We start from the raw sequence: 230,686 nt of genomic DNA, 5'->3' as shown, positions 1-230,686 counted from the left end.
GGCCAACTTTACAGCCTATTCCATCATCGAGGTGGCGACGAATTTCCACTATCCCTGGGCCGTCGAGCAACTGCCCGATGGCGATCTATTGATCACTGAAAAAAGTGGTCAGCTATATCGGGTAAGCACCCGCGGTGCCAAGACCCAGATACACAATATTCCACCGGTATTTTTTAAAAGCCAGGGGGGACTAATGGATGTTCGTCTGCACCCCGATTATGCCAACAATGGCTGGCTATACCTAAGTTATGCCCATGGCAACGATGACGCCAATCATCTTCGACTGATTCGAGCACAACTGGACGACGACAAGCTGGCTGACATCCAGATTCTTTTTACCTCACAGCCCGCCAAAGACACACCGGTGCATTACGGCGGCCGCATGGCGTTTCTACCCGACAACAGCCTGGTGTTCTCCATGGGCGATGGCTTCGACTTTCGGGAACAAGCCCAGAAGACCAACAACCATTTCGGCAAGCTTATCCGTCTGAATGACGATGGCAGCGTACCGAGCGACAACCCCTCGTGGCCTGCAGAAAACAGTTTAAAAGAGATTTACAGTATCGGTCATCGCAACCCTCAGGGCATGGCCTGGGATCCAAAACGTAAGACGCTATTTTCCAACGAACATGGGCCAAAGGGCGGCGATGAGATTAACATCATTGAAGCGGGTAACAATTATGGCTGGCCGGTGATTACTTATGGGGTTGATTATTCCGGTGCCCAGATCACCCCACACACCGAGTACCCGGGTATGGAACAGCCCTTTGTGGACTGGACACCATCCATTGCGCCCTCCTCTTTGGTGATTTATTACGGCGAGATGTTTCCCGAACTCACCGGTGACCTGCTCTCCACCGCACTAAAATACAAAGAGGTTCGCCGAGTGCGACTGGACGGGCTGGAGATGACGTCTCAGGAGAGTTTATTTTCCGAAATCGGCGAGCGGCTCCGGGATATTGATATTGGTCATCAGGGGGAACTCTACTTACTCACCGACGATAAGCAAGGCCGCCTGCTGAGAGTGAGTCGAGCGGAGAACTAAGCCGGACTTAACCAATGGATACCTGCTTACGCTGGTATGACGATATCTAACGCAATCCGACCACCGAGATCACCTGCTAGTAAGGCTGAGTGTTTCACGCAAAAATAAGCCGGTCTCTGGGACCGGCCTTTTCATAGATAGTAAGTACTGACTAGAAATTGTACTTATACGACAAGCTAATTTCCGTGCCCTTGGTTTCAGAGCGCAGCAGCGTGTCTTCAAACTCGATTTCCTTTTCCTCACCCAAAATGTTCTTGAGCTTCAGGGTAATCGTGGTGTTGAAGTCCGGATAGTACTTGTACACCGTATCCAGCGAGTGGAATGGCTTTTCATAATTATCGTCAAAACCATCGATACCCGGGATTAGGATACGCTCGCCAAACACGTTGTATACCAAGGAGGCGGAGTGTTCACCGTTGTCGGAGTCATAACCAAGCTGTAGGTTCACCACATACTCGGAGTGACCGGTCAAACGGCGAGTGGTATTAGTGATCGCTGTCGATACACCGGTTTGCTCAACGATATTCTGGCGATCCAGTACAATCTCAGAGTCACTGATGGTGATGTTGCCCGAGGTAAACAGGTTATCCCAGATACCGTCTCCGAAGATCTCCAAGCCCTGTAGGAATTCCACTTCCACACCCAGCACTTCACCGGATTCGGCATTAGCGATCCGAATCAGCGGCGGACCATCCTGCGCCGGCGACTGCACCGACTCAATGGGTGAGGTCATATCTTTGTAGAATAACGCCACCGACAGGTTATTGCCCGCTTCACGGTACCATTCCCAACGCAGATCATAGTTAACGATGTCCGTGGTTTTCAGACCGGGTGTCCCGGCGATGGGAAATTCGGTCAGGGGATCGATATAGGTGGCCGAGGACACTTCCCGAAGATCGGGCCGCACAACGGTTTCACCAACACTGGCACGCAGCTGCATATCGTCATTGAGGAAGTAGGTTAGCGCTAAGGCCGGGTAGAAGGCATCTTCCTCGAAGGCCAGCTGTGAGCGATCCGCTTCATCGTCGATATCGATCTGGTTGCTGCGCGGGTCAAAGGGGGCGACGACCTGACGGAAGTCCTCCCAACGCACACCGCCGGTAAAGCGCCACTTATTATCGAAGAAGAAATCCGCTTCGAAGTAGTAAGCGTCCAGCTTTTGCCCGGCCACATAATCATCCCCGGCAATGGTGGTATCGCGAATAATGGGGCGGTTGTCGTTAAACTCGCCGTTGGCCAGTACATCGTCACTCAGGATGTCGCCGAAATTATCCCCCAGTAAATCTTCACGATTGGCAAAGGCCAGAGTATTGACGTCGAAACGACGGTTTTCGGCGGTACGCGTCTTGGTGACAAAATCAGCCCCAAACTTAAACTCGGTTTCCCAGCGCCCCAGGGTCATCGGGTAGTTGAAGTTATAACCATAGTTCTCGACCCGATCATGCAGGTTCTGGAACGAGTAACGTCCGGCGGTCTGGGCATCGATCAGAGAGATAGGGTCTGAGCCCCCAAACAGGCCATCCTGATCCTGGTCCTCAATAATAAACCGCGCTTCCATGCTACCCGGCGCATAACGCACAGAGCGGCCCAGCGAGTAATACCAGTCCAGCCCGGCAAAGTTCAGCTCAGGGAACGTATGCATCCCCTTAAACTGATTGGTGTACAGCGTCCGTTCCTCGTACTGTACTTCCATATCCCGAATACGCACACCTTCAGACACGCTGAGATTCTCGGTGTGGCCGAACTTTTCACTGATCTCGTCCTTGGTGTCGTTCAGTACGATCAAGCTGTAATCGATACGGTGCTTGCGGTCATAGTCGATACCCAGGTTCAGCAATGTGGACCACTGCACGGTGCGCTCGGTGGTGTTAATCTCATCGAAGAAGCGAGAAATGATGATGTCGTCCTGCACTCTGTCTGCTTGCTGCAGCTCGTATTCTTGCGACACCTCCGTTTCAGAGTCATAGGCCGAGGTTAACAGGTAACCGACACGCCATTTGTCGGTCAAGTCCACGCTGTCACCGGCGGTAAGACTAAAGCCGGCATCCGGGCCAATGCTGTCTTCTTTAGGGCCATAGCTGCGCTTCACCTGCGAGAACAAATCCAACGCAGTGGCCTGGTCGAGATTGTCCAAAAAGTCTTTCGACTCCCAGCGCTCTAAAATGGCCTCGGGAGCGGCACGGGTACCGTCATCTTTGCCCAGCCAGTCATCGTCACCGCCATTGTAAGTCAGGCCATTATCGGAGTTTTCGGAGTTGTAACCGGTGCTAAGCGAGAAGTTCAGCACTGATTCGGTCGGAATCGACTTCAGGCGGACATCCACATTACCGCCACCAAAAGAAGCGGGCATGGACGGAGAGAACGATTTTTGCACCGACAGACTCTCGATAATATCAGCCGGGAACAAGTCGAGTGGGATAACATTTCGGGTCGGATCGGGGCTTGGCACACTGGCACCATTGAGCTGGGTACTCGAGTAGCGCTCACCCAGGCCACGGACATAAATAAACTTACCATCCACCAGCGTCAGGCCGGTCACACGACGCAGCGCCGAGGCGGCATCACCGTCACCGGTGCGAGAAATTTGTTCGGCGCCCATAATGTCGGCCACAAAGGCCTGGTTTTTACGCTCTTGCATCACCGCTGACGCAGTGCCTTTCAGACGAGTGCCGGTAGCGACAACCTCTTCGATGACTTTATCTTCCTCAGACTGGGCTAAGGCGGTCGCTGCTGGAACGCACAGTCCTGCGATCACAGCCAGATTCAGTGGTTTCAGAAGGAACCTGTTAGCAGGCCTTTTCATATCTCAACCTCATTCGATAGCGTTTCTTAATCGGCGCGTGATACGCCAGGTGCATAAATGAAAGCAAGTACGCCACAGATGCAACGTACTTGCCTTATGCTGGTTACTCAGTCGGCGTTAGTCCTGCAGACCAACTGTCCAGTCTGCTGTCCAGTCATTGTCAGCGTCTTTCACTGCACCGATGAAGTCGACGGTGTCGAAGAAGCTATCAACAGCGTTGACGTCAGCAGGAGTGGTGCTATCAGTAGTGTAAATACCATTTACAACGGCATCCGACTCTGTCAGCAGGCTGTTGCCTTCCTGACCGGTGAACCAGGCCTGTTGGTCGAAGTCGCCAGAGTTCTTAATGGTCTCAGAACAGGCCAGTACCGAGTTTTGGAACACCATTTGCGGGCTGCGAGTGCCGTCCATGTTTTGCTCCAGCGTGGTATCGCCGTCGCTCAGGTCAGCTTCAAAACACTCACCCATGCCTGCAGGGCCAGTAACAACGAAGTTGTACAGTTGAGCGTTGGTCTGGTCACGCAACAGTACACCCTCTGAGTCTTTGTCTGCCGAGTCGTAAGCGTTACCAATGATGGTCATATTCGCCACGATGGGGTTAGAGAAGTCGGTGCCATCACCGCCATCGCCGTCACCCTCAATACCGCGGTTGGCTTCGCCGTCATTGGCATCGTGCTTAACCAGCACGTACTGCATCTTGCCTTTAAAGCCGTTATCCCAGTCTACCGAGTCGTCACGGATACCGGTCAGAACCAGATATTTGGCCTGTACGTTACCGCCAAAGAACTCAACACCATCGTCGGCGTTTTTGTGTACCTGCAGATACTCAACCGTAGTACCTGAACCCACACCGCCGAAAGTAATACCATTTAACTCATTATCAGGCGCGATTTCGAAACCACCGTGCATCACGCGAACATAGCGCAGCGTACCGGAGTTATCTTCGGTGTCAGTACCACCAAATACGGCACCTTCCTGAGCACCTTCAACCTGCAGTGAACAGGCAGAGCCATCCTGAGGGCACTTCGTAGAAGGCGCATTACCCAGCAGGATCATACCGCCCCACTGACCTGCCTCACCGGCAGCCAGACCACTGACAACATGCTGACGAGACGTAAAGGTGATGGGCTTATCGGCCATACCATTGGCTTCCAGTTTGGAGCCACGACTCACCACCAGGTAGTCATTACCCGACTCACCAAATACGGTCACACCCGGTTCAACGGTCAGGGTAGCACTGTCGGTATTGTCACCTCCCACGAATACTGCACCCGAAATGGCATACAGGTTGCCTTCGGTCAGCGTTAAGTCAGCGGTAATCTTTCCAGAAACCTGACAGGTGGTGGTGCTGCCATCAACAGACGTGATGGTGGTGGTTCCTTCCGGGCAGCCTGATGCAGACTCAACCACACCCACTTCGCCACCGCCGAAACCAAAGGCCCAGCCTTGACGCCAGTCGTTGCCGCTGGTGCTAACCGCACCCACGAAGGTGTTCGACTCGAAGAAGTTATCCATCATCTGCGCCGGGTCACCACCGGCTTCCAGCAGGCTGCTCTCGGACGTCAGAGTTCCGTCCTGATTCAGACCCAGGTTGGCACGGTTTTCGTAAGCGATAAGCTGGTTGTTATCTTGCTGATTCACAAACCAGTCATTCAGATCCACATTACCGTCTTCAAATTTGAAAGGTTCATTACAGGAAATCACTGAGTTGCTGATGGTCAGGCCACCGTCGGTCAGGTTCGCCTGTACCGTTTCGTCCGTATCCATCTCCAGACACTCACCCATACCGGCAGAACCTGTGATCAGCATGTTCATAATCTGAGCACCAGTCTGGTCGCGCAGCAGAACACCCTCTGAGTCTTTGTCTGCGGTGTCGTAGTCGTTACCAATGATGGTCAGGTTGGACACCATAGGATTAGAGAAGTTGGTACCATCACCGCCGTCACCATCGCCTTCGATGCCGCGGTTACCTTCGCCGTTATTCTTGGCGTGCTCGACGTAAACGTACTGCAGCTTACCTTGATAGCCGTTGTCCCAGTCTACCGAATCATCACGGTTCGCCGTTAGCACCAGGTGCTTGGCATTGACGTTACCACCGAAGAATTCGACACCATCATCGGCGTTAGAGTGCACCTGAACATAATCAACGGTGGTACCCGCACCCACACCGCCGAAGGTAATGCCGTTGAGTTCGTTATCTGGTGCGATTTCAAAGCCAGCATACTTAACCACAACGTATTTCAGAGTACCTGACGTATCCTCGGTGTCAGTGCCGCCAAATACGGCACCTTCTTCGGCGCCTTCAACTTGCAGAGCACAATCTGAACCGTCCTGAGGGCACTTAGTTGAGGGCGCATTACCCAGAATCACCAGACCGCCCCACTGACCGGCGCCGACTTCATCGCCCAGAACATCGTTGTAGGAGGTCATGATGATTGGGTTTTCCGCCGTACCTTCTGCGGTGATGGCGGAATCACGGCTGACTACCATGTAATCAGCACCGGTACGACCAAAAATAATCGTGCCGGGCTCAATCACCAGGTTGACGCTGTCGGCTTTATCGTTACCAACAAACACCGGACCTTCCAACGCCCATACCGTATCGTTGGTCAAGGTAATCGTGTTATCCGGAACCGCAGTCACCCCAGCGGATTTGGATGAAGTACCAGAGTCGGCGGTCAAGCGGCCCGACAATACACGAACTTCAACGTCTTGACCTAAAGCATCAGACACCTGACCCGACAAGAAGTCACTGCTGGTACCGGGTGCAGAATCAGTGCCGCTGCCAGAATCACCACCGGTGTCACCGCCACTACCAGAGTCACCACCAGTGTTGTTATTAGTCACACTGTTATCAATATCGCCTTCGCTAATATTGATATCACCACCACAGCCAGCCAGGGCCAGAGCGGCGGCGACTGCTGATGCTTTAAATAAAGAAGTAAGTTCCATCGAGCTCTCCAAATTGAATTTTGGTCGTAATTTAAAAATTCGGGAGAGAGCCTAACGGAGCATGGTGACAGTTTTGTTACACCACGGCGTTGTCACAAAACTTTCATGGGTCCATGCAAAAAGCTTTAGGGGGTGGTATCTGTGAGCTTGTTGTTAAGTTCTTGAGAATCTTCAGCGTCTAGCTGAGTTGACGTTTGATAGAGCAGATCATACAAGCCGGAAGACTTGATACTTTCAAGACCTTTTTCAAAAACCTGTTTATCCTCAGGGTGCCTAAACTCAGCGCCATACCAGGTCTTACCAGGGAACAAGTCGTGATAGACCACTTCATCCCCCGTATCCATCGAAATAGACAACTGTTCGCGGTACCAACGGAAAATCGTTTTATCCACCAGGATGACCTGGGCTCGTCCGAGCCAAAACATGGCGTTTTGACTCTTCTGGCTCGCCAGCTCCCGGTAATAGTTATTGAAATGCTTATTCTTTTGGGGGTGGAAATGTTGACGGAATAGATTGCCAAGCACTAAGTAGGCCTCTTGCCAGGCCACCACGGAATAGTTTCTAAGATCCGGTATCTGGTTTAAAACAACACCATCTTGCTTTTTTGAAATCGCATAGTTGTGAAAGTAAATGAACTTCTCGACAAAGTTCTTAGACTCCACCGTTTTTGACACCGACGCAACCGCGTCAATATTCGGCATATTCTGCACAGCCCTGTGCAACCTGTTGTTGGGCATGTGTACAATGACCATCCTATAGTCACTTGCACTCAATGCGGCACGAAATATTTCTACCTCAAGGCCTGTGCGAGTTTTCCCTATTACAAAGGGGGGCTTATCCTGTCCAAAGGCCACGACCAACTGCTTTGCGTGAGCAACCGACGCAGCCAGTATTAAAACAAATAATACCCAACGCACAGTATCCGTCCTATAAGCTTCTCTGTAAGTATATACAAATAGCTTACTTACCTCAGATACTTAGTTTTTCTTTCGTTAAGCACCTAACAATCCGTTATATAAGAAGACAGCGTTGCACTTTCTCATCGCAGTTACCTCTAACGAAGCAACAGCAAGGGAATTTTAGCCTTCATCAGCATTTTTAAGGTAAAGCTCCCAAGCAGCAGCTCCCGCAAACGGCTGTGGCCAAACGACCCCATCACGATCAGATGAATATCCTGCTGCTGTTGATAGTTAAGCAACTCTTCTTCCGGCAGACCATTGAGCCTGGCGGTCGTCACTTCCAGACCAGCCTGTTTCAGACGCTCAGAGGCCTTATTCAATAGTGCATCCGCTTGCTTATCGTCTTTGCAAACATGGGCCACATGGCAATGAATGCCTTTATACAGCGGGCTGGTCGCGAGCATTTCCAGAGCCTTGTCGGCCGCCTCGCTTCCGTCATAAGCCAGTAACAGTCGCTGAGGGGCAACAAAGTCGCAATTGGCTACCAGCACCGGACGGTGAAGGGCTCGGATCACCGTTTCCAGTTGATGCCCCAGTTTGCCGGACTGTTCGTCGTGCTCTTCTCCGCGGATGCCTAACACCAGCACCCGGATCTGCTCTTCAAGTTCTACAAGGGTCTCGGCAAGGCCACCGTGGCGCTGGCACTGCTCAATCTCAGTCACACCCTGAGACTGCGCCCTTTCGGTGGCAGCAGTGAGCATGGCCTTACCCTGCTCCATCATGATCTTGCTGCGGCGCGACTCCATCTCGGTCAGTTCTTCGAGCAGCATTTCCCGGCTGCCCAGCCCGATGCTCCCGGATAAGTCCGCCACCGCAGGCGTGTCCCTGTGTTCGATGTTATGCAGTAATTTCAGAGGCACTCCGACCCGCTGGCTTATCCAGGCGGCGTAATCGGTCACTGAGGCACTAATGCTGGAGCCATCGATGCCTGCCAATACTTTAGGTTGGTCTGTTGCCGCCATTAGTGGCCTCCCACAACTTTTTCAATTTCTTCCGGCTTATCGTGCACACCGAAGCGATCCACAATTGTCTCACTGGCTTCGTTCAGGCCAATCAGTTCCACATCAGCCCCTTCACGGCGGAATTTGATCACCACCTTATCCAGCGCTTCCACCGCCGACACATCCCAGAAGTGGGCCCGGTGCAGGTCGATAATCACTTTATCAACCACCTGTTTAAAATCAAAGCTGTCGGCAAACTTGTCCGCCGAGTTAAAGAAGACCTGACCGATCACCGAGTAGGTGCGCGTACCACCATCTTTACTGGTTGTAGAAGTGACATACAAAAAGTGGCTGACCTTGTTGGCAAAAAACACCGAGGCCAACAGAACACCCACAAACACCCCGTAAGCCAGGTTATGGGTGTAGACCGTCACCGCCACTGTCGCCAACATACTGACATTAAAAGACAACGGATGGGATTTGAGGTTCTTGATCGAGTCCCAGCTAAAGGTTCCGATGGATACCATGATCATCACCGCTACCAACGCCGCCATTGGGATCTGCTTGAGCCAGTCACTGACAAACACCACCATAATCAGCAGAAAGATACCGGCACAGAAGGTCGACAAGCGGCCGCGGCCGCCGGATTTCACATTAATAATAGACTGACCGATCATGGCACAGCCTGCCATGCCACCAAGCAATCCCGCGCCAATATTCGCCACGCCCTGGCCTTTACATTCGCGGTTACGATCACTTTCTGTGTCGGTCAGATCATCCACAATGGTGGCCGTCATCAGTGATTCGAGAATCCCCACTACCGCCAGGGCGGCCGAGTAAGGAAATATAATCGCCAGTGTCTCGAAGTTCAGAGGGACATCGGGCAGTAAGAATACCGGCAGGGTATCGGGCAGCTCTCCCATATCGCCCACCGTGCGAATATCCAGTCCCAAGCTCAGGGTTACTGCCGTGATCACCAGGATACAGACCAGTGGCGAAGGCAGTACCTTGCCCAGCTTAGGTACATAGGGGAACAAATAGATAATACCTAAACCCGCCGCAGTTAAGGCATAGACATGCCAGGTAACATTGGTCAGCTCCGGTAGCTGAGCCATAAAAATAAGAATCGCCAATGCGTTCACAAAGCCCGTTACCACCGAGCGAGACACAAAGGACATCAGCTCACCCAGCTTCAGATAGCCCGCCAGAATCTGCAAAATACCGGTCAAGATAGTGGCAGCCAGAAGGTACTGCAATCCATGCTCTTTCACCAGCGTCACCATCACCAACGCCATAGCGCCGGTCGCCGCCGAAATCATGCCCGGCCGACCACCCACGATAGCGATGATCACCGCAATACAAAAAGAAGCATACAAGCCAATTTTAGGGTCAACCCCGGCAATAATGGAAAAGGCGATAGCCTCTGGAATCAATGCCAGAGCAACAACCAATCCAGAGAGCACGTCGCCCCGGATGTTGCCCAGCCAGTCTTGTTTGGTGGAACTGAATAACATGCGATACCCGTTCTATGTTAATGAGTCAGCCAGTCGGTGCTTAATAAAGCCAGACTGAAAATTAAAAGGGAGCGTAGCGGCAGGACGCCGACAGCAGTCGGTAGGCTATTGTTGTTTTAATCGGACTGACGCTCACAAGCGAGAGGGATCATACGGATAGACGCACCATCTCACAAGTCGATTGCTTTTAACCCAATCATTTCTGGTTTAGGCTAGAAGACTCAACCACTATTCGAGCAATGTCATGGACTTCGCAGACTACCAACGCTTTGTCGACAGCTTGCCTATCCCAGCACTTCTGGTGAAAGTAGATAAAGACGATACCCATCTTGTTCATCACCTGAATCCACTGTTCACACAGGAGTTCGGTTACACACAGGAAGATATCCCGGATAAACAACGTTGGTGGGAAAAAGCCTACCCCGATCCGGACTACCGGGAAGCCGTCGAGCGACAGTGGGAGCTGGAGTATCAGCTTGCGGCTGATAGCGAACAGGATAAGGTCAGCGTTGATGCTCGAATCACCGACATAAAAGGCGATGAAAGACGCTACCGTGTAGCGACCAACATCAGCACTCCGATTATCGACGGTATTTACCCTGTCTTTTTTATCAACCTGGAGCCCAGAATAGGGAACTATCTGTGACCATCAACTTTCGCAATAAGTTTAGCCTTCAGCGCCCGCACCCACCTTCTCGACCACCTAAGGATGCGGACAGTTTAAAAGCACTCGAACGGGCACTGGAAAGTGATCGCGGACGAATTATCAACTCCGCCGCCATCCGCCGTCTGCAGCAAAAGACGCAAGTTTTTCCGTTAGAACGCAATGCCGCGGTGCGCAGCCGACTGACCCACTCGCTGGAAGTACAACAAACCGGCCGTTTTATTGTCCGTACCATCTTCGACAAACTGGGACCCGAGACAGAGCGCTACGGTCTGGACGGATTGGAGCGATTGTTAGAATCTCAGGTGGAAATGGCCTGCCTGATGCACGACATCGGCAACCCGCCTTTCGGGCACTTCGGCGAAGCCGCCTTTATTCGCTGGTTTGAGCAGCACATTGACCAACTCGGTGCCTTCAGGAGCACCAGCGACAGTCAGCTGAAAAGCGACTTGATACGTGATCTCTGCCAATTCGAAGGCAATGCCCAGGCCATACGCTTAGTGCATCACCTGCTCAACCTGAACCTGACTTACCTGCAGACGGCGGGCATTTTAAAATATACCCGCCCGGCTACCACTGCAAAACCACAAGCCTCCGAACCTCTGTCTTATCTGCAGAAAAAGCCGGGCTACTATCTTTCCGAGCAAGATTTCATCCGAGAGCTTGGGCAAACCCTCAACATGAGCGAGGGACACCGTCACCCCAGCAGCTACCTGATGGAAGCTGCCGACGATATATCCTATTGTCTGGCCGATCTTGAGGATGGTGTCGAAAAAGGCCTGCTCAGCTATACCCGGCTGGCCGAGTTATTGATTCAAACCTTTGACGACGATAGCAATCTGGCAGAACAAACCTTCTTGGGGAGTCATGGCGAGCGCAGCTTCCGACAAGTTGTAGAATACGCGCTTAAGCGGGCCAACGAAGAAGCTGTGAACAAGGAACATGAGTTTTTTGTCTGGCTGCGCGTCAATCTGATTCACCCTCTGGTCAATCACGCCGCCGACAGCTTTATCGACAACATCGAGGCCGTCTACCACGGCAAGCTGAATCGCGCCTTGTTGGAAGACGAGTCGCTCAACCACCGCATCATCGACACCTTCAAGAGAGTCGCCATCAAGCATATTTTCAGTGTCTCAGAGGTGGAAACCCTGGAGCTTCAGGGCTACCAGATCATCACCGGTCTGCTGAACTATTACCGGCCATTGCTTGAGTTGGATGCCGACACCTTCCAGGCGGTTCTGGCTCAGGGAGCCCGCGGATACCTGGTCGAATCCCGGTTGGCCAAACGGCTGCCACGCAAGCATGTGCGCGCTTATCACAACGCCTTACAAAGGCTAACGACAGAGGCTGTGGATTTTGCACTGTGGGAAAGTTATTACCGCTGCCGATTGTTACTGGATATGGTCAGCGGCATGACCGACCAGTTTGCCCTCGAGGAATATCAGACATTGTCGGTTAAATAATTGTTTTACTTGCTAAACGATTAAGATCCCATATGGTTAATGGACGTAATTAAAGCCTAACCTTATTTAAAAATACAGGAGTCTGTATGAAGTCACTCGCTACCATTGGATTGACGCTGGGATTGTTGGTCAACCCATTGGCGAACGCCCATGAGTCACCCCTACATAACGCCATTAATGGCGAACACCGCACCCCGGCATACACACAGCGTGACGAATACCGTCACCCCGAACAGACCTTAGAGTTCTTCGGGGTTAAGCCAGATATGACGGTAGTGGAAATCTGGCCCGGTGGTGGCGGCTGGTACACCGAAATTCTGGCCCCTTACCTGAAAGACAACGGCAAGCTTTATGCGGCCCAGTTCGATCCCAATTCAGATGTGGATTACTTCGTACGCAATTACAAAAAATTTATGCAAAAGCTCGATGCCAACCCAGAGGTCTATGGCGACGTAGAGGTGACCACCTTTGCTCCGCCGGAAAAATTGGCGATTGCGCCTGAAGGCAGTGCCGATCGGGTGCTGACCTTCCGTAATGTGCACAACTGGTACATGAACGGTCGCGGCGAAGAGACGCTACTGGCGGCGTTTAGCGCCTTTTACGACGCGCTGAAACCAGGCGGTGTGCTGGGAGTGGTCGACCACCGGCTGCCCGATGGGCGGACTCTAGATGCTCAGGATAAGTCCGGCTATATGAAACAGGATTATGTGATCGACATTGCTCAGAAGGCCGGCTTTAAACTGGCGGCTACGTCAGAAATCAACGCCAACCCCAAAGACAGCGCCGACCATCCTCGCGGCGTCTGGACACTGCCACCCTCGCTGCGCCTGGGAGAGCAGGATAAGAATAAGTATCTTGCCATCGGTGAGAGTGACCGCATGACCTTAAAATTTGTTAAACCTGCGGCACAATAAATGGCCAGGCTATTTCACATTGGGCGGCCAAGTCCGGGCCGCCCATTTTCTTACTCCAGTATACAGTAATCTTTTTACAGCCTAACGCCGTAGCCATCCGAAACCATCAACGGAGGTAGCATGAGTCAGAGCCTTGAAGATTTTCAACAATGGTTTGAGCAGCGCAACCCCAACGCGCCTGAGTTTCAGCAGGCCGTTATGGAGGTGGCCCGCTGTATCTGGCCCGAGTTGGAAGCGCATCCCAGATATCATAGTTTTAGGGTTTTGGAGCGACTCACCGAGCCTGACCGCACCATCAGCTTCCGGGTGTGCTGGGAAGACGACAATGGTGAGGTCCGGGTCAATCGCGGCTATCGGGTTCAGTTGTCCAACGCTCTTGGTCCTTACAAAGGCGGGCTGCGTTTTCACCCCTCGGTCAATGAGTCCGTGTTAAAGTTTCTGGCCTTCGAGCAAACCTTCAAAAATGCACTCACCGGCTTACCCATGGGCAGCGGCAAAGGCGGCGCCGACTTTGACCCCCACGGCAAATCAGACCGCGAGATCATGCGCTTCTGCCAGGCTTATATGCTGGAGCTGCACCGCCATTTGGGCGCGGATGTGGATATTCCCGCTGGCGATATCAATGTCGGCCCCAAAGAAATTGGCTACCTGAAAGGCGCCTTCCAACGGATTAAAAACAACACCGGTTCGGTATTAACCGGCAAGCCCCCCAGTAGCGGCGGTAGTGAGCTGCGACTGGAGGCCACCGGCTACGGACTGGTGCTCTTTGTGGTCAATATGCTGGAGCGCATTGATGATCATCTTCAGGATAAAAAAGTGGTCATTTCCGGCGCCGGTAACGTTGCGCTGCACGCGGCTGATAAGGTGCGCACACTGGGCGGTAAAGTCGTCGCTCTGTCCGACAGTCATGGCACCTTAACCTGTGAAGCCGGTTTTACCGCCGATGATCTGGATGCCATCCATGAGCTTAAAAGTGGTCGCCACTCGCTTGAGAGCTTTATGAACAACGACCAGGCCAAATGGCATAAGAATGAGCAGCCCTGGTCTGTGCCCTGCGATATCGCCCTGCCCTGCGCGACACAGAACGAACTGGACGAGAGCAGTGCCAATAAATTACTGGACAATGGCTGTTGGCTGGTCGCAGAGGGCGCTAACATGCCCTGTACAGATAAGGCTCAGCGACTGTTTCAGGATAAGGGAATTCTTTATGCCCCCGGCAAGGCCAGTAATGCAGGCGGTGTGGCGATTTCGGGGTTAGAGATCACTCAGAATCGGATGGGCATGAGCTACCAACGAGACCACCTTGAACAGCGCCTTGAAGAGATTATGCGGCGCATTCACCAGCAATGTGTCGAGTTCGGTCAGGAGCACGAACACATAGACTATGTAAAAGGCGCCAATATTGCCGGCTTTAAACGCGTTGCTGAAACCTTGGTGAGCTTCGGTATCACCTGATTAACCAATGCTGCTCCGACACTCATTCCTCTAACAGCCGCAGGTGGTATCGGTGGTAACGATCCCCTGCGGCCTGGCTGTTCCTCACTCCTGCTATCCCAAAGCATAACACTATAGTACAGAGTATTTTTTACCCGTTTTAGGCTAGAGTCAGATTCGAAATGATATTTACCTCCTGTTAACACCATAACAACAATGCAAAGGACACACGCTATGCAACAGCACAGCCTAAAACTCAGTACTCTCGCATTGGCCATGGCCACCGCTATTAGCGGTCAGGCTCTGGCTCAAGACAACAGTAATGATCAACAGAACGACGACAAAAAAGGCAAGGGCCTCGAGCGCATCGAAGTCACGGCCCGTAAAACCGTAGAGAGCCTTCAGGAGGTGCCCGTTGCTGTAACCTCCGTCGGCGAGATGGAGTTAAAAGAAAACGGTATTTCAGTACTTACGGAAGTGCAGCAGTTTTCACCCAACACCACCCTACAAACGAGTCGGGCTACTAACTCAACACTGACTGCTTTTATCCGCGGGGTGGGCCAGCAAGATCCGCTTTGGGGCTATGAGCCGGGTGTGGGGATTTATATTGACGATGTTTATATGGCTCGCCCGCAGGGAGCGGTACTGGACTTGCTTGACGTTCAGCGCATTGAGGTTTTGCGTGGTCCACAGGGGACCCTGTATGGTAAGAATACCATTGGCGGCGCGGTTAAATACGTCACCAAAGAAATGACCGGCGACATGCAGCTTAATGTTGAAGGAACGGTAGGCTCTTATAATCAACGTGATTTAAAAGTCACCGGTCAGATTCCGTTAGTGGATGACACTTTATATCTGGGTTATGGCTACGGCAATCTTAACCGCGATGGTTTTGGCGAGTTCCTTGTTTCTGCATTACCCAATCAGGACAAAGAAAACTACAACAAGGACTTAGAAGCCTACCGCCTCACACTGGAGTACCGCCCCTCCGATGATATTTTTATGCGTTTTGCCTGGGATCGTACCGACGATAAATCGAACTCCAAGGGAGGTTACCGACTGTTACCCAGCCTGTTAACCGATGCGCCCGTTCCGGATAGCAAGTACGACTCTTACACCAGCTTACCCACCAGCACCCGTGTAGAGTTGGAAGGCTACAGCTTAACCGTTAACTGGGATGTCACCGACTATTTCTCTGTGAAATACATTGGTGCCTCTCGTGAGGGGGATTCCCCCATCAACATCGACTTTGACAACACGCCGCTGGATATCTTCGATGTGCCCGCCTTTTACGATGATGAAAACACCTCCCACGAGCTACAGGCAAGCTATTTTGGTCGCAACTATAAGGTCGTCGGTGGCCTGTATGCCTATGAGGGTGAGTCTTGCGGACGCTTCGATGCGATTCTGGGTGTTTTAGGCCGGGCTCTCACTGCAGGTGCAGCGCCGGGTTTAACTCGCGAAGTGAACGGATGTAACAACAGTGATAGTGTAGCGGCCTATGCTCAAACCACTATCGACTTTACCGACAAATTCTCCCTGACTCTGGGTGCGCGCTATACCGAGGAAGAGAAAGAAGCCTGGGTGAGTAACGGTCTGGTATTTGATAATGTTTATCCCTCCAGTGGCTGGATCCCCGGCTATGAACGCCCGGGGACTGGTCAAGACGGTGTTATAGGTTCTGACGACTTGGTTCCAATGGTGTTGGGTACCGACACCGATGGCGATGGGACTATCGATGCACCTAAGTCCGAGACCTGGTCACGCTTTACTCCTCGTTTAGGAGTTGAATATCAGCTAGACAAAGACACGCTTTTCTTTGCCAGTTACTCACAAGGGTTCAAGTCCGGTACCTTTAATCCAAGGGCTACACTCAATGAGCCTGCTGCAGACCCTGAAGTAGTTGATTCTTTCGAAGTGGGCATGAAGAAGGACTGGGGCAATGTGTGGCGTACCAACATCACTCTGTTCTCACTGGATCACAAAGATCGTCAGTATGTGGGTATTGTCGGCGATCCAAACGACGCATCGGCATTGAACCAGTTCCTGTCGAATGTGGCAGAATCATCTGCAAAAGGGGTTGAAGCCGAGATCACCTATGCGGCAACCGACAACCTGACGCTCGACCTTGCTCTGGGTTATCTGGATGGTGAAATTGAGGAAAACAACGCTGTTCCACCTCTGTTAGGCCTGTCGAATACACCCGATCTCACTGCCAACATCTCGGCAAGCTACTATATGGATACCGATTTTGGCCCGCTTATCTGGAATGCCAACTACTATCACCGTGGCGATTACCGGTTGTTTGAAACCAGTGACCTGCTACTTCAAGATGCCTATGGAACGGTTAACCTCAGCGTTACCTGGGAAAGCATGGACGGTAAATGGTATGCAGGCCTGCACGGCAAAAACCTGACAGATGAGGAATACCTGGTCGGCGGTTACGACTTTGTCGGTGTAGCCGAAGATGGCAGCTACCTGCCAGGCTTAGGTGGTGATACCACCTTGATAGGTTACTACGGCGATCCGCGCACCGTTCACCTGACCGTAGGATATCGGTTCTAAGTATTCGTAAAGCCATTCACTTCAAAACGCCGCTCAACTGAGCGGCGTTTTTTTTATTCCATTCTCTCTTCCATCTCCGAACCATTAAAGTAAAGCGCTATGCAGACTCTGCGCTTCTTGAGACCCATGCGCCCTGCGCTGTCATTCATCGATAAATCCCTACCACAGAAAGAATCATATATTCTTTATTATAAAATTTATTTGAAATTATTTATTCATTGTTTTAGTTTTGTTGACCTCGTTAACAACCTGTTTCCAACTCGAGGGAAAGCGTATGAAGTCACACGCATTGAAAAAAACCGCCAGCGCCATCAGGGTCGCTCTATTGCTAAGTGCCGGAGTTCACGGTGCAACTTACGCACAACAGTCAGATAACGAAGACAACAAAGATGCCAAGAAAGATGTCGAGATTGTTGAAGTCAAAGGCTATCGAGCGTCAGTGCAACGGAGTCTGAACATCAAGCGCTTTTCCGATACCATCGTCGACGCCATCTCGGCGGAAGACATCGGTAAATTCCCCGACCAAACGGTCGCCGACGCACTGCAGCGAGTGGCTGGGGTACAGGTGCAGCGGTCTGAAGGCGAGAGTGACCGGGTCAGTATTCGGGGTACCGCGCCTCACCTGAACCTGACTTTGCTTAATGGCCAAAGTGTGGCTTCTGCAACGGCATCGGCCTCAATCGTTAAAGCCTCTCGTGGCTTTAACTACTCACTATTGCCCACTGAGCTTATCGATACACTGGAAGTCCACAAATCGGCACAAGCCAAAGTTCAGGAAGGCTCCCTGGGGGGCACTGTGATTGTGAAGACTCGTCGTCCTTTAGATGCCGAGGCCAACTCGGTGGCGTTTTCCATCAAGGACACCTATCAGGAAACCACCGGCGAACACAGTCCGACCCTGTCCGGTTTTTATACCTGGAAAAGTGAGGATGAGCGCCTTGGCTTTAACCTTGGCGGTGTGCTCAAAGAAACCACCACTCAGCGCGATGGGCTGGGCGGTACAGGCTTCAATTACTTACATGAAATCGATGGCCAGACTGTTTATACCCCGCGTGACGTGAACGCGTCTCGCTATAACGCGAATAAAGAGCTCACCACCTTTTCCTCGGCAATCCAGTATGCGTTCGACGATGACAAGTTGCTGACCTTTAATAATCTTTATTCCAGTGCCGATAAAACCAATCAGTTTTTTGCCAATGGCGTATGGATCGGCGAGAGTAGCTTTGCCGACCTGAGCGGACAGCTTGACGGTGATATTATGACTTCAGGCAACCTGTCGCCCAACAATAACGACCTCAATGCCGATCCCAGATGGCATCATTATGGTAACTTTCTGGAATCACGTTATCGCTCAACCCGTGAGAAAGGCGCTTACGACACCCGGGTACACGACCTGAAGTTTGAGTGGAACGCCACTGATTTTACCCTCACAGCTCAGGCCGGTGTAACCAAGGCCGATGGCGCTATCTCCATTCGTGCGCTGGATTTTGAGGCCCAAAGCCAGGCCAGCTTCGATATGAGCGGTGATCAGATCGACTTCACTCTGAGCCCGGATACCACTGCCGAAGACTATGTGGGCGTTTACATTGCCGATAAGAATTACGTCAACGACGAAGAAGAGGTCTACTTCCAGACTGACTTTAACTACCTGCTAAATCACAGCTGGTTTACGTCCATCGATGCGGGCTTAAGATACAGCGACCATGACAAGACCTCCCGGGTACAGCTAAACGAGCATTATCCGTGGTTCTCTTATAACGAGGAGTACAGTGGTTCGGCCTATCTGGAAAGCCTGTACCCCGGCTTTGGGGTACAGTCCATCGATCTCAATGGTTACGCCAATGGTACAGTGAATGACTTTATGGGCAGTGGTCAACAGCCCTATTTATATGCCTTTGACTTTAACGCAATGGACGGTGCGTTTGAGGAAGTCGGCCTGCTAAGAAGCTACTGGCATCCCGCTTACGCCTTAAACATCAACGAAAAAGTCACCAGTGCCTACGTTCAGGCCAACTTCGACCATGACAAGTGGCAGGGTAACTTCGGGGTTCGAGTGGCGAAAACCGACCAGCAAAGCATCGGCTTTGACATTCTTAAGCCGGACGGTTGGTTCCCCGGCGACAGACTGGCCGAAGCGCAATCTCCAGTTACGGTCGATCGCGATTACACCGATGTGTTGCCAAGTCTGAATATTTCTTACGACTGGAGCGATGAGGTGATTATCCGCTTTGCCGCCGCCAGCGTCATGTCCCGTCCGGATTACGACTTACTGGCACAGCGTAAAATTTACTCGCGCACTGGCGGCATTCAGGGTAACCCTCACCTGAACCCTACCGAGGCCGACCAGTACGATCTCTCGGCGGAATATTATTTCTCCGATGCCTCCATTCTGTCGGTGGCCTACTTCCACAAGAACATTAAATCTTATGTGACCGAGGAAATGGTCGAGACTAATGTGCTGCTCCCAGATGATGAGAACGTCAATGTGTTGGACGAAGAAGGCGTGGGTTACAGCATCTCTCAGATGGAGCTAAGAACCCCGGTTAACGGTTCCGGCGGCACCAATAAAGGGGTGGAAATCAATTTCCAGCATGATTTTGGTAACGGCTTTGGCGCCTTGGCTAATTACACCTATCAGAAAGCCGATATGGACGAGGAAGGCGCGGTATTACCGAATAACTCAGAGGATACCTATAACCTCAGCGGTTACTATGAGGCCGGTGGTATTCTGGCCCGGTTATCTTACACGTTCCGCAGTGAATACTACGCTGGCCTCGCCCGTCATATCGACCGTTACACCGACGACTACGGTCAGTGGGATGCCAACTTCGGCTACGACATCAACGACAATGTCTCGGTGACATTGCAGGTACTGAACCTGACCGATGAGAATCAGAAAACCTTTGTTGAATCGGAGCAAGGCACTCGTGCACTGCTGTCCGAATACAACTATGGGCGCCGCGCTTACGCTGGCGTGTCAGTGAAGTTCTAGTTAACGGGTTGGACTCCCTGGTCCTGGTCCTGTGTCCATCTGAGTGCCCTCTCGATGGATCTTTCGCGCCGCTCATTTGAGCGGCGCTTTTTTATTTTTTCCACCCAAGTCTCGCTCTTCTTTAGTTGTTATGCCAGCGAAAGCAGATATCCATAGGAAGCCAAGATAATGTTACTTAAGCGCTACCCGACACACCCAAGTCATCTTAAGCCGTGGATTCCTGCTCGGGGGCAGGAATGACTTATTAAAAGCTGAATTAACTGCACGGGCTACACCAACACCGTCATGCCTGCGAAGCAGGTATCCATAGGGAACCAGATAATGTTACTTAAGCGCTACCCGACACACCTAAGTCATCTTAAGCAGTGGATTCCTGCTCAGGGGCAGGAATGACGAACTAACAGCGGCGGTGAGTATCAATAAGAAGCTAGCCTTGATTTACCTTTGCACGGTGTGGGATCTTAGCTTTGGAGTCACTGCGCTTGAGCTGGACACCGGCTCGGAGACCGGCGTGACCAGCATATGGAACTATCAGCGATGATTTACTGAGCGGTCCAGGCGCCGTCGATAGGCAGGCTGGCTCCAGTAATTGAGCGGGCCGCGTCAGAGCATAAAAACAGGATCAGCTCGCCAATTTGCGAGGGCTCCATCATCTCTGGCAGTGGCTGCTTGGTGGTGACCAGCGCCCGCTTAGCGGTCTCCTTATCAATACCTTTACTGGCCGCCATATCATCCACCTGCGCCTGTAGGATTGGCGTATTCACCCATCCGGGGCAGATGGCATTAACGGTAATACCCTGATCAGCATTTTCCAGCGCCGTAACCTTGGTCAGCCCCACGATGCCATGTTTTGCCGCACAATAGGCCGACTTTTTCACCGAGCCTACCAGGCCATGCACCGAGGCGATATTCACAATCCGCCCCCAGCCTTTTTTCTTCATCACCGGCAAGGCCTTTTGTGTCGTGAAGAAAGCAGCACTTAAATTAATGGCGATGATGTCATGCCATTTTTGTTCCGGGAAATTGTCCACCGTCTCGGTATGCTGGATACCGGCGTTATTCACCAGAATATCCACCGAACCCAACTTGGCCACCGTACGTTCCAACAGGGCCTTGGTGGCCGCCGGGTCGCGCATATCCGCATCGTCAAAACAAACCTTAACGCCAAACTCACTGGCCAGTTCGCTCGCCAGCGCCTCGCCATCCTGCTGACTCATCAAGCCATGCAACATAATATCGGCCCCGTTTTGTGCCAGCACCCTGGCCGTGGCTAAACCAATGCCACTGGTGGAGCCGGTGATCACAGCCACTTTGCCTTTTAACGTCATGTTGTTCTCCTATTCGATTCGCTCTAGCAGCGACACATAGTTGGCCACCGCCGTGCCGCCCATATTAAATACTCCAGCCCGGTTGGCACTGGAAAGTTGCATATCGTCTGCCTCGCCGGCTAATTGGCGAGCGGCCATCACATGCATCGACACACCGGTCGCCCCAATGGGATGACCTTTGGCCTTAAGACCGCCAGACACATTCACCGGTAACTTACCGTCCGGATAGACCCAACCTTCTTGCAGGGCTCTCAAGCCCTGGCCGGTTGGCGTCAGTCCCATGGCTTCGTATTGCATCAACTCGGCTATGGTGAAGCAGTCATGGGTTTCCACCAGATCCAGGTCATCTAATGACCATTCGGCATCGCCTAGCCCCTGTTGCCAAACCCGGCGACATCCAGCCAACTCACTCATATCCCGGCGACTCATAGGCAGATAGTCGCTCGCCTGGGCCAGTGCCTTGATCGCCACGGTGCAATCGGAAGCATCAGACAACACCATTGCCACCGCACCGTCAGATATCGGCGAACAGTCTGACCGAAGCAAGGGTTCACTAACTCGAGGATTTTTCTCCGAAACCTGCCGACAAAAGCCCACATCGAGCGCTTTTTGCAGATGGGCCAGAGGATTTTTCAGCCCATTGGCATGATTCTTAGCCGCAATCAGTGCCCGAGCCTCGCTGGCATCGCCAAATTTTTCTTCGTATTGCCGGGCAATATACGCAAAGACATCGGCAAAGCTTCCATATGCCGACTCCTCCGCCACATAGCTCGCCCTAGCCAGAATGCGCCCCACCTCAGCGCCGGGTCGATGGGTCATTTTCTCTGCGCCCACCACCAGCACCCGTGTGGACTCGCCACTTTCGATGGCTTTAGCGGCTGCGTGAACCGCCGCACTGCCGGTAGCACAGGCATTCTCCAACCGGGTAACGGGCATAAAGCGTGCTAAAGACGGATGCTGTAATACCAAGGAGGCGGTAAAATCCTGCTCACAAAAACCAGCGTTAAAATGGCCCAGAAACACCTGATCAATATCCTGCCCGTCCACTTGAGCATGCTTTAAAGCCTCATCAATAGCGTCCACCATCAAGGCTTCCAGACTCTTTTCGTGCTTGCCAAAAGGCGTATGGCCCCAGCCCTTGATGCCGGTTCGGGTGAGTCTCATTGGACATTCTCCTGTTCAGAAGCGGCAAACTGACGGCGCAACTCGGTTTTCAGGATCTTACCGGTGCTGTTCTTCGGTAGTTGGTCGGTAAAAATATAGTGCTTGGGCCGTTTAAAACGGGCCATGGTGTCCAGGCAATATTCATCCAGCTGCTGTTCGCTCAGCAACTGCCCTGGCTGAGTGACCACAACAGCCACCACAATTTCCCCCCAGTCTGGATCCTCCTTGCCAATCACTGAACTCTCCAGTACCTGGGGGTGCTGATTCAGTACTTCTTCAATCTCACGCGGGTAGATATTGGTCCCCCCACTGATGATCACGTCCTTGGCTCGGTCCACCAGAGTGATAAAACCGTCACCACATCGCTTGGCCATATCGCCGGTCCTAAGCCAACCATCGACGATGGTGTCTTCCGTTGCCTCTGGGTTATTGAAATAGCCCAGCATCACTGCGCTGCCACGCACCTGTATCTCCCCTGGTTCACCCGGATCCACTTCATTACCCTGCTCGTCGGCCAAGCGCAGTTCAATGCCCAGCATCGGCTTGCCTACTGAGGCCATACGTTCTCGATAATTAGGCTGCTGAGAGTCAGCGTGCAGGTATTTCGGCAATGCGGTAATGCTCATGGGACATTCACCCTGACCGTAAATCTGCGCCAGCCGGTAGCCCAGAAGATCGTGCGCGGCCGTTAAGTCTCGCTGATACATAGGGCCGCCACCATAAATAATGGTTTTTAGGTTTTTAAAGGCCGAAGCGTTGCCCTTGGCTGATTCCACCAATCGTTTCACCATCGTGGGCGCAGCGAAAAAGGATATTTGCTGATAGTGAGGCATCAGCGCCATCAATTCTTCAGGATCAAAGCCGCCACTTTTTGGCACCACATTGACACCGCCGTGAGCGATGTGTGGCAGAATATAATAGCCACCACCGTGGGACATGGGCGCCGGGTGAAACACGGCATCCCCCGGTTGGATGCTATCAACATCGGAAAAGTAGCACTGGGTCATGGTCAGCAGGTTACGGTGACTTTGCATCGCCCCTTTAGGTCTGCCAGTGGTGCCACTGGTGTAAAACAACCAGGCCGGCTCATCACCGGCGCGTGAGACTAATTCCAACGGCTGGCCCTGGTTTAGGGCCTGATAATCTTCGCTGCCAATGACAAAGCGATACTCCGGCCCCTCGACAACACAAACAACATCGGCCAGTTTGTTGCTGACAAACACAGCCCGGGCCCCACTGTGTTTTAGAATGTAGCTGAAATCACTGGCATGGAGCTTGGCATTAACCGGCACCACCACCAACCCGGCATGCCATATGGCAAAATAGAGCTGCACGTACTCGGGGCAGTTGGCGCTAATGATCGCCACCCTATCGCCAGGTTGCAGACCAAGAGCTCGCAACTGACCGGCCATAACGGCACTGTGTCTGGCAAGTTGAGCATAGGTTTGTTGGGTATGAGTGCCAAGGGTCACCGCCGGACGATGGGCATAGGTGTCCCCAGACTCACAGAGTAACCGGGCAATATTCATAGGCAAAACTCAGGCTAACCGAATGAGTCTAGCCTACCTCAAACAGGCTGCTACGCCCTTAGTACCATAGTGCTATAAGTTTGAAGAGGGAAGGCCGTGCTATGACGGCCTGATGGGACTAATTTAAGAAGGTCGACAGATCCTGAACGTGAGTCTTAGTTTCGTTAATCAGTTCACCGATCTTGTCCGCAGCCTCATTAGAGTTATGAGCCAGGGTGCGTACTTCATCGGCGACCACGGCAAAGCCCCGGCCAGCTTCACCGGCACGGGCCGCCTCGATAGCCGCATTCAGCGCCAGCAAATTGGTCTGCTCTGAGACCCCGTTTATAGAGGTCACAATACCCTGTATGCGATCCAGTACTTGCGACATGGCACTGTGGGTATTCTCTATCAGCTGGTTACGCTCGGACACGTTGTTGCCATAGACCACAAACTTCTCCACATTGCCGTCGAAGTCTTTCAGTGGTGAAACGATACAATCCAGCACCACCTGGGAGTCGCCGTCGGGAATCTTCAACACCACCTGTTCGGAGCGCCCCTGACGGATCCGCTCGGCCACCTCGGACTCGGTGAATTCAAACAGATTCTTAACAGCCTTGGAAAACCGCTGGCTGTCACCGTGACTGGTCTGTTCCAGACAGTGTTGATTGCAGCGAATAACTTGCCCCTGAGGATCAAATTCGATGACCGCTGAATGTCCGTCGATGGCTTCCATCTGATTGAGTTGCTTCAGACTCTGCTGCTTGATTTCACGGATGTCCGAACTTACCCCTACAAAGCCGGTATGGTTACCGCTTTCGTCATAGGTGGGATTCACCGCCAGAATGATCCAATAAGGCACACCGTTGCGATCGTAGTTCAGGATTTCTTCATAGAAGGGCTCGCGATTCTTAATTTTGGCAGCAATGCGTTTCACGGTTTCTGGATCCGTTCCATCGCCTTGTAAAAAGCTGCCCGGTTTCTTACCGCGCACTTCGTCCAACGAATAGCCGGTTAGCGACTCGAAGCCCGGATTCACATACTGAATGCCGCCATGAGGGTCAGTGATCAACACCGATGTACTGGTATTACTGACTACCGTAGAAAGCAAAGATAGCTCCTGAGTCTTCCTTGCCTCTCGGGTCACGTCGCGGATCACCACGGCAGTATAGTTACCGTTATCCAGATTCACAGTCCGGGGGTTAAAGCTTAATACCCGCTCTTCACCGTTCACATTGATCGACAACGGCGCATCGGGCTGCATGTCTTTAATATATCCGGGCAGTCGAGCTTTGAGCTCCTGAGGATCGTGACTCTGGAAAAGTTCAAGCGCCCGCTGGTTTGCGACTATCACGTGCTCCGATTCATCCATAACCACAACCGCTTCCTGTAATTCATCCAGCACGCTGCGATAAAGCTGCTCGTCGACACGCGATACACCGGATGGCTCCAGGAAGTACAACCCCAGACTTTGATTCCCCTCAAGCACCTGGGATTGAGTAACCCGACAATATTGCTGCTGTTCTCCGAGACAAACTTCTTCGCGGCCTTTTAACAAGGCACTCAGTGACTGGCCGTCTACTGTGTGATGCAGGCCTTTGGGACCATTGGCCTCTTGCGGCAACTGCAGCAGCTGCATGGCAGCGGTGTTTGCTGCAAGAATATGGCTATCCCCCTGAATCAGGATAGCGGCCTGCTGAGCATTCTGAATCAGTGTTTTTAATAGCGTGAGCTGGCGGCGGTGGGTAAAGATCATAATATTCCCCGGTCAAACGTAACGAGGAACAGCGCCTCGCCACAACCAAACATAATGTACAGGTGTTCTACGCTCTCAGTGGGACAAAGATCATCATCTGGGTCACGCAAAGGAGGTGGGTATCAACATCAGAAATACGAACAACAGCCCCACCGTTACCCAGCGCCAGCCTCCCATCCCTTGCCAGGTCGCAGACCAGCTTTGGCTAATCGGTTTGTCACTGCGTCGTGAGATCCGTGCCGCTCGCATGCCATAAATATAGGTTCCACTTAGCGCCAGAGTGCTCAATACAGCACCAAACACAAAGTACAGAATCTTGGTGGGTAGGCCACCAAAAGTACCAAAGTGTAAGGGATCGGCGGCTTCGGAAATGCGCACATGCAATCCAAGCTCTCCGCCGTAACGACTGGATAATGCGGCACCACTGACCGGGTCGAACACCATATTGTTGGCCCTGTCGCGCACCAGTAACTGTCCGGCCTGCCCTTCAATACGCACACCTCTGTCCATAGCGAAGGGCATCAACACCCTCCCAATACGCATATCCGGGCGCTGCTGACCAAGCTCCCTCAACATCAATGCGAACACCTCGGGCCGAGGCAATACCCTCTGCTCTTTGGCAAGTTCAGTAACAGGTCGGCCATCGTCCGGATAGTCAGCCCTCAATCCCCACTGCTCTAGCAAATACCAAATGCCGGTGACGCAGAGAAGCAATAACAACCAACTACCCCAGAGACCCAGTAAGCGATGCAGGTCGCCCCAGAACACTTTGGCATTGTTGCGTCGCGGCAACCGCCACAATCCTTTCCACCACTTCTTATGCAATCCGAGGCCGGTAACCAGCGAAGTCAGCATTAAAAGCGCCGTCAGCGATACCAGGGTGACCCCTATGGGGATAGGCATCATCAGGTGCCGGTGAGTCATGCGAAAAAAGCGCTGCCAGTTATACCAACGGCCCTGCCCCTGAAATTGAGCGGTCTCGGGATGAAAAAACCAACGACCCCGGTTGCCATCGGGCAAGCGGTAAACCACCTCGGCGGCGAACCAGGGATCGACAGGGCCATTGATGGCTTCAATTTGCGCCTGCGGATCTTGTGCTCTTGCCGCTGAGTAAATCGCGCTCCAGTTAACGCTATTGTTCTCAATTTGGCTGACTCGCATAGCCGGATTGGTCAACCAGTCCAATTCGTGAGAAACCGTAGCGAAAGTGCCCGTGACCAGCACAAAGCAGATCAGGATGGCCAGTTTCAGCCCTACCCAGCTATGCCATTGATACCACTTTGCCCTGTTCAACGGTTCACCTTAACGTCAGAGGAAATTAAAAAGTTCTACTGAGCTGCACCAATACCGTCCTCGGCTCACCTGGGAAATGGCCGTTGTGGGCACTAAATCCACTGGAGGCATATTCCTTGTCGAACAGGTTACGTACATTGATCTGTAGGTCAAAACCCTGAATCTCACTGCGCCAGCTGGCATCCCAAACCGTGTAAGACTGCACCACCTGATCGCTCAGGCTAATACGCTCACCCACGTATTCCATACCGAAGGAAAACGCCGAGGCAATGGCAGGAAAATCAAACCGGGTCCACAAACCCACCGTATGTTCAGGTGCATTGGCAAACTTGCTGCCCACAGAGTTACGGATGCTGCCATCACCGCCGCCGGTGATCACCGTATCGTTGTAAGCGTAGTTAAAGGTCCCTGTCCAGTTCTTGGTAATATCCCCCACTACATCCAGTTCTATGCCTTCACTGGTGACCTCGCCAATCTGAGTCACCGAGGGAATACCATCGCCAAAGCCGGTATCGGCAGGATTAGCCAGGGTGACATTGGATTTAGTGATTTCATAGGCGGTTAGCGTCGATAATATGCGGTTATCCAACCATTGGTTTTTAACGCCCACTTCATACTGACGGGACTCTTCCGGCTCAAGCAAAGCTCCAAAATCGGAATCCAGTTCGGCGCTGGCCTGACTGCCGGTGGACTGAGGATTAAAGCCCTGGGTAATATTGGCAAACAGCGAGGTATCGCTCGTTGGCTGGTAAATCACCCCAACCCGAGGTGTCCACTGACTGTCGCTGACGCTATAAGCCGAACCGCCCAGCACCTCGTCTTTAAAATTGTCATAGCGAGCGCCTACTAACCCCAGCCACTCTTTATTAAAGTGAATCTGATCCTGGATATAAAAACCAAAGCGCTCAAACTCGTTGTCCCGATTCGGACGGCTAGTCAGCAAATAGTTTGAAGGATCGGCGCCGTATTGCGGGTTTAGAATATCCAGGTCAGGGACATTGGAAGACTCACCGCGCCCTACTTTGTATTCGAAATGATAGTCCACTAGGAAGGCGTCGCCGCCCACCAGAAGGGTGTGTTGAAGGCCGCCCAGCTCGGTCTCATAGACAAAGTCGGTGGTCAGGCTGACTTCCTGATTTTCACGCAGCTGGTCACGGTATTCGCGGATCATGCTGCGGCCATCGTCCAGTAAGCCACGGTTGTCGTGATATTGCTGAGTCCGTTCATTGTCCAGCACCCGCACCATGGTGCGGTTAGTCATGCCATTGTCGAACATATGATTGGAGATGAGCTGCAGCACGTCGGCCTTAAGCTTTTGCGAATCGCCCGGCTCGTTGGCGTTATAGCTGATGTCGGTCAGGAAGTTGCCCTGATCGTCTACCGGCACACCACGCAAACGATGTCCGCCCAAGTCCTGGTTGATATGATCCCACTGCAGGGTCAGATCCGTCCTGTTGCCCACCAACCAGGTGGCGCTGGCAGATAATTGCAGGTTCTGTTCATCGGTGTTTTTGCGGAAGGTTTCTCTGTCCTGATAAAAGGTGCCGAGACGAAACGCCGAGCTGTCGCTCATGGAGCCGGTGGCATCCACCGACGCCCCTTTCTGGCTGTAGTTACCCAGAAATAGCGCGGTTTCAACTTTGTCGTCAAATTCTGGCTTTTTGGTGACATAATTAATCAACGCGCCCGGCTCACCGCCGCCGTACAACATGCTGGAGGGACCTTTTAAAACTTCCACTCGCTCGATGTTAAACAGCTGGGGAATGGAAAAACCGGAGTAGGGGTCACCCTGGACACCGTCGTAACGCACCTGGTCCTGACGAAAGCCGCGAGCCGTTACGCCTGAGTAACTGAACTGAGATACCCCGGAAATTGACCGGTAGAGATCCGTCGTCTGTCGTGCAGCTTGATCCTCAATCAGCTCCTCACTAAGAACCTGTATCGACTGCGGGATATCCATAAAATTCGTCGGAGTCTTGGTGGCCATAGCCGACTCATCCATACGATAAAACTGGGTAGCACGCCCCAATACCGATACTCTCTCAATGCCATCTTTGGATTGGGCATTGGATTCGGTTTGTTGTGCTAAAACAGGAGCAGACAACGTGCTTAGTGCCGTCATAACAGCGACGCAAAGACGAGAATAAGAATACGACATAGTGTGTGTCCAGGTTGAGAAATTCGACGCACATGCTAATAATAATTATTCTTATTTGCAAATAAAAACTCTATGCTAACCCTCCGTCATCTGTCGATAGGTATTACTGAATACTGGCTTTCCAGCCAGGCGATCTAGTATTTCCAGCACATTTTTCAGGCCGTGTGCGGCGTTGTAATGTTCCCGAGTATATTTCGCCACAAGTGACATTAAGTCCTTATGGGGCAAACGTTGCTGTACCCGTATGAAGTACTGCGCACCAGCCCAATAGGCAGGTGGATATTGCCCCTGCTGAATCAGACTTTGAGCCTGAACCCCCAAGGGCTCGTTGGAATGAAAATAGTGCTGATATTGCCGCCAGCGCCGCTGTAACTGCCCCTCAGCGCTGCCCCTTAGCACCCCTACCTGCTCCATTAAATGATATTGCATATAGCTGGCAAAGCCCTCGGCCCACCAGCGATGCTGTTCCCCCAGGTAGGGTAAAGCCAAGTGACTCCACTCATGGTACAAAGTCCAGTCATGAGTAAAATCGTTAGCGCCGAAGTCCGTATCGACATACAGGTGCAGGCTTTTCCTGGCACCTTTCCAGGTGTGTGCCCAGGGCACCGGTTCAGCACCCCGGCGCGGATAAAGATGAATATGGGTGACAAAGGGTAAAGGGCCAAGCAACCGATGCATGGCTGCCTCACCACTATCCAGCCAAGCCCGTAGCATTGCCTGCTCAGAGGCAGAAAACTGAGACAAGCCCTTAACCAAATAGCCCTGCGCGACAACGGGCCCAGAGAGGACTGCAGCTAGCAGCATCCATATATATCGCATTGTTTTATCGCCTCTTTTACTCGACACACGGGCTCACCAGCTTCTAAGATAAGGATCATGCTGGACGTATCACAAACAACACGGACCGCCCCATGCGCCTGTTCATAACACTGCTGCTATTGACCGTGCTCCCTTGCCTCGCCTCTCCGCGGGTCGAACTCAAGGGGCTGGCGCAGTGGCATTGGGTGGAAGCCGATGCTTCTGAGCCCTGGCTGAAAAGCTGGATGCGCCGCGGCACAGGGCAAAGCCGCTATGACGACACTCACGGTCTGGAACTGGGTCAGGCGATTGTCGCCACCAAACTGGACCTTGGCTCTGGGCTCAGCCTGAAAGGCGTGCTCAATGGCGTCGCCGATCAGAATCACAGCATTAACTTTAGTCAGCTATATGGCCAGTACACCCCCTTAATCTCGCCCAACTATCAGCTTAGAGTCCGCGCCGGACTGTTTTATCCCGAAATGGCCTTTGAAAATGTCGATACGGGCTGGTTATCGCCTTACGGCACCAGCTTTTCAGCCGTGAACAGTTGGATGGCAGAAGAGCAGCGCACCGTAGGTGTTGAGGCCCGGGTCAGCTTTGGCGGCAGGCGCGCCCGCAGCCCTCATAGCTTCAGTCTGACCGGAGCCCTGTTTAAGGCCAATGACACCCTAGGCACATTGCTGGCCTGGCGCGGCTTTGCGGTACATGACCGTCAGAGTGTGCTAAACGAAACACTCGGTTTTGCCCGTTACCCATCCTTAGGACCGGGCATGCCACTGGAAAAACAGGCCGCCTGGGTAGAACCTTACCGGGAAATTGATCATCGAATCGGTAGCTACTGGGGCGCCGAATGGGATTATCGCGGCCAGAGCAAACTGCGGTATTTCTATTACGATAACAACGGCGACCCCTTGGTCCTGGGCCGGGGCGGACAGTATGCCTGGGACACCCGCTATCACAGCCTGGCCTGGCAGTACCGTTTTAACGGGCAGTGGCGATGGGTGGCTCAAGGCATCAGCGGCAATACCCTGATGGGCGCTGATATCGTGGATGTGGATTTTAGCGCCATTTACACCACCCTGGCCTATAAACAGGATGACCACCTTACCAGCCTGAGACTGGAACGTTTTATCACTAAGGATCTGGACGCCACGCCCTATGACGACAATAACGGCGATGGCCGCGCTTTCACCGCCTATTACCGCTACCAACTGTCCCCACAATGGCAGCTGGGGCTCGAATATCTGTGGATGGATACCTATCAGGCCAACCGTCAGCAGTGGTATAACTGGTCACCCAATGTCACTCAAAGACAGTGGACGGCCAGTGTCACCTGGAGATTCTAACTCCGTTCCGGCAGAGAATAAGACAGATGCTGGTAGAAACGCATCATGACCGCATCGCGCTGATTTTGGTAACCCAGCTCACGGCAGACCATTTTCAGACAATCGCTGACCTGATTCACAAATCGGCCATACCCCTTGCGATTAATATCGGTGTCCGCGGCGTAGAACACCAGTTGTACCGAATCGGCTAATCGCTGATTGTGCCACTGGCTGACATAGTCACCACCGGTATTGGCAGTATCAAAGCCCAGGTGCAGTAATTCGCCTTCCGGCCTGATATAACTGCCATCCGATGCTGCTCTCACCACGGGAATCTTGCCATTGGCAATGATCGCCAGGTGCTTGAGGTTAAACTGCCTGGCGGCGGCGAAAAACACCTCCGAGATACGTGTATAGACGAGGTTATATCGTTCTTCTGCCTGAGGAACGGAATCAAACTGAGCCAGGATACGGTTATCAACCGGCAATCTGGCAATAGCGAAAGTCTGACTGTTGGCCGTCGCCGGTAATAACATCGACTGCTGACGGTAACGCTCCGACAAGTGACGAAAGCCATGGGTCCTCGTGGCCTTATCGCCTTTTGCGGCTGAGAAGATGTCATAGGTAAGATGCTGATGGTCCTTGAGTTTAAACTGGCTCACAGTCACATTCAGCCTTTCCGCCAGCTTCGGCAGCAGTTCCACCACCTGCCGGTGAAAGCTGGAAGCCTGGTTGCGCAGCGCATCACCGGTGGCCAGAAACAGGAACTCCAGCTTGTCGCATAGCTGGTTAGGATCGTAAATGGACCGCACACCGCTGTGCCGGGCCGGGTTGTAGAAGAACAGCAGCTGTTGCTGAGTCTCTATCATTTGCGGCTCTTCAGCATAACGCACTCGTACCAGCTTATCCCTGGCGATAAAACTCACATTGTTTAGTTGCTGCTGGCGACACAGCGAGAGAAAACCGTTGCCAATAAATCGGTAAAAACCGTCATAGTCACCGTCGGCCTTATTCATCTGTCGGGCCATATTCGACATAGCTTCATCAAGCTTAAGCACCACCAGTAAGTATTGGTTTTGGCGGGCGCTGGCCGGAACGTAGACCTTATGGACGGCACTGTGCTTGCGCGTCAGCGAGGAGCGGGATGAATATTGTGTGAGCATGATGTCCCTCTGCGGTTATACAATAAATTGTGTGCAAGAGACATGCTAGGGAGCGGCCATGACAAGCCGATGAACAAACCACGACGGTTTGGTGACACGTTAAGGGGTCAGGAAACGATGATGTCAGGCGCCCCCTGAATGAAAATCAGGAGGCACCAGTGAGCGCTTTACCTACGAAAGAACATAAACAAGCCCACAACCAGGCACACGGCACCACCGATATACATTTGCATGACTTCATCGGTCTTGGCACCGGTCAGCGCTTCACTGACCTGGGACTCGACCGAGCCAGCTTGCTGGTAGCCCCAATAAATCAGGCCTGCTCCGATTACCAACAGCACCAGACTAATCACTTTTATCACGGTTTTATTCATGGTTATTTTCCTTTTTCTGATCGTTTTTATGATACCGATTTATCCTTGTTAAACAACGACGCTAATTCCTCGCGGTTACGCTGCGCCTCCTGAATGAGTTCATCCTCACTCACTTCTAAGGAGCTTTCTAACGCGGCCTGGTCATGCACCCGGAAGGTATGCACTAGGTTCTTGGCTTCGGCTTCACTCATACCAAATCCTTGCAATACCTGATCGGCCGCATCCAGGCTGCTGCCGAATAACTCCCGCATTGAGGTATGAACCCCCAGATTGTAGAGCCGGCGCACGGTAAAGCGGTTATGAGCCCGCGCCACGATGCGCACATGAGGGAAAGAATGACGCACTTGTTCGGCTACTGTAATAGTGTCTTCCTCGTCGTCTATGGCAATTAATAGCACTCGGGCATGCTCAATGCCGGCATGTTTTAACAGATCCATGCGGGTTGCATCGCCATAGAAAGTCTTATTGCCGAAGTGCTTCACAAGCTCAATATGTTCGGCGCTTTTGTCCAGCGCGGTAAAAGGAATGCCATTGGCGGTCAGAATACGACCGGTGATCTGCCCGAAGCGCCCGAAACCGGCAATGATCACCGCCGGTTCGTCAGCGTCCCGCTGAGTGTCGTAGACCTTGGGACAGTTTTTAGTGCTAAACCATTGGCTGTGGGCGATGACCAGCGGAGAGGTTAACGCCATAGACAGGCCCACCACCAGCGTTACCTGATTCGCCAGCACCGCAGGGATAAGGTCAGTGCCTGCGGCCTGAGTCATCACCACGAAGGCAAACTCACCGCCCTGAGACAACATCAAAGCGATCCGAACGCTGTCCGTATTGCTTTGACCATTAGCTCTCAGTAAGCCAAAAATGATCGCTCCCTTAACCGCCACCAGCGCAACGGCAAGTCCGGTTATCATCAGTGGCTGAGCCGCCAACAAGCCGATATCCAGATTCATGCCGATAGCAATAAAGAACATCCCCAACAACAAGCCTTTGAAAGGCTCGATCTCCGCCTCAAGCTGGTGTTTGAAGCTGGAATTAGCCAGCAGCATACCGGCCAGGAAGGCGCCCATCCCCATAGACAACCCTGCCTCAGCCATCGACATGGCGATGGCCAACACAATCAGTAATGCGGCAGCGGTCATAACCTCTTCACTGCCGTATTTGGACACCAGACGTAAGAAAGGATTGAGCAGATAACGTCCCACGGCCAGAACGCCGATGATCGCCAGTAAACTCACCCACCAGGCTGGGGCCACGCTCACCTGCTCAGGAGCCAGTTCAGCCACTAATAGCAGAATGGGTATCACAGCCAGATCCTGCATCAGCAACATACTAAAGCCCTGCTGACCCGGAGGGTTTTTCAGGATGCGGTGCTCACTCATTAGTTGGATGGCAAAGGCGGTTGAAGACAGCGCTAATGCCAGACCTATCACCAGACTAACAGTCAACGACAGCGACAGTACGAAATAGAGTACGGCGGTAATGACAAACGCCGTGATAACCAGCTGCCCGCCACCGCTCAACAGAATTTGGTTACGCATCCGCCACAGTTTTTGAGGCTCGAGCTCCAGGCCGATAATAAATAGCAACAAGACCACACCAAGCTCAGCAGTGTGCAACAAGGTTTTGGGATCACTGACCAGGTTCAGCACCGCAGGGCCAATTAACAAGCCCGCCACCAAGTAGCCCAGAATGGCCCCCAGTTTGAGCTTTTTGAAAATTGGCACCGCCACCACGGCCGCTCCTAATAATGCGATTCCCGTGCCTATTGCGCTCATACCGTTTCCTTTTGCTAAGTGTCGTAACTGACCAATCTAAATATCGTATTCAATTGCCCAGTCCTTTAATTGCTCAAGCACTCCCAGAGCCGTTCGGCCAAAACCCGTGATCTCATAGGTCACCGCAATGGGCCTCTCGCTGATGACCTCTCGCTTTACCAGGCCTTGCTGCTCCATCTCTGTTAACCGTTGTACCAGCATCTTTTTGCTGGCACCACCCAATTGTCGCGACAGTTCGTTGAAGCGCACGGGCCCATCCTGCAAATGCCAAAGAATAGAACCTTTCCACTTGCCCCCGATCACCCGCATTCCGCGCTCGATAGGACAAGGCTCTGTGCAAACGGGGATTTTTTTATCACTCATCATAAACCCAAAATATTCAGTTAGTTACTGATTAGACCGCAAGGTTACAAAAAGTAAACTGGTTGATTATTGTAACTTTAATCGCGATCATTCTCCACCTGTTGTTTATTGTTAACCAGAGGTCATCATGCAAAACGTACTGATCATTAATGCTCACCAGGTCTATCCCGGCTTTTCGGAAGGCACGTTAAACCAGAGCTTTGCCGATAGGGCCATGAGCTATTTCGCTGCGCAGCAAAAAGAAACGCGTTACGTCCACCTTCAGGACTATATGGAGCAACCCTTTGATATAGAGCAGCAACTGGCACTGCACGAGTGGGCCGACCTGATCTTAATTCAGATGCCGGTAAACTGGATGGGGGTGCCCTGGCTCTTTAAAAAATATATGGATGAAGTCTACACCGCAGGAATGGGCGGTGAACTGTGCAATGGTGATGGACGCAGCCGCCAGGCGCCTCAAGCCCAATATGGCTCAGGAGGCACTCAAACATCGACTCGATACATGTTGTCCCTGACGTTTAACGCCCCGAAAGAAGCGTTTGATGATAAAGACCAGTACCTGTTTGAGGGTAAGAGCGTAGACGATCTATTTTTTCCGATGCATATGAATTTACGCTTTTTCGGTATGACAGCTCTGCCCACCTTTGCCAGTTTTGATGTGCTTAAAAACCCTAATATTCAGAGTGACCTGGAACGCTTCGATGCTCACTTAAAGGCATTCGCCTGATGGGAGCGGCGCACTACAAGCGGTGCGCCTTAGAGCACAACGGGGGTTAACGGGCGTCATCCCCCAGGTAGCGTTGCAAGGTGACTTGCCAGTCGTCCCTTGCAATGATTTCCAGTAGCTTGTAATTCAGGGGTTCACGAAGCAGGCTCTTTTCCGGCAACGCGATGGCGTAGTCCTGACGCTCAATGACCTCCGGCAGAATCTGAACCTGTCCGGGATAGTGTTCTTTCGTCACATACTGGAGGATCGGTTTATCGTAAACCAGAGCATCGAACTGCCCCTGAGTCATGGGGGTTAACGCTTCGTCCAGGCTACTACGCCGAACATGCCCCACCCCCTTTCGCTCCAGATAGTGAGCACTGGCCGAATTCGCCAGGGTTACCACTTTGACATTGGGTAAGTCTTTCACCCCTTGTACCGAGGTTTCCAGTTTACTGACCGTCAGACTGGTCGCTATCGCGGCGGTAAAACTACTGATCAGAATGATAGCAGCAAACATCCATATAAAACCAACGATTCGCCCCCCTAAAGTGGTCGGCGCTTTATCACCGTAGCCGACTGTCGTCATGGTGACAGCCGCCCACCAGAAGCTGGCGCCGATCCCCTCGGCAGCCGAGCCACCAAACATCTCCGTATTCTTTTTGCGCTCAAACAACCACAGAATGAAGCCCACCAATAACAAGAGTCCGCAGAGCCCGCCCAGGGCAGCGAAGAACTCCCAGGAGAACAGTCCCTTCACCGCTGCCAGTGCCGCACTGTCGCCCTTAGGCACCGCAATTGCCAGACCTGTGGTATAGAACGGATGGGTAAAATCCACCTCGGCCTCACGCTTAGCATTCACCGTCAGCGCAGCAACCGAGGCATCGAAACGACCTTGTTTCAGACCATCAAGCAAGCCTTCCAGATCCGTTTCTTCGAAGCGATATTTTAGTCCCAGCTCGGTCGCCGCCTGCTGCCACAACTCAATACTGATACCACTGAGATCGCCATTATCATCCTTAATAACAAACGGGGGAGCCACCTTAGTGCCGATCACTAATTCTTCAGTCTGCGCCTGAGAAGACAGGCTCAGACTGAGGCACACTAGTGCCAGTACCCATTGAATCGCTTGCTTCATAATGCTCATCCTGTTTGGTTAATTACCCTTCATCGGCACAATATCCAGGCGGACATTGGTAAAACTGTACACGTCGGCAGTCAAATCCTGACTCCAATAGCCCTGGCTTTGCGCATCCTGAGTAAAGATCAGGTTGATTTTGGCCTGAGCGTTTTGCCTGACCCAGGAGTGAACGGTATCGGTGGCCTGATTATCCAGCAGGTTATAACCGATAAACTGGTCCAGATCCCGGTTGGCATTCAGAATGCCGGCAATGTGCTGGGCCGGAACATCAAAATATTCATTGCCCACCACCTCGGCGGCGCCGTCTCTGGGATAGTATTGATGCGCAGCCATGTCATAGCTGTCACCGGACTGAACAAAGCTCAGACGGATGCCTTTCACACTCAGGGGGTAGCGTCCCTGTTTAAAGTCGGACACGTCTCGGGTGTCTACCACAGTCACGCCGCTTTCACCGATAACCTGAAAGCCATTGCCCGAAACCACCATGGCAGAGCCTTCATCGACGCCGTAGCCAATGTTCGCATCATCGTTTAGCAGGGTGACAATCAAACGGCCCAGGCGAGCCTTGCGATCGAAGTGCTGGTCGATGACGCCATTAGTGAAAAAGCCCAAACCTCTGGAGGTCACTACAGGGCCATACTCCTGTTCATTCATGCTACTGAAGTCTTGTTTAAAGCCCTCAAATAAGGCGCCCTGGCTATTACCACCGGCGATCATCAGCTGAGACATAATCGCCGCTCCAGCACTGGTTCCCCCTAAAGTGCCGCCATTGGCGTAGAGTGTGCGCATGGCTTTAAGCACCGGCGTATCCGAACCATCCTCATTAAGCAGTGACTGGGTAATCAGAGTCTGGTCACCACCGATAAACCAGATGGCGCTCAGTTCAGCAATAGCATCAGCCAGTTGCCGGTCTTTTGCGTTGTGCTTCCAACTGGACTCATCCACCTCGGTGTCTTTGTCGTCTTTCACCGCCAGTGGCAGCAATACCACTTGCTCAACAGGAACCCCGTGAGCGCTGAAAATCTGCTCTAACAGCTTAAACTGCTTGTCCACTGAGCTGGTCGCTGCGGGTACCACTCCGATGCGTGCGTCTGTGCCGCCCGCCAGATCGGCAAAGGTGGTGAGGATATCAACGCTGTTGCTACTGATAGCGCCCCCGGCAATCACCAGACTGCCTTTATCAGAAGCTCCACTGGCGGCACTTGCCACCAGCATCAAGAAACCTGTTAACCATTTTTTCATTGTATTGTCCTGCTGTGTTGTGTGTTCCTTAACATTTATCACAGTCGAGGATCGATACCAACTAACTGATTTTCAGTGGTTATAACCTATCGGGCCGCTAAGTTTTGATGATCATACTCATCCAGTTCGTTATAACGGATCATGGAACGTAACTCGTCGATGTATTCCTGGCCCCGCTCAGAGTAACTTTGTAACCCTTCGGCCAGCACCAGCCCAGTTATGGGTTTGTCCTTGGCTCTCAATTGCGCGCGTATTTGGCGTAACTCCTGATAGGCGTGATGACGATTGAGATTGAGCATGTAACGCTGCACCGACTGTTGCGGCGAGTCGAACGCTGCCACTTCGTGATTGGCGCCTGCATCACGACTTTGCGGCACCAGGCCGCAGCCATCACTAAAACACCATTGGCCGTAGTAATTATTGGCCTTGCGAGCGAAGCGGGAAGTCCCCCAGGCACTCTCATTAGCCGCCTGCGCCAACGCCAAAGACGGGGGCACGATATCGACCTTGCGCAGCAAGCGCTGCCAGTCATCGGGCTGTTCAGGGTCAAAATCCTCTACCCGGTACATCTCAAGCCATTCATTCAAGGTGCGCTCATCCCACCAGCTAAGCTCCTGGCTGTCGGCCCATTGTTGAATCTGACTACGGCGCTCACGAATGGTGGCATTGTGCTCGCGCACCAACGGCAGAAAATAGTTGAAGAAAACCTGCTTGCGCTCCTCTCCGGCTTCGTACTGCGTGAAGTCCGGCGCTGAAGGAACGCTTTGACTCAGCCAGACCGCTGACGCCACGACCACCGCCAACACCAACAAGATCGTTAACCCTTTCTTCATAAACACTCCAATTCGTTCGGCGGCAGGTAAAAAACGTTCAATGCCGTGCCTCCGTTTCATTCACTTAGTATAGTGTATGGTCAAATCATTCAATGCGATCATAATCTTAACGATTCCGGCCTGGATGCTGGCTCACTTACACTGATCGCCTGTGCCTTTATCAACGTATTCGAAGCCACCAATAAATATGAATTCAGGACTATCAATGCCCATCCTTCGCGGGCTAGCTTGCGCTTTACTCACAACCCTTTCATTTACCGGATTGGCCCAGGACCGCGGTCAGCGTCCGCCGACTCAGGTCGTGGTATCGGAGATTCATTTTGAGCGACAGCAGAAACGTGTGGATGTGGTTGGCACTGCCGAAGCACTGCAGTCGGTGACACTCTACCCTGCCGTGGCCGAGCGAGTGGTCACGGTTAACTTCGAGCCTGGTCAGACTGTAGCAAAAGAAGATATTCTGCTGGCCCTGGACGCCCGGGTCGAACAGGCAGCACTCAAACGTGCGCGCATCGTACTAAGCGATGCCGAACGCCGGGTCAAACGCCTGTCTGACAGTCGCGAGCGGGGTGCCATTCCTCAGAGTGAACTGGACGATGCCATTACCCAGCGGGACCTGGCTCAAGTCGCGGTTGAAGCGGCTCGGGTAGCCTTAGAGGACCGTCGTGTACGGGCCCCTTTTGATGGCGTTGTAGGCCTGACTGAGGTGGAGGTAGGCGACCGCATTGGTCCAGATACCGCGATTACGTCCATCGATCAGCGCAATAACCTGTACGTTAATTTTGAAGCGCCCGAATCGGCATTTGGTCTGCTCAATCAGAAACCCCGCCTAACAATGACCCCCTGGCATGCTCCTGAGCAGCAGATGTCGGCCCGGTTAGTCCAACTGGACTCCAGAATTAACAGCGATACCCGTACCGTTAGCGCCCGTGCCCTGCTCAACAATGCCGACGATGCATTTCGTCCCGGAATGAGCTTTCGGGTCAACCTGAGTATTGAGGGTGAACGATATATCGTGGTTCCGGAAGCCGCATTGCTGTGGGATGCCACAGGGGCCTATATCTGGCTGGCCGACGACGGCGAAGCGCACCGAGTGGATGTGAACATTAAACAGCGCCTGCGAGGCCGGGTATTAGTGGATGCTGATGTGCAGGCTGACGATCTGCTGATCACCGAAGGCGTACAAAACGTGCGGGCAGGCCAGGCCATTGCCTATCGTCAGCCTACTGCGAATGACAGTCGCAAGGGTAATTACTGATGAGCCTGCAACAACAACTGCAAACCAGCGATCTGCCGTCACTGTCGATCCGCCGACCGGTGCTGATCGTGGTGCTGAACCTTTTGATCATCATTGCAGGCTTTGCTGCGGTTAACGGCGTGGAAGTGCGCGAGCTGCCAGATGTGGACCGCCCGTTACTGACTGTCAGCGCCAGCTTCCCCGGCGCTTCACCGGAGACCGTTGATACTGAAGTCACCAGTCGTCTCGAGGGAGCAGTGGCGCGGGTAAGCGGGGTAAAATCGATCCGCGCCCAGTCGGAAGAGAACAGCGCTCGCATCGTGGTGGAATTTCGCCCCGGAACCAACATCGACGATGCCGCCAACGAGACCCGCGAGTCGGTTGCCCGCTTGCAACGAGAGCTACCCGAAGAGGTAGAACGGGTGTCCATCGTTAAGGCCGACAACGACGCCCAGTCAGTGGTCAGCCTGGCCATTTCCAGCAACAGCCTGAATTTGGAAAGCCTGACCGAGCGGGTGGAAACGGACATTGCGCCGCTGTTTCTCAGCATTCCCGGGGTGGCCGATGTGCGCCTGGATGGCGACCGTGAGCGGGTTCTCCGAGTCATCTTAGATCCACTGCAACTGACCAGCTACAATCTGTCCGTCACCGATGTGGCCGGTGTATTACGTCAGGCCCCCTTCGATGTTCCGGCCGGCAGTCTGCGCTCCACCGATCAGCAGCTAATTGTGCGCGCCGATGCGACTTCGGTAACCGCCGAGCAGGTTAAGGCCATCGTGATAAAAGAGGGCATTCGTGTCGGCGATGTGGCCGATGTGTATTTTGGCCCTGCCGATGCCCGTTCTATGGTGCGGTTGGATGGCAAAACCGTTATCGGTGTCGGTGTTATTCGCCAGGCCAGCTCCAATACCATTGAGATTTCCGATGAAGTCTTAGCCATGGTGTCGCTGCTGGATAAGCGCTTCCCAGAGGTGGATATCCGCGTCACCTCCGATGACGCCCTGTTTATCCGTAACTCGGTGGAACAGGTGATTACCTCGCTGGCCTTTACCATCTTGCTGGTGATCGTCACGCTATGGCTGTTTATCGGCTCGGGCCGGGCTACCATTATTCCGGCTTTATCGATTCCAGTGGCACTCATGGGTGCCATCGGGGTTATCTGGCTGATGGGCTTTTCCATCAACATACTGACCTTACTGGCTCTGGTGCTGGCCACCGGGCTTATCGTGGATGACGCCATCGTAGTGTCGGAAAACATTCAGCGCCGCCGGTCCATGGGACTCGGTTCGCGCGCGGCCGCTGTGATCGGTACCCGGGAAGTATTTTTTGCTGTGGTCGCCACCACGGCGGTACTGGCGGCGGTATTTATCCCCATCGCTTTTCTGCCTTCAACGGCCGGACGTTTGTTCCGGGAGTTCGGCGGCGTATTGGCCGGGGCGGTGATCATCTCCTCATTTGTGGCCTTGTCCATCGTTCCGGCTCTGACGGCGCGTTTGCCCCTGAAGAAGCAACAGGACAATGGGGCCTTGGCTCGCCTGGGCCAATGGCTACTTGGGATTTACAAACGCTCGCTGCACTGGGTGCTGGATCACGCCTGGCTAAGCTTCGCCCTTTGTCTGGTGGCGGCCATTGGCGCGGCCAGTCTCTACCCTCAACTGGAAAATCAACTGCTGCCCACCGAAGATCGGGGCAACATACGCGTATTTGCCCGGGGGCCTGATGGTGTGGGCCTGAACTTTATGGACCGCCAGGCCCAAAAGATGGAGCAAGTACTGCTGCCCTACGCTCAAGGCGATGGTGGCGGCAATATTGAGTCAATCTATACGGTTGTAGGCCAATGGGACCCGAACATTGTGTTTATTCGCGTGCCGTTAAAGCCCTGGAGCGAGCGGGATAAGTCCCAGCAAGAGATCATCAATGAGATCCGCGGCCCCCTGGGCGACATCCCCGGCGCTCCGGCCCGGGCCTTTGGCTCCAATAGTCTTAACCTGCGTGGGCAAGGTGGCGGTCTGGAGTTGGCACTGACCGGCGAAACCTACGAGGGCATCTTTGAGGCGGCCAAGCAGTTTAGCGCTGAAATCGAACGACAGTTACCCGAATTAGGCACGCCGGATATTTCCTACCAGCCTACTCAGCCCCAGCTCAGAGTGAATATTGACCGCCAGCGGGCCGAGGAACTCAAGGTACCTCTGAGCGATATTGCCACCACATTACGCGCCGCCATCAATGGTGATGACATCGCCGACCTCAATGTGGGGGACCAATCGATCCCCATCATGTTGCAGGCTAACCGCAGTCTGGTGAACGACCCATCGGATCTGAGCAATCTCTATGTCGGTTCCCGGGACGGGAATCTTATTCCCCTGTCCAGCCTGGCCTCCATTTCCGAGGAAGGAGTGGCGGCTGAACTGGAACGCCATGCCCAGCGTCGCGCCATCGAGATCGATATGGAACTCCCCGCGGATGTTCCTATCGAACAGGCGGTAGAGCAACTGCGTAGCCTGGCTCAGGAAAGCCTGCCCGACGGCGTTGGCCTGATTTTCCAGGGAGAAGCAGAAGCCTACGAGGAAACGGCTCAGCAAGTCACGCTCACCTATGTTCTGGCCTTTATTATTGTGCTTTTGGTTTTGGCCGCTCAGTTTGAGAGCGTCAATAGTGCCGTAGTGGTGATGATTACTGTGCCCTTCGGCATAGCCGCAGCCCTGCTTGCGTTGTTTTTAACCGGTACGTCCATCAATATCTATTCCCAGATTGGACTGGTGATGCTGATAGGTTTGCTGGCCAAAAATGCCATCCTCTTGGTGGAATTTGCCGACCAGCTCAGAGACAAAGGATTATCGGTGCGTGAAGCGGTAGAAAATGCCGCTCAGATCCGCCTGCGGCCTATTGCTATGACCTTGATCTCTACCATCTTCGGCAGTCTGCCGCTGATCTTGTCCACCGGCGCCGGTGCCGAAGCTCGTAATGCCATCGGCTGGGTTGTCTTCGGCGGCTTGGGTCTGGCGGTGCTCTTTACCCTCTATCTGACGCCGGTGGTTTACCTGGCTCTGGCCCGGCTAACCAAACCCAGAGCCGACGAAAGCGCCAAGCTGGAAGAAGAAATGCAGGCCGCCGTGGACATTCAACACTAACTGTCTGATTTTTTTACACTTTGTCAATTCGCTCATGAAAGTCGATGAGAAAATCATTATAATTCAATAAGTTAAAAACCTGGTATTAACCCTGCTTAAGCCCCCCTCGTTTATTCGACACGACGAGGAATAGTTATGAGAAAAACAGCAGTAACCATATCGGTAGCGTTGGGATTTTGCGCCGCCACAGCTCAGGCAGGTTTTATGTCATCAGGGTGGATTGAGTCGGCCCGGTTCGGTTATGAGGGCACAGTAACACGCTATGCGGATGCTGATTTAACCACAATCGTTGATGAAATCTCGATCAGCAAGAGAGACCTCTACCTGAGCGCCAGTAATAATGCTCAGATCAACGATATAGACCATGCTGTCGCCATGGGCTCCTGGTGGTTTTCGACCGCCGTGGATGATCAAGGCAATCCAAGGGGCGCAGGTTGGGGCAATACCCATGGCAACACCGGTGCTGGTTTTATGCAGTATTACAACTACAACGATCCCCTTAGCACTGAAAACGGTTACACCTCCCAAAGCCAGTATCAGTTCAGCAACTTTGATGGCACCCACTGGACTCAGTTCGACTACCTGCTGGATGTCAGCAATGCTGCATATGCCGACACCTACAGCCGCTTAAGCGCGCCGGGTAACGTTGATGACAGTGGTCTTTTCCACTCGTTAAATGTGATGCTTACGGCAACTGGGTTACAGGGTAGCGAGCAAGGAGGGTGGATCGTTGCCAATGGTGATCCGGCAAGCGTCACTGGCTCATTGTCAGGGGTATTTGAAAATACAACGGATACAAATGCTGGCTTCTATGCCTTTGATTTCGCTTTAAATATGGACAACTGGGCGTACAATAATCGCGATTTATTAGTCGGGGACGAGCCCTACTCCCAATACAGCGAGAGCCGCTTTGCGGTCAGCGTTCCAGGACCACAATCTGTACTCCTGCTCGGCTTAGGATTAGTGGGATTAATTTTGGTGCGCCAACGAGCCTGATACTCAAAGCTCAGACACAAAAAAAGCGAGCCTCGGCTCGCTTTTTGGTTTTAACGACAGAGCGTTAATTAAGCAGCGTTAACGTTTGCTGCTTGCAGGCCTTTTTGACCTTCTTCAACGTCGAAAGTCACTTTTTGACCTTCTTTCAGAGTACGGAAACCGTCGCCCTGGATAGCACGGAAGTGAACGAATACGTCCTTACCGCCATTATCCTGAGTGATGAAACCATAACCTTTGTCTTCGTTAAACCACTTTACAGTGCCAGTTGTCTGAGACATCTTTGACCTCAATATTTCTAAAATTAAACAATCGCGTTTTCACGCTTCCATTCAGCCTCTACGACGGTCCGGGGATGTATCTTAGGGTGTAGCTTAAAAACGCGTGTTCCGAATTGCAGAGCAAATCTTGAGGTTACGATGAAGCAATAACACTGTAGATAGTTCCGACCAGAGGCCGAAAGCAATACTAGCACGGCTTGAGCAGAAAACTAGCAATATTTTGATTAAATTTGTATGACACTCAGTCACTTCCGTGGCGAATTTTGAACACAAAAAAGCGAGCCGTAGCTCGCTTTTTCTTCAGACTCGCTAATCGCGTTCGACGTTACGCCGGAACTACGTTAGCCGCCTGCAGACCTTTTTGGCCTTGTTCAACAGTGAAGGTTACTGCCTGGCCTTCAGCCAGAGTCTTGAAACCGTCACCCTGGATAGAACGGAAATGAACGAATACGTCCTTACCGCCGTCGTCCTGAGTAATAAAACCAAAACCTTTATCTTCGTTGAACCACTTAACAGTACCGGTAGATTGAGACATGTGTCTTCCTCATAAAATAAAATTCGGCGCGAAATTGCGCATTAAAGCCTGGTGTTCGAGTTACTTATGTTGCGTGTGCGGCTTATGAGAGAAACGACATACAGGTGCTGTTTGACAGCGGATGTAGCTCTATAGACATGAAGCGAAGAACAAAACAATATAAATATCTGACCTTAGGCCAGGGCGCACTATAACAGTTTTTAAGCTTAGCGATACCTTTTTCTCACTTTTATTTTTAAGGCCCGTATCGATGACTTGCCATGTCGCTTCGACACACATACCCTTAGGCTAAACAAATAAAGTATTCCAGAAATGAGAATAACAAGAATATCTCTGATTACCCTGCTGGTTATTTCCTTAATCTTTTTTTTCCAGCAGAATCAAGACCCTGGCACTCTAAAACAAAGGCTACAACAGTCACTGGACAGCCATTTTCCCCGGTTACAAGTACCCGGCGTGTCATTGGCCTTAATCACGCCTCATCAACACGAAATCACACTCACCCGTGGCGTCGCTAATGTGCATACCGGCGAGGCACTTCAGCCTTACCATCGGTTTCGGCTGGCAAGCATTTCTAAGCATCTGACCTCGGTACTGGCCTTAAAGCTTATCGAACAAACCCCTCTGATGCTGAGTGACTCAGCTACCGACTATGTAGATTTAGGCCCGTTACCTGACTCCGAAGCCATTACCGTTGAGCAATTGATGGCCAACACCGCCGGTCTGTATGACTACATCAATGGAGATAATGATTTTTTCAGCCGCGCTCTGGATAACCCGAATAAGCGCTGGACACTGAACGAGATTCTCAGTTACGCCGTCGAAGCGGGTCCAGACTTTGCCCCCGGCAGCGATTACAGCTACTCCAACACTGGCTTCTACGTATTGGGAGAAGTGCTGGAAAACGCCACCGGTCAGCCTCTGAGCCAATTATTTGAGCAGTTTATCGGCAAGCCCACGGGGGTTCATCATGTCTTCCCGGACGATTTTAGTAATGCCGGTATTCCGGTGCTGGATCTGGCCGAAAACGAACGGGCCTATGAGTACCACCGCGACGCGATTGGCGCTGCCGGTAACTTTGTCGGCCAGCCACTGGAACTGGCCCGCCTCGGTCATCAGATCTATAACGGTAATCTGTTAAGCCCGGCACACACCCAAGCGCTGCTTAAACCCACACCGTTTAACGAGGCTTACGGACTCGGCACTCGTCTGTGGAATGATTATGGTGTGGTTCACTACGGCCATACCGGCACTCTGAGCGGATATAAAAGCATACTGGTGCATATTGAGTCGGTCGGAGTCACTATGGTGGTGGCTGCCAATGGTTATGCAAAGGAAGGAGAACATTGGTGGGATCTGGTCAACACCCTGATTCTGGATGTGGTGGGCCACTACGATGCCAACCTGATACGAGAGGATACCGCAGCCTGAAAAAGCGAGGCCGGTGCCTCGCTTATGACTATTTCATCATAACTTCCCTGAGACGATATTCTCCGGTGAGAGTACGAACCTCGGGATACGTCTTTACCAGTTCCTCAGAACGCTTGCGGTTCGCCTCACCCCATTGCTTCATAAAGGCTTGGTAGCGCTCTTTGTTAGGCTCTAAGTCGCTCGCCTTCTCAAAGGTCACCATTAACACCAGATTGAAGTCACCGGCTAAGGGCAAGTCACTGCTCAAGATCTTCCAGTCCTTGATGTACCCCATTTCCTTTTGCATCCGGACCGCTTTCACCCAGGTGTCTCTAATACCGGCCAGATACAGGTCGGTCATATTCGGGTCCACCTTCACCGTGGTCATCATGATGATTTGGGAGCCGGGCTCATAGTCTTTGTAAACTTCCAGTTGTTGCGCGTTGGCTGTTGCAGTACCGCACAGAAGCAGCAAACCAAGAGCAAAGATCGTGGTTTTCATCACTTTGTCTCCTGTAGGCTCATCACAACATGTGATAAGTCAGCAAAGTATAGAAGAGCTTTGCTGAAACACTATTCGTCCCCAAAACAAACAAATTGATACTGTCTTTAACTAGCGGAGTTGAGGTAGCCATAAATGCCGCGCAGCCTGCGCTACTGCTCACCAGTCAGTGTGCAAATACATTGACAGAAAAGGCGGCCCATGAGTTTAGACAGGCTTTTTATGGCAATGGTCCTCGCTTCAGCAGTAGTTGCACCAGCGATGGCCCAGAACCCTTATGCCCAGATTGATGGCCAATTACTGAGCTTCACCCATCAACGGCACATGCAAATGTACATCCTGGATCACGCCCAGGCTTTGCCAGTCAGGGGCCTGCCCCGGCGCTTTGTCCAACACAAAGGCGGCCTTGTCTTCTCTGTTCATGCCTTCGTAAAGCGCGATCACCTGAAACAGCCAGATCTCGGCGTCCCATTCCAGCTGCTGGCGTGCCAGATAATCCAGTGCGCTATCGCGGCCAGAATCGATCACCGCCATAAAGAAGCTTTCCACATCGGCCACCAGTTGCTTGTGAGCACTTTGAATGGTGGCCGGGGCGCGTACCTCAATAGTCTCGGTACTGGCCTCAGGCTCTGTACCTGTCGTGGGTCTGGGTATAGAACGGGCAATGTGGGCCAGCACGGCTTCGTCCTGAGGGCGATCCAGCGCCGTGGCGGCGGCGGGTTTCAATGGCGCGGCCTGATTAATCAGTTCGGGCACCTGACTGCGATAGGGGTAATCCCCCACCTCAAAGCCCGGATGCTGGCGCAAGAAGGACGCCATCCGACTGATTAGCTGGGCACGATGTTGCTGGCGACGAAAACGCGCCATCAGCTCCACCAATCGCTTTTGCACTTCCAGTAGCGAGGCTGAGTGCTCAGACAACCGGGATTGTAAGCGGGTCACCAACAGCTTACGCAGGCCGCCATCGGAACCTGCCAGCTCGATCAGCTCGTCAAAATCCACCGCCTCGAAGCCATCCAACAACCTTCTGAGCTGCTTTTGCGCCAGTTCAATCTCGCCGATCTTGTCATCCAGGCTGCTGACAAAACCAAATTCCGTATTCAGCCGGTGCCACAGGCTTTCGATGGCCTCGCCAAACTGACCGTGCATATCATGCACCCGTTCGGTGAGCAGCTGCATATGGTGCTCACCAGCCACAAAGTCCCCCTTGGCCCGGGCATGACGATATTGATGCACCCGGGTGCGGATCTGATCCAGATGCTCGGCCACATCGGCGTTAAGCTGACGCTTGCGCTCATCCTGCACCAGGGAAGCCACCAGCTCGCTGACCACCGACTTTAGTATCAGCGGTGAGTACTCGTCGGGCCGATAGAGGATGCGCGCTTCGATAAGGCTCTGTAAGGCCTTTTCCGACAAAGCGGTTTCATCCACATAGCCATTGAGGTAGGCCTTCATCAGCAAATCCGTATGCCGACCAATCAGCGCCAGGCGCTGGCGCCCCAGTTGAAACAGGCTGCCCACCTCGCTCACAACATGCTCTCCTGCTGAGGTTCTGGATCATCCAGCGGCAGGTGCTCCTCGTCTTTGATAAAGCGTACCAGTTCAATAAGGTGTTCTATCTTGCCGGTCACCACAAAATACAAGCGATCTTTATGAGGCTGGCTCAGATAGCCCAGTTCGCAGATGCGCTTGAACAGCTGCTTGATCTGCTGGTCGCTCTTGTCACTGGTGGATTTAAACAGGCGCTCGGCCACCAGAGATTGCAGGCGCTGGCGCAAGGAGCGGTTGTCTTCCACCTTCATGGAAAACTCCTGCAGCTTGATGGTATCGCCTGCCGTCAGGGCACCATCTTTACCCAGCGCCTCCTGCACCAATTGCATCCACTCCAGCATGGGCAGCAGAGACTGCAGGGTCTGGCTAAATTGCTGACTGAGGGCCTCTCTGGCCTCGGGCGTTATCTGGTCATACGCCAGAAAATACACACTGCCGTCTTCCGAACAGGCAATGCGCCGGTTTAAAGGTTTTAGATAGTCATTAAGCTGCTCGCGCAAGGCATCGCGCTGCAACTTATGAAAATGATGCTCGTCGGTAACCGCACAGATAAAGTCACCGGCCAGCAAGCGTTCCAGTAAGGGGCCGTGTTCCATCATGCGCTCACCTCCTGCTGTCGGGCCTTAAGTTTTTCGCGAATGGGGCTGACCTTAGGCTGGATCTGCTGTAGCTGCCGTTTTTCCTTATCGATCAGATAACGATGTCGGAACAGCATTAACACATCCGATTCCGGGTTGGGGAAGGCGCCCATAATGCAGATGCCGTTGGCGTCACAGGCATTAAACAGCTTCTCCACATTGTGATAGGCCAGGGTGCCGATTTCGTCGATGGGCCAGTGAATGCCCACTTCGGCCTGGCCCCTTAACAGTCGGGTAAAGGCCAGCAGGAATTTACACAAAATAAGATAGGCCATGCCATGACTGGAGGACTCCAGCAACTGACGATCATTTTTGATCACCAGATCCGAGCCACCTTCGTTCAGGCGCAGCTCCAGTCGCAGTAAAGACTCGATATTAAAGCGCGCGTCGGACGGTAATACATCCACCACATCGCCCAGCGCTTCCAGATAGGCCTCGTCGGGCATCTCCCGGCCCGACTCTCGCCACTGTTTCCAGGCCCTGGCAAAAACCTGTAGCGGCTGCCAGAAGTTAAGCTCATCCACGGTGGAGACAATGCGCACCTCGGAGCGATGGATGCCATCCAGAGTCAGGTCGTCGGCCACCTCGTCGGTAAGGCGTTTAGACTGACTGGCAATCCTACGGTTAATGTCGGCAAACACGGTAAAGAAGTTATGCAGGTCGCCGCCGATGGTCTCGCCCTGCTCCACAATCTGGCGGGTACGGGATTCAAGAATCTGCAACAGCCGCTCAAATACGGTCAGGCGCTGATTGACGCTGGCATCCTCGCCTAAATCGGCCAGGCCGTGCTCCAGGGTATCCAAAAAGTCTTTGCCCGCATCCCGGGTCAGTTGATTTTCAAATTCGGTCAGCGCGTCCTTTAACTGCCGCTCCAGGCGGTGACGCACCCCCAGGGCTTCGTTACAGCGGCTGATGCGTTCGGCCTGATCGCCGCTGTCCATCTTGTCCTTTGTACTGGCGGGCGTGAGGGTCAAAGCCCCTAACTGTTTTAGCAGTGGCTCCAGCTCGAACAGCAACCGGCCATGGTGTTCGATGCGTTCATCCAGAGTCTGCTTTTGCCGGTTAAAGTCGATCTTAAAGGCCTCGAATTCATCCCTCAGGCTTCGCTTTTGTTGCTTTAACTGCTGCAACTGGTGGCGCAGGCCCGATTCCTTATCCAACAGCTCGGGCCGCTGCTGCCATTCCACCTGCATAAAACGCCGGTAGGCGCTCAGCTCATCCTGGCGTTCGGCGATTTGCTGAATGTGCCGCTGCAACTCGGCAATGGCCTGTTTCAGGTCACTGAGAGTTTTAGGGTCAATATCCTGCTCTGCCAGTTGCTGATTAAAAGCCGCTTCCAACTCGGTCATCTGCTGCGCGTTCTGCTGGCGCTTATCCTCAACCTGTGCCCTTAGGTGGCGGATCTTGTCATCCTGCTGATCGAGCTCGGCCTGCCAACCGCTTTGATATTCCAGCAATTGCTGCTGAAAGTCTTGCTTGAGCTGACTCAGGGTCTCGGCTTGCTCCTGTTGCTTTTGTTCGAGCTGCTGGTGCAGGCGTTTAACCTCCTGCTCGGCCTGTTCACGGCGCTGTTTTAAGCGCTGCTTATGTTCCTGCTGCAAGCGCTGGCGAGCATCGCGGGCATAACCCATATCATCTTTGGCCTGCTGCTGACGGTGAAGACAATCGTCCACCACCGCTCGCTGTTGCTCTGCCAATTCATGAGCCTGCTGCAGCTTTTCTTCGGCCTCCGCCTCTACCTGCAGGCAGTGGGCCAACTGCTCCTTAGCCTGAGTCAGACGCTGCTTAAGGGTAGCTTCATCCTGAGCATAATCGGGCAGATCAATGGCCCCCAGTTCCAGCTTCAGGCCCATAAGGGTCTCGTCTGCCGACGCCAACACCTCAGGAGCCAGATCTTTGCGCTCCAGCAAGGGCGCGTGGATCACCTTACCCAGGCGGTGCTCCCAGCCGTCCATATGTTCGCGCAAATACTGGCGCAAGCTGCCCTCGGCAGGCTTTAGTTGATTTTCCAGGACATTGAGCCTGTCACGGGCCTGCCGGGCCCGTTGGCGTGCGTCATTCAGCGCCTGATCGCAGCGCTCACGCTCAGTTCTGGCTTTTTGCCACTGCCGCTCGGCGCTGTCCTTGGCTTCCAGCGCCTGCTGCCAGAGTTGCTGTAACTGTTCCAGGCGCTCCTCGGCCTGCGCCATCTGCTCCTGCTCGGATTCGGTCAACTGCGGCTGGTTAGCCTGATTTTCCTGTTCCAGACGCTGGCGTTGCAGTTCGGTCAGCACCTGTTCAAACTGCTGTTGCTGATCGCTGCGGCGCTGCTCATAGTCATTGCGCAGGGTTTGTTCTTTATCGTGTTGAGCGTGACGCAGCGCTTCCTTGTTCTGTTCGATATCGGCGATACTGGCTTCGTGCCTGGCCCGCAGTCGCTCCAGAGCATCGGCGAGTTTGGTTTTCTGCGCCAGTAACTCCCGTTCCATATCCTGATGCTGCTCCAACAACAGGCGATGCTGCTCTTCCTTATGCTGCAGGTTATCCCGCCAGACTGGCAAAGACTCCACGTCCTGCGCCAGTCCTTCCATGTCCGCGTCCAGATAACGGTCATACTGGCTTTGTAACCACTCTAGCTGCTTTTCCGTAGTGCTCAGTTCGGCACCGATCTCACTGCTCTTATCGTGAATGCTGTCGCTTTGATCCTGATACTGCTGCTTACGCTGACTAAGCTGCTCCTTTAAATCCTTAAGCCGCTTGTCGTCATCGGCGCGCTCGGTCTTCAGGCGCTGAAAGTCCGATCCCAGCAAGGGCTTTAACTGATAAAGCTGCTGCTCCAGGCGCACCATTTCCTCGGCCTGCTGTTTTAGCCGGTGGAAATCTTCATGCAAACCGGACAGGCGACGGCTCTGGCGCATCTGGCTTATCCATTCGCGCACCTTAGCGCTGCGCACCTGAGTGGCGGGCTGCACCAGGCCGTCCTCTTCGAAAATGGCCGCCAGCATGGTACGCAGGGTATCCATCTTGCCCTCTTTGGCGTGCACCGCACTGACCAGCTTTTCCATATGGCGAATGCGCCGGGTCGGGCTGACCAGACTATAGCGGGCGGCGAGCTGGCGCAGCCGGGTATTGTCACGACTGTTAGCGCGCCCCACGCTGGCATCGTTTTGGATCACACTGCGATATTCACTGGTGGAATGGATCTTATTGGAGTAATCCAAATCCAGCGCTTTCAACCGCTGCAACCACTTATCCGGCGTCAGCGCCACATGGCCGTCGCCCTCTTTCACCAGCACCTGTTCAGGTTCGAAGGGGCCATCCACGAAACGGTACTGTACCGAATCGCTGTCTTTCGGCATAACCACCGCCTGGCAGGTGCGACCATCTTCGCGCTGATATTCGTAGATCAGGTAGCTGTTGTTGTGGGGCAGATAAAATTCGCTGAATTTTTTACGGGTTCGGGGCACCACCTTACTGGGCAGTTCACCGTAAAACACCGGGATAAGGCGCTGCAGTGTGGTCTTACCCGAGGCATTGGTGCCACACACATTGGTGTGGCCGTCGAGCTTCAGCTCCACCACCCCCGGTAAGTGAGTAGCGACGAGGATAATGCGTTGTAATCCGGCCATAGAATTCCTTGCTATTGATGGGCTAAGCGGCCCGAGTCCGCACCTTCGTCTGGGCGGTAATCTTTCTTAGTGGCGTAATTTTACTGATTATCCGAGTTCAATGATACTGACTCAATACCGGAAAATGGCGCGCGGGACCTCTGTTAGATCCTCAGGTACAATAACGCGATTGATGAAGTTGCCGTAGTGATTTTATGACCCCAAAACGCTTTATTACCTCACAGGAATTACTGAAAGACTCCTTCTTACTGGCCGATCAGATCCTCAAAGACGGCTTTAAGCCGGACTTTATCGTCGGCATCTGGCGCGGTGGCGCCCCCATCGGCATTGCGGTGCAGGAGTATTTTGATTTTAAGGGCGTGGATACCGACCATATTGCCGTTCGTACTTCCAGCTATTACGGCATCGGCAAACAATCCAAAGAGATTCGGGTGCACGGCCTGCATTACCTGATTGAAAACGCCAATGCCGATGACAAGCTGCTGATTGTGGACGATGTGTTTGATTCCGGTCGCAGCGTAGACGCCCTGATAAAGCAGGTTAAGGCTCTCTCCCGTAAGAACACACCACATGATATTCGTGTTGCCTGTCCCTGGTACAAAGAGACCGCCCGCCAGGTAGATATTATGCCCGATTACTACGTGCAAAAGTCCGACGAATGGCTGGTGTTCCCTCACGAACTGTCGGGGCTGACGGCCGAAGAGCTAATCGAAGGTAAGGAAGAGTTAAGAGACATTCAACACTTACTGGTGTAACTGTTTGATATTATAATGAAGATTGACTGCCACATCCGCACAGATTGATGTGGCAGTCTGGTTCAAGCCATCTGCCAGGATGTAAATATCCCTACCCCACCCACACAATCTTGGCGATAAATACCGCGGTTAAGAACCACACGCTCTTACTGACCTCGTCGGCCTTGCCGCAAGTGGCTTTGGTAAAGGTGTAGGTGATAAAGGCCAGGGTAATGCCGTGGGCAATGGAAAAAGTCAGCGGGGTAAACAGCAACACCACGGTGACCGGCGCAGCCTCGGTAATATCATTCCAGTCAATGTTTTTGAGGTTAAACAACATCAGGATGGCCACATAGAAGATGGCCCCGGCGGTTGCATAAACTGGGATCATACCGGCCAGCGGCGCAAAAAACATGCTCAGTAAAAACAGTACACCAACGACCACTGCCGTCAGTCCGGTGCGACCTCCGGCCGCCACACCGGCAGCACTTTCGATATAACTGGTGGTGGTGGAGGTGCCCAGCGCCGCGCCGGAAAGTGTGGCAATACTGTCACTGGATAAAGCCTTGCCGATGCGCGCCACATTGCCGTCTTTGTCGGTCAGTCCCGCTTTTTGGGTAACGGCGATGAGAGTGCCTGAAGTGTCGAACAGATCCACAAACAGGAAGGCGAACACCACACTGAGCATGGCAACATCGAAGGCGCCCGCCAGGTCCATTTGCAGGAAAGTGGGGGCTAACGAGGGCGGCGCCGATACGATGCCGTTGTAATCCACGTCCCCCACCATAATGCCAATGACCGTCATCAGCAGAATGGCGATCATCACCGCCCCAGGCAGATTACGGGCAGTCAGTGCGGCAATCACAAAAAAGCCGATCACACTCATCAGCGGCACGAAAGCGGTGATATCCCCCAAAGCCACCAGCGTGGCCGGATGATCCACAATAATGCCAGCGTTTTTCAGCGCGATCATCGCCAAAAAAGCGCCGATGCCGGTGGCGATACCCAGTTTTAAGGTCCTGGGAATGGCATTGATAATCCACTCCCGCACCTTAAACAAGCTCAGCAGTAAGAAGATGATACCGGATAAAAATACTGCGCCCAGGGCCGTCTGCCAGCTATGGCCCATACCCAGTACCACACCATAAGTGAAAAAAGCGTTCAGCCCCATGCCGGGTGCAAGGGCAATGGGGTAATTGGCCACAAAGCCCATAATCAGACAACCAATAGCAGCGGCGATACAAGTAGCCACAAACACCGCGCCTTCATCCATGCCCGCCTCGGCCAGGATGGATGGGTTTACGAAAATGATGTAGGCCATGGTTAAGAAAGTGGTCAGCCCCGCCAACACCTCCGTTTTAACATCGGTGCCATTGGCCTGCAGGTTAAACAGCCGCTCCAACATAGTTCACCCTTAATTCACTCATTGAAGAAAAAATAAGCGGCGGATTATACCGATTTTGAGGCCCGGGTGTTAGGGTCAATATGGTCAACCAGCTCAGGAAAAAAACGCAAAAAACGGCTTTCGAGCTGGTCATAATGACACGCCAACTCTTCGACACTGCCATAGAACTGGTGTTGAAAACGGATCCGATCGGCGATGCGATCCAGCGCCTGCCCGACGCCTTCCAACGTCCGATAATGCGCCATCCAGTGATGCTGGATCATCATACTTACCACTCGCTGCATTCTTGGCGGCATCATGGGCAGTCGCCGCTCCAGACGGGCATAGGCCTGCTGACAAAAGTCATCAAAAGCCTGATCATTGTATTGAGCCCAATGCCGGATAAGAAAATGATCAAACAGAACATCCAAAGCAATACCGGCAAAGCGACGGCGCCGGCGACTGAACACACTTTTGGCGGCCAGTACTTCGGGATGGGCGTCGGTGAACCGATCCACCCGACGATGGTTATTCAATCCGGCCAATACCGGCTGCGAATAAACGGAGGTATCCAGTCCACGACAGAAATCTCCCAGCAGGTTCCCAAAGTGAGAATCGGCCGTCGGTTGTGCCAGGTAAAGGTGGGCCAAGTAATTCATCTGACTGATATTGCCATAGCGACAAGGGAATTGCAGGTCACTGCCCCATGAGCTGCAGTAATTGATTTTGCTCTTCTTGCACAACATCAATATCTACAGAGGCAGGAAGGTAAGGATTAGACAGTCGGTGCAGCATTGAGTCTCTCAATACCAGATGCTCCAACACATTTTTATGCGCTGGGAAGGCGGCAAAAAATCGATCAAACTCACCACTTTCCTTTAACCGCTTAAGGCCATACAGCAGACGGTCCGACAAACGCCGATTATGCTTTGCGACAAAGTATTTCACCACTTGCGGATAACAGATGACATGACGTTGCAAAATTGTCAGGTTGGAAAAAGACTGTTCGTCCAGCTCATTCATCGCCTCAAAAAGCCCCCGTGGATACAGCTTATTGCCCCGTACGCTTAAGGACTGATACTTTAGCCGATCCTCAATTGAAGTGTCTAAATTAAAGCCATGCAGCATCAGCAGTTCAGCGTCAGGCCAGTCTCTTCCAACCAGTATTGGGATGAGCCGCAATGCAGCTAAGCTGTCAACGCTCTCAAACCGGTCTTTATCCAGCATGTTTACCACCAAGAGGCGAATACCATAAGCGCCCTTGATCAGCGGAAAATTCACTGCCAACACCTGTGACTCACGACGCTCGGTTGCCACACTCCAAAAGACATCAATGGTACCTTTGTTAAGCTCTTTCAGCTGGCGGGACTGAGTAATGTGGATCTGCAGAGGCTGAAGTTTATAGGTGCCATACCTTTCCTGCGAGGCCTGCATTGCTTTATCCAGAAGTTCAATAAAATAACGGTTGTTGGGATTTTTGTAGAGGCTGGTGAAGTCAACAAAGCTGACAACATCAGCCAGGAGGGGCCCGGACATAACAGCGAGCCCAAGATAAAACATCAATGCGGTTAACCGGCGAAGTATCAGACTGCACATAGCTCTTATCAAAAGGTAGTGGGTAGACCCCGGTGCGGTCATCCCTGATAAGATTTCCTCTGTTTAATAAGGATAGTTCGGATTTATCTGTATGGCGGGTTGGTTTATTTTTTATCTGGCTGACATCATCCTCAAAGCTCCCCTTTGCCCCGATCTACTCTTTTGTGACGCGACCAGAAAAAGTCAGCATCAGCACCCGATCCCAGTTGGTTAAAAACAGACGATGGTTGGCTTCATCCAGTGCCACATTTGCAGCAAACCGGTCCAGACCAACTCTTGCCATCAGCTGCCCCTGAGATGAAATGATAAACACTCCGCCCGGCCCAGTGGCAAACAACCAGTCTTGTGATGACACTTTCATCCCATCGGGCGCCCCATTCCATTGAGGGCCGGACACCCACCCCGACATATCAAACCACGGCTGGCCTGATTCGAACTCTCCCTGGGCATTACGCTGATAGCGCATCACTACCGCGTTTTCCGGGTCAGAGACAGAAACATACAAGGTCTGTTCATCGTTGGACAAGGCAATCCCGTTGGGGCGAGTGAGAGAGTCATCAATCAACCTAACGGCCTGACCGGGTCGCCAGTGCCATACCCCGTTAACAGCCATTTCCTTTAAAGAAGACTGGTCGCGTTCCTTTAGCCCATACGGAGGGTCGGTGAACAGCACGCCTCCCGACCGACTCACCACAATATCGTTCGGACTGTTTAGTCGTTGGCCATCCACTTCATCCACAAGCGTTCGGCGCTCCCAACTCCCCGGCGTCAACACCTCGACTGCCCGGCGCCCCGCCACCGTCGCCACAAACGTACCATGTTTGTATCGGTGCAAGCCCCCGATGCCACTATCGGCGATCCCTTCTGTTCCCCGGGCAACTCCCGAGGGCGATAATACCTCGGTTACTCCAGATTTCTGCTGCCAACTATAGAGCTTACTGGCCGCCACATCATTAAAATAGAGTGTCTGAGTCTTTTCATCCCAAAGCGGTCCCTCAGTCCATTGATAACCTCGCCCGAGAATACGCGCTTCTTTCAATTGTCCCCACTGCTGGGTGAAAGCCTCATCATGAATTTGGACGGATACGGATAGCGTCGACTCTGCCGCCAAACTGCTCAGCGAATATAACGCCGCCAATACCATCAATAGTGTCGTAAAAAGACCGGTTTTCATCGTGTTAAGTCCTTGGTGTGTTTGAACGCCCCGCCCCCAGTATGGAATGCTATACTGAGGTATCAAGCCATAACAGTATGAATCGAGCTTTCTTGTGGTTCGACTCGTAGAGAGAACAACATCTGTAATGCACTGTTGTCGGAGTTTACTACTGTGAGTCTGCCATTTTCGTTTCATACTCAAATTGATGAAGAAAACGCTGTCTTGATGATCGTGGCCAGCGGCGACGCATCGCCCGAGCAGGTTATCGCCATGTATGACGACGTCGGCCAACAGCTTGCCTCGCTTCAGCTCGAGAAGGTGTTACTGAACGCTACAGCACTGCAGCTCAATTATTCACCGGACAAAGTGCTTGAAATTACAGGAAAACTGGCCGAGCTGTTTAAGCAGGTGAGTCTGGCAAGAGTGATCAACTTGTCGGACTTTCGTAATGATTTAATCGAAACCTTCGCCGCTCGAAACCAGCTAAGGATAAAGAGTTTTACAGAACCGGAAGAGGCCATCGCCTGGCTGAATATGAGAGGCACAGATTAGTGTTGTGTTATTCCAGTGCTTAGGTAGACTGATTAAAGCTTAATAATCAAATAATTATCGTTCAATTTACTGACCATGGGTTGTGCTTTTTTTCGTTTACTGAGCCTCATGTTGGTGATGTTTATCACCAACAACGCCGTTGCCGAGTCCGGCTATCGGATTGCCGTTGTGGGCAAAACGAAAAATGACAGCTTTTACCAACAGTCCTATAAGGGCTGTCTGCACTACGCAAAATCTCACCCTGAAATCCATTGTTTGTATGACGGGGCGGCCGATTACCAAGACGTACGCACTCAGGTGTTGGTGCTTGAAGACCTCTTAAAACAAGACATCGATGCACTGTTAGTCTCAGTCACCGACTCGGCTTACCTGGTTGAAGGGGTTTTAGAACAGTATGCCCGTCAGAACGTTCCGGTTATCACCTTCGATTCAGACCTGCTGCCACAGCACCGAAACTACCGAATGGCCTATGTGGGGACCGACAACTTCGACTTTGGGCAGGCTCTAGGAAACGCCGCCAAGAAATACAAAAAACGACAACCGCAGTCCATCTGTCTACAATCCGGCCATCGCACCACACCAAATCTCAACGCTCGGATCGCCGGTGTTCGTCACGCACTGTCAGGCCAGAGTGAACAACGGCTCAATGGCAATAGCGGCTGGATCGAGCACCCTCGCTGTCCGCTTTACAACATGGGCAAACGTTACGATGCCGTAGAGCAGATGGTAACCATGCTGGGCTACGAACCTCGGCCAATATTCCTGGCCGTCGCCGGCTTTGCTCAATTTAACCCCAGATACACTCAGGCGCTCTCGGTATTCAAACCAGACATAAAGAAAAACCAAGCGGTTATCATTTCTGCCGATACCGAAGAGATTCAGCTTAACGCGCTACGACAAGAACTTTCGACGCTCAATATTGGCCAACGGCCATTCGAGATGGGGCGACTTAGCACCGAATTAATGCACCGTTATCTGAGCGAAGGTGCAAAGCCCGCACAATCCCATTACTACCTGGATTATCATTACTGCACCCCTGATAACGTCGACACCTGCACCACCAATTATTAAAAGCAACTTCGGTCATGAAACACTTTTTTGGGTTCCCCTTTGGAAAGCCCATTATGCATGGCGATACGCTGGTTCTTGCGTCCCAACAACCGAAGTTGAGTCATTCGCTCCCAAAATAGCGCCGCGCGTGTGTCTTTCTTCCAGCTTTTCTTAAACAGATACTTGGTCGCCGCAATGGCGTCGGGACTCTTATCACTCAGGCAGCGAGCCAGTCTGCGCGCTTCTGCAACCGGGTCTTCACTGATTTTACTAATAAGCCCGTAAGCCGCGCCTTCTTCACCTGAGAATATTCGCCCCGTCATCGCCAGCTCCTGAGCAATATCCACTCGTGTAAGACGGGAGAGGGTCACCATACCGCTCATATCTGGCACCAGGCCCCACTTAATTTCCATAATTGACAGCCGGGCATCCGGGGTCGCAATGCGGTAGTCGCACCCAAGGATGATCTGCATCCCGCCACCAAAGCAGTTACCGTGCACAGCCGCAATCACCGGCATAGGCAGGTCGCGCCAGACATGCGCCACACGCTGGAACCGGTTGTCCTTGGACCAGGGCAACTTCAGAAAGAGTCGCGCCACCATGGATGGTTTCTTTGCGACCGCAGAGAAGTCCAGTCCGGCGCAAAATGACGGCCCCGCGCCACGTAGGATCACACAACGCACCGAGCGGTTACGGCGTATTTGTTTACCAATATCCAGCAGCGCCAGGAACATGGCCTCGTCCAGTCCGTTATGCTTCTCGGGTCGGTTCAGGGTGACGGTGGCGATGTATTCATTAATCTCAAGGGTAGCGCGTTCAGTCATAGGGCTAAGGTTTGGTGGGTAATAAAATCATAATTCCATAATCCCGGTTTCCCATCCAGTATGATCCGCCATCAGACCAAGATCGCCTTTCTGGGCCTCTGGGCTATGCTGAGGGGAGCCAATACTAAGGAGACCATCATGCTTAAATCGCTCCCTCTTTTCACCGTGCTAATCACCGTGTTACTCAGCGGCTGTGTCGCTAATCAGGGCGCCACTGTCGCCGAAAAGCGTCAGGCGGTGCTGGTGATGAAGGACACCGTTCTGACACGTCTGTTCAACGAGAAGCCCTCAACACGAGCCCAGCTCAACGCGGCACCGGGTTACGCGGTCTTTTCCAACGCCAATGTAAATCTGTTTTTTATGGCGGCCGGAGGGGGCTATGGAGTGGTAAAAAACATGGCCAGCGGCCAGCATACCTATATGAAGATGGCTGAAGGCGGCGTGGGCCTGGGCCTGGGCGTAAAGGACTACCGAATCGTCATGGTCTTTCATACCAAGGAGGCCATGCATCAGTTTGTGGAAAGCGGCTGGACCTTCGGCGGTAATGCAGACGCGGCCGCCAAAGCCGGTGAGCAAGGTGGTTCAGTACAGGGCGAGGCCTATTACGGCAATGTCACGGTCTATACCCTTACCGAGAGCGGACTGGCCTTACAAGCCACCATCAAAGGGACCAAGTTCTGGAAAGATAACGAGCTGAATTAACCCGCTCCCTCAAGGAAGAAAGCCCGGCAAGCAGAGCTTACCGGGCTTTTTCGTTCAAGTAGTACCTTAAAGGTTAACGCAGATCGAAGCGGTCGGCGTTCATCACCTTAGTCCAGGCATTAGCAAAGTCCTGCACAAACTTGTGCTGATTATCATCCTGTGCGCAGACCTCCGCATAGGCCCTCAGGATGGCATTGGAGCCAATTACCAAATCCACCCGCGTGGCGGTCCATTGAGTTTCACCACTGGCCCGGTCCACAATGTTGTACAGATTGTTGCCAGTAGGCTCCCAGCGGTAGCGCATATCGGTCAGATTGACGAAAAAGTCATTGGTCAGCTTGCCGACACGATCGGTGAACACGCCATGAGAGGTACCGCCATGATTGGCGCCCAACACGCGCATACCACCAATTAACACCGTCATCTCGTAGGCCGTTAGCCCCATCAGTTGAGCGCGGTCTAAAAGCAGCTCTTCGGCCGATACCGAATAATCTTTTTTCAGCCAGTTACGGAAGCCATCGTGGATGGGCTCCAGTGGCTCAAAGGATTCGGCATCCGTCATCTCGTCAGTAGCATCGCCCCGCCCGGGTGCAAAAGGCACGGTGACATCAAAGCCCGCTTCCCTGGCCGCTTTTTCGACGGCGGCAGTTCCGCCCAGCACAATCAAATCCGCCAGGCTAACCCGCTTATCCAGACCCGACTGAATATCCTCCAACTTGCTCAATACCTTTTGCAGTCGCTCCGGTTCGTTGCCGGGCCAGTCTTTTTGGGGGGCCAGACGAATCCTGGCCCCATTGGCACCGCCGCGATAATCGGAACCCCGGAACGTACGCGCGCTGTCCCAAGCGGTGGTAATCAGCTCCTGCTGGGTAAGTCCGCTATTCAGCAGCGTTTGTTTTAACTGCTCAACTTCTGTGTCACTGAGTTTATAATCCACGGAAGGTACCGGGTCTTGCCAGATTAAATCTTCAGCTGGCACATCCGGTCCCAGATAACGAGACTTCGGCCCCAGATCCCGGTGAGTCAGCTTGAACCAGGCGCGGGCAAACACCTCAGAGAAGTGTTCAAAGTCATTGTAAAACCGTTCAATATGTTTGCGATAAGCCGGGTCCATCTTCATGGCCATGTCGGCATCGGTCATAATCGGTGTGACGCGTCTGGATGGATCTTCCACATCCACAGGGCGGTCTTCTTCCTTGATATCAATGGGCTCCCACTGCCAGGCACCTGCCGGGCTCTTTTTGAGCTCCCATTCGTAGTTCAACAGCAGGTGACAGTATCCGTTATCCCATTTTGTAGGGTAAGTGGTCCAGGCCCCCTCTATGCCAGAGGTGACGGTATCGCGGCCGATGCCGCGTTTAGTGTGATTATTCCAGCCCAAACCTTGCTCGTGCACATCGGCGGCCTCAGGCTCCGGCCCCAGCAGGTCTTCATCGCCGTTTCCGTGCGTCTTGCCCACGGTGTGACCTCCAACCGTCAACGCGGCGGTTTCTTCATCGTCCATCGCCATGCGCTTGAACGTCTCACGCACCTGGTCGGCGGTTTTGAGTGGGTCGGGATTACCATTGACCCCTTCCGGATTGACGTAAATCAGGCCCATTTGCACAGCCGCCAACGGGTTTTCCATGGTGTCGGGTTTATCCACCTCTTCATAACGCTCGTCACTGGGCGCCAGCCATTCTTTTTCCGCCCCCCAGTACACATCTTTCTCCGGATGCCAGATATCTTCCCGGCCCCCGGCAAAGCCAAAGGTTTTTAACCCCATGGACTCATAAGCCATATTGCCGGCCAGAATCATCAGATCGGCCCAGGACAGTTTATTGCCATACTTTTTCTTAATCGGCCACAACAGGCGACGCCCCTTATCGAGATTGACGTTATCCGGCCAGGAGTTTAATGGCGCAAACCGCTGATTGCCGGTGCCGCCGCCACCACGTCCATCGGCAATTCTGTACGAGCCTGCCGCATGCCAGGCCAGACGAATCATTAGGCCACCGTAGTGTCCCCAGTCTGCCGGCCACCACTCCTGACTATCGGTCATCAACTGCTTTAAGTCTTGCTTTACGGCTGCCAGATCCAGCTTACTGAACTCACTGGCGTAATCGAAATTATCATCAAAGGGGCTGGTCTTGCGGTCGTGCTGGTGAAGAATGTCGAGGTTTAGACTGTTCGGCCACCAACTGGTGTTGGACTTGCCAGATTGGGTACTGCCGCCGTGCATCACTGGGCACTTTCCTGCGGGCGTTGATTGACTCATAGTGCGTCCTCCTTTCAGACGTTCCATTCAAGTACTGCTTGGTACAGCATAAAGTGGTTATTGGATTAACTGAGTCATTTCAATTTAGTCGGCGGGTGATAAAAGCTCAAAGTGATTAAAGCGATGAGGGCAATCGTATTAGGGGATGAATCAGACAGATAAGCACGCGCTCCTGCTCTCAAAACGCATTAACAACCGCTCGGAGCGACAACAATGGCGGTGCAGAGAAGAGGCATCCTTGCCACATCGCTTTAAGGTAAGCAGTCCACAAACTGTAAGCGCATTGCATCAGCAACCACGCTGCCATTGGCGCCACTGCTTTCAATGGTAGCGCTCAGAGTCGCTCCCTGTGCAACGGCATAGGTGCCCACTGGATTCCACTGGCTACCATTACTGGTTTGATCCAGAGTCAGTACCTGAGAGGCAGCGCCATCATCGACCGTCAGAGAAACATTAGAGGCATAATTACGGTTGGCGGGGTAATACGCCGACAGTTGCCATGTTCCCGCAGCCAGCCCCGTGAAATCATAGCGCGCACTCTCTGTACCCACAGAAGGCTGTTCGTCGAGCAGGTAGTTACTGCCATAGTGTTTGTTCCCGCGACTGTCGGACTGCCAGTTACCGCTAAGAGTGGCTTGCGAGTTGTCCAGCACCAGATCATTGACCGGGGGAGCCTGGCAACCGCTGCCTCCGTTTTGTGCATACCAGTCGGTCACATAAAAAAACACGTTGTCGATAAGGTCGTACCAACTGCTGTCATTATTTGCGTAACCATTGCTCAGAATGGCAATAGACACGTCAAAGTCAGGCACATACATCACGATGCTTTTATAACCAGACAGCGTTCCCGTGTGCCCATAATGAAGATAGCCATAGGTCGCCGCATCCCAGATATAGGTACTCAGTCCGTAGCCACTGTTATTGGCCGAAGGACTGGTCATTTGCTCTACTGAGCTGCTGGTAAGATATTGCCCACCAAGAACCTGTCTGGCCATAGCCGCAACATCCTCAGGCGTTGCCACTACAGCGCCTGCCGCCATAATGCCGGTCTTATGAAATTCGTAAGCTCGATCATTTGCAGCCAGATCGTTAATCGGCGTACTCGGATTGGACCAGTCATCCAAGAAGCTGTTTGTGAGCTGCAATGGTTCAAAGAGATAAAACGACAGGGCATCGCTTAACGGCATTCCTGTGACTGACTCCACCACTAAACCTAGCAAAAAGCTGCCGGTGTTGGAGTAGCTGTAGGCCGACCCCGGCTGATGTACCGGACCATTGTCGATAGCGTACTGCATGATCTCATCACCGGACCAGAGTTTGTAAGGATCGTCGAGAGCGATAGACCAAAAGTCATTGGTACCATTGATGTGGTCATAAACGCCTGCAGAGTGATCCATCAGTTGGCGGATCGTCATCACATCACCGTTGGGCAGTCCCGGCACGACAAGGTGTTGAGCCACAAGATCATCAACATTCAATAAGCCCTGCTCCTGAAGCTCCATCACTAGGGCGGCAGTGTAAAACTTGCTAATGCTGGCGACCCTGAATCGCATGTTTGGTTGCACCGACTGGCCAGTTTGAGTATTACCTGTGCCGATACTCGCGAACACACTGCCCTGATCAGGCGTATTCACAGATATGGCCACTCCCGGAACCCCTTTCAACCGTTTAAAACTGCTGTCCAATTCTGCCTGCAGCCCAGCCTGGAAGTCAGAAGCCAGGGCACTGGCACATAGTAGCCAGGCTCCGACACTGAAGTAGTTAATTATTTTACGCATCATTTTGTCCCGTTGTTATTCGTTGAGTACGAGGACTCGTACTACTTCACCGAGCCATTCGTTCCCGGTGAATTCATTCACCTGGGAAATCTCACTGTATGACGTGAACAGACAGTACATAAATTAACCACTATCGGGAAAACCGATGGTTCCGCCAATGACCAGCCACAAAACTCAGATATTTGAGGATCTCGCTCTCGGTCACACTGGCGAAGTTGTTATGTTTTATTGAATACATCCGCAGTCATAGAGTCCGACTTCCCAAACCGGGATTCCGCATAGTCTCAACAGCCAGCGCAAACCTATCCGTTTACCGCTCAAGAAGCGCTTGTTACTAATGGGTCGCCCGTTATCCGGTAAATGGGTTAAAGTACGCCTTTTCAGGCACAGGAAATACGTATGACAACGCCCTTTCACTACACCACCAGCTACGTGCTGGATAAAAGCCATTTCAGTGAAACCTATGACCAGTCGGCAAAACAGGAAAACGGGCTTAAAGCCTATGCCATGGCAATTCTGGTTGGGTTGGCAGGCGTGGCGGTGCTGCTGTTGTCTGAAGTCAGTGCCTACTTCGCCTGGTTTTTAATTGGCCTCGGGGTGGTGGAGGCGCTGAGCGTGCGCTTTAAAAAGGCTTGGTGGCTGACCCGACAGATGTTCAGTCGCGGCGCGAATAAGGAAGTGACCCTGACCATCGACGAACAGGGCATTAAAACCCAGTCACCGGTGGTTGATCAGGCGCTGGAATGGGACAACGTCACCCATATCCAGCCCACCGACAAGGGCTGGTTATTTTATCAGGGCAACGCCCGTTCTTACCTGTCCGGCCGCTGCCTGTCGGACGAGGCGCAAGACTTTATCCGTCAGCAGGCAGAGGCCAAAACCGACAAGGCCCGGGGCTGAATCTCAGCGCCCGGGCCTTTTTACTATCCAAAGCTTACCGGAATCAGGCTTTATCCAGCGCCTGACGCACATCGGCGATGATATCGTCGATGTGCTCAATACCCACCGAGATACGCACCAGGTCCTTACTGACACCGGCTTTGCTGAGCTCTTCCTCATTCAACTGGCGGTGGGTGGTGGAGGCCGGGTGACAAGCCAGTGACTTGGCATCCCCAATATTCACCAAACGCAGGATCATCTCCAGCGCATCGATAAAACGCGCACCTGCCTCGATGCCACCCGAGATACCAAAGCTTAGGATGCCGGACGCCTTACCGCCGGTCACCTTCTGGCACACCTCACGGTAGGGACTGTCGGGCAAGGCGGCGTAATTCACCCACTCCACCTTGTCGTGGTCCTGTAAAAACTGCGCCAGCTTCTCGGCGTTTTCACAGTGGCGGTCCATACGCAGGCCCAGAGTTTCTAGGCCCTGCAGGATATTAAACGAATTGGTGGGTGAGATGGCCGCGCCGGTATTACGCAACGGCACCACACGACAGCGGCCAATATACGCCGCTTCGCCCAGGGCTTCGGTATACACCACACCGTGATAGGACGGGTCCGGCTCGTTTAAGACTTTAAAGCGCTCTTTATTGGCCACCCAGTCAAACTTGCCGGAGTCCACAATCGCCCCGCCCACCGAGGTGCCATGACCGCCGATGTATTTGGTCAGTGAGTGCACCACAATATCCGCGCCCAGTTCAAAGGGGCGGCACAGGTAAGGCGTGGCGACAGTATTATCCACAATCAGCGGCACGCCGTGTTTATGGGCGATGTCGGCCAGACGCTGAATGTCCACTACATTCCCGGCCGGGTTGCCGATGGACTCACAGAACACCGCCTTGGTCTTGTCATCGATGGCCTTGTCGAACCCATCGAAATCATCGTGAGACACCATGCGCGCCTCGACGCCCTGCTTAGGCAGCGTATGGGCAAACAGGTTGTAAGTACCGCCATAGAGCTGACTGGTGCTGACGATGTTATCGCCCACCTCACACAAACACTGCAGCGAATAGGTAATGGCCGCCATGCCTGAGGCCAGACACAGCGCCCCGATGCCCCCTTCCATGGCCGCAATGCGCTGCTCCAGTACATCGGTGGTGGGGTTCATAATGCGGGTATAGATATTACCCGGCACCTTCAGGTCAAACAGATCCGCCCCGTGCTGGGTGTTATCGAAGGTGTAAGAAGTGGTCTGGTAAATCGGCACCGCCGCCGCTTTGGTGGTGGCTTCCGATTCATAACCATGGTGCAACGCCAGGGATTCAAGCTTCATTGTGGTTCCTTTTCTAAAGTCTGTAACCGCGCCAGTGCAAGGCAACAGCGGTAAATGTTGAACAACTGCAAGCCATAGTGACACAGGCGAAACGGGAATCAGTAGACCAAGGGGTTGTAAAACAGTACCGTAAGGAATAATAAAAGCGTACGTTGAGACAAGGCCCTGGACGCTGTTATACGAGACCGTCTCTTACGATCCCCCCTCTCGAATAAAATAAAAAAGACAGTCAGAACGGGCGATGTCCGCGTTGGATGTGGCCATAAACAGCCGAAGCGGTAACACGGTATAGAGCTGGTTGTCGGTCACCCTGAAATAACGCTGGGCGTCGTTCTCGTTATCATCCAGCACAAAGGGCGACAGCGCGTTATCCCGCACCCAGCCAAGATGGGTGCCCGCCGGCGTCATACCAAAATTCAGTGACTCAATATCAGTTCTCAGGCACACATCGGCGGCATTATCAGGGCGATCCAGATAGGCCACCGAGTAACCTTGCCGAAGCTCGAACCGGCGCGGGTTTCTGAGCAGCCCCACGGGCTGGCTCGCCTCAAAAACATCGGCTTTATCAAACAATGTCTTAATCCCGGCATAAGCTGTCTTGTTGGCGGTCTCATCTTTTGCCCCGCCCGCTTCAATGGTGACCACCGGACAGCCCAAAGACTGTTCCATCAGGGAACCCAGACGAATATCCGTAACAATCATCCAGGCGGTAAAACACGACGCCAACGCCTGGTGCGCCCTTGAATCCTGGGTACTCACACAAAACCCGGGCCCACTGCCGGAGGTGTTGTGCAAATCGATCACACACTCTGGTTTCAGTTCAGAAATGGTGTTCTTGATCGAACCGGCAAGCATCGACTGTACGTCATCGCTGGAGGATGAGAAGCAACGGTTTAAATCACGTTGCCCCGGCAGCATCCGGTGGCTGAACCAGGGGAAGGTTGCGGCTGCGGCGGTTGACGCCACGATCATATGACAGGTAACCGACGGGACCCAGTTCTCTTGCGCCAGGGCCTGTATGGCATTGAGTCCCGATGGCTCATTGCCGTGCAGTAAGGTGACAACAACCCGGCAACGGGACGGGTCCCGCCCTTTAAACGTGAGCAGCGACGGGCCGCCCAGCGATAACAAAAATTCATTCAGGTCGCGCCCGCGGGCCAGACTGTATACGTCCGTAATCGGATTAAGCGCTATGCGCTCTCTCATGACAGCCTCCACTGCCCTACCGGCAGACCACTTTCCGATTGTTCAATATAGTCTTGCAACATTGCCTTGAGAGGACTGCCAACCGCCTTTTTCTGCTCGTAGCGAGCCAGTTGCGCCAACTGCCAGGCCGCCCCGGTCTGGCCGCTGGCCAGTCGCTGCTCAATAACCCTGATCATGGCGTCGGTTTCGGCACTGTCTACGCCAAGCTGGCGCAGCCCCTCGGCCGCGATACTCAGTTGAGCCGGTAAAATCTTCCGCACCGGCGACTCACTCACTCCATGTTGTTTTAGTCTGGGCCACAGGATGTTTGCAGAGAGTCCGTCTTTTGCCGCCCGATAAAAGTTGTACTCGGCGTACCGGAAAGGAATGGCGGGCAGCAATCCGCGGATTTTTTCGGCGTAGGCCACCGTCAGCCCGGTCAGAAAGGCGGCGTTCGCCATCATATCGGTCAGAGTCGGGCCAGACGGCAGCGCACGGAATTCGATTCTGAGGTGCCCGTCTGCGGAGGCGTCGAACACCGCTCTGTTCCAAGACCACACCGTACCATGATGCAAACACAGCTCGGCGAACGCTGCAGAATCCGGAAAAACATAGGGGATCAGGGGCGGGTACAGTGACACATTCTGGGCAAATAACTCCCAGGCGCTGTGATGCACCCAGCCATGGCCAAAACTCACCCGGGCCGGTTGCCGCCAACTGCTATTTTTTGTGTCCCGGTCATCAATGCATTGTTTAAACAAGGCGATACGCGTTTCTTGCCACAGCCGTTTGCCCAAAAATGTGGGCGAATTGCCTGAAACCGCCATCACCAAAGGCGTTACCAGCTGGGCGGCATTGTAGTAATCGGCAAACCGCCCCGCCGGCACCTTCAGATGCACCTGAAAAGAAGTGTTGGCTCCCTCCAGCGTGAGTTCATCGGACTGCATCTTCAGCGATTCGGCAGCATTGATATCCAGGCTGAATGCGCCGGTTTTGTCTCCGGTCAGGCTATTAGTTAATGCCCGGTAGCGCGGCAGATCGGTCATGTACTCCCGGCTCAAATCACTGCGGCTTAGGGTGGGCAAAATCCCGATCGAGACGATACGGGCATCGAATGCTGCAGCATCGGCCTTTAATCGGGTTAAGACCGCAGCCAACTCTTTCTGCATCGTCGTAAACGGTGTGCCAGAAGCCGACACTGGCGAAAGGTTAATCTCAAGATTAAAACGGTTCAGCTCTTCGGTGAGCAGAGGGCTTTGCATGGCGTCTAACAGCTCGGTATTCAGCGCAGCCGGACAGCCATCCTTGTCAATAATATACAGCTCGACTTCAGCGCCCAGACTCGCCGGACCGGAGGAAAACCCAGGCCGCTCCAGTCGCTCTTTCAATGCGCCAAGCTGGGCGTCCAGCTTGTTACAGAACTGCACTTCATCCTCGTGACTGAAGGTGTCTCTGTCTATCTCCCGACCCATTTATTTATCCCATGTGCAAAGACATAAGTCATACCATCAGGGATAAGTATAGTCAGAGCGGCGGATTGGCACCTTTGTGCTGGATCAACGGGTGGATGAACAATGATGGCGGCCAACCCTGAGTGTTATTCCCGGGATCTGAAGTTGATGATTCAGGTCACATAGCCTGGCGTTGTGCCGCCTTCATTATTACTGAACGGTCAGGGCTTACGTTCAATTGCGGGAATGTCGAAATACTTATCCGGCGAAGTCGCTTTGATCTCCGCCAGCTTGCGGTTGCGAGCCCGACGCTCTGACACCGTCTCATCAAACACCCGCTGGTGCTCCTGTTCAATCATCGCCTGGATCGCTTCCTGGCTTAGAAACTCCAGTAGCCGTAATGCCTGTAACAAGCCCTCGACCCGATGCTTAGGTTGTTAAAGATAAATATTCATAATGCGAACTGGCGTGATGAGGAACAATGGGGTTGCAGCGAAAAACGTGCTCACCGAAGACGCTCATTCAATAGAAAACTTCATGAAAGCGACCAGCATTAAACTAGGGTACAACGTGCCATACACAGAATTTAGGATGGTGTCGGATAAAACTCTGCGGGACATCGAAAAAGGCAATACCGACCCGCGCCTGTCGGTGGTCAATAAGCTGCTCAGGCCCGGCGGCTTTCAGCTATCGGCGAGGAGGGTTAAAGCGACGGTGTTGTGATTTATTTTGATACGACTCTTTTTATCAGTCGAGCTGTTGCAAAATGCAAGACTTGACCCCGTTACCCCTCCTTAGGCCGGGTCCGGCTAGCGTTCAGCTAGCCGCTCAATACGTTCGGCAACCTCAGGATGGGTGCTGAGCCAGCTTACCGGGTTTGATGGCTCACTCTGGCTCAGGCGTTTAAGGGCTGAAATCAAACTGCTTGCCGTGCCGCGATGCCGGATAAGGGCGCGTGCGGCAAAATCATCGGCCTGGCGCTCGAACTGACGGGAATAGTTCAGGCTGAGGCCGGTCACCGAGGCCTCCACCAACACATCATCCACCACATTGATATCACCGAACAACAAGGCCATGGACAGATAATAGATTGAGGTCCGTATGTTGTGTTTGAGCAAATGGTCATGGTGGGTATGACCGATCTCATGCAACAGGATGGCGTCCAACTGCTGTGGCTGAAGTTGCTCAATCAGTGTATCCGTTATCACAATGGTGCCACCCGCCAGGGCAAAGGCATTGGGCTGCCCGAGACGTCGAAACTGTAGTTGGTAGTCCTCAGCCCCGAATTCCATTTCCTGTAACAAGGCGTTAAAGCTGGCCTGGATGGCCTGCTGGCGCTGTAGCGGTATTTCACTGGCAGAGAAGTGCGTATCGTCCAGCGTTTGTAAGCTGCGCTCACCAATGGCCTGACGCACACTGTCGGGAATACTGTCGGCTATCCAGTCGGCAGCTCTGGGGAGCAGGCTGGAATGAATTTTATACCCGGCCAGAGCCACCAACAGCACCGTGGCCAGAATAATAAGCGGCCAGGGAGATCGGGGGGATTGGAGCGTTGGCACTACCTGAACTGTGCCAGAATGGTCCTGGACAGCGACAGGTTGTATTCTCTGACGATACGCTGGCTGCGAAACAGCTGCGGCAGTTCAATCACGATAACCAGCAGGATCAGCGCGATACCAACTGACTCAATCAGCAGCAGGCCAATGGCCATGACCACCAGATTCAGCACGCCACGGCCCGTCTTGCCCAGATAAAAGTGGTGCAGCCCGGCCACAAAGAAATAGTTTAATACTGCGTAAGTGTCCGGGTCCTTGAGCTGCTCATCCAGCTGGTGATAATAGGCCTTACGCTCCGCCTGAGGTAAATCGGCGACCTGGGTACGCAGGGCTTCTTCTTCCTGTTCTAACTCGTCCTTTGTCATAATCTTTCCTTTACAAAAGGATCCGGGATCTTCTCGACACAATCCCGGTTAGTACACCGCCCGATCCGTTTAAGACCGGTGTAAATCCCCTTAATCACACCCAGTTGTTCGATCGCCTGATAGGTATACGCCGAGCAGGAGGGGGTAAAGTTACACTCGATGCCAAAATAGTGCCTGGCGCCGCCATTGGCCTGATAGCGACGAATGGCAGCCAGGATGGCTCGCTTAACCATTCTTTCTGCCCAGGGTCAGGATCACCGCTTCCCGGGTCCAGAACAGCCAGAATCGTTTCTGTTCAATCACCTGAAACACCAACTGCCAGCCATCGGCGGCTTCCTTGTTCAGGGTGGTCTCTAGCTTTTTCAGCGGCAGGCCACTGGAGCCCAGCAGCAAGGTGCCACAACCGCCTTCCACCACATGAATAACCTTATACTCATCATACTGAGTCACAATACACTCCTTTTTATGTATCCGTTTACCGCCAATGCCCGTTGCACTGGCTCTTTAAGATAGATTTCAATAGCTTAGCCTGTCAATAAGATTCCGCCTTTAGCGGTCATGGGCAGATTGCAGGCAAACGCTTAAGGCGGTGATGCGTGGCGGGAAATTCAGATAAGCCTAGCCCCTGTCAGCTATCGGCGAGAAGGGTTAAAACGACGGTGTTGTGATTTATTTTGATCTGACCCTTTTTATCTAGCTCAGTGCAAAATGCAAGACTTGACCCCGTTACCCTTACTACCCTTACTGTAAATAAGTCGTTTATAGTATTTAGCAGACATTATCACTGCTCCAATTTTCCTTCATCATCAAGAGAAAGCGCTTTTACCGCTGACGAAAGATTATATCTCAAAAACCCGAGAGCACCTTTTTTTCTTCCCGCAGGCTCTTCTTCAAAGCGAGCTTGAACTTTGACAAGTAACTCCCTTGTTATCTGAAGCTCATCTGACAGGTGTTTTCCTATATTTATGGATTTATACCTTTCGCTGATAAAATCGCTAAATAGCAATATATCGCTAGTTTTCCATCCATCAATACACTCCATAAGTTGCTCAACGGAGAACTGATTAAAAAACGCTCTCATTTGATGACTTTTATAAATTTCAATATCAACATCCTGCCAGCTCTTCCTCATTCGCTCAAAAGTATCAATCTGACTTTCGCTATCTCGCCTTTCCTTATAAGACTCGCTACCTTTTGTATATTTTTCAAAGATAAAACTAACCTTTGGATCGATTTTCAGTCGATTTGTGCGGCCATCTAAGTCTGAGTAATCAAAGTCCTTTCTTCCATACAAATCATCAAAGTTTTCCGAAAGGATGGGCCGTTCATTAGTAAAAAATTGATTCGACTGTAGAAAATGATAAAAGTAAGCAGCTTCAAACCACTTCGAAAATGGCACATCATTCTCTTCAAAAACAAACGCCTGAAGAGTATCTACGTATTGCTCAAATGATTCGTCATCATGGTGGAAGTGAGGTGAGAAAATAAAGGCATCAATCGGACAACCTTTTTTAGGTAACCTACCGAAATGACTTATGGAAAGCTGCCAATTACTCCCCCCGACGAGATAACTGATTAAATCCGTTGTCAAGAAAGACCTTACCTCAACCAGTTCGTCGTACTCGTACTTCTCATTCCCTTTTCTCTCCAACAAGTTAGAGTACTCCGACCTTTCCCATATATCCTGTCCGCTAAACCCCTTCTCGTAGCGATAGTAGATTACCAGAGTGGCCACTAATATCATTTGAGACATGCAACGCTCTAAATCTAATGACTTATCTGATTCAAGCACTCTGAATATTTCATTTAGCTTTTTAGAAGCACGCTTCAAAATCCTCAGGTTTTTAAGGTTATGTTTCTCAACCGTTTTAACTATCTTATCGCGGTAGTCTTCGAACCAATGGTAGCCTGAGAAACTTATCTCAACTGATTCTTGCAAGCTTTTATTAAGCTTAATGCAACCAGAGAAAACCTTCTCCTTTAACGCTAACTCACCACTAACTTTTTTATCGTTTACAATAAATATAAACTTGAGATTGCTATCATCTGACAGCTGTAAACATTCGCCTATAATCAGGTCACATAGACTGTGATCTTCCACTCTATCAAGGTCGTCAATAATAATAATCTTATCGCTCAGCTTTGATAACATGGCCTCTTTTACTAGTCCCGATGCACCGCTAAGCATTGATGCGATCGCTCCTCCGCTCTCACCACCAAATTGCGAGGCGAGTGACGCAAGTACTGTCGACATCGACTTCCCGGCTTCGGCATCAACTTGCTTTTTTATGTAGTTTGCAGATAGGAGTCTATTCTTGAAGTCATTTATACTTGCTAACCCGGTAAGAGAAAAAAATACACAACTTTCACCAACCGAATTTAGATCAGGAATTAACGTATTTTTAGTAAAGTAAGTCTTCCCTTCCCCCCAATCACCATCTAGCATCACTAAAGGGGGAAATGATGAGTCGCTCAAGAGGTAGCTGATATGCTGAGAGATGTCATTCATTTTGGTTTTGCCGGAAGTCAAAAAGGTTACTCCTCTGAAGTGAGTCAGTAATAAACAGGGTCAGATCAAAATTCAATATTAGACCCCGCCAAAAACAAAAAAGCGAGCCGTAGCTCGCTTTTTTTAATCACTATCTAACAACACCCTTAGTCCCTGTAGGTATCAATACTCGGACAGGAGCACATCAGGTTGCGGTCACCGTACACATCGTCGATGCGGTTGACCGTGGGCCAGAACTTGTTGCGTTTGACCGTTTCTACCGGATAGGCGGCCAGCTCCCGGCTGTAGCTACGCTCCCAGTTGTCATCCACAATGTCCGCCAGGGTATGCGGGGCGTTGTGCAGCGGGTTGTCTTCGCTGTCCCAGTCGCCGCGCTCGACTTTGCCGATTTCTTCGCGAATGTGGATCATGGCTTCGCAGAAGCGATCCAGCTCGAACTTAGACTCGGATTCGGTGGGCTCGATCATCAGCGTGCCCGCCACTGGGAAACTCATGGTCGGCGAGTGGAAGCCGTAGTCGTTCAGGCGCTTGGCCACGTCGATTTCGGCCACGCCGGAGGCGTCTTTCAGCTGACGCAGATCGATAATGCACTCGTGCGCCACACGGTTATTCTGGCCGCGATACAGCACCGGATAGTGGCCGGATAAACGATTGGCCACATAGTTGGCGTTCAGAATCGCCGCTTCACTGGCGCGCTTCAGGCCTTCCCCGCCCATCATCTTGATGTACATATAGCTGATCGGCAGGATGGAGGCGCTGCCCCAGGGCGCGGCCGAAACAGCGCCGTTATTCTCGCCGGTGCCCGGTACGGTCACCACGGGGTGATTTGGCAGGAAAGGCGCTAAGTGCGACTTCACACCAATGGGCCCCATGCCCGGACCGCCGCCGCCGTGCGGGATACAGAAGGTTTTGTGCAGGTTCAGGTGCGAGACATCGCCGCCGATAAAGCCGGGCGTGGTCAGGCCTACCTGAGCGTTCAGGTTGGCGCCATCCATATATACCTGGCCGCCGTGCTCGTGCACGATATCGCAGATTTCCTTGATGCCCTGCTCGTAAACGCCGTGAGTGGACGGGTAGGTCACCATGGCGCAGGACAGATTCTCAGCCATCTCTTCGGCCTTGGCTTTTAAGTCGGCCAAGTCCACGTTGCCGTCTTTGTCGCAATCCACGACGACCACTTTCAGGTTGGCCATCTGTGCCGAGGCCGGGTTCGTGCCGTGGGCGGAGCTTGGGATCAGGCAGATATTACGATGGCCTTCGCCGCGGCTCTCGTGGTAGCGCTGAATGGCAATCAAACCGGCGTACTCGCCCTGAGCGCCAGAGTTGGGCTGCATGGACAGGTTATCGTAACCGGTGATCTCCACCAGCATATCGGCCAGTTCGTTGATCATCTCATGGTAGCCCTGAGCCTGCTCCACCGGGCAAAACGGATGCAGCTTTCCAAACTCGGGCCAGGTCACCGGGATCATCTCGGCGGTGGCGTTCAGCTTCATGGTGCACGAACCCAGCGAGATCATGGAGTGGTTCAGCGCCAGGTCTTTATCTTCCAGAGACTTGATGTAACGCAGCATCTCGGTCTCGGAATGGTATTTGTTAAATACCTCATGAGTCAGGATCTCAGAGGTGCGCAGCAGCTCGTCGGCCACCACTGACTCACCGGCCACTTTGGCATCCAGCGCGTCGATATCCAGCCCGTGGTCATCACCTAAGAAGATGTTAAACAGAGTATTCAGGTCGGCGCGTGTGGTGGTTTCATCCAGGCTCACGCCCACCATACCATCGAGATCGGCGCGCAGGTTTACCTGATTGGCCTGTGCCGCTTTGATGGTGGCGTCTTTGTCGGCCACTTTCACGGTCAGTGTATCGAAGAAGCTGTTGTGCAGCAGTTCCACGCCCTTGTCTTTCAGGCCCGCCGCCAGAATGCTGGTCATGCGGTGGATGCGGTTGGCGATGGTTTTGAGGCCATCCGGGCCGTGGTACACGGCGTAGAAAGAGGCCATATTGGCCAGCAGCACCTGAGCGGTACAAATGTTGGAGTTGGCCTTCTCACGACGAATGTGCTGCTCACGGGTTTGCAGCGCCATACGCAGCGCGGGGCGACCGCGGGTATCTTTAGACACACCGATAATCCGGCCCGGCAGTGAGCGCTTAAACTTGTCACGGGTGGCAAAGAAAGCCGCGTGAGGACCGCCATAGCCCATGGGCACACCAAAGCGCTGGGCATTACCCAGAACCACGTCGGCGCCCATTTCGCCGGGGGATTTCAGCATCACCAGGCTCATAATGTCGGCGGCCACCGCCACAATGCCTTTCTTGCTTTGTACGGCTTCGATAAGCGATGTCAGGTCACGGACCTCGCCGGTGGTGCCGGGGTATTGCAGCAAGGCGCCAAATACGTCCAGATCGGCCACTTCGTCGGCCTTGCCGACTTTGATTTCAAAGCCGAACATCTCGGCACGGGTTTTAACCACGTCGATGGTTTGCGGGTGCACATCGTCGGCCATAAAGAACAGGTTGGATTTCTTGTTCTTGGATACCCGCTTGGCCAGCGCCATGGCTTCGGCCGCGGCGGTGCCTTCGTCCAGCAGGGAGGCTGAGGCCAGCGGCAGGCCGGTGAGGTCGATGGTCATCTGCTGAAAGTTCAGCAGCGCTTCCAAGCGGCCCTGGGCGATTTCAGGCTGATAGGGCGTGTAAGCCGTATACCAGCCGGGATTTTCCATCACGTTGCGCAAAATCACATTGGGCGTGATGGTGTCGGAATAGCCCATGCCGATGTTGGCACGGAAAATCTGGTTTTTCTGGGCGATGGCTTTAAGGTTTGCCAGCGCCTCGGTTTCTGTCTGGCTCTCGCCGAGTTTGAGCGGCTCGGGCAAACGGATACCGGCGGGAACGGTTTGCTCGATCAATTGCTCCAGAGACTCGGCACCAATGCTTTCCAGCATCTGGGTGATTTCTGCCTCCTGAGGGCCTACATGACGGCGAACAAAGTCCTGCTTTTGTTCCAGTTGCGACAAACTGAGCGTAGATTCAGACATAGTAATTACTTCTCTTAATGAAAAAACAAACCCTGAGGCGCAGGCTCAGGGCATGGTCAAAAACGCAAGCTGAGGGCATGCCCTCAAACGACGCCGACTTAGTCTTCGTCGATGCTGTTCTGGTAGCCTTCGGCGTCCATCAGATCGTTGAACTCACCGTCATCTTCCGCCTTTATGCGGAACATCCAGCCGTCGCCATAAGGGTCAGAGTTCACCAGCTCAGGCGAGTCTTCCAGGTCTTCGTTGATGGCAACCACTTCACCGGTGATAGGCGCGTAGATGTCGGAAGCGGCCTTGACCGATTCGGCCACGGCTACGTCGTCACCAGCGCTGACCGCATCGCCTTCGTCCGGCAGCTCCACAAAAACCATGTCGCCCAGCAGGTCCTGAGCGTGCTCGGTGATGCCCACAGTGTAGGTGCCATCACCCTCGGGGCGTACCCATTCGTGGGAGGCGGCATAACGCAATTCTGACGGGATGTTGCTCATGATAAATCCTTAAATTCGTTGTTCTTAATGTTCGATTTTCTTGCCGTTACGGACAAAGGCCGGCTTAACCACTTTTACTGTAACCGACTTTTTGCGCATTTCCACTTCGGCGGCCTGGCCGACAGGCTTAGGCACACGGGCCATAGCGATAGAGTAGCCCAGCGTGGGGGAGAAGGTACCAGAGGTGATTACCCCTTCGCCACCGTCTACCTTGACCTTCAACCCGGTGCGCAGCACGCCCTTGTCTTCCATCACCAGGCCAACCAGCTTTTCGTTACCGTTGCGGTTGTATTCTTCCACCGCGTCACGACCAACAAAGTCGCGATCTTCGGGTTCCCAGGTAATGGTCCAGCCCATATTGGCCGCCAGGGGTGAGATGGTCTCGTCCATATCCTGGCCGTACAGGTTCATGCCCGCTTCCAGGCGCAGAGTATCGCGCGCACCCAGACCACAGGGCTGAACGCCTGCATCCAGGAGGGTTTGCCAGATGTCGCCCGCCTGAGCGGCAGGCATGATGATTTCGTAGCCCGCTTCGCCGGTGTAGCCCGTGGTGGCGATAAATAGCTCGCCCGACTGCTTACCGAAAAACGGTTTCATGCCCTCAACCGCGGCTTTTTGCTCGTCGTTGAATACGGCTTCGGCCTTTTGCTTCGCGTTGGGGCCCTGCACCGCGATCATGGCCAGATCGCCACGCTCGGTTATGTCCACCTCAAAGCCTTCGGCCTTGCCAAGCAGCCAGCTCATGTCTTTCTCGCGGGTGGCGGAATTCACCACCAGACGGTAGTTTTCGTTGTCGAAGAAATAGCAGATCAGGTCATCCACTACCCCGCCCTGCTCGTTGAGCATGCCGCTGTACAGCGCCTTGCCGGGCACCTGTAGCTTGGCCACATCGTTGGCCAGCAGGTAACGCAGATAATCCTGCGCCTGTTTGCCTTTCACATCCACAATGGTCATGTGCGACACATCAAACATACCGGCGTCGGTACGCACCGCGTTGTGCTCTTCAATCTGCGAGCCGTAGTTAATGGGCATCTCCCAGCCATGGAAGTCCACCATCTTGGCACCCGCTTCAATATGTTTGGGGTGTAACACCGTTTTTTCTGTCATTGTGGCGTCCTTAAAGTAGGGCTTAAAAACTGTCCGAATTATAGAAGTCGCCCGGGGTCGCAACAAATTGGAAATCTAAATGGAATGATTAACTTTTGTTATGTATTATCCAGATTCAATTATTAACGCTGATTAACAAGGCTTTTCCGTGAAGCAACTGTCGCTGGATAATTTGCGCGCCTTTGTAGCGGTGGTGGATATGGGCGGTTATGCCCGGGCCGGGGATTATCTTGGCCGCAGCCAGCCCGCCATCAGTTTGCAGATCAAACGTCTGGAAGAACAGCTCGGCCGCAAGCTGTTTCACAAACAGGGGCAGCGTCAGCAACTCAACAGCGACGGCCATAAGCTTTATCACCATGCCGTTAAGCTGCTAAGCCTGAATGACGACATCTTCCGTCAGTTTGAGCGTTCGCCTCTGTCGGGTAAGCTGCGCTTAGGCCTGCCCAGTGAATTTGCCACCAGCCTGCTGCCCGACATTATCGGCGAGTTCAGCAGTGCCTACCCGGATGTGACTCTGGCGGTGACCTGTGACTTAAGTAAACACTTACTGCAAACCGAGCGCCGTCAGGAATTCGATGTGATTCTGGCACTGCGCGACGAGCAGGAGCTGACCGATGCCGCCGAGCACAGTGTCTTATTGGACGAGTTGGTGTGGGTCGGCCAAAACGGCGCTGTGCCGGATACTTCTCCGCTGCCTCTGGCGGTGGCCCCTCAGGGCTGCATTTACCGCCGCCGGGCCGAGCATTGTCTGACCGGGGCCGGGGTGGATTTTCGCATCGGTTATACCAATGCCGATATCAGCGGTCTGACTGCCGCACTCAAGGCGGGTTTGGGGCTGACGGTCCTGGCCCGTTCCACCCTGCCCGAGGGCCTCACCGAGATCAAACACAAGACCCTGCCTAAGTTGGGGAAGGTCGGTATTGAGCTTATCGTCCAGCGCCATAAGCACCCTCAGGCCAGTGAAAAGCTGGCGGAGTTTATCCGGACTCGTCTGAGCGTGATTGGTTGATCACCTCTCCTACTTTCGGGAGAGTCTAATGAATTGCCCCATGAGTCCGATACATTGAGTATTGACCGACAACTTATATACTCGGTTATAGCATTCAAAACATTGACGATGCGCTTGAATCATTCGGGCAGTTGCAGGCGCTAACCCGGACAGGTGAGCACCATCTTGAAAACAGGGGCTTTAATTACTCAACACTGCCAAGAATCAAACCGGTTCCTGTTCGTATTCGCGGCGCTAGTCAGTTTGTGGCTTTACATTCCTTTTGCGCAGGCCCAGTCCGACTTAAACGTCTCCGCACTCGATGGCAGTGAGTTAACCGGTCACGCCGAGTACCTGACAACATCGCCCGAAATGGGTCTTGAAGTCGTTCGTCAGCAGCAATGGCAACCCTTTACCAACAAGCACATTAATCAGGGAATTGGCGCACAAGCCCACTGGCTGAGGTTCAACGTAACGAACCACTCCAATGATGCGCTTAGCTGGGTAATTCGAAGCGAGACCAGTTATCTGGATACCATGCAGGTATTCTACACACACGATGACGGCCCACTTTACCAGCAAACTCTGTCCGACCGGGTTGCCTTTCATCAGCGCCCATTAAACGACCGACTGCTGGCAACTCCCATCACCACACCCGCGGGCGCCCGCACCGCCGTCTACCTTAAGGCTTACAATGAGAAACCCGATTCGGTAAGCCTCAACTTTACGTTGTATAACCAGCGGCAATTCGAACAACAACGCATTAAAGAAAGTCTGCTGTTCGGGCTCTACTATGGAGCCTTGACCACCATCATGATCTTGTCAGCAGTGGCGGCGGTTTTCCTGCGTCAGCCAGCCGCCATTTACTACTCCCTGTTTATGGCTATGTCGATTCTGTTCTGGCTCATGTTTAATGGTCTGGGCTATCAGTATATCTGGCCTGACTGGCCTTATTGGCACAACGAAGGCTTTCACATTGTGTTTCTGGCATTTTGTATCTCCGCTTGCCAGTTTGGTCGGCATTTTCTCGACCTGCCGGGCTTGTTCCCTCTTTTTAATCGTGTCGTCCAGCTCTTTCAGTGGGCATGCGCAGGCTTTATCGCTATCCGTGTTGTGTTCGGTCTGTATGAGCCAGCGCTACATGCATCCTTCCTTAGTCTGGCCCTGGTCGCTGTGATTCTGCCCGTAGCGGGCTGGCGTAGCTGGCGAAAGGGTAATGTCCATGCCATGTGGTTCTTTATTGCCTGGGTGGCCTATTCCCTGGGGGTTCTGATTAATCTGGTGGCCGCCTCTTTCCCCCTCCTGGACTGGGGAATGTCGTCACTGGTTTGGCTGCAACTGACCAGCATCGCGGAGATTATACTGCTCATGGTCGCGATGACCAGTTGGGTCGTGAATATGAAAAAGGATCGGGAAAAAGCCCTGTTACTGGCGCACCAGGACCCACTGACCAAGCTGGGTAACCGTCGTCAGTTACAGGTGGCGTATGAAAATTACCGGGCGCGATTCCCCAGCCTGGATCACAAACTCTTTATCCTGATGATCGATCTCGACTATTTTAAAGAAATCAATGACACCTATGGTCACGATGCCGGTGACAAAGTCCTGAAGACCCTGAGCCGACTGATCAAACAGAACTGTCGTGAGTCTGATGTGGCCGTGCGTTATGGCGGTGAAGAATTTGCGGTTCTGCTCGCCCTGGACTCGCTGGAACAAGCCCGCCACGTGGCTGAGCGCATCCGGCAACAATTTGAATCGCAGCCGACTCAATATCATCAGCAGTCCATACACCACACTCTGAGCTGCGGCATTGCCGAGGTTCTTTCCGAGAATATTGAGCTTGATGCCAACGCCATGATGCGCTGTGCGGACGAGGCGCTGTACAGTGCTAAAAAAGCCGGGCGCAACCTCACCTATACCTATGAAGCCGAGGGCTGTCGCCCTATCACAACATCCTGAATACCCAGCACGGGCTCACTTTCCAGTTTCTGGCTCCCCGGCTATCAAAACCTGACTATCAGTTATTTCACTGGAGTCAGGAACACTAAGGCAAGTCCTTCATTTTCGTGCAACACTTAGGGAGCCTTGGCCCCTTTTTAGCAGGAGTTAATTATGAGTAACCTCGCATCCGAACTGGTTCAGGATTGCGCCATTGCCAGTGGCTGCAGCGCGTTAAAGTTGGTGCTCAAACCCAAAGACAAAGATCTTGGGGGCTTTTGTGTCCGCCGTACCCTGCCCACCAAGGAATGTCGCAGTGTCGGTCCCTGGGTGTTCTTCGATCATATGGGCCCGGCTCATTTTGAGGCCGGCCAGGGCATCGACGTACGGCCCCACCCTCATATCGGCCTGGCAACGGTCACCTACCTCTTTGAAGGCGAGATGCTGCACCGTGACTCGCTTGGTACAGAGGCCCGAGTGCTACCCGGTGATATTAATTTGATGGTAGCAGGTCGTGGCATTGTGCATTCCGAACGCCAGCGAGAAGAGGTAAAAGCGGCCCCTCACAACCTCAACGGCCTGCAACTTTGGTTGGCGCTGCCTACTGAGCTGGAACAAACTGAGCCGGGGTTTTTCCACTATGACAAGACCGAGATCCCAGAGGTTGAGCAGGACGGCGTTCCAGTTCGAGTCATGATGGGCAATGCGTACGGCGTCACCTCCCCGGTGAAAACGCTGTCCGAGACCTTATACATTGAAGCCCGCCTGAAAGCCGGACAGAGCCTGGTGTTGCCCGAGGCCAAAGAAAAAGCTCTGTACGTGGTGAAAGGCGAGCTGGCACTGAGAGATACCACTCTGGAAGAGCACAGCATGGCGGTCTTCGATGATGAGTCCGGCATTACAGTGACAGCCAACCGCGATACCATGCTGGCAGTAGTGGGCGGTGCCCCTGTCGGCAAGCGTTATATGGAGTGGAACTTTGTCGCCAGTGATAAGGCGCTTATCGAAAAAGCCAAAGCTGACTGGCAGGCCGGTCGCTTCCCCAAAGTTCCCGGTGACGAGCAGGCATTTATCCCGCTCCCCAAATAGGCTCCCCTGTCCTGCTGCTCCGGCGCAAGCCGGAGCTTAACTGGCTTTACCTTGAGAGCGTTGTTTATCCATTGCTGCGGCTGTCAGGGCTCGTGGCCCCTGTGCCATTACTCCACAATTGCCACAGAACAAAACCCACCGCCACAATCGCCAAGATGTAGCAATAGAACACATAGGGAATCAGCGCCACCGGTGAAATACCGAAACTGGCACCGAGTAATAGTGCCTGAGCACCATAGGGGATCAGCCCCTGCACAATACAGGAGAAAATATCCAGCAAGCTGGCGCTACGGCGGGCACGAATACCGGCATGATTCGATAACTCCTTGGCTGCCTCACCGGTGATAATAATCGCCACCGTATTATTGGCTACACAGAGGTTAGTCAGACTGGCCAGTGCCGCGATAGCCAGTGAGTGACTGGCCCTGGCATGGCTGGAAAGTTTCTCGACCCAGGTAATAATTCGGTTCACCAGGTACTGCAAACCACCCTGACGGCGCATCAGCGCCGACAAGCCACCAATCAGCAGCGACAGCAGAAAGATTTCCTGCATACTGGTGAAGCCCTGATAGATGTCCTGAGCCACACCGGATAATGCATAGTCTGCCTGCCAGGCGCCCATCAGAGCACTGCTCACCACACCGATGGTCAGTACCGCAAACACATTGAGCCCCGACACGGCCAGGCCCAGAATCAGCAAGTAGGGAACCGCCAACCATAAATTGCCCTCTGATTCTGGCTGTGTGACATCGCCACTGCCCATCATGGCGAACAGAATCATGGCTGCGATCGCGGCGGGCAGCGACAACTTGAAATTTTCCAGAAACTTATCGCGCATCTCACAACCCTGTGTACGGGTGGCGGCGATAGTAGTATCTGAGATAATGGATAAGTTATCGCCAAAGATGGCACCACTCATTAGTACGCCCGCCATCAAGGCTGGTTCAATACCGACCGTTTCAGCCATCCCCAAGCCAATAGGTGCCATGGCGGCCAACGTCCCCATCGACGTTCCCATGGCTGTCGCGACAAAGGCACTGATCAAAAACAGCCCCGGTAGCAAAAACTCGGCCGGAATAATACTCAACCCCAGGGCTACTGTGGCATCCACGCCGCCTGTGGCTTTAGCTACTGCCGAAAAGGCCCCGGCCAACAGGTAAATTAAGCACATGGTGATAATATTCGGGTGCCCTACGCCTTCCACAAACTGATGCACCGTCTGATTTAGCGACTCTTTCGACAACCACACCGCCAGTAGAATGGCCGGTAAGATAGCCACCGGCGCGGGCAGTTGATAGAAGGCGTATTCCACGCCTTGAGACTGCAGATAGAAGCCGGTGCCTAAGAACAGGGCCAGGAACACCAGTAACGGTAGCAACGCATATTTACCGCGAGACAAATGGGCTGGGGACAAAACCTTTCCTTTTAAAATAAGACGTTTAGACGTCCAGAAGTTTAATTTTCTCTAACGGGTAACTCAAGCATTTTCCTTGCATCAGGCAAAGCATACAATAGCTATCAGCCCTTCGCAGGAGAATGCCATGCACATGACCGAACTCACAACCGAACGTCTCCGGCTACGGCCTTTTCGCACCGACGATGCTGGCGCACTGAACCGGATAAACTCACGCAGTGAGGTCATGCGCTATATCGGCAAACCCGTTGAGACGATACGGAATACAGAAGACTATCTAAGAGAGTCAGTACTCGCTGACTACAGTAAGTATGGTTTTGGCCGCCATGCTGTTATCGAACAACACAGCGGCGAGCTTATCGGCTTTTGTGGCTTAAAGTACCTGCCGGATCTGGATGAGGTGGATATTGGTTACCGCCTGCACCCGGATTACTGGGGCCTGGGCTATGCTACTGAGGCCGGACAGGCCACCATGAAATTTGGCCGCGAAAAACTGGGGCTCAGCAGAATTATCGGCATCGCCATGGATGAGAATACGGCCTCCATTGAGGTATTGAAAAAGCTGGGCTTAAAGCCCGATGGCCGGGTTAATCACCTGGGTACCGAATGTGCACGTTTTCTATGGCAAGCCTAGCCAATACTCTGGCTGCTCCAAAAGGGCAGGGACTGCATAATTGGGGTTGTCCAATTCAAAAACACGCGCCTGGCGGTATTGACTGAGGGGAAACATATGTTGGGTAACCGGATGGTCCCGCATGAAAGCTTCCAATTCCCCTTCCTGCACCATTTGTTGTAACCCTGCGGTCATCCGGCGGGCCAATACTTCGTTGGAGCGGTGTACAAAGAAGTTCATGGTCAGGGGGTACTTTAAGATCAGCCGATCATAAAATACCAGTCCGGGCATACGATGTTGGCGGGCGCTGACTTCTGAGGGCCCCTCGAACAGGCTCAGCGGCAAGTAGTCACAACGTTTTTTAATGAGCATTTCCATCATGGCCGTCACCCGGTTGATTCGGGCTACGACTAACCCCGCGTTTTCCAACACATCAGAATCTGGCCAGTGTTCGCCCTGACAGGCAACAAAGTGAGACAATTGTTCAAGTGTGTTTATCCTGGCAAAGACCGGTCGCCTCTGTTCCAGAATGACCATGCCACGCCACCCAAGCCCGCCCTTAAACAAAGGAACAGGAATGGCTTTGAGGCTCACTTCGCGCTGCGCTGATGAGCCAGCCCACATAACATCGTAGAAACGGTTCTGGCCCAGAAGGCGAAGCACTCTGCCCTGTCCAGGATGCGGCACCTGCTGGATATACGCAGGCCCGAACTCAGCCTCTGTCCGGGAAATCACGCGTTCTAACAAGTCAATGTAGTATTTATGGCTGGCGCCAGCTTCAGGGTCCTGAGGGCCGATGGTACGAACGACTTGCGACTGCGCTATCGCCTGAAACGCAACGACGCTACATATCAGTACCAGGCGTTGTAACATGATAACCGGACCCAAGTTTAAATAAGCGTTATCAACAAAGCTTATCTGCTTGGCGGCCAAACGCCAGCCCTCTCAGGGACTGAGCCTATTCGGGTGAACGCATCGTTTCAGGTAAGTCACCTGCCAGACCGGCGGCGTGGCGCATGGCTTGCTGCTTCGCCAATGGCAGTCGGTTCACGGCGCTCATACCTAAGCCACGAACGAGTTTTTTCAGCGGATGGGTACCACTAAACAGCTGCTTAAACCCCTCCATCGCCGCAATCATGGCGGTTGCATCGGCTTTACGCGAGCGCTCGAAGGCTCTGAGATTGCGGGCTAATCCGATATCCTTGTTCTGTTCATACAAAGCCAACAGCGTTTCGGCCAGTGCCGCTACATCCATCAGTCCCAGATTGGCACCCTGACCCGCCAGAGGATGAATTGTGTGCGCCGCATCACCGGCTACCACCACGCGTTCTTTCACCCATTGGCGTACATAGCGCATCGTCAGCGGGAAGCTGACTCTCTGGCTCTGCACTTCGCATAAGCCCAACTGATTATCGAAGGCAGCACTGAGGGCATGATTAAAATCTGAATCTGACAGGGTCTTGAGTTGCCGGGCCTGAGCGGCATCCTGTGACCAGACGATGGAACATAGCGTAGGGTCTTTCAGAGGCAGGAAGGCCAGTGGTCCAGTGGGAGTAAATACCTGCCGGGCGGTATCTTGGTGCGGCTCCGCGGTTTTCACCGTCGCTACAATGGCGCTGTGCTCATAGTCCTTAAAAGTCAGTGGTAAATGCGCTAAGCGCCGAATGGCCGAGTTAGCGCCATCTGTCCCCACTACCAAAGCAGCACTGATGACCTGTCCGTCCGTGAGAGTGACAAAAGCTTCGGATTTGCCCTGCGCCAGAGACTGGATACCAACACCATCCATCAGGCGCACATTAGCCGCCCCCTGCAGTGAGTCCATCAGCGCATTGGTTACTGCCTGATTCTCGATAATATGGCCTAGGTGCGGCAAGAGCAGATCATGATGATCAAAATGAATACGCGCAAAGCTATCCTGCTCCCTGACATCCATCGCCGTGTATGGCTGTTTGCGTTCAATGAGCTGCCATACACCTAAGCGACGAAACAAGTTCTCACTGGCCTGGTTGATAGCACTGACTCTGAGTTCAGGCTCTGTGTTCAGTGGCCGCTGAGGCAACCGCTTATCCACCAGAACCACGTTCAGCGGGGAGTGTTTCAACGCAGCGGCCAGAGTCAGTCCTACCATGCCGCCCCCGACGATGAGCACATCGACTTGTTGCATCAATTTATCCCTCGCTGATAACCCATTGCTTGCCTTGCCAGCACACTTTTCAGCGGCGAGCAGTGTTGTAGCGCTGCCAATCCCAGATTACGCCCCACCACCAGCGGGAGTAACTGATTCGAAAACATGCGCACCAGCGTATCTGTCAACTGAATAGTGCTATGCTGATCGCGCCGCCGACACCGATGGTAATGACTGAGCAGTTCGTAATCGCCAGCATCCCTCGGGGCCTCATTGAGTAACCCTGTCAGATCCGCCACATCCCGTAAGCCAAGGTTAAACCCCTGCCCGGCTATAGGGTGCAGCGTACGTGCCGCATTGCCGATAACCAGAGTGCGGTGAGCGTAATTACGTTCTGCCCGGATTAACCTCAAAGGATAAGCATAACGCTGACTGAGCCGCTCAAAACGGCCCAAAGAGTAACCAAAAGCCTGCTGTAATTCAGTCAGAAAGTGAGCTTCGGGAAGGTCACTCATGGCCTCAGCCTGCTCCGGATTCAAGCTCCACACCAACGAACTCACCTGCCCTTGCATTGGCAGCAAGGCTAAAGGCCCGGTAGAGGTGAAACGCTCAAAAGCACGTTGCTGATGAGGCTTTTCGTGCGCCACATTGGCAATCACCGCACTTTGCTTGTACTCCTCAACCGAAGACTCAATGCCAGCCAGCGCAGCGGTCTGTGAGGGTGCTCCATCCGCCACGACCAGCAATTTCGCTCTGAGCTGACGCCCGGAAGCCAGCTGTATGCCTACCCGCTGGCGCTGATAGTCAAGCGATGCCACCGTATCCGGACAATACCAATGTATCGATTCATCCATCGATTGACGCAATAGTCTGCCCAGGTCATACAAGGCCACTACTCGTCCAAGGGCATCCACGTATTGCTGTTCTCGCGCCAGCTGACACTGCCCCAAGTGGCCCTGATCAGACACCTTGATGCGATGAATGGGGGTTGAGATTTGTTTTAAATCGCTCCCTAATCCCAGCGCCTCCAGGAAACTGACCGAATAGTGCGACAACGCGATCACCCGCGCATCAAAGCCCGGATGGTGTTTGCCATCGGTTAGTTGGCGTGGTTCCACCACTGCCAGACGCAGGCCGCTGCCTTGCAGAGCCAGCGCCAGTAAGCTGCCGACGGTGCCACCGCCGACGATGACCAGATCAAAGTCGGTATCGGTTGTCATCACCGCTATCCAGGTTGTGGCGGGTCGTCATCAGCGCTTCTATCGCTTCAATGGTTTTGGGCACCCCTTGAGTCAGGTTGTCATGGCCCTGCTCGGTTACGACCAGATTATCTTCAATGCGAATACCGATTCCGCGCCATTGCTCTGCCACATCCGCCTCAGGCGAAATATAGATGCCCGGCTCCACCGTCAGCACCATACCCGGCTGCAGAGGTACCGGTGTTTCGCCCGTTTTGTATAGCCCCACGTCGTGCACATCCAGTCCCAGCCAGTGGCCCAGGCCATGGATAAAATATTCGCGGTAGGTTTTCTCATCCATGTGTTGCTGAAGACTCCCTTCAAGGATGCCCACATCCAGCAGCCCCTGGGTAATGACTTCGGCCGCCGCTTCTGTAGCCGCCACCAACGTCCCGCCCGGTTTAATATGCTTAAAGGCCGCCAACTGAGCGTCCAGCACAATCTGGTAGAGCTGCTTTTGCGGCTCGGAAAAACGACCACTGACCGGGAAAGTGCGGGTGATATCGGCCGCATAGCCGTTAAACTCACCGCCTGCATCTATCAGCACCAGCTCTCCTTCGGCGAGCTCATCTTCATTGGCGGTATAGTGCAAAATACAGGCATTATCTCCGCCACCAACGATGGTTCCATAAGCCGGGTAATGAGCCCCGTGCATAGCAAACTCATGATGCAACTCAGCAGCCAGCTGATATTCGTAACGACCCGGGCAGCAATACTGCATAGTTCGTTTATGAGCTGATACGGAAATGGCCGCCGCCTGGCGCATTGTTGCGATCTCGGCCTCTGACTTGATCAGCCGCATTTGGTGGATCAAGGGTCTGGGATCGATCAGCGTATCCGGCGCATGGCCGGTCTTAGGTTTATTACGCAACATCTGCAAAGTGGCAAAAACCTGTTTATCCAGCCACTCATAAGCGCCTTGAGGGAAATACAGCGAGGTTTTATGGTTTAACAGACTTTCCAGCTCGCCTTGAAAGTCATCCAATGCATTCGCCTTATCCACTCTGAGCTGTTCTTTGGCCGCTTCATGGCCCAGGCGTCTGCCATGCCAGACCTCGGCTTGGGGGTCCTTAGGGCGGCAGTAGAGTCTTGTTTCCAGTTCGTCTGGCTGCTTAATCAGCACCAGCACCGCATCTGGCTCGTTAAAGCCAGTCAGATAGTAAAAGTCACTGTCCTGACGAAAAGGGTATTCGGTATCGCGACTGCGAGTGACCTCGCCGGCGGCCGGGATTACACACAGGCTATTGTCGGTGAGTTGCTCGGCCAGACGCTGGCGACGGGCTACGTATTCCTGTATCGGGATCATATCAGTGTAAAGTCTTTGACGGTTTATCAGCTGAGGACTCGCGACGACCATGTTCACCAAAGCAAAGCATGGCTGAGACCCGCACGTATTCGATGACTTCAAACAACGCTTGCTCGGCGTCTTCCCCTTCCGGCATATCTTCATCCATGCGGCTGATTTCGGAAAAGTCCTGCAGCGCCTCACGCACATCGTCGGACATTTTGCCCATGTCCACCTGATGCAGCCCAAAGCCTAGCAAGAAGCCCTGCACCCACCTGATCAGAGCTTGCCCCCGGTCGTTAATGGGCGTGGCGTCATCGGGCATGCAGATGGCCAGCTCGAAATCACCGGACTGCATCTGCATGGCGGTTTGTTCAAATAAGGTTCGAACCTGACGCTGGATGTCGGCTGGCAAGGGGTCACCCTGATTAATAAAGTCACTCAACTGAGGCAACCAGTCGTCACTCTGTAAATCCAGTCCGCCCGCCATCATGCCGGCGAGAATACCGTGGACTTCAGCCGCGTCGGTGGCCATCTTCTCACTGTTCAGCGTGGCCGATAACTGATCGTGCAATTTATAAAAATCCGACAAAGCAGACTCTCTCGATTAGAAGGTGTATGGAGTACTAATGGTATTAGCCTTAGTTTAACTCGTTGTGAGTCCAGATGGCAGGGTCATAACAACGACAACATGGGTAAATTCCCGTCAACCAGTTCAATCTTCATCACTCTGTGCTAGCCGAAGCCGGGTGCCGGATCCTATAATGAGGTTGAAGTCGGGGCAAAAAGCCCCCAGCTTTTTATAGACGGTTCAATGTCTCCTGAGATGTTCGCCAGTTCAGCACTCGTCCCTGGCCGATGCTTAACACCAAGGGAACTGATTCCGTTACTATTGAGCAAGCTCAGCATGCACTGAGAAGCCTACGGTAACGATGATGCTCCCACCCTGAACTATACGGTTCTAGGGCACTCACTGAACAGCGGCATTTTGGGAGGCGCCCGCCTTCCTATCCCAGCAGGTGATACATCGGGTTAAAAATTTTGACTGGCCTGTGGTAGCCTCAACCTATGTATGGCTGACCTGCTTCCCGGTATGAATACTCAGCTTAGACGTCCAACAAGCAAAGCTTCGATTGTCGAAACGCGCCGCTTTTACCGCCAGCAACGGCGTGCCCTCAGCCCTGAGCAACAGGTGAAGGCAGCCCGGCAACTGGTAAAACATTGCCAGCAACAACCTCAGTTCCAGTCGGCTCACAAAGTCGCTTTATATCTGGCCAATGATGGGGAGCTGGACCCTCATCCGCTGATCGAACATTGTTGGCAAGCCAATAAAGACGTCTATTTGCCGGTATTACACCCTTTTTGCGCCGGTTATCTGGTCTTTGTTCACTACGGGCCGGAAACATTAATGCAAGCCAACCGTTTCGGCATTCCCGAGCCCAAGGTGGAATGCCACAGACTGTGCCCTATTGAACAGTTGGATATTTTGTTTACACCGCTGGTGGCCTTCGATACTAAAGGCAATCGTTTGGGCATGGGCGGCGGCTTTTATGATCGCACCCTTAAACCCGTTTACCAGCGTCCCAAACCAACGCTGATCGGCCTGGCTCATGACTGTCAGCAGGCCGACAGCCTGCCGGTGCAGCCCTGGGATATTCCATTACAAAAAATTCTCACGCCGACTCAGGAATTTAACCTGTGAAAGGCTAGAATAGACTCACTTTACATCACACAGAGTAACCACAATGACACAGGACGAACTGAAAAAAGCCGCCGCCCATAAGGCGCTGGAGTTTATTGAAGACGACATGATTGTCGGGGTAGGCACAGGCTCCACCGTGGCCCATTTTATTGATGGACTGGCGACCATCCAAGACAAGGTCAAGGCCACCGTCTCCAGCTCCGATGACTCCACAGCCAAACTGAAGGCGCTGGGTTTTGAGGTCTGGGACTTAAATGCCGCCGGTAGTGTGGATATCTACATAGATGGTGCCGATGAGATCACCGAACATAAACAGATGATCAAAGGTGGAGGTGCCGCCCTGACCCGAGAGAAGATCATTGCTGCCGCAGCCGATAAATTTGTCTGTATCGTAGACCAATCCAAACAAGTCGGCGTACTGGGGAGTTTCCCTCTGCCTGTGGAAGTCATCCCTATGGCCCGTTCCTATGTGGCTCGTCAAATCGTCAAGCTGGGCGGCGACCCTGAATGGCGCCAGGGCGTGGTCACAGACAATGGTAATGTCATTCTGGATGTGCATAACCTGAGCATCCTTAATCCTGGCGAGCTGGAAACGCAACTGAATCAAATCGTGGGGGTGGTCACCAATGGTCTGTTCGCCCATCGCGGAGCCGATGTGGTGATAACGGCATCCAAAGAAGGCGTTCAGGTTTCCTGACCGTTAACCAGCCCCCTGCCCGGCGCTGATGAAAAACAGCACATTTTGCTTTGCAGATTAGCGCCTTTTTGCTATTTTGGACGTCTAGACGTTCAGACAACCAATCACTATATCGGAACCGCCATGAGCAAAGTCTCGTTATCCAAAGATAAGATTAAGATTCTGTTATTAGAAGGCGTGCATCAGAGCGCGCTGGAAAACCTGAAAAACAACGGTTACACCAATATTGAGTACCTGAAAACCTCATTACCAGAGGACGAACTCATTGAGCGCATTAAGGACGTTCACTTTATTGGTCTGCGCTCACGTACTCAATTGACTGAGTCAGTGTTTGAGGCCGCTGAAAAGCTGGTCGCTGTGGGGTGCTTCTGCATCGGAACCAACCAGGTCGATCTTAAGGCCGCACAGAGCCGCGGTATCCCGGTATTTAACGCACCTTTCTCCAACACCCGCTCTGTGGCGGAGCTGGTTCTGGGCGAGATTATCCTCCTGTTACGCGGCATCCCTGAAAAGAATGCCAAGGCCCATAAAGGTGGTTGGCAAAAGAGTGCCAATGGCTCCTTCGAGGCCCGTGGCAAAAAACTGGGCATTATCGGCTACGGCCATATCGGCACGCAGTTGAGTATTCTGGCCGAGCACCTGGGCATGCAAGTGCAGTTTTATGATATTGAGGACAAGCTGGTACTGGGTAACGCCAGCCAGGTGGGCAGCCTGAATGAGTTGCTTAAAAGCTCCGACGTGGTCACCTTGCATGTACCGGAGACTCCACAAACCAAGAATATGATAGGCGCCGCCGAGCTTGCCGCTATGAAACAGGATGCCATATTGATTAATGCCTCACGCGGCACGGTCATTGATATCGACGCGCTCACAGAGGCACTCAGAGACAAGAAGCTGGCCGGCGCGGCCATTGATGTCTTCCCAGTGGAGCCCAAATCCAATAAGGAAGAGTTTGTCTCACCATTGCGGGAATTCGACAACGTCATCCTGACCCCCCATATCGGCGGCAGTACTCAGGAAGCCCAGCAAAATATCGGTATCGAAGTAGCCGGTAAGATCGCCAAATACAGCGATAATGGCTCTACGCTGTCGGCGGTCAACTTCCCAGAGGTGTCGCTGCCGTCTAATGTGGATCGCTCTCGCATCCTGCATATTCACCGTAACGAGCCGGGTGTGATGAACAAGATTAACCAGGCCTTTGCCGAAATGGATATCAACATCGCCGCTCAATACCTGCAGACCACCCCCGAAATCGGCTATGTGGTCATCGACCTGGATATTGAAGACTCGCTGGAAGCATTGGAGCAACTCAAGCAAATTCCGGGGACCATTAAAACCCGGGTGTTACACTGAGCATCGCTTTCTTAAGATGGAAATACCGGCCGGGCGCCGGTATTTTTTTGTCTGCAAATTACTCCTGCGCTTACAGGCTGTTATAGTTAGACACAGCATTGAGCAACCGAGTAAAAACATGCCGCTAAGAACCCTCTGCCTTTTGCTGGCAATCATTGGCACTTATGGGCACGCTGTCCCGGTTCAGGTTATTGTAACCGCGCCCGGCGGAGAGGCTTTGTCCGGTGGCGTCGTTTACCTGACCAGTGACCAGCCGCTCCCCGAGGCAGACCCTGAACACCTGGCCCAGATGGACCAGGTCAGTCGGCAATTTAAGCCTCATGTTCTGGTCGTCCAAAAAGGTTCCCGGGTGATCTTTCCCAACTCCGATTCGATTAAACATCATGTGTATTCCTTTTCCCCAGCGAAGACCTTTGAGCTGGAATTGTATAAGGACCGGGCGCCAGAACCATTGACCTTTGACAAACAAGGCCAGGTAGAGCTCGGCTGTAACGTGCACGACTGGATGTTAGGTTATATCTATGTTGTGGATACTCCCTATTTCACCCGCACGAACCAGGATGGCCAGGCAACCCTGGACGTCCCAAAGGGGAACTATCAACTGCATGTTCGGCACCCACGACTGGATGAGCCCTCACCGGTGACACAACCGCTTGAGGTGAAAGATTCTGTTACCACACGTGTGACTCTGAGCAACCCCTTGCTCCCGGGCATCAATTACCAGCAGGATGAAGACGAGTTTATGGGGTACTGATGATGAAGTGGTGGTCAATTAGCTCGCTGCGTGGACGGATGCTATTGGTGTTTTTCGCCATCGTCTGCCTGATCGTGGCCGTGACCTTAGTGACGGTACAAAATGCCGCCTATGATCATTCAAAGGGTCAGATGCTGGCACACACCAAGACCTCGGCACGCGTAGTCGAAGATAAGATACTCAACCGCAGCGAGCAAATTCGGGCCGCGTTGGATACGCTCGCCAAAGACTTCAGCACCAAGCGGCTGATCGCCGGTGGACATGAAGACCAGGCCTCGTTGCAGGCTGCTCTGGGTAATCACCGTCGTCGCCTGGAGACAGATCGCCTCTGGGTTCAGGATGGTCAACAAAAACTGATCACCGCCAGTCCCAAATTGGAGGGCCTAACAGGACAAGACGTTGAGGATTTTGCCTCCCCCGGCATTCACTGGCTGGCACTGCAGGATAAACTTTACTTGGTCAATAGCAGTCCGGTGCGCTTTGTGGAGAGTTCACCCAAGGTCAATGCCTGGCTGGTCTCCGCCATCCAGGCCCACCGGCTGGTGACAGACCAGTTAGTAGAGCTGACCGATATGCAAGTCAGCATCCTGGACCATCAGGGGCGCATCGTGGCCTCCAGCTATTCAGAACACTATCAACAAGAATTCGCTCAGGCCTCACTCAACATTCAGCCCGGATTACACCGCCTGGTGCTGGGCCAACAAGACTTTGTGTATGCAACGGCCAAGCTCGGTAGTAGCCACCCCATTATTCTGCTGCTAACGACCACCGCCGACCAGGCTTTCTTGTCCTATAACAGTTTGATTGGACAGTTGTTACTGATTCTGGCACCGGCAGGATTGTTAACTCTGCTCGCGGCTATTGCTATTTCCAATGGCATTTCCCGACCGCTGACCAGGCTGGCGAGTGTCGCCAACCGAATTCGCCAGGGGCAGTATGTGGATCGGCTTCCCTCGACAGGGACCGCAGAAGTCGCTGCGCTGGCCGACGCCATCGATGATATGCAGCGAGGCATAAAACAGCGGGAAGCCGATATCGAAAAACTGGCCTACTACGATAGCCTTACCAACTTACCAAATCGTAACCACTTCAATAATCATTTGCAGAAGTGCATTGAAGCCCGAACCCCGCTGGCACTGTTTATGCTGGATCTTGACCGGTTCAAGGATATTAACGATACCCTGGGCCATGCCATTGGCGATAGAGTGCTGAAGCTGGTGGCGGAGCGCTTGGAGAACCTGTCTTTGGCTTCTGGATTCTTAGCCCGACTTGGCGGGGATGAATACGGCCTAGTTGTGCCGTTACCCGAGCAGGAATCCATTCACCCCATTATTGAACAGGTGGTAAAGGCCTTCCGTCAACCACTGGAAGTAGACCGGGTTGTCATGGATATGGACGCCAGCATCGGCGTTGCGTTTTACCCCGAGCACGGCCAGACTCCGGCGGAACTGATTCAATGTGCTGATATTGCTATGTACCAAAGCAAGTCTGGCCATCAGGCTTATGCCCTGTATCAACCAGAGTTGAATCAGTTTTCGGTGGAACGTTTGAGCTTAATGACAGAATTACGCAGTGCTATCGAAAACCAGCAACTGCAGCTTTACTTTCAGCCCAAGGTGGATTTACAGCAGCAAAGCGTTATCGGTGTTGAGGCTTTAATTCGCTGGTTTCACCCCGAGCTCGGCTTTATTCCTCCCGACGAGTTTATTCCCCTGGCCGAACAAACCGGCGCGGTTCGCGATTTAACCCATTATGCCATTGCCGAGGCTCTGAAATACCAACAACAGTGGTGGGATCAGGGTCATAAGCTGAATGTGGCGGTAAATATCTCAGCGCTGGACCTGGTGGACATGCATCTTCCCGAATACGTATCCGAGCTATACAAAAACAATGCACTGAGCCCAGAGCAGCTCACCTTGGAAGTAACCGAAAGCTCAGTAATGAACGACCCTGACACCGCAATTGTTGCATTGCAGCGGCTCAGAGACATGGGTATCACCTTGTCCATTGATGACTTTGGTACCGGCTACTCTTCTATGGCACAACTTAAGAAAATGCCGGTTCAGGAGTTGAAGATCGATCGCACCTTTGTCATGGATATGGTCACTAATGACGAGGATCAGGTGATGGTTAAGACGCTGATCAGTCTGGCTCAGAACCTGGGAATGAGCACGGTGGCCGAAGGCATTGAGGAAGAACAAGCACTAACACTGCTGACAAACTATGGCTGTAACAAGGCGCAGGGATATTTCATTGGCAAGCCTATGTCGGCCGACGACCTGGCAGAGTGGTTAGCGCCGCCGTGCGACTGGCTTAAGACCCCCTGATAAATACAAAAAAGCCGACCTGTCGGCCGGCTTTCCGTCATTCTTTTCTTAACTCAGAAAAAGGTATATACCAGTGTTACCGCGGTTTCCGTATCCAGATTTTCAATACCCGGATCCACATCTGAGTTATGGTTAAGCAGTAATGAAACCTTCATTGCCAGAGAGCCATTGATCTGGGCCGATACGGATGTTTCTGACTTGGACTTGGTATTGTCCGAGCCCACCTCTGTACTGAACTTCTGGCGGAAGGTCGCGGTATCGGAAATCTTCCATTTATAATCCAGCGCGCCCCGCACAATCATACCGCTGACGTCTTCACCGGGAATAACATTACCATCAGCATCCACCGTGTCGACTTTGTCCGCAAAGGAGTAACCCGGACCGACACTGTAGTTGAACGAGCTTGTTTCACTTTTCCAAAGCTGCTGGGCCCAACCGGCCGCGATTGTCGCCTGGTATTCAAAGCCGCTGAATCGGTCATCTTCATAGGAGCCAAACGCAAACAGACGATGGTTCGGGTTCTCTAGCTTGTAGTTACCTTGACCGGATAAGAAGATTTTCTGAGCCGAGGTTTCTGAACTGTATTGATCATCAGTGCCTTCAATCAGCACTTCATCTTGCTTGTACAGAGCCTCAAACACATAGTCATTGCTCCAGTTTTCCAACTCATGACTGGCATTCAGTTTGCCTTTCACCGATGTGGTCTCAGTATTACCCGTTGTCAGCAAAACGCCTAACTCACCATCCATACTGAAGGTCTTCGCGGCCTCAGAACCGGTGTTTCCCCCTGCAGAGGGTTCAAAAAGGGCGTCCAGGGCATCGGCCTGCGCGAAGGCGGAGGTAGATACTAAAGACAAAAACAACAATGAACGATTCAGTGTCATGGAAATCCTTAATCTATTGCAACTAGCGGTTAAAATTTAAACGCGCATATTGTAACTAAATTACAGCTTCTGTGTAGAGGCTTGTGTATTTATTTTTATACAGGAGGTCAAAAACCGAGCCGGTAACTCACCGACTCGGTTTTCGTGTTTGGTTTTTAACTGCAGGAGGCCTGAAAAATACTGGCAATCGATTGATCTAAGGTCTGGTTAAACTCATCGTCAGATTGGCTGGCCGATAGCCCCTCGGTCAATGCACGTGAGAAACTGGCGATCATGTCATTGTTAGCAAACAGCTTCTCATTAGCTTGCTCGCGACTGTAACCACCGGATAAGGCAACAACCCGCACCACATTCGGATGCTCGATACAGTCACGGTAGTAATTATCCACTTCCGGCAGAGTCAGCTTAAGCATCACCTTCTGCTCGGCGTCCAGTTTATCCAGCTCGGCCAGAATGGCTTGCTTTAACAGCGCCTCGGCGTCCGCTTTATCGGGGCAGTGAATGTCCACTTCAGGCTCAATAATGGGCACTAAGCCCGCGGCAATAATCTGCTTACCCACTTCAAACTGCTGTTGCACCACGGAATGGATACCATCGGCATTAGCTTCTTTGATGACAGAACGCATCTTGGTACCAAATACCCCTTGCTGCCTCGCCTTACCCAGTAACCCATCCAGATTGGGAATAGGCTTCATGACCTGCACGCCGTTATCCTCATCGGCCAAGCCTTTATCGACTTTCAGGAAGGGCACGACCTGCTTTTTCTGCCACAGAAACTGAGCCGATGGCACACCGTCGATGTCTCGATCCAGTGTATCTTCGAACAGGATGGCACCCAAGATACGATCACCGTCAAAAGCCGGGCTGGTCACGATGCGAGTCCGCATCTGATGCACCAGAGAAAACATTTCATCGTCACTGGACCACTGTGACTCTTCAACGCCATAAAGACGCAGCGCTTTGGGGGTACTGCCACCACTTTGATCAAGCGCTGCGATAAAACCTTTGCCGGTTTTAACCTTGGTAAACATTTGTGCGTGAGCTTCGGCTGCCATTGGCAACACTCCTTTATTGTTTAGGGCCTGGGCCCGATGTAGGGTTTAGAAGAATTGAGCGGGGGCTGGGCCCCTCTTATTTTTGTTCGTCTTATTATAAACAAAACCGCCTGCAGTAGCAGCAGGCGGTTAGGGATTTATTAGATTTGATGGCCATTCAGTTTGCCGTTATTCCCTGGCGCGCTTTTCCAGCATCTCTACAGCAGGGAGTGTCTTGCCCTCCAGAAACTCCAGAAACGCCCCGCCGCCGGTAGAAATATAGGATACCTTGTCAGCAATGCCGTATTTATCCACCGCTGCCAGCGTATCGCCACCACCGGCAATAGAAAAGGCGTCGCTCTCGGCAATCGCCATAGACAGTGCCTTGGTTCCCTCGCCAAACTGGTCAAACTCGAATACGCCGACAGGCCCATTCCAGACGATGGTGCCCGCCTGCCTGATACGCTCGGCAAACACCTTGGCCGTATCCGGACCGATATCGAAGATCATATCGTCGTCGGCCACCTCGCCTACCGACTTGCTCTCAGCGGCGGCATCCTCGGCAAACTCTTTCCCGGTGACGACATCGGAGGGCACCGGAATATCACCACCCGCTGACTTAGCCTGTTCCATCAAGCGCTTGGCTTCGGGGATTAAGTCCTGTTCATACAGAGACTTGCCCACCGGCTGGCCACTTGCGGCAATAAAGGTATTAGCGATCCCCCCGCCAACAATCAACTGATCCACCTTGGTAGACAAAGACTCTAACACCGTTAGTTTGGTCGATACCTTTGAGCCACCCACGATCGCCAGCAACGGTCGGTTAGGATTGTCCAGCGCCTTGCTTAAGGCATCGAGTTCACCGGCCAATAGCGGACCAGCACACGCCACAGGTGCGTAGACGCCCACACCATGGGTAGAGGCCTGCGCCCGGTGCGCCGTACCAAAAGCATCCATGACAAACACGTCACACAGGCTGGCGTATTGCTTCGCCAGTGTTTCATCATCTTTTTTCTCGCCGGGGTTAAAGCGAACGTTTTCCAATACCACCAGTTCGCCTTCACGCTGGTCCACGCCACCGAGATAATCTTTTTCCAGCCTTACCGGTACCTCCAGAGCTTCCACCAGATAATCCACCACCGGCTGTAACGATAACTCTGGGTCATACTCACCTTCTGTGGGGCGTCCGAGATGGGACATCACCATTACCTTGGCGCCACCTGCCAGAGCCTTCTGAATGGTAGGAATAGAGGCCTTAATACGGGCATCCGAGGTCACTTTACCGTCTTTGACGGGGACATTCAGATCCTGGCGGATCAGCACTCGCTTGCCATCGAGTGTCACATCATCGAGGGTTAGTACGTTCATAGGAATTCCTTAGACTGGATTAGAGATTAGAAAGTATCGGCCATCACAGTGACCGTATCCAACATGCGATTAGCAAAGCCCCATTCGTTGTCACACCATACCAAAGTCTTGATTAAATGTTTGTGACTGACCCGGGTTTGGGAGCCATCGACGATGGCCGAGTGAGGGTCGTGATTAAAATCCACCGACACCAGCGGCTCTTCGGTGTACCCCAAAATCCCCGATAACCGGCCATCCCGGGCTTGCATCAAGGCCTGGTTGACTTTCTCCCGATTCACCTCATCGAATACGGTCAGGCTCAGATCCATGGCAGTAACATTGATGGTCGGCACACGCACCGCAATCGCTTCGAAGCGCCCTGAGAACTTGGGCAAGATACGTTCTATACCGGCCGCTAAGCGGGTATCCACCGGGATGATGGACTGACTGGCGGCCCGGGTACGACGCAAGTCATCGTGATAGGCGTCGATCACCTGCTGATCGTGCATAGACGAATGAATGGTGGTGATAGTACCACTGTCTACCCCGAAGGCCTGATCCAATGCCTGTATCACGGGAACGATACAGTTGGTGGTACAAGAGCCATTTGAGACAAGTTGATGGTCGCCGGTCAGTTCATGATCATTGATGCCATAGATCACGGTGGCATCCACATCCGGAGTGGCGGGCTGAGAGTAGAGCACCCGCTTAGCGCCCTGTTTCAGATGCGCCTCACCGGACTGGCGATTACCATAAACGCCAGTGCACTCTAAGACCACATCCACGCCCAGCTCCGCCCAGGGCAACTGCTCAATCGACTCACGATGCAGCAGTTGAATGCGATCCCCGGCCACCAGCAACTGGTCACCGTCTAAGGCCACATTAAAACCAAAGCGGCCGTGGGCGGTGTCGTATTTAAGCAGGTGAGCGATGCCCTCAGGCTTAGCCAGTTCGTTGATGGCAACAATCTGGATCTGCTGGTTGCGCCCCGTTTCGTAAAGAGCCCGGAGCACATTGCGACCGATACGGCCAAAGCCATTGATGGCAACTTTGATCATGAAATAGGACCTTCCTGCATGGTTCAATTATGTGCGTCGAGTTGGCATTCAGCTAGCCTTGTCATACGCAGACTCGCCGTAAACCCATCCTAGGATCTCCTGTGCGGCTTCCTGCCGCACAGGATCTGCTTAATGACAACACTCCCTGAGCATAAAGCCAAGAGCAAGCCTCGACCAAAAAGCGGTTAGGCTTCCAGCAACTGTCTGGCAGTGTCCACGACATTGGTAGCAGTAAAGCCAAAGTGCTCCATCAGCACGCCGCCCGGGGCGGACTCACCAAAGGTGGTCATACCGACGACCTTGCCGGCAAAACCCACATACTTGTACCAGAAGTCGCTATGGGCCGCTTCCACCGCCACCCGTTTGGTGACTGAGGCAGGCAATACGGACTCTTTATAATCAGCTTCTTGGTGGTCAAATACCGACGTGCTGGGCATCGATACCACACGCACTTTCTTGCCCTGCTCGGTAAGCTGACTGGCGGCCTCAACGGTAATCGCAACCTCAGAACCGGTGGCGATCAGAATCAGTTCGGGCTGACCATCACAATCTTGCAGGATATAGCCACCACGGGCGATGTTCTCGATCTCCGCTTCACTGCGCTGCTGAGCTTTTAACCCCTGGCGACTGAACACCAAAGAAGTGGGACCGTCCTTACGTTCCAGCGACGACTTCCAGGCCGCTGCAGTTTCAGTGGCGTCACAAGGTCGCCAGGTATGCATATTGGGTGTCGTGCGCAGATTAGTCAGCTGCTCTACGGCCTGGTGAGTAGGACCGTCTTCGCCCTGACCAATGGAGTCATGGGTGTACACAAAGATATTGGGAATCCCCATCAGTGCCGACATACGCACCGCATTACGGGCGTATTCCATAAACATCAGGAAGGTGGCGCCATAGGGGCGGAAACCGCCGTGTAAGCCGATGCCGTTCATAATGGCGCTCATGCCAAACTCGCGCACACCATAGTAGATGTAGTTGCCGCTGGCGTCTTCGCCGGTCAGCCCCTTAGAGCCAGACCACAGGGTCAGGTTAGAGCCGGCCAGATCGGCGGAACCGCCAAGCAATTCAGGAAGATCTTTGGCAAAGGCTTCGATGGTATTTTGTGACGCCTTACGACTGGCAATATCTTCACCTTTATCCTGACATTCGCGGATAAAAGACTCGGCCTTCGCATCAAAGTCAGCCGGCAACTCTCCGTTCAGGCGACGATCTAACTCAGCGGCCAACTCAGGGAAGGCTTCAGAATAAGCGGCAAACTTATCATGCCACTCATGTTCGATAGCGGCACCTTTTGCCTTGGCATCCCACTCGGCATAGATTTCTGAAGGCACGTCGAAAGGCCCATGTTCCCACCCCAACTCTTTGCGAGTGGCGGCGATTTCATCGTCGCCCAGAGGCGCACCATGACAGCCGTGGGTACCGGCTTTGTTAGGAGAACCGAAACCAATCACCGTACGGCAGCAAATCAGAGTCGGCTTGCCGGTTTCAGCGCGCGCCGCGTCGATGGCTTGTTTAATCTGCTCAGGGTCGTGGCCATCCACATCACGCACCACATGCCAGCCATAAGACTCAAAACGAGCCGGGGTGTCATCGGTAAACCAACCTTCGACGTCGCCGTCGATGGAGATACCGTTGTCGTCCCAAAAGGCGATCAGCTTACCCAGACCCAGGGTGCCCGCCAGTGAGCAGGTTTCGTGAGAGATGCCTTCCATCAGGCAACCATCACCCATGAAGCAGTAGGTGTAGTGGTCAATCACATCATGGCCGGGACGATTAAATTGCGCCGCAAGCGCCTTTTCGGCTATTGCCATGCCCACCGCATTACTGATGCCCTGGCCCAATGGTCCTGTGGTGGTTTCCACGCCCGGGGTATAGCCATACTCAGGGTGCCCCGGAGTTTTGGAGCCCAACTGACGAAAGTTTTTGATCTCTTCGATAGACAGGTCGTAACCACTGAGGTGTAAAAGTGAATACACCAACATGGAGCCATGGCCATTGGATAAGACAAAGCGGTCGCGGTCTGTCCACTCAGGGTTTTCCGGGTTGTGTTTAAGATAATCGCACCACAGTACCTGGGCGATATCGGCCATTCCCATGGGGGCACCCGGATGACCGGACTTGGCTTGTTGGACCGCGTCCATGCTCAGAGCACGGATAGCGTTGGCGAGTTCTCGACGTGAGGGCATAACTACTCCTGGGCCATCAATATGTTGTGTATTTCGAAAAAGGCTACTTATCTTACCGACTAAACCGTGTTCTGCAATGGCTGGGCAAGGGCTTTTTATGCCGTTTTACCAGCTTATATTACACCACGGCTTTTACCGTGAAACTGGAAACCAAAACTAACAAACAGGCGTTTAGACGTCTAGAAGTAAAAACTGGTAAAATCGGACCGGCTTTCGTACACTAGGCTCAAACAGGATCCGACAAACCTGTGACCCAAACGACAGAGGAATAGAGGCAATGGCTAAACAATTATTCACTTCAGAGTCCGTATCCGAAGGTCATCCGGACAAGGTCGCCGATCAGATTTCAGACGCCGTACTGGATGCCATTTTAGAACAGGACCCTCGGGCTCGCGTGGCCTGCGAAACCTACGTCAAAACCGGCATGGTATTGGTCGGCGGCGAAGTCACTACGACCGCCTGGGTGGACATTGAGCAACTGACCCGTGATGTGATTCGGGATATTGGCTACACAAGTTCTAAAATGGGATTCGATGCCGATTCCTGCGCGGTCCTCAACGCCATTGGCAAGCAAAGTCCGGACATCAATCAGGGTGTGGATCGAAGCTCACCGGAAGAACAAGGCGCCGGAGACCAGGGCCTGATGTTTGGCTTCGCCACCAATGAAACCGAAGTGCTGATGCCAGCCCCCGTCACGTATTCGCACCGCTTAGTGAAGCGTCAGTCAGAGCTGCGCAAGAGTGGCCGTTTAGATTGGCTGCGCCCCGATGCCAAGAGCCAGGTGACTTTCGCCTACGAAAACGACAAGCCCGCCGGCATCGATGCCGTGGTGCTATCTACCCAGCACAGCGAAGATATCAGTACCGCCGACCTCACCGAAGCGGTGATGGAAGAAATCATTAAGCCGGTCTTGCCGGAGCAATGGCTGACCAAGGACACCAAATACTTTATCAACCCGACGGGGCGTTTCGTCATTGGAGGCCCTGTGGGTGACTGCGGCCTGACCGGACGTAAAATCATCGTCGATACCTACGGTGGCATGGCCCGTCACGGCGGCGGGGCGTTTTCCGGTAAGGACCCGTCCAAAGTGGATCGTTCTGCTGCCTATGCTGGCCGATACGTTGCCAAGAACATCGTTGCCGCAGGGTTAGCCGATAAATGTGAGATTCAGGTGTCTTACGCCATCGGTGTGGCTGAGCCGACCTCTATCAGTATCGACACCTTCGGCACCGGCAAAGTAGATAATGCCACGCTGGTGGCTCTGGTGAGAGAGTACTTCGACCTGCGCCCCTATGGCCTGATCAAGATGCTGGACTTAGAACGCCCCATTTTCCGTCAGACTGCCGCCTATGGCCACTTCGGTCGCGAGGAATTCCCCTGGGAGCAAACGGACAAGGCCGAGCTGCTTAAATCCGCCGCCGGAGTCTAAGCCAACCGATACGATCATCAGGACACCGTCACACACCGGATCACTATTCGCCCCTTAATGGCAGAATCTGGTTTGCGACCTGTCCTGATGACATCTCACACTCATCTCCCCTTTAATCCTTGATGTCATAAAAGATCTGCTGTTTTCACCTGTCGCTTTTGCTATCTTGATTTGAAGTGCATTAGCGGAGGTTCACCATGAAGTGGAATCAACTCATTACCTTGGCCGTTATGGCGATTTTTATTACGGCCTGTGCCAAGTCCCCCACGGGTCGCAGCCAGCTAAAACTGTATTCGTCCGATCAGCTGGCCGAAATGGGGAAACAAGCCTTTGACAGCATGAAGTCAGAGCAGAAAGTCTCCTCTCAACCGGTGCAAAATGACTATGTCACCTGTGTTGCCAGACACGTTGCAGCGCAAGTTTCCAAAGAGGTGTATAACGGCCAGTGGGAAGTGGTGGTGTTTGATGAGCCTCAGGTGAACGCTTTTGCCCTGCCCGGCGGAAAAATCGGCGTCTATACCGGCCTGTTGAATGTGGCCGAGAACCAACATCAACTGGCGGCGGTGATTGGTCACGAGGTGGGTCATGTGATTGCCGAGCACGGCAATGAGCGCATGTCTAACAGCGCCCTGATCGGCATCGGTATGCAGGCCACTCAGCAGATTCTGCAGGCCAATGAAGTCGGCAACTCTAATATGATTATGGCCGCTTTGGGAATATCAATAAAAGGCTTTGTAGAATTACCATTCAGCCGCACCCATGAAACAGAAGCCGATGTCATCGGCCTGCAGCTCATGGCCAAAGCCGGCTTTGATCCCAGACAATCGGTCAACCTGTGGCAGAATATGGATAAGGCAGGTGGTCAGCGGTCACCGGAATGGCTGTCCACTCACCCTGCCCCCAGCAGCCGGATTGAAAAATTGCAGAAAAACATGCCAGGCGCCCTTAAAGCCTATAAACAGGCGCCCAATAAGCCAAACTGTCGATAGCAAACAGCTAAGCCAGTCACAGAGTCGCCGTTAGCCCTTCTTGATGTGGCTCCCTGCGACCTCCTTACCAGACGGGATCTGTGACTGGCTGCACCTCACCCTGACGCCGATTTACAGAAACCGCTCATACTCGTTGAGCAAATCGTCTCCCAGCGCTCGCTTTAGCGGCTCCAGATAAGGCTCGAAGTGCTTCCATTGAGCCAGTCCCGAACGATAAATGGGCTGACGTACCTGCTCGGCACTGGGCGTTTGGATGGCCCGTTCGGTTTTATAAAAATCCAGACACTGAGACTCAAAGGGTAAACCACAAAAATCCAGTAACCGTTTTACCTGTCCTTCCAGGTCATTAACCACGTCTTCATGTTGAACCCGCAGTACAGCTCCGGGTAACACCTCATCCCAGTGGTCCATCAGGCGCACATAGTCTCTGTAGTAACGGCCTATGGCCTCAAGGTCATAACTGAAATCCTGCCCTTCCCCAAATAGCTGCTTAAAGCCACTGAAACAGCACGCCATGGGGTGACGGCGTGCATCGATGATTTTGGCATTGGGCAGGATCAGTTTTATCAGGCCGACATGCATAAAGTTATTGGGCATTTTATCGATGAAGAAGGGCGCGCCCTGCCGATAGGCTTTGGTTTCTTCTAGATATTGCTCTCCAAAGCGCCGCATCAGTTCCGGTTTCAGGTCCGCGAGGCTCTTCGGGTAAACCTGTCCGTTTCGGGTCGGATTAACGGACAGACGGCGCGCCAAACCCAATATATTGTGCAGCTCCATGGTGCCGTCCACCTGCGAGTGTGACGCCAGAATCTGCTCGAGTAAGGTCGAGCCGGAACGCGGCAGACCAACGATAAAAATGGGGTCGGTAGAATCACAGCCCGCTCCGGCAAACTGCTCAAACAATTCTGGCGTGAGACTTTGGATCTGCTTCTCAACTCTGTCCTCGGTAAACTGAGCACTGTAGCCATTGCTGCCAAATTTAAGATCATTACCTAAACGATACTGCTCAAATGAATCGGCGTAATTTTGTCGGTCCTCGAACGCCTTACCCAATGCAAAATGGGCGTGGATCTTGTCGTTTTCAGCGGCATTTTCGCTACTGAACACCTCCCTCATGCGCTCGATTTCGTCCTCGGTAAATTGATAAGTCTTAGTATTGGCTAAGCTCCAGAACGCATCACCGCAGTTTGCATTTTTCAAATAGGCGTTCCGGTAAGCATTAATTGCTTGTTGTCGTTGTCCCTGAGTTTTGTAAGCGTGTCCCAGCTCAAGCCATAATCCGTATTTTTCAGGGGTTTTGCTCAGTAAGTATTTAAGTCCCTTAATCCCCTCATCCAGTTCTCCTAAGCCGATATGCGATGTGGCCTGAAGTGACGATGCGCGCTCGTTATTCGGGTCCATATTGATGAGCTTTTCTGTCTGTTGCTTCGCTCGATAATATTTACCAATTTTTATCAATAAGCTCGCATACTGTTCTCTTGCCTGAGCCGAGTCGGGGTAAATCTCCACGGCGCTCTCCAGCAAAAATTCAGCGTCGTCGTATACCTTCATTTGCTGGGCGATATCGGCAAGCAAACAAAGTCCGTCATGATGATGTTTATGCTGCCGCAGGAACTGACGGCAGAGCTTTTCTGCCTGTAAAAGCTTGCCTTCATTCATCAGGTCTGTCGCAGCGAGTATCGGCTTAGGAAGCCGCTTCAATCTCTCGATACGAGCCTGAGTCAGCTTCACAGCCTGTTCATTACCTTGTGCCTGATAAAGCGCTAACAATGACTGCCAGCTGGCCAGCAACGCAGGGTTCAATCTCGTTGCCTGATAAAAAGCCTTTGCGGCCTCGTAAGGTTGCTTTTGCGCTTGATAAAGATAGCCCCGCTCCTGCCATGCGCGGGCGTAGTCAGGCCGAAGCGATAGCAGTTGGGTTGCAGACTCTAACGCTTGTCCATACTGCTTTAGATAACGCTGACACACAATGCGCATGTAGCATAGCTCCACCTTGTCATCACGACCGACATTTCCGGTCAGGTGATGGTCAATGCTTGCTAGAGCTGCATCGAATTGCCCCTGCTGAATCTGTGACTGAATCTCAGCTAACGGAACCGCGGATATTGTTTCTGGCAAGACCTGTTTCTCCAGTAGACTTTTCGTTTGAGGGTATTTCATCCTAATTAATACAACAAAGGCAAGCGCACGGCGCTTGCCTTTGACCTTAGGAAGTCTCTACAACAATGCTAGAAGGCATCGTAAGAGAAACGAACTCCGACCGTCCGGGGACGACTGGATACGACCTTCGGCGTATACTGCTGCGTATCGATATACTGAATGCCTCTCTCATCAAAGACGTTGTCGATAAACAACTCGGCACTCCACTCGTCAGCTTGTACACCAAATGCCAGGTTTGCTACAGCGTAGGCGTCCTGAACATAGCGGCCACCAGCAAAGGTATTACCATCAGGATCAGTGTAACCCGCACCTTCATAAACTGCGGCTTCCTGCTCAATAGTTAAGCCACTGCCTGTGCCGTAAATCAACTGAGTGGCGTTTTCCATTGCATAGGCGTCCATCTTCATTCCAACTTTCCGGTCACCGGTGTAATTAATGGAGCCATTTACATAGCCTTCCCAGCCATTGTCCATCATGTAAAAGTAACGGGCGGCCAGATTACCGGAGAAATCAGCAGAGAAAGGCAGTTCACTGCCTTCCGGCGGTGCAATACCTCGTAGCTCTCTGTTGATTTCGGTCAGTTCTGTATCCAATACACTGAAGGCACCGGTCAGTACCAGGTTACTAGTGGCATACCATTGGAAGTCGGCATCAACACCTTGAACTTCAGCTTTACCCACATTATCGGTAAACACCAGGAAGCTAATATTCGTGGGGTCGAAGCGAGATGTTTGCAGATCGTTAATTTCAGAATAGTAACCTGTGGCGTTAAACTTCAGGCTGCCATCCAGAAAAGTACCCTTCATCCCCAGCTCATAGTTATCCAGGGTATCGGTCAGTGAATAAACCGGAATACGGAACCCTTCAAAAGCCCCACTCTGGGTAGATGAAGCATCGCCCCCTACACGGTTAGTCACCGGTGGACGGAAACCTTCTGAATAGGTGGCGAATAGCAACACATCGTCATTCACTTTCCAGTCCAGAGAAGCCTTTAAGATAGTATCATCCACGCTTAGAGTGCCACTATCATCTAACAAGCTTACATCAAGTTGCCCTGACTGGATCGCTTCAATAAAGTCGCGACCATCATCATTCAGGCCATCTGTTACATCATCCATTGTCAAATTTGGATCGTTTGAGACATCCTCTTCGGTAATTCTAGGCCCAAAGAAATCTAACAAAGCCTCATCACTTCCATCACCAAAGGCACGTAAACGACCACTAACATCAGCAGTGGTTGTTGAACCTTTGTAGATATCATCAATCTCATACCAACGTGCACCCAAGGTCAAGGTCACGTTGTCGGTGATGTCATATTCACCCTGACCGAAAACAGCGATTTGCTCCATGGTATGAGTGACATCATTGACGAAGCTGACCTCTGAAGGGAACGGCCCGCCATCGGAGTTGATCCCCTCATCTCCTGCCAGAGTCCGGGCTAAATTGGGGAACTTCTCGGTGCTTGCAATTTTAAACTGACCGACCGTTGCGACTTCCTGGTCATCATAGAAAACACCGGCCGTGATCCGCCAACGATTCTCCATCGGCGTATTAATACGAAACTCGTGAGTCACACGAGAGGACTCTGTTTCCTCTTTGTAGAACTTGGTCGGGTCCAGACACGCCTCATCTTCAGGCGCGATGTCACCACCATAGTTACAGACATAGAATGCAGAGAACTGACCACCGTTGGTATAACCTGTGTAGTCGATATTGGAATAAATATCACGATCCAGGAAGCCACCGGTGTAGACTACCTCCAGCTGATCCATACGACCCTCAAGTGTCCAGGTTGTCAGACCGAAGTCATCATCATTGGTCTCTGGCTGGAAACGGTTAACAGAACTTTCACCATCCAGGTTCGGGTCATAAGAGAATACCCCCTCAGTCGCCAGAGACTGCTGGGTATGCTGTACCAGCAGGTTCCAATCGGCGTTGATGTTGTAAGACAATCCAAAACGCGCGCCTGAATACACGGCATCGTTAATGTCATCTTCAACCAGGTGATCATTCTTAGGGGCTGTTACCGGGGTATTTTCAGGGTCAGATAAGACACCTCCGGAAATACGACTGATCACGACAGCGCTGCCTTTATACCCCTTGCCATCAGGATCGTTCAGGATATTATCGATCCAACCGCCTTGATTATCGTTGTAAGCGGCAACACGCACGGCCAGGTCATCGGTGAGCGCCAGATTCAGATAGGCCTCTACCGAATTGCTCATCTCACCGCCCTTAGTGGTGCTGACACTGGTATCAAACCCTGCCGCAAAACCTGCGTGATCGGGCTTGTTAGTGATCAGACGCACAGTACCGGCCTGTGAGCTGGCACCGAACAAAGTACCCTGCGGCCCCGGTAACACCTCGACACGTTGCATATCGGTAGCGTAAACATCAAGGTTACGACCCTGCATGGAAATAGGTTGCTCATCAAGATAGAACGCTACTGCTGGCTGAAGTGCCTGTACCGATGACAGCGTAATGCTACTTTGATTGGTTGCTGCGCCGCGGATATAGACCTCATTCTGACCAGGTCCAGTCCCCTGGAAAACCACATTAGGCAAAAACTCAACATAGTCGTTAAAGTTATCCAACCCTAGGTTGTCCAGCTGCTTACCGTTCAGGGCATTCACAGCGACAGGAATGTCTTGTACGGACTCGGTACGTTTGGTAGCGGTGACCTGAATGGTTTCAACCACCCCTTTCTTTTCTTGTTCTTCTTGGGCGATGGCTGTGGAGCTGCTGGCCGCCAGCGCCGTAATTACGGCATAACTTAGCTTCTTACGACTAAACATAAGTGTGTTCCCCTATTATTGTTAGAGCACTACAAATAAAAAGTACTACAAACTCGAAAGTTATCACTCTCAGTCTAGCAAACTTCATTTTCCTCACGAAAGCGAAGTCGACTAAACTCTCAGTATAATCAAGGATATCGCAAAGTAGTAAAATTTTACTGCGCCCTTCAGGTACTGACAAAAATGGAAAAAAGTTTATATTCTTAGAAAGGAAATATTTGTGAACAAACAATTCCACTCCATCGTCTAATTTAGGTAAAATTACGAACTCACAGAAGATAGGGGCGAATGATTCTATTCAGCCCGTGGGCGTGCGATACAGAAAGGAGAATAACTTGGAAAAGCACGACGAATTATTGGTCTCTTTGCGGCGAGTAATCAGAGCCATTGATTTACGCTCTAAAGAACTGGAGCGCACCGTTGGGCTTACAGGCCCTCAGCTAATGATCATGCTGGAGCTACAACAACGCTCTGGCACCATGGTTAAAAAACTGGCCGAGAAAACCAACCTGAGTCCGGCGACTGTGACCAGCATTTTAGACCGGCTGGAGTTAAAGGGGCTGATCAACAGGGTACGAAGCACCGAAGACAAGCGCCGAGTGTCGCTAACCCTAACGGACAAAGGCGAAGAAATTCTGGCTGGGGCACCCAAACCACTGCAGGCCAACTTTATAAACCAGTTCGACCAACTGCATGACTGGGAACAAAGCCAACTGGTTGCCTCAATGCAACGTATCGCCAGCATGATGGACGCCGCAGACTTGGATGCCTCGCCCTTTCTGGAAGTGGGTGGGCTAAGAGACCAACAAAAGACAAGCTGATGCAGCACCAGCCTCTATAAATAAAAAAGAAGCCGCGATTAAGCGGCTTCTTTAGTTGCAACAATAAACAATATCTGTTGTTAAACGTCTCTAAAAATCAGGCGGCGAGTTTTCTTAGTACAAACTTCAATATGCCCCCGTTTGCATAGTACTGATACTCATTGGGTGTATCGATCCGTACCTTGGCCTCAAATTCAATGGTTGTATTATCAGCCTCTCGTTTAGCCACCACTTTAATCCGGCGGCTCTGCTCGCTGACGGCCTCGATATCGAAGTGTTCGGTGCCATCCAGTCCAAGACTGTCGGCGCTGTCTCCGTCAACAAACTCCAACGGCAAGATGCCCATGCCGACCAGGTTAGAGCGGTGAATACGTTCGTAACCCTCTGCTATCACAGCCTTCACTCCGAGTAGCGCAGGGCCTTTGGCAGCCCAGTCCCGGGAGGAGCCAGTGCCATACTCTTTACCGGCCAGAACCACCAGCGGTGTTCCCTGCTGCTGATAACGCATGGCGGCATCATAGATCGAGGTTTGCTCATCATCCGGGAAATAGCGAGTGACGCTGCCTTCGCTGCCTGGTGCCAACTGGTTTTTCAGTCGCACATTCGCAAAAGTACCCCGCATCATCACCTCATGGTTGCCACGGCGCGAGCCGTACGAGTTAAAGTCACCCGGCTTGATTCCCTGCTCTTGCAAGTACTCGCCCGCGGGGCTTTCAGGCTTAATCGCCCCGGCCGGAGAGATATGGTCGGTGGTAATACTGTCGCCCACCTTCACCAGACAGCGGGCACCTTCGATGGCGGGCACAGCTTCTGGCTTGGCCGCCATCCCGTCAAAGAAGGGTGGCTTGCGAACATAGGTGGAATCCGGCCACTCATAACGGTTGGAACTGGGCGCGTCCAGCCCTTGCCAGTCCTGGTCGCCTTTAAATACATCGGCGTATTTACTCTTAAAGCTATCGGCCGACAGGTTAGCCTGGATGGCCTGTTGAATCTCCTCGGTATCTGGCCAAATGTCTTTTAGGAATACATCCTTACCATCTTTATCCTGACCCAGAGGATCATTGTAAAGATCGACATGCATACTGCCCGCCAGTGCATAAGCAACTACCAGTGGCGGCGAGGCCAGGTAATTAGCTCTGACATCCTGGTGAATACGGCCTTCGAAGTTACGGTTACCTGAGAGTACCGAACTAACCAGCAAATTACCTTCTTTAATGGCCGCCCCAATAGGCTCAGGCAAGGGCCCCGCGTTACCAATGCAGGTAGTGCATCCGTATCCCACCAGGTAAAAGCCCAGATTTTCCAGGTCATCCATCAAACCAGCCTGTTCTAAGTAGTCGGTCACTACCTGAGATCCGGGTGCCAGGCTGGTCTTAACCCAGGGTTTGGTTTTCAGACCTAACTTGCTGGCATTACGGGCCAATAGACCTGCCGCCATTAACACCGCTGGGTTGGAGGTGTTAGTACAGCTGGTAATCGCGGCGATCACCACATCCCCATGTTGCAGATAAAAATCCTCGCCGCGATAGTTAACCTTAACTTCACCTTGCTCGGCAGCTTCGGAGTGCCCCACGGCCGTATGACCTCCTTCTTCCTCAAACTGGGCAATCAACTGTTCTTGCTGCGCCTTGTGCTCATCCAGTAAGTTATCAAAGGCACTCTTGGCACTCGTCAGGTCGATGCGATCCTGTGGCCGCTTTGGCCCGGCCAGTGACGGCACCAGTTCAGACAGATCCACATCGAGAATGTCCGAGTATTCGGCTTCCTTGTCGTCAGGGTCGTGCCATAAGCCCATTTCCTGCATGTACTGCTTCACCAGTTCGATTTGTTCATCGCTGCGGCCGGTCAAACGCAGGTAATTGAGAGTCTCTTCGTCCACCGGGAAGATTCCGCAAGTCGCTCCGTATTCGGGCGCCATGTTGGCGATGGTCGCTCGGTCCGCCAGACTCAGCTGGCTCAAACCTTCACCGAAAAACTCAACAAACTTACCCACTACGCCAAGCTTACGCAGTTTCTCGGTAACGGTTAACACCAGGTCCGTAGCGGTAATACCTTCGGGGATCGCCCCTTTCAGGCGAACTCCTACGACCTGAGGGATCAGCATACTCACAGGCTGGCCGAGCATCGCCGCCTCGGCTTCGATGCCTCCCACGCCCCAACCAAGAATGCCTAACCCATTAATCATGGTGGTGTGCGAGTCCGTTCCAACGAGCGTATCCGGGTAAAGCACATTGTCATCGTTGTTAAAGACCACCCGGGCAAGGTATTCCAGGTTCACCTGATGCACGATGCCGGTACCGGGAGGAACAACGCGGAAGTTATCGAAGGCCTTTTGCCCCCAACGCAGGAACTGGTAACGCTCTTTATTGCGCTGCATCTCGATTTCGGTGTTTTTCTTAAACGAATCGGCCTGACCGTACTGGTCCACCATGACCGAGTGGTCAATCACCAGTTCCACCGGTGCCAGTGGATTGATCTTTTCCGGCTCCCGGCCCAGATCTTTCATCGCATCACGCATGGCGGCTAAGTCGACAATCGCCGGCACTCCGGTAAAGTCCTGTAGCAGCACCCGCGCAGGCACAAAGGCAATCTCTTTATCGGGATCAGCCTTGGGCTGCCAGTTGGCCAGGGCTTCAATATCGGCGTCGCTGACAAATTCTTCCTCACCATGGCGCAACAAATTTTCTAACAGGATGCGCAGGCTGTATGGCAAACGAGCAACATCGTATTTCTCTGCGACGGCATTAAAAGGGTAGTAAGTGTAAGACTGGCCGTTATGATTTAGCTTGGCCGCTTTAGCGTAGTTCGATGACATTCGTCCTCCCGGTCTTTTATGTTTCCTATATCAATTATGCTTATAGTTGATTTTTCAAGGTGTTAATACCAACTTCATTAGGTAAAGGGTCATTCAGCAATGAACCAGAATCTGTGCCTTAAGCATAGTCTATTAAACTTATGGAGGTGCCTGTGGATCAGTTCAGAACCGAGAAAGACAGCCTGGGTGAAGTGAAAGTCCCCCAAAAAGCGCTCTATCAGGCTCAGACCCAACGAGCCTTAGATAACTTTCCCATCAGCCACCGCACGCTGCCCTGGCCATTTCATCGAGCATTGATACAACTGAAACTGGCCGCAGCCAGGGTCAATGCCGACTTCGATAAGATCAGTGCCGCTCAACAGCAGGCCATTGAGCAATCGGCAAGCACCCTGCTAAGCGGTGAGCACCGTGACCAGCTCTGTGTGGACGTGTATCAGACCGGTTCCGGCACCAGCACCAATATGAACGTCAACGAAGTACTGGCAACCCTGGCCAGCCAGCAATGTGACGAGCCCGTACACCCCAACGATCATATTAATGCCAGCCAGAGCAGTAATGACGTAATCCCAACCAGTTTGCAGCTGTCGGCGGTCAGTGAGTTAAATAACCAGTTACTCCCCGCGCTAAAAGGGCTAATTCATGCTCTCGAGGAAAAAGCCAAGTCCCTTAAAGATAAGGTAAAAACCGGCCGTACCCACCTGATGGATGCCATGCCCATTACCCTGGCTCAGGAGTTCGGATGCTGGCAACGACAGTTGACGGATAACCAAACCCGTTTAACGCATTGTCAGAAAGACTTACTTCAACTGCCCATCGGCGGCACAGCAGTGGGAACCGGGGTCAATTGCCCGGACGGTTTTGATAAGCAGATCTGTGAACATCTCAGTGGACTCACCGAGTTGAATCTGGTGCCGTGCGACAATAAGTTTTCGCGCATCGCCAGCCAGGACGGTATCGTGGCCCTGTCAGGCCAGCTCAATACCCTGGCTGTGAGCCTGATGAAAATCGCCAATGATTTGCGCTGGATGAACAGCGGTCCACTGGCAGGGCTCAGTGAAATCAGCCTTGAAGCCATTCAACCCGGCTCCTCGATCATGCCGGGCAAGGTTAACCCGGTGGTGCCAGAGGCAGCAGCGATGGTCTCAGCCAAGGTTATGGGTAATCATCAAACCATTACCATTGCCGGGCAGTCAGGCAACTTTCAACTGAATGTCATGCTGCCGTTACTGGCCGAGTGCGTGTTGGACAGCTTGCAGTTGTTGGCAAGCATCATGCCTGAACTGGCGAAGACCATTTCCGATCTGAGCGTCAACGACGATAAACTCAGCGAACCATTAGAGAAAAACCCCATTCTGGTCACCGCCTTAAACGAGCGCATCGGCTATGAAAAAGCCGCGGCCATTGCCAAAAAAGCTTATGCCGACAAGCGTCCTGTATTTGAGGTGGCCAGGGAGATGACCGATCTGGATGAGCAGGAGCTCAAGGAACTGCTGGACCCTAAAAAGCTGACCTGATGGAAGATAATACGGGAACGGGTTACTCGTAGGCTTGGTCACGGAACCATTTAGTGATGACGTACTTACGCCCATCGGACACGGGGTGGGCGTGGTGTAAGGTATTTCCATTAACCACACCGTCTGCATCCAGGTTATTCCATAGCAGCGCCATGCCTTGCAGTGGCACTACAGACAAGCTCAGACGTGGAAATTCTGTTTCTCCACCGCCGCAGTCCTGATTGAGGTAAATCATCAGCGTCCAGCTACGCTGGCCGCGCTGTTTGGCATGATGAGCGTATTCATCCGTAGCCGGTTCAAAATAATCGGTATGAGCCTTAAATTGCTGACCTTGCAAATAACGCTGTGCCTGAATGGGCTCACCATAGGAATGGTCTAATCCCAGCGTTTGAGCAATACGCTGGTTCAACTCGCCGATAAAAGGATCATCATAATTTTCCAGGTCGCCGGTACTGGAGGTGCGAAAATAGCGATCACTGGTAGTACTGGCCAGTTCAGAGGGTCGCAACTTGTGTTCTGTCAGCCTCATCAAATGCTGGCACTCATCGGCGCTGAGAAACTGTTGAATCCGGAACAACTGCGCCTTTTCACTTTCCAGCGCCTCTAGACCAACGTTGCCCGCACGCAAAGGCGCTTCGGCGAGCTTGCGGTAGAAGACAGCGTCCTTTAGATGCCGCTCAGATTCTGGCAAATGACGCCCTAAAACCCGGCGGCACTGCTCAAAGGCAAAACCGTTCTCCAGCAGGATTGGCAATAACGTGCTGGCTGACACCCCGCGCATCAAATTATCGAGTACCCATTGATGCCATTTGACCGGCAAAGCCATCAGACATCTCCGGCGATCTTATTCAACTGCCGACGAATCAAGCGTTCGGGTATGGGAATAAAGCCGTCCCGCTCAACCAGCTTTTGTCCTTCCTCAGACAGAATAAAGCGAATAAATTCCTGCTCTAGCAGCGGTAAGGCCTGACCCGGGGGCTTGTTGACCACTAAATACAGGAAGCGGGATAAGGGGTAATCCCCAGAGGCGATATTCACCATACTGGGTTTCACATAAGGCCCATCCCCCGGGCTCACCGGCAGAGTTTTAACGCCGGCTATCTTATAACCGAACCCAGCATACCCCAGAGCACCATCCGAATAGGCCACCGATTGCACCACCGACGCCGATCCGGGTTGCTCGTTCACGGTGGGCAAGAAGTCACCATTACACAGTGCTTTTTGCTTAAACAGCCCATAGGTGCCGGATACCGAGTTACGACCGAAGAGCTGAATCCGTTTATTCGCCCACTGACCTTCAAGACCCAATTGATGCCAGAACCGAAGTGGTTGCTCACCACCACAATAACGAGTAATCGAGAAAATGGCATCAATTTGAGGCAGGCTTAATCCTTCGATGGGGTTATGCAGATCGGCAAACAGAGCAATGGCGTCGATGGCAACTACCAACACCGTAGGTTCATAACCATGGGTGCTTGCAAAGTAGTTCAGCTCACTCTCTTTTAACTCCCGGCTCATCGGCCCCACATTGGCTGTCCCCTCGGTGAGGGCCGAGGGTGCGGTGGACGATCCCGAAGCCTGGATTTGAAAGGTGACATGGGGATAATGGCCTTTAAACCGATCAGCCCAGAAGGTCATTAAGTTGCCCAGAGTGTCTGAGCCCACCGAAGTAATATTCCCCGCCACTCCGGGCTTAGCCTTATACGGCTCCTTAGCCGAAGCCACAGGCAGCATGGTCAGCATCAGTAAAACAGCTAGAATTCGCATCAACGTTGAGCCTCTTCACTGGACACCACGGTCAATTCGGGCGAAAAACGGAAACTGAAGCAACTGCCCTTACCCACCTCACTGCTGATTTCCAGTTTAGAGTTATGGTGGGACAGCACATGCTTGACGATCGCAAGCCCCAGACCAGAACCGCCGGTCTTACGTGAGCGCGCCTTATCCACCCGGTAGAAACGCTCTGTCAGTCTGGCCAGATGCCGCTCGGCAATGCCCTCGCCGTTATCTGTCACCGAGAATCGCGCCTGCCCCTGCTCTAGTCGCCAATCCACCCGAATATGTCCCCCGTTGGGTGTGTAATGCACGGCATTAAAGATCAGATTGGAGAACGCACTACGAAGCTCGGTCTCTACGCCAAACACCTTCACATTGGGATCGATGTGAAACTCGATCTGGTGGCCTTTTTCCTTGTTCAGAGTCTGCGCCTCACTCTCAATGGTTTGCATCTGAGCCGGTACGTCGACCATTTTTTCGTAGATACGCTCCGAGCTGGCCTCGATACGAGACAGTACCAGTAACTGCTCTACGAGACTCTGCATACGCACGCTCTGCTCGCTCATTTCTGTAAATGCTTTTCGCACAAACTCATCCGGCATCGACTGGGTTCCGCCGGCGAACATTTCCAAATAGCCATTCAGTACGGTGAGCGGCGTTCTCAGTTCGTGAGACACATTAGCGACAAAATCTTTGCGCATATCCTCAAGCTGACTGATTCGGGTGATGTCCCTGGCGACCAGCAAAATGTGCTGTTCGCCATATGGCATCATGCGATATTCGAGGATTTTTTCCATGTTGGTGGGCGACGTAATGGCAATGGGATGATCGAAATGCCCCTGGTGGAAAAACTCGATAAATTCGGGATGGCGAATGAGATTATCAATGCGTCGGCCGGCGTCATCGGGCCAGCGCAGTCCCAGCTCGATGCGAGCCAGCCGATTACACCAGACAATACAGGAGGCCGCATCTACGACAACGGCCGCATCAGGTAAGGCCTCTGAACCCTCACGGAACCGTTTAACCAGGGCGCCTAGCTCTTTGCGTTTGTTCCGGTTACGCCGCTGCAGGTAGTACACCCCCTCATAGATATGCTCCCAAACCCCGCGAGTACGGGGTGGCGTCATCTTCTTACTGTGCCAAAGCCAGCGGTGCAAGCGGTACAGCTGCCAGTAGTGCCAGCCCAGTAACATCAGTGTGACCAGCGCCAGCGTCTCGAACAGAGCGTCCAAATACCCCCCTACCGCTGCCGCGCCTGCCAGTATAACGGCCAGCCGCGACAAACTGCGAAACCAGGAAAAGGGGTAATACATCAAAGGTAAAAGAGCTCCGGTCTAGACTCGGGAAGAGAAGCGATAGCCTGCACCGCGAACGGTCTGAATCATGGCGTCATGTCCATGTCGGGAAATCGCCTTTCGCAGGCGGCGGATATGCACATCCACAGTGCGATCCTCCACATACACATTGGTGCCCCACACATTATCCAAAAGATGCTCGCGGCTATAGACCCGCTCAGCATGACTCATAAAAAAGTGCAGTAACTTAAACTCGGTCGGCCCCATATCAAGAGGCTCGTCATTGGCCGAGACCCGGTGGGAAACAGGGTCCAGCACCAGACCGTTGTATTCGATGAGTTCATCGGATGACGTCGGGGTCACTCGCCGAATCACTGCCTTGATACGTGCTACCAGTTCTTTTGGCGAGAAGGGTTTGGTCACATAATCATCGGCACCGGCTTCTAACCCTCGTACTTTATCTTCCTCTTCGCCACGAGCGGTAAGCATAATGATTGGGATCTCACGGGTATGTTCGTGCTGTTTAAGCTTTTTAGCCAATTGAACACCACTGCCCCCCGGGAGCATCCAGTCCAGCAGAATAATATCCGGGTAAGGTTCTTTGACCTTATCCATAGCTACATCATAGTCTTCAGCCTCAATGGTATCGAAACCGGACTGTTCCAAAACAAAACGGATCATCTCCCGGATTGGCGCTTCGTCTTCAACAAGTAGGACTCGCTTCGGCATAGAACGTACCTTTTTCATAAAAACGCCCGCATTATTGTTGGAATCTATGACAGTTTTATTAAAACTATCATACTTTTGTCAGTGCTTCCGCGCCACAAACAGAGCCTTTATGACAACCCGCAGGATGCAACTAAGCATTGTAGAAGGTCTCTCCAAACTGTTAAGGTCTGTTTACATGCACAAACAGACCCCAGTCTGGTCTTGTTTAATTTTTGTAGAAAGCATATTCTTTGAGCAACTTGACGACGTCGGCGTATAAGGATTCTAAAAAGCCTATGGCCAAGGTGAAAACAGGACTTTCTAAGAAACTACTGACCCGGGTATTGTCGGTATACTTTATCCTGACGCTGATCGTCACCGTAGGCCAGATCCTGACCGAATACCTGAACGCCAAAAACCACATCCAAAGCGAACTACAAACCCTCAAAAACACCTTCAGTACTTCGCTGACTCGCGCTATCTGGGAACTGAATACGCCTCAGGCCGTGTCCATTGCCGAGGGTCTTATGGAGCTGCCGATTGTCGAAGGCGTACAAATCCGCGATGAAAACGGCAACTTTATCGCCGATATTGGCCGAACCGACGACCAGCCTATGAGCAAGGTTACTAGTGGTGTCATGCGCGACCATAAGGGCGGCACTTTTGGCTATAGCTTCCCGCTGATATTCGAATTTTCCGGTCGCACCTCTCAGGTGGGTGACGTCACCCTGTATTCCAGCGTCGATGTGATCATTGGCCGCATCGAAGTGGGCATATTTTTTCTGGTGGGCAATGCCTTTATCAAAACAGCTTTTCTGATTTTCCTGTTCCTCAATGCCTTTCGCCGAATGCTCACTAATCCTCTCGAAGAACTCACCGAGCAGATTGGTAACTTCGATATCAATCATCTGGAACAATCCAAGCTCAGGGTGCGCATCGAGGATGATAATGAGTTAAAGGTACTGCAAAGCTCGTATAATCAGTTGATTGACGATCTGATTAATTTCCAGGATCGGCTTAACCAGACTCAGGGCGAGTTAAAAACAGCTAACGAGCAGTTGGACGAACAAAACCTCTACCTGGAACAGGAGGTGGCGAAGAAGACCGCGTCACTGAGTCAGATCATGCTGGATTTGGAACGCCAAAAAGACGAGCTGATGCAAAATCAGCACGAACTCAAGCAGGAAAACGAAACCCGCCGCCAGGTAGAAGAGCAGCTTCGTAAGAGCAATACCGAACTGGCCGAGTCCATGGAAACGCTGGAAATGGCCAAAGACCAATTGCTGGAGTCTGAGCGTATGGCTTCCCTGGGTGGTCTGGTAGCCGGTATTGCTCATGATGTAAACACCCCATTGGGCGTCGGTGTGACCGCAGCCAGCTTTCTGGAAGACCGCATCAAACACCTGCGCCAGTCTTTCGAAGATAAGTCCCTGACTTCAGGCAATATGAACAGCTTTCTGGATGAGGCCGAACAGACTACTACCCTGCTGATGTCGAACCTCAACCGCGCCTCCGAACTGGTGGCCAGCTTTAAGCAGGTGGCAGTAGACCAGACCAGCGAAGCAGAACGGGACTTCGATTTGAAAGAATACCTGGAAGAGGTTATTCAGTCGCTGGCGCCGAACCTCAAAAAGACGCGGCACCAAATCCATATTGATTGTCCTGAAAACTTACAGATTCGCTGCGCTCCCGGGGTTATCGCGCAGATCTTCACCAACATGGTGATGAACTCGGTAATCCACGGCTTTGAAGACAAAAAACAAGGGCAAATTGACATTCGCATCAGCCAGGATGACGAGAACGTATTGGTGGATTACAAAGATAACGGTAAGGGACTGACTGAAGAACAATTGAACAAACTGTTTGAGGCCTTCTTCACCACCAAACGTGGTAAAGGTGGCAGCGGTCTGGGCACTCACATCATGTATAACCTGGTAACCCAAACCTTAAAAGGCCAAATCGAGGCCGATTCCAAGCCCGGAGAGGGGCTGCACTACCAGATTCGCTTCCCGGCTAAGAAACCCGCCTAATCCGGCGCAGAGCACTGGCGAGTCAAGCCGTTCCCTGATAATCTTCGCCGCTACTTTTGGCGGCCAGGATGTTTGCAATGTGGTTTAAAAACCTGAAGATATTTACCCTCACTTCTCCTCTGAGTCTGGATGACGACACCTTTGAGCAACAGCTCAGTGAACAGATCTTCCGTCCCTGTGGTAATCAGGATATTGCATCGGCTGGCTGGGTTTCGCCGATCACTGGTGGCGCCAGCTTGTTTCACGCAGGCGATGGGCGTTATCTGCTAAGCCTGAAAAAGCAGGAACGGGTATTGCCTGCGGCGGTAGTTAACGCCGAGCTGGAAGAGCGGGTACAAAAGATTGAGGCCGACACAGGCGCACCGGTCAGCAAGAAGGCCAAGCAGGATTTAAAGCAGGAGATCACTCAGGAGTTCCTGCCTAAAGCCTTTACCCGTGATTCCTATACCTTCGGATTCATCTCACCAAAAGATAATCTTGTGATCGTCGACAGTAGTAGCGACGGCAAGGTCGAGGCCTTTCTGGCGACTTTGCGAAAATGCCTGGGCTCACTGCCTGTGGTTCCTCTGGCACGCCGCAGCCTGAGTGCCGATTTGACCCTGTGGCTTAGCCAGGATCAAACGCCGGCCGACATTGAGCTACTGGAAGAAGCCGAATTTAAATCCCCGGATGAAGATGGCGCCGTTATCCGCTGTAAGAATCAACCGCTGGACACCGATGAGATCCGACTGCATCTGGATGCGGGGAAGCTGGTTCAGAAGCTGGCCATCGAGTGGGATGAGACGCTGTCAGCAATCGTCCAGGAAGACCTGGCCATTAAACGGCTTAAGTTCACCGATGTGATCAAAGATCAGAATGATGACATTCCGAAAGACGAACAGGCGGCCCGGTTAGACGCTGACTTTTGTCTGATGTCGGCCGAAGTGATTCGCTTTGTACAAGCGCTGGACAAGGCCTTTGAGTTAAGCGAAGACTAAGGTCTTTTTCCGCAGTGATATAAACAGGGCTGCCGCAGAGCAGCCCCTTTCACGCCAGCGCACTCTTAAGCAAAGACTTCCTGCCCTGCTTCCCGGCGCTGTTCGTATTCCTCAGTGTGCAGAATACTAAGATCATCAATCAATCCTTTCTTCTGAGCCAGGTTTAATACGGTGTCCTTCTGACCATCGATATGCCCGGCCACAGCCGCCCCGCAACGAACAAAGTCCACATACGAAGGCGCAGCGGTCTGATACTTCATATTACGCCAATTCTCGGCCACATTGACAAATTCGTCGTTAAAGCCCCAATGGCGAGTGATGCTGCCACCAATACGGCCTGCTAGCTTCTGCACTGCTGCGTTCAGGAAGGCGGGATTACCAAACACTTCTTCATGGCGTTCCGCCTCTGTAAAGATGGGCAGAACGCCAATATTGTGTACCAATGCGGCCAGAGTCATAGAGTCGAGATTCAGGGCTTTCTGATTGGTACGCTCGGTGTACGCTTCCAGTAATGCCAGAGAATGAGCCACCACATCCACGGTGCGGCTCCAAACCCTATTCACATATTCCCGCACGATTTCATTCTTGGAGACGAATAATTGCTCCATGGCCAGCGCAGTGGCGATATTCTTTATCTGGCGCAAGCCAATACGGGTGACGGCCTGGCTGAGGTTATCGACTTTCACCGCCCGCCCCATATAAGAACTGTTGGCTATCTTGATCATACGTGCGCTCAGCGCCGGATCCTGGCTAATCACCTCCGCCATCATATTCAGGTTCACATCGGGATCGTCAGCAGTACGCCTGACCTTAAGGGCAATGGCGGGCAGCGTTGGCAATACCAAGGTGTCATTATTGATCTTCTCGGTCAGTATGGTCAGTAACGCGTTCTCTGTGGACATGAAGGATCCTGTTTATAAAAAGCGTGTCGAAAGCCAGCTCTATAATACACACATTCTAATTCAGGGTATATCGGGTGCGCCATGCAATAAGACCTAATTTACGCTATGCTCCGACAGATTTTTATCACAATAAGAGGTTAATCATGAAAATAGCCCCACTGGCCTTATCGGCCCTCGTAGCGAGTTTGATGATGGGATGCTCACCGGCCAACGATCCAGCAAGCAGCAGCGAACAACCCCAGGCTCATTCAGAAACCCCAGAACTTAAACCTGGGTTTGAGTCCAGACTGGATATTTACCACCCTGTTGAGCTCACCGCCGATCTGTCCTCCCTGAGCGATAATCAAAAGCAAATGCTGTCGGTTTTGATTGACGCCTCCAAGCTAATGGACAAACTTTTCTGGCAGCAAGCCTTTGGCGGTGATAAGCAAGCTTTCTTAAATCAGTTAAAAAGGGATAAAGTTCGCCAGTTTGCCGATATCAACTACGGTCCCTGGGATCGGCTCAAGGGCGATGAGGCCTTCTTAACCGGCTATGATGAAAAATCCCCGGGCGCCGAGTTTTACCCAAAGGATATGACCAAAGCCGAGTTTGAAAGCGCCGATTTTGAAGGCAAAACCAGCCTTTATTCTATGGTGCGTCGTAATGACGCCGGTGAACTAACCAGTATTTCTTACTCAGACTATTTTAATGCCGAACTCACCCAGGCCGCAAAGCTGCTGCAGCAGGCCGCCTCTCTGGCCGACAATCAGGCTTTCGCCAACTATTTGAACCTGCGTGCCGACGCCCTGCTTAGTGACCAGTATCGAGCCTCAGACATGGCCTGGATGGATATGAAGGACAACCCCATCGAACTGGTCTACGGCCCCATCGAAACCTATGAAGATCAGCTTTATGGCTATCGCGCTGCCTTTGAATCTTATGTATTGCTCAAAGACATGGCCTGGAGCGAGAAACTGGCCAAGTTCGCCCAGTTCCTGCCGGAGTTGCAGCAAGGGCTGCCTGTAGATGAGCAGTTTAAGCAGGAAATGCCAGGCTCGGACGCTGACCTGAACGCCTATGATGTGATCTATTATGCTGGGCATTCCAATGCCGGCAGTAAAACCATCGCTATCAACCTGCCCAATGACGAGCAGGTGCAGCTGGAAAAAGGTACGCGTCGCCTGCAGCTGAAAAATGCGATGCGCGCCAAGTTTGATCATATCCTGGTGCCCATCGCCGATGAACTGATCGACCCCGAGCAGCGCCAAAACATCACTTTCAACGCCTTTTTCGCCAATACCATGTTCCATGAGGTGGCGCATGGTTTGGGAATTAAAAATACCATTAACGATAAGGGTACGGTCCGCGAGGCTTTAAAAGAGCATGCGTCAGCACTGGAAGAAGGCAAGGCCGATATTCTGGGCTTGTATATGGTGCGTCAGCTGTTGGAAAAAGGCGAAATCACTGAGGGCACGCTGGAAGACTACTATGTCACCTTTATGGCAGGCATCTTCCGCTCGGTGCGCTTTGGTGCCAGTTCAGCCCACGGCAAGGCCAATATGATCCGCTTTAATTTCTTTAAGGACTTCGGTGCCTTTAGTCGTGATGAGAAAGGGCTTTACAGCGTCAACATGGACAAGATGCATCAGGCAGTGGATGCGCTGTCGGAGAAAATCCTGACCCTTCAGGGCAATGGCGATTACGAGGGAGTGGCTAAGCTGGTGAAGGAGTTGGGCGTCATTAAACCCGGTCTGCAAGCCGACCTGGACCGCCTGTCCGATGCCGAGATCCCGGTGGACATTACCTTTAAGCAAGGCAAGCAGGTGTTAGGGCTGAATTAAGTCCCGATGTGGATGGCCGCGTTATCTATATAAGCTTTAGCGCGGCCATTCAGCACCGATACTTTGAGGGGATACCATACACAGACACGCCTTACACCCATCCCAGGGGGCCTCTGCTTTATGGCAATCCCCTCAAATGCTTACAGCAATAAAGTTACCATCAGTTCAATCGGTTTTAAGCTTTTCCTGATAGGGTGGCCACCCCAAGGGCTTTCCGGCCAGAACATGCAAATGAATGTGATACACCGTTTGGCCACCATATTCGTTGCAGTTCATTACGCAGCGATAGCCTTCCTCGGCAAACCCCTTTTCCTTGGCGATCTGCGCCGCCACCCAATGTAAGTGACCCACCAGGGCCTTATCATCGTCATCAATATCATTGACCGTCGCGATGGGCTTTTTAGGGATGACCAGAAAGTGTGTCGGTGCCTGGGGGTTGATATCCATAAAGGCCAGCGACTGATCGTCCTCATAGATGATCTCGGCCGGGATCTCACGCTCGATAATCTTGCTGAAAATAGTCTCTGACATAGGCCCTCCTAGAGCACAATAAACAAAATAACGACCCCCAGTATCAGCCGATACAGTACAAAGGGCAACATGCCAATACGACTGATCCAGGCCAGAAACAGACTGATACACAAGTAGGCACTAATAAAGGATAATGCCACGCCATAGAAAATGGCTTGCCAATCTACTGCATCACCCGCCTCCAGCAGATCCAACGTCAGTAACAGCCCCGCCCCCAGAATAGTGGGTATTGAGAGCAAGAATGAAAACCGCGCGGCACTCTCCCGATTCAACCCTGCCATCAAGCCGGCGGTCATGGTAATACCGGAACGGGAGGTGCCGGGGATCAGCGCTAAGACCTGCATCAGGCCCACAAACAACGCCGACTTCCAGGTCAGATCCACCAGATCTTTATTCTGACGTGCCCGCACATCGGCATACCAAAGTAACAGGCCAAAAACGATCGTGGTGACGGCAATCACAATCCCTGCCCTGGCATAGTGTTCAATAAAGGCTTTGCCTAAGAACCCGGCCACCACAGCAGGTAGGGTGGCTACAACTACCCACCAGGCCAGGCGGCTATCGTCGGTGTTTTGCCCTTTCAACACCGAGCCAAACCAGGCTCGGGTCATACTGACAATGTCCTGGCGGAAGTAGATGACTACTGCCAAAAGGCTACCCACATGCACGGCCACATCGAAGGCCAGGGTCTGCTGCTGCCAGCCCAATAACACCGCCGGCAGTAACAGATGTCCAGAGCTGGAAATAGGTAAAAACTCGGTAATCCCCTGAATCAGGGCCAGAAGAACGATTTCAATCAGAGCCATTTGGCGTCCAGTTTAATGTTACCGGCCACAGTTTCTGCGGGCGATCATAGTCTTGCCAGAGCTCAGCATAACTGCGCTCGACTTCGGGGTGTATGCGGTCAGGCGCGACTTCGGCCAGTGGGCGTAACACAAAGGCATTATAAAGAATCTCACCGCGGGGAAGCTGGGTGGGATGGTCGGTAATAAGCGTATCGTAGAGCAGCAGGTCTAAATCCAGGGTTCTGGGTGCAAACTTCTTATCACCATGAACACGACCATTATCGGCTTCGATCTGCTTTAACAGGACGCACACCTGTTTCAGCGAGCGTTGTGTGTCGGCACCGATGACCATATTGTAAAAAGCATTGCCATCGAAGCCCACCGCTTCGCTTTCATACAGTGGCGACAGAATTAACCGGCCAAACGCTTGCTGCAAGGCGTCTAATCCTTGTTGAGTATGGTACTCACGCTCAACATTGGTTCCCAGGCTGATGTAGATACGAGCCACCTCAGGGGCGCTCCCGCTGCATCTCGATAGCCACATTCTCAGCCAGAGGCAAGATCCCCGGCTTACTGACCTTTAAACGCACTCTCTGTATAGTGACAAAGTCGTTAAACAGCCTTTCAATCATCTTGCCTGCTAACGCTTCGAGCAGTTCAAACTGACTTTGCGCCGCAACCTCTTCTAATGTCTCTGCTACCCTGGCGTAATCCACCGTGTCGGTCACATCATCGGATAAAGTAGCTGGCTGTAAATCGACCCCCAGGGTCACATCCAATAGTAAGGAAGTGGGGGAATGGCGCTCCCAGTCATAGACACCAATCAGAGATTCGACGCCCAGTTTTTCAATATAGATGGTATCCATTGCTCATCAGGCCAGTTATCAGGGTGAGATAGCACGCAGTTTAGGGTAACCTAGTGCTGGGTATCAGGAGAAAACCTCTCCTGGCAGGCAAGTGTAACGGTTTTCTTTTTCGATTCAACACGGCACATGACAGCAATTGTAATTTTGATGATCACCCTGGCCTATCTCGCTGGCTCAATATCCAGCGCGGTATTGGTATGCCGTCTGTTTCGCCTGCCTGACCCCCGCAGCCTGGGCTCAGGCAACCCGGGCACCACCAATGTATTACGCATCGGGGGCCGCTTACCGGCTGCTTTAACGCTCATTTTCGATGTATTGAAGGGCACCATCCCGGTGTGGAGCAGCTACTTCCTCGGTATTGAGCCGCTGTTCCTGGGATTTATCGCCGTGGCCGCCTGTGTAGGTCATATATTCCCACTGTATTTTGGTTTTCGCGGCGGCAAGGCTGTCGCAACAGCCTTAGGGGCCATGCTGCCTATCGGGCTGGATCTGTCGGGCCTGCTGATCCTCACCTGGGGCTTAACGGTGTTTGCGAGCGGTTACTCCTCATTAGCCGCCATAGTGACGGTCAGCTTGGCACCGCTGTATACCTACTTTATAAAGCCGGAATACAGCCTGCCGGTACTAATGCTGTCGGTGCTGATCATTGCCCGTCACCGTCACAATATCCTGCGCCTGTATCGCGGTGAGGAAAGCCGGGTCTGGGATAAGGGCAAGACCAATGAGTGACTCTTCCACCAGTTGGTACTAAACCGGCGTTAACTCTTCCAACGGCCAGCGAGGTCGTGCCTTCGCATCCATACCGGCCCGCTCACCCGCTTGCAGACGTTTTAATCCGGCATAGGCGATCATGGCCCCATTGTCGGTACAAAACTCCGGTCTCGGGTAAAACACCTTACCTCCGCGCTTTTGCATCAGCTTTTCCAGTTGCTCTCTCAAAGTCTGATTGGCGCTTACCCCACCGGCAATAACCAGACGGTCCAGGCCGGTCTCCTCCAAGGCGCGTCGGCATTTAATGCACAGGGTATCCACGACCGCGTCTTCAAAGGCTCGGGCGATATCGGCCTTGGTCTGTTCCTCCAGACCATGCTCTCGGATGGTGTTGGCGGCAAAAGTTTTAAGGCCGCTAAAGCTAAAGTCCAATCCGGGGCGATCGGTCATGGGCCGAGGAAAACGAAACCGCTTAGGATCGCCTTTGGTGGCCAGCTTCGCCAGCAAAGGACCACCGGGATAATCCAGTCCCAACAGCTTAGCGGTCTTATCGAAGGCCTCACCGGCGGCATCGTCCAATGATTCACCCAGCATCTCATAGCGGCCAATACCGCTGACTTTCACCATCATACTGTGGCCACCAGACACCAGTAGCGCAACAAAGGGAAAGGTCGGCGCCGGCTCGTCCAGCATGGGCGCAAGCAAATGCCCTTCCATGTGATGCACACCGATTGCGGGCTTATTCCAGGCAAAGGCCAGACTGCGGCCGACCGAAGACCCGACCAGTAAGGCACCAACGAGTCCCGGACCTTGGGTATAGGCAACGCCGTCTATGTCCTCGGGACGGCTATCGGCGTCTTGTAAGGCTTTTTGAATCAATGGGATGATCTTGCGAACATGATCCCGGGAGGCCAGTTCGGGCACCACTCCTCCGTAGTCGGCATGCAATTTTACCTGGCTGTAAAGCTCATGAGACAATAGCCCAGTTTGATCATCGTAAATCGCTATACCGGTCTCATCACAGGATGTTTCAATACCTAATACACGCATGATTTTGGCCTCGGAGAATGGGGATGCGCAAGTCTAGCGTAACTGCTGTTTAGACGCCATCCTGTGGTCTGCACAACAGGCCGAACAAGTTGGATTTATTTTCTCCCCGGCCTTTACAACGGCTGTGGATATGATTAGAATTCCGCACCATTTTTAATCAAGCCGGTCAAAATTTGAGCTGACCGATACCATTATTTCATTGAGGTGAGATTTTAATGCCAGTTGTTAAAGTAAAAGAAAACGAACCTTTTGACGTAGCCCTGCGTCGCTTCAAGCGTTCTTGTGAAAAAGCAGGTGTTTTATCCGAGGTTCGTCGTCGTGAGTTTTTCGAGAAGCCAACCTGGGAACGCAAGCGCAAGAAAGCCGCTGCTAAAAAGCGTCACCTGAAAAAGCTGGCTCGCGAAAACGCACGTCGCGTCAAGCTTTACTAATCTCGCCGGCATCAGTGCCATGAGCCTGATCGACGCGTTAAAAGACGCTCAAAAACAAGCCATGCGCGCCAAAGACAAAGTTCGTCTTGGCACTGTGCGCATGGCTTTGTCGTCGATTAAACAACAAGAAATCGACACCCGCGAACCCGTTTCCGACGCTGACGCTCTGACTATTCTTATTAAAATGGTCAAGCAGCGTAATGAGGCTTTGCATCAGTATCAAGATGCTGGTCGTGAGGATCTGGCCGCCATCGAGCAGGCCGAGATCGAGGTACTGGAAGAATTCCTACCCAAGCCATTAAGTGACGACGAGTTGCAGCAACTGATCGGTGAAGCCATCGCCGAAACAGGCGCCGCTCGCATGCAGGATATGGGGAAGGTAATGGGCTGGTTAAAGCCCAAAGTGCAAGGTCGTGCCGACATGGGCCAACTGAGCGCCCAGATTAAACAACGCCTAAGCTGATTATCACCTGCGGGTGATAGCTCATTCTTTTCTGATAATGGTTGAGCACCCATGGCTGGACTGATCCCCCGCGATTTTATAGATGACCTGCTGGCTCGTACCGACATCGTCGAGTTAGTGGACAGCCGGGTGCGCCTGAAAAAAGCCGGTCGTAACTACCAGGCCTGCTGCCCATTTCATAACGAGAAAACGCCGTCCTTTACGGTCAGTCAGGAAAAACAGTTCTATCATTGCTTTGGCTGTGGCGCCCATGGCAATGCCATTTCCTTCCTGATGGAATATGACCGTCTGGAATTCCCCGATGCCATCGAAGAGTTAGCCCGAGAGCGAGGCCTGGAAGTGCCCAGAGAGCAGGGCAATAACTCTCAGCCCACTCGCAGTAAAAGCGAGCGTGACAATGACTACCAGCTGATGGAACAGGCGGCACGCTTTTTTGCCAGCCAGTTTAAACAGTCGTCTCAGGCACAAAAGGCCATCGACTACCTTAAACAGCGCGGCTTAAGTGGTGAGGTAGTGAAGCAGTTTGGCATCGGCTATGCCCCGGATAGCTGGGACGCCGTCCTGAGCCAATTTGGTCGCACACCTGAATCCCGGCAACAATTGCAGGATCTGAAGCTGGCCAATCAAAACGAACAAGGCCGGGTTTATGACTTTTTCCGTGACCGCATCATGTTTCCCATCCGCGACCGTCGCGGGCGCGTGATCGGCTTTGGTGGTCGGGTTCTGGGCGACGGCACCCCAAAGTACCTGAATTCACCGGAAACCCGTATTTTCCACAAAGGTCAGGAGCTGTATGGCTTTTACCAGGCGCGGCAGGCCCACCGGCGCTTAGAGCGTGTGGTTGTTGTAGAAGGCTATATGGATGTGGTGGCGCTGGCCCAATTTGGTATCGATTATGCGGTAGCGTCCCTCGGCACCTCCACCACTCCAGAACATATCCAGCTACTGGCTCGGGCCACCCCTCAGATTATCTGTTGTTATGACGGCGATCGTGCTGGTCGGGACGCTGCCTGGCGAGCGCTGGAAAATGCCCTGCCCCAGCTACGGGATGGGGTGGAAATGCGCTTCTTATTCCTGCCCGACGGCGAGGACCCCGATTCTATGGTGCGACAGCAAGGCAAAGATGCCTTCGAGTCCAGCCTGGATCAAGCCATGCCACTATCGAAGTTTTTCTTCCAGCACCTGCTCAAAACCCATAATCCGGGAAGCGCCGAAGGTAAAGCCGCCTTAAAAGCCGCGGCTAAGCCACTGATCCAACAGATCGCCGGAGATAATCTCAGGCAGTTGCTGGAACAGGAATTGAGTCGCTACACCGGTGAATTTTCCCAGCAACAACTGGCCGCCGATATGGCCCGGGAGCAGAGCCGTGGTCGCATGCAACGCCAGGACGCTTCCAGCCCTAATAAAACACGCTGGACGCCGGTAAGGGTTATGCTGCGTTTATTAATGGAGCGACCTTCACTGGCCGCCCAGTTTGACGATGTAAGTCCTGCACTTCTGGAGGGCTTGGATGTGCCGGGTCTCGATCTCTTGCTACAGTTGCATCAGCATTGTCTTCAGCATGAGAAACAGAACACGGCGCAGCTATTCGAGCATTTTCGTGATCATCCTTTTGCCGGGAGCCTTTCTCGGCTTATGCAACTTGATTTACCGCTGGATGACACCAATATGAGTAAACTTTATCAGGATAGTTTTGCCAAACTACTAGAGAGCTACTGCCAGCACCGCTATGAAGCCTTGCTCTCTAAGTCCCGGCTGGAGGGACTGACCGTAGAGGAAAAGCAAGAGTTAAATGACCTGATGAGGGCAATGTAACCGCGGCCTGGGGCCGAACAACTGAACATAAAACAGGCTGGATGTGCGGGGGCCAAAGCTGCTATAATGTGTAGTTCTTTGCGCTCGCGCAATGGTCTGATGTAAAGCTAACTTTTTAGAAGTGGAAGGTATATGGCGTCAAACAAGCAGTCTCAGATAAAACTCCTTATCGCAAAAGGCAAAGAGCAGGGCTACCTGACCTTTGCTGAGGTTAACGACCACCTCCCACAAGATATCATCGACTCGGATCAGATCGAAGATATCATCCGCATGATAAACGACATGGGCATTCAGGTCTTTGAATCCGCCCCGGACTCCGATGAGCTATTGATGCAGGAGGCCACCGCCGACGAGGAAGTGGCCGAAGCTGCCGCTCAGGCCCTGGCCACTGTTGAAAGCGAAATTGGTCGCACCACTGACCCAGTCCGCATGTATATGCGTGAAATGGGTACCGTTGAGCTACTGACCCGTGAAGGCGAAATAGACATTGCCAAGCGCATTGAGGAAGGCATTAATCAGGTGCAGTGCTCAGTGGCCGAGTACCCCGAGGCCATTACCTACCTGCTGGACCAGTGGGATCTGTATGAAGCCGAAGAAATTCGCCTGAGTGATATTGTTTTAGGCTTTATCGACCCCGATGAGGTGGATGAAGTCGCCCCCACAGCCACCCATGTAGGCTCTGAACTATCCGACGAACAGCTTAAAGAAGAAGACGGCGACGATGACGACGCCGACGATGAAGACGATGAAAACGAAGGTGGTATCGATCCTGAGCTGGCCCGTGAGAAATTCGTTAAACTTCGCGAGCAATACGAAATTGCCCGGGACGCCATTAATAAGCATGGCCGCGCTCATAAGACCGCTAAGAAAGAAATCCAGGCCTTAAGCGACGTCTTTAAAGAATTCCGTTTAGTTCCCAAGCAGTTTGACCGCATGGTCAAGAACATGCGCGATATGATGGATCGGGTCAGAGTTCAAGAACGCCTGATCATGAAACACTGTGTGATGCAGGCCAAGATGCCAAAGAAAGACTTTATCCAGGCCTTCGCTGGTAAAGAAACCAGCACCGACTGGCTAAAAGGCATTCTGTCGTCCAGCAAGCCCTACGCCGAAGCGGTGGCCGTTTACAAAGAAGAGCTGGAGCGCAGTGTCGCCAAGCTGAATCAGGTGGAAGATGAAACTGGCCTGGTTATCGCAGACATTAAAGACATCAACCGTCGTATGAGCATCGGCGAGGCCAAGGCCCGCCGCGCTAAGAAAGAAATGGTTGAGGCCAACCTACGTCTGGTTATCTCCATCGCCAAGAAATACACCAACCGAGGTCTGCAGTTCTTGGATCTAATTCAGGAAGGTAACATCGGTCTGATGAAAGCGGTGGATAAATTCGAATACCGCCGCGGGTACAAATTCTCGACCTACGCTACCTGGTGGATCCGCCAGGCCATTACACGTTCTATCGCCGACCAGGCACGGACGATTCGTATTCCGGTGCATATGATTGAGACGATCAACAAGCTCAACCGTATTTCCCGTCAGATGCTGCAGGAAATGGGCCGTGAGCCTACTCCGGAAGAGCTGGCAGAGCGTATGCTGATGCCGGAAGATAAGATCCGTAAGGTACTTAAGATCGCCAAAGAGCCCATTTCGATGGAAACTCCCATCGGTGATGATGAAGATTCACATCTGGGCGACTTCATTGAGGACAACACCATTATCCAGCCTCTGGATGATGCCACCTCAAACAACCTGCGCGGTGCGACTCAGGACGTGCTCGCTGGCCTGACTGCCCGTGAAGCCAAAGTATTGCGCATGCGTTTCGGTATCGATATGAACACCGATCATACCTTGGAAGAAGTGGGTAAGCAGTTTGATGTGACCCGCGAGCGTATTCGTCAGATTGAAGCGAAGGCACTGCGTAAACTGCGCCATCCCAGTCGCTCTGAGCAATTACGAAGCTTCTTGGACGATCAGTAAGCGCTAAATACCGACTACCACGGCGCCTCTTATTGGATACAGCATAAGAGGCGCCATTCTCAGACACGCCGTCCACCCTCCCTGGTGGGCTCTTCTGCGGCCTCCATGTCGCACAAGCGTCTGACAACGACGCGTCCCTTATACTGCTTAGCACAGGCCGTCCAGATTAATCTTCTTCCTGCTCTTTAATCGGGCTTAACGGTTGGCTTAAGGGCACCAGGAAACTTTCGACTACCATTAACTTGGCATGATATTGGCCGGTAAACATACTCCACAACAATAAGAAAGGCAGCACAATATAGATCGCATTGTTTAGCTCCCCGAACCACAGGCCAGCAAACAAACAGTCCCAGGCGATGATTATCGCGCTGGCAATCAGATAGCCACAAAAAGTATCCCGATAAATGAGATAGTCCTGAGTGGCTTCCCTCACCGCCTCTTCGTCTTTCGCTCCTTCATAAATCTTCTTAAGCCAGAAGTCATCCCGGGTTTCAGGATCCAGATCGTCATTAAAAATATCCGACCAGCGTCGCTGAGCTTCTTCATAATCGATGCGCTCGCTGGCCTTCGCCACCTTATGACAGCGGGACGACGGTAGTGGGTGTGACAACCTTGCAAACAACAGGCTGTCCTTCACGCCATATGGCAAGATATAGGTCACCACCCAACTCAAAGATATCACCAGAGCAAACCAGACCAGGGTCAGCCCCCCTTGCCACAGGGTAAACGCCTCCGTGAAGATCCATTGCAGTACGACCCCAATAAAAGCTAAAGGCAATAAGCGGATAACCAGTGACCATTGTTGCTGTTTGGCTAATGCTTGCATAGCACTCCTGTAATACCAGTAGTTCAAATTGATAATATGAAAAGAACGCTCTGCTATTTAGCTTAGGGGGGCCTGAGGGGTTTTCAAGGCAGGGAATCTGTATCGGTGAGAAGCCCGGCTTACTGCCGGGCTCATTTTGTTTACCTACTGATAGGCTGGTTCAGACGATTTTCCTGAATCACCGCCTGCCTGCGAGGGTCACGGGCACGAATCGCCAACCCTTCTTCCAGAGCACCGGCTTTTTCTGTCATACTCGCCACCGACGGTTCGGGCTCGGGACAGGCACCAGTTTCCAGGTAGGTAATGGCACCACTGAGCAATGCTTCCGATGTGTGTCCCAGATCCTGGCTGAGGTCATCTCCCAGCGGACAGCCCTTGATTTGTGTTTGCAGGCTGGGCGAGGGGTTGGGGGTAAACCCATCGGCGTATTCACCAAACCCTTGAGCGTTGACGCCCTTAAACTGAATGGTGAAATAGGTAGTACCGCAATTATCCGTCGGGTAAAAACCATAGGGCTTTCCGCAGGTTTTGTCGCCGATCTGCACAACCTCTACACCTATTCCTCGTAAGCCATTAATAAAAGCCTCACTGGCTGAGCAGGTAGAGTCGGTTGTAAGCACAAACACCCGTGACAGGTTTAAACTCGGTAATGGCGTATCGGTCAGCTGGGACTGGTCATAGTCGATTACCGAGTCGTAAAAAGGCGTGGGCTGCAGCGTGTTGCCCGTGATGGGGTTCGTATTAGGATACTTGTCGTTAAACATAATCTGTTCAAAGACTTGCCCCTGGATCATATCTGCCCCGGCCACCATATAGCCCAGTTGAGACGCGATGGCCAACAGGCCACCGCCGTTGTAGCGTAAATCTACCACTAAGTCCGTCACATTGGCGGTATCAAACTGCTCCATAGCCTCAATGAGTTGGTCCTGGGCCGCTACTATATGCGTATTAAATTGCAAATAGCCCAGCTTACCGGCCTGAGTGTCGAGCACCTTGGCCTGATTCACCGCCTGAGTTGCCACCTCGGTCGCGGTCAGGGTGACTTCCTGTTCACTGCCATCACGTAACCGGAACAGAAAAGTGTGAGACTCTCCGATAGAATCCGGGAAAATAGCCGCATTAATGGCATCGACTCCCGCCTGAGTATTATCATCCACAAAATCAATACCATCGATTTCCAGCACCCGAGCCCCTCGCATCAACTCGGTTTGCGCTGCAGGGGAACCCGATTCGATATAAGCGATATGCAACTCTCTTCCCGGGGAGGTTAATTTACCGAACTTCCATTCGATACCATAGCTATAGGACACACCACCTTGAGTCTGGCGGTTATACTCTTCGGTATCCTGAGTGAAATGGAAGTTGTCTTTTGGTACACCGGAAGGCGTTAAAGCATCGGTACGCAGCAGCTCGAAATACTCGATGACACCATAACCCGCCGGATCGATATCATCCAGCTCGTCGTACCAAAGGTAGGTGTCATGGCTCCAGGAGCGCAACCAAAGCTTTTCGTCGGTACTGGAACCCGGTTGGTCGGGAAAGACTTCTCCGGTCGTAGGATCGCTGCCTGATCGGGGCGCCTCACACAGATGACGAAGCTCCTCGCGGTCCTGATATACACCTGCCACGTAGCCATTATCGGGCTGATTGACCATGCGGTTTGGCGAAGTTGGCTGACTGTTGCCACCACCACAAGCACTCAGGAAGGCCCAGCCTCCCACGACCAAACTCCATTTTGAAAGTCGATGTAAAGTCCTTTTCATACTCACCTCTTTACTGCGGTTTGTGAACTAGCCCGCTAATCTAGCAAAGCCGATCCCGGCTGTATAGATTCTACCCGCTGTTACTCGTTGCCCTTGTTGTAAGGGGTTTCCTCATCCAGCTTATCCAGTTTACGGCTTAAGTGCTCCGGCGAACTGGTATGGCGAGCCAGCCAGTAATACATGGTCGGAACAATATAGAGCGTCATGAAACTAGCCAATAGCACGCCACAGAAAATCACCATACCAATCACCATGCGACTTTCAGCGCCTGGCCCTGAAGCCAGCACCAGAGGTAAGGAACTAAACACGGTGGTAAAGCCGGTCATAACAATGGGCCTCAGGCGATGTTGCGCAGCCTTAAGCAGCGCCTGTTCAAACTCGAGTCCGGCATCCCTTAACTGATTGGCGAACTCGACAATAAGAATGCCGTTTTTAGCCGCCAGGCCAATCAGCATGACCATCCCAATCTGACTGTAAATATTCAAAGACATATCTGACAAATACAGTCCTACAAAGGCCCCCAGTAAGGCCAGCGGCACAGTCAGCATAATCACCCAGGGATGCACCCAACTCTCAAACTGAGCGGCGAGGACTAAATAAGTCACGGCCAGTGCGAGCGCAAAGATAAACACAATGGAGTTACCGGATTCCTGATACAGCTGGGATTCGCCCTTATAGTCGACCGATATCCCTTCGGAAACATGCTGATCCACAATGCCATTTAAATACGTCAGCGCCTCACCCAGGGTGTAGCCATCGGCCAGGTTTGCGGTGATGGTAATGGCCCGCATGCGGTTGAAGCGGTTCAATTCCGCCGAGGTGGCGCGTTCTTCAAAGGTCAGCAAGTTGCTCATGGGCACCAGTTCACCGCTGCGTTGGGAACGCACGTAAATATTATCGATACTCTTCGGCGACCGATAATCCGCCTTCTCACCTTCCATTATGACATAATACTCTTGGCCTCGGTCCAGATAGGTAGAGACCCGCCGCTGGCCGAGCATGGTCTCCAGAGTGCGGCCGATATCACCAATGGACACACCTAAATCCGCCGCACGGTCCCTGTCCACCTGCACCATCAACTGTGGCCAGGTTTCCTTATAATCGCTGTCCAGTCTCAAGAGGTTGGGATTTTCGCCCGCCTTCGCCAATACTTTATCTCTGGCCGTTACCAGTTCTTCATAGGTATTACCCTGAAGCACAAACTGCACCGGCCGCCCGAAGCTGCCGCCCAAAGGATTCGGCATAATGGCAAAGGCGCGAATGTCGGGTATGGACTGAAGCTTTCCATTTATCTCATTCATCAGCTCAAAAGTGGAACGCTCACGTTCGTCCCAGGGCACAGCCCCTACAATCGCAATGCCCGCGCTACCACCGAACCCCGGGGTACGCACCAACACCCGATTGACCTCGCCCTTATCGATGTAAGGCAGTAAGGTCTGCTCAATCTTCTTGAGGTTACGGCTATTACTTTCGAAGCTGGCACCCTCAGCAGCCTGCATCAGAATAAAGAAGCTACCGCGGTCCTCTCTGGGTACGTATTCACTGGGCAATTCTCTGACCAGACCATAGACACCCACAATGCAAGCCAGGATCAGCAAGGCGCTGATAAGCGGTTGATGCAGGTTACGGCCGACCGAGCTCACATAGGCTTGTTCCAGTTTCTTAAAGCCGTTATCGATCATACTGCCAAACCATGACCTGCGTTCGCGCTTCTGCAAAATACGCGAGCTCAGCATCGGCGACAGAGTCAGCGCCGTGAAGCTGGAAAACGCCACCGCTGCGGCGATGGCAATGGCAAACTCAGTAAACAGTCGGCCAATGTTACCCTGTAAGAAAACCAGTGGCAGAAACACCGAAATCAACACCAAGGTCGTTGCGATTACTGCAAAGCCGACTTCACGAGCGCCCCGATAAGCGGCCAGCAACGGTGGCTCACCCAGTTCGATGCGTCGGGAGATATTTTCCAGGACCACAATCGCGTCATCCACCACTAAGCCGATGGCCAATACCATGGCCAGCAAGGTCAGTAAGTTGATGGAAAAGCCCAAGACATAGAGCACCATAAAGGCCGATATCAGCGACACTGGCACCGTCACTGCTGGGATAAGGGTAGCGCGCACATTGCCTAAAAACAGATAGATAACGATCACTACCATCATCATGGCGATGCCTAAGGTTTGGTAGACTTCATTGATGGATTCTTCGATAAAGACGGAAGAATCATAGCTGGGCACAATGCGTATATTGGGTGGCAGGTTTTGTTGTAGCTGCTCTACCGCCTTTCTGGCCTCACGGGCCACCTCCAGGGTGTTGGCCTTGGATTGTTTGACAATACCAAGTCCCACCATGTTTTTACCATTGCCCCGAAACTCGGTCTCGTCGTCCTCCGAGCCACGTTCCACCCGCGCCACCTCGCCGAGCTTGACCAGATATCCGTCATCTCCGGCCTTGATGGTCATATCAGCAAAGTCGTCCGGAGTCATAAAACTGCGCTCGACTCGCACCTCAAAGTCCCGGTCTTGGGACTCTATCTCTCCGGCGGGCAATTCGACATTTTCAGAACGAATCACCCGCTCAATATCCTGCACCGTGATATTACGCGCCGCCATGGCGTTACGGTCCAGCCAGACCTTCATGGCATAAGTGCGGCCACCACCGATACGCACCCGGGCTACGCCATTAACGATGGCCAGACGGTCGACAATGTAACGATCGGCGTAATCGGTCAGTTCCATCACCGACATGTTGTCGCTGCGCAGGTTATACCAAACCACCACATTCTCATCGGAATTGGATTTAAACACCTCGGGCGGGTCGGCCTGTTCCGGCAGGTTATTCAGCGCCCGGCTGACCCTCTCACGGACATCGTTGGAGGCAGCATCGATGTCTCGTGACAGCTCAAACTCAATATTGATGGACGATCTTCCGTTGCGGCTGCTGGAAGAAATATTCTTTATGCCCTCAATGCCACTGATGCGATCTTCCAACAGCTGAGTAATTCGACTTTCCACAATCGATGCCGACGCGCCAGGGTAATTGGTATTGATGGAGACTACCGGACGGTCCACATCCGGATACTCGCGCAGCGACAACATGGAAAACGCCACCACACCGAAAACGATCAACAGAAGATTAATAACAGTGGCAAAAACCGGGCGCTTAACCGACAGATCCGATAGCAACATATCAGCGCTCCAACACCGAAACTTCTGTTCCGTCACCCAGCTTCAGAGCGCCTTCCACTACCACCTGCTCGCCAGCGTCAAGTCCGTTTATCACCTGCACCGTACCGGGCTGTCGATAACCCAGCGTCACCTGACGCTTGGACGCTTTATTATCGTCACCGACCACATACACAAACTGCTGCTCCTGAATTGGCACGATGGCTTTTTCCGGCACCGTTAAGGTATTGATCACCCGCTTTTGAAGGTTAATTTGCAGCAGCATACCCGGGCGCAACTTTAGATCTACATTGTCGACCAGGGCCCGCACCTGAACCGAGCGGGTCACCGGATCCACCCTGGAATCGATACTTTTGATGGTGCCTTCAAACGTCTCCCCGGGATAGGCCACCGAACGGGCGATCACCGTTTGCCCCCCGGCCACATCGGGCAAGTATGCCTCGGCGATATTGAAGTCCACTTTAATGGGTGCCAAATCGTCCAGGGTTGTAATGATATCACCGGGCTTCACCAAGGCACCGGGACTAACCCGGCGAATCCCCAACCGACCCGCGAAGGGCGCGCGTACCTCCAACTCCGCCAGATTGGCCTGAGCCACCTCCAGCTGTGCTCGCAGAGCGTTTACCCTAGCTTCCTGTTCATCCAGTAGCTGTCTGGAGGCAGCATTCTCCCTTGCCAGATTCTGGACTCGGGCAAACTGTCGCTGCGCTTCTTCCAGATTGACTTCAAGCTCATTAACTCTGGCTTTTTCCTCACGATCACTAAGCTTAACCAGTAGCTGTCCGGCCTGAACAAGCTCGCCGTCATCGAAGGCCACTTGCTGCACAATTTCACTTTGCTGAGCAGTGATCTCTACCGCTTCGTTCGCCTTTGCCGTACCAAGCGCCTCGATAATGACCACCATCTGCTGCTTGTCCACTGTGTGGGTTACCACCGGCACTGCACCACCACGCCGACCGGACTTCTCTATGCCCGGCTTTAAGTAGAGATAGGCCGACAAACCGGCCACTAAAACCAAAATGATGAGAACGGGAGATATCCGCCATGACTGTGTCATAAAAGTGCCTATTATCAATCCTTAAGCTATGCCGCAGAGACTCTGACTATGGTAAAGTCGTGTCACCATGTTATTGCTACGTTTCAAATTGCGTAAACTGTTCATTGTCTTACTGGGAAGTCTGTTAGCTGGCTGTCATGATGCTCCGCCGGCCTCTCCCATGTGTCGGGTTTTACCCGATCTTCTTGAGCCTAACTCAGGCCCGGCCAGATGCCTAATTAAAGTCGACCAACGGCTGATTGCCATCGGCGATCCTCAACTGGAGCAGCTATACCTGCCAGGCGGTAACAATCAGGGCCGTGAAACCGCTCAGTGCGCGGCGCATCGACACACCTGGCAGCAAACCGGCTTTAACGTGGCAGTGGGTCGCTCACTGGGAGTGAATGACGATGGCGAGCAGGTCTTCGAGTGCTTGCTTAATGACTACCTGGGCGAGGAGTTTCATCAACTGCCTGTCCCTGAGTGGGCTAAGCCTGAAATAGACTCCATGCTGCTGACCGATCCCTTTGAGTTACAGCCACACCAATGGCACAACCCCGATCGCCTGGTGCAGGTGCGCACCTGGTTTAATCAAGCCAGAGCCCGGCTACCGAATCAACATCAAAACTCACGTTAATCAAACTCAGAATGAAAAAAGTCACTCAGTCTGAAACTTCACCGAATTTCCATCACTGACTTTATCAAGCTCTTCGGCAAATTAATGACCAAGCAAGGGATAAAACACCGATAAATCATTAAGATAAATAGATTTAAGGGAATTGCGACAAAAAGAAATTTTGTGGGTAATATTTAACCACGAGTACAGAAAAGTATCCGAGATCAGGGCCTTATGAGGCGAGTTGTTCTCAATAAATCAAAGCCTATGCCTCGGTCTCTTTGCTAAGCACAATAAAGCCGGTTAACTCGCCCCATTGACTCGGTGTACCTCGTCGTCCGCCGGCTCAGGTAACGCCGCCTTTGACTTAGTGGCATACCAGTAAGCCATAAAGTCGGAGGTAATCTTTTGCTCGATCTCAATCGCCTCTTCGGTCGGACAAAAGATGGTGATGGTCACCTCAGTATCCCCTAACTCGGAGGTGGTCACCCTGATTGTGGGATCCGGCCCAGGAATGGTTACATCCAGGCGGTGCTCAATCATGCTGTTATATCGGATCGCCACATCACGGAAATGCAGACAGTGTTTCTTAGCCCGCTCGTGCAGTCGCTCAATAAACTGAAACACATTTACCGTCTGATTACGGGTAATAGTAAAGGTGTGCGTGGCGTACCGCTTTAGAAAGTTAAGATTACGAACAGGCTTAGTAAACAACTGATTATTGGGGATATTAAGAGTCTTACCTGTATAATCATAAGTTGGCAGATACACTTCCTGTAAGGTCAGTGACAGCCAATCCGATTCGACAACCTCACCGCAAACATCGCCCACTTCGACCCAGTCCCCCACACGGAAAACCCGGGTACTGGTCACATATAAGAAACCGGTAAAGCACTGAATATACTCGCGTGTGGCCAATACGATACCGACAACAAAGGCGGCAATGGATAACGCCAAATGCTGCAGTTCGGCAGACCAGATTGCCAACAGAAAAAACACCAGACTCAAGTTGGTAATGTTCTTAATAGCGTTGACGACCGGTCTTTTATCTTGTGCTTTACGCTTAGCCCGGCGGCGAATGCCTTTGATGACCCAACGGCGCACGATCAGGATCAGCATGGCCAGCGTTACCGATAACGCAAGCTTGTACTCCAATACCAGGTCAGATATTTCCTTAAAATCCCACATGCTTACCCCGGGCCGTTAATAATGGCGGCTATGATCCTGTTATTCTGTGAGTTTTGCAAGGTAAGCGAGGTCAAACCAGAAAGCGGCCCAGAGTTTGATCTTAAACAAGGTTTAACCTGCTAGCGGCCCGGTCCCATTCCCTATTGTGATCCAGATCAGTGTTTGTCGGAGCGGCCTGCATAGAATCTTCATCGAACTCACTAACACACGGAATCTTCGATGAAAAAACAACTTACTGCCGCGTTACTGCTTGGCTCACTAAGCTTTGCTTCTCAGGCACAGAGCAGCGACTGGACTCTGCGAGTTCACGGTGCCCATATTTCTCCGAATGACGACAGCTCGCAGGTACTGGGTAATGATGGCGTTGGTGTGGACAGCGCTTCCGGGCTGGCTTTCAGCATCAGCAAAGCCATCAATCGTGACTGGAGTGTCGAGCTCCAGGCGGCGTTACCATTTTCTCATGATATCAACGGCACCGGTGCCATTGATGGTCTGCCTATCGGTGACACCAAGCACCTGCCTCCCACATTAAACGCCTTATACCACTTAAACGACGTTTGGCACCTGGGACTGGGTGTAAACTACACCTTGTTTTTTGATGAACAGACCTCAGATGCATTAACAAACGCCCTCGGCGCTGACAGCACAGCTCTGAAACTGGATGACTCTGTCGGTTTGGCCGCCAAGGTGGGCTTCGATTATCCGCTTACTGAAAACTGGAGTCTCAGTGGCGGCGTTTACTATATGGATATCGATACCGACGCCGACGTCTTAGTCAATGGCGAAGTCGCGACCACTGTGGATGTGGAAATTGATCCCTGGGTCGCTCTTTTCGGTATCAGTACCAAGTTCTGATTTTTTTGCGTGATACTTGTCCCTGCATTGCCGCCGATTTCGGCGGCTTTTTTTATTTCCCGACAGAGCGGGAATGCTAGAGCTCGGCCAAATCCGCCATATTGCCCTTACTCTCCAGCCACGTCTTACGGTCTCCGGCACGCTTTTTCGCCAACAGCATATCCATCAGTTCTTCGGTAATCTCGTTATCATCTACCGTGAGTTGCACCAGCCGGCGTGTATTGGGATCCATGGTGGTTTCCCGAAGTTGGATGGGATTCATCTCACCCAAGCCTTTAAAGCGCTGCACATTGACCTTGCCTTTTTTCTTCTCCGCCTCAATGCGATCCAGCACGCCCTGTTTTTCATCCTCGTCCAGGGCATAAAACACCTCTTTCCCTACGTCGATACGGTAAAGCGGCGGCATGGCCACATACACATGGCCTTTTTCTACCAGAGCGCGGAAGTGGCGCACAAACAATGCGCATAACAAAGTAGCAATATGCAAGCCATCGGAGTCGGCATCGGCCAGAATACAAATCCGGTAATATCTCAGCCCGTCCAGATTATCTGAATCCGGATCAATCCCCAGCGCGACCGAGATATCATGAATTTCCTGCGAGCCCAGCACCTGCGCCGAGTCTACTTCCCAGGTATTCAGTATCTTGCCTCGCAGCGGCATAATGGCCTGATATTCGCGATCCCTGGCCTGCTTGGCCGAGCCACCGGCGGAGTCACCTTCCACCAGAAACAGTTCAGAGCGGGAGCTGTCCTGTGATGAACAGTCCGTCAGCTTTCCGGGCAACGCCGGCCCCTGAGTGACTTTCTTACGCTCGACCTTACGGACCTGACGCATGCGACGCTGGGCATTGCTGATGCACATCTGAGCCAGCTGCTCGGCGATATCGGTATGTTGATTCAGCCACAGGCTAAAAGCGTCTTTCACAACACCGGAGACAAAGGCCGCCGCCTGACGTGACGACAGACGTTCCTTAGTCTGCCCGGCGAATTGAGGGTCCTGCATCTTGGTGGACAGAATATAACAGCAGCGATCCCAGATATCGTCGGGACTTAGCTTGACGCCACGGGGCAACAGGTTACGAAACTCACAGAATTCACGCATGGACTCCAGCAGCCCCTGGCGCAAGCCGTTCACATGAGTACCGCCCTGAGCCGTAGGGATCAGGTTCACATAGCTTTCGGTAAGCAGCTCACCGCCTTCAGGCAGCCAGATCACCGCCCAGTCCGCCGCCTCATGATTACCAGAAAAATTGCCGATAAAAGGTGCCTCTTCGGGCAGGCTGATCTTATCTTCCACCGCCTGGTACAGATAGTCCTGAAGGCCGTCCTCGTAATACCATTCATGGGTATCGCCATTGACCTTATCGTCGAACCGGATCTTCAAGCCAGGGCAGAGTACGGCCTTGGCTCTTAAGATATGCAAAAGCCGTGGCACCGAGAATTTGCCCGAGTCAAAATAGCTGGCATCGGGCCAGAAGTGTACCCGAGTGCCAGTATTTCGCTTACCACAGCTATCGATGACCGCCAGATCTTCCACCTTATCACCGTGAGAGAAGGCAATTTGATACACCTCGCCTCCGCGGCGGATGGTCACCTCGACCCGACTGGACAAGGCGTTAACTACAGAGATCCCCACACCATGTAAACCACCGGAAAACTGGTAATTCTTGTTAGAGAACTTACCACCGGCATGAAGCTTGGACATGATCAGTTCCACTCCCGACATCCCCTCTTCCGGATGAATGTCCACGGGCATGCCCCGACCATCGTCGATCACTTCCAGCGACTGGTCGGCGTGTAAGATGACTTTAATGCTACTGGCATGTCCGGCCAGAGCCTCATCCACACTGTTATCAATGACTTCCTGAGCCAAATGGTTGGGTCGGCTGGTATCGGTATACATGCCAGGGCGGCGCTGTACCGGTTCAAGCCCGTTTAAAACCTCAATGTCCTGTGCGTTATACTTCTGATCTGCCATGCTCTGGGGTTATCTCAATGGATAAAAACTCACTGGATGTTATCAAGCCGCCGACACCAGGGCAATTATACCAATCCGTGTCGATCTTTCGTCGTTCAGCAAGAGCTAAAAGGTGCTCTGGCAAGGCAGGTCACCGATGGTTTAGTGGGCCTAAATCGAGGTGGCCTAACACAGTCAAAGGGCGTTTTAGCCTTGCCCACGGAGAGCGGCCAGAAAGCCTTATCTCTGTATTGACACCTTTTGACATAGCACCAGTATGCCTGCGAAGCCCCCCTTGACCTAAGGCTTTCTGACCCGCTCTGATAGGTTAAAGATCGACACGGATTGGTATTCAGTCAAATAGGTGTTGCATAATGGCATTCAGGTGACGGTCAAATCCAACGAAGCTATGATCGCCCTCTGGCTCTACGGTCACCTGACAGGCCTGATAAAAGTCCACTGCTTCCCGATAATCCAGGGTTTCATCGCCTTGTTGCAACAGCACCCATAAGTTCTGTTTGGCGCCTGGGTGATCCAGCGCCATCTGCTCCAACTCTGCCACATGATAAGGCTTCAGGGTGAAGCGCTCACCGCTATAGAGGTTCTCGTGCTCGCCCAATAACCCGGATAACAACCGGTGGGGGTGAACCGCCGGGTTTACCAACACGCCGCGACCGCCAAACTCACGCACGGCATGTGTAGCTAAAAAGCCGCCCATAGAACTGCCGATAAACCCCAGTTGATAATCCGCAAAGCCTTTGGCGAGAACACGCACCTGCTCGAGCGCATCGGCCGGATAATGAGGCAGTTGCGGGATCACCAGGCTGATATCCGGATGATGTTGCTCGATATGAGCCCTGACCTGCTGAGCCTTGTGGGAGGCGGGGCCACTTAAAAAGCCGTGCAGATAAATTAATGCCTTAGCTTGACCTTGCATTGACTACTCCTGAGTTCGATAAACCTGACTGCTGAAATGACCGTCGCCATTGAGGGTAATTTCACGAAATCCGGGGAGCTCGTCAGCCACCGCAAAATCAGCGCTGTGCTGCCACTGCCAGCAGCTGGATGGACAAGCCTGGATTTGAATATGATGGTAACGGGTCTCTGCAGCGCTGTGTATATGGCCATACAGTACCAGCTTCACCTGAGAGAGTTCCTTTATTGCGCAAAGAAAGTCCTGTCGGTTCAGCCACTGGTGACGATCCATCCAGCCGTTAACCGGCAAAGGGTGATGATGCACGGCGATAGCATGGTGCGTGTCCGGGCTTGCCTCAACACGCTGCACTAACTCATCCAGTTGCCGCTGGCTAACCCTACCAAGGGTGCCCTGATAAGCACTATTCAGCCCGTGAACCTGCCAGCCTTCTCCTTCAATAGACTGCTTTTGCCATCCCATGGCTTGCGGGAAAAGCCCCTGCATCAGGCTGGGATCATCGTGATTACCGGGGATCATCCAGCTGCGAGCCATCAACCCGGACTCACACAACAACTCATGCAGATGGGCATAACTGTCAGCACTCTCATCGCCACTGAGATCACCGGTTAACAGCAGGTAATCAGGGTCTCGCTGACGAACCAGTGCCAGCACTGCCTGTAAGGAGTCGTAAGGACAAATGCCGTTGTAGCCGCTACGCTGTTTATCGGCTAATAGGTGGCTGTCGGTCACCTGGATTAACTTCACGGCGGAGGAATTACGCTTTGGCTGACTGCTGCTGACGCAAACAGAATTCCAGCCACTCGGCCAGAAACAGGTTTACCAGTTCTTTTTCGTTTTTCTGGTGCATCAGCCGATTGGGGTAATCATAGCTGGAACGGAATCGGCCCATATGCTGGAAGCCCAGAACCTCGGCCATGCGCGCATCATGATAGATACGCACCTGCATCTGAGGGCGTAAATAGTCCGGCAGACCATGCTGAGACTGACTCATTTCAAGGGTGGTCGTGTAGGGCTCACAACTAACAATACGGATGGTAAAGAGACTGCCCGGGGTGGCATTGAACTGGTACTCCATGGCCTCCGAGTCTACTTCGGGCAACAGTGCCATCAAACGGCCATAGTTCGCCTCACAGACCGCCTGCAAGTTGGCCAGATGAGGAATGTATTTTTTGGATACCGCCGTATTACTCACACCACCTCTCATGCACGTGTTTTTGGTTGAGCGCCAACCATTGTAAAGCAATTACCGTCGAAGCGTTATCGATCTTTCCCTCGGCCAAAAGGCTTAATGCCTCTTCCTCGGGGAAACGGTGCACATAAATATCTTCATGTTCACTGTCCAGGCCATGCACCCCGCCCGCATTACCAAGCTCACATTCTCCCAGATACACATGCAGGCGCTCACTGGTGCCGCCAGGGCTGGACAGATAACTGAGCATAGGCCAAAGACGCTTCAACTTTACGCCTGCTTCTTCTTCTGCTTCCCGATACGCCACCTCTTCGACCGACTCCCCGGACTCGATTTCCCCGGCGACGCACTCCAACAACCAAGGGGTATCACAGGTGGCCATCGCTCCGGGACGAAACTGCTCTATCAGCGCCACTTCTTTACGTACGGGATCATAAGGCAGTACTGCTACCGCGCTTCCCCTTTCGAACACTTCCCTTTGGATAGGTTCACTCCAGCCACCATTAAACAAACGGTGCTTCAGGGTATAAGTCAGCATTCGGAAAAAGCCCTGATAGGGGGTTTCTTTATTGATGATCGTCACATCATCGGCGCTAAAACGTGAACGAAAGGTCAATATTCTTCCTCCGAGGTTTCACCAGCGGTTGATAAACGCAACCGTTTACCCCACTATTACTTTCACTCAATAAGGGCAAAGTTACATATTCTGTTACACTTGGATACGCCATGTTACCTCAAAACAGTTAACGGGACCGTTTGATTTCCTTAGACTTTGCCGTTATCGATGGTCATAAGGTGGCGCTACTCGCCACAGGATCAGGAATCACATTGTAGGAAAAGCCATGAAAAGATCACTTATATCCTTGTTGGTGGGCATCAGTATGACGTCACCGGTGCTGGCCGACGACTTGCATCAGGTATATCAGTTAGCCCTTGAGAATGACCCTGTAATCAATAAAGCCAAGGCGAATCGCGATGCTGCCCAGCAAGGCATTGACATCAGTCGGTCAGCGTTATTGCCGCAAATATCCGCCTCAGCAGATTATTCCATGGCTACCCGTGAAGAGCCTGACTTTCAGCCTACCGGTATCGAAATCATCAGTTCGGACGCTGACAGCACCGGTTGGGGAGTAACACTGGATTTGTCCATCTATGACCACAGTAACTGGGTTGAACTGGACCGGGCTGAAAAAGTAGCGCGCCAAAGCGACACACAGTATGCCAGTACCGTACAGGATCTTATTCTGCGCACAACCACGGCCTATCTCAACGTGCTAAAAGCCATGGATAACCTGGAGTTCGTGCAGGCCGAGAAAAATGCCATTGAACGTCAATTGGAACAAACCAAGCAGCGCTTTGCGGTAGGATTAACGGCCATCACCGACGTGCATGAAGCTCAGGCCAATTTCGATAGCACCGTCGCCCAGGAGATCCGCGCCGAGAACCAGGTGGAGTTACGTCTGGAAGAATTACGCGCCATCACCGGTAAATACCACGACCAACTCTCGATTCTGGACACCGAAACCTTTGATACCGCCCGTCCGAATCCCGATACCCCCCAGGGCTGGCTGAACAAAGCCGAACAGCAGAACCTGGCTCTTTTGGCCAGCAAACTGGCCAAAGATATCGCCGAGGACGACATCGATTCAGCACGGGCCGGGCATTACCCCACTTTATCCCTGCGAGCCAGTAAGAGTAGCTCCAGCAGTGAGATAGAAGTTGGCGGCCAGACCACGGATTTGCCCACCACCGACAGCGAATCCATCGGCCTGAGTCTGAATGTCCCGATCTATTCCGGTGGCCGCACCAGCGCCCTGACGGAGCGCGCTCGCCACCAATATGTGATGGCCAGTGAGGATCTGGAATTAACCTACAGAGATACCATCCGTTCGGTACGTAGCTCCTACAATGATGTAATCGCCTCCATTTCCACCATTAAAGCGCTGAAGCAGGCGGTGGTCTCGGCAGAAAGCGCACTTAAAGCTACTGAGGCAGGCTTTGAGGTGGGGACCCGTACCATTGTGGATGTGCTGAACAGCACCCGTAACCTGTATAACGCCAAGCGCAATCTGGCCGAGGCCAGATACAACTATATCCTTGGCACTTTCCAGCTCAAAAAAGCCGCAGGAAACCTGTCAGAGCAGGACATTATCGCCATTAACAGAGGGTTAGAGGCAAGCCAGTCCTGACTCTACAAACGAGTCTCTGAAAGGCCAGCTATGCATGCTGGCCTTTTTTATTTTCGCTGCGCTTTCACAGCGGCGGGAAAAAGGCTGGTAAAACATTCAATTAAAATGGAAAATGGGTGTGAAATAACACTCTCTTTATATTGCGAGTGTCGGTTTTTTCAGTTGGAGACCCGAAGCATCTCAATGAGAGCCAAACCCACATCTTTTGATATTGCTCATATGGCCGGAGTATCCCAATCCACGGTTTCCCGGGCCTTACGTAACAGCCCCCTGGTCAATAAAGAGACTCGGGACAAGATTCAGGCTATCGCCCAGGAACTGAATTACAAGGTGGACAAAAACGCCAGCAATCTGCGTCAGCAACAGAGCCGCACTATTGCCCTGTTGTTGTTTGAAGACCCCACCACCGATGACTCCAAGATCAACCCTTTTTTCCTGTCCATGCTTGGCAGCATCACCCGCGCCTGTGCGGCAGAGGGCTATGATCTACTGGTCTCTTTCCAGCAGTTGAGTGACAACTGGCACGCCGATTACGAAGACACCAATAAGGCTGATGGCCTGATCCTGCTGGGGTATGGCGACTATGTGGATTATCAGGACAAACTCCACCAGCTCCAGGACCAGAATACCCATTTTGTGCTCTGGGGAGCGGTGGATCCTAATCGTCCCGGCATCTCCATTAGCTGTGACAACTTTCGCGGGGGCTACAAGGTCACCCAACACCTGATTCGACAAGGCCGGAAATGCTTTGGCTTTATCGGCACCGCCGATCATCACTACCCGGAATTTTTTGAGCGTTTTAAGGGACATTCCGTCGCACTGGAACAGGCCGGTTACCAACACCAGCCACTGAAACTGGATGCTATCTCCAGCGAAGAAGCCGGTAAGGCAGCACTGAACCAACTGCTGGAACAGCAACCCCATATTGATGCGGTCGTCTGTGCCAGTGATACGATTGCCTTAGGGGTAATGGAAGCTCTTAAGGAACGTGGCTATGCGGTCCCCGAGGATGTGGCGGTAGTAGGCTATGACAACATTCTGCTGTCAAACTACGTATCGCCCAAGCTCACTACGGTGCAGCAAGACACCACCGCCGCCGGAGAAATGTTAGTAAAAACGGTGGTGAAAATGATTCGTGAAGAACCGGTAGAAGACGTGATTCTGCCTGCAGAAGTCATTGTGCGGGAATCTTGTGGAAACACTGGTTAATAAAATACAAAAAAGGCAGCCTCAGCTGCCTTTTTTGTCACTGCACTACGTCAGTCTTAATTCAAACGATCCAGCAACTCTTTACCGATAGGTGTGCCAATATGGCCATTGGCTTCTGCCCATTGCTTGATAGTCATACCGTCGCCTTCAGGCTGTTCCAAATCACCCTTACTCATGCGCTTTATCATATAAATGCCGGTTTCCGCTGAGCCGTTTTCCATCGCATAACGGATCATGCTGTTACCGCCACAGGAAATGCCGGTGTAGTAATCACCCAGACGCAAACGATAGTCGCTGCGCACGGTACGCATTTTCTTACGCAACTCTGATTTGTCATCGTTCTTGACGATGGTACAAATGTTTTGCAGTTCTTCATTGATATCCGCGTAAGACAGAGGAGAAAACGCCGCCATGGATGCTAACAATGCTAGAGTGGATTTTTTCATACAGAGCCTCTTACTCTTAACTGACCTTGGAATCTGACTTCGTCGAGTCCACCGGAATATCCGACCTTACGCCCTCGAAGTATAGGAGATCATACCATAGCACAACTATGACACAAAATTTAACCCCCCTGCGCTCAGGTAGGACTTGAGGTTATAAATGCTCCATTAAATGCTCGAGTTGCGCCTTGAGCCCGGCGTCAGTGATTTCTCCTTCCCGCACCCACACATGCACACCACTGGCGGGAACAGACACCTTCAGAGATTCACTGGCGGCGATATTGCGAGTGCTGCCAGATAACTGTTCGGTCCAGAGCCCGGGTTGCAGGTACTGGTCAATGTCAAAGGCCGCTGGCTGATCGCCTTTGTTCAGCAGCACCAGTGCGGTTTGCCCGTTACCGTCTTTTTGCAGTATCCGGTAGAATGCCGCCGTATCGCCCGCTAACTCCAGGTTCACCTGTAAGCCTCGCTGTAAGGCTGGTAGCTGTTGGCGTACCTTGGCGATGCGGGCCAGGTTATGACGAATGGGGTGTTGCTTGGCCTTGTCGATATTCGTCTGGCCGTAATAGTTGCGGTTACCCTGATGTTCCACGGTACCGCGCATATAGCCCATTTCTGAGCCCATGTAGACCACCGGTATACCGCGAGCAGTGAACAACCAGTTATGAGCATTGATAAACCCTTTGTCGGTGGCATCCAGCCTTGCCATATCGTGATTATCATAGAAGGTGGTCAGCTCGTATGGGTTGTTATACGGGCCATGAGTCAGGTGCAAATAGCCTTCCAGTTCACCGTAGCCCCCGCCTTCTCTGGAAAAGACCTTACTCATGGCATTCTGACCGGGGAAGTCCAGTACACTGATGTTACCGTTCTTCTCCAGCGTGTGCTGGGCTATAAAGTTGGCGTTGTAATCATAGCTTTCAGCGAACATAAAGAAATTCGGATACTTGGCTCGAATGCGATCGGCAAACACCTTCCAGAAATGATGCGGCACATGTTTAATCGTATCGATTCGAATGGCATCGGCGCCCTGTTCGATCCATTGACTGTAGGCCTCAACGAAATAGTCCACGACAGCCGGATTGGTCTCATCCAGATTAGACAGTTGCATAATATCCTCCTCACGGTGGAAGAAGTCATGCAACGGATTGGCCTCATCCAGTTCGGACGGCTTCAGATTTTGATGGTCTGCAACCAGTTTGCCTTCCTTATCATAGAGCTCGCCAAACTCGGGCTGGTCGACAGGCATGGTGAAGGAGGGAGAGCCGTGGTTAGCGACGATATCCAGTACCGTTTTAATGCCGTACTCCTGTTCCAGCTTTTGATTAAGCTCTTTATACCCCAGGTCAGGCGACGGATAGTGCTCGTCGAGCTTGAAAAAATTAACTCCCCAGTACCCATGATAGCCTGTCTTGCCTCCATCTTTAAAAGCACCACCGAACTCAATGGTTTCGCCACCGGCAAAGGCCTGGTCAGGATTGTCCACTAAGGGAGTCATCCAGATCGCACTGAACCCCATGTCCTTAATAAACTGGGCGTTATTCAATACGCCCTTCAGATCGCCCCCCATATAGCCCACGTTGGCCGAGCGCCCATCGGGACCTTCAAGCTCAATATCGAAGGTGGGGTAATCACCGCCCTGATCTTCATGGTTGTTGGTTGGGTCGCCATCCACAAACCGATCCGTAACGAGAAAGTACACCGCCTCGCTGGCAAAGGGGTGATCGGTGCCATAATACTCAGGCTGGCTGCTGTCATTTGAGGTCGTAGCCTGACAACCTGCCAGAGCCGCTGCAGCCGCCAGTGCGATCAGTGTTTTTTTCATGATTTCCCCCTTATGCTTCCCGGTATTCCGGCTCTTTGACTCTTAGCACCAACAAGGCTGCCAACAACATACTGGCTCCGCCCACGATCAGGGCGTAAATCGGTTCGCCGTCAAATACCTTTGTCACCAAAAAGCCCAGGATACTGGCTGCAAGGATCTGCGGCAGCACGATAAAGTAATTAAAGATACCCATATAAACGCCCATCTTCTTAAACGGCAGGCTGTTGGACAAAATGGCGTAAGGCACTGCCAGGATCGAAGCCCAGGCGAAACCCACTCCGATCATCGGCAAGATGAGCCAGTCCGGGTCCTGAATAAACAAGAAAGCAATGTAACCCAAGCCACCGAGTATCAGGTTAACCATATGAGTCACCTTCAGGTTGGTCAGCTTGACCAGCACCGGAATCAGCATAGCGGCAAAGATGGTGGTGCCATTGTAAACCGAGAATAGCACTCCCACCCAGTCAGCCCCCTGGTTATACAAGGCCGAGGTGGTGTCATTAGTGCCAAAGTGATGGGAGGTCACCGCCGAGGTCATATAGGTCCACATGGCGAACATGGGGAACCAGGAGAAAAACTGCACAAACGCCAACTGCTTCATGGCCTCAGGCATGGTGAACAGGTCATTCATCACCTCTGAGAAACCGTTATTGCCTTTCCCGGATTGCACCAATGCCCCGGAAAACAACTGCAAAATACCAAAGACAACCAAGCCTACCGACAGGATGTACAGCTTTTTGTCCAGGGCATCGATGTTAAGGTAGATCACCGCCGTGAGCACAATACCGATGGCGCCCCAGATCACACCATGTTGGTAGAACTTGGCCGCCGGGCGAATTCTGGAGTCATCTTCTACATGACTGGCACCTTCAATTTCCCGATCCGCGGCTTCAAACTCCTTTAACTCTTCGGGGCTGTACTCCTTGGTCGTCAATACGGTCCACATCACCGCAATAAAAAATACCGCGCCACCGGCATAAAAGGCGAACTTCACGGAGTCCGGGATCATGCCTTCCGGCGCCGTATTGCTGATACCGAACCAGTTGGTCATCATCCACGGCAGTGCCGAGGCCACTACCGCCCCCACACCGATAAAGAAACTCTGCATGGCATAACCAAGGCCCCGTTGATTCTTAGGCAGCATATCGCCAACAAAGGCGCGGGTGGGCTCCATAGAAATGTTGATGGAGGCATCCATGATCCAGAGCATCCCCACCGCCATCCACAAATACGGCGAGTTCGGCATCAGGAACAAGGCGATACTGGCCAGTACCGCACCGATAACGAAATAGGGGCGACGACGACCAAAACGGGTCCAGGTGTTATCACTCAAATAGCCGATAATCGGCTGAACGATTAGGCCGGTCACCGGCGCAGCAACCCAGAGCACGGCCAGATCGCCATAGTCGGCACCAAGGGTTTCGAATATCCGACTCACATTGGCATTTTGCAGAGCAAAGCCAAACTGGATCCCCAGAAAGCCAAAGCACATATTCCAGATTTGCCAGAAACTGAGGGCGGGTTTGCTTTTATGCATCATGGTACGTCTCTGTCCTTTACGATGAAACCACTATAGCAGCAGTGGTGCGTCAGCGACCAGCAGCAACAAGCCCGTTGGATCACTGTATTAACAAGGAAAAGTCCGATGTTACAAAATCTTTACCTGGCAGACGAACCCTTTGCCCGTGAGTGCATACGTATTCATTTAAACAACCACAATACCGCCTCGGTGAAATGGGTCCGCCAGAGAGCTTCATTATGCTCACCGCCCGGCACTATTTTTGTCTCTAGGACTACGGAGGTTACCTGGCGCTGTTGCCGGGCCATTTTCTCAGTCAACGCAGGAATATCGCCGCCCTCCTCACCACCGGCCAGATAATAAACCCGATGCCGGTCAGTCAACGGATGCACTTGAGCATGGGCGAAAACAGCCGGTGCATACCAAAAGGACGGTGAAAACACTGCCGCCTTAGAAAATACCTCTGGGTATTGGTGAATCGCGTATTGAGTCGCCAACCCTCCCAGCGAGCTTCCCATTATGGCGGTAGACTCCGCCTGTGCACGAGTGCGAAACTGACTATCGACCCAGGGTTTCACCTGATGAACAATAAAGTCAGTATAGGCCTCGCCCCATCCTTTCCCATGCTCGGCATGCTCCCAGGGACTGAGTTCGTTGATGCGATCTGGACCAGCATGATCAATGCCTACCACTATCAATCCCATCTCACCGCTTTGGGCCAGGCGATTAAGTTGTTCGTCCACCTGCCATTCCTCAATATAGGCAGTGGCCTTATCAAACAGGTTCTGACCATCGTGCATATACAGCACCGGGTAATGTTTATCGGAAGCGTCGTACCCTGGCGGAAGATACACTCGTAATGTTTTCGCCTGTCCCGTTTTTGACAGAGTCAGCACCTTATCGAACACCCTGACATCACCACTAATGGTTGAGGCGCTCGTTTTAGTTGCCTTCGGCGACTCCTCATTGCAACCGACCAGCAGGATGACAACCAACCACAGAATTAACTTCATCTTACCTGTCCTTAAAAAACAGCCGACCTTTGAGGCCGGCTGTGTGAGTGCATATGACAACGTTCAGAGCACCTACTGACTCACCTTCAGCACCACCGACTCCAGTGGTGCCAGGTTGATATCCAGTTGACCAATACCTTGCTGCACACTGAGATCATTGCCCTCACTCTCGCCCAGAAGGTCATAGGTCTGGTAACGACCATTGGTCAGACCCATCGCCGAGACCACGCCCTGAGGAATCGACAGGCTGAACTGGCGCGCCCGTTCACTATCGAAATTCGCCACCACAACGACTTTATCGTCACCATTTATGCGGGCGAAGGCATAGAGGTTGCCTGCATAACCGGGATTCTGGCGATTGTCCTGATGCAGGTCGGCAAACTCGCCGGCAAAGGCCGGTTCATTGGTCGCCACTGTCATCAGGCGCTGGTAGAAGTCCCGTAATGCTAACTCTTCAGGCGTCGACTGGCCGCCATCAAACGCGCCACCATTCATAAAACGTTGATGGGCAGGCACACCCCAATAATCGAAGATGGTGGTACGAGTGGGGTCACCAAAACCGGCATCGCCTTCGCCAGGCTCACCCACTTCCTGACCAAAGTAGATCATATTAGTACCGCTGTGGGCCGTTGCCGAAACAACCATAGCGGGCCTGGCTTTATCCGGGTCTCCGGCGAAGGCTGGGCTGGCAATACGCTGCTCGTCATGGTTTTCCAAAAACATCAGCATATGGGAGTGAATATCGGCGATATTATCAAAGGTCTGGGGCAGAATATCGGTGTCGGCTTTGCCTTCCACAATCGCACGCACCGCATCATAGGTTCCCACTTTGTCATACAGATAATCCATCTTGCCCAGATAGATATAATCCCGGTACTGCTCGGGAATGTAGATTTCCGAGAGCAGGAACGCGTCTGGGTTAACGGCTTTGACACTGCAATTCAGGTAACTCCAGAACTCCACCGGCACCATTTGCGCCATGTCATAACGAAAACCGTCCACGCCTTTGTTGGTCCAGTACAGGGCAATGTCTTTAAACTTCCCCCAGGAATCGGGCAAATCTTTATCAGCCCAGAAGGCTAGGTGCTCATCACAACCTTTATGCGCAAAGTCCGCCGGCAACTTAGGGAAATCATAGCTGCCATCCGGTTTAACGCCGAAATTGATCTTCACCGTTTCATACCAATCCCCGGCATCAGGCTGAGCCTTACGGGCCCCATTACCGGTCCACTTAGCCGGATTTTCTGCAAACTGGCCGTCTTCCAAAGGATGAGTATGCCCACCGAGCGGGTTAATGCCGTCGGGCACCTTAAAAGACTCGCCGGGGATATAGTAGAAATTATTATCCCGGGCGTACTCGACGCTGGTATCGTCACTCACGCCAAAGTCCTCGACGCCCTCGGGCGCGGAAACTGACTCATAGCGTCGCGCCACATGATTGGGCACAATATCCATCACCACCTTTAATCCATGTTTGTGGGTACGTTCAATGAGAGCCTCAAACTCTTGCAGACGCTTGGCCGGATCCTCGGCCAGATCCGGGTTTACATTATAGTAGTCTTTAACCGCGTAGGGTGAGCCCGCCCGGCCCTTCACCACATCAGGATCATCCAGGCTGATGCCGTAGTCGGTATAATCGCGGATCACTGCATGATGGGGCACCCCGGTGTACCATACGTGAGTGGTACCTAATTCTTTAATGCTCTCGAGAGCGGCGTCACTGATATCGCTGAACTTACCTACGCCGTTTTCTTCGATTGTTCCCCAGGGCTTGTTGTTGGTGTTGGTGTTGCCATACAGCCGGGTCAGCATCTGATAAACCATGGGCCGTTGGGGTTGGCTGGAGACGGTCTCAGCCTGCTGCTTTTTCTGTTTCATTTCGGCCTCCTTATCGGCCGGCGCTTGTGCAGGCGAACAGCCTGCCGTCAGTGCCGCCAAAACGGCGCTGGTAAGCAGTAATTGGCGTTTCATAATCAGTTCCTATTAGTGTATTTCAATCTGTTGTTGTGCCTGTTGCCAGTGTAACCGAATCACTAACCGCTGCTGTTTGGCATCGTAGTGATACTGGCCCTTATCCAGCGTTGGCATGCCTGAGACTTTAAGTAAGTCTTTACCAACCTTGACCTCTTTGGGTGGCTGCGTCTGGTGATGAATAACCAGAGTTAACTGCCGCGACTCTGGCATCCCCTGATAGTCATAAGCCTGACGATCCAGGTTAAGCGTTAATACTGCGCCGTCTTGCTCAGCACTAAAGTGCAGCAGTTCATATTGCTCACTACTGACCGCATCGAAAGTCTCTCCGTCATCGTCGTACATCAGCCCCTTGGCCGAACTCACCTCGGGATGAGCGTAATAATGCAGTGTCAGATGTTCGCTGCTGTAGGCTTGGGTGGATTGCACTAGGTCAGCCATAGGCACAAAGCTGCCTGCGCGCACCAATACCGGCAGAGTTTCCAGGGAAGTTGGCAGCTCAACAGTCTGACCGCCCTGATAAACCTTATCGGTCCAGTAATCGAACCATACACCTTCAGGTAAGTGAACACTCACAGTTTCCGCTCCGGCTTCGGTAACCGGTGTGACCAGGAAAGCATCCCCCCATAGGTAGCTGCTTTTGTTGTCGATAAGCGAAGAATTGCTTTCGTCTTCGAAAAACAGCGGCCGCATCAGCGGCAGGCCGGTCTGGCTATTTAAATAGCTCAGGGTGTAGTTATAGGGCAGCAAACGGTAACGCAGGTTAATGAATTCGCGCACAATGTCCTTGGTCTGCTGGTCGTGGAATACCGGCTCCGGTGGAATCAGCTCCTGAGCATGGGGTCGGTACACCGGCTGGAACACGCCGTATTGCAGCCATCGGGTGTACATCTCGCTGTCAAACTGCTCGCCGCCGGCAAAACCACCCAGGTCCGAATGGGTATAACCCAGTCCCAACAGCCCCATCTGCAAACTGAGTTCCACCTGAGGCTTTAAGCCGCCCCAGCTGCGACTCACATCGCCGGTCCAGGGGATCATGCCAAAGCGTTGCGAACCGATAAAGCCAGAGCGCATCATCACGAAAGGTCGCTCGTTCGGGCGCGCCTGGCGATGCTTTGTGAATACCAGCTCGGCCCATTTGTGGCCATAGGCGTTGTGCACCTCATCGGCCGTAGCGGTGCGGCCATCGGCCAGGGTATGAATGGTGTCATGGGGATGGACCTCCGGCTCGCCCAGATCACCCCACCAACCACCAACGCCCTGATCTAACAGGCGATCATAGGTTTGCCAGAACCACTTTTGGCCCCCCTCATCGAATACATCGATCAGCCCGGTATTGCCAAAATAGAAATCGAAGGTCTTCGGCTCACCGGCCAGGCTCTCGGCCAGCGCCCCGGCCTCAACCGCCTCATTCCATTTATTCGAGGTGGTCAGCACAAAGGGTTCGGTAATCAGAATGGTTTTAACGCCATCATTGTCCAGATCGGCGATCATCTCCTCTGGCGTGGGAAACGCCTGACGATCCCAGTCCAGATTGCCCATCATGCCTTTGACGTCCTTACCGAACCAGAATAGATCCAGCACAATGGCATCCAGCGGAATCTCATCCTCACGGAATTTTTGCACCACCGAGCGGGCTTCCTGCTCGGTATGGTAGCCAAAACGCGAAGCGTAATTACCCAGCGCCCAACGCGGCGGCATGGGCTGATGACCAGTGACGGCAGTAAAATGCTCGATCAATTCGGGATAGCTATCGCCTGCCATCACCAGATAAGAGGTTCTTCCTCCCACAGCCTCAAACTGCAGAATGTCTTTTTCGGTATGGCCCAAATCCAGATGGCCCGTTGCTGAATTATCGAAAGCCAGCACATATTTGTCCGATGACATCACCGCCGACAGGCCGTAATACATCTGGTTGGACTCGGTGGTATAGCCATAGTGAGCACGGTTATAAAGCGGCATCCGGTGACCACGTCTGTCCATTCCCAATACTCTCTGGCCGCCCCCCATCAGCTTCTCATTATCGTCGATCTTAAACCGAAAGCCGCGCAGGGTGTCATGAACAAACAGGCCCTGTTCTTCTTCGAACAGTGGTTCGCCGTGACGGAAATAGCGAATACGGAGCGGTGACTTTTGCACCCTGGCGGTTAGGTCACCGTTGTGCAATGTCAGCGCGTCTTCACTGACCTCTAAATTCAACGCCACCGGACGGGCGTCTTTATCAATGGCATAGGACGGCAGTTGCTTTACGCCCTCGGGCTGATAGAACACCTCAAAAGCACTGTCGCCAACAGCGGTAATACGTACCAGCCCTTCATCGCTCCTGATGGTCAGCGCCGATTCTGTGGCACTGTGATTCTGGTAATCGGCCGCAAGTGTCGCGCCGCATAGAAATAGGGCCGAGAGTGCGGCCACAGGTCGTAGAGATGCTCGAATATTCACCATAGATCCTTATTCCACTTCAAAAATTCGGGCCGATTTGGCCTGGATAACAATGCCCTGATCCAGAGCAACAGGCTCGCCCCCGAGCACAGGTCTGGCGGTGGTCTTATCGCCGATCACTTCATGGAAGCGGCCGGTATCCACCGTTACAGACTCGTCGTTTTTATTCAGGATCACCATCACCGTTTGTTCGTCGTTATGACGGAAATAGGTGTAGGTGCCATCGGTCGGCGCATAGTGGGTCAGCTTGCCATTGTGGATGGCACTGGCCGTCTGGCGCCAGTTAAGAATGTCGGTAACCAGAGACTGAGCATTCAGCTGTTGCTCGGTCAGGCCATCGCCAGTAAAGGCATTGCTTTTATCGTCTTGCCAGCCACCGGGGAAGTCACTGCGGATAATGGTGTGATCGTCCGTGCCCGGGTGGCTCATTAGAATCTCGGTACCATAAAACAGCTGAGGGATGCCACGTGTCGTAAGGATGTACTTCATCGCCATCTTATACAGCGCATAGTCCTCGTTTAAGGCGGTATAAATGCGAGTCATATCGTGGTTGTCGGCGAAGATGCCCAACTGATAGGGGTTGCCATAGAGAAAGTCATTGGCGATGGACTGGTACAACTCCCGTAGGCCAGTACCCCATGTTTCCTCATTGTTCAGGGCATTCACCAACGCATTTTGCAGCGGAAAATCAAACATACTGGGAATATAGGACTGATAGTCATCATGACGCTCGGTGCCCTTTTGCCAGTAGGCCACGATAGCTGGGTTGTGAGACCATTCTTCGCCAACCAGTCCCAGATCCGGGTACTCGGCCATTACTCGACGGGTGTAGTCACTTAAAAAGCCCTTATCCGGGTAGGAATAGGTATCCAGACGAATGCCGGTGAGATCGGCGTATTCCACCCACCAGATGGAGTTCTGGATCAGATAGTTGGCCAAAAACGGATTGCGCTGATTGAGATCCGGCATGGTCTTAACAAACCAGCCATCGGTAAAAGCCTTCACATCCGACTCAACGGCGTGCGGATCATGCAGCGCTTCACGACGATGAGTTGTCTCGACAAACTCGCCGCCATGGTTGATCCAATCCGGTGTTGGCATGTCCTCCATCCAGTAATGCTCGGAACCAATATGGTTAAGGATGATATCTTTGACCAAACCAACGCCGTGCTTCTGCGCCTGTCTGGATAAGCGGCGGTAATCTTCGTTACTACCATAGCGAGGATCAATACGATAATAATCGGTGGTGGAATAGCCGTGATACGAATAGCGGTCCATATCGTTTTCCAGCACCGGGTTCAGCCACATTTGGGTTACACCCAGACTCTCTAGATAATCCAGATGCTGGATAATGCCTTCAAGATCACCGCCATGACGGCCCCCTTTGTACTCACGATTTATCGGCTCTTTCATGGCCTCGACAGAGTCATTGTCCGTATTGCCATTGGCAAAGCGATCCGGGGTAATCAGATAAATCACATCTTCCGGGCCAAAGCCCTCTCGCTGTGCCGAGCCATCGCGACGACTATTGAGTGGGTAGTCGTAACTGAGCTCAGTCTGACCGTCGCGATTAAAATCGATGGTCAGACTGCCTGGCTGAGTTTGCTCATCAATGGTTAAATCCACAAACAGATAGTTGTCGTTTTCTACCCGATGAATGGCATCCAGTGTCACTCCGGGATAGTCGATCACCGGCGTTAGCTGACCGATGTCATCGCCGTGAATCATGAGCTGTAATTCGGGGTTTTGCATGCCCACCCACCAAGAAAGTGGCTCCAGGTGCTGGATGTCATAGGCAGAAGCAGGAGCTGACAGCATTACCCCGGCCAGGGTTAGGTTTTTAATCAGTGTCATGATGATTCCTCAGAGTGCTTTAAATCGAATCGCGGTGCCGCCACTGCTGGCAAGCTTAAGCCTGAGCCTGTCGCCGTGTTGCACTGGCCTTGAGCTGATGGTCATTGCATAAGGCGCCGTTTGCCAGTCGGCATCAGGTCCGTCGGCGTAGATCTGCGCCTGAAAGGATTGACCTTCCGGCAAGAAGTCCAAAGAGATATCCAGCTTTCTGGCCTGTTCGTCGGTTATGGCTCCCAGATACCAGTCTTTTCCACCTCTTTCCTGCCTGACATAGACCACATACTCCCCCACCTCACCGGCAATGGCCCGGCTTTGCTCCCAGTCGGTCGGCACATCTTTGATGAACCGAAAGGCGTCAGGTCTTGCCTGATAATGCTCGGGTAAATCCGCGGCCATCTGAATAGGACTGTAAAGAGCCACATAGAGGGCAAGCTGTTTAGCCAGCGTGGTCTGAACCCGGTTTTCGGCCTCCAGGCCGTTAAAGGCCAGATTGAAAATGCCCGGGGTGAAATCCATGGGGCCCCCAAGTAGCCGGGTATAAATTAAATTCACGGTATGTTCCGGTGGATTCGGCGGCGAGCCCCAGGCATTAAATTCCTGTCCCCGGGCGCCTTCACGACTGAGCCAGTTAGGATAGGTGCGTCGCAGACCCGTAGCCTTGATGGGCTCGTGAGTGTTAATACTGATTTTATGCCTGGCCGCCAGTTTCACGGAGTCCAGATAGTGATTCACCATGACCTGGCTGTCATGCCATTCATGGCGGTCGATGCCCTGTTCATCCGTACGGGTCACCTCTCCACCATTAGCCACGTAACCGGTCTTAATCTGCTCCACACCCAGTTTTTCATATAAGGCATAAGCATCTGGCATCTGCTCAACATAGTTAGTTACATGACCGGAGGTTTCATGATGACCGATAAGCTTAACGCCAAGCTGTCTGCCATAATCGGCCACGGCCTCCAGGTCGAAGTCTGGATAGGGTTGAGTGAAGTTAAACACCGCGCCATTGTTAAACCACTCTCCATCCCAGCCCAGGTTCCAGCCTTCCACCAGCACGCCATCAAAGCCATGCTCAGCGGCAAAATCCATGTAGCGTTTCGCATTAGCGGTTGTGGCGCCATGCTTTTCACCGCTGCCCCACGAATACATTCCCAGATGCATCCCCCACCATATACCCATGTACTTGCCCGGCTTAACCCAGCTTACATCGCCGAGCTTGTTTGGCTCATTGAGATTCAGTACCAGGTTAGAATTAAGCAAACCGGTGGCGTTACCGGCTATTTGGATAGTGCGCCAGGGAGTATGGAAGCCCGCCTGAGTTTTGACCTTAGTACCGTCAAAGTTGGGAATCAGCTCGGCTTTTAGCAGCCCCCCGCGGCGGCGATCCAGCGTCATCGAGGCATAGTCCACCAAAGCCGCTTCATGGATGGCAAAGTGAGTTCCGTTTTGGCGGCGAAAAGTGACTGGTGTCTGCACTCGGTCGAAGTCGGTAACCCTGGTTTGTTGATACAGATGCTCGTAACGATTCCAGCCCTGTGCCGGAATCCACCAGGCCTGAGTGTGGCTCGCATCAGTCAGGTTAAATTCGGTCAGCTCATCCAACACAGTGAGTGTGCCGAGCCCGTCCTGTTTCGGTATTTCATATCGAAAGCCGACACCATCGTTAAATACGCGGACTCTCAAGTTAAGCCTGTAGTCTCCTTGCAGACTTACCAGTGCCTCGTTGTGATGGTCGCGTACCTGACGGTTCTGGCCCCACGGCTGTTGCCAGTAATGGTCCCTTGACGCCCGGTCGACCGTTTGAATGTGCAGCTCGGGACCAAGATCGCCAATCTCCCCGAAATGCAGTCCCAGGCGGGATGATGTCATCACCTTCTCACCGGCATACGTCACAGAATAAGAGAGTTGCGGCTCATCGCTTAGCGTAAAGACGATACGGTCATCGGGCGAGCGTAACTCGAGTCTCTCCGCCCATGCTGGTTGCGCCATCAGGCAAATAAGGAAGCCGAGAGACCACTTTGGTAATGCTGACATAATGCGTCCATCTTCTGGGTAAGGTAAGTCATACTAGCGATTGCGCAGCCTGCAGGCAGCAACCTGCATACGTATTCATTACAAGATTGCAACAGCCAGGTTAACTCACTGTAACTTATCGAAAATTGTGGCCGTTTTAACGCAGGTCTGCGTTATCTGTTGCCGTTTTTGTTAAACGATAAAGGTAGTAGCTGTTGGAGAGAATAAACAGGGCTTCAGTCATCAAAGCTCCCCAGGTCTGGGTATACCAGCAGTAGACTAAAAACAGCGATGAACCCGACACAATACAGGTTCTCAGCCCTCTTTCGTTACAGGACAGCTCACCATAGCGATACAGTGCAAACGTAATAGCCGGTATCAGAGTCAGCCAACTGCTACCACTCTGGTAACTCAGCAAAAAAATTCCTCCGGTCAGTATCAGAATCAGCATGACAGACTGACCCGGTGTGACTGCTCGCTGGGTTGCCAGGCGATAGAGGCTGCTGCCTGAGGCGACCAGCATCATCGCCATCCCCGCCCAGGCTGACTGATATAAGAATAACCATGCCATGGAGGCGCAAAGCGCCGCATTGATCCACAGTAAACGGGTCAGGTTATGACTGAAAAAGGACAGAGCGACCAGCAACACCGGCAGAGCGTGTAACAATGGTGCCACTCTAGCCCCCATGGCAGCAGAGTCCATCGCGTCTGCAGTCCATTCTCAGACGGGACAATAAGCTGTTCTGACAGGCGTTGCGGACTTCCCGGCACAGTTCTGTCATCAGAATGATGCGCTCAATCTCATCCATCATCGCGCACACGGATCTGGTATCAGCACAGTCGAAACGCCGCAGAGGATGTCGAGATTTAACTTTCACTTTCAAGCGCTAAACGCCCCTTTTAAATTTCTCATCAGAAAATCGGTTTATGAGCCTTGGCTTCAGCTTAATCGATCTCGACACAGCTCGCGTAATTGATTGTCGGACTGAAAGAAGCCTACTGACTGTCGGGTCTAGGATAAACATTTCGCAATACAAGGAAACAAGATGCAAACGTCTTCATCTCATCAATTAATACTTCGGCTCAGTTGGTCTCTGCTAGCGCTCAGACTGGGCGTTTTTATGGTCATGCTGGTATGGAGCCTGGATAAGTTTGTTAATCCGGCCCACGGTGGCAGAGTATTCGAACACTTCTACGGTCTTGAGATCAGCCAGTCACTGATCAACATTCTGGGGGGCCTGCAGTTGGTATTGGTAATTGCCTTTGTGTTGGGTCTGAAAAAGCGTTTCACCTATGGACTCATGTTCGTGCTTCATGGTGCGTCCACACTATCGTCTTACGCACAATACCTGGATGCCTTTAACAATTTGCTGTTTTTTGCGGCCTGGCCCATGTGGGCCGCCTGTCTCACACTATACTTGTTACGAGATTGGGATCATCGCTGGACGCTGGGCAAGGCCGGATAGCATGAGTGAAGGCTTGCGTCACAGAGGCGCAAGCCTTGTATTTCTCACTAAACCACAGCAGGCTTCAGGAGTGTAACGGTACCCTCGTCGGCATCCACTCGAACAGGTGCCCCCACAGGGATGATATGGTTATCACGAATATGGCCAAACTGAGCACCTGTGTATGTCGGTACATTGAGCGGCTTAAAGTAATGCTCAAACACCTCAGCCAGAGTAAAGCCGCCATAGCCTTTTTGCGGGTCACAGTCAGTACAATGGCCAAAGACCACGCCAGCTAACTTGTCCAGATGTCCTGCCAGGTGCAAGGTGGATAAGAAGCGGTCGATACGATAAATGGACTCGCCAACGTCTTCCAGGATCAGGATTTTATCGGTCATGTCCGGTAGGTACGGAGTACCGACCAGGCTCGCCAGTACGGTCAGGTTGCCACCGACAGTTACTCCCTCGGCCACACCGCCAGTGATGGTGTTGATGCGATTGCTAAGCATCACCAGTGTATCGTCGTTCTTCTTGTAATTACGAATAGTCGTGGCTTCACCATCAAACAGCACCTTTCTGGCCTGCTCTTCCTGGAACGCGCCCCAGTAGGCGAAGCCGTTAGGGCCATGAAAAGACACCATGCCGGTCTTGGCATAGACCGCATTCATCAACGAGGTAATGTCACTGTAGCCCATCAGTACCTTAGGATTTTGCTTGATGCTATCAAAATCGAGGTAAGGTAAAAGCCGGTTGCAGCCCCAGCCACCGCGAATGCAAATGACCCCATCGACGCTTTCGTCGGCGAAGGCACGATTAATATCGGCGGCGCGATCTTCGTCCTTTCCGGCCAGATAACCGTGACGATCAAACACATGCTGCCCCAGCTCCACTTTCAGCCCCATTGCCTCAAACGCCTCCTTGGCGATGTAGACATCATCATGTTTGAAGCTGGCACTGGCAGGAGCCACCATGCGGACGGTATCCCCCTGTTTCAGACGTTTAGGCAGAGTCGACGCTGGACTGCGAGCTGCGAATGCGGTTCCTCCGACAAGTTGTGAGGCCACCAGTCCGGCAGCGGAGGCTTTGATAAAGGCACGGCGATCCATGAAGTTCTCCTGTTGTTATTTTACGGTGATTGCCATTGACCCCTTGAGGTGGGGCAGGCTACTCTGAACACTTTAATAATAATTTATTTACAATCAAACATAAAAGAGCAATAAATAATGAAAAGGTATTTGTTCAGCTTAATGGTAGCGGGACTGGTATTTACTGGCCCAGGTCTCGCACAACAGCCTGTTTCGGGCTTGGATAAAGCTCAGATTCGGTTTAGCGATATTGAGCCTCACCTGGAGCGCGTCAAACAGTCCGACCGCTTTACGACCATTCAGGTGGGAACCTCTTATCTGGGCACGCCTATTTATCGCATCAGCACCGGTACAGGCCCGGTGAAGGTAATGATGTGGAGCCAGATGCACGGCGATGAGCCGACCGCCACTCCCGCACTGTTCGACCTAATCAGTCATATTGAACAACATCCCGACTGGCACCGAAGCTGGGCAGATAAAATCAGTTTGCACATGATCCCCATGTTGAATCCCGATGGCGCCGAAATGGCCCAGCGTTTTAACGCTCAGGGCATTGACGTCAACCGGGATGCCAAGGTGTTACAAACCCCGGAAGGGCGCACCCTGATGGAACAAGCCAAGACCATCGAGCCGGATATTGGCTTTAATCTCCACGATCAGAGCCGGTATTACGAAGTGGGGCATACAGGCAAAACCGCGACCATTTCCTTACTGGCCCCCGCTTTCAATGTGGCCAAGGACATCAACGATAAACGCCGCCGCGCCATGCAGCTTATTGGCGTGTTAAAAGAGGTGGGCGACAAAATGATCCCCGGCCATATGGGCCGTTACGATGACACATACGCCCACCGAGCATTTGGTGACACTCTGGCCAGTATGGGCATAAGTACCATTTTGATCGAGTCCGGCGCCTACAAGGGGGATCCGAATCGCCAGGTAGCCAGAGAAGTGAATGTCGCAATGCTGATCCGAGGCTTAAACAGCATTGCCAGCGGCGATTACCAGCAACAGACGCTGGACCCTTACAACGCCATTCCGATGAATAACTCCAATAGCTTTAAGGATCTCATTGTACGCAACCTGACCGTCGAGGACGGAGAGCATGAGTACCGGCTAGACATTGGCATCAATATCGGCAAGCAAGGCGCTTATGTCAATGAAGTGGGTGATTTGTCCGTCTTCCCGGCTTTTAACGAGATCGATGCCAGTGACTATCAGTATCAGGCCGGCAAAGCCTTTAAGTTAGAGGAAACGTTAGTGCTGACTGAGCAGCGTTACAGAGAGCTGCTCGGGCAAGGTTATACTCACTTCGAAGGGGACGCCGAACGGCTCGACAACCAAAGTCAGTGGCCGGTCGTAATTAACCCAAGCCGCGTACCCGAAGCGCGTCCCCAGCGACAGCAAGATGGGTTATTTCTATTAACCCATGACGGCAACGTGACATCCGCTGTTATTAATGGTCAGTGGTTATCCCTTAACTGAATAAAAGTGGCCGGGAATTATGTGATTCCCGGCGAACATACCTTCACGCCATTATCTTGTCTAAAAAGCTCTGGTGAGTCGGAAGCTGCTGAACAGTCCGGTCAATCAGAGTTTTCAGACCCGTTAATAGATCGGCTTGTTGCTCAGTGGTCAGCGAGTCTGCCAGGGGATGATATTTTTGGGGCAGCAGGCCCTGACCTATCATTACCTGATACCAGGCCACCTCGGTGAACAACTCATCCTGCTCGCGGAATACCTTCCCTCCCTCCCGGAATAACTCGATTTTATGTGCCAGTGAGTCAGGAATCGGCATGGTCCGACAACGCTGCCAGAACGCCTCAGGACGGTTATTTAATACATAATGCAGGATAATAAAGTCCCGAATGCGCTCAAACTCAACTTTCGACTGACGGTTATATTCCTCCACATCCACCGGACTAATCCCATTCTGAGGGAACAACTTGATCAGCCGCACTAAGCCAGACTGAACCATATGTAAACTGGTGGACTCCAGTGGCTCGAGGAAGCCACTCGATAAACCCAGGGCTACACAGTTCTTATGCCACTGCTTGACCCGACGGCCCGTCGTAAAGCGAATGGGCTTTGGCTCCGCCAACGGGTCGCTACTAAGGTTTTTCAGTAACAGCTCCTGAGCCTGCTCATCGGACAGGTAATCACTACAATACACCAAACCATTACCGGTACGGTGTTGCAAAGGAATCTGCCACTGCCAACCGGCATTATGAGCAATCGAGCGTGTATAAGGTGGCAATGGATCCAATTTTTCAGAGGGGATAGCCAGAGCCCGATCACAGGGAAGCCAGTGACGCCAGTCTTCATAACCTGTTTTCAACGCACCTTCGATGAGAAGTCCTCGAAAGCCTGAACAATCAATAAAGAGATCTCCCTGAATTTTCTGACCCGACTGTAGTACCAATGAGTCAATAAAACCGGTTTCTGGTACTAATGTCACAGACTCAACAAAACCTTCCACACGTTTTACGCCCTGCTTCTCACTCAATTGACGCAGATATGCGGCATACAGGCCGGCGTCCAGATGATAGGCCTGCACCAATCCCTGAAGCTGGGTATTCGGTATGGTATTGAGGTGGGTGAATTTATTGGCCTTGGCCGCCTGGTAATTCAGGGAATAATCCCAGAAGTCCCCGCCTTGCCCTTCTGATTTGGCCTTCAGCCAGTTGTGATGAAAGCCGGCCAGTCCCATGTTCTTTCCAATCTGGCCGAAGGCGTGCATATAACTCTGTCCCGGCTGATACCAGTCGCTAAATTCGATCCCGAGCTTTATGCTGCCTTGCGTCTGCTTTAAAAACTCAGCTTCCGAGATACCCAACACACGGTTAAAGTGGGTAATAGGAGGAATAGTGGCTTCGCCGACACCAACAGTGCCAACCTGTTCAGATTCCACCAGAGTGATATCCAGCTGCTGATTCATTAGTCGCGTCAGGATACTCGCTGCCATCCAACCCGATGACCCACCGCCCACAATCACCACTTTCATATGCTGCCTGCCTGTCACTATTTTCTGGTTTCAGATACAAAAATACCCTTGTCCGCACACGGCCGACAAGGGTATTTGCTATTGTTTGGATAATTTAGAACTTATAGTTCACACCAAACAGGAAGTTACGACCGAAGCGCTGCGCATCACGCACATCCAGGCCATCGCCATCGATGCTGTGAGCGGTGACAAACTCTTCATCAGTCAGGTTCTGCCCCTGCAGAGTAACCGTCAGGCCTTCCAGCTCTTCAATGCCCGACTCAGAGAAGTCGTAGCTGATTTGCGCATCCAGCAAGTCGCTGCCAAATACGTTAACCGGAACGCGGTTCAGGCTCAGGCCCGCAACTTCGCCCAGGAAGTCAGAACGGCTGCGCCAGCTGGCACGAACCTCAAACCCTGCACGCTCATAGTAAACGGTGGCGTTGTACACTTCCTCAGACAAGCCGGGAACAGTGACATTAAACTCTTGCAACTCAGTACCACCTTGCGTGTCAGTGGGCACTTCCAGTTGGAAATCCAGTTCACTGTCAAGGAAGGTTGCTGAGAAGATACCACCAAAGCCTTCTAATGCATCGGATAGCATTACACCAGGAAGTGACAGGGTCAGCTCCAAGCCATTTACCTTGCCATCACCTACGTTTTTCCATGATGACAATACGCCAACGGGAGACGGGTCGAAGCCTTCTGGAGTTTCCAGTTCGGACGTATCAACGATCTCAGGAACCTGCAACTGCCAGTCTTTGATGTCTTTGTAGAACAAGGCGGCAGCAAAGTAACCTTCAGAATGGAAATAGTTTTCATAGGTCAGATCCAGCTGATTTGCCTGGATGGGCTTCAGACTTGGATTGGCGGTACTACCAGACCAAATTCCAACTTGTTCATTAAACGACAACTCGCCGGAGCTGGCATTCATACGGTCCATTCTGGAACGCGTCATGGTTTTGGAGATACCGAACCTTACGCTCTGCTCGTCCGCAATTTCAGCAATCAGGTTCAAGCTCGGTAAGACCTCGGTGTATGAATCACCACCGGACGTTTCCTGGACATCCAGGCGGCGTCCTTCAATGCGGCGACTGGCGAAACCATCGGAGCTTTGATCCGTATGTACGACCTGAACACCGGCGTTACCACGCACCGGAATATCGCCAATCATCGTATCAATATTGGCCTTAACAAAACCAATGGTCACTTCCTCACTGACCGACCAGGTATTCTGCCAACGGGCGGGGTCACTGAGGCGAGAGTCAAACTCTACATAGTTGCCGTCTTGCCAGAAGCGGAAAGAGTCGAACGCAATCATGTCGTCAATACCAATAAAGCCCAGGGAGGTATTGGGTACGCGATATTGCTCTGGCACCGGCATTTGATAACCTGGGATGACATTGTTGTTTTCGTCCAATGCACCTGGCAATGTCAGGAACAGACCATTGTCGATCTTAGACTTGGTGCGATCACTGAAGTAAGCGCCAAATTCAACGCTGCTTACCATGCCATAATCAAAAATGCGCTCAGCAGCCAGCTTGATCGTGGTCAGCTCATCATCGATTTCCGGCGTGTTGATAAAGCCATCCTGGTCATCACTGCTTTCCAGGTCCGTCAGGTTACCCCAACCCCAGGATTGCGGGTTACCAAGCTGAATCACATCGTGGCTGCCATAGTCCAGTTGAGGATCTAAGTCGACACTCTGATTATCGTCGGCAAACTCAAACCCAATTTGCTCGGGCAGACGGTCATCGAAACCACGACCAGAACCAGCATAAGCTTCAAGTGCCCAGGTGCGGCGATCAACCTGAGAATATGCTGCATCAAACTCCAATACCCAGTTCGGGCTCAGGTCGTGCTCAATATTCAGGCCGAACGCATTCAGCTCCGCTTCACGGATGGTGCGGTCATTACGAACCACGCCACCTACAGGCGACCCCGGGCCACCGATTGTGCCGGTATGGCTATAGCCATTCTGGGTTTCATCAACGGTAATACCCGCGTCGCCCCAGGCGGCTGGAATTTCGATACCACGCAGCGTCTGATTGTCTTCAAAGTCGATGTACAAGGCATCCACATTGATGCGCAAGTCATCGCGAGGCGAGTATTCGATAACGCCCATCAACGTATCACGTGTTAACTCGGCTGAACGTACAAATGGCTTCATCCCGCCGATCACACCATCAGGCCAGCCCCATGTTTCAAACCGCTCTTCATTGTTGGGGGAGTCCATGTGGGTGTAGGCGAAGGCAACACCCAGAGTGTCATCCTTAAATTGATCGATGTACGAGAAGCTACCGCGCCAACCGGTGTCTTCACCATCGGGGTTCAGGGCGCCAATGTCATTTTGTTCACCACGCAAGGTCACCGCCATGGTTTTCTCACCATGGGCCAGTGGTTTAACTGTACGCATGTCGATGGTACCGCCGATGCCTTGAGTCATCAGAGTCGCTTCGGGGGTTTTATAAACGATGACTTCGCTCATGATTTCCGATGGATACACATCGAATTCAACACCGCGGTTGTCACCTAAGGTTACCTGCTCGCGCCCATTGAAAGTGGCAGTACTAAAGTCCGGTCCCAGGCCACGAATGGCGATTGAGCTGGAACGACCATTTAGACGCTGTGCTGCCAGCCCCGGAAGCCGGGCAATGGATTCTGCAATACTGGAATCGGGCAGCTTACCAATATCTTCCGCCGTGATGGCTTCAACAATGGAAGTTTCCGACATTTTGATAGCCTGAGACTTTTGCAGGCTGGCACGGATGCCGGAAACTTTAATGACTTCAACGGCGTCTTCTGCTGTTTGCTCTTGATTATCCTGAGCCATTGCGGGAAGAGCCGCAAAAGCGATACCACTGGCAACCAGTGCCGAGGTAATCATATTGGGTTTGAATGTTTTCATGCCTGTGTCCTGAGTTAGGGTGTGTGAACAACCATTTGCCCTGAAATGGGGCAAAAACAGCTTCGTTGTATAACGAAAATGTTTCTATTTTGTTGCAACCGATAGTAACGCCAGCCTTTTTCACTGCACAAGTTGTTGCATACGTATTCATCTGTTTATAGCAACAAACTGATAACATTCAACACAAATCATCAACATCTCGCGAAGCCGCAGAGTTTGCCGACGAAAAACATAAAAAATCATACTGAACAAGTACTTGCTAATGAGCACCTAAACGTTAAGGTCGAACCCGAGCTGTTAATTAATTACAAGATAAACAGGATGTTAAGAGCAAAAGATCTCTAATTAGCACGAAAAACCAGCGAAAAATGTAATCTATTTACAATCTTTTCACGCCTGATTCTCTGCCTGTGAGCCATCACGGTGCACTTGCACATCCTTAGGGCCTTGAAATTAAAGCGCATCAGACGCTGCTTTATGGCCATTCCAAACCCAGCTTAGCAACAGGGTTAAGATAATGGTCGAACACAGCGTAATAAACATCAGGTGGATATAATGCAGTGGCGTCCAAACAAAAGTGAAGAAACCATAGAGCAAAGCACCAAATATCAGCCCAACCTGTATGGACTTGCCATGAATCCCTTTAAAGAAGATAGCCACAATAAAGGCTGCCAGCACCGGCATACTGTACAAACCGTTGAGCTGTTGCAGCAGCGCCACAATGCTCTTGGCATTTTGATAGAGCGGCACTAGGGCAACCGCCACCACAGCAAATAGCAAGGCCACCCGCTGTCCTACCTTTCGCACCTCAGTATGAGGATTAAAATACTTCTGGTGAATGTCACAGGTATACAGGGCCGACGCTGAATTTAAGCAGGAGTTGAAGCTGGATAGCACGGCCCCGGCGATCACAGCGGCAAAAGCGCCCGACAACCAGGGTGGCAATACATCCCCTACCAGCTTGCCATAGGCCACATCCCCTACTTCCCCATAGAGTTTAAAGGCCACAATTCCTGGTAACACGACAATAAAGGGAATGACGAGTTTAAACGCCACCGCAGCATAAATCCCTTTGCGCGCTTCCCTGACCGACTCAGCAGCCAGCGCTCGCTGGGTGATCACCATGTTGGTACCCCAGTAAAAGATATGAATAAATACCATGCCGGTCAGCAGCGTATGCCAGGGAATATCCGAGTCACTGTCTCCCATCAGAGTCAGGCGCTCTAGGGGCACGCCACTAAAATCAAAATCGATGGCATAGAGTCCAAACACCGTCACCGCCGTCCCCATGGCCAATAACCCCAATCCATTAAAGGTATCCGAGATAGCGATAGCACGCAGGCCACCGAAGATGGCATAAACCGCTCCGACAATAGCAAACAGGGTCGCAATGGTCGGTACAGACAAACTCAGACCGAACATCGATTGCATAAACAACGAGCCGGTATAGAGCACCACTGGCAACAGGATAAACATGTAGCCAAATAAAAACAGAGCCGATACCAGAGTACGAATACCGGCATTTTGATAACGGTGCTCTAACAGCTCCGTAGTAGTGGTGCATTTATATTTGTAATACAGCGGAATGAGTACCCAGGCCAGGATTAGTAACCCAAAAGCGGCGCCGATTTCCCACCATGCCACCAGTAGCGACTGAGCCCCGTTCATACCGACAATCTGCTCGGCACTGATGTTCGTCAGCAGAATGGAGCCGGCCACATAGGTCCAGGGCAGGTTGCCTCCGGCCAAGAAGTATTCCCGACTGTCATTGGCGTCCCGTTTGTGCCCCCGACACTTCACATAAGTTACCGCGCCGACCGCAGCGGTAAGTAACAAGAAGATCGTCACTTGAATCAGATTATCGGCCATCAGGCTTATCCTTAATAATTTTGATAGATTGCCAGCTCCCGCCGATGACGTTCCAATTCGGGATCCGGAACCGCGGGCACAGCTTCAATATAGGCTTGAATATAGTCCTGAGGAAAGCCATTCTCCTTAGCTCCGGTCAGCACGTGGTAGTGATACCAACTAAACGGCTTATCGTCCGTCTGGATATCGGTGGCATAATAGGTAAAGGCCTGCAGCCGATGCCCCTCGGTATTCTCAACCTCAATCTGTTTTTGCTGGTAACCATGATCCAGGCCTTCTATGCGATCCAAAATAGCCTTATCGTCATGGTCAACCCAGTACAACGCCCCATAGACATAGTGGTCAGGGTCTCCGGTGTAATAAATATCGCATTTGGCCGAGTTGTCTTGCCCCAACTTATGAAAACGCAGTTGATGATCCCAGGCCATGTAAGTTCCCAAGCGCTTGACTCTATCCAAACGAGCCTGAATACGTTTTAAAGACAGGTTCGACCCATACGCAAAGTAATGCATGGTTTTCCCTCTACTCATAAACAAAGCGCTGCCGAGGCAGCGCTACTTAGTCTATTAGGCTAACACTTAGCTTAGTTCATCCTATTGACCGTCAGTTCCGGCGTCTGCCAGTTAAAACCGCTGAGACTGAAGCGATAATCGCCCCCTTCCACGATGGATAGCTTTAAGTTAGGTGGATTTGCCGCATGATTCAATGGCAAAGCCTGACCTATATTCACTGTCACATCACTGTCTGCCTCGCTAAGTGCACCAATGTTAACCGTTGACCAGTCAGCAGTAGCAAACTTAAATTCATAGTCGCCTGCTGCCAGTGTCATGGTGACGGCATATGTGCCGGGTGACACCCAGTTAAGAGGATCATCTTCACCCCAGCCATTGAGACTGCCCCGGATTAACACCGTATTTTCCCCGAACAACTCAGAAGGGCCCACACTCAATGTTGGTGCCTGCTTATCGGAGGCATCAAAGACAAACCGATAATCACCGGCATCCTCGATAGTGATGCTGAAGTTACCGCCGTTATAAACCGTAGACAGGTCGGTATCACCTACCATTACCTCACCCTCACCATAGTTCACGGTAGCCCAGTCTTCCGAGGCCACTTTGAAGCCATACGTGCCGGCATCCAGAGTCACAGCGATCTCGTACTGACCATCTCCGATAAAGCTAAAGGCATCATCGGTGCTCCAGCCATTCATATCGCCGCGCAGGTACACGGTTGTACCAACATAAGGTTCATCGTTACGCACCGTTAGTACCGGATTCTCCGCATCGCTGGCGTTTACCGAGAACACATAATCACCGTCGACCTCAGGGGTAAACATCAGGTTGCCGGTGTTATAGCTCATGGCATAGGGGTCTTCTTCTACGACGGTACCCTCACCATTGGTGTCACCATAGTTAATGGTGGACCAGTCTTCGCTGGCAAACTTGAAGTTATAGGTGGTGCCACCGGTCAGAGACAAGGTCACTTCGTAAACCCCATTACCTTCATAGGTCATGGCATCATCAGTACTCCAGCCGTTCATATCACCGCGGATATAGGCGGTGGTATCAGCATAAGGCACCACATCAGGCGCACCCTGTGTCGCCGTTGCCGACAGACCTTCGCCCTGAGCGCCACTTTGCGGTTTAACAAATACCGCGGTGGTGAGCGCCGGTACGGTAAAGGTACCTTCACCCTCGCCCTCTGCGAAGCTGGCTCCGGCCACCATGCTGTCTACCGACATTTGCTGCATGGGGTGCAGCTCAAAGCCGGTCGCCGTGGCGATGGTATGAGACTGTTCCTGACGGCTGCCGTTAAATACCACTACAATGGCGTCATGATTCGGATCCAGGTCGGTCAGACCAGACCCATCATCGATGCTCATCACAATCAGGCCCTGTTTTTGATTGGTGCCGATATTGTGAAAGCCCACACGATCAAACACATCCTGTGCGGTGGTCAGTCGGAACAACGGACTGCCTGAACGGATCTGCAGCGTTTCTTTGAACAAATCCGACGCAAACATAATGTCACTGCTGCTGACCTGCGCGTTGGAGTCGCCCAGGATTTCACCAATGGTCTCCCAGTTGCCGCCATTGTCCTGCTCCAGCGGCAAACCCACGCCAAAGTTATTACTCTGCATGGTGAAATCGAGCCGGTTAAACCAGTCGCCGGAATCGTAGGAGTTGCGATCCATGGATTTGGAACGGATCAGGTCGCCGCCCATTTGCAGGAAGGGCACGCCCTGACTGAACATGGGAATGGTGCTGGCGATATGCTGTGCACGGACCTTCTCTTGCAGTGTGAAGAACTCACCGTCGTCGTTCTCCATATTGAAGAACGCGTACTGGAGTTTATCCCACAGCGTCTCGTTGTCATGTTTGGACACATAGTTGATAACGTCGGCGGGATCTTGGGCATAAGACGACTTGAAGAAGTTTTTACCTGAGCCCACGCTGCCCGACGAGCTCAACAGTGCAAAGTCCGCCAGAGTGCCCGCCAGACCCAAGCGGATAATATCCTGCTCCTGCAAAGACCCGTCCGGATTAAACAGCACGCCGTCACGAATAATGTCACGATAGCGGTCATTAAAAGTGCCGATTTCGGTCCCGGCCAGATTGGTTTGGTTCGACTGCTCGAAGCCGTAGTCAGGAATATTCCAGCCTTCGCCGTAGAAGTAGTTGTCCGGGTCAATCTGATGCACGGCGTCACGGGTCGCCAACAGCACATCCTTTGGAATGTGTGCCATCAAATCCCAGCGGAAACCGTCGAGCTTGTACTGCTCAGCCCACATGGCCACTGAGTCTTTCACAAACTTACCCATCATGGTGTGTTCGCTGGCCGTATCATCACAGCAGGTCACACGATTGACCGCACCAGAGACCAGATCAAGGCGGTGATAATAACCGGGCACCACCTTATCGAATACAGAGTTCTGATACAGCGCAGAAGCGTTGGTATGGTTGTATACCACATCGGTGACCACCCGCAGGCCCATGTCATGCAGTGCCTGGATCATGGCGCGCATTTCTTTAATGCGGGCAACCCCATCGGGGTCAGTGGCATAGCTGCCTTCGGGGGCATTGAAATGGTGCGGGTCATACCCCCAGTTAAAGCCGTCAATATCCCGAATGGCATTAACCACTACCTGCTGCTCGGGACTGTCTGCCGGATAGGTTTCCAGGGCTTCTAGTATAGTTCCGTCCTGATTCACCGCTCCGTCATGACACACATCCAGTTGACGATCCTGTAAGCAAAGCTCCGATAACGGACTGGTCAGGTTTAACTGGCGCTCAAAGTTTTCGTTGACCGTGGCAATATCATTGGCCGGTAACATATGAAAGTGCGTCAGTCCCGCCTCCTGCAAGGCTTTTAAGTGATTGACCGGTGCCGTGTCTTGCGCAGTGAAGGCCAGGTATTTACCACGCATGGCTTCCGGTGTGCTCTCATCCAGAATACTGAAGTCCCGGATGTGCCCTTCATAAATCACCGCGTCTTCCGGGTTGGTAATGGCGGGGATGGCATGGCTATCCCAGTTGTCCGGCTTCAGATCGGCGTCGCTGAGGTTCACGAACTGCGAGTAACGACCATTGGTCGCCAGGCTCACCGAGTAAGGGTCGGTGGTTTCCAGCGTTTCCAGCGCCTCTGAGGCCGGATGGTACACGGTCACCTCATAGCGATAGAACTGGCGATCCAGATCACTGCCGGTGTACGTCCAGATACCGGTAGCCGGATCCTCGGTCATGCTGTGACTTGCCACTTCCGATTTAGCCGCATCATAAACCTTCAGATTGACGCTCTGAGCGGTTGGCGCCCAGACAGAGGCGGTGACGTCACTCCCGTTGTAGTTCAGACCTAACTGCGCTTCATCGGCGTCCGCCTCACCAGCGGTGTACAGATAGTCCAGAATGGCCGGGATTTGCACATAGGTAGCCTGAACAAGCTCACCATCACCGTCATATCCGGCGGCCACCAACTGACTCTTTAACATGGACTTTGCCTGCTCTGGCTCAACCAAAGCCGAGAACGCCGGCCAGCTGCTGACTTCAGGATTCGCTGCCGCCTGCGCGTCAGTCAACCCATCCAGAGTAAACTCAACCGACTCACCGGCAATGGTCTCGGACTCTGGGTCGACACTCAGACTGGCATCCATTGAGTAATGGAGCTTCACGCTGGCAATTTCGTTGGTATCCACATCCCACACCAGAGTGTCGGGGTCCAGCCAATGAGCGGCCATATCCTCAATGGCCACCGGGCGCTCACCCAATGAAAGGATTGGGAACTCAAACACATCGGGCTCGCCTGACAACGCCCAGTTCATTCGGGTAAAGTCAGGATCATCCTGTGCAAGCGGCATCTTCTTATCGCCACCGCCCATCTCCTTGCCGGCGTCATCGGTGCCAATATGAATAATGAAGTTACCGCAGGCGCCTTCACTACCCGCCACGCCGTCTTTCAGCTTCAGAATCCAGTAGGCCCCATAATTCGGGTCAATACCATCATACTCAAGGCCGTTATCCCAGCTGGGTGCGATAGACTCAGCCTGATAGGCATCACACTCATCATTATTCCAGGTATGCAGACGGTAGCCCTCATAGACCGGATCATCCGACTCATTGGACGCATCCTGAGGGCGGTTGTAATACAGAACTGCCTCATTATCGCCGGGGAAAACGGTGGGTTCAGGAAGGCTGGGGTCAGCCCCGACCACACAGGCATCGTTAGTCTCATTGGGTACCGTGGGCGCCGGACATTCGATGGGTGGCGGCGCGACACATTCAGTGCCAGCCGCATTGGGCACATTAGGCACATCACAGGTGAGCAGCTGCTCACCACTTTCAATATCGGACCCGCCGCATGCGGCCAATCCCAGCGTCAAGAATGCTAAGGCAAACAGCTTAAGCATTGATTGTCGAAAAAACATAATTATTGCTCCAACATAAATTATCGTTGAGCCCCTGAGGGCATGACTTAACGGTGCTTACAGCTGGTAAGTCACCCCCAGGTAATATTGGGTACCAAAGTACTGGATGGTGCCGGTCAGCGCTTCCTGACCGAAGTAGCTTTTGGTTGGCTCATCCGTGAGGTTATTGATCTGGAACAGCACGCCCAGATTATCGTTGACGTTGTATGAGGCCTGATAATCCACCACTGTCTCGGAGTCGAAGTTCACGACCTGCTCATTGACCGCCACCTGCTTGGACACAAAGGCATCCCGATAACGGGTGCTTAGACGCGTTTCAAAGCCTTCGTATTCCCAGAACAGGGTCACCGTAGCCACATTCTCAGACAACCCAGGCAAGCCCTGCTCGACCGTCGCTCCGCCCAGGCTGGTCTGCTTCTGAATCTCAGATTCGGTGTAGGAATAGCTGGCACTCACACCCAGGCCGGACCACATGTCGGGCAGGAAATCGAAAATCTGGGTATACGCCAGCTCAATGCCCTGAATATAACCACCTTCGTCGTTGTTCACTGCGGTGGTATAACCGGCGTTTTCGGTCGGTACGGTCACCGTCAACTGCTCACCATCGGAGCCAAACACCGGTTCACCATCCGGGTCCGTCACCAGTGCCTCAACCTCGGTTGGCACGTTAAAGCCGTTGCCCGCAAAATCGAAAGGGTCGGTGGTAAATTCATCAATAAAGGACTCAATGTCCTTATAGAACAGCGCCGCAATAAAGGCCCCTTCGGTCTCATCGAAATAGCGCTCGAAGGACAGGTCATACTGAGTAGCATAGAAGGGTCTCAGGTATGGGCTATTGGTGCTGTTGCCGGATATCTTGGCGGTTGGAGCCGAAAGCTCGATATCACCGGTTTCCGGATCCTGCACCGCAAAGACCTCGTCCACCCGCACATTGGCATTAGCAAACAGGCGGTTAATGGGGGCCCGCCCCATGACTTTGGCCGCCGCGAACCGGATCTGATCGGTATCGTTAATCTGGAAGTTCAGATTGAGTGAGGGCAGATAATCGGTGTATTCATCCGTCAAACGAGTAAAGCGGTAGCGATCACTGATCAGCCCCACTTCATCGGTGATGTATTGCGCGCCCTGAGCCGGGTCGCCCACTGTCACGGTTTCATAGTCACCGTATTTACCAATGTCGGGATTAAATACCAGCACCTCTTTGGTGGCAGGCTGATAGACGGTGGAAGACTGCTTGGTGTCCACCGCTCTGACGCCAAAATTACCGGTGACCGGCAGATCGCCGATATAGGTATCGATGTTGAACTGCACGTAGGCGGCGGTGACATCCTCATACACAGAGCCACTTTCAAACATGGTCCAGGCATAGTCCGAGCCCTCGCCCGGCCCATTAATGACCCCCACATGACCTGGCCCCCAGGTCTGTATGGGTTGTGGAATACCGGATGGGAACCAGGCGTTGAGCGCCTTATCCAGATCAATAGACAGATAACTGGGGAAATAGGCGAACTCGCCCTGCCAATCCACCTGCTCCACCATTTCCTCGGTCAGTCGCAGCGGCGGCTCGTCGGTGCGAAAGCTACTGTCGCTGCCAAACTCAAATACGCTGCGGTCATTATTATATTCTCGAGTTGAGTAACGGGCACCAAATTCCACTGACCTCAGCCAGTCATTGGCAGGTAGCATATATTCGAAATCCACTCGATAGGCATCCAATTGGTCCTTATTCTCATAAGGATAAATGCCATATTTAGACACCATGACCCGGTCAATATCAGTAAATGCGCCGGTTTGATTAAGGCCAATGTCCGGCAAGTCCAGGCCGTTCAGCAGATAGTTGATGGAAATATTTTCATCCAGCTCCGGACTAACGGCAGTAGCATCTTCGGCTACCAATGACCACAAAAGCCCATTGCGGAAATCACTCTCGGCACGAGAGTGGGAAATATCGAAACGCGCCGTCCAGTTATCGTTAATTTGCCAGTTGGCGTTCAGACCGTAGCTACCTACCTGGTCGAAATCCTGGTTATCGTCATTCACCAACTCGACGCGGGTAAAGGAGTCCTTACTGCGATTGAAAGTCCCTCCCATCACCACATTGTCCTGAATCACCGGATTGGCAATGGCTGTAGAAGTCCCCCCGAGCTTGACCCGAAAACCACGGGCAAACTCCTCAGAGTCAAACTTAGACACAAAAGCGTCCGCTTTCAGGGTGAAACTATCCGTTGGGGCCCATTCCAGTGCCGCCATATAGCCGTTACGGGTTTCTTCCCCACCTTTGTGCTGCATCTCAAAGCCTTCGCTGATGTACTCACAGCGAGGACAATCCGCCGGTCCATCGGTATCACCTTCAACGCCATCCACATCGACGCGGCCATTGTAGGCAAGGCCAATAAATTGAGTGGAAGAGCTGGGCTGGTAAAGGCGAGCATATCCCAGGGACACACCCAGAGTATCGTCCATAAACTTGCCCTGATAGGAAAAGCTCAGTCTGTGGCCGTACTCTTCGGCGTCAGGCACGTCCTCGGCCCGGTCATTAAACATCCCTCGGGCATTCATATTGAAAGTGTGCTGCTCTTCGTTGTTCAGTGCGCTGGCGGTTTTAAGCTCAACCGTGCCCGCCACGCCACCTTCAATCAACGAGGCCTTCGGTGATTTGTAGACCGCGGCCGAATTGATCAGCTCCGACGGGTACTGATCAAACTCGATACTCCGATCACCACTGGTGGACACTTGTTCCCGGCCATTTAAGGTGGAAAAGACAAAGTCTCCGGATAAACCACGAATGTTGATTTCGGCCGCCTGACCACCGGTCCGAACTGCCGATATACCGGGAAGTCGCGTCAGAGCATCGGCCATGGATACATCTGGCAGCCCCCCCAAATCATCGGCGGAAATTTGTTCCGAGACCGTATCACCAAAGCGCTTTTGGTTAAGTGATTGGATCAAACTGGTGCTAAAACCTTTGACCTCTATCACCTCCAGCGAGTGTTCGGGTTCTTTTTCCTGCGGTGGCTCTTCTTGAGCCAACACTGACGTTGAAAGAAGCATCCCCGACGCAGCCAGGGCAGTTGCAACCCTCGACAATTTGAGTGGCGTCATAATGTGTATCCCTAATGTTTTCTGGTTATTCAGAAACCCACTAATCAGTGGGTCAGCAATCAGTAATTGCTGCAAAAGAGTTACACAGTTGTTAACAACAATGAATCAGCTGCATACGTATTCATAACGACGGATAACTTTTGCAAAAGTATCCGGTGGGGAACCGAAAAAACGCGGCTGACTATCTTTTCTGTAGGTTGGCGCACTGTTCAGGCTGATAGGGCCAATGTTGAAGTGTCTGCTCCAGCGTCTGTTTTAAAGAGCGCCACTGTTCCAGTTGGGCACTCTGTTCGCGTTGCAGTTGATGAAGCTGTTCGAGTTGTTGTCTGATGCTCGCCAAGCTTGGCTGCTTCTCGTCCATAATGTTTTTTATTGTTGGTTTCTCGACGAGCAAAAGTTTAGTTTGGATTACCTCAGGGAACCAGAGGGCAATGTCTTCAATCGTTGTACGAGATCTCGTACATCACTGCAATTGTTGACCCAGCTCGTTGACATAATAACCGATGCCCGCGAAGAAAAACTCCACGGCGATCAACATCATTATCAAGCCCATCAGGCGCATCATCACACTGGCGCCAACCTGCCCCAACAGCTGAAGTAATTGTTCACCGAGGGCAAAGATTAGCGCTGTAGCCAAACATACCGCCAGCATTGCTCCAAATAACGTAGCGACTTCCAGCTGTGAACTTGCCTCTTGCATGAACAGCAACACCATGGTGATGGCCCCTGGCCCACAGATCATTGGAATCGCCAAAGGCGTCACGGCAATATCCTTTCCGAAGGACTCGTGGGTCTCACCATCAAGCTTCTTGGGAACCGTTCGGCCTCGCAACATCTCGAACCCCATGATAAAGAACATGACACCACCAACCACCCGTAACCCATTCACATTGATATGAAAAAATTTAAAAATAGCCTCGCCGGCCCAGGCAAAAATAGCCATCGCGACAAAGGCGGTGACTGTGGCAGTGATAATCACCCGATACCGGGTCTGACGACTCATTGGCTGGGTCAGGCTAATGTAAAGAGGCACGGCGGCGATAGGGTTGATCATGGTAAAAAGCGAGGTGAAAATCAGTAAAAACTGTTCCATAAAAACAAAAATCTGCCTGGCCGCTAAATAAGCGGGCAGTATGCCCAAACACGGCATCGCTGCCAATAAAAGTGAGGTTAATTTCAACAATTTGGCAGAATTCCTTGGTGCTCAATTTTTACATCAAGTATAATACCCGCCGTTTTACTTCAGGCTTCACCGTGTCAACGTCTTACTCGTCACGCCCGCCTCCCTTATTCAGGACACTTAATGACCAGCAACACCCTCAGTTTTCAGGACTTAAACCTGCCCGCAGCCTTACTTCAGGCCTTAGAAAAAGTCGGCTACGAAACACCATCTCCTATTCAGGCAGAAAGTATTCCCCTACTACTGGATGGTCATGATCTCCTGGGACAGGCGCAAACCGGTACCGGCAAGACTGCCGCCTTTGCCTTGCCATTTTTGTCGAAGATCGACCCTAAGGCTAACCATGTTCAACTCTTGATCCTGGCGCCTACCCGTGAACTGGCGATTCAGGTGGCTGAAGCCTGTCACACCTACGCCGCCTTCGATAAAGGTATTCGGGTACTGCCCATTTATGGTGGTCAATCCTATTCTCACCAAATCAAGACGCTGAAAAAAGGCGTTCAGGTAGTAGTAGGCACACCGGGACGGGTTATTGACCATATCAAGCGGGGCACCCTTAAATTAAATCAGGTCTCCAGCCTGGTGCTTGATGAAGCCGACGAAATGCTGCGTATGGGCTTTATCGACGATGTAGAGTGGATTCTCAGCCATGCGCCTGAGGAGCGCCAGACCGCGCTGTTCTCTGCCACCATGCCTGAGCAGATCCGCCGAATCATTCACCGTTATCTGAAAGAGCCCAAGACGGTTAAGATCGCCGCCAAGGTCAGTACCGCTACCACTATCCGTCAACGTTTCTGTCAGGTGGCACCGCGTCATAAGATGGAAGCCCTGACCCGAATTTTAGAGGTAGAGGATTTTGACGGTGTCATTATCTTTGTGCGCACTAAGACCGCAACCGTCGAGCTGGCAGAAAAGCTAGCGGCCCGGGGCTATGATGCCGAAGCCCTGAATGGCGATATCCCCCAGAATGCTCGTGAGCGGGTGGTGGATCGCCTGAAGAAAGGTCAGGTAGATATTCTTGTGGCCACCGATGTAGTCGCCAGAGGCCTGGATGTGGAGCGCATCAGCCATGTGATCAACTTCGACATTCCTTATGATACCGAATCCTATGTGCATCGTATCGGACGTACCGGTCGGGCTGGCCGTGAAGGTGACGCCATCCTGCTGATGTCCCACCGCGAGAAACGTCTTCTGCGAGCCATCGAAAAGGCCACCAAGCAGGCGATTGAGCCTATGACTCTGCCTTCGGTCACCGAACTCAATGAACAGCGGGTCAAGCGCTTTAAAGACAAGGTGTTGGCAACGCTGGAAGATGACCGTCTGGAAGCCATACTGCCCGTTATCGAGGCGCTTAAAGAAGAAACCGAAGCCGAGCCTGAGGTCCTTATGGCCGCTCTGGCGCAAATGGCCGCCGGTAAGGAGCCGTTGGTACTGTCGGAAAAAGATGTGGCCGATATCAATGATCGCTCTTCTGACCGGGAAGGCCGAGCTGGTGCCCGTGATCAAGGGGACAGAAAGCCCAAGCGCCGTAATGCGGCTCCACCAGAAGAAGGCATGCAACGTTACCGCATCGAAGTGGGCCACAGTCATGGCGCCAAGCCGGGTAACATCGTCGGTGCCATCGCCAATGAAGCAGACATCGACAGCCAGTACATCGGCGCCATCCAGATCAACGACACCTATTCCACCGTGGACCTACCTGCAGGTATGCCGCCGGAGGTGAAGGCCATACTCAGCAAGGCCCGGGTTGCCGGTCAGAAGCTGGCCATCCGTGAATGGACTGACAAACCACCCAAGCATAACGTGAAAGGCAAGGACAAAGGCAAACGGCCACCTCGCTCTCGCTCTAAGGCTAAATAGCCAGGCAAGGCCTCGCCCTTGTGTCCCCGGCAAACTTTGATATATTCCTGCATCAAGGACGATGCACTTTATACAGGACAAGGACCGTATGCGCGTATTATTATTTCTTTGCTTCTCTTTAACCCTGCCCCTTCAGCTACAAGCAAACACCTTTAAACCCGAGCAACTGTTCGATTTCTCTGAGTATTCTGGTGTCAAAATTTCACCAGACGGGCGACACCTCGCAGTGCGCTCACTGATGGATGGCAAACGCGGCCTGATATTTATTAACCGAGCCAGGCAAGCCATGACCGGTTACCTGAAGTTTTCCGGCAACGATGAGGTGGGTGATTATTTCTGGGCCAACAATGAACGCGTCGTTATCAAGCTGCATCGCCGCCCAGCCTGGTCTGACCGTCCGCTGTATTTTGGCGAGCTTTATGCCGTTAACCTCAATGGCGAGGACGGTGAGCCTATTTATGGCTATCGCTCCGGTGAAAGCAGCGCGACAGCCATCAAAACAAAAACCTCTGATTTTGGCTGGGCCCGGATTGTTTCAACACTACCAGAGGATCCCAGACACATTTTGATCACCTCTCAGTCCGCCCGCCGAAACAGCAACAACAAACCGCTGATACAAAAGCTGGACATCTATCGAGGTATCACTCAAGGCCAACCGTTTCGCGCCCCTATCCCCCATCCCAGAATAATCATCAATGATGACGGCGAGCTGCTGGCGGTTGGTAAGGATGACAATGATATCACCCGAGCTTTTGTCTACCTCGACAATGAGTGGCAGCCCTTAGAATCGAGTGGTCACGGGCAGGCCTTGCGTCCTGTAGCAGGAAGCAAACACGGCTTTCTGGTGCTCGACGATCAGAAACAGGACGAAACCGGACTCTTCAGCCTGGATACCGAACATTTAACGTTCAGTCCGGTATATTCAGAGCCAGGTATCGATATTACTCATGCCATAGTCAGTAACGACGACCAGCACGCCTACGCCCTAAGAGTCGACAATGGCTACCCGACATACCTGATACTGGATTCAGGCCATCCCGAGGCAAAGCTATTCAAACAATTGTTAGCGACCTTTCCCGGCCATAAAGTGTCGATCACCAGCCGTACCTCCGATAACCAACAGTTTATCGTTAAGATATCTTCGGACCGCGAAGCCGGGCAATTTTATCTGTTCGATAATACCTCCGGCAGCCTGAACCCGATTTTTTCTTACTACCCCAACCTCTCTGCTCAGCAACTTATCCCGATGACACCTTTCAGCGCTAAAGCAAGAGATGGACAAACCATTGCCGGTTATTTTCTGGAAGGCGAAGGCGCTGGGGAACAGCCCCTGCCTACTGTCGTGCTCGTGCACGGGGGACCTCACAGTCGCGATTACTGGCAATTTGACCCACAAGCGCAGTATCTTGCACTGAACGGCTTTAACGTATTACAGGTAAACTTTCGAGGCTCTACCGGTTATGGGCGTTCATTCAAAGAGGCCGGATATGGTCATTGGGGCACCCTGATCCAGGACGACATTGCTGACGCGGTAAACTGGGCCATGGATGCGGACATGATAAATGACAAAATCTGTATTATGGGGGCTAGTTTCGGGGCTTACTCCGCCGTGCAAAGCAGCATTCGTTACCCCGGCATGTATGATTGTGTTATCGCTAACGCCGGTGTGTACGACCTCCCCCTGCTTTTTGAGGAAGGCGATATACCCAACCTCCCTTACGGTGAAGCCTATTTGCGTAAGACCCTCGGCGAGGATGAAGTCAGCCTGAAAGCCATGTCGCCGGTTTACCATGCCGATAAACTGAACGTACCACTTTTTCTTGCGCATGGTGGGCAAGATCAGAGGGCGCCGATTGAGCAAGCAGAGCGTCTTACCAGTGCATTAGAACGAGCCGGAAAACATTACCAGCTCTACACCGTAGACACCGAAGGGCACGGGTTTTATGACCCCAATAACCAAAAACAATACATGCAGCAGGTTATCGGGTTTGTGCGGCAACACCTGAGTGGAAGCGAAGAGAAATAGAATAAGAAAATACCATTCGATATTTAACGGTTATTAAAAACTGTTAGCATAGCCACCGTACTTATTTCGAACTGTGGCTATGCAATACTTTCCTCTCTTTGTTGATACAAACAACCTGAACGCACTGGTGGTGGGTGCCGGTGAAGTCGCCGCCCGTAAGATCGAGCTGTTACTCAAAACTCAGGCCAGTATCACCGTTGTGGCGCCCTGGGCCTGCAACACTGTGCTAGCCATGGCGGAACAAGGCCAAATCGTACTACACAGCCGTGAATATACCCCAGAGGATTTGGCCGGTCAGCAACTGGCCTTTATCGCCACCAATGATGAAGCCTTAAATGCCGAGATCTGCGAGCAAGCCAAGGCACAGAATATCCTTGCCAATGTGGTGGACAACCAGCCACTTTGCCGGTTTATTACGCCATCGATTATCGACCGCTCCCCCATCGTTATCGCCATGGTCAGCGGCGGTGTGGCTCCGGTACTCTTGCGCTATCTGCGCCAGAAACTGGAGGCCATATTACCGCGCCGACTCAGCCGCCTGGGCCAGTTTGCCGAGCGCTTCCGTGATAAGGTCAAAGCCCGGTTCGACACCGTTAATCAAAGACGCAACTTCTGGGAACAGATCTTTGACGGCGACATCGCCGAGAAAGTGCTGCAAGGTGACGATGCTTCCGCCGATGTCATGATGGAGCGCCAGTTGAGTGAGGCCAAAGCCGAGGAACAGGGTGAGGTGTATCTGATCGGAGCCGGCCCCGGCGATCCTGAGCTACTGACCTTCCGAGCGCTCAGATTAATGCAAAAAGCCGATGTGGTGGTCTACGACCGCCTGGTGTCCGAAGACATTATGGAACTGGTTCGCCGGGATGCGGAAAAAATCTATGTGGGCAAGGCCGCCAGCAACCATACCCTGCCACAGCAAGACATTAATCAACTGCTGGTAAGTGAGGCCAAAGCCGGTAAGCGGGTGGTACGACTAAAAGGCGGCGATCCCTTTATTTTCGGCCGCGGCGGTGAAGAACTTCAAACCCTGATCGAACATCACATCGGTTTTGAGGTTGTGCCTGGCGTTACTGCCGCCAGCGGTGCTTCCTGCTATGCGGGTATTCCTCTGACTCATCGGGATCACGCCCAGTCGGTCGTCTTTGCCACCGGACATCTGAAAGACGACAGCATTAACCTCGATTGGCCAGCGTTAGTCCAAAAGAATCAGACCCTGGTGTTTTATATGGGCCTGACCGGCCTGCCGGTAATCTGCCGGGAGTTAATTGCCCACGGCATGGTTGCCAACACTCCTATCGCCGTTATTGAGCAAGCCACCACAGCGCGGCAGCAAGTGGTCACCGGCACACTGGCAGATATCGAGTCCAAAGCCAGCCACATTCAACCACCCGCACTCATCGTTGTCGGCAGCGTGGTCGACCTGCACTCAAAGCTAAATTGGTTCTATCCAGAACGGCACAGCCGCCAGACAATACAGACGCTTTAATTAGCGCTGACATGAGGCGATAATAAAGTATATTTTGCAGTTTTGGTGGTTCTGGGCAATGCGCCGTTATCTGGTACTGTTACTTTTTCTGAGTCTGCCCATTGAGGCTCAGCAGCTGTTGTTCGAGAAAACACGTACTCAGGCAGGCTACGAGTTTGAGTACCGGTGGCGCGATGCCGATAAACGACAGCTTAGCCTCGCTTTTACCCTGCCACACGATAAATTTCCAACCGAGCTACTGCAGCCTAAGGCGTATCACCCCAAAGCCGCGCAGCGCCGCATCTATATGGCCTTAATGAAACACAGTAGCGAGCTGGACCCCAGGCTTGCCAGCGTCAGGATACAGAGGCGTGGCCGCGATCTGAGCTGGTCCATCCGGACAACTAAGGCCAGCGCCAAGCAAGACATCCAGCGACAGCTCATGGAGGTGCGCCAGAGCACCATGGACCAGTATCTATGGGAGAACTATTACCACCGTTTCGAGTCATTTCTGGGTCAGGAGGGCATTAAGCCCGACCACATGCGTTTCGCAAATGAGAGTCAGCCCCCTCTCTTACCGGTGTCTCAGGCTTTATATCAGTCTCTGAACACCAAAGAGCGGCGTCCCTATATTCGCCTGTTGCTCGGTTGGCTGCAGAGTATTCCCTATAACCCCCTGGATAACCGGTTGGAGAGTAATGGTTCCGGTTATTTGTCTCCACCAGCGGTGATTCTGAATAATGTGGGCGATTGTGACAGCAAAACAACCCTGGCCGGCAGTCTATTGGCGACCATGCTACCCAAGATGAGTACAGTGATTATTTACCTGCCCAATCATGCCTTGCTCGGACTGAAGATCGCCCCGTTAGCAGGTGAAAAAACCCTAAAGCTGGACGGGGAAACCTACGTACTCGCCGAGCCCACTGGCCCTGCATTACTCCCCATCGGCGAAATTGGCCCAGACAGCGAGCGGGCCATCGACACCGGCATGTACCACTTCGAACGATTCTAGTCTTGGGCCGGGCGGCGGCCCGGCCAAAACCTGATTCTATAAATGCTCCTCGGCAAATTCGGCCAGACGACTGCGCACCACCCCTTCTAAATTAATGGTGGCGCTGCCGGGGAAGTTCTTAAACTTCTCCACCAGATACGTCAGGCCCGAAGTCACCGCACTTAAGTAGTTGGAGTCGATCTGCGCCAGGTTACCGCCACAAATCAGCTTAGTGCCCTGTCCACAACGGGTAATAATGGTTTTTAGCTGAGAGGCGGTCAGGTTCTGACATTCATCCAGAATTACGATGGAATTCTGAATGCTGCGCCCCCGCATAAAGTTCACCGACTTAAACTGAATGTTGGCCTTCTCCATGATATAGCTCATAGAGCCGCTGACGCTCTCATCGTTCTTGTGCAGCACCTCTAGGGAGTCGGTGATGGCCGATAGCCAGGGAGCCATCTTCTCTTCTTCGGTGCCCGGCAAGAAACCGATGGACTCGGCAATCTCAGGCGTGTTGCGAGTCACGATAATCTTATCGTACATATTGCGCTCGACCACCATCTCCAATGCCGCTGCCAGTGCTAGCAGTGTCTTACCACAGCCCGCCGGACCAGTCATGATCACCAAATCGATATGCGGGTCGAGCAAGGCATGCAAGGCCAGTCCCTGACCGATGTTCTTAGGCTGAATGCCCCAGGCCTTGCGGTTCATGACCCGTTCATAGCCGAGGTCCAGGATCTCCAGGCTATCCCTGGTCACCGCTTCTACCATGCCCGCAAACTCATGGTTCTCGTCGAGCAGGAACTCGTTCACATAGGCATCGGGAAACACCGAACGCTCCACAATATGCACCGTTTCGCGGCCCTCAGTTCGACTGTCTACCGACTTGACCTTATCCCAGAAGGTGCCCTCAAACACATGGTAGCCCCGGCTGAGATACTTAATGTCGCTGATTAGCTGGTCGGTGCGATAATCCTCCACATGTTCAAGACCGGCGCCCTTGGCCTTTAAGCGCATATTAATGTCTTTAGTGACCAGCACCACCTGTCTTGGTGCACTGCTTTTTTGCAGAAACAGCGCGGCGTTAATAATGCGGTTATCGTTCTCGTTACTGGTAAAAACCTGCTGCGCCTGGGGCATGCCATGATCGGAAAAGATCGACAGTTTCCCCTCTGGTGCCACCTCGCCCGAGGCACGTCCTTTCAGCGACACTCCGTCCACCAGCTCCTCCGGCGTGGCGTCATGGAGGATGTCTTCCATTGCCCGGATGGAGACCCGTGCATCCCGGGCCACATCTTTCTTACTGTCTTTGATGTAGTCCAGCTCTTCCAGCACGGTCATGGGAACGACCACATCGTGTTCTTTAAAGGAGAGGAATGAAAGGGGTTCGTGCAGCAGAATATTGGTGTCGAGTACAAAGATCTTGGTTTGTGCAGCTTGCTGTTTTGCCATTGGCATCTCCGGCTGACCTTGTTGTTATGCGTCGCCCGGATGGTGAGCCGGGCTTGCCACCTCCAACCTGTTATACAGCGAAAACTAACAGGCTCAGTTTCACCTTACCCCCTTTTCACCACGGTTTCACCTACTTTTATTAAACTGTAATAGAGGTTGGAGGATTACCCCTGTGAAGATTTCAATCCGCCGGCGAGGTGAAGAGCCAACAAGGGCTGCTACCTTGCTCAGTGCATCAAACTGCCCTATTATCTCGCGCCTTATGCGGGATTGCGGTATTAGTGAGCCGGTAACACAAGAGCGAATCAGGTATGACATTTAGTTTGGGACAACGCTGGGCCAGTCAGGCCGAGTCAGAATTAGGCCTGGGCACCATCGTGGAGACTCAAGGCCGCCGGGTCAGTGTCCTGTTTCCCGCTACCGGTGAAACCCGCACCTACACGGCCGATAACGCGCCTCTGATCCGAGTCCGCTTTGACATTGGCGATACCGTTTCCAGTCACCAAGGCTGGCAGCTTGAGGTCGAACAGGTACACGAGCAACAAGGCTGTCTCACTTACATAGGACATCGCCTGGATAGCGGCCAGCCGGAGCAGCTCAAAGAGCCCATGCTGGATCACCGTTTCACCCTCGCCAGCCCACAGCAGAGATTGCTCTCCGGACAGTTTGATGAACCGCGCTGGTTTGAACTGCGCCGTCAGGGCCGTGCCGAGATGGCAACACACCACAGCAGTGCCTTGTTGGGCCTGACCGGTGCCCGGGTCGATTTGATTCCCCACCAGCTCCATATTGCCCGCACGGTGGCTGACCGACATGCCCCCCGGGTGCTCCTCAGCGATGAAGTGGGCCTGGGTAAGACCATAGAAGCGGCTATGATCATCCATCGCCAGCTGCTCACCGGCCGTGCTCAGCGCGTCTTGATCGTGGTGCCAGAAGCCCTGTTACATCAATGGCTGGTGGAAATGCTGCGGCGCATCAATGTGCAGTTTGCCATTTTCGATCAGAGCCGCTGTCAGGCGCTTGCCGAAGAGGCCAATAACCCGTTCGACACCGAACAATGCGTGTTGTGCAGCCTGGATTTTCTCACTCAGAACCCAGATTACGCTCAGCAAGCCGCCGAGTGTCACTGGGATCTGCTGGTCGTCGATGAAGCCCACCACCTTACCTGGCAGCCCGAAGCGCCATCGGCTGAATATCAAGTTATTGAACATTTTACCCGGCAAACGCCGGGCGTATTGCTGCTCACCGCCACCCCCGATCAGCTCGGTCATGCCAGTCACTTCGCAAGGTTAAGATTGCTTGACCCAGATCGCTTCTACGACTACCAACAGTTTTTAGCCGAAGAACAAGGTTATCAAGCTCTGGCTCAGGCCATCCGACCTTTGTTGGCCAACGGAACGCTGGATGAACAACAAGAGCAAACCCTTATCGACTATGCGCCCGACCTTGAAGCGGAGATCCAAAGCCTGACCCAATCGAACCAGAGCCGTCGCCAGGCGTTAATAGAGCAACTGATTGACCGTCATGGCACCGGACGATTAGTGTTTCGTAATACCCGTCATAGCGTGCCCGGTTTTCCCAAGCGCTGCCTGCACCCTCACCCTCTGGGCTCTCCGGATGAATACGTCGGGATCTGGCAGCCCACCACGGCATTGGAACAGCAGCTGTTACCGGAAACCTATGAAGGAATTAAAGCCAGCTGGACTGAATTCGACCCTCGTATCCCGTGGCTTATCGAACAGCTTAAGCAGCGCAAGGGACAAAAGGTACTGACCCTTTGCGCCAATAACACCACGGCTTTGGCGCTGGCCGAGGCTCTGCGCCACAAGGCAGGCACGCATGCCGGCGTGTTCCATCAGGGGCAAAGTATTGTGGAGCGCGATCGCATCGCCAATTACTTTGCCGATCCTGAGCAGGGCACCGATGTCCTGATATGCAGCGAAATCGGCAGTGAAGGCCGTAACTTTCAGTTTGCCCAACACCTGGTGTTGTTTGATCTACCGCTGGTACCCGACGTACTGGAGCAGCGTATTGGACGACTGGATCGCATTGGTCAGCAGGGCGATATTCATATCCACGTCCCTTACTTTAAGGATACGGCTCAGCAGCGGCTGCTTAACTGGTATCACCAGGGACTGAATGCCTTCGAGCACACCTGTGCGACAGGTACTGCCATCTTTGAGCAGTTTGCCGATGGGCTTTACCAGCTGTTGCCATCTTGCGCTGATGAAGCGGCCTTCGAGCAGCTCCTAACCCAGACCCGTATAGCCAACGACCAGCTCAAACTCCAGTTAGAGCAAGGACGGGATCGCCTGCTGGAACTTAACGCCTCTGGGTTAGGGCAAGTGGAACCCTTGCTCGAAGCGCTGCAAGACCTGGATAATAGCCCCAGACTGGAGCGGTTTATGCTCAGACTGCTCGATGCCATCGGCGTGGCGCAGGAGGAGCTCAGCGATACCATCTACCTGCTCCGTCCTACCGAAGCCATGAACACTGTAGTGCCGGGATTGACCGAGGACGGACTCAGAGTCACCTATGACCGCGCCACCGCTCTGGCAAGGGAGGATGTGCAGTTTATCAGTTGGGATCATCCCTTAGTGCACCATGTTACCGACTGGCTGGCCAGCGAACCACAAGGCAACAGTGCCATTGGCCTGATGCGTAACCCAGAACTGCCCAATGGCAGTTACTATCTGCAGCTGCTCTATACAGTGGATGGCCGTGCCGAACCCGGCTTACAGCTGGGACGCTTCTTACCACCCACGCCCGTTGAGGTTGTCCTGGACGCCAACGGCAAGCTGGGTACACCCGAATTTACCGATATCAAAGCCGTACCGAAAGATACTGGCCTGCAGTTAGTCAAAGCCTTGAGTGACTCTATTGAGCTAGGGCTGCAACGCGGTATGCGGGAGGCTGAGCAACGCAAACAGGATTTGGTGACGCAAAGCCTGACAACGATGGAACGCAGTTTAGATGACGAGCTACAGCGTTTGGTGCATCTGCAGAAACTAAACCCCAGCATTCGCGATAGTGAGATTCAGGCGCTGAGACGACAAAAAACCGAATTGGGCAACGCCATTGAAAGCGCAGAAGTACAACTGGAGGCCATCAGACTGGTGGTGAACACTCACTAATGGCACTGTTGTACTATCATCCCCCACTCGATCCCTATCTCGATATCATTTACCGGGACGACCATCTGCTGGTGATGAATAAGCCGAGCGGCCTCCTTTCCGTGCCGGGCAAGGCAGAAGATCAGAAAGACTCACTGCAACTTCGCTGTCAGCGGGTGTGGCCCACAGCGACCATAGTACACAGACTGGATATGGCGACTTCTGGCCTGATGGTCTTGCCCTTAAACCGCGAGGCCCAGCGTCACCTGGCCCGCCAGTTTCAGGAAAGACAGACCCAAAAGCGCTATCTGACCCGCATCTACGGCCAGCCGAGAGCCAGTCACGGCAGTATCGAGCTACCGCTGATTTGTGATTGGCCAAACCGCCCCAAACAAATGGTGGACTTTAACCGCGGTAAGCCTTCACTCACTCATTGGCGGGTCTTAGAAAAACGGGAAAACGACACGCTGATGGAGCTGACCCCGGTTACCGGCCGCTCACACCAACTCAGGGTCCATATGCAGCACCTCGGCCATCCCATATTAGGAGATCGGTTGTACGCCCACCCTGAAGCACTCTCAATGGCTGAGCGTCTGCAGCTGCATGCCTTTCAGCTTGGTTTCACTCACCCAGAGTCTGGTCAGTGGTGTCAATTTGAGGCCCCTTGCGAGTTTGTCTAAAGCTTTTCCAAACAGCGACCGATACAAAGCCATCATGGTATTAATCCCCGCTGTGCCCGTGCGTCAGACTCTGTTTTTTGCTCTGCTCTTAATAAGCCCGTTACTCTGGGCTCAGGAGCTCGATCCACAACGGCTGCTCAATGAAGATTTAAAACGGCAACTGCCAGCGCATCGTTACCAGATGTTAACCCTGGATGAAAATGCAGAATTTCCTGTACTGGTGAACACCCATAGTTCCCCGTCGAGCCGGGGGGTAGCGGTGCTGGTAAATGACATATCAGAAGCTCCGCTAGAGCAAAGCGCCCTGGCTCCTCTTGTTCCCTACCTCAATGGGTTAGGCTGGGATACGCTGTTACTCAGCCCGCCGCAAACCGAACTGTTCGCTGTTGGTGAGCGCAACGATACAGACACCCAGAGCACAAGCAGTAGCCCAACGTCGAAAGAACCAGAGGCTAACCCGATACGTCCTTATCAAACGACGTCTCCCATGACCGAGCAGGCCATCGAGCAACATAAAACGGTCTTCGCCAACTATATGCAGGCTGTGCAGCAGGAACGACAAAGTTATCGCGGTTACCACTTAGTTATCGCTAAAGGTACCAGTGCTGCCTGGATCATTGAAATGTATAACCAGGCCCAGTTACCGCCTGCTGACGGTATTGTGATATTAGGCCCTTACTTGCCCGACTCAGAAATGAACCGTCGGGTGCCCGACTTGATTAGTCGCAACCGACTGCCGCTGTTGGATATCTACACCCGTTGGGATAATCACTGGGCCAGCATGAGCGTTCACCAGCGCCGCCAGGCCGCTCGTAAAGCCTTTCAACCCGATTACCGTCAGCGACAGCTGGTAGGCCAGTCTCTGTCCGATGAACAGTACGCCTATATGAGCAAAGAGATCTATGGATGGCTGAGCAGCATGGGTTGGTGATTTTTCGGTCAATCGCTCAGTTCCCAGGATACAATGTGACGGCTAAATGACACAAATCGGGCTATACTCTAGCCATGTTCACTAACCCGGCAAAGCGACGTGACCGTTCAGCAGTTTATCGGCAATAAGTCCAAACAGCTAAGCTATTACCTGAGAGCCTTTTGGGCCGGGCGGATCCCTCATCAGGAAATTGAACTGTATTTCTGGGATGTCCTGGAAGAGTGGACGCAGGTGACTAACAGTACCACCGAGCCTTGCAGTCAGCGAGAGCGCGTATTCTGGCACTTATTGCACCAAATGCATTTCTGGCCAGAGCAGAAGCTGCGCAACGATGTTTATCTACGCAGTGAACTGGAGACCTGTATGACTTACCTGGAAGGCGAAGGCGAATGCCCGCTGGACTGTATAGGCATACGTCCCTGAGTTACGCCATACAAACCCGGTTACGACCTTGCTCCTTCGCCAGATAGAGAGCCTTATCGGCCTGTTCCACCCACTGCATAAAGCTTTGTACTTCATGACCCAGTCCGCTAACCCCAAAGCTGCTGGTAAACCGAAGCCCTTGCCCATCATACTGAACCACCATTTGCTCCGCTTCTAAGCGAATTCGCTCTGCCACTGTTTGAGCACAGGCGGCCGGTGTGTCCGGCAACAAAAGCACGAACTCCTCACCCCCATAACGTCCAGCCATGTCGGTTTCCCGGCAATGAGTCTGGATGATCTTCGCCAGCGCCTTAATCACCTGATCCCCGGCCGGGTGACCATAGGTATCGTTTATTTGCTTAAAGTGATCGATATCCAACATCACCAACGAGGTGTCTCCCCCATAACGCTGTTGGCGCTTAAACTCCAGTTCGCAACACTCTTCCCAATAACGGCGGTTATACAAGCCGGTTAAGCCATCGATGCGACTGATGGACTCCAGTCGCTCGTTAGCCTGAGCCAGTTGCTGACGACTGGTCACTTCTTCGGTCACGTCGTACACCAATACGCCAACCTGGGTTACCTTACCCTTGTCATCCGTTAGCGGAAACAGGGTAATATTCTGAAACATGGTGACACTGGCCCCCGTCACCGGACGGTAGCTGTTAAATTTAAACAGATAGGGACGCTGCTCGGCGATCACATAGGTGGGGGTCTTCAGCCGGAAAACCGGCTCGGTCTTACGACGAAACCAGTCAGGGTCGATTTCGTCAAACCGCTCAAACAGACTCTGCCCGATAATACTCTGTGCCTGAACCCCGCTGTGATGCATCATAAAATCATTCCACACCAGTACCCGATAATCCAAGTCGAGTACCACCACGCCTACTTCCAGTTTACTCAGCAGGGCGCTGTCTAAAGCCAGAGAGGAGAGAGAGTCGTTCATTGGCGATCTCCGGTGAGGTAACTGACCATGCCGTCAATGGCATGGCGGGGGAATAACAACAACAGATCGAAGTGAATATTCTGACTTTGAATGGTGTAGCCGATCTCAATGGCGACTATCTCGTTCCAGCGGGACACATTGCGGGTTAGCAACTGATCCAGATTACAGTGACGCCCCAGCAAACTCGGGTGGTTGCGACTAAAGACGATCCCGAGCTGCTCCGATAACGCATTCACACAGGCGCCGATAAGAATATTAGAAACGTCCATCAAAGCCTCCAGCTCGAGGCCCTCTGACTCGTCATTTTCAGGATAACGCAACAGTTTAAGAATGCGGCTAAAATCGGCATCGTCGAAAATCACCAGGGCCTCACCACCCACCCCTTCACTGACAAAGCCTTGTGAAGTGGCTGACACATAAGCCCTATCCTGTATCTCGGCCACGGCCATGCGCAGTTCACTGGCGGCAATCACATTTACATTAGGCACTGGAAGATGAATAAACTCTCCCAGCAGTCGGGCCAGTTTATCCCCCGCCTGACCCATGGCTACATTTGCCATTTCCCGGTAAATATCCAGCTTTTCGCTATCACTGGTGGCTTGGGTATTGGTACTCACCGAACGAGTCTTGCCCAGGCCGTCATAAAGCCCGTAGTCCCTGAGCAAGGCATTTAACTTACCGCTGTCTACCGGCTTAGCGATAAAGTCCAGCGCCCCCAACTCCCGCATACGTTTGCGGGCCTCGGGTTGTACATCACCTGACACTACCAGCACCATGGTGGGTAAATCCTGCTGGCGTATCTGCTGCATGGTTTCATACCCATCCATCACCGGCATATTCAGATCCAGGAAAGTTACATCGGCTTTGCCTGCCTTAATCGCCTCCAGGGCTTGCTGACCATTTTCCGCAAAGGACAGGCTGACATCCCAGCCCTGAGGAATCGCCCGGGCCATTTGCTGGCGAGCAAATTTGGAGTCATCGCAGATAAGTACCGATGTGCTCATAATGCTTAGATCGCGACAGGCGCCTTAATATGCGGATGGGCCTGATAATTCATCAGTTCAAAGTCGTCGAAGCGAAAGCCAAAAATGTCTTTAACGTCCGGATTTATCTGCATGCTGGGCAGAGGATAGGGTTCTCGCTGTAACTGAGTCTGAGCTTGCTCCAGATGGTTCAAATACAAATGGGCATCACCGAAGGTGTGGACAAAATCTCCCGGCTCCAGATCACAAACCTGAGCCATCATCATGGTTAGCAACGCATAGCTGGCGATATTGAACGGCACTCCCAAAAAGATATCGCCACTGCGCTGATAAAGCTGGCAGGACAACTTTCCTTCCAGCACATAAAACTGGAACAAAGTATGACACGGTGGCAACGCCTGCTTACCCATAGCGGCGTTCTCCTTAGGCGAATACTGAGTATCCGGTAGCAGGGCCGGATTCCAGGCACTCACCAGTAACCGGCGCGAGTCCGGGTTCGTCTTGATCTGCTGCACCACATCGGCAATCTGATCCACCACTTCACCGCTTGGCCCTTGCCAACTACGCCACTGTTGACCATAAACCGGCCCTAGCTCACCCTCGTCGGTGGCCCATTCGTCCCAGATCTTAACGCCGTTATCCTTCAGGTAACCAATATTGGTTTCACCACTTAAGAACCACAGTAATTCGTGAATAATGGAGCGCAAATGACACTTTTTGGTGGTTACTAACGGAAAACCCTGGCTCAGGTCGAAGCGCATCTGATGGCCAAAAATACTCAGCGTGCCAGTACCGGTGCGATCTTCTTTACGGGTGCCATGTTCAAGGACATGGCGCATCAAATGGAGATATTGCTGCATGGATCAGGCCTTAACCCTGTTGGATTTTATCAACGCTCTTAGGCTCAACAGTAAGCCGATGATCATCATCGGCAACGAAAGCAGCTGCCCTTGTGACAACCATTCAGCATAAAGACCTAAGTGAGCGTCCGGTTCACGGAAAAATTCTACGATAAAACGGAAGCCCCCGTAACCCAGCAGGAATAACCCTGAGATTAAGCCTGTGGGCCGTGGCTTACGAGATACCCACCACAGCACCGCAAAGAGCACCACACCTTCCAGAAAAAACTCATACAGCTGGGAAGGATGACGAGGATCCGGTCCGGCGCCGGGAAAAATAATTCCCCAGGGCACATCGGTAGTGCGGCCCCACAGTTCGGCATTGATAAAATTACCGATGCGGCCAGCTCCCAATCCGATAGGCACAATGGGCGCAATAAAATCGCCCACCTCCAGGAAACGACTGTTGGTTTTACGGGCAAACCACCAAAAAGCAGCCAATACCCCCAAGAGGCCACCATGGAACGACATGCCACCGGTCCATATCTTAACCAGATAAAGCGGGTCTTGCAGGAAATAGTCAAACTGATAGAACAGCACATACCCCAGACGGCCACCGATGATCACGCCTAAGAAGCCGTAAAACAATAAATCGGAAAGCTGCTCTTTACTCCAGTTGGTGCGGGGCAGTCGGTGGCGCGCCAAAAACCAGGCCGCCACAAAGCCAATCAGGTACATCAGTCCGTACCAGCGTAAGCTGACCGGCCCGACACCGAAAATCACAGGATCGATCTGTGGAAACACCCAATGTTCATTCATTCTTTTACTAACCCAACATCATTCGACAACTGACCACCACCAGACACACCGCAAATACCCGTTTAAGGATCTTGGTGGGCAAACGATGGCTCATTCTGGCCCCAAAGCGAGCAGTCAGCATGGAGGTACTGACGATGCCCAGTAAGGCTGGCAGATAAACATACCCCAGGCTCCAGGTCGGCAAGTCAGCTCGCTGCCATCCAGCCAGCATAAAACTGACACTACCAAAGACGGCGATGACTATACCACAGGCTGCCGCACAGCCGATGGCCTGTTTTACCGATACCTTAAAATACACCAATGTCGGCACCACAAGGGCCCCGCCGCCGATGCCCATAATGGCAGAGATGGTACCGATGATGCCACCAGATATCCCCAGGAGACCGCGGTGAGGTTTTGCCTGACCTTCTGGCACTGTGGCCAACGCCATTCTGGCCGCTAACAACAACAGTACGATGGCAAAGAACCACTTCAGGTAAGTGGCTGGAACTGAGGCAGCCAACCAGGCACCGAGCACGGCTCCCAGGGCAATACCCGAACCTATGGGCCAGAACAGTGGCCAGGAGACCTGTCCCAATTTCCAATGTGTGCGGGTGGAAGATAAACCGGTAAAAATAATGGTACCCAAAGACGTGGCGATGGCCATCGGCATGGCCTGTTCGAAGGGCAGATTCAGTAGGGCCTGCATCAAATACAGTAGGCTGGGCACGATCACCAGACCTCCACCGATCCCCAACAGACCGGCCAAATAACCGGCAACCAGACCAAGCACTAACGTGGCCAGTACAAAACTCAGCATGGCTTATTTCCCTGCCCGGATCAGACCGCCAAGACCCAGTCTTTCCAAGTGCTCACTCATGCACTCGCGCACCTGTCTTGGGTGGTGCAACTTGATAACGTCATCGAGGATGGCTTCCGCCTGAGTCAGAGTTACGCTGCGCAGTACCCATTTGATTTTAGCCAGATTAAAGCTGCTCATGCTGAGTCTGCGATAGCCCATGGCAACCAACAAGATGGCGCCGCCCGGTTCCCCGGCCATCTCGCCACAAAGGGTTACGGGCACACCAGCGTTGTTGCTCTGGCGGATAATATCCCAAAGCGCCGCCAGTACGGCCGGGTGGTAATAGTCATACAATGCCGACACACGGGAGTTATTGCGATCCACAGCCAGCAAGTACTGGGTCAGATCATTCGAACCGATGGAGAAAAAATCCACCATCCTGGCTAGCTGAGGCAGCTGATAGATTACTGCTGGCACTTCCAGCATCACGCCCACCTGAGGCTTAGCCAATTTCTGACCATCGGTTTTGGCTTCCTCGGCCACCTCGCGGTAAGCCTGGCGAATTAGCCGCTTTGCCTCGGCCACCTCGGTGATATTGGTGATCATCGGCAACATGATCTTTAAATTATCCAGCCCCAGACTCGCCCGGAGCATGGCTCTGACCTGCACCAAGAAGATCTCAGGGTGATCCAACGTCATGCGAATGCCGCGCCAGCCAAGAAACGGGTTTTCCTCTTTTACTGGAAAATACGGCAGGGGCTTATCACCCCCTACATCCAGCGTCCGCATGGTCACCGGTTTGTCGGGGCACAGTTCCAGAATAGAGCGATACAACTGACACTGCTCTTTTTCGGTGGGGAAGCGCTCTCGCATCATAAAGGGCACTTCAGTACGATACAGCCCAACCCCTTCACCTAGGCCTCCGAAGGAACCTTCCACCTCCGCCGACAAACCGGCGTTGATGAGCAGCTCTAACGACTTGCCATCCTGAGTTTCGGCGGGCAGTTCGGCATCTTTCTGCACCTGACCATAGAGCTCTCGCTCCTCGTCAATCAAGGCAGCAAACTCTTCCCGAATGGCATTGCTGGGCGACACCACCACTTCACCGGAATATCCGTCCAGCAGCAGATCTTTACCTCTCAGTAATGACAGGGGTACATCGGTCAGGCCCATCACCGCCGGGTAACCCATCGCTCGTGCCAAAATCGCAGCATGGGAGTTATTCGACCCCTGCATGGAGATAATGCCCTGCAACTGATTGGCAGAAAACTCGGCCAGCATGGAGGCCGAAACCTCCTCGGCCACCAAGATGGCCTGTTCAGGAACTTCCTGGTGCTGATCTCGCACCGACAGCAAGTGAGCTAATATACGGTTGCCCAGATCCTCAATATCTACCGCCCTCTCCTGCATATAGGGGTCGTCCATGCGCCGGAAGCGCAGCAGATAATGTTCCACCACTTTTTTCAATGCTGAGGGTGCGTCCCAGCCATTGCGGATCTGATCTTCCACCTCGTCACCAAGGGAGTGAGAGTCCAACAGTTGGTCATACATCTGGAAGATCGCCAGCACATCTTTCGGTACTGTATCCTCAATCCGACGGGACAGCTCGGCCACTTCCTCACGGGTCTGTTTGACCGCCTGACGATAACGCTGTAACTGGGCATCATGCTCGCTGTGGCGCCTCATCACATGCTGTTGCAAGCTCGCCTTAATATAGGGCACATACCCCAAGCCCATCGCCAAACCGGCCGACCCGGGCACCCCATGTAAGGATTTTTGTTGCGGCTTCTGGCCGTTGTTTTGTTCGCTGAAATTCAGCGCTCCCCGCGCTTCGGCGTGAGCGACTTCCAGCGCCAACTGGGCGGTCAGGGTAACCAGGAAAGCTTCTTCTTCTTCAGAAAAGCGACGCTTGCGCTTCTGCTGCAAGGTTAGTACTCCCAGCACCTTGCGCTGATGAATAATGGGCGTCCCCAAAAAGGCGTGGTATTTCTCTTCTTTGACTTCAGGGTAGTGCTTAAACCTCGGGTGAGATTGGGCGTCCTGAATATTGATCGGCTCTTCCCGCTGACCAATCAGGCCGATAAGTCCCTCGGAAAAACCAATGGTCACCGTGCCGATGGCCTCTTTAGCGAGGCCTTCGGTGGCTTTGAGCACAAACACATGATTATCGTAGTCGGCTAGATAAATGGAGCAGCAATCCACGCCCATCACTTCCTTAAGACGGGTAGTGAGCACCGTCAAGGCCTCATCCAGAACGGGAATCTGGTTTACTTCCTGAACCAGACGTTTTAGCTGCGTCAGCATCTTATCTACCCCCGACGACGTCGCCGATGGCGCTGGTTGCCTTGACGGGAATGACTTTGGCTTGGCATGGCAATGGGTACAAATTCCTTCATGACCCGCCGGTACACATCCCGTTTGAAGGACACCACATTACGAACCGGGTACCAATAGCTGACCCAGCGCCAATCATCAAACTCCGGATGGCCCGAGTGCAGCAGGTTCACGTCTTCCTCCTTGCATCTCAGTCTCAGCAGAAACCATTTCTGCTTTTGTCCGATACACACCGGATCCGTTCCTTGCCGGATCAGGCGCTTTGGCAATTTGTATCTGACCCAATTACGGGTACTACCCATAATCTCAACGTCTTGGGGGTTTAATCCCACTTCCTCATGAAGTTCTCGATACATCGCCTGTTCGGCAGTTTCACCTTCGTCGATTCCGCCTTGTGGAAACTGCCAGGAATGCTGGCCATAGCGTCTTGCCCAAAATACTTGCCCTATCCTGTTGCAAATCACTATGCCGACATTCGCGCGGAATCCTTCGGCATCAATCACTTAGACTCCCGGGCATTTAATTCTTTTCTATCAATGCATTCTTCCATAAACTAGCCCCCTTTCAAAGCAATTTCATTCGCAGCCAGTCCCTTATGACTCTGACCCTCCCCAGCACTGCTCCGACGTCCGTTGCGCAATTGATGGAACGGGCTCAGCAACTAGCGGGCCTGACGCTGGGTGAACTGGCCCAGTTGGCGCAGCTCGAAACACCGGAAGATCTGCGTCGACATAAAGGCTTCAGCGGTCAGCTATTAGAGCTTTGGCTGGGAGCCAGCGCCGGCTCCAAGCCGGAGCAGGATTTCCCCGAGTTAGGAGTCGAATTAAAAACTCTGCCCATCGACGAAGCCGGCCGCCCGATGGAAACCACCTATGTGTGCTATGCCCATCTTACCGGTATCGCCGGGCTGACCTGGGAAAATTCCAACGTACGCAACAAACTGCATCAGGTGTGCTGGGTGCCGATTGAGGCCAACCGCCAGATCCCTCCCGCCGAGCGCCGGGTGGCCTCAGCTTTTTTGTGGACCCCGACACCAGAACAGGAAGCCGCTCTGAGGGCCGACTGGGAGGAGATTATGGAGCTTATCGCCTTAGGTCAGGTGGAATCCATCACAGCTCGCCACGGCCAGGTAATGCAGCTGCGCCCCAAGGCAGCCGACGGCAATGCCCTGACCGACGCCATCGGAAGAGATGGCCAGTTTATTCAGACTCGCCCACGAGGTTTTTATCTGAAAAAAACCTTTACCCGGGGTTTGCTGGAAGAAGCGTTTGCATGAGAAAACTCTCGCCTAAATGCGCGCCCGGGCTATTCGCGTTTTTAATGTCCGGGTTTATGGCGTTTTGTATGTCGGGGATACTGACCCTGATCAATTTAGGCCCAGTGCCGGACTTTTTATGGCTGTGGTTGAAGGCCTATGTTCTGGCTCACCTGTGTGCCTTCCCACTGGTGATGCTGTTTGCCCCCCTGACCCGTCAGCTGGTGGCCAGGTTGATCGAAGGCGGACTGAAATAGGCTCGTTCAGGCTTTGTAGCCACCGCTGCCATCATCGTAAAAAGCTTGCTTAAGGCTGTTGGCAAAGCTGACAAACTTCTCTTTCATGGTGCGCTTAACCTTAATTTCTACCGAGCCCAATACCGAGTAGCCCTCGATATAGATCGTTGGTGCCTGTCGTCCGGCCATGGAAGGCACCTTATTCTCTACCGACCCGATAACGTTAAACATACTGCAAACCACATTCACACTCTCAGGTACGTAGATGGTTTCGCTACCAAGTACACAATTGATGTTCACGGTGACATGCTGGTGCTCAAACACAGCATCGGTAAAATCCAGTTTGATACTGCCCAGAATACTGACTAATTTGACTTCCTTTGGCACCCGCCACTGACCGCTTCGTTCATCACTCCCCAGAATACTGAGCAATCTCTGGTTCTTCTGTTGATGACGATCGGTGGCGTAGTTAGGGGTGAACTGAGTTTCTTTTCTCTGAACATAGTGACTGTCGGCCCTGAGCTCCAGGTCGGCCACCAGACTTTTAAGCGACTGATGTTGTTCACTATTGATAGCGTCATCCAGACGTCGCTCAAAGGCTTCCGCCGAAATCACGCCATGGCTGTAATTATAAATTAGCTGGTCAATGACTTCCTCTCTGACCTGCTCAATGGGTCTGTCTTCTAATTTTACGTCCATCGTTACGTATCCAAATTAATGAAAAGCCACCCTATTAAGCAAGTCTTGAACCAGACTTGAAAACAATTACAAAACAATGACTTAACAAAACCGCCCTAGACTCGAAAACAAAAAAATCGCCTATCTGGCCAAAACTTAGTGATTCTGACCTGCTCAGAGCTATTCATCCCAGTAAGGTTCGGATTTGAGCACTTCCTGACGGCTTTGTTCCATCACGGCCAGCAGGTGGGCTTGCTTATGCTGAGCCGAGTCCAGAAGTTCGTCTTTTTCTTCTACCTCGGCCACCTGCAACTCTTCCTGTAACAACACAAAGACTTTCAACTCTTCGATGCCGTCGAGGATGTCCAGCCAGGGGGCGCGAAATTGCTTACGTGCCTCGGGGGAAAACAGGTCACCCAGGAACAGGCCATGGTACAGCATCTGCCGCAATGCCGGCTCGCAGGCCATATAGCTGTCGGTATTAAAACTGTCATTACTGGCAATGGCGTCTGTTGCATTGGCCCAAGCCTGCGCCAGCCAGCCACGAGCATGTGTCTGAACCTCGTTCTGCCAGGCAGTGTCATTGTCACGCCAGGGCCTGGAATAGGCCAGTTCACTGAGCCTGATCTGCAAGTGAACCTTATCACTATCCGCAATCAGTGTTTCGGGTTGGTAGGTGCGCAATAGCCCTTCCAGACGCCCCCTCAAATAGCTTTGCATAGACACACTCTTACGAATGCTTTTACGAAAAGGTCCCTTGCTGGATTTCAGTGCCTTAATAGCTGTCAGAGCGTCCACCCAACGCCAACTCTCAGCGAGCGACTGAAGCTGTCGGTGAAGCTGTAATAAAGGCTCGCACTGCAGAGCGGGTAAGAACAGGGTCAGCGCCTGCTGAGTCAGGTTAATGCCAGTCCAGATGCCTCTTAGCGCTTTGACCGAACCGGTATCCTGATAGCATTGTTCATGATGCAGCCAATGACCGATTCCCAGTTGCAGGGCTCTGATAAAAGCCTGCTCCAGTGCATCGCCCTGCGACAGGGGCAAGAAGTTCGGTAACGGCTGGGCTTTGAGCTCCTTCCCTTCTGCCAGCATATAGCCACGAGCCGCCTTACTCAGAACACCGATTCGAAGCGGCATATGCCCGGCCAGTTGACAGGCTAATTCAAACAGGGGCGCCACCTGACCTTGTTTTAACTCGATTTCGATTTCGTTAATGGGCTGCTGATGGTCGTTGGCTTTCACGTTACCTTTATCTACCACCAATTCCACTTCCGTGTTGGCACTCGGCAACAACTGATATTCCTGACGATGGAAATGAGTGGTAAAGAGCGGCTGTAACTGAGCCTGCAAGGCATCCACATCGGCTTCAGGCGGGAATATTCCCGACTCGAACAAGGCCAGGTCCGGTTGCTGTTGCTCAATGGCGACATTATATTCCGGCCGCTGGTGCAAACCGCCTTCACTGTTGCCGTCGGTCTTTATGGTCTGTTCGAACACGCCATCACGTCCCCGGACCCGGAGACCTATGCCCCACTGGCGCAGTTGCTTATCGGGCGTATCGTAATAGACATTAAATAAATCCGCTGCACCCTGGTGACAGGCTTTGTCCCATTGCGGCTGCAATTGCTGTTCGATGATGGTCACAGGATCCACATCCGGGGCCACCAATAACTTAAACTCGATTTCCTGGTCCATTCGGCTAGACACAATGTCTCTGCAAGTTTGAATCTAAGCGCAACATTACCTGTAATACCAATCCGTATAAAGGGTTAATGTCGCCCTTTGTCAATCGCGGTCCGGCTTGTCGCTAAATCAGGACACTTGCCAAGGTGATGCTCACCCCATACCATCTACGCCATTCAAGCTATTTTAGTCCGATAAACCATGCCTAAATTGTTTTCTGTTTACCTTGTCCTCGCTCTGTTGTTGACCGCCCCTGTGACTCTGGCTCAGGACGGCGAAACCGTTTATGTCAGTGACGAACTCTACACCTTTGTGCACGCTGGCCCAGGTCGTAACTACCGGATTCTGGGTTCTGTGACCGCAGGCACCCCGGTAACTCTGCTAGAGATTAATGAAAGCGAAGGCTATAGCAAGGTCCATGATGCAGACAAAGAGCGCACCGGTTGGGTGAAGAGCAGCTTCATTTCCCGTGAACCATCGCTCAAGCAAAAGCTGCCTGCCGTGCAGGAAGAATTAGATATTGCTAAACAGGCTCTGGCCAGTCTCAGACAGGAGAATCAGGATCTGTTGCAACGTCGGGGCGAACTTCAGCGCTACAACGCCGAGCTGGAAGCCAGTCTTGAGCAGAGCCAGGAAAAGCTGGAAGAGGCGCTCAGTCAGCTAGAGGACATCGACAATCAGGTCCAGATTGCCTGGATGACCCGCGGCGGTGTAATCGCCTTTGTCGGGCTTTTAGTGGGTGTCATCATCATGCTGTTGCCGCGTAAACGCCAACGCCGTGATCAATGGATGTAAGCCACCAGAACTAACACCACTGTCAACCTATCGAGACACCCTGTCTCAACACTCCGGGCTGGGCGACTTACCGGCCCCTTTTATTCCAGTTTCTTGCCCCAAGGCTGTATATCAGTCGTGCTAAACAAGGACCGCTCCGGGAGAGCATTTGTTTAGTGTGATTGGTATTAGGGGCTATGCTGTGATACCAAGGCCCTGAAAGAATCAAAAAATCGGGCGCGAGACGACTGATCTGAATGGATATTCGATGAGTTTCAAATTGCTATACAGCTTGGGGGTTTGCACCTATACTCCGCGCCGTTTAAAACGGGCACAGAGCCAAACACTATGGCCGAGTGCCGGTGCAGACTATCTGACACAAAAAGCGGGTGGGTTTAAGGCTTTTTTTACTGAAGACTATCGAAAAGCGCTAGCCCTGTTTTTCCTGTTATTGGAGTGGATGTTTTATGACATTTAAAGCCAGTGAAATTTTTAATAGTGACTACCAACTGCCATCTCTGGATGAGCTCCCTGCACTGATCGCAGACACTTATATTGTTGACGAAGAACAATATGTTAAGGAATTGATCAAACTCATTCCACAGGATAAAGACTCTCTGGAGGCCATCGAAAAACAAGCCACCGAGCTGGTTAAGGATGTACGTAAAGAAGCGCAAAATAGCGACAGCATCGATGCCTTCCTGCAGGAATACAGCCTGGATACCCACGAGGGTGTCATCCTGATGTGCCTGGCCGAAGCCTTACTGCGCATCCCTGATTCCCAAACCGCCGACGCCCTGATTAAAGACAAGTTGTCCGGAGCGGATTGGCGCAGCCATTTAAAGCACAGTGACTCTTTACTAGTGAACGCGTCAACCTGGGGCTTAATGCTCACCGGTAAGCTTTTCCATTTGGATAACCGTGGCGACGCTAACAGCGAACACGTGCTGGATAGACTCATTGGTCGCCTCGGTGAGCCGGTAGTGCGCAAGGCCATGTACACGGCAATGCGGATTATGGGCAAACAGTTTGTATTGGGTCGCGATATCGACGAGGCCCTCAAAGCCAGTCGCAAGGCCCGAAAATACGGGTACACTCACTCCTACGACATGCTTGGTGAGGCGGCGGTAACCGCCAAAGATGCTAAGGCTTTCTACGACTCTTACGCGAATGCCATTGAGCGTGTCGGTGAAGAAGACTTCAGCACTCAGTATCCAGCACCACCGACCGTTTCCATTAAGCTCTCGGCCTTGCACCCTCGGTACGAAGCCGCTCAGGAAGAGCGGGTGATGAGCGAACTGACAGACTCGCTCGCCAGTTTGGTTAAGTTGGCCCGCAGCAAGGATGTCGGTATCAGTATCGATGCCGAAGAGGCCGATCGTCTGGAAATATCCCTCAAGGTATTCGAAAAGGTTTACCGCAGTGAGGCAGCCAAAGGATGGGGCAACTTAGGTCTCGTGGTACAGGCTTACACCAAGCGCGCTTTACCCGTACTGATGTGGGTCACCCAGTTGGCGAAGGAACAGGGCGATCGCATCCCCATTCGTCTGGTCAAAGGCGCCTACTGGGATTCGGAAATCAAATGGTGTCAGCAAATGGGCCTTGAAAGCTACCCGGTATTTACCCGCAAGGCGGCCACCGATGTGAGCTACCTGGCCTGCGCTCGCTTCCTTGTCAGTGAGCACACACAGGATTACATCTACCCTCAATTCGCGACCCATAACGCCCATACAGTGGCCGCCATTGAGCGCATGGCGGCAGGACGAGCCTTTGAGTTCCAGCGTTTGCACGGCATGGGCGAAGAGTTGTATGACACCCTGCTAAAAGAAGACAATAATATCAGCGTACGCATCTATGCGCCGGTGGGAGCACACAAAGAACTGCTGCCCTATCTGGTGCGTCGTTTGTTGGAAAATGGGGCTAACAGCTCGTTTGTTCACAAGCTGGTCGATCCGGATACTCCGGTGGAATCACTGGTTAACCATCCGCTGGATGCGCTAAAAAACCAACCTTCTCTGGCGAATGACAAGATTCCGCTGCCAAAGCAGATTTATATCCACCGTCCCAACTCAGACGGCTGTAATCTGCTGGTGGAGTCCCACTACCGGCCCTTTATCGATGCCGTATGCCAGTACAAAGATCAACAGTGGTCCGGCTCGCCTATCGTTAACGGCGAGTCCATCGAAAGTGGTGAAAAAGTCACCGTCACCTCACCACAAAACCGTGAGCACGAGGTGGGGCAGATTTATTATGCCGATGAAGAGACCACTCGCAAAGCTATTGATATCGCCCACGGTGCGTTCCCAAACTGGAGCCGAACTGCCGTGGAAATGCGAGCTCAGGCGCTGGAGGACTACGCCAACTTACTGGAAGAACACAAACATGAGCTCATCGCTATCTGTACTCTCGAGGCAGGTAAAAGCCTGCAAGACGGTATCGATGAGGTACGTGAAGCGGTGGACTTCTGCCGCTATTACGCTATCGAAGCCCGAAAGCTGTTTTCCTACGATGGTCCGCTGTTAGGCCCCACTGGCGAGATGAACGAGCTGTTTGTACAAGGCAAAGGGGTATTTGCCTGCATTAGCCCGTGGAACTTCCCGCTGGCCATCTTTACCGGTCAGATTGCCGCTGCACTGGCCACCGGCAATACAGTGATAGCCAAGCCAGCCGAGCAAACCAGTTTACTGGCCTATCGTGCCGTACAACTGATGCATGAAGCGGGCATTCCCAAAGATGTGTTGCAGTTTCTGCCCGGTAAAGGCGCCGTGGTGGGTGGCGTCCTGTCCAGTGATGATCGTATCAGCGGGGTCTGTTTTACCGGCAGCACAGTGACGGCAAAAAACATCAACCGCTCGCTGGCAGAACGTGATGGAGCCATCGCGACCTTGATCGCCGAAACCGGCGGCCAGAATGCCATGATCATCGACAGTACCGCTTTGCCAGAGCAGGTAATGACCGATGTGGTGCATTCTGCCTTTACCAGTGCCGGTCAACGCTGCTCAGCTCTGAGAGTGCTTTACGTCCAGGAAGATGTAGCCGAGCGTATGTTGGAGTTGCTGGAAGGCATGATGCAGGAATTGCACGTGGGCGACCCCATTGAGCGACGCACGGATGTGGGGCCGGTGATCGACGATAAGGCCAAGAAAAAGCTGGATGACCACATCGCCGAGATCACCGAAACGGGTACCCTGATAAGCCAGGCGCCGATGTCCGATGATGCTGCAACCGGCAGCTTCGTTCGCCCCACGGCAGTGATGATCGACAGCATCCATGATCTGAAAGAAGAACATTTCGGCCCGATTTTGCATGTCGTCAAATACAAAGCGTCCGAGCTGAATCAGGTGATCAACGACATTAACTCCACCGGCTATGGACTGACACTGGGCATACACAGTCGTAACGAGTCCAAAGCTGCTTATATCGCCGATATGGTCAATGTAGGCAATGTGTATATTAACCGCAACCAGATCGGTGCTGTCGTCGGCGTTCAACCATTTGGCGGACAGGGACTATCCGGCACCGGTCCCAAGGCGGGAGGGCCTCACTACCTGCATCGCTTTATCACCGAGAAGGCGCGCAGTAATAACGTTACCGCCATCGGCGGCAATGCCACCCTCCTCAGTCTGGGCGATTAACCACTCGCACTCTGCGATTAAGGGCCACCATCGGTGGCCCTTTTTACTTGCCGCCCAGTCATGGTTATTCTTAGTAAAAACAAATAATCAGGCTAAGGAGCCCGAATGGTGTCGATGGATGTTTTACTAACATTTTCTCTGGCCTGCGTGGTGCTTAGCTTATCGCCGGGCCCCTCCAACCTCTATATTATGGCTCGCAGTCTGTCACAGGGCTTCACCAGTGGCGCTGCGGCAGCGGGTGGACTGGCCATAGGCTCACTGCTGTATGTGCTGGCCTCGGTACTGGGTCTGGCAGCGATCTTTAAATATTCACCCACTGCCTACCTGGCTATTAAACTGGTTGGTGCCGCGTATCTGATTTATCTGGGACTGAGCTATTTTCGCAACGCCACTACCGTTTCAGAACCTCCTCGAGTGGGGCGTCGCGGCGCTTTACAGGTTGTACGTCAAAGCCTGATAGTGGAGTTGACCAACCCTAAAACGGCGCTTTTTTTCCTGGCATTTTTGCCCCAGTTTGTTCGGCCCGAATCCGGTTCCGTCAGTACCCAACTGGCCTTGCTGGGACTGACCTATACCCTGATCGCTCTGGCCAGCGATATCTTTGTGGCAGCCATGTCGGCACGCCTGGGACGCTGGCTGGCCGGTCACCCATCGTTTCAGTATTGGCAAGACCGTATCAGTGGCACCATACTGACACTACTTGGATCTTATATCGCCGTGGACGAGCTCGTACTCGGTGACACTGTGTCTGATATCTAAATACTCACAAGAGGTGGTTATGGCTTGGTTGAAAAAAGGGCTATGGATTGTACTGGGACTAATTGTTGCCGTGTTAGCGGCAGTCTTCTTGTTCCTTGATACCTGGATTAAACTGGCAGTAGAAGAGGCTGGGGCGCAAGCCACGGGGGCCGAAGTCAATGTGGCTGAGGTCAGCCACACTTTCTCCCCTTTTAGCGTAACACTCTCCGGTCTGCAGATGACCGATGCAGCTCGTCCCGAGTACAACAAAGTCACCGCCGACACCATCAAAGCAGAGGTGCAATTAAAGCCACTTCTGATGAATAAGGTGATCGTTGACCAGGTGCAAATCCTGGGGGTCAAGTTTGATCAGAAACGCGCTGAGCCCGGTGACGTCTACCGGCAGCCCGACGGTTCGCCCAGTCCCTTCGACAACCTCTTTAACCAACCTGTCAACATGCCTTCAGTAGACGAAGTGCTGAACAACAACACTCTGAAAACCACACAAGCAATAGAGCAGGCACAAAGTGCCTATCAGCAGCATCAGGACCAGTTGCAGCAGCAATATCAGGCCTTACCAGATAAACAAGCCCTGGCTGACTATAAGCAGCAACTCCAAGAACTGCAGGATACCGATTACTCCAATCCAGCCGAGCTTGTTACAGCCAAGGAAAAATTTGACCGGTTAAAAGAGCAACTCAAACAGGAACAACAAAAAGTCAGCCAATTTTTAAGCTCGGTGCGGCAAGCCAGGGATGATCTCGGCCCCAAGCTGGCCTCGCTCAAAGACGCACCACAGCAAGATTACCAGCAGCTTAAAGGTGTACTGGCGGGAGATGCGGCCGCCATTGGCGATCTCACTGAAGCCTTATTCGGTCCACAAATGCGCCAGTGGAGCGATCAGTTGCTGGCCGCCTATGACCTTGTCGCCCCAATGCTGCAATCCAAAGGCGAATCCGCTCAAACGGCCCCCAGTGAACCTTTGATGGTTTTTGAGGAGTTTGAGCACCTGCCTGATATCTTGATCAAGCAGGCCGATGTGTCTGTTCAGTGGCAGGATTACGCCATCGACAGTCGTTGGCTGAATATCACTGATAACCACCAGAAACTCGGCCAGGCTACCGAATTTATGGTGGACGCCCCGGACAGCCCACTATGGTCCGTACTTAAGCTCGACGGTCAGTTTCAGTTCCTCGCCGAGGGTTTATTCGCTCAGCAAAGCTGGGATCTGGCAGGACTGAAGTTGGGTGCAACCCGACTACTGGAGTCGGACAATCTTACCAGCTTGCTGGAGTCCGGTCTGCTCAGCGCCACCGGTAAGCTGTCCGTCAACAAGGATCAGATGGACGGCGACGGAGTGGTTAACCTGGCGCAATTGGCTATTCAGGCCAGTGGCGAAAATAAACTCACCCGTACCATTGCCAGCGCACTCAGTTCTCTGTCGGCACTCAATATCGACACCGGGATCAGTGGTCACTGGCGCTCACCGAAACTGAACCTGAGCTCCAGTCTGGATAATCAGCTTAAGGATGCCTTAATGGCTTCGCTCGGAGAAGAGGCTCAGGGTAAACTGACGGAACTGCAACAGCGCCTGCAAGCCAAAGCCGCTGGTCCTCTGGATAAGCTGACCGGAGGTCAGTCCCAGTGGCAGGGCTGGCAAGACCTGGCCCAGGGTCAGGGTGATAGTATCGAGACAATGCTGGAGGCTAAGCTAAAGGGCGCACTGGATAAAGAAAAAGACAAGCTGACTGATAAGCTGAAGAATAAGCTGTTCGGCGGCGCTCATTAGCCTGGTCCCACGACGACGGCGAAAGGCCTCTTTCGCCGTTGACCTTATTCTAAAATCCACGTACAAAGCGTCTCTTATTACCTCAGGAGTCATAAAACACTATGTCTATCGAAGCCATCGCAGCCATTGTTGTCGGTCTGGTCATTCTGGTCTGGAGTGCCGATCGCTTTATCGAAGGGGCGGCCGCCACAGCCAAACACGCCGGCATGCCCACATTGATTATCGGCATTGTGGTCATCGGCTTTGGAACCTCGGCACCGGAGATGGTGGTTTCGGCATTGGCCGCGGCAGACGGCAACCCAGGACTGGCATTAGGCAACGCGTACGGGTCTAACATTACCAATATCGCCCTTATCATCGGCACCACCGCGTTAATTGCCCCTATCGCGGTGCGCTCACAAATTCTTCGTAAAGAGATGCCACTATTGTTACTGGTGACCCTGTTGGCAGGCTGGCAGCTGTACGATGGCTTTTTGTCCCGGCTGGATGCCGTCGTCTTACTGGGCATGCTGTTTGCCATCATGGGCTGGTCGGTGATACAAGCCATGCGTAACCGCGGCACCGTCAAAGACAGCTATATGGATAATGTGGACGAAGAGCTCGCAGCTCACCCCATGCCGCTGAAAAAAGCCTTGCTCTGGCTTTTTGCCGGGTTGGTACTGCTGGTCATCAGCTCACGCATGTTGGTCTGGGGCGCAGTATCCATCGCCCAGGCTTTTGGCGTCAGCGACCTGATCATTGGCCTGACCATTGTTGCCATCGGCACCTCCCTGCCTGAGTTAGCCTCAGGCATCGCCGCCGCGCGCAAGGGCGAGCATGACCTGGCGCTGGGTAATGTGCTGGGCTCCAATCTGTTTAATACCCTGGCAGTGGTGGGTATCGCCGCCAGTATCGACCCTCTGGCAGTGGCGCCGGAAGTCCTGCAGCGCGACTGGGTCGTTATGGCCGTACTCAGCCTGGCCCTGCTGGTTATGGGTATTGGTTTTGGCCGTCAGGGCCGCATTAACCGAGTCGAAGCCTCGGGTTTGTTACTGGCCTATATCGGTTATAACAGCTACCTGGGCTACAGCATTGTGCAGCAGGTGGCGCCATAAAGTCATTGCGGCATTTTCAAGAGCTTGCATAATAGTGCCATGACTCATATCACAGGCGACAAACCATGAGATGGATCACCCTGGTCTTGTTAGTGTTGCTGGGCCTGCTCCAGCACCGCCTGTGGTTTGGTAAACACAGCATTCCCGACTACTGGCAGCTCAAACAGGAAGTCCAGCAGCAACAACGCCAGAATGCCAACCTCAGACAGCGCAACCAACTGCTTCAGGCCGATATCAGGGACCTCAAAACAGGCCTTGAAGCCATTGAAGAGCGAGCGCGTAACGAACTGGGACTGATCCGGGAAGGCGAAACCTTTTATCGAATTCTGCCACCAGAACAATGAGCAACAGACTTTTCTCCGCCATCGTGCCGGCTGCAGGCATCGGCTCACGCATGGGTCAATCCATTCCCAAGCAATACCTGTCTTTGGGAGACCAGTGCATCCTGGCGCACACTCTGGATGCCCTGCTGGCTCATCCGGCTATCACTCAGATTGTAGTGGCTCTGAACCCACAGGATGCGGACTTTGCCACGTTGCCACAATCGCACGACCCCAGAGTCGTTACGACCACCGGCGGCGCCGAACGAGCCGATTCCGTGCTGGCAGGTTTGCAACTGGTCAGCCAGGACTGGGTATTGGTGCATGATGCCGCCCGGCCCTGCCTGACTCGTCATGATTTAGACAAGCTGATGACTCACGCTCAGCAAAACGAGCAAGGCGCCATTCTGGCCACTCCTGTCAGAGACACCATGAAGCGGGCGAATGAGCAGCAGCAGATCCTGCACACCGAGGAGCGCCAACACCTATGGCACGCCCTCACGCCTCAGCTTTTTCCTCGTCAGGCACTGCTTCAGGCACTGCAAGAGGCTCAGGGACCTATCACCGATGAAGCTTCAGCTATGGAGCAAACCGGCTACCCGGTAAAGTTAATCCAAGGCTGCGCCAGCAATATCAAGGTGACGCAGGCCGAAGATCTGGCTCTGGCTGAATTTTATCTGCGACAACAACACAGGATTACCGAATGAACATACGCATCGGCCATGGCTATGATGTACACCGCTTTGGCGGTCCCGGCCCGGTTACCATCGGCGGCGTTAAGATCGAGCATGAACACGGTCTGCTGGCCCACTCTGACGGCGACGTCGCCCTGCATGCCCTGTGCGACGCGATTCTGGGCGCGTTAGCACTGGGCGATATTGGCCGGCACTTCCCGGATACCGACGCCCAGTTTGAAGGCGCCGATAGTCGCGGATTATTGCGGCATGTTTACGCCTTAGCCAAAGAGAAAGGCTACGGTTTAAACAATCTGGATCTCACCATCATCGCTCAGACGCCTAAAATGGCGCCCCATATCGAGACTATGATTCACGCCATTGCTGAGGATCTTGACGCTACCCCGGAGCAAATTAACATCAAGGCCACCACAACGGAGAAACTGGGATTCACAGGCCGCAAGGAGGGCATCGCCTGCCATGCGGTGGTGTTACTGGTGGCCCAATGATGCAGACCCAACACTGGCAGTACCGCTTTGGACAACCCGAAGCCAGCGGCACCTTAAAACAGCAGCCGGCGGATTTTGTCGTTCGAGAGGAGCTTGGCTTTACCCCCAGCGGCGAAGGCGAACATGTCTTTGTTCAGCTGGAAAAGCAAGGCCAGAACACCGTATGGGTCGCCGAACAACTGGCTCGTTTTGCGGGGGTCCCTGCGCGCGCCGTATCCTACTCCGGACGCAAGGACAAACACGCCCTGACCGAGCAATGGTTTGGCATTCATCTGCCCGGAAAGACCACGCCGGACTTTTCCGGCTGTCAGATAGAGGGCGTTCGCATTGTACGGGTGCTCAGACACCACAAGAAGCTGCGCACTGGTACCCACAAGTGCAACCGGTTCGAACTGTGGTTAAGAGATATCGACCGGCCTGAATCAGTCGAACAACGACTCGCATGGATACTTCAGGGCGTGCCTAATTACTATGGCCCTCAGCGTTTTGGCCGCCATAACAGCAACCTTAAATTTGCCGAACTCTTAATCAAGGGCGAGAGCATTCGCCATCGCCAGAAGCGTTCCATGGCCATCTCCGCTCTTCGCTCCTGGCTGTTTAATGAGTTTGTCAGTGAGCGGCTGGTGCAAGGTCAGTTCCAAAAGGCCATGCAAGGGGATATTATGGTGCTAAGTGGTAGCAATAGCTTCTTCTGCGCCGAGTCGCCGGACAGTGAAGAGATTCAAACCCGACTGGTTAACCATGATATTCTGTTGTCTGCACCGCTGTGGGGCGCAGGAGAGTTAGCCACTCAAGGCGATGCGGCCGAGTGGGAACAAAGGGTAGCTCAGCACTACCCTCAAGTGACGGCGGCCCTGGCCAGACAGAACTTAAAACAAGAGCGTCGAGCACTGCTGTTACTGCCGCAGCATTTTGACTGGCAGTGGCAAGATAACCACCTCAGGCTCGATTTCCGGCTCCCCACCGGTGCTTTTGCCACCTCGGTGGTACGTGAGCTAATGCAAACCCGTTCAGTGGAGGATGCATGAAACTACTTTTAAGCAACGACGATGGCGTTCACGCCGAAGGTCTGGCCTCTTTGTATCAGGGCCTCAGCGAGGACCACGATATTTGCGTGATTGCGCCGGATCGCAATTGCAGTGGAGCCAGTAATGCCCTGTCTTTACATCAACCGCTGCGCATCCAGCAGATGAAAAACGGCTTCTATGCAGTCAACGGCACGCCATCGGATTGCGTCCACCTGGGCATCAACGCCTTTATGCAGGACGACCCTGAACTGGTGGTGTCCGGCATCAACCACGGTGCCAACCTGGGCGATGATGTGATTTACTCGGGTACGGTAGCTGCTGCCACGGAAGGTCGCTTTATGGGTCTACCGGCTGTGGCTGTGTCCTTGTGCGGCCACCCCGGGAAGCACTTTGACACCGCCGCCCGGATCGTCCGCGACATCGTCAGCCACCTGAGCCAGCACCCTTTACCCGCGGACCAGATTCTGAATATTAATGTGCCCGACGTGCCCTATGAACAACTCAAAGGCATTCAGGTCACCCGACAAGGTCGCCGCCATAGAGCAGAAGCCATGGTGCGCAGCGAAGACCCCTTTGGCCGGGAAATTTTTTGGTATGGCAAGGTCGGGCAAGAACAGGACGCCGGTGAAGGCACCGATTTTCATGCCATCGCCAACGGTTATTGTTCGGTCACCCCATTAAGTGTGGATATGACCGCCTATCAAAGCCTGGACGCCATGCAACAATGGATAGAAAAACTCTGACGTTCTTATGATTCAAGACCACCTTAATCCCACTCGCCAGGGCGAAGGCCTGGCAAGAACCCTGTATCAGGAAGGCATTCATAACCAGAATGTGCTTCGCGCCATTGCCTGCGTACCCAGAGACCGGTTTCTGCCCGACACCCTTAAACACAAGGCCTATGAAAATACCGCCTTACCCATTGGGCAGGGACAGACTATTTCCCAACCCTATATTGTCGCACGTATGACCGAGTTATTGCTCAATGGCGGCCATCACTGTGGCAAAGTGCTCGAGATCGGCACGGGTTGCGGTTATCAAAGCGCGGTGCTGGCGCAGTTGGTAGACCAGGTGTATTCGGTAGAACGCATTAAGGCGTTGCAGTATCAAGCCAAGCAACGCCTGCACAGCATGGATCTGCATAATATTGCCATGAAACACGGTGACGGTTGGCAGGGCTGGCGCAGTAAAGGGCCGTTTGACGGTATTCTGGTCACCGCGGCTGCCAGTCATATGCCCGAACAACTATTGCACCAACTGACCGATGGTGGACGCCTGGTGATCCCCGTGGGCGAGCAGCAACAGCACCTGTATGTTATCAGCCGCAACGGCGACCAATTCGAACAGCAAGTAGTGGAAGCAGTGCGCTTTGTGCCACTGGTCCCCGGAGATATTCTGTGAGGATATTCCAGTTTTGCTATGACCAGAGCCTGAAGTGGGCGGCCCACCGACATGCCCCCTATTATTTGGGTAGCATGAGCTTCGCCGAATCGGTATTTTTCCCTATACCCCCCGATGTCATGTTAATGCCCATGACCCTCGCCAAACCTCAGAAAGCTTGGTTTTATGCCTTATTAACCACACTGACTTCTGTGCTGGGAGGCATACTGGGATTTGTACTGGGGTGGTTTGCCTATGACAGCCTCCTACAGCCTTTAATCATCGAATGGGGGTATCAGGATAAGCTGGATCAAGCCGTCAACTGGTTTGAAAGCTATGGCATCTGGGTGGTGTTCCTGGCGGGATTCTCACCAATTCCCTATAAGGTCTTTACCATCAGCGCCGGTATGTTGCAGATGGCATTTCTCCCTTTCCTGCTGGCTTCGGCCATAGGTCGGGGGATGCGGTTTTACCTGGTCGCCGCTTTGATGCGCTGGGGGGGCGCTGCCATGGCCACTAAGCTCAGAGACTACGTGGATGCCATTGGCTGGAGCACCGTCATATTAGCCAGCCTAGCCTACTTGCTGTTGAGGTAGGCCGTGAGATTCAGGTTCCAGGGACGACAACGAACTTTTATCATGATGACTCTCTTCGCTCTGCTGACAGGGTGCTCTGGCCGTCCAACCCCCGCACCGGTGATCGAGGTCAGCCAGGCAGGCAGCTTTCGAGATTTACCGGAAAAATCCACCTACAAAGTACAACAAGGGGATACCCTGTTTTCCATCGCCTGGTATTCCGGAAACGATTACCGGGACCTTGCCAGGCTTAACAATATTCGGCCTCCCTACCGCATTTATCCGGGACAAAAGCTGCGTCTTAAGCCTTCCCCAAAAACGACAGACACCAATACTTCAGATACTGGTCAGACCAGAAAATTAAAACCAAATCAATCAGTTGATCGAACCAAAAAGCAGGCGTATGGTGGTAAAAAAGCGGTTAATAAATCATCACAGGAAAGTAAACAACAAGCTTTCCCTGAGGTAGTGAACGGCTGGGCCTGGCCGGCTAACGGTAAGGTCATCGCCACATTCTCACTACAAGATGATGGTAATAAGGGTATTGATATTGCCAATACCATAGGCAGTCCGGTTAGGGCTGCCGCCAAAGGCAAGGTGGTATACACCGGCGACGCCCTAAGGGGATTCGGTAACTTGGTCATTATCAAGCATACCGATGCCTACTTAACGGCCTACGCTCATAACCGGAAAATACTGGTGAAAGAGCAACAATGGGTCGAGGCCGGACAGCACATTGCCGAAATGGGAGACAGTGGTACGTCACGGGTTAAATTACATTTTGAGGTGCGCCATAAAGGCAAGTCTGTAAACCCGATGCGATATCTTCCGCAGCGATAATAACAATAAACAATAAAAACAAAGAGGCGTTATGTACCATTAACCAGAACAACACGGAGATTGCCGTAATGGGTCACAAGAAGAACACCCTCGTCGCTGAAAAAGCCAATGATAAACCGGACGATGTGGTGGAAACGTCCAAATCTGATGACAACGACCCTATGGAAGAGATCGTCGCCAGTCAGGATGATATCCACCGCAACCTGGATGCCACCCAACTCTATCTGGGTGAAATCGGATTTTCCCCTCTACTCACCGCAGAAGAAGAAGTGCATTTTGCTCGTCGCGCCTTAAAAGGTGACGATGCAGCCCGACAACGTATGATCGTCAGTAATTTGCGCTTGGTGGTGAAGATCGCCCGACGTTATAACAACCGTGGCCTGCCACTTTTAGATCTCGTGGAAGAGGGTAACCTGGGACTGATTCGAGCCGTCGAGAAATTCGATCCCGAGCGTGGTTTTCGCTTTTCCACCTATGCCACCTGGTGGATCCGACAGACCATCGAGCGGGCGATAATGAACCAAACCCGCACCATTCGTTTGCCCATTCACGTGGTGAAAGAGCTCAATGTCTATCTGCGTGCGGCTCGTGAACTGGCCCAAAAGCTAGACCACGAACCCACGGCCGAGGAAATCGCCCTGGCGTTAGAGCGCCCCGTGGAAGATGTGGTGAAAATGCTGCGCTTAAATGAGCGTATTGGCTCGGTAGACACCCCCATCGGCAGCGACAATGATAAGGCATTGCTAGACATTATCGCCGATGAGAAAGGCCAGGGGCCCGAGTCTGAACTGCAGAATAAAGACATCAAAAGTAGCATTGTGGATTGGCTGTTCGAGCTGAACCCCAAACAACGTGAGGTCCTGGCAAGGCGGTTTGGTCTTCTCGGCTACGAACCCTCGACCCTGGAAGATGTGGGCTCTGAAATTGGCCTGACCCGTGAGCGGGTGCGTCAAATCCAGGTTGAAGCCTTGCGCCGCCTTCGGGACATGCTGGCTCATCAGGGACTCAATCTGGAATCGCTGTTTAATACCGAGCAGCTTTAAATCTTAAACACAACGCCCCGATATCGGGGCGTTGTTCGTTTAGAGGCCGGTGGCCGTTCAATCTCTGATACGGCCGTTGCCTTTACTCATGTTTTGCCTGTAATACCGCCAATAGTTCAATATTGTCATCGCGGGCAAAATCCGATGGCAGAATAAATCCCCCGGCGTGCAAAGGCACTTCGACGCCCACCGAGCGCCAGCAGCGATCCACATACTCCGAACAGAGATACTCTTTATCCGGTTTGATGCGGTCATATTCTTCGTCACTGAAATTGATTGCCCGGGCCAGTATGCGCGCCGAAATACGAGCAATCTGATCTTTATCATAAGGATAACCAAACTGATCCAAGGCAAATTGCACCAGCTGCTGGCGACCAGTCTCATCCACCAAATGCTCAAATTGCCGATGACGGGCCACGATCAGGCCTCCGGGGTAAGGGTTGCCCCGGTTATCATAGTTGTCTAAGTATTTGGATAGACGAACCGCCCTGACTCCGGCAGGCTCCACACTCTCCAGCAGCATGACACGATTATATTCCTCCAACTTGACAATCAAGCCAACATGGCTCCAGACACTGTCCGAGCCCCGTTGAATCATGGAGGAAAACAGACCACTGCCGGAGCACATCAGAATATCACCAGTACGTAACTGAGGCCGACACTCAGTGAGGTAATCCACCTCAGGTTGATGGGGAAAAGGTTTTACGGGCACCGACATCCTGCTCTCCTTAGTTGTCAGATTGTTTATTCCCTTGCTCTAATCTAGCCTAATTCTGGCTAAGCTGCTTTTTATTCCATAGGTTCTGATGTTGGGCATAAGAGAAAAAGGTGTGGGGATGCCAGCATTTAGGGATCAGATCGAGCTCTTTACGCTCCTCAAAGTTGGACACCAACTTCCGCAGGATAGCGATCAACCGGTCCCGACTGATTTGTTCCAGCTTAGCCCGTGCTTCCGGGAAAAACAGGTTATTTTCCTGACTCACTCTCACATCAGTCCCAAACTGATAAAAGGTCAGGTTCTTGGTGGCCATGCGGCACACCGGCTCGTCCAGCGGCTCAGGGTAAAGACCGGTCACTATGGCGTACTCATATTTCTCCTGATCCTTACCTTCACTGTCCTTGGGAATATAGGTAACCCCAAATCCCACCGGGAAACGCCCGACTATACCAATAAAGCTTTGCACCGCTCGCTCATTCAAAGTTCGCCGTTCACCTAACTGAGTGAGAACGTCGATGACATTGGGCATTGATGTATAGGCATATCGGGTATTGAGCACCATGGAGGCATAGGACTGAGGAATCTTCAGCAGATTGCCGATGGATTGCTTCGGGTCCGCCGCGGCCGTCAACAGAGTCAGTAAGAATTTGTGCTTCTCTTTTTCGTTTTGCTCAAACTGGTCCCGCTCCTCCTTAGAGTTGCCCACATACATATCCATGCCCACTGCGTCACGACAAAACCGCAGGCTTTGCTCAAAGTTAATCTTGCGCAGTGCCTGTTTTTGTTCACTATCCAGGCTACGCTGCTTTCTGCTGTCTTCCGGCTTGTTGTCCACCAAAGCCAGTGCATCCGGGTGGTAATAACCGATATCCTGCAACAGGGCCGCCATCACTAAGGGCACCTTAACGTACCGGCGATAAGGACATTCACGCGCTTCGTCTTTATTTTTAGGGTTGCGGACCCTGGCCTGTTCATGACGAAGTAAATAGGGATTGGTTAACAGCTCATCCCTCACCAGTTGTTCAAGTAACAGCAGGGCCAGTACCGCCTTGTAGATATGCTGGCTATGATGATGCCATTGGTCGGCCCGATGTCGTACCTCATCGGAGCCCATCAGCATGACCGACCCTAACAAGCGAGCGGAGGCACGAACACGTTCTTCGTCTTCGTTGTGCTCCACCATATCGATAATCTGCTCGGCAAAAGCCACCATTTTCTTGTGGCGCGTGACCTGCTCGTCTTTAAGCTGCTTCTCAAAGTCTTTAACGGCTTTCTTAGCCCGCTTCAGGGTCTTTTCATCTTTCGGATTCGCTTCGGCCTGCTTCTGTTTGTTCTTCAGGTCTTCCAGGCGCTCCAATGCCAAAGGCTGCTCGTTGAAATAATCGGTAGCCTGCTCGTAGAAAGAATCCCGCATCGAGGACTTATTGTGGATCTTAGCCACCAGCACCCGCAGGTCTTTAATGTAATTACTCTCACCGATCTTCGCCTTTGCCATTTACCAGCCTATTGTCATTACTATTGCAATATACGAGCTATTTTTCTGCAGCCTTGACGCTCTGCCATAAGTGTTCGAGCTCTGTCAGTGACAGGCCTGTGACCCCATCAGCCTTTTCGTCGGCATGTTGTTCCACTTGCCGAAACCGGCGTTCAAACTTAGCGTTCGCTCTTCGCAATGCGGTTTCCGGGTCTTTTTTCAAGTGACGCACCAGATTCACGGTGGCGAACAGTAAATCACCCAATTCCTCTTCCAGCGCCTCTTCATTTCGTTTTGAACGCGCCAGTTCTTGCTGAACCTCCTCTATTTCCTCATGGATTTTGTCCAGCACTCCTGTTGTATCGGGCCAATCAAAACCAACATTAGCACATCGTTTCTGTAATTTATAAGCACGGGTCAACGACGGCAGCGCGAGAGGAATATTATCCAGGGCACTGACGGCCTCGTCGTTTGCCTTGGCCTGCCGCTCCCGAGCCTTCTCCAGCTCCCAGTTTTGCTTAACTTCCTGCTCGCTGAAGGAGTGCTCACCGAATACATGAGGGTGGCGACGAATGAGCTTCTCGGCCATGGCACCGGCGATGGCCTCAAAATCAAACCATTGCTTTTCCTTACCCAGGCGGGCGTAAAATACCACCTGAAACAAGAGATCACCCAGTTCTTCCTGAATATCGGCTTTGTCCTGACGCTCGATGGCATCGGCGACCTCATAGGCTTCCTCTATGGTGTGTGGCACTATGCTGGCAAAGTCCTGCTTCAGATCCCAGGGGCAACCAGAGTCTGGATCACGCAGACAATCCATCACCCAAAGCAGACGGTCAAGTTGAGAATAGGAGCTTGATGACATCAGTGATCCTTTCGAGTGACATCCACAACGCCGTGGATCTGTTGTAATCGATGCAGGGTCCGCGACAGGGCGCTGAGATCCGGCACCTCAATAGTTAACAGCACCAAAGCCAACTGGTCCTTGGTATTCATCTGGCTATTCACGCTCAATAACCCAATTTTATCATTGGCCAGCACGGTGGTGATGTCTCTGAGCATGCCGTCTCTGTCAAGACAGCGAATGGCCACATCCACCTTAAAGGCACTACCACTGTCTCCAGACCAGTGCACATCAATGGCACGCTCTGGGTGTTCATCCAGTAAGTGAGACAACTGCTCACAATCCTCCCGATGCACACTCACACCGCGCCCCTGAGTAATGTAGCCCTGAATAGGGTCACCGGGCAGCGGCTGACAACAGTTGGCCAACTGGGTCAGTAAGTTCCCAACACCTTCCACCACCACGCTGTCACCGGCCTTGCCCGGCCGAAAGCGTCGTGTCTTGATAGGCAGTTCAGGCTCCGGTTCACCCTGGTGTTGCTGCAGCAGGTAATTGACCACCTGATTGAGGCGAATATCACCGGCACCAACGGCGGCATAGAGATCATCCACCGTTTGCACATTAAAGCGTTCACAGGCCTGATCGGCGTCTTTAACCGGCACATTCACCCGCTGTAATTCTCGTTCCAGCGACTCTTTGCCCGCTTGACGGTTCTTGCTCTTGTCCTGTTTCTTAAAAAAGGTATGAATCTTGGCCCTGGCCCGGGATGAGTGTACATAACCCAACGCCGGATTCATCCAGTCGCGGCTGGGGTTTTGTTGTTTACCGGTCAGAATTTCGACCTGATCGCCCGTCTGCAATTGATAAGTGAAAGGCACGATGCGGCCAAATACCTTGGCGCCGATACAGCGATGGCCCACATTACTGTGAATGTAGTAGGCGAAGTCCAGAGGCGTGGCCCCCTGAGGCAGGTCGATCACATCCCCTTGAGGCGTGAACACGTAGACCCGATCGTCAAACACCTGACTGCGCAGCTCTTCCACCAGCTCGCCAGATTCGGCCATTTCCTCCTGCCACTGCAGGATCTTACGCAGCCAGTTGATCTTATCGTCGAAGCTGGAGGTGCTGCCTGCACTGCCTTCCTTATATTTCCAGTGTGCCGCCACGCCAAGCTCAGCATCTTGGTGCATTTGCTCGGTACGGATTTGAATTTCCACCGATTTGCCCTCGGGGCCCACCACCACCGTATGAATGGACTGATAGCCATTTGGCTTGGGGGTAGCGATATAGTCGTCGAATTCCTGCGGGATATGGTTCCAGTTGGCGTGCACAATCCCCAAGGCGCCATAACAGTCTTGCAGGCGCTCTGCGATAATGCGTACTGCCCGGATGTCGAACAACTCCTCGAAGCTCAGGTGTTTTTTCTGCATCTTCTTCCAGATGCTGTAAATGTGCTTAGGCCGCCCATACACCTGAGCCCGGATATGCTCTTGCTCCAACTGCTCTTGCAGATTGGCCACAAAGTGATCGATATAGGCTTCTCTGTCTTCCCGCTTACCATCCAGCCAACGGGCAATTTTCATGTAGGTGTCCGGGTGCAGATAACGAAACGACAGATCTTCCAGCTCCCACTTCAGCTGACCGATGCCAAGCCGGTTCGCCAGCGGTGCATAGATGGTGGCGCACTCCCGGGCTAACAAAACCCGGGTTTCTTCATCGGCCTGTTTGACCGCCCTGAGCGCACAAATACGCTCGGCCAGTTTGATCACCACCGCCCGCACATCTTCCACCATGGACAATAGCATGCGTCTTAGGTTGTCGATCTGAGCCTCATCACCAGATTGCTTGTGATGTCTCAGTGTGCGGATGGCCGCCATCCGCCGAACCCCCTGAATCAACTGGTGAATACCGCTGCCATAGGTGGTGACAATGGTTTCGTCATCAAGCTGTTGTTGTTCGCAATGTGGCAAAACAATGGCGGCTTGCAGTGTCTCAGTGTCCATATGCAGATCCAGCAGGATTTCCACCATCTCCCGCGCCTGCTCGGACACCACCTGTCCCCCGGCTATTTCGGTCAGCCTCTGACGGGTCCTGGCCGAAATGGGTAACGAGGCCAGCCACTCCTGAAAGGAGGCATCTTCTTGTTTGTGCACCTTGCGAATCGAGACCATAACTTTGTTCCAACTAACCGGGTTTCACTAACGCCATCAATTCAGTATGGGAGGTGTAGGGAAACATATCCATCAGGGCTATTTTATGAACCTGCCAGCCCGCCTCAAGCAACACCGACAGGTCACGGGCAAACGTTGCGGGGTTACAGGATACATACACAACCGCCTTGGGACGGCTTTGGGCCAGCAGCGGCATCACCGCCTGAGCCCCGGCCCTAGCGGGATCCAGCACGACCTTATCAGCCATGCTCAACGACTTGAACAGTGATTCGGGTTCAGTTAGATCCTGCTTTATAAATGTCAGGTTATCCAGCTTATTCAGAGCGGCGTTCGCTCGAGCCCGCCGCACCATGGCATCACTGACTTCCACCCCCACCACTTCAGCTCCCCGCCTGGCCAGCGGCAGGCTAAAGTTCCCCATACCAGCGAACAGATCCCAGATCGTTTCACCTGTCTGGGGCATAAGCCAATCCAGCGTCTGAGACACCATGGCCAGATTTACCTCGCCATTGACCTGCACAAAGTCATTGGGTCCGAGATTCAGCTGACAACCTTCTACCCAGTAACCTGCCTCTTGCCCGGGGCCCGCCAGATGATCAATCTGGTCATCACCTCTATCGAGCAGGATCTGACAGTGTTGCTGTCTGGCTAAGTCACACAGAGCTTGCTTGTCTTGATTGGCCAACGGCCGGGTTACCCGCAGCACCAGCTGCACTGCACCTTGCTTATCACTACCGTCGAACAGACTAATATGCCCTAATGCCCGCTGCCCTCTGAGTTTTGTCAGCGTTTCTCTGAGCGGTACCAACAACGCCTGCAGAGGCGGCGTCAGAACCTCACATTGTTGAATGTCCACCACCTGCTGACTGCGCTGACCACGAAAGCCCACCTTCAGTGTCTTACCGGTCGCGTCCAACGCTATACGTGCCTTGCGTCGGTAGCCTTTCGGATTCCCCGCTAACGGAGCATACCAGGGCAGGTCAGCTGCTCCCGCCACCCGTTTTAGCAATTCATCCACCGCCGCCTGTTTATGGGCTAGCATAACTTCTGGGTCTGCATGCTGTGTCTGGCAGCCGCCGCACTGGTCGAAGTGGGGGCAAAACGGCGTTTGTCGCTCGGCGCTGGCCTCGATAACCTCCTGAACCTGACCGCGCCAAAACTGACGCTTTTGTTCGGTAATACCAATGCGACAACGCTCACCGGGCAAACCGCCTTCGGCAAAGATCACCGGTTTGTGCTCGCGACAGACCCCGACTCCGGCGTGATCCAGTGTATCGACAACTGTCGTCAGGCGTTTTTGCGTCCTGGTTCGGGACTTAGACTTTGGGGGCCGAAAAACCTTGACCATCTTCTCCCTCCAGGATCACCGTTGCCACTGCATAGTGCTGCTCGTCAGTAATGGAAATATGACTCTGGACCACCCCCAACTGATGACAATGCTCCAACAGAGCGCCTTCCAGATGCAAAATGGGCTGCCCTGAGGGCAGATGGCGGATCTCCATCTGCTGAAAGCTTATCCCGTTGCCGATGCCGGTCCCTGCGGCCTTAACTGCAGCTTCCTTAGCCGCAAAACGCTTCGCCAGGAAACGGGCTGGGTATTTCTGCTTTGCCAGTTCGGCCTGTTCGGTGTCGGTAAGAATCCGCTCGGACAGCTTATTGGAGCGCTCCAATTGCGCTTCGATACGAGCAGTTTCGACGATATCCGTACCTAGTCCCAAAATCGCCATGCTAGACTCCCTGACGCGCTTGTAACATCAGCGCCTTCATATCGGCCACCGCCTTAGCCAAACCGTCGAAAGCCGCACGGGCGATCACCGCATGCCCAATATTCAGCTCAATAATACCGTCGATGGCAGCGATGGGCTTCACATTATGGTAATGCAGGCCGTGACCAGCATTCACCTTCAAGCCGCGGGACTGGGCCAACGCCACTCCCTCGCGAATACGCACTAATTCCTGCTCCGCTTCCGCCTCATTGCGGGCCTCGGCATAGTGACCGGTATGGATCTCGATGAACTTAGCACCAGCCTTAGCAGCGGCGTCTATCTGCCGCTCATCAGCATCGATAAACAACGAGACGATAATACCCTGTCCTTGTAGGCGCTCGCAGGCAGCTTGTACCCGCTCGAAATTACCCACCACGTCCAGGCCTCCCTCGGTGGTCAGCTCCTCGCGCTTTTCCGGTACCAGGCAACTGTACTCGGGTTGGATGCGCTCAGCGATGGTCAACATTTCTTCGGTCACCGCCATTTCCAGGTTAAGTCGGGTATTGATGGTTTGTCGCAACAATTCCACATCTCTGTCGATAATGTGACGGCGATCTTCCCGCAAATGCACGGTAATGCCATCCGCGCCAGCCCGTTCGGCAATATCGGCCGCATGAACCGGGTCCGGATAGGCGGTACCCCTGGCGTTACGCAAGGTGGCAATGTGATCAATGTTTATCCCAAGCAGTATCTCTTGCATAGTTAACCTTCTAAAGTCATAAAAAGTTCCCGGCTTTTCAGCGGCTTACTACCTAATAGTGGCTGAAGTGCCAGGCGGTTCAGTCGCTTGGCAGCACGTAGGGTATCAGGGTGCCAGTGCCGCTCACCAATAGCCAGTAAGTCCTGGCCACGAAACAACCCTCTGGCGTTCGAGCCTGCCGCCACCGGGGTGAAGCCTTCATCCTCATCGTAGCGATAGTAGTCGTCGACCAGTATCTCACCGTTAGCATGATGCTGAAAATCAGGCGCATAACCGAGCTCATTAAGCAGCAGGAGCTCATAATTTCTCAGGATCGGCTCCAGCTCATCAGGCTGCTTCACCAGTGTCACTAAGCTTTGCCGATAGGCGCTAAACAGCTCGGGCACCGGTAACTCGGCTTGCAGTAATCGGGTCAATAATTCATTTAAATACAGGGCAGAAAACAGTGCCCGCCCTTGCAGCGGATAGGCCAGCTCGGCCGCCTCTACCGTTCTCAGCTGCTTAAGCTCGCCCCGTCCCGCCAGCCCCATTTGCAATAATCGAAAGGGCTGTAACAGGTGGCTGCCGCCATTCTTCCGGTTCCGCTGGCCCCGTGCCATGACCCGAACCTTGCCCCATTGTTCGGTAAGCAGATCCACCAAAAAGCTGGTTTCCCGATACGGTCGTCGATGGAGTACAAAGCCCTGACAGAGTGATGCTTGCATGGTCAGGCGCGCCTTAGCCGCACGACCTTCATAATATCAAAATCCAACCCCGCAACCGACTCGGTATCCGGGTAATAGGTCAGATTCACCCGAGCGCCTTGCAATGACTGATAGGGCTTTTTACGCCTAAACTTAAAAGGCGTATCCACGCCTTCCAGCATCAGGGTATGCAGATACCAGTCGCCGTCCTCACGCTGCACATGGGAGATGACTCTGCGGTTCTCGCTATGGGTCAACTGGGGATGCTCAAGCAGTTTTTTCAGTTGTGGATCACTCATGGTCTGGTGCCTAAGGTCTGTTTATATTTCATAGACGGACTCTGAATTCAGGCCGGCGCGATGGCATCCACCAGCAACTGAGGGCTTACCCGCCCCCGGTAACGGTTAATATCGAGCTTATAAGCCAGCTGCACCTGCCGAATACGACGGTCCGGCCAGATGCGGGTATCCACATTAAACGCGATGCCATCGATAACCTTTCCCGACGCCGTACCAAGCTGCAATTTAAGGTGCTTATCGCCGACCAGTCGCTGCTCTACTACCTCGAACAGGCCATCAAACAGCGGTTCAGGAAAGCCTTGCCCCCAGGGGCCGGCCTGCTTTAGCTGCTCGGCAAATTCCAGCGACAGCTGCTCATCATTTAACTCACCGTCGCTTAGGATCTCGCCGGCGAGTGAGCGTCCGGACAACCACTCCCCGGCTACCTGAGCAAACACCGTTTTAAAGGCCTCAAACTGAGACACCGGCAGACTCAGACCAGCCGCCATGGCGTGACCACCGAACTTGCTGATAACACCGGGGTATCGATGACTGATCTCTTCCAGCAGGTCCCGGATATGCAGCCCCGGAATGGAGCGTGCCGAGCCTTTAAGAGTGTCATCATCCTGATGGGCAAATGCCACCGTGGGGCGAAAGTATTGCTCTTTGATACGCCCGGCAACAATGCCGATCACACCCTGGTGCCAGTCGCTCTGATACAGGGCAATACCATCTGGCAGAGTCTCTTCCTGCAATGCCAGCGAATCCAGTATGGCCACCGCTTCTTGCTTCATGCTGGCTTCGATGTCTTTGCGTTCCTGATTCAGACTGTCCAACTGTACCGCCATCTGGCGGGCCCGGCCAATGTCGTCAGCCAGCAGACACTCGATCCCCATCACCATATCGTCCAGTCGCCCTGCGGCGTTCAGCCGGGGACCTAAGACAA

187 protein-coding genes and 1 other RNA gene (2 of these 188 running past the window's edge) are annotated in these 230,686 nt (G+C 52.7%); 72 read left to right on the top strand and 116 right to left on the bottom strand.

Annotation, left to right across the window (positions count from 1 at the left end):
- Window positions 1-1,045, top strand: partial view of a PQQ-dependent sugar dehydrogenase gene (locus HMF8227_RS03510; protein ID WP_109338865.1) — the 3' portion only. Its footprint begins 80 nt before the window's first position; the window shows 1,045 of its 1,125 coding nt (coding positions 81-1,125); its start codon lies beyond the left edge, outside the window; the stop codon is at window positions 1,043-1,045.
- Between the two features lie 151 nt (window positions 1,046-1,196).
- On the opposite strand, the gene HMF8227_RS03505 is transcribed toward HMF8227_RS03510, so the two are convergent.
- From HMF8227_RS03505 to HMF8227_RS03485, 5 genes are all read right to left on the bottom strand, one after another.
- Complete coding sequence (locus HMF8227_RS03505; RefSeq protein WP_109338864.1) at window positions 1,197-3,848, bottom strand: TonB-dependent receptor domain-containing protein; 2,652 nt, start codon at window positions 3,846-3,848, stop codon at window positions 1,197-1,199.
- 117 nt (window positions 3,849-3,965) lie between these two features.
- Window positions 3,966-6,800: a hypothetical protein gene (locus HMF8227_RS03500; protein WP_109338863.1), complete on the bottom strand. Its 2,835-nt coding sequence runs from the start codon at window positions 6,798-6,800 to the stop codon at window positions 3,966-3,968.
- 125 nt (window positions 6,801-6,925) lie between these two features.
- Window positions 6,926-7,717, bottom strand: coding sequence for a substrate-binding periplasmic protein (locus HMF8227_RS03495; RefSeq protein ID WP_109338862.1), 792 nt, complete (start codon window positions 7,715-7,717; stop codon window positions 6,926-6,928).
- 137 nt (window positions 7,718-7,854) lie between these two features.
- On the bottom strand, window positions 7,855-8,721 hold the full coding sequence (locus tag HMF8227_RS03490) for a universal stress protein (protein ID WP_109338861.1): 867 nt from the start codon (window positions 8,719-8,721) through the stop codon (window positions 7,855-7,857).
- The gene (locus HMF8227_RS03485; protein ID WP_109338860.1) at window positions 8,721-10,214 is read right to left on the bottom strand and encodes a SulP family inorganic anion transporter; all 1,494 of its coding nucleotides are present in this window, start codon (window positions 10,212-10,214) and stop codon (window positions 8,721-8,723) included. Before HMF8227_RS03485 ends, HMF8227_RS03490 begins: the two co-directional genes overlap by 1 nt.
- Window positions 10,215-10,458: 244 nt before the next feature.
- Here HMF8227_RS03485 and HMF8227_RS03480 point away from each other — a divergent pair, with 244 nt between their 5' ends.
- The 6 genes from HMF8227_RS03480 (at window position 10,459) to HMF8227_RS03455 (ending at window position 20,246) form a co-directional block, all read left to right on the top strand.
- Window positions 10,459-10,860 (top strand): hypothetical protein, encoded by a 402-nt coding sequence (locus HMF8227_RS03480; RefSeq protein WP_109338859.1) that lies wholly within the window; start codon window positions 10,459-10,461, stop codon window positions 10,858-10,860.
- Window positions 10,857-12,341, top strand: a complete 1,485-nt coding sequence (gene dgt / locus HMF8227_RS03475) for a dGTPase (RefSeq protein ID WP_109338858.1) — start codon at window positions 10,857-10,859, stop codon at window positions 12,339-12,341. Before HMF8227_RS03480 ends, dgt begins: the two co-directional genes overlap by 4 nt.
- 86 nt (window positions 12,342-12,427) lie before the next feature.
- Window positions 12,428-13,255 carry a class I SAM-dependent methyltransferase gene (locus tag HMF8227_RS03470; protein ID WP_109338857.1) on the top strand — a complete coding sequence of 276 codons (828 nt, stop codon included), beginning with the start codon at window positions 12,428-12,430 and terminating at the stop codon, window positions 13,253-13,255.
- A gap of 120 nt (window positions 13,256-13,375) precedes the next feature.
- Window positions 13,376-14,710: an NADP-specific glutamate dehydrogenase gene (gene gdhA, locus HMF8227_RS03465; protein ID WP_109338856.1), complete on the top strand. Its 1,335-nt coding sequence runs from the start codon at window positions 13,376-13,378 to the stop codon at window positions 14,708-14,710.
- A gap of 213 nt (window positions 14,711-14,923) precedes the next feature.
- On the top strand, window positions 14,924-17,254 hold the full coding sequence (locus HMF8227_RS03460; RefSeq protein ID WP_109338855.1) for a TonB-dependent receptor: 2,331 nt from the start codon (window positions 14,924-14,926) through the stop codon (window positions 17,252-17,254).
- Window positions 17,255-17,528: 274 nt separating this feature from the next.
- A complete protein-coding gene (locus HMF8227_RS03455) occupies window positions 17,529-20,246 on the top strand; it encodes a TonB-dependent receptor (protein ID WP_109338854.1) in 2,718 nt (905 codons plus the stop codon).
- Between the two features lie 542 nt (window positions 20,247-20,788).
- Here the strand turns inward: HMF8227_RS03455 and HMF8227_RS03450 are convergent.
- The 7 genes from HMF8227_RS03450 to HMF8227_RS03420 all read right to left on the bottom strand — a co-directional run bounded on the left by HMF8227_RS03450 (window position 20,789) and on the right by HMF8227_RS03420 (window position 30,272).
- Window positions 20,789-21,574, bottom strand: a complete 786-nt coding sequence (locus tag HMF8227_RS03450) for a 3-hydroxybutyrate dehydrogenase (protein ID WP_109338853.1) — start codon at window positions 21,572-21,574, stop codon at window positions 20,789-20,791.
- A gap of 9 nt (window positions 21,575-21,583) precedes the next feature.
- Complete coding sequence (locus tag HMF8227_RS03445) at window positions 21,584-22,738, bottom strand: thiolase domain-containing protein (RefSeq protein WP_109338852.1); 1,155 nt, start codon at window positions 22,736-22,738, stop codon at window positions 21,584-21,586.
- Window positions 22,735-24,267, bottom strand: coding sequence for a class I adenylate-forming enzyme family protein (locus HMF8227_RS03440; protein ID WP_109338851.1), 1,533 nt, complete (start codon window positions 24,265-24,267; stop codon window positions 22,735-22,737). Before HMF8227_RS03440 ends, HMF8227_RS03445 begins: the two co-directional genes overlap by 4 nt.
- Before the next feature lie 118 nt (window positions 24,268-24,385).
- Window positions 24,386-26,002, bottom strand: coding sequence for a methyl-accepting chemotaxis protein (locus HMF8227_RS03435; protein WP_109338850.1), 1,617 nt, complete (start codon window positions 26,000-26,002; stop codon window positions 24,386-24,388).
- Between the two features lie 102 nt (window positions 26,003-26,104).
- Entirely contained in the window at window positions 26,105-27,295 is a 1,191-nt protein-coding gene (locus HMF8227_RS03430; protein ID WP_109338849.1) for a PepSY-associated TM helix domain-containing protein, read from the bottom strand.
- Window positions 27,296-27,320: 25 nt separating this feature from the next.
- Window positions 27,321-29,417 carry a TonB-dependent siderophore receptor gene (locus tag HMF8227_RS03425; protein ID WP_239421186.1) on the bottom strand — a complete coding sequence of 699 codons (2,097 nt, stop codon included), beginning with the start codon at window positions 29,415-29,417 and terminating at the stop codon, window positions 27,321-27,323.
- A 111-nt stretch (window positions 29,418-29,528) separates the two neighbouring features.
- Window positions 29,529-30,272, bottom strand: coding sequence for a hypothetical protein (locus tag HMF8227_RS03420; protein ID WP_162558480.1), 744 nt, complete (start codon window positions 30,270-30,272; stop codon window positions 29,529-29,531).
- Window positions 30,273-30,364: 92 nt separating this feature from the next.
- Here HMF8227_RS03420 and HMF8227_RS03415 point away from each other — a divergent pair, with 92 nt between their 5' ends.
- On the top strand, window positions 30,365-31,597 hold the full coding sequence (locus tag HMF8227_RS03415) for a hypothetical protein (RefSeq protein ID WP_109338846.1): 1,233 nt from the start codon (window positions 30,365-30,367) through the stop codon (window positions 31,595-31,597).
- Here HMF8227_RS03415 and HMF8227_RS03410 read toward each other — a convergent pair.
- The 4 genes from HMF8227_RS03410 to HMF8227_RS03395 all read right to left on the bottom strand — a co-directional run bounded on the left by HMF8227_RS03410 (window position 31,594) and on the right by HMF8227_RS03395 (window position 35,254).
- Window positions 31,594-32,739 carry a DUF3083 family protein gene (locus HMF8227_RS03410; RefSeq protein ID WP_109338845.1) on the bottom strand — a complete coding sequence of 382 codons (1,146 nt, stop codon included), beginning with the start codon at window positions 32,737-32,739 and terminating at the stop codon, window positions 31,594-31,596. The genes HMF8227_RS03415 and HMF8227_RS03410 overlap by 4 nt on opposite strands.
- 167 nt (window positions 32,740-32,906) lie before the next feature.
- Window positions 32,907-33,113 (bottom strand): DUF3185 family protein, encoded by a 207-nt coding sequence (locus HMF8227_RS03405; RefSeq protein WP_109338844.1) that lies wholly within the window; start codon window positions 33,111-33,113, stop codon window positions 32,907-32,909.
- Between the two features lie 26 nt (window positions 33,114-33,139).
- On the bottom strand, window positions 33,140-34,888 hold the full coding sequence (locus HMF8227_RS03400) for a monovalent cation:proton antiporter-2 (CPA2) family protein (RefSeq protein ID WP_109338843.1): 1,749 nt from the start codon (window positions 34,886-34,888) through the stop codon (window positions 33,140-33,142).
- 36 nt (window positions 34,889-34,924) lie between these two features.
- Window positions 34,925-35,254 (bottom strand): winged helix-turn-helix transcriptional regulator, encoded by a 330-nt coding sequence (locus tag HMF8227_RS03395; protein WP_109338842.1) that lies wholly within the window; start codon window positions 35,252-35,254, stop codon window positions 34,925-34,927.
- A gap of 124 nt (window positions 35,255-35,378) precedes the next feature.
- Between HMF8227_RS03395 and HMF8227_RS03390 the strand changes: the two genes are divergently transcribed.
- Window positions 35,379-35,978: an NAD(P)H-dependent oxidoreductase gene (locus HMF8227_RS03390; protein ID WP_109338841.1), complete on the top strand. Its 600-nt coding sequence runs from the start codon at window positions 35,379-35,381 to the stop codon at window positions 35,976-35,978.
- Window positions 35,979-36,024: 46 nt separating this feature from the next.
- Here the strand turns inward: HMF8227_RS03390 and HMF8227_RS03385 are convergent, their stop codons facing one another.
- The 3 genes from HMF8227_RS03385 to HMF8227_RS03375 all read right to left on the bottom strand — a co-directional run bounded on the left by HMF8227_RS03385 (window position 36,025) and on the right by HMF8227_RS03375 (window position 39,173).
- A complete protein-coding gene (locus tag HMF8227_RS03385; RefSeq protein WP_204101026.1) occupies window positions 36,025-37,095 on the bottom strand; it encodes a transporter substrate-binding domain-containing protein in 1,071 nt (356 codons plus the stop codon).
- 18 nt (window positions 37,096-37,113) lie between these two features.
- Window positions 37,114-38,340 carry a cyanophycinase gene (locus tag HMF8227_RS03380; RefSeq protein ID WP_109338839.1) on the bottom strand — a complete coding sequence of 409 codons (1,227 nt, stop codon included), beginning with the start codon at window positions 38,338-38,340 and terminating at the stop codon, window positions 37,114-37,116.
- An 86-nt stretch (window positions 38,341-38,426) separates the two neighbouring features.
- A complete protein-coding gene (locus HMF8227_RS03375) occupies window positions 38,427-39,173 on the bottom strand; it encodes a glucosaminidase domain-containing protein (protein ID WP_109338838.1) in 747 nt (248 codons plus the stop codon).
- 205 nt (window positions 39,174-39,378) lie between these two features.
- On the opposite strand from HMF8227_RS03375, the gene HMF8227_RS03370 reads away from it, so the two are divergent.
- The 3 genes from HMF8227_RS03370 to HMF8227_RS03360 all read left to right on the top strand — a co-directional run bounded on the left by HMF8227_RS03370 (window position 39,379) and on the right by HMF8227_RS03360 (window position 44,534).
- The gene (locus HMF8227_RS03370) at window positions 39,379-40,428 is read left to right on the top strand and encodes an efflux RND transporter periplasmic adaptor subunit (protein ID WP_109338837.1); all 1,050 of its coding nucleotides are present in this window, start codon (window positions 39,379-39,381) and stop codon (window positions 40,426-40,428) included.
- Window positions 40,428-43,538: an efflux RND transporter permease subunit gene (locus HMF8227_RS03365; protein WP_109338836.1), complete on the top strand. Its 3,111-nt coding sequence runs from the start codon at window positions 40,428-40,430 to the stop codon at window positions 43,536-43,538. Before HMF8227_RS03370 ends, HMF8227_RS03365 begins: the two co-directional genes overlap by 1 nt.
- Before the next feature lie 135 nt (window positions 43,539-43,673).
- On the top strand, window positions 43,674-44,534 hold the full coding sequence (locus tag HMF8227_RS03360; RefSeq protein WP_162558479.1) for a hypothetical protein: 861 nt from the start codon (window positions 43,674-43,676) through the stop codon (window positions 44,532-44,534).
- Window positions 44,535-44,602: 68 nt separating this feature from the next.
- Here the strand turns inward: HMF8227_RS03360 and cspE (HMF8227_RS03355) are convergent, their stop codons facing one another.
- Window positions 44,603-44,812, bottom strand: a complete 210-nt coding sequence (gene cspE, locus HMF8227_RS03355; RefSeq protein ID WP_109338834.1) for a transcription antiterminator/RNA stability regulator CspE — start codon at window positions 44,810-44,812, stop codon at window positions 44,603-44,605.
- Window positions 44,813-45,137: 325 nt separating this feature from the next.
- The gene (gene cspE, locus HMF8227_RS03350) at window positions 45,138-45,347 is read right to left on the bottom strand and encodes a transcription antiterminator/RNA stability regulator CspE (RefSeq protein WP_109338833.1); all 210 of its coding nucleotides are present in this window, start codon (window positions 45,345-45,347) and stop codon (window positions 45,138-45,140) included.
- Between the two features lie 312 nt (window positions 45,348-45,659).
- Between cspE (HMF8227_RS03350) and HMF8227_RS03345 the strand changes: the two genes are divergently transcribed.
- On the top strand, window positions 45,660-46,778 hold the full coding sequence (locus HMF8227_RS03345; RefSeq protein WP_109338832.1) for a serine hydrolase domain-containing protein: 1,119 nt from the start codon (window positions 45,660-45,662) through the stop codon (window positions 46,776-46,778).
- 28 nt (window positions 46,779-46,806) lie between these two features.
- Here HMF8227_RS03345 and HMF8227_RS03340 read toward each other — a convergent pair whose 3' ends face one another.
- The 4 genes from HMF8227_RS03340 to HMF8227_RS03325 all read right to left on the bottom strand — a co-directional run bounded on the left by HMF8227_RS03340 (window position 46,807) and on the right by HMF8227_RS03325 (window position 53,056).
- Window positions 46,807-47,259: a hypothetical protein gene (locus HMF8227_RS03340; protein WP_109338831.1), complete on the bottom strand. Its 453-nt coding sequence runs from the start codon at window positions 47,257-47,259 to the stop codon at window positions 46,807-46,809.
- A gap of 297 nt (window positions 47,260-47,556) precedes the next feature.
- Window positions 47,557-48,789, bottom strand: a complete 1,233-nt coding sequence (locus tag HMF8227_RS03335) for a hypothetical protein (RefSeq protein WP_109338830.1) — start codon at window positions 48,787-48,789, stop codon at window positions 47,557-47,559.
- A complete protein-coding gene (locus HMF8227_RS03330) occupies window positions 48,786-49,409 on the bottom strand; it encodes a condensin complex protein MksE (protein WP_109338829.1) in 624 nt (207 codons plus the stop codon). The genes HMF8227_RS03335 and HMF8227_RS03330 overlap by 4 nt, the downstream gene beginning before the upstream one ends.
- Window positions 49,406-53,056, bottom strand: a complete 3,651-nt coding sequence (locus HMF8227_RS03325) for an ATP-binding protein (RefSeq protein ID WP_109338828.1) — start codon at window positions 53,054-53,056, stop codon at window positions 49,406-49,408. Before HMF8227_RS03325 ends, HMF8227_RS03330 begins: the two co-directional genes overlap by 4 nt.
- A 194-nt stretch (window positions 53,057-53,250) precedes the next feature.
- Between HMF8227_RS03325 and HMF8227_RS03320 the strand changes: the two genes are divergently transcribed.
- A complete protein-coding gene (locus tag HMF8227_RS03320; protein WP_109338827.1) occupies window positions 53,251-53,811 on the top strand; it encodes a phosphoribosyltransferase in 561 nt (186 codons plus the stop codon).
- 91 nt (window positions 53,812-53,902) lie between these two features.
- On the opposite strand, the gene HMF8227_RS03315 is transcribed toward HMF8227_RS03320, so the two are convergent.
- The 4 genes from HMF8227_RS03315 to HMF8227_RS03300 all read right to left on the bottom strand — a co-directional run bounded on the left by HMF8227_RS03315 (window position 53,903) and on the right by HMF8227_RS03300 (window position 57,944).
- Window positions 53,903-55,195 carry an NCS2 family permease gene (locus tag HMF8227_RS03315; RefSeq protein ID WP_109338826.1) on the bottom strand — a complete coding sequence of 431 codons (1,293 nt, stop codon included), beginning with the start codon at window positions 55,193-55,195 and terminating at the stop codon, window positions 53,903-53,905.
- 44 nt (window positions 55,196-55,239) lie between these two features.
- Window positions 55,240-55,833 (bottom strand): acyl carrier protein phosphodiesterase, encoded by a 594-nt coding sequence (locus tag HMF8227_RS03310; protein ID WP_109338825.1) that lies wholly within the window; start codon window positions 55,831-55,833, stop codon window positions 55,240-55,242.
- Window positions 55,834-55,870: 37 nt separating this feature from the next.
- The gene (locus HMF8227_RS03305) at window positions 55,871-56,710 is read right to left on the bottom strand and encodes a hypothetical protein (RefSeq protein ID WP_162558478.1); all 840 of its coding nucleotides are present in this window, start codon (window positions 56,708-56,710) and stop codon (window positions 55,871-55,873) included.
- A 214-nt stretch (window positions 56,711-56,924) separates the two neighbouring features.
- Window positions 56,925-57,944, bottom strand: a complete 1,020-nt coding sequence (locus HMF8227_RS03300) for an SMP-30/gluconolactonase/LRE family protein (protein ID WP_162558477.1) — start codon at window positions 57,942-57,944, stop codon at window positions 56,925-56,927.
- Between the two features lie 153 nt (window positions 57,945-58,097).
- Between HMF8227_RS03300 and HMF8227_RS03295 the strand changes: the two genes are divergently transcribed.
- Both HMF8227_RS03295 and HMF8227_RS03290 read left to right on the top strand, forming a co-directional pair.
- On the top strand, window positions 58,098-58,478 hold the full coding sequence (locus HMF8227_RS03295; RefSeq protein WP_162558476.1) for a hypothetical protein: 381 nt from the start codon (window positions 58,098-58,100) through the stop codon (window positions 58,476-58,478).
- 108 nt (window positions 58,479-58,586) lie between these two features.
- Window positions 58,587-59,549: a substrate-binding domain-containing protein gene (locus HMF8227_RS03290; protein WP_239421184.1), complete on the top strand. Its 963-nt coding sequence runs from the start codon at window positions 58,587-58,589 to the stop codon at window positions 59,547-59,549.
- Here the strand turns inward: HMF8227_RS03290 and HMF8227_RS03285 are convergent.
- On the bottom strand, window positions 59,546-60,352 hold the full coding sequence (locus HMF8227_RS03285) for a crotonase/enoyl-CoA hydratase family protein (protein WP_109338820.1): 807 nt from the start codon (window positions 60,350-60,352) through the stop codon (window positions 59,546-59,548). The genes HMF8227_RS03290 and HMF8227_RS03285 overlap by 4 nt on opposite strands.
- Window positions 60,353-60,490: 138 nt before the next feature.
- Between HMF8227_RS03285 and HMF8227_RS03280 the strand changes: the two genes are divergently transcribed.
- A complete protein-coding gene (locus HMF8227_RS03280) occupies window positions 60,491-61,054 on the top strand; it encodes a lipid-binding SYLF domain-containing protein (protein ID WP_109340994.1) in 564 nt (187 codons plus the stop codon).
- Between the two features lie 73 nt (window positions 61,055-61,127).
- Here HMF8227_RS03280 and katG read toward each other — a convergent pair whose 3' ends face one another.
- Together katG and HMF8227_RS03270 are read right to left on the bottom strand one after the other, a co-directional pair.
- Window positions 61,128-63,311 carry a catalase/peroxidase HPI gene (gene katG, locus HMF8227_RS03275; RefSeq protein ID WP_109338819.1) on the bottom strand — a complete coding sequence of 728 codons (2,184 nt, stop codon included), beginning with the start codon at window positions 63,309-63,311 and terminating at the stop codon, window positions 61,128-61,130.
- 251 nt (window positions 63,312-63,562) lie between these two features.
- A complete protein-coding gene (locus tag HMF8227_RS03270) occupies window positions 63,563-65,092 on the bottom strand; it encodes a serine hydrolase (RefSeq protein ID WP_109338818.1) in 1,530 nt (509 codons plus the stop codon).
- Window positions 65,093-65,488: 396 nt separating this feature from the next.
- On the opposite strand from HMF8227_RS03270, the gene HMF8227_RS03265 reads away from it, so the two are divergent.
- Complete coding sequence (locus HMF8227_RS03265) at window positions 65,489-65,989, top strand: YcxB family protein (protein WP_109338817.1); 501 nt, start codon at window positions 65,489-65,491, stop codon at window positions 65,987-65,989.
- Window positions 65,990-66,032: 43 nt separating this feature from the next.
- On the opposite strand, the gene HMF8227_RS03260 is transcribed toward HMF8227_RS03265, so the two are convergent.
- The 4 genes from HMF8227_RS03260 to HMF8227_RS15015 form a co-directional block, all read right to left on the bottom strand.
- Window positions 66,033-67,304, bottom strand: coding sequence for an O-acetylhomoserine aminocarboxypropyltransferase/cysteine synthase family protein (locus HMF8227_RS03260; RefSeq protein ID WP_109338816.1), 1,272 nt, complete (start codon window positions 67,302-67,304; stop codon window positions 66,033-66,035).
- Window positions 67,305-67,496: 192 nt separating this feature from the next.
- Window positions 67,497-68,510 (bottom strand): M14 family metallopeptidase, encoded by a 1,014-nt coding sequence (locus tag HMF8227_RS03255; RefSeq protein ID WP_109338815.1) that lies wholly within the window; start codon window positions 68,508-68,510, stop codon window positions 67,497-67,499.
- Entirely contained in the window at window positions 68,507-69,961 is a 1,455-nt protein-coding gene (locus HMF8227_RS03250) for a glutamate-cysteine ligase family protein (RefSeq protein ID WP_109338814.1), read from the bottom strand. Before HMF8227_RS03250 ends, HMF8227_RS03255 begins: the two co-directional genes overlap by 4 nt.
- A 200-nt stretch (window positions 69,962-70,161) precedes the next feature.
- Complete coding sequence (locus HMF8227_RS15015; protein WP_162558475.1) at window positions 70,162-70,353, bottom strand: hypothetical protein; 192 nt, start codon at window positions 70,351-70,353, stop codon at window positions 70,162-70,164.
- A gap of 178 nt (window positions 70,354-70,531) precedes the next feature.
- On the opposite strand from HMF8227_RS15015, the gene HMF8227_RS15225 reads away from it, so the two are divergent.
- Entirely contained in the window at window positions 70,532-70,663 is a 132-nt protein-coding gene (locus HMF8227_RS15225) for a hypothetical protein (RefSeq protein WP_275425495.1), read from the top strand.
- 86 nt (window positions 70,664-70,749) lie between these two features.
- On the opposite strand, the gene HMF8227_RS03240 is transcribed toward HMF8227_RS15225, so the two are convergent.
- The 8 genes from HMF8227_RS03240 to gcvT all read right to left on the bottom strand — a co-directional run bounded on the left by HMF8227_RS03240 (window position 70,750) and on the right by gcvT (window position 79,000).
- Entirely contained in the window at window positions 70,750-71,499 is a 750-nt protein-coding gene (locus HMF8227_RS03240) for a M48 family metallopeptidase (RefSeq protein ID WP_162558474.1), read from the bottom strand.
- Window positions 71,499-71,861 carry a TM2 domain-containing protein gene (locus tag HMF8227_RS03235; RefSeq protein ID WP_109338812.1) on the bottom strand — a complete coding sequence of 121 codons (363 nt, stop codon included), beginning with the start codon at window positions 71,859-71,861 and terminating at the stop codon, window positions 71,499-71,501. The genes HMF8227_RS03240 and HMF8227_RS03235 overlap by 1 nt, the downstream gene beginning before the upstream one ends.
- Complete coding sequence (yidD, locus tag HMF8227_RS03230) at window positions 71,858-72,094, bottom strand: membrane protein insertion efficiency factor YidD (RefSeq protein WP_109338811.1); 237 nt, start codon at window positions 72,092-72,094, stop codon at window positions 71,858-71,860. Before yidD ends, HMF8227_RS03235 begins: the two co-directional genes overlap by 4 nt.
- Window positions 72,087-72,311: a DUF4177 domain-containing protein gene (locus tag HMF8227_RS03225; RefSeq protein WP_109338810.1), complete on the bottom strand. Its 225-nt coding sequence runs from the start codon at window positions 72,309-72,311 to the stop codon at window positions 72,087-72,089. Before HMF8227_RS03225 ends, yidD begins: the two co-directional genes overlap by 8 nt.
- A gap of 331 nt (window positions 72,312-72,642) precedes the next feature.
- Window positions 72,643-74,391, bottom strand: coding sequence for a P-loop NTPase fold protein (locus HMF8227_RS03220; RefSeq protein WP_162558473.1), 1,749 nt, complete (start codon window positions 74,389-74,391; stop codon window positions 72,643-72,645).
- 125 nt (window positions 74,392-74,516) lie between these two features.
- On the bottom strand, window positions 74,517-77,405 hold the full coding sequence (gene gcvP / locus HMF8227_RS03215) for an aminomethyl-transferring glycine dehydrogenase (protein ID WP_109338808.1): 2,889 nt from the start codon (window positions 77,403-77,405) through the stop codon (window positions 74,517-74,519).
- Between the two features lie 98 nt (window positions 77,406-77,503).
- Window positions 77,504-77,893, bottom strand: a complete 390-nt coding sequence (gene gcvH / locus HMF8227_RS03210; RefSeq protein WP_109338807.1) for a glycine cleavage system protein GcvH — start codon at window positions 77,891-77,893, stop codon at window positions 77,504-77,506.
- 24 nt (window positions 77,894-77,917) lie between these two features.
- Window positions 77,918-79,000 (bottom strand): glycine cleavage system aminomethyltransferase GcvT, encoded by a 1,083-nt coding sequence (gcvT, locus tag HMF8227_RS03205; protein ID WP_109338806.1) that lies wholly within the window; start codon window positions 78,998-79,000, stop codon window positions 77,918-77,920.
- A 148-nt stretch (window positions 79,001-79,148) separates the two neighbouring features.
- On the opposite strand from gcvT, the gene HMF8227_RS03200 reads away from it, so the two are divergent.
- From HMF8227_RS03200 to HMF8227_RS03190, 3 genes are all read left to right on the top strand, one after another.
- Window positions 79,149-80,009 carry a LysR family transcriptional regulator gene (locus HMF8227_RS03200; RefSeq protein WP_109338805.1) on the top strand — a complete coding sequence of 287 codons (861 nt, stop codon included), beginning with the start codon at window positions 79,149-79,151 and terminating at the stop codon, window positions 80,007-80,009.
- Between the two features lie 243 nt (window positions 80,010-80,252).
- Window positions 80,253-81,947 carry a sensor domain-containing diguanylate cyclase gene (locus HMF8227_RS03195; protein WP_162558472.1) on the top strand — a complete coding sequence of 565 codons (1,695 nt, stop codon included), beginning with the start codon at window positions 80,253-80,255 and terminating at the stop codon, window positions 81,945-81,947.
- A gap of 153 nt (window positions 81,948-82,100) precedes the next feature.
- A complete protein-coding gene (locus tag HMF8227_RS03190; RefSeq protein ID WP_109338803.1) occupies window positions 82,101-83,015 on the top strand; it encodes a pirin family protein in 915 nt (304 codons plus the stop codon).
- A gap of 64 nt (window positions 83,016-83,079) precedes the next feature.
- Here the strand turns inward: HMF8227_RS03190 and HMF8227_RS03185 are convergent, their stop codons facing one another.
- Window positions 83,080-84,429: a Na+/H+ antiporter NhaC family protein gene (locus HMF8227_RS03185; protein WP_109338802.1), complete on the bottom strand. Its 1,350-nt coding sequence runs from the start codon at window positions 84,427-84,429 to the stop codon at window positions 83,080-83,082.
- A 133-nt stretch (window positions 84,430-84,562) separates the two neighbouring features.
- Here HMF8227_RS03185 and HMF8227_RS03180 point away from each other — a divergent pair, with 133 nt between their 5' ends.
- A complete protein-coding gene (locus tag HMF8227_RS03180; protein WP_162558471.1) occupies window positions 84,563-85,063 on the top strand; it encodes a GNAT family N-acetyltransferase in 501 nt (166 codons plus the stop codon).
- On the opposite strand, the gene HMF8227_RS03175 is transcribed toward HMF8227_RS03180, so the two are convergent.
- From HMF8227_RS03175 to HMF8227_RS03155, 5 genes are all read right to left on the bottom strand, one after another.
- Window positions 85,049-85,915: a hypothetical protein gene (locus HMF8227_RS03175; protein ID WP_162558470.1), complete on the bottom strand. Its 867-nt coding sequence runs from the start codon at window positions 85,913-85,915 to the stop codon at window positions 85,049-85,051. The two genes, HMF8227_RS03180 and HMF8227_RS03175, sit on opposite strands and share 15 nt — an antisense overlap.
- Window positions 85,916-86,000: 85 nt before the next feature.
- Window positions 86,001-87,206 (bottom strand): FAD-dependent monooxygenase, encoded by a 1,206-nt coding sequence (locus HMF8227_RS03170; RefSeq protein WP_204101025.1) that lies wholly within the window; start codon window positions 87,204-87,206, stop codon window positions 86,001-86,003.
- Window positions 87,206-88,387, bottom strand: coding sequence for a 2-octaprenyl-6-methoxyphenyl hydroxylase (ubiH, locus tag HMF8227_RS03165; protein WP_109338798.1), 1,182 nt, complete (start codon window positions 88,385-88,387; stop codon window positions 87,206-87,208). The genes HMF8227_RS03170 and ubiH overlap by 1 nt, the downstream gene beginning before the upstream one ends.
- On the bottom strand, window positions 88,365-89,711 hold the full coding sequence (pepP, locus tag HMF8227_RS03160; protein ID WP_109338797.1) for a Xaa-Pro aminopeptidase: 1,347 nt from the start codon (window positions 89,709-89,711) through the stop codon (window positions 88,365-88,367). Before pepP ends, ubiH begins: the two co-directional genes overlap by 23 nt.
- Before the next feature lies 1 nt (window position 89,712).
- On the bottom strand, window positions 89,713-90,282 hold the full coding sequence (locus tag HMF8227_RS03155; protein WP_109338796.1) for a UPF0149 family protein: 570 nt from the start codon (window positions 90,280-90,282) through the stop codon (window positions 89,713-89,715).
- A 223-nt stretch (window positions 90,283-90,505) separates the two neighbouring features.
- On the opposite strand from HMF8227_RS03155, the gene ssrS reads away from it, so the two are divergent.
- The 6 genes from ssrS to HMF8227_RS03125 all read left to right on the top strand — a co-directional run bounded on the left by ssrS (window position 90,506) and on the right by HMF8227_RS03125 (window position 96,523).
- A non-coding RNA gene (gene ssrS, locus HMF8227_RS03150) (6S RNA) lies at window positions 90,506-90,689 on the top strand.
- Window positions 90,690-90,762: 73 nt separating this feature from the next.
- A complete protein-coding gene (locus HMF8227_RS03145; RefSeq protein WP_239421182.1) occupies window positions 90,763-91,392 on the top strand; it encodes a 5-formyltetrahydrofolate cyclo-ligase in 630 nt (209 codons plus the stop codon).
- A gap of 43 nt (window positions 91,393-91,435) precedes the next feature.
- Window positions 91,436-92,089, top strand: coding sequence for a ribose-5-phosphate isomerase RpiA (gene rpiA, locus HMF8227_RS03140; RefSeq protein ID WP_109338795.1), 654 nt, complete (start codon window positions 91,436-91,438; stop codon window positions 92,087-92,089).
- Between the two features lie 123 nt (window positions 92,090-92,212).
- On the top strand, window positions 92,213-93,442 hold the full coding sequence (gene serA, locus HMF8227_RS03135; RefSeq protein ID WP_109338794.1) for a phosphoglycerate dehydrogenase: 1,230 nt from the start codon (window positions 92,213-92,215) through the stop codon (window positions 93,440-93,442).
- A gap of 118 nt (window positions 93,443-93,560) precedes the next feature.
- Window positions 93,561-94,196, top strand: coding sequence for a methylamine utilization protein (locus HMF8227_RS03130; protein ID WP_239421180.1), 636 nt, complete (start codon window positions 93,561-93,563; stop codon window positions 94,194-94,196).
- Window positions 94,196-96,523 carry a putative bifunctional diguanylate cyclase/phosphodiesterase gene (locus tag HMF8227_RS03125; RefSeq protein ID WP_109338793.1) on the top strand — a complete coding sequence of 776 codons (2,328 nt, stop codon included), beginning with the start codon at window positions 94,196-94,198 and terminating at the stop codon, window positions 96,521-96,523. The genes HMF8227_RS03130 and HMF8227_RS03125 overlap by 1 nt, the downstream gene beginning before the upstream one ends.
- Before the next feature lie 53 nt (window positions 96,524-96,576).
- Here HMF8227_RS03125 and HMF8227_RS03120 read toward each other — a convergent pair whose 3' ends face one another.
- From HMF8227_RS03120 to tkt, 5 genes are all read right to left on the bottom strand, one after another.
- Entirely contained in the window at window positions 96,577-97,413 is an 837-nt protein-coding gene (locus HMF8227_RS03120) for a DUF481 domain-containing protein (protein ID WP_420820550.1), read from the bottom strand.
- A gap of 149 nt (window positions 97,414-97,562) precedes the next feature.
- A complete protein-coding gene (locus HMF8227_RS03115; protein ID WP_109338791.1) occupies window positions 97,563-98,462 on the bottom strand; it encodes a fructose bisphosphate aldolase in 900 nt (299 codons plus the stop codon).
- Between the two features lie 168 nt (window positions 98,463-98,630).
- On the bottom strand, window positions 98,631-99,809 hold the full coding sequence (locus tag HMF8227_RS03110) for a phosphoglycerate kinase (protein ID WP_109338790.1): 1,179 nt from the start codon (window positions 99,807-99,809) through the stop codon (window positions 98,631-98,633).
- Window positions 99,810-99,835: 26 nt separating this feature from the next.
- On the bottom strand, window positions 99,836-100,846 hold the full coding sequence (epd, locus tag HMF8227_RS03105) for an erythrose-4-phosphate dehydrogenase (protein ID WP_109338789.1): 1,011 nt from the start codon (window positions 100,844-100,846) through the stop codon (window positions 99,836-99,838).
- A gap of 185 nt (window positions 100,847-101,031) precedes the next feature.
- The gene (gene tkt, locus HMF8227_RS03100; RefSeq protein WP_109338788.1) at window positions 101,032-103,032 is read right to left on the bottom strand and encodes a transketolase; all 2,001 of its coding nucleotides are present in this window, start codon (window positions 103,030-103,032) and stop codon (window positions 101,032-101,034) included.
- 277 nt (window positions 103,033-103,309) lie between these two features.
- On the opposite strand from tkt, the gene metK reads away from it, so the two are divergent.
- Together metK and HMF8227_RS03085 are read left to right on the top strand one after the other, a co-directional pair.
- On the top strand, window positions 103,310-104,461 hold the full coding sequence (gene metK, locus HMF8227_RS03090; protein ID WP_109338786.1) for a methionine adenosyltransferase: 1,152 nt from the start codon (window positions 103,310-103,312) through the stop codon (window positions 104,459-104,461).
- A gap of 197 nt (window positions 104,462-104,658) precedes the next feature.
- On the top strand, window positions 104,659-105,450 hold the full coding sequence (locus HMF8227_RS03085; RefSeq protein ID WP_109338785.1) for a M48 family metallopeptidase: 792 nt from the start codon (window positions 104,659-104,661) through the stop codon (window positions 105,448-105,450).
- Window positions 105,451-105,561: 111 nt separating this feature from the next.
- Here HMF8227_RS03085 and HMF8227_RS03080 read toward each other — a convergent pair whose 3' ends face one another.
- A complete protein-coding gene (locus HMF8227_RS03080; protein ID WP_109338784.1) occupies window positions 105,562-107,610 on the bottom strand; it encodes a tetratricopeptide repeat-containing sulfotransferase family protein in 2,049 nt (682 codons plus the stop codon).
- Window positions 107,611-107,678: 68 nt separating this feature from the next.
- On the bottom strand, window positions 107,679-110,405 hold the full coding sequence (locus HMF8227_RS03075) for a TonB-dependent receptor (protein ID WP_109338783.1): 2,727 nt from the start codon (window positions 110,403-110,405) through the stop codon (window positions 107,679-107,681).
- 335 nt (window positions 110,406-110,740) lie between these two features.
- Between HMF8227_RS03075 and HMF8227_RS03065 the strand changes: the two genes are divergently transcribed.
- Window positions 110,741-111,226 carry a MarR family winged helix-turn-helix transcriptional regulator gene (locus HMF8227_RS03065; RefSeq protein ID WP_109338781.1) on the top strand — a complete coding sequence of 162 codons (486 nt, stop codon included), beginning with the start codon at window positions 110,741-110,743 and terminating at the stop codon, window positions 111,224-111,226.
- A 97-nt stretch (window positions 111,227-111,323) separates the two neighbouring features.
- Here HMF8227_RS03065 and acnA read toward each other — a convergent pair whose 3' ends face one another.
- A complete protein-coding gene (acnA, locus tag HMF8227_RS03060; RefSeq protein WP_109338780.1) occupies window positions 111,324-114,041 on the bottom strand; it encodes an aconitate hydratase AcnA in 2,718 nt (905 codons plus the stop codon).
- A gap of 152 nt (window positions 114,042-114,193) precedes the next feature.
- Between acnA and HMF8227_RS03055 the strand changes: the two genes are divergently transcribed.
- Window positions 114,194-115,555 (top strand): class II fumarate hydratase, encoded by a 1,362-nt coding sequence (locus tag HMF8227_RS03055; protein WP_204101024.1) that lies wholly within the window; start codon window positions 114,194-114,196, stop codon window positions 115,553-115,555.
- Between the two features lie 22 nt (window positions 115,556-115,577).
- Here HMF8227_RS03055 and HMF8227_RS03050 read toward each other — a convergent pair whose 3' ends face one another.
- The 4 genes from HMF8227_RS03050 to phoB are packed head-to-tail and all read right to left on the bottom strand — an operon-like array spanning window position 115,578 to window position 119,355.
- Window positions 115,578-116,381: a 2OG-Fe(II) oxygenase gene (locus tag HMF8227_RS03050; RefSeq protein WP_109338778.1), complete on the bottom strand. Its 804-nt coding sequence runs from the start codon at window positions 116,379-116,381 to the stop codon at window positions 115,578-115,580.
- Window positions 116,381-117,322, bottom strand: coding sequence for a PstS family phosphate ABC transporter substrate-binding protein (locus HMF8227_RS03045; protein ID WP_109338777.1), 942 nt, complete (start codon window positions 117,320-117,322; stop codon window positions 116,381-116,383). Before HMF8227_RS03045 ends, HMF8227_RS03050 begins: the two co-directional genes overlap by 1 nt.
- Complete coding sequence (gene phoR, locus HMF8227_RS03040; protein ID WP_109338776.1) at window positions 117,322-118,644, bottom strand: phosphate regulon sensor histidine kinase PhoR; 1,323 nt, start codon at window positions 118,642-118,644, stop codon at window positions 117,322-117,324. Before phoR ends, HMF8227_RS03045 begins: the two co-directional genes overlap by 1 nt.
- 21 nt (window positions 118,645-118,665) lie before the next feature.
- Complete coding sequence (gene phoB / locus HMF8227_RS03035; protein WP_109338775.1) at window positions 118,666-119,355, bottom strand: phosphate regulon transcriptional regulator PhoB; 690 nt, start codon at window positions 119,353-119,355, stop codon at window positions 118,666-118,668.
- Window positions 119,356-119,630: 275 nt separating this feature from the next.
- On the opposite strand from phoB, the gene HMF8227_RS03030 reads away from it, so the two are divergent.
- Both HMF8227_RS03030 and rdgC read left to right on the top strand, forming a co-directional pair.
- Window positions 119,631-121,364: a sensor histidine kinase gene (locus HMF8227_RS03030; protein ID WP_109338774.1), complete on the top strand. Its 1,734-nt coding sequence runs from the start codon at window positions 119,631-119,633 to the stop codon at window positions 121,362-121,364.
- A gap of 77 nt (window positions 121,365-121,441) precedes the next feature.
- Window positions 121,442-122,341, top strand: coding sequence for a recombination-associated protein RdgC (gene rdgC / locus HMF8227_RS03025; protein ID WP_109338773.1), 900 nt, complete (start codon window positions 121,442-121,444; stop codon window positions 122,339-122,341).
- A 65-nt stretch (window positions 122,342-122,406) separates the two neighbouring features.
- Here the strand turns inward: rdgC and HMF8227_RS03020 are convergent, their stop codons facing one another.
- Window positions 122,407-123,243, bottom strand: coding sequence for an HDOD domain-containing protein (locus HMF8227_RS03020; protein WP_109338772.1), 837 nt, complete (start codon window positions 123,241-123,243; stop codon window positions 122,407-122,409).
- Window positions 123,244-123,386: 143 nt separating this feature from the next.
- Between HMF8227_RS03020 and HMF8227_RS03015 the strand changes: the two genes are divergently transcribed.
- Entirely contained in the window at window positions 123,387-125,066 is a 1,680-nt protein-coding gene (locus HMF8227_RS03015; RefSeq protein WP_109338771.1) for a dipeptidyl-peptidase 3 family protein, read from the top strand.
- Between the two features lie 165 nt (window positions 125,067-125,231).
- On the opposite strand, the gene HMF8227_RS03010 is transcribed toward HMF8227_RS03015, so the two are convergent.
- The 4 genes from HMF8227_RS03010 to folB are packed head-to-tail and all read right to left on the bottom strand — an operon-like array spanning window position 125,232 to window position 127,248.
- Entirely contained in the window at window positions 125,232-125,597 is a 366-nt protein-coding gene (locus tag HMF8227_RS03010; RefSeq protein WP_109338770.1) for a histidine triad nucleotide-binding protein, read from the bottom strand.
- Window positions 125,598-125,605: 8 nt separating this feature from the next.
- The gene (locus HMF8227_RS03005) at window positions 125,606-126,403 is read right to left on the bottom strand and encodes an undecaprenyl-diphosphate phosphatase (protein WP_109338769.1); all 798 of its coding nucleotides are present in this window, start codon (window positions 126,401-126,403) and stop codon (window positions 125,606-125,608) included.
- Window positions 126,390-126,890, bottom strand: a complete 501-nt coding sequence (gene folK / locus HMF8227_RS03000) for a 2-amino-4-hydroxy-6-hydroxymethyldihydropteridine diphosphokinase (protein WP_109338768.1) — start codon at window positions 126,888-126,890, stop codon at window positions 126,390-126,392. The genes HMF8227_RS03005 and folK overlap by 14 nt, the downstream gene beginning before the upstream one ends.
- 1 nt (window position 126,891) lies before the next feature.
- Window positions 126,892-127,248, bottom strand: a complete 357-nt coding sequence (folB, locus tag HMF8227_RS02995) for a dihydroneopterin aldolase (RefSeq protein ID WP_109338767.1) — start codon at window positions 127,246-127,248, stop codon at window positions 126,892-126,894.
- Window positions 127,249-127,374: 126 nt separating this feature from the next.
- On the opposite strand from folB, the gene plsY reads away from it, so the two are divergent.
- Complete coding sequence (gene plsY / locus HMF8227_RS02990) at window positions 127,375-127,977, top strand: glycerol-3-phosphate 1-O-acyltransferase PlsY (RefSeq protein ID WP_109338766.1); 603 nt, start codon at window positions 127,375-127,377, stop codon at window positions 127,975-127,977.
- A gap of 18 nt (window positions 127,978-127,995) precedes the next feature.
- On the opposite strand, the gene tsaD is transcribed toward plsY, so the two are convergent.
- Entirely contained in the window at window positions 127,996-129,009 is a 1,014-nt protein-coding gene (tsaD, locus tag HMF8227_RS02985) for a tRNA (adenosine(37)-N6)-threonylcarbamoyltransferase complex transferase subunit TsaD (RefSeq protein ID WP_109338765.1), read from the bottom strand.
- Between the two features lie 215 nt (window positions 129,010-129,224).
- On the opposite strand from tsaD, the gene rpsU reads away from it, so the two are divergent.
- The 4 genes from rpsU (at window position 129,225) to rpoD (ending at window position 133,692) form a co-directional block, all read left to right on the top strand.
- Window positions 129,225-129,440 carry a 30S ribosomal protein S21 gene (rpsU, locus tag HMF8227_RS02980; protein ID WP_109338764.1) on the top strand — a complete coding sequence of 72 codons (216 nt, stop codon included), beginning with the start codon at window positions 129,225-129,227 and terminating at the stop codon, window positions 129,438-129,440.
- 19 nt (window positions 129,441-129,459) lie between these two features.
- On the top strand, window positions 129,460-129,903 hold the full coding sequence (locus HMF8227_RS02975; protein WP_109338763.1) for a GatB/YqeY domain-containing protein: 444 nt from the start codon (window positions 129,460-129,462) through the stop codon (window positions 129,901-129,903).
- Window positions 129,904-129,954: 51 nt separating this feature from the next.
- Window positions 129,955-131,718, top strand: coding sequence for a DNA primase (gene dnaG, locus HMF8227_RS02970; RefSeq protein ID WP_109338762.1), 1,764 nt, complete (start codon window positions 129,955-129,957; stop codon window positions 131,716-131,718).
- Between the two features lie 132 nt (window positions 131,719-131,850).
- Complete coding sequence (gene rpoD / locus HMF8227_RS02965; protein WP_109338761.1) at window positions 131,851-133,692, top strand: RNA polymerase sigma factor RpoD; 1,842 nt, start codon at window positions 131,851-131,853, stop codon at window positions 133,690-133,692.
- Window positions 133,693-133,858: 166 nt separating this feature from the next.
- Here the strand turns inward: rpoD and HMF8227_RS02960 are convergent, their stop codons facing one another.
- The 4 genes from HMF8227_RS02960 to HMF8227_RS02945 all read right to left on the bottom strand — a co-directional run bounded on the left by HMF8227_RS02960 (window position 133,859) and on the right by HMF8227_RS02945 (window position 140,520).
- Window positions 133,859-134,518, bottom strand: coding sequence for a hypothetical protein (locus tag HMF8227_RS02960; RefSeq protein WP_109338760.1), 660 nt, complete (start codon window positions 134,516-134,518; stop codon window positions 133,859-133,861).
- Window positions 134,519-134,658: 140 nt separating this feature from the next.
- Window positions 134,659-136,281 (bottom strand): S41 family peptidase, encoded by a 1,623-nt coding sequence (locus tag HMF8227_RS02955; protein ID WP_109338759.1) that lies wholly within the window; start codon window positions 136,279-136,281, stop codon window positions 134,659-134,661.
- Window positions 136,282-136,361: 80 nt separating this feature from the next.
- Window positions 136,362-139,466 (bottom strand): efflux RND transporter permease subunit, encoded by a 3,105-nt coding sequence (locus HMF8227_RS02950; protein WP_109338758.1) that lies wholly within the window; start codon window positions 139,464-139,466, stop codon window positions 136,362-136,364.
- Between the two features lies 1 nt (window position 139,467).
- On the bottom strand, window positions 139,468-140,520 hold the full coding sequence (locus HMF8227_RS02945; RefSeq protein ID WP_109338757.1) for an efflux RND transporter periplasmic adaptor subunit: 1,053 nt from the start codon (window positions 140,518-140,520) through the stop codon (window positions 139,468-139,470).
- 67 nt (window positions 140,521-140,587) lie between these two features.
- On the opposite strand from HMF8227_RS02945, the gene HMF8227_RS02940 reads away from it, so the two are divergent.
- Complete coding sequence (locus tag HMF8227_RS02940; protein ID WP_109338756.1) at window positions 140,588-141,136, top strand: hypothetical protein; 549 nt, start codon at window positions 140,588-140,590, stop codon at window positions 141,134-141,136.
- A 282-nt stretch (window positions 141,137-141,418) separates the two neighbouring features.
- Here the strand turns inward: HMF8227_RS02940 and HMF8227_RS02935 are convergent, their stop codons facing one another.
- Window positions 141,419-142,303, bottom strand: coding sequence for a mechanosensitive ion channel family protein (locus HMF8227_RS02935; RefSeq protein WP_109338755.1), 885 nt, complete (start codon window positions 142,301-142,303; stop codon window positions 141,419-141,421).
- Window positions 142,304-142,522: 219 nt separating this feature from the next.
- Here HMF8227_RS02935 and HMF8227_RS02930 point away from each other — a divergent pair, with 219 nt between their 5' ends.
- Entirely contained in the window at window positions 142,523-143,158 is a 636-nt protein-coding gene (locus tag HMF8227_RS02930; protein ID WP_109338754.1) for an OmpW/AlkL family protein, read from the top strand.
- Between the two features lie 76 nt (window positions 143,159-143,234).
- Here HMF8227_RS02930 and parE read toward each other — a convergent pair whose 3' ends face one another.
- The 5 genes from parE to nudF form a co-directional block, all read right to left on the bottom strand.
- A complete protein-coding gene (parE, locus tag HMF8227_RS02925) occupies window positions 143,235-145,136 on the bottom strand; it encodes a DNA topoisomerase IV subunit B (RefSeq protein WP_109338753.1) in 1,902 nt (633 codons plus the stop codon).
- A 331-nt stretch (window positions 145,137-145,467) separates the two neighbouring features.
- Entirely contained in the window at window positions 145,468-146,052 is a 585-nt protein-coding gene (locus tag HMF8227_RS02920; RefSeq protein WP_109338752.1) for a YqiA/YcfP family alpha/beta fold hydrolase, read from the bottom strand.
- A 3-nt stretch (window positions 146,053-146,055) separates the two neighbouring features.
- The gene (locus tag HMF8227_RS02915) at window positions 146,056-146,796 is read right to left on the bottom strand and encodes a metallophosphoesterase family protein (RefSeq protein ID WP_109338751.1); all 741 of its coding nucleotides are present in this window, start codon (window positions 146,794-146,796) and stop codon (window positions 146,056-146,058) included.
- 10 nt (window positions 146,797-146,806) lie between these two features.
- Window positions 146,807-147,244, bottom strand: a complete 438-nt coding sequence (locus HMF8227_RS02910; protein WP_239421178.1) for a DUF1249 domain-containing protein — start codon at window positions 147,242-147,244, stop codon at window positions 146,807-146,809.
- Window positions 147,237-147,857 (bottom strand): ADP-ribose diphosphatase, encoded by a 621-nt coding sequence (gene nudF, locus HMF8227_RS02905; RefSeq protein WP_109338749.1) that lies wholly within the window; start codon window positions 147,855-147,857, stop codon window positions 147,237-147,239. The genes HMF8227_RS02910 and nudF overlap by 8 nt, the downstream gene beginning before the upstream one ends.
- A gap of 226 nt (window positions 147,858-148,083) precedes the next feature.
- Between nudF and tolC the strand changes: the two genes are divergently transcribed.
- Both tolC and HMF8227_RS02895 read left to right on the top strand, forming a co-directional pair.
- Window positions 148,084-149,430, top strand: a complete 1,347-nt coding sequence (gene tolC, locus HMF8227_RS02900; RefSeq protein WP_109338748.1) for an outer membrane channel protein TolC — start codon at window positions 148,084-148,086, stop codon at window positions 149,428-149,430.
- Window positions 149,431-149,613: 183 nt separating this feature from the next.
- Entirely contained in the window at window positions 149,614-150,639 is a 1,026-nt protein-coding gene (locus tag HMF8227_RS02895) for a LacI family DNA-binding transcriptional regulator (RefSeq protein WP_109338747.1), read from the top strand.
- A gap of 56 nt (window positions 150,640-150,695) precedes the next feature.
- Here HMF8227_RS02895 and HMF8227_RS02890 read toward each other — a convergent pair whose 3' ends face one another.
- The 9 genes from HMF8227_RS02890 to HMF8227_RS02850 all read right to left on the bottom strand — a co-directional run bounded on the left by HMF8227_RS02890 (window position 150,696) and on the right by HMF8227_RS02850 (window position 164,395).
- Window positions 150,696-151,085: a DUF3718 domain-containing protein gene (locus HMF8227_RS02890; RefSeq protein ID WP_109338746.1), complete on the bottom strand. Its 390-nt coding sequence runs from the start codon at window positions 151,083-151,085 to the stop codon at window positions 150,696-150,698.
- A gap of 151 nt (window positions 151,086-151,236) precedes the next feature.
- Window positions 151,237-152,907 (bottom strand): alpha-amylase family glycosyl hydrolase, encoded by a 1,671-nt coding sequence (locus HMF8227_RS02885; protein WP_109338745.1) that lies wholly within the window; start codon window positions 152,905-152,907, stop codon window positions 151,237-151,239.
- Between the two features lie 10 nt (window positions 152,908-152,917).
- The gene (locus HMF8227_RS02880; protein ID WP_109340991.1) at window positions 152,918-154,444 is read right to left on the bottom strand and encodes an MFS transporter; all 1,527 of its coding nucleotides are present in this window, start codon (window positions 154,442-154,444) and stop codon (window positions 152,918-152,920) included.
- A 164-nt stretch (window positions 154,445-154,608) separates the two neighbouring features.
- Window positions 154,609-155,439, bottom strand: a complete 831-nt coding sequence (locus tag HMF8227_RS02875) for an alpha/beta hydrolase (protein ID WP_109338744.1) — start codon at window positions 155,437-155,439, stop codon at window positions 154,609-154,611.
- Between the two features lie 72 nt (window positions 155,440-155,511).
- Entirely contained in the window at window positions 155,512-157,410 is a 1,899-nt protein-coding gene (locus HMF8227_RS02870; protein ID WP_109338743.1) for an alpha-amylase family glycosyl hydrolase, read from the bottom strand.
- 12 nt (window positions 157,411-157,422) lie between these two features.
- Window positions 157,423-159,855, bottom strand: a complete 2,433-nt coding sequence (locus HMF8227_RS02865; protein ID WP_109338742.1) for a glycoside hydrolase family 31 protein — start codon at window positions 159,853-159,855, stop codon at window positions 157,423-157,425.
- A 6-nt stretch (window positions 159,856-159,861) separates the two neighbouring features.
- Window positions 159,862-161,706 carry a glycoside hydrolase family 13 protein gene (locus tag HMF8227_RS02860; protein ID WP_109338741.1) on the bottom strand — a complete coding sequence of 615 codons (1,845 nt, stop codon included), beginning with the start codon at window positions 161,704-161,706 and terminating at the stop codon, window positions 159,862-159,864.
- A 9-nt stretch (window positions 161,707-161,715) separates the two neighbouring features.
- Window positions 161,716-163,740: a glycoside hydrolase family 97 protein gene (locus tag HMF8227_RS02855; protein WP_109338740.1), complete on the bottom strand. Its 2,025-nt coding sequence runs from the start codon at window positions 163,738-163,740 to the stop codon at window positions 161,716-161,718.
- Between the two features lie 136 nt (window positions 163,741-163,876).
- Window positions 163,877-164,395 (bottom strand): YgjV family protein, encoded by a 519-nt coding sequence (locus tag HMF8227_RS02850; RefSeq protein WP_162558469.1) that lies wholly within the window; start codon window positions 164,393-164,395, stop codon window positions 163,877-163,879.
- A 370-nt stretch (window positions 164,396-164,765) separates the two neighbouring features.
- Between HMF8227_RS02850 and HMF8227_RS02845 the strand changes: the two genes are divergently transcribed.
- Window positions 164,766-165,185, top strand: a complete 420-nt coding sequence (locus tag HMF8227_RS02845; RefSeq protein WP_109338738.1) for a hypothetical protein — start codon at window positions 164,766-164,768, stop codon at window positions 165,183-165,185.
- Window positions 165,186-165,232: 47 nt separating this feature from the next.
- On the opposite strand, the gene HMF8227_RS02840 is transcribed toward HMF8227_RS02845, so the two are convergent.
- A complete protein-coding gene (locus tag HMF8227_RS02840) occupies window positions 165,233-166,270 on the bottom strand; it encodes a S66 peptidase family protein (RefSeq protein ID WP_109338737.1) in 1,038 nt (345 codons plus the stop codon).
- 117 nt (window positions 166,271-166,387) lie between these two features.
- On the opposite strand from HMF8227_RS02840, the gene HMF8227_RS02835 reads away from it, so the two are divergent.
- Window positions 166,388-167,731 carry a M14 family metallopeptidase gene (locus HMF8227_RS02835; RefSeq protein WP_109338736.1) on the top strand — a complete coding sequence of 448 codons (1,344 nt, stop codon included), beginning with the start codon at window positions 166,388-166,390 and terminating at the stop codon, window positions 167,729-167,731.
- 43 nt (window positions 167,732-167,774) lie between these two features.
- On the opposite strand, the gene HMF8227_RS02830 is transcribed toward HMF8227_RS02835, so the two are convergent.
- From HMF8227_RS02830 to HMF8227_RS02795, 8 genes are all read right to left on the bottom strand, one after another.
- On the bottom strand, window positions 167,775-169,250 hold the full coding sequence (locus HMF8227_RS02830) for a tryptophan halogenase family protein (protein WP_109338735.1): 1,476 nt from the start codon (window positions 169,248-169,250) through the stop codon (window positions 167,775-167,777).
- Window positions 169,251-169,344: 94 nt separating this feature from the next.
- On the bottom strand, window positions 169,345-172,137 hold the full coding sequence (locus HMF8227_RS02825) for a TonB-dependent receptor (protein ID WP_109338734.1): 2,793 nt from the start codon (window positions 172,135-172,137) through the stop codon (window positions 169,345-169,347).
- A gap of 453 nt (window positions 172,138-172,590) precedes the next feature.
- Entirely contained in the window at window positions 172,591-174,006 is a 1,416-nt protein-coding gene (locus tag HMF8227_RS02820) for a solute:sodium symporter family transporter (RefSeq protein ID WP_109338733.1), read from the bottom strand.
- An 11-nt stretch (window positions 174,007-174,017) separates the two neighbouring features.
- Window positions 174,018-174,518 (bottom strand): gamma-glutamylcyclotransferase family protein, encoded by a 501-nt coding sequence (locus HMF8227_RS02815; protein WP_162558468.1) that lies wholly within the window; start codon window positions 174,516-174,518, stop codon window positions 174,018-174,020.
- Between the two features lie 71 nt (window positions 174,519-174,589).
- A complete protein-coding gene (locus HMF8227_RS02810; protein ID WP_109338731.1) occupies window positions 174,590-178,927 on the bottom strand; it encodes an alpha-1,6-glucosidase domain-containing protein in 4,338 nt (1,445 codons plus the stop codon).
- 57 nt (window positions 178,928-178,984) lie between these two features.
- Window positions 178,985-182,029: a TonB-dependent receptor gene (locus HMF8227_RS02805; protein ID WP_109340990.1), complete on the bottom strand. Its 3,045-nt coding sequence runs from the start codon at window positions 182,027-182,029 to the stop codon at window positions 178,985-178,987.
- A gap of 181 nt (window positions 182,030-182,210) precedes the next feature.
- Window positions 182,211-182,369 (bottom strand): hypothetical protein, encoded by a 159-nt coding sequence (locus HMF8227_RS02800; protein ID WP_204101023.1) that lies wholly within the window; start codon window positions 182,367-182,369, stop codon window positions 182,211-182,213.
- A gap of 123 nt (window positions 182,370-182,492) precedes the next feature.
- Window positions 182,493-183,122 carry a MarC family protein gene (locus HMF8227_RS02795; RefSeq protein WP_204101022.1) on the bottom strand — a complete coding sequence of 210 codons (630 nt, stop codon included), beginning with the start codon at window positions 183,120-183,122 and terminating at the stop codon, window positions 182,493-182,495.
- A 210-nt stretch (window positions 183,123-183,332) separates the two neighbouring features.
- On the opposite strand from HMF8227_RS02795, the gene HMF8227_RS02790 reads away from it, so the two are divergent.
- The 4 genes from HMF8227_RS02790 to HMF8227_RS02775 all read left to right on the top strand — a co-directional run bounded on the left by HMF8227_RS02790 (window position 183,333) and on the right by HMF8227_RS02775 (window position 189,572).
- Window positions 183,333-185,069: a DEAD/DEAH box helicase gene (locus HMF8227_RS02790; RefSeq protein ID WP_109338728.1), complete on the top strand. Its 1,737-nt coding sequence runs from the start codon at window positions 183,333-183,335 to the stop codon at window positions 185,067-185,069.
- Window positions 185,070-185,157: 88 nt separating this feature from the next.
- The gene (locus HMF8227_RS02785; RefSeq protein WP_162558467.1) at window positions 185,158-187,095 is read left to right on the top strand and encodes an alpha/beta hydrolase family protein; all 1,938 of its coding nucleotides are present in this window, start codon (window positions 185,158-185,160) and stop codon (window positions 187,093-187,095) included.
- Window positions 187,096-187,174: 79 nt separating this feature from the next.
- Window positions 187,175-188,581 carry a siroheme synthase CysG gene (gene cysG, locus HMF8227_RS02780; RefSeq protein ID WP_109338726.1) on the top strand — a complete coding sequence of 469 codons (1,407 nt, stop codon included), beginning with the start codon at window positions 187,175-187,177 and terminating at the stop codon, window positions 188,579-188,581.
- A gap of 34 nt (window positions 188,582-188,615) precedes the next feature.
- Window positions 188,616-189,572, top strand: a complete 957-nt coding sequence (locus tag HMF8227_RS02775) for a hypothetical protein (protein WP_162558466.1) — start codon at window positions 188,616-188,618, stop codon at window positions 189,570-189,572.
- 36 nt (window positions 189,573-189,608) lie between these two features.
- Here HMF8227_RS02775 and HMF8227_RS02770 read toward each other — a convergent pair whose 3' ends face one another.
- On the bottom strand, window positions 189,609-191,006 hold the full coding sequence (locus HMF8227_RS02770; RefSeq protein ID WP_109338724.1) for a PhoH family protein: 1,398 nt from the start codon (window positions 191,004-191,006) through the stop codon (window positions 189,609-189,611).
- Between the two features lie 311 nt (window positions 191,007-191,317).
- Here HMF8227_RS02770 and rapA point away from each other — a divergent pair, with 311 nt between their 5' ends.
- The 4 genes from rapA to HMF8227_RS02750 all read left to right on the top strand — a co-directional run bounded on the left by rapA (window position 191,318) and on the right by HMF8227_RS02750 (window position 196,153).
- Window positions 191,318-194,140: an RNA polymerase-associated protein RapA gene (gene rapA / locus HMF8227_RS02765; RefSeq protein WP_109338723.1), complete on the top strand. Its 2,823-nt coding sequence runs from the start codon at window positions 191,318-191,320 to the stop codon at window positions 194,138-194,140.
- Window positions 194,140-194,799, top strand: a complete 660-nt coding sequence (gene rluA / locus HMF8227_RS02760; protein WP_109338722.1) for a bifunctional tRNA pseudouridine(32) synthase/23S rRNA pseudouridine(746) synthase RluA — start codon at window positions 194,140-194,142, stop codon at window positions 194,797-194,799. The genes rapA and rluA overlap by 1 nt, the downstream gene beginning before the upstream one ends.
- A gap of 34 nt (window positions 194,800-194,833) precedes the next feature.
- Complete coding sequence (locus HMF8227_RS02755) at window positions 194,834-195,730, top strand: DUF3530 family protein (protein ID WP_162558465.1); 897 nt, start codon at window positions 194,834-194,836, stop codon at window positions 195,728-195,730.
- 99 nt (window positions 195,731-195,829) lie between these two features.
- Window positions 195,830-196,153 (top strand): hypothetical protein, encoded by a 324-nt coding sequence (locus HMF8227_RS02750; protein WP_109338720.1) that lies wholly within the window; start codon window positions 195,830-195,832, stop codon window positions 196,151-196,153.
- 1 nt (window position 196,154) lies between these two features.
- Here HMF8227_RS02750 and HMF8227_RS02745 read toward each other — a convergent pair whose 3' ends face one another.
- Genes HMF8227_RS02745 through rppH form a run of 7 tightly spaced genes read right to left on the bottom strand, consistent with a single transcriptional unit; the run spans window position 196,155 to window position 203,358 of the window.
- Complete coding sequence (locus tag HMF8227_RS02745; protein ID WP_109338719.1) at window positions 196,155-197,099, bottom strand: sensor domain-containing diguanylate cyclase; 945 nt, start codon at window positions 197,097-197,099, stop codon at window positions 196,155-196,157.
- Window positions 197,096-198,103, bottom strand: a complete 1,008-nt coding sequence (locus tag HMF8227_RS02740; RefSeq protein WP_109338718.1) for a response regulator — start codon at window positions 198,101-198,103, stop codon at window positions 197,096-197,098. Before HMF8227_RS02740 ends, HMF8227_RS02745 begins: the two co-directional genes overlap by 4 nt.
- Window positions 198,104-198,108: 5 nt before the next feature.
- The gene (locus HMF8227_RS02735) at window positions 198,109-198,942 is read right to left on the bottom strand and encodes a thymidylate synthase (RefSeq protein WP_109338717.1); all 834 of its coding nucleotides are present in this window, start codon (window positions 198,940-198,942) and stop codon (window positions 198,109-198,111) included.
- A gap of 3 nt (window positions 198,943-198,945) precedes the next feature.
- Window positions 198,946-199,740 carry a prolipoprotein diacylglyceryl transferase gene (lgt, locus tag HMF8227_RS02730; RefSeq protein WP_109338716.1) on the bottom strand — a complete coding sequence of 265 codons (795 nt, stop codon included), beginning with the start codon at window positions 199,738-199,740 and terminating at the stop codon, window positions 198,946-198,948.
- A gap of 7 nt (window positions 199,741-199,747) precedes the next feature.
- Window positions 199,748-200,539 (bottom strand): sulfite exporter TauE/SafE family protein, encoded by a 792-nt coding sequence (locus tag HMF8227_RS02725; protein WP_109338715.1) that lies wholly within the window; start codon window positions 200,537-200,539, stop codon window positions 199,748-199,750.
- A gap of 3 nt (window positions 200,540-200,542) precedes the next feature.
- Window positions 200,543-202,825: a phosphoenolpyruvate--protein phosphotransferase gene (ptsP, locus tag HMF8227_RS02720; protein WP_109338714.1), complete on the bottom strand. Its 2,283-nt coding sequence runs from the start codon at window positions 202,823-202,825 to the stop codon at window positions 200,543-200,545.
- A 5-nt stretch (window positions 202,826-202,830) separates the two neighbouring features.
- Window positions 202,831-203,358, bottom strand: a complete 528-nt coding sequence (gene rppH, locus HMF8227_RS02715; RefSeq protein WP_109338713.1) for an RNA pyrophosphohydrolase — start codon at window positions 203,356-203,358, stop codon at window positions 202,831-202,833.
- A gap of 92 nt (window positions 203,359-203,450) precedes the next feature.
- Here rppH and mutH point away from each other — a divergent pair, with 92 nt between their 5' ends.
- Window positions 203,451-204,131, top strand: a complete 681-nt coding sequence (gene mutH / locus HMF8227_RS02710; RefSeq protein ID WP_109338712.1) for a DNA mismatch repair endonuclease MutH — start codon at window positions 203,451-203,453, stop codon at window positions 204,129-204,131.
- The gene (locus HMF8227_RS02705; protein WP_109338711.1) at window positions 204,128-204,367 is read left to right on the top strand and encodes a DUF2798 domain-containing protein; all 240 of its coding nucleotides are present in this window, start codon (window positions 204,128-204,130) and stop codon (window positions 204,365-204,367) included. The genes mutH and HMF8227_RS02705 overlap by 4 nt, the downstream gene beginning before the upstream one ends.
- A 6-nt stretch (window positions 204,368-204,373) precedes the next feature.
- Here HMF8227_RS02705 and HMF8227_RS02700 read toward each other — a convergent pair whose 3' ends face one another.
- Both HMF8227_RS02700 and HMF8227_RS02695 read right to left on the bottom strand, forming a co-directional pair.
- Window positions 204,374-205,045, bottom strand: coding sequence for a LiaF domain-containing protein (locus HMF8227_RS02700; protein ID WP_109338710.1), 672 nt, complete (start codon window positions 205,043-205,045; stop codon window positions 204,374-204,376).
- Window positions 205,046-205,204: 159 nt separating this feature from the next.
- The gene (locus HMF8227_RS02695; protein WP_162558464.1) at window positions 205,205-206,731 is read right to left on the bottom strand and encodes a CYTH domain-containing protein; all 1,527 of its coding nucleotides are present in this window, start codon (window positions 206,729-206,731) and stop codon (window positions 205,205-205,207) included.
- Window positions 206,732-206,908: 177 nt separating this feature from the next.
- Between HMF8227_RS02695 and HMF8227_RS02690 the strand changes: the two genes are divergently transcribed.
- The 15 genes from HMF8227_RS02690 (at window position 206,909) to rpoS (ending at window position 221,106) form a co-directional block, all read left to right on the top strand.
- On the top strand, window positions 206,909-207,502 hold the full coding sequence (locus tag HMF8227_RS02690; protein WP_109338708.1) for a TIGR04211 family SH3 domain-containing protein: 594 nt from the start codon (window positions 206,909-206,911) through the stop codon (window positions 207,500-207,502).
- A gap of 247 nt (window positions 207,503-207,749) precedes the next feature.
- The gene (locus HMF8227_RS02685; protein ID WP_109338707.1) at window positions 207,750-207,959 is read left to right on the top strand and encodes a hypothetical protein; all 210 of its coding nucleotides are present in this window, start codon (window positions 207,750-207,752) and stop codon (window positions 207,957-207,959) included.
- Entirely contained in the window at window positions 207,949-211,116 is a 3,168-nt protein-coding gene (gene putA, locus HMF8227_RS02680; RefSeq protein WP_109338706.1) for a bifunctional proline dehydrogenase/L-glutamate gamma-semialdehyde dehydrogenase PutA, read from the top strand. Before HMF8227_RS02685 ends, putA begins: the two co-directional genes overlap by 11 nt.
- Before the next feature lie 105 nt (window positions 211,117-211,221).
- Window positions 211,222-211,875, top strand: a complete 654-nt coding sequence (locus HMF8227_RS02675; RefSeq protein ID WP_109338705.1) for a LysE family translocator — start codon at window positions 211,222-211,224, stop codon at window positions 211,873-211,875.
- 19 nt (window positions 211,876-211,894) lie between these two features.
- A complete protein-coding gene (locus HMF8227_RS02670; RefSeq protein ID WP_109338704.1) occupies window positions 211,895-213,643 on the top strand; it encodes a TIGR03545 family protein in 1,749 nt (582 codons plus the stop codon).
- A 101-nt stretch (window positions 213,644-213,744) separates the two neighbouring features.
- Entirely contained in the window at window positions 213,745-214,737 is a 993-nt protein-coding gene (locus HMF8227_RS02665) for a calcium/sodium antiporter (protein ID WP_109338703.1), read from the top strand.
- Between the two features lie 65 nt (window positions 214,738-214,802).
- Window positions 214,803-215,081 carry a cell division protein FtsB gene (ftsB, locus tag HMF8227_RS02660; RefSeq protein ID WP_109338702.1) on the top strand — a complete coding sequence of 93 codons (279 nt, stop codon included), beginning with the start codon at window positions 214,803-214,805 and terminating at the stop codon, window positions 215,079-215,081.
- The gene (ispD, locus tag HMF8227_RS02655; RefSeq protein WP_109338701.1) at window positions 215,078-215,764 is read left to right on the top strand and encodes a 2-C-methyl-D-erythritol 4-phosphate cytidylyltransferase; all 687 of its coding nucleotides are present in this window, start codon (window positions 215,078-215,080) and stop codon (window positions 215,762-215,764) included. Before ftsB ends, ispD begins: the two co-directional genes overlap by 4 nt.
- Window positions 215,761-216,240: a 2-C-methyl-D-erythritol 2,4-cyclodiphosphate synthase gene (gene ispF / locus HMF8227_RS02650; protein WP_109338700.1), complete on the top strand. Its 480-nt coding sequence runs from the start codon at window positions 215,761-215,763 to the stop codon at window positions 216,238-216,240. Before ispD ends, ispF begins: the two co-directional genes overlap by 4 nt.
- Window positions 216,240-217,268, top strand: a complete 1,029-nt coding sequence (truD, locus tag HMF8227_RS02645; protein ID WP_109340989.1) for a tRNA pseudouridine(13) synthase TruD — start codon at window positions 216,240-216,242, stop codon at window positions 217,266-217,268. Before ispF ends, truD begins: the two co-directional genes overlap by 1 nt.
- The gene (gene surE / locus HMF8227_RS02640) at window positions 217,265-218,011 is read left to right on the top strand and encodes a 5'/3'-nucleotidase SurE (RefSeq protein ID WP_109338699.1); all 747 of its coding nucleotides are present in this window, start codon (window positions 217,265-217,267) and stop codon (window positions 218,009-218,011) included. The genes truD and surE overlap by 4 nt, the downstream gene beginning before the upstream one ends.
- 7 nt (window positions 218,012-218,018) lie before the next feature.
- Window positions 218,019-218,669: a protein-L-isoaspartate(D-aspartate) O-methyltransferase gene (locus HMF8227_RS02635; protein WP_109338698.1), complete on the top strand. Its 651-nt coding sequence runs from the start codon at window positions 218,019-218,021 to the stop codon at window positions 218,667-218,669.
- On the top strand, window positions 218,666-219,244 hold the full coding sequence (locus HMF8227_RS02630; protein WP_109338697.1) for a YqaA family protein: 579 nt from the start codon (window positions 218,666-218,668) through the stop codon (window positions 219,242-219,244). Before HMF8227_RS02635 ends, HMF8227_RS02630 begins: the two co-directional genes overlap by 4 nt.
- A gap of 42 nt (window positions 219,245-219,286) precedes the next feature.
- Complete coding sequence (locus HMF8227_RS02625) at window positions 219,287-220,063, top strand: peptidoglycan DD-metalloendopeptidase family protein (RefSeq protein ID WP_109338696.1); 777 nt, start codon at window positions 219,287-219,289, stop codon at window positions 220,061-220,063.
- Window positions 220,064-220,131: 68 nt separating this feature from the next.
- On the top strand, window positions 220,132-221,106 hold the full coding sequence (gene rpoS / locus HMF8227_RS02620; RefSeq protein WP_109338695.1) for an RNA polymerase sigma factor RpoS: 975 nt from the start codon (window positions 220,132-220,134) through the stop codon (window positions 221,104-221,106).
- An 82-nt stretch (window positions 221,107-221,188) separates the two neighbouring features.
- Here rpoS and HMF8227_RS02615 read toward each other — a convergent pair whose 3' ends face one another.
- The 10 genes in view from HMF8227_RS02615 to recJ are tightly spaced (at most 49 nt apart) and all read right to left on the bottom strand, a layout consistent with a single transcriptional unit that may run on beyond the window.
- Window positions 221,189-221,824: a YiiX/YebB-like N1pC/P60 family cysteine hydrolase gene (locus HMF8227_RS02615; RefSeq protein WP_109338694.1), complete on the bottom strand. Its 636-nt coding sequence runs from the start codon at window positions 221,822-221,824 to the stop codon at window positions 221,189-221,191.
- 49 nt (window positions 221,825-221,873) lie between these two features.
- A complete protein-coding gene (locus HMF8227_RS02610) occupies window positions 221,874-223,319 on the bottom strand; it encodes a hypothetical protein (protein WP_109338693.1) in 1,446 nt (481 codons plus the stop codon).
- Between the two features lie 37 nt (window positions 223,320-223,356).
- Entirely contained in the window at window positions 223,357-224,163 is an 807-nt protein-coding gene (mazG, locus tag HMF8227_RS02605; protein WP_109338692.1) for a nucleoside triphosphate pyrophosphohydrolase, read from the bottom strand.
- Window positions 224,163-226,313 carry a GTP diphosphokinase gene (gene relA / locus HMF8227_RS02600; RefSeq protein ID WP_109338691.1) on the bottom strand — a complete coding sequence of 717 codons (2,151 nt, stop codon included), beginning with the start codon at window positions 226,311-226,313 and terminating at the stop codon, window positions 224,163-224,165. Before relA ends, mazG begins: the two co-directional genes overlap by 1 nt.
- Window positions 226,314-226,326: 13 nt before the next feature.
- On the bottom strand, window positions 226,327-227,661 hold the full coding sequence (gene rlmD, locus HMF8227_RS02595) for a 23S rRNA (uracil(1939)-C(5))-methyltransferase RlmD (RefSeq protein ID WP_109338690.1): 1,335 nt from the start codon (window positions 227,659-227,661) through the stop codon (window positions 226,327-226,329).
- A complete protein-coding gene (gene acpS / locus HMF8227_RS02590) occupies window positions 227,630-228,040 on the bottom strand; it encodes a holo-ACP synthase (protein WP_109338689.1) in 411 nt (136 codons plus the stop codon). The genes rlmD and acpS overlap by 32 nt, the downstream gene beginning before the upstream one ends.
- Before the next feature lies 1 nt (window position 228,041).
- On the bottom strand, window positions 228,042-228,779 hold the full coding sequence (gene pdxJ, locus HMF8227_RS02585; protein WP_109338688.1) for a pyridoxine 5'-phosphate synthase: 738 nt from the start codon (window positions 228,777-228,779) through the stop codon (window positions 228,042-228,044).
- Between the two features lie 2 nt (window positions 228,780-228,781).
- On the bottom strand, window positions 228,782-229,483 hold the full coding sequence (gene recO, locus HMF8227_RS02580; RefSeq protein ID WP_109338687.1) for a DNA repair protein RecO: 702 nt from the start codon (window positions 229,481-229,483) through the stop codon (window positions 228,782-228,784).
- A gap of 2 nt (window positions 229,484-229,485) precedes the next feature.
- Window positions 229,486-229,761 carry a hypothetical protein gene (locus HMF8227_RS02575; RefSeq protein WP_109338686.1) on the bottom strand — a complete coding sequence of 92 codons (276 nt, stop codon included), beginning with the start codon at window positions 229,759-229,761 and terminating at the stop codon, window positions 229,486-229,488.
- Between the two features lie 47 nt (window positions 229,762-229,808).
- Window positions 229,809-230,686 carry the 3' portion of a single-stranded-DNA-specific exonuclease RecJ gene (gene recJ, locus HMF8227_RS02570; protein WP_420820516.1) on the bottom strand. The gene runs 847 nt beyond the window's last position, so the window shows 878 of its 1,725 coding nt (coding positions 848-1,725); the start codon falls outside the window, past its right edge — the gene reads right to left on this strand; the stop codon is at window positions 229,809-229,811.

Origin of the sequence: Saliniradius amylolyticus, from assembly GCF_003143555.1 — a bacterium.
GTDB classification, from domain to species: Bacteria; Pseudomonadota; Gammaproteobacteria; order Enterobacterales; family Alteromonadaceae; genus Saliniradius; species Saliniradius amylolyticus.
Note: the sequence above shows the minus strand (reverse complement) of the source record. Positions and strands in the feature narration are given on the sequence as shown.

Coding starts and splice junctions, on each gene's coding strand:
- HMF8227_RS03505 (WP_109338864.1), bottom strand. CDS start 3,848: ATGAAAAGGCCTGCTAACAGGTTCCTTCTGAAACCACTGAATCTGGCT.
- HMF8227_RS03500 (WP_109338863.1), bottom strand. CDS start 6,800: ATGGAACTTACTTCTTTATTTAAAGCATCAGCAGTCGCCGCCGCTCTG.
- HMF8227_RS03490 (WP_109338861.1), bottom strand. CDS start 8,721: ATGGCGGCAACAGACCAACCTAAAGTATTGGCAGGCATCGATGGCTCC.
- HMF8227_RS03485 (WP_109338860.1), bottom strand. CDS start 10,214: ATGTTATTCAGTTCCACCAAACAAGACTGGCTGGGCAACATCCGGGGC.
- HMF8227_RS03480 (WP_109338859.1), top strand. CDS start 10,459: ATGGACTTCGCAGACTACCAACGCTTTGTCGACAGCTTGCCTATCCCA.
- HMF8227_RS03470 (WP_109338857.1), top strand. CDS start 12,428: ATGAAGTCACTCGCTACCATTGGATTGACGCTGGGATTGTTGGTCAAC.
- gdhA (WP_109338856.1), top strand. CDS start 13,376: ATGAGTCAGAGCCTTGAAGATTTTCAACAATGGTTTGAGCAGCGCAAC.
- HMF8227_RS03460 (WP_109338855.1), top strand. CDS start 14,924: ATGCAACAGCACAGCCTAAAACTCAGTACTCTCGCATTGGCCATGGCC.
- HMF8227_RS03455 (WP_109338854.1), top strand. CDS start 17,529: ATGAAGTCACACGCATTGAAAAAAACCGCCAGCGCCATCAGGGTCGCT.
- HMF8227_RS03450 (WP_109338853.1), bottom strand. CDS start 21,574: ATGACGTTAAAAGGCAAAGTGGCTGTGATCACCGGCTCCACCAGTGGC.
- HMF8227_RS03445 (WP_109338852.1), bottom strand. CDS start 22,738: ATGAGACTCACCCGAACCGGCATCAAGGGCTGGGGCCATACGCCTTTT.
- HMF8227_RS03440 (WP_109338851.1), bottom strand. CDS start 24,267: ATGAATATTGCCCGGTTACTCTGTGAGTCTGGGGACACCTATGCCCAT.
- HMF8227_RS03435 (WP_109338850.1), bottom strand. CDS start 26,002: ATGATCTTTACCCACCGCCGCCAGCTCACGCTATTAAAAACACTGATT.
- HMF8227_RS03425 (WP_239421186.1), bottom strand. CDS start 29,417: ATGACGGCACTAAGCACGTTGTCTGCTCCTGTTTTAGCACAACAAACC.
- HMF8227_RS03420 (WP_162558480.1), bottom strand. CDS start 30,272: ATGCGATATATATGGATGCTGCTAGCTGCAGTCCTCTCTGGGCCCGTT.
- HMF8227_RS03415 (WP_109338846.1), top strand. CDS start 30,365: ATGCGCCTGTTCATAACACTGCTGCTATTGACCGTGCTCCCTTGCCTC.
- HMF8227_RS03410 (WP_109338845.1), bottom strand. CDS start 32,739: ATGCTCACACAATATTCATCCCGCTCCTCGCTGACGCGCAAGCACAGT.
- HMF8227_RS03405 (WP_109338844.1), bottom strand. CDS start 33,113: ATGAATAAAACCGTGATAAAAGTGATTAGTCTGGTGCTGTTGGTAATC.
- HMF8227_RS03400 (WP_109338843.1), bottom strand. CDS start 34,888: ATGAGCGCAATAGGCACGGGAATCGCATTATTAGGAGCGGCCGTGGTG.
- HMF8227_RS03395 (WP_109338842.1), bottom strand. CDS start 35,254: ATGATGAGTGATAAAAAAATCCCCGTTTGCACAGAGCCTTGTCCTATC.
- HMF8227_RS03390 (WP_109338841.1), top strand. CDS start 35,379: ATGCAAAACGTACTGATCATTAATGCTCACCAGGTCTATCCCGGCTTT.
- HMF8227_RS03385 (WP_204101026.1), bottom strand. CDS start 37,095: ATGAAGCAAGCGATTCAATGGGTACTGGCACTAGTGTGCCTCAGTCTG.
- HMF8227_RS03380 (WP_109338839.1), bottom strand. CDS start 38,340: ATGAAAAAATGGTTAACAGGTTTCTTGATGCTGGTGGCAAGTGCCGCC.
- HMF8227_RS03375 (WP_109338838.1), bottom strand. CDS start 39,173: ATGAAGAAAGGGTTAACGATCTTGTTGGTGTTGGCGGTGGTCGTGGCG.
- HMF8227_RS03370 (WP_109338837.1), top strand. CDS start 39,379: ATGCCCATCCTTCGCGGGCTAGCTTGCGCTTTACTCACAACCCTTTCA.
- HMF8227_RS03365 (WP_109338836.1), top strand. CDS start 40,428: ATGAGCCTGCAACAACAACTGCAAACCAGCGATCTGCCGTCACTGTCG.
- HMF8227_RS03360 (WP_162558479.1), top strand. CDS start 43,674: ATGAGAAAAACAGCAGTAACCATATCGGTAGCGTTGGGATTTTGCGCC.
- cspE (WP_109338834.1), bottom strand. CDS start 44,812: ATGTCTCAGACAACTGGCACTGTAAAGTGGTTTAACGAAGACAAAGGT.
- cspE (WP_109338833.1), bottom strand. CDS start 45,347: ATGTCTCAATCTACCGGTACTGTTAAGTGGTTCAACGAAGATAAAGGT.
- HMF8227_RS03345 (WP_109338832.1), top strand. CDS start 45,660: ATGAGAATAACAAGAATATCTCTGATTACCCTGCTGGTTATTTCCTTA.
- HMF8227_RS03340 (WP_109338831.1), bottom strand. CDS start 47,259: ATGAAAACCACGATCTTTGCTCTTGGTTTGCTGCTTCTGTGCGGTACT.
- HMF8227_RS03330 (WP_109338829.1), bottom strand. CDS start 49,409: ATGATGGAACACGGCCCCTTACTGGAACGCTTGCTGGCCGGTGACTTT.
- HMF8227_RS03325 (WP_109338828.1), bottom strand. CDS start 53,056: ATGGCCGGATTACAACGCATTATCCTCGTCGCTACTCACTTACCGGGG.
- HMF8227_RS03320 (WP_109338827.1), top strand. CDS start 53,251: ATGACCCCAAAACGCTTTATTACCTCACAGGAATTACTGAAAGACTCC.
- HMF8227_RS03315 (WP_109338826.1), bottom strand. CDS start 55,195: ATGTTGGAGCGGCTGTTTAACCTGCAGGCCAATGGCACCGATGTTAAA.
- HMF8227_RS03310 (WP_109338825.1), bottom strand. CDS start 55,833: ATGAATTACTTGGCCCACCTTTACCTGGCACAACCGACGGCCGATTCT.
- HMF8227_RS03305 (WP_162558478.1), bottom strand. CDS start 56,710: ATGTCCGGGCCCCTCCTGGCTGATGTTGTCAGCTTTGTTGACTTCACC.
- HMF8227_RS03300 (WP_162558477.1), bottom strand. CDS start 57,944: ATGAAAACCGGTCTTTTTACGACACTATTGATGGTATTGGCGGCGTTA.
- HMF8227_RS03290 (WP_239421184.1), top strand. CDS start 58,587: ATGTTGGTGATGTTTATCACCAACAACGCCGTTGCCGAGTCCGGCTAT.
- HMF8227_RS03285 (WP_109338820.1), bottom strand. CDS start 60,352: ATGACTGAACGCGCTACCCTTGAGATTAATGAATACATCGCCACCGTC.
- HMF8227_RS03280 (WP_109340994.1), top strand. CDS start 60,491: ATGCTTAAATCGCTCCCTCTTTTCACCGTGCTAATCACCGTGTTACTC.
- katG (WP_109338819.1), bottom strand. CDS start 63,311: ATGAGTCAATCAACGCCCGCAGGAAAGTGCCCAGTGATGCACGGCGGC.
- HMF8227_RS03270 (WP_109338818.1), bottom strand. CDS start 65,092: ATGATGCGTAAAATAATTAACTACTTCAGTGTCGGAGCCTGGCTACTA.
- HMF8227_RS03265 (WP_109338817.1), top strand. CDS start 65,489: ATGACAACGCCCTTTCACTACACCACCAGCTACGTGCTGGATAAAAGC.
- HMF8227_RS03260 (WP_109338816.1), bottom strand. CDS start 67,304: ATGAAGCTTGAATCCCTGGCGTTGCACCATGGTTATGAATCGGAAGCC.
- HMF8227_RS03255 (WP_109338815.1), bottom strand. CDS start 68,510: ATGAGAGAGCGCATAGCGCTTAATCCGATTACGGACGTATACAGTCTG.
- HMF8227_RS03250 (WP_109338814.1), bottom strand. CDS start 69,961: ATGGGTCGGGAGATAGACAGAGACACCTTCAGTCACGAGGATGAAGTG.
- HMF8227_RS15225 (WP_275425495.1), top strand. CDS start 70,532: ATGGTGTCGGATAAAACTCTGCGGGACATCGAAAAAGGCAATACCGAC.
- HMF8227_RS03235 (WP_109338812.1), bottom strand. CDS start 71,861: ATGACAAAGGACGAGTTAGAACAGGAAGAAGAAGCCCTGCGTACCCAG.
- yidD (WP_109338811.1), bottom strand. CDS start 72,094: ATGGTTAAGCGAGCCATCCTGGCTGCCATTCGTCGCTATCAGGCCAAT.
- gcvP (WP_109338808.1), bottom strand. CDS start 77,405: ATGTCTGAATCTACGCTCAGTTTGTCGCAACTGGAACAAAAGCAGGAC.
- gcvH (WP_109338807.1), bottom strand. CDS start 77,893: ATGAGCAACATCCCGTCAGAATTGCGTTATGCCGCCTCCCACGAATGG.
- gcvT (WP_109338806.1), bottom strand. CDS start 79,000: ATGACAGAAAAAACGGTGTTACACCCCAAACATATTGAAGCGGGTGCC.
- HMF8227_RS03190 (WP_109338803.1), top strand. CDS start 82,101: ATGAGTAACCTCGCATCCGAACTGGTTCAGGATTGCGCCATTGCCAGT.
- HMF8227_RS03180 (WP_162558471.1), top strand. CDS start 84,563: ATGACCGAACTCACAACCGAACGTCTCCGGCTACGGCCTTTTCGCACC.
- HMF8227_RS03175 (WP_162558470.1), bottom strand. CDS start 85,915: ATGTTACAACGCCTGGTACTGATATGTAGCGTCGTTGCGTTTCAGGCG.
- HMF8227_RS03170 (WP_204101025.1), bottom strand. CDS start 87,206: ATGCAACAAGTCGATGTGCTCATCGTCGGGGGCGGCATGGTAGGACTG.
- ubiH (WP_109338798.1), bottom strand. CDS start 88,387: ATGACAACCGATACCGACTTTGATCTGGTCATCGTCGGCGGTGGCACC.
- pepP (WP_109338797.1), bottom strand. CDS start 89,711: ATGATCCCGATACAGGAATACGTAGCCCGTCGCCAGCGTCTGGCCGAG.
- HMF8227_RS03145 (WP_239421182.1), top strand. CDS start 90,763: ATGGCTGACCTGCTTCCCGGTATGAATACTCAGCTTAGACGTCCAACA.
- rpiA (WP_109338795.1), top strand. CDS start 91,436: ATGACACAGGACGAACTGAAAAAAGCCGCCGCCCATAAGGCGCTGGAG.
- serA (WP_109338794.1), top strand. CDS start 92,213: ATGAGCAAAGTCTCGTTATCCAAAGATAAGATTAAGATTCTGTTATTA.
- HMF8227_RS03130 (WP_239421180.1), top strand. CDS start 93,561: ATGCCGCTAAGAACCCTCTGCCTTTTGCTGGCAATCATTGGCACTTAT.
- HMF8227_RS03125 (WP_109338793.1), top strand. CDS start 94,196: ATGATGAAGTGGTGGTCAATTAGCTCGCTGCGTGGACGGATGCTATTG.
- HMF8227_RS03115 (WP_109338791.1), bottom strand. CDS start 98,462: ATGGCAGCCGAAGCTCACGCACAAATGTTTACCAAGGTTAAAACCGGC.
- HMF8227_RS03110 (WP_109338790.1), bottom strand. CDS start 99,809: ATGAACGTACTAACCCTCGATGATGTGACACTCGATGGCAAGCGAGTG.
- epd (WP_109338789.1), bottom strand. CDS start 100,846: ATGATCAAAGTTGCCATCAATGGCTTTGGCCGTATCGGTCGCAATGTG.
- tkt (WP_109338788.1), bottom strand. CDS start 103,032: ATGCCCTCACGTCGAGAACTCGCCAACGCTATCCGTGCTCTGAGCATG.
- metK (WP_109338786.1), top strand. CDS start 103,310: ATGGCTAAACAATTATTCACTTCAGAGTCCGTATCCGAAGGTCATCCG.
- HMF8227_RS03085 (WP_109338785.1), top strand. CDS start 104,659: ATGAAGTGGAATCAACTCATTACCTTGGCCGTTATGGCGATTTTTATT.
- HMF8227_RS03080 (WP_109338784.1), bottom strand. CDS start 107,610: ATGAAATACCCTCAAACGAAAAGTCTACTGGAGAAACAGGTCTTGCCA.
- HMF8227_RS03075 (WP_109338783.1), bottom strand. CDS start 110,405: ATGTTTAGTCGTAAGAAGCTAAGTTATGCCGTAATTACGGCGCTGGCG.
- acnA (WP_109338780.1), bottom strand. CDS start 114,041: ATGTCATCGAACTACGCTAAAGCGGCCAAGCTAAATCATAACGGCCAG.
- HMF8227_RS03050 (WP_109338778.1), bottom strand. CDS start 116,381: ATGGCTTTGCCGGTCAAATGGCATCAATGGGTACTCGATAATTTGATG.
- HMF8227_RS03045 (WP_109338777.1), bottom strand. CDS start 117,322: ATGCGAATTCTAGCTGTTTTACTGATGCTGACCATGCTGCCTGTGGCT.
- phoR (WP_109338776.1), bottom strand. CDS start 118,644: ATGTATTACCCCTTTTCCTGGTTTCGCAGTTTGTCGCGGCTGGCCGTT.
- phoB (WP_109338775.1), bottom strand. CDS start 119,355: ATGCCGAAGCGAGTCCTACTTGTTGAAGACGAAGCGCCAATCCGGGAG.
- HMF8227_RS03030 (WP_109338774.1), top strand. CDS start 119,631: ATGGCCAAGGTGAAAACAGGACTTTCTAAGAAACTACTGACCCGGGTA.
- rdgC (WP_109338773.1), top strand. CDS start 121,442: ATGTGGTTTAAAAACCTGAAGATATTTACCCTCACTTCTCCTCTGAGT.
- HMF8227_RS03020 (WP_109338772.1), bottom strand. CDS start 123,243: ATGTCCACAGAGAACGCGTTACTGACCATACTGACCGAGAAGATCAAT.
- HMF8227_RS03015 (WP_109338771.1), top strand. CDS start 123,387: ATGAAAATAGCCCCACTGGCCTTATCGGCCCTCGTAGCGAGTTTGATG.
- HMF8227_RS03010 (WP_109338770.1), bottom strand. CDS start 125,597: ATGTCAGAGACTATTTTCAGCAAGATTATCGAGCGTGAGATCCCGGCC.
- HMF8227_RS03005 (WP_109338769.1), bottom strand. CDS start 126,403: ATGGCTCTGATTGAAATCGTTCTTCTGGCCCTGATTCAGGGGATTACC.
- folB (WP_109338767.1), bottom strand. CDS start 127,248: ATGGATACCATCTATATTGAAAAACTGGGCGTCGAATCTCTGATTGGT.
- plsY (WP_109338766.1), top strand. CDS start 127,375: ATGACAGCAATTGTAATTTTGATGATCACCCTGGCCTATCTCGCTGGC.
- tsaD (WP_109338765.1), bottom strand. CDS start 129,009: ATGCGTGTATTAGGTATTGAAACATCCTGTGATGAGACCGGTATAGCG.
- rpsU (WP_109338764.1), top strand. CDS start 129,225: ATGCCAGTTGTTAAAGTAAAAGAAAACGAACCTTTTGACGTAGCCCTG.
- HMF8227_RS02975 (WP_109338763.1), top strand. CDS start 129,460: ATGAGCCTGATCGACGCGTTAAAAGACGCTCAAAAACAAGCCATGCGC.
- dnaG (WP_109338762.1), top strand. CDS start 129,955: ATGGCTGGACTGATCCCCCGCGATTTTATAGATGACCTGCTGGCTCGT.
- rpoD (WP_109338761.1), top strand. CDS start 131,851: ATGGCGTCAAACAAGCAGTCTCAGATAAAACTCCTTATCGCAAAAGGC.
- HMF8227_RS02960 (WP_109338760.1), bottom strand. CDS start 134,518: ATGCAAGCATTAGCCAAACAGCAACAATGGTCACTGGTTATCCGCTTA.
- HMF8227_RS02955 (WP_109338759.1), bottom strand. CDS start 136,281: ATGAAAAGGACTTTACATCGACTTTCAAAATGGAGTTTGGTCGTGGGA.
- HMF8227_RS02950 (WP_109338758.1), bottom strand. CDS start 139,466: ATGTTGCTATCGGATCTGTCGGTTAAGCGCCCGGTTTTTGCCACTGTT.
- HMF8227_RS02945 (WP_109338757.1), bottom strand. CDS start 140,520: ATGACACAGTCATGGCGGATATCTCCCGTTCTCATCATTTTGGTTTTA.
- HMF8227_RS02940 (WP_109338756.1), top strand. CDS start 140,588: ATGTTATTGCTACGTTTCAAATTGCGTAAACTGTTCATTGTCTTACTG.
- HMF8227_RS02935 (WP_109338755.1), bottom strand. CDS start 142,303: ATGTGGGATTTTAAGGAAATATCTGACCTGGTATTGGAGTACAAGCTT.
- HMF8227_RS02930 (WP_109338754.1), top strand. CDS start 142,523: ATGAAAAAACAACTTACTGCCGCGTTACTGCTTGGCTCACTAAGCTTT.
- parE (WP_109338753.1), bottom strand. CDS start 145,136: ATGGCAGATCAGAAGTATAACGCACAGGACATTGAGGTTTTAAACGGG.
- HMF8227_RS02920 (WP_109338752.1), bottom strand. CDS start 146,052: ATGCAAGGTCAAGCTAAGGCATTAATTTATCTGCACGGCTTTTTAAGT.
- tolC (WP_109338748.1), top strand. CDS start 148,084: ATGAAAAGATCACTTATATCCTTGTTGGTGGGCATCAGTATGACGTCA.
- HMF8227_RS02895 (WP_109338747.1), top strand. CDS start 149,614: ATGAGAGCCAAACCCACATCTTTTGATATTGCTCATATGGCCGGAGTA.
- HMF8227_RS02890 (WP_109338746.1), bottom strand. CDS start 151,085: ATGAAAAAATCCACTCTAGCATTGTTAGCATCCATGGCGGCGTTTTCT.
- HMF8227_RS02885 (WP_109338745.1), bottom strand. CDS start 152,907: ATGAAAAAAACACTGATCGCACTGGCGGCTGCAGCGGCTCTGGCAGGT.
- HMF8227_RS02880 (WP_109340991.1), bottom strand. CDS start 154,444: ATGCATAAAAGCAAACCCGCCCTCAGTTTCTGGCAAATCTGGAATATG.
- HMF8227_RS02875 (WP_109338744.1), bottom strand. CDS start 155,439: ATGAAGTTAATTCTGTGGTTGGTTGTCATCCTGCTGGTCGGTTGCAAT.
- HMF8227_RS02870 (WP_109338743.1), bottom strand. CDS start 157,410: ATGAAACGCCAATTACTGCTTACCAGCGCCGTTTTGGCGGCACTGACG.
- HMF8227_RS02865 (WP_109338742.1), bottom strand. CDS start 159,855: ATGGTGAATATTCGAGCATCTCTACGACCTGTGGCCGCACTCTCGGCC.
- HMF8227_RS02860 (WP_109338741.1), bottom strand. CDS start 161,706: ATGACACTGATTAAAAACCTAACCCTGGCCGGGGTAATGCTGTCAGCT.
- HMF8227_RS02855 (WP_109338740.1), bottom strand. CDS start 163,740: ATGTCAGCATTACCAAAGTGGTCTCTCGGCTTCCTTATTTGCCTGATG.
- HMF8227_RS02845 (WP_109338738.1), top strand. CDS start 164,766: ATGCAAACGTCTTCATCTCATCAATTAATACTTCGGCTCAGTTGGTCT.
- HMF8227_RS02840 (WP_109338737.1), bottom strand. CDS start 166,270: ATGGATCGCCGTGCCTTTATCAAAGCCTCCGCTGCCGGACTGGTGGCC.
- HMF8227_RS02835 (WP_109338736.1), top strand. CDS start 166,388: ATGAAAAGGTATTTGTTCAGCTTAATGGTAGCGGGACTGGTATTTACT.
- HMF8227_RS02830 (WP_109338735.1), bottom strand. CDS start 169,250: ATGAAAGTGGTGATTGTGGGCGGTGGGTCATCGGGTTGGATGGCAGCG.
- HMF8227_RS02825 (WP_109338734.1), bottom strand. CDS start 172,137: ATGAAAACATTCAAACCCAATATGATTACCTCGGCACTGGTTGCCAGT.
- HMF8227_RS02820 (WP_109338733.1), bottom strand. CDS start 174,006: ATGGCCGATAATCTGATTCAAGTGACGATCTTCTTGTTACTTACCGCT.
- HMF8227_RS02815 (WP_162558468.1), bottom strand. CDS start 174,518: ATGCATTACTTTGCGTATGGGTCGAACCTGTCTTTAAAACGTATTCAG.
- HMF8227_RS02810 (WP_109338731.1), bottom strand. CDS start 178,927: ATGTTTTTTCGACAATCAATGCTTAAGCTGTTTGCCTTAGCATTCTTG.
- HMF8227_RS02805 (WP_109340990.1), bottom strand. CDS start 182,029: ATGACGCCACTCAAATTGTCGAGGGTTGCAACTGCCCTGGCTGCGTCG.
- HMF8227_RS02795 (WP_204101022.1), bottom strand. CDS start 183,122: ATGGAACAGTTTTTACTGATTTTCACCTCGCTTTTTACCATGATCAAC.
- HMF8227_RS02790 (WP_109338728.1), top strand. CDS start 183,333: ATGACCAGCAACACCCTCAGTTTTCAGGACTTAAACCTGCCCGCAGCC.
- HMF8227_RS02785 (WP_162558467.1), top strand. CDS start 185,158: ATGCGCGTATTATTATTTCTTTGCTTCTCTTTAACCCTGCCCCTTCAG.
- cysG (WP_109338726.1), top strand. CDS start 187,175: ATGCAATACTTTCCTCTCTTTGTTGATACAAACAACCTGAACGCACTG.
- HMF8227_RS02770 (WP_109338724.1), bottom strand. CDS start 191,006: ATGGCAAAACAGCAAGCTGCACAAACCAAGATCTTTGTACTCGACACC.
- rapA (WP_109338723.1), top strand. CDS start 191,318: ATGACATTTAGTTTGGGACAACGCTGGGCCAGTCAGGCCGAGTCAGAA.
- rluA (WP_109338722.1), top strand. CDS start 194,140: ATGGCACTGTTGTACTATCATCCCCCACTCGATCCCTATCTCGATATC.
- HMF8227_RS02755 (WP_162558465.1), top strand. CDS start 194,834: ATGGTATTAATCCCCGCTGTGCCCGTGCGTCAGACTCTGTTTTTTGCT.
- HMF8227_RS02745 (WP_109338719.1), bottom strand. CDS start 197,099: ATGAACGACTCTCTCTCCTCTCTGGCTTTAGACAGCGCCCTGCTGAGT.
- HMF8227_RS02740 (WP_109338718.1), bottom strand. CDS start 198,103: ATGAGCACATCGGTACTTATCTGCGATGACTCCAAATTTGCTCGCCAG.
- HMF8227_RS02735 (WP_109338717.1), bottom strand. CDS start 198,942: ATGCAGCAATATCTCCATTTGATGCGCCATGTCCTTGAACATGGCACC.
- lgt (WP_109338716.1), bottom strand. CDS start 199,740: ATGAATGAACATTGGGTGTTTCCACAGATCGATCCTGTGATTTTCGGT.
- HMF8227_RS02725 (WP_109338715.1), bottom strand. CDS start 200,539: ATGCTGAGTTTTGTACTGGCCACGTTAGTGCTTGGTCTGGTTGCCGGT.
- ptsP (WP_109338714.1), bottom strand. CDS start 202,825: ATGCTGACGCAGCTAAAACGTCTGGTTCAGGAAGTAAACCAGATTCCC.
- mutH (WP_109338712.1), top strand. CDS start 203,451: ATGACTCTGACCCTCCCCAGCACTGCTCCGACGTCCGTTGCGCAATTG.
- HMF8227_RS02705 (WP_109338711.1), top strand. CDS start 204,128: ATGAGAAAACTCTCGCCTAAATGCGCGCCCGGGCTATTCGCGTTTTTA.
- HMF8227_RS02700 (WP_109338710.1), bottom strand. CDS start 205,045: ATGGACGTAAAATTAGAAGACAGACCCATTGAGCAGGTCAGAGAGGAA.
- HMF8227_RS02690 (WP_109338708.1), top strand. CDS start 206,909: ATGCCTAAATTGTTTTCTGTTTACCTTGTCCTCGCTCTGTTGTTGACC.
- HMF8227_RS02685 (WP_109338707.1), top strand. CDS start 207,750: ATGAGTTTCAAATTGCTATACAGCTTGGGGGTTTGCACCTATACTCCG.
- putA (WP_109338706.1), top strand. CDS start 207,949: ATGACATTTAAAGCCAGTGAAATTTTTAATAGTGACTACCAACTGCCA.
- HMF8227_RS02675 (WP_109338705.1), top strand. CDS start 211,222: ATGGTGTCGATGGATGTTTTACTAACATTTTCTCTGGCCTGCGTGGTG.
- HMF8227_RS02670 (WP_109338704.1), top strand. CDS start 211,895: ATGGCTTGGTTGAAAAAAGGGCTATGGATTGTACTGGGACTAATTGTT.
- HMF8227_RS02665 (WP_109338703.1), top strand. CDS start 213,745: ATGTCTATCGAAGCCATCGCAGCCATTGTTGTCGGTCTGGTCATTCTG.
- ftsB (WP_109338702.1), top strand. CDS start 214,803: ATGAGATGGATCACCCTGGTCTTGTTAGTGTTGCTGGGCCTGCTCCAG.
- ispD (WP_109338701.1), top strand. CDS start 215,078: ATGAGCAACAGACTTTTCTCCGCCATCGTGCCGGCTGCAGGCATCGGC.
- ispF (WP_109338700.1), top strand. CDS start 215,761: ATGAACATACGCATCGGCCATGGCTATGATGTACACCGCTTTGGCGGT.
- truD (WP_109340989.1), top strand. CDS start 216,240: ATGCAGACCCAACACTGGCAGTACCGCTTTGGACAACCCGAAGCCAGC.
- surE (WP_109338699.1), top strand. CDS start 217,265: ATGAAACTACTTTTAAGCAACGACGATGGCGTTCACGCCGAAGGTCTG.
- HMF8227_RS02635 (WP_109338698.1), top strand. CDS start 218,019: ATGATTCAAGACCACCTTAATCCCACTCGCCAGGGCGAAGGCCTGGCA.
- HMF8227_RS02625 (WP_109338696.1), top strand. CDS start 219,287: ATGATGACTCTCTTCGCTCTGCTGACAGGGTGCTCTGGCCGTCCAACC.
- rpoS (WP_109338695.1), top strand. CDS start 220,132: ATGGGTCACAAGAAGAACACCCTCGTCGCTGAAAAAGCCAATGATAAA.
- HMF8227_RS02615 (WP_109338694.1), bottom strand. CDS start 221,824: ATGTCGGTGCCCGTAAAACCTTTTCCCCATCAACCTGAGGTGGATTAC.
- HMF8227_RS02610 (WP_109338693.1), bottom strand. CDS start 223,319: ATGGCAAAGGCGAAGATCGGTGAGAGTAATTACATTAAAGACCTGCGG.
- mazG (WP_109338692.1), bottom strand. CDS start 224,163: ATGTCATCAAGCTCCTATTCTCAACTTGACCGTCTGCTTTGGGTGATG.
- relA (WP_109338691.1), bottom strand. CDS start 226,313: ATGGTCTCGATTCGCAAGGTGCACAAACAAGAAGATGCCTCCTTTCAG.
- rlmD (WP_109338690.1), bottom strand. CDS start 227,661: ATGGTCAAGGTTTTTCGGCCCCCAAAGTCTAAGTCCCGAACCAGGACG.
- acpS (WP_109338689.1), bottom strand. CDS start 228,040: ATGGCGATTTTGGGACTAGGTACGGATATCGTCGAAACTGCTCGTATC.
- pdxJ (WP_109338688.1), bottom strand. CDS start 228,779: ATGCAAGAGATACTGCTTGGGATAAACATTGATCACATTGCCACCTTG.
- recO (WP_109338687.1), bottom strand. CDS start 229,483: ATGCAAGCATCACTCTGTCAGGGCTTTGTACTCCATCGACGACCGTAT.
- HMF8227_RS02575 (WP_109338686.1), bottom strand. CDS start 229,761: ATGAGTGATCCACAACTGAAAAAACTGCTTGAGCATCCCCAGTTGACC.